A 169760-nucleotide genomic window follows, 5' to 3' on the forward strand; every position below is an offset into this window, starting at 1 on the left:
TCTGCTCGACGGGATCGCGCGGTCGGTGGTTCTCGATCACCGCGCCCGCGTCCGGAAGGCGTTGAGCGCGCAGGCCGCCGGGACCGAGCCGGTGGTCACCGAATCGAGGGCCGTCTGATGGCCGATATCGTGCGCGTTCAGCGGATACACCCCGATCTGTGGATCATCGCGCCGGCCGGTGCCCCTACCGTGGCCGACTCCCGCCCGGGTTTGGATACGGCTGTCCTCGAGGTCGCGGGCGGTCATCTCACCTGGAGCCTGCTCTCCGGTCAGCCGGTTCCGGCGGCCACCCTGCACGATGTGGACACCGCGCAGGAATGGTTGTGGGCGCTCTACGGCGCCGAGGTGGCGCTGGCCGTAGACGAATACACCGGTCCCGTGGATCTACCGGCCCGCCCCGAGCAGCCCGGCTCGGCCGCGGCGGTCCGCCGCCTCGGGTACGCCCACTGGGCGGCGCGCTGGTGGCCCGCCTCCACGGTCGACGGTATCGCCGCACTGGACCCGGAGTTGCTGGACAGCGAGATCGCGGAGTTGACGCGGACCTGTGAAAGCGTGGTCGACGGATCGGATTCCGCGCTCCTCGCCGAAGCCGACGAGAGCCCGGATACGCTGCCGGGTGATCACGATACTGTGGCACTACCCGATCGGACCGCCGCTCGTGCCGGCGATTACGCCCTCGCGGCGGGCGGTTCTCCGGCTGGTCGGGGCACCGCCCTTCCGCTCGGCCGCGGCAGCTCCGGCTGGGATTGGCGGCTGTGTCCTGCCGGAGTGGTGGACGCGTCCGAGCGCGCCGTGTCCTGGGAACTGCTCCGCTCGGCCGGTAGCACGATCGTTCGCGTGACCGCGGTCGCCGCCCCCTCGGTCGCTGCCGGTTTACCCGGCTATCTGCGACCGCGTGCCCTGGTCCGGACACCGGCGGGTGCGGTGGAGACCGCACTGGAATTGAGCGGTGACAGCTGGTCGGGGGAGGTTGCCGGAACGGTGGATTCGGTGACGGGCATCGAGATCTATGTGCCCGGAGTAGGGCCCGCGCCTCCGATGGGCACGGACGAACCACCGGAGCCGCCGGAGCACCTTCTCGCCACCGATCCGGATGCTCGGCCGGAGCCGCCGGAGTCCGCGGGTCGTTCGCAGGCAGTGGATCCGGGTGCACCGCCGATGCGCCCCGAAGCAGCCGGGCGCCCCCCTGACTACTCCGCGGCGCGCCCGGCCCGTGCTCGCCCCCGATTCGCCGGCTCCGGCATGCACGCCGAATCGATTGCCGGGCAACCTGCTCCGGGCGAGCTGTCCGAGGCGGAGCAGCGGGACAACGTCCGCGAATTCGCGCGCAACCGGCTGCGAACGGCTGCCGGAGACGCCGCGGCGGCCGGTTTCCCGTCGGCCGATATCGCCCCACTACGTGCGGAAATAGCGGCAGTGGAAGAGGATTCGGATTTCTGAGATGACCGACCCGGACAATCCGCCCGGCCTGGAGCTGCTGTACGAAGGCGCCGCCGCATACCAGCGTGGTGAGGTCACCGAGGCACTGCGGATCTTCGAGCACGCGGTGCACACCACCACCGGCGGTGTGCGGACCAGCGCCTTGATCAACGCCGCGAGTATGTACGACGAACTCGGCGATCACGAGGGCGCCGCGACCCGGTACCGCACGGCGCTCGAGCAGATCCCCGGTGACGCCGTCGAGAAGCGGGCCTCCGCCCTCGTCAACTATTCGCAGGCACTCCAGCATCTCGGCGCACTCGACGAAGCGCAGGAGGTACTGGAACAGGCCCGCATGCTCCTCGCCGGCGCCGACGACCTCGGTGTGCTGCGGGTGTCGTGTCTGCTGTCGCTGACCGCCGTCGCAACCCACCGCGGCGAATGGAGCCGCGTGGTCGAGATCGGCACCGAATCCCTGAACGCGGCACTACAGTTCGCCCCGCACCTTGCCGGCCACCCGCTGATGAACCTGGCCGGTGCCTACTTCGAGTCCGGCCGCCGCGACCTCGGCGTCGATTTCGCGCGGCAGGCGCTGGCGGCGTTCACTGCCGCCGGCGACCACAACGCGGTCGCCGATACCCAGCAGAATCTGGCGCAGCTCTTCAGCCGGATGGGCCGGCTGGACGAGGCCGCAGAACTCGTGGATGCCAGCCAGCAGTACTACGAGCGCGCCGGGCTCGGCTACCGGGCGGGCGTCGGGTGGAAGATCCGCGGTTTCCTCGCCGAACGGCGCGGCGACGTCGACCGCGCCTACGAGTGGTACCGCCGGGGGCTCGAGTATTTCGAGGCTTCCGGTGCGGTCCTCGACGTCGCGGCACTGCAGTGCCGGCTGGCGACCGTCGAGTATGCGTGCGGCCGGGTAGGGGCGGGGCAGCAGTTGCTGAACGACGCGTTCACCACCTACGCGGAGCGTGGGCTCGGCTCCGAATGCGCCAAACTCGACTACTGGCATGCGGTGCTGGTGGAGATGGTGATCGACCATATGGATGCCCCGCCCGCGGAACTGCTGGAATTGGGGCGGGCGCTGTCGGTGCCCGCCGCCATCGCCATCGACGCCGTCCGCTACACCCTGCCGAACGGTAACCAGCGGGAACAGTGGCACCGGGAGGTCGCCGAACCCGCGATCCGGCTGGCGTTCCGGTTCGCTCTCCTCTGCCAGGACGGCCTGTTGCTCGCCGATCTGATCGAAACCCGGTGCGCGGGAACAAGTGTGGATATCGACCGGGTGCAGCCCAGCGAACAGCCCCAGTTCCCGCTGGATTTCCCGAACCCGCCCGCCCCCGCGGACCTGCCCGGCCCGCTGCAGTTGGGCGCCACCCTGGCCCAGGTCGCCGCGGCCGCGGGACTACCGGTCGCGCCACCGCCGAACCTCGCGGTGGAACCCGGGGCGCGCATCGCCTTGGCCGATTACATCGCGGTGGCCGAGCACCGCTACGGCGGCCGGTTCCGCGAGGATCGGGTGATTCCCGCATGAGCGAGTCAGGGCCGGAGGCGGTAGCGCAGCGTGACCACGTAGGCCCCTCGCTCATGCGCGATGGACACAGCATGAGCGAGCCGGACCAGGAGGCGGTGGAGCAGTGTGACCAGCCGACCGTGATCGTCCGGATGGCCGACGCCGGTGATGTGTATGTGTCCTGGCGCTGGGTGGACGGAACGGCGGCGCCCGGGGTGTCGGTGCTGCCCGGCGACGATATCGATGCGGCCGTTCGCGATCTGACCGCGGCGCTACCTGCGCCGGAGACGGCCGGTGGCCTCGAGAAAGCGCTCACATCCGGGGCGTTCGCAACGCCCGCAAGCGAATACGAGCTGGGCCGCACGCTGTCCCGGGCCCTGCTGCCCGTCACCCTGGCAGGCCAGTTGTACGACCTGTACCGGCGCGGGGTGCGCCCGCATATCCGATTGCAGCCCTCGCCGCGGGTCGCGCAGGTGCCGTGGGAGATCATCGCCCCCGACCGGGACGTTCGCCTGATCGATTTCGCCGATGTGAGCCTGCTGGCCCCGGCGGGGATCGTGCACGCACCGGTGAGGGTCCCGCGGTCGTGGCCGGTTTCGCGTGACCTGCCGGTGGTCGCGGTACTCGACCCCCGGGTACCGGGTTTCCGCGCCGATTCCGCCCTCGGCTCGGTGCTGGGCCGGATGGACCGGCCGACACCGCTCACCACGCGTATCGCCGGCCACCTGGCGGCCGGTCGGCTCCGTCCTTCGGCTGCCGAGCCGTCCGGGGTTTTCCGCCGTACCGATCTCGACCGCGCCTGGCTTTCCCGAACCCTGCGTGCCGGTGCGTCCCGGTTGATCTACGTCGGTCATGTCACCGCGGCGCCCCCGGAATCGGGGCAGAGCGAGAACACCGAACTGCACCTGGCCTGCACCGCCGGCGCCGTGGGTTTCGCCGAAGCGCAGCGCGACCACCGCCCGCTGTCCGCGAAGGACCTCCTGCTCGGCACCTACACCCTGGAACCGGAACCCGTTGCCGGGCACGAGCTCTGGCCGATCCCCGCCCGGGTCGCCCTGATCGCCTGTGAAAGTGGCGGCGACCTGCGTTTCACCGAAGCTCTCGGCCTCACCGCCGCCATGATCACCGGCGGCGCGGAACTGGTCACCGCCACCCGCTGGCCCCTCCCCACCGACCTCGCCTACCAGCGCTTCGGCGCCACTCCGGGCGCCACTCCACTTCAGGACGCGATCTGCGCGGTCGACGCCGCCCACGACGAACCCGACCCGGTGCGGTATCTGACCGCCTGGCAGCGGGAGCGGCTTCGCGCCTGGCGCGAAACAGGAGCCGTCGAACATTCCCCCTTGCTCTGGTCGGCCCTCGCCACGTTCACCACGTGAGGACTACGGTCGCAGAACGTACCTGCCCCGGATACCGCCCTGCGCCACCGTCCGATGCGCGGTGGCGACCTGGTCCAGCGGGACGACCGCGTGGACCCGTGCCGGGAGCCGGCCGGTCGCGGTGTCTGCGAGTAGTCCGGCCAGCCGGGCGCCGTCGGGCCGGACGGCTACCGCGTAGGTGCTGATACCGCGCTCCGCCGGTGGTTCCCCGCCCGGCCGGACACCGACGAACACACCGCCGTCGCGGACCAGGGCGAGGCCCTTCTCCTGGAAGACGGCGGTATCGGCGACCGCGTCCCAGCCCGGTGCGGCCGTGGCCGTGAAATCCGCGCCCAAGCCGCGGACGAACTCCTCGTCCCGCGGCCGGGCCAGCCCGGTGACCTTCCAGCCGCGGTCCTGGGCGAGCGTGAGGACATACCCGCCGACCGCACCCGCCGCCCCGGTCACCAGCAGGCTCCGACCGGCCCCGTCGCCCAGCAGGTCGACCAGTTGCGCCGCGGTCAGGGCATTGAGCGGGACCGTGGCGGCCGTGGTCAGTTCGAGGTCGTCGGGGACCACCGCGATATCGGTCACCGCGACAACCAGTTTTTCGGCGTAGGTACCGAAATCGCGATCGAATCCGTCGACGATTCCGGCCACCCGGGTACCGAGCGGGATATCCACATCCGGGCCGACGGCCTCGATGACGCCCGCGAAATCCATGCCGAGGCCGGTGTGTTCGGGCTGATCGATGAGCCCGATCCCGTGGAAGAAGCCGTCGGCCACGGCCAGGTCGGCGGGGTTGACGCCGGCGCCGGCGATCGTCACCCGGACCTGTCCCGGCCCCGGTTCGACCACGGGGACGTCGATGATTTCGATCGAGTCGGGCCCGCCCGGAGTGCGGACGACCGCGGTGCGGAAGGTGGTGGACATTGTTGCCTCCTCTGGAGTTCTTGTTGCCGTTACTCCACAATGGATGAGTAACTCTCCATCGGGAAGTAGGCACTCAGAAGTGCGTAGCCCACCGGAAGGTAGGAAGGTGCGGGTCATGGCGACGATGACGGCGGCGCAGCAGCGAACCCAGGAAAAGGTCGATTACGACGCGTTCTTCGCCGGCTGCCCCAGCCGGCAGTTGCTCGAGCGGATCTCCGGGAAATGGGTGGCGCTGATTCTGGCCGCCCTGGGCAGCAACGGCCCCCACCCCGCGGGGCAGTCCGCGGGTGAACCGCAGGCCATGCGCTACTCGGAGCTGTCGCGGCGACTCGCGGGTGTCAGCCAGAAGATGCTCACCCAGACGTTGCGCTCCCTGGAACGGGACGGCCTGGTCACCAGGACGGTGACCCCGACCGTCCCGGTAACGGTCACCTACGAACTGACCGAGCTGGGTCTCTCGCTGAACGACGTCATGCGCGGTATCAAGTGGTGGGCCGAATCCCATATGGACCAGGTCCAGGAGCATCGCACGAGATTCGACAGCGAATCGGACGAGTCCGCGGATACGCCGGTCTAGGCGTTCCTCCTTCACCGGGATGCGCAGCGCTCCCGGGCGATCGGCTCGGAAATTCGTCGCGCCGATCGCCGGCGAGAGGCGCTGTTCGCCGCGACCGGGTTGTCTTGCCGCGGTTACCGCGGCGGGCGCAGTTCCCGCATGGCCTGGCAGATGGTCGCGTGGATTTCCGACTCCTCGGTTTCCGTATCGGGGTCCCACGTCGGTTCGGGCGCACCCGTGATGGCCGGTCCGAACAGCCACCACACATTGCTCCACGGATCGATGAACCGCGCCAGCGACGAGGCGCCGTAGAACGGTGTCGTCTCGGTGATGATCCGCGCCCCACGGCCGGCGGCCCGCCGCAGTACCTCGTCGCAGTCACCGACATTGACCTGCAGCAGTGCCGGCGTGAACACCCAGTCGGGCTTGGAGTCCACCACCATCAGGCACGAATCCCCGATCCGCACCTCGGCGTGGATCAGCAGCCCGTCGGTATCGTCGGCATGCGCCTCTGGGGTCTCGCGTCCGTCGAAGACGTGGCCGAGGAATTCGATGAACGCTCGCGCTCCACCCGGTCCTTTGACCGCCGCGAACGCGTTGACGCTGCCGTATCCGTTGCCGAGCTCGGAACCGGGTGTGATCAGTGGTCTTGTGGTCATGCGGCGAGCATTTCACCGCTTGCGGCCAGTTCCCGTCCGTTATCGGGTTCGAGGCGTGTCAGTAGTACGGGACGGTCGGGCCGGGTGGTGGCTATACCGTCTGCGTGGGCACCGCTTTCTCCAGGTCGTCGATGGTGCCGGACATGATCGTGCGGATGTTCTCGTCGATGTGCTCGATCGGCCAGTCCCACCAGGCGAGGGCCAGCAGGCGACGGATATCGTCCGTGCTGTAGCGGTGGCGGATGAGCCGGGCCGGATTGCCGCCGACGATGCCGTAATCCGGAACGTCGGCGGTGACCACGGATCCGGCGGCGACGATCGCGCCGTGGCCGATCCGCACTCCGGGCAGCACCGTGACGCCGTATCCGATCCAGACGTCGTTGCCGATCACGGTGTCACCGCGATTCGGCAGGTCGGTGAGCAGATCGACATGTTGCGACCACGCGCCGCCCATGGTGGGGAACGGGAAGGTCGACGGCCCGTCCATACGGTGATTCGCGCCGTTCATGATGAATCGCACGCCCGTGGCCAAGGCACAGAACCTGCCGATGATCAGCTTCTCCGGGCCGTAGTGGTACAGGACGTTGCGGGATTCGAACGTGGTGGGGTCGTCCGGGTCGTCGTAGTAGGAATACTCGCCGACCTCGATCAGCGGCGAGCTGACCAGGGGTTTCAGCAGTACCACCCGAGGCTGTCCGGGCATCGGATGCAGCACGGTGGGTGCGGTGATCGGGGGTTGTCCGGGCATGCGGAATCCGTTCTGTCGGTGGGTGGTCGACAAGTTGTGGTCGATGGTCAGGCCGAGGTCAGTGCGCCCATATCGAGCCGGGCGCCACGCCAGCGATTCCGGAGCCGGCGATCGTGGCTGACCACTACCAGTGCACCTCGATACTGCGCCAGCGCGGCCTCCAGCTCCTCGACCAGTCCGGGCGAGAGGTGATTGGTGGGCTCGTCCAAGAGCAAGAGCTCGGAGGGTTCGCTGACCAGTCGTGCCAGTTCGAGCCGCTGCCGCTGCCCGGTGGACAGATTCTCCACCCGGGCCGTGAGCTGGGCGCGCGTGAACAGGCCGAGTGACAGCAGGTGTTCGGCGTGCTCGCCGGGCTGCCCCGGCCGGCCCTGGGCGAAGGCGGACAACAAGGTCTGACCGGGTACGGGGGGACGCGGTTCCTGAGCGAGATAACCGACCCGGCCGCGGCGGAGAACCGTGCCGCGGTCGGGTGTGAGCTCGTCTGCCAGTACCCGCAGCAGAGTGGACTTGCCCGCGCCGTTCGGGCCGGTGATCAGCAGCCGTTCGCCCGCGGATACCCGCACACTCGTGGGCGAGAGCCTGCCGTCCACCGCGATACCGGTGGCATCCAGGACGACCCCCTGTGCCCGTCCCGCCGGGGGGACAGCCCTGAACCGCAACGGTGCCGGGGGTGGCGGCACCGGATCGGCCAGCAGCCGTCGCAGACGTTCCTCGGCGTTGCGGACCCGGCTTGCCAGCGACTGTTGCACGCGGCCGGCCGCCCGGTCGTAGGCCATCTTGTTGTTGTCCGTCATCGGGCGCCCCGGTGCGACCCGCCGCGCTGTGGTGGCGATCGTTTCGCGCAGCTGTTCGGTCTCGTCCTGCCAGCGCAGATGGGCTTGCGACCAGCGTTGTCGTGCCGCCTCCCGTTCGGCGAGGTAGCCGCTGTACCCGTTGCCGTGGCGCACGACGCGGCGCCGATCGGAATCCACTTCGAGCAGCGTGGTCGCCACCCGCTCGAGGAATGTGCGGTCGTGGGAGACGGTGACAGTGGTACCGGCCCGAGTGCGCAGATGGTCCTCCAGCCAGGTCAGCGCGTCGTCGTCGAGATGGTTGGTCGGCTCGTCCAGTAGTAGCACCTCGGGTGCCGCGGCGAGCAGGGCTGCCAGGCGCAGGCGGACCTGTTCCCCGCCGGACAGTCCACCGGCAAGCCGATTACGTGGAACCACTCCAAGTCCGAGGCCGTGCAGGGCTCGCTCCACTCGGGCATCGGCATCGTAACCGCCGCGAAGCTCGAAAACTGTTGCCAGTTCGGCATATTCGTTCAGGTGGGACTCGTCGCCGGTGGACATCTCCAGTTCGAGCCGGCGCATCCGGGCCTCGATCCGGCGCAGCTCGTGCAACGACCGGTCGATGATCTGCTGAACGCTCAGGTGTGCGGGCAGGTGCTCGTCCTGAGCGAGATAGCCGACGCCGCCCTCGGCGTGTACGACGATCTCACCCTCGTCGGGCTGCTCGGTTCCGGCGAACAGGCGCAGCAGCGTGCTTTTCCCGGACCCGTTCTCGCCGATGATCCCGGTGCGTTCACCCGCGCCGAGCGAACAGCTGACCGCATCGAGAACGGTGCGGCCGTCGAAGGATTTGCCGACCGCGAGTGCGGTGAGCTGAGTGGGCACGAACTACCTCCGAAGTATTCGACGACGACACGGTCAGGGGCGACCGCTGAGCCTGGTGAACACTTCGAATGAGCATTGGCGACCTCACTAGTGCGACGAATGTTGCGATAGGATGGTCGCACGCTGGATCCCGCCGAGCAACTGGATAACCCTATGACCCCCGTCACACAAACCGCCACCACAGCGCGATCGCGCCCAGGCGGCCGCACGGCCCGCATTCGCGCACAAGTACTCGCGGCCGTCGAGGCGGAACTGACCGAAAACGGCTACGACGCACTGACCGTCGATACGGTCGCCGCCCGCGCGGGCGTGCACCGCACCACCGTGTATCGCCGCTGGCGCGATGTCGGTGGCCTGATCGCCGATGTGTTCGCCGCCGCGAGCGCTCTGGATTGGCATCCACCCGACACCGGTTCCCTCCGCGGCGATCTCGCGGAACTGAACCGCGAGATCCAGGATTCGTTCACCGCGGAATCGTCGATCGCGATGGCGCTCATCGCGGTATCTTTCCGTTCGGAGGGTGCGGCGCGAGCACTGCGGCAACTGTGGGAGGACCGCTACACACAGTGCGGGATCGTCGTGGAACGTGCAGTCGGACGGGGCGAGATTTCGGCCGGAACCGATACGCGCGCACTGCTTGTCGCGGCTACAGCGCCGATATATCACCAGTTGGTGCTGTTGCGCACGCCCGCAGACCCCGGTTTTCCCGAGCGTGCGGCCGCGGCGGCGACGCTGGCCGCGCAGGCCGGTGCCTTCGAATCGCCGGTGCCGGAAGCCGATACTGCCGGAACGCGCGGTGCACAGCAGAACCCGGAGACTCTCTGACGGACTGATTCCGACCGTGATCAGCGGCGGGGTGGTAGCGGGATGCGGGTGAGGTCGGCGGCGATCACGATCTCACCGCGGAACTCCCGGCGCGCTTCGGCGAGGTGCTCGTCCAGAGTGCGGTAGCGCTGGGAGAAATGGGTCAGCACCAGGGTCCGGGCTCCGGCTTCGGCCGCGAGGCGGGAGGCCTGGCCGGCGGTGAGGTGGCCGTATTCGGCGGCCAGGTGGGCTTCGGCGTCGAGGAAGGTCGCTTCGATGACCAGCATGTCGGTATCGGCCGCGAGTTCACCGGCGGCCGGGCAGAGGCGGGTGTCCATGACGAACGCGAAACTCTGCCCGGGGCGGATCGTGCTCACGTCCTCGAGCCGTACCGTGCGGCCCTGCCAGGTGATCTCGCCTTCCCGCTGCAACCGCCCCACGAGGGGACCGGACAGTCCGAGGCCGGCGAGGCGGTCCGGAAGAATCGCGCGGTGGTCGGGTTCGGTGATCCGGTAGCCGAATGCCTCGACGGGATGATCCAGCCGGGCGGTCGTCAGGTGGAAAGGTGCGCCGGCGACCGGCAGCGGGCCCGGTTCGGTGATCGGGTGTGCGCGCAGCTCGACGGTGCGGTGATAGGCCGTGGCATCGCACAGATTGTCGAAATACCGCTGGCCGGAGGCGGGATAGTAGGCGTCGATCGGATGCGGGACGCGATCGAGGTTGATCCGCTGCATCACCCCGGCCAGCCCGAGGCTGTGGTCGCCGTGGAAATGGGTTATCGCGATCCTGGTCAGATCGGTCGCGGAGATCCCGGCGTGGATCATCTGCCGCTGCGTACCCTCGCCGGGGTCGAACAGGATCGCCTCCCCGCCCCACCGCAGCACGTACCCGTTGTGGTTGCGGTGCGCGGTCGGCACCTGACTCGCGGTGCCGAGCACCACCAGCTCCCGCTGCGACATCTACGCGCCCCGATTACCGGCGGCCGGTGAGCGTCGGTCACAGTTCTGGGTCGGCATGGGTCGACCATATCGGTGCCGGCCGGGCCGAACTCGTTCGACGGGATCGCACACCGCCGACGAGTCGGACTGCGATATCCACGCCCGTATCGAAATCGGCCGGCCCGCCGGTAACTGTCGCCGGATCTAGCGCGCGGATTCGATGGGTACCACGTCCAATCCGTAGAGGGCCCAGGCCAGGAGGATGCCGGCGACGAGGCAGACACCGGCGGCGATGGCAGCCCACTTGCCGAGGGATTCGCCGCGGATATGGCCGACGACGCCGAGGATGATGCCGGCGATCCCGAAAACGAGCGGGCAGAACAGCAGGGAAACCGCCGCGCAGACGAAACCGATGATCGACAGGACCTGCGGGCCGGAACGTTCGGGTTGCTGAGTGGCGCCGTAGGGCTGGTACTGCTGTTGCGGGTAGGCGGGGTAGTCGCCGGACTGCTGCCCGCCCCAGCCCTGTTGACCTGGTTGTGCTGCCCAGCCTTGCTGCCCGGGTTGAGTTCCCCAGCCTTGCTGCCCGGGTTGGCCGCCCCAGTCTTGTTGTCCGGGTCGGCCGCCCCAGCCGGATTGTTCTTCCGGAGCGCCCCAGCCCGGCTGCTCGCCCGGCTTTGCACCCCAGCCGGATTGCGCGCCGGGCTGTCCGGGCCGGCCGCCCGGTTGGCCGCCGTATGCGCCCGGATACGGCGCACCGCCGGGCTGAGGATACCCAGGCTGACCTGGAGATTGTGGTTGCCAGGCCTGGCCCGGTGTCTGTTCCTCGGGCCGCGCCGACCACGCCTGCGGCGGTATCTCGCCACCGGGACCACCACCCGGCTGCGGTTCGGTGGAACCGGGCTGCCAGCCGTGGGTGTAGGCCGCTGTTCCCTTGTCCAGCTGCGGCGCTTCGCCGCCCCGTTCCTCCGGTTTGGGCAGCATCCGAGTGGGATGGTCATCGGCCGGGCTGCCCGCCGCGCCCGCCTCCGGGCTTTCCGGCTCCGGCGCAGCGCCGGTGCGGCCCCCGCCGGTGCCCGTCTCGCGGTGCAGGATCTTCGGCAGGTATTCGGTCGGCGGGTCCTCCGAATATGCGGGTGTTTCGCCGGCGGGGCCTCGTTCCGTCCCGGCGCGGCCCGGTGCCTCCTCCGCTCCTGCCTGGTCACCGGCCCCGGTGGACGGCTCGTGCGGGACTTGCGGGCTCTGCCGCGGAGTCTGCGTATCGTCCGGTGGTTGCGGGGCGGTGGGCGTGACGAACGGTTCGTCCGGCGTTTCCGGAGTCCGGTCTGCCGATCGTTGCTCGTCGGGGCCGCCGCGATCACTGCCCACCGGCGTCTCGTCACCATGCCGGGACGGCTCGCCGCTGTGTTGTCCGGGTGTCTCGGCGTGGTGCCGGGGCTCGCTGCCGGGCTGACGGGGCGGCTCGCCGCCGGATTCTCGCGGCGGTCCGCCGGGGTTGCGCGGGTCCTGCGGTGTGCTCATCACGTCTCCTCGGTCGTCTCGTCGAGGGCTCGTAGTCGGTACCGCGGTGGGGCGAGCGTCAGTTGTCGGTGTCGTCCTCGATATGTATTGTGGCGGCTTCGGCGGGACGGTTGTCCTCGCCGCCCCGGTCGCGGCGGTCCGGATCCTGCTCCAGCGATTCCGCTATGCCGAGGCGGCCGTCGTCGGCGCCTTCCCGGTTGCGGATCCGCAGGTCGTCCGGCGGGTCCTCGATAGTGCGTTCGTAGGCGCGGACCTCGTCCTCCTGGTCGTCGTCACCCATATCGGGCTCTCGTGGTTCGCGATCCATACCACCCAGTATGCGCCGCCGCGCGGGCCTGCCGAAGCACCGCGACCAGCGATGGCGAGCCATTCCGGGCCACCCCGGCGAGCCCACCCGGAAACGCGGCGACCCCCGGACCCGACGGGTCCGGGGGTCGCTAAGACGTATCTCAGGCGTTGCCGTTGAACAGCCCGGTCACCGAACCGTTCTCGAATACCTCGCGGATCGTGCGGGCCAGCAGCGGCGCGATGGACAGCACCGTGAGCTGGGGGAACTTCTTGTCCTCGGTGATCGGCAGCGTATTGGTCACCACGACCTCCTTGGCGCCGCAGGCCGCCAGGCGTTCGGCCGCCGGGGCGCTCAGCACGCCGTGGGTCGCGGCGATCACCACATCGCCGGCACCGGCCTCGCGCAGCACGTTCACCGCGCCGGCGATGGTGCCACCGGTGTCGATCATGTCGTCGATCAGGATGCAGGTGCGGCCCTCGACCTCACCGACCACCCGGTTCGACTTCACCTGATTAGGGACCAGCGGGTCACGGGTTTTGTGGATGAAGGCCAGCGGCGCCCCGTCCAGCGAATCCGCCCACTTCTCCGCGACCCGGACCCGGCCGGAATCGGGAGAGACCACGGTGATGTTGTCGAGGCTGTAGTTGTTGCGGACGTGCTCGGCCAGCTGCAACTGGGCGTGCATATGGTCGACCGGGCCGTCGAAGAAGCCCTGGATCTGATCGGTGTGCAGGTCGACCGTCACGATCCGGTCGGCGCCCGCGGTCTTCAGCAGATCGGCGACCAGCCGGGCCGAGATCGGTTCGCGGCCACGGTGCTTCTTGTCCTGGCGGGCGTAGGGGTAGAACGGCAGGATTGCGGTGATCCGCTTGGCCGAACCGCGCTTGAGCGCGTCGATCATGATCAGCTGTTCCATCAGCCACTGGTTCAGCGGCGCCGGGAAACTCTGCAGAACGAAGGCGTCGGAACCGCGGACCGACTCCTCGAAGCGGACGAAGATCTCCCCGTTCGCGAAATCACGCGCGATCTGCGGGGTGACGTGGACGTCGAGTTCCTTGGCCACCTGTTCGGCCAGTTCTGGGTGCGACCGTCCGGCGAAGAGCATCAGGTTCTTCTGGTTGTCGATCCATGACGCGGTCACTACTGGTTGCCATCCTTAAGCTCTGTTGCCCGATCCGGTATCTCATCGGCCGCGAGTGCCTTCGCCGCCGCATTCGCTGCAGCGGTTCCTGGACGTTTCCGCTGCACCCAGTTCTCGATATTGCGCTGTGCACCCCCGGACACGGCGAGCGCGCCCGGCGGGACGTCTTCCCGCAGCACTGTACCTGCTCCCGTATATGCGCCGTCACCCACGGTCACCGGGGCGATGAACATCGTATCGCTGCCGGTGCGCACATGTGACCCCACGACGGTGCGGTGCTTGCCCACCCCGTCGTAGTTCACGAACACGCTGGATGCTCCGATGTTGCTGTGCTCACCGATGGTGGCGTCGCCGACATACGTGAGATGCGGAACCTTGGTGTGCTTGCCGATCTCGACGTTCTTGGTCTCGACGAACGCCCCGAGCTTGCCCGATTCGCCCAGAACCGTGCCGGGCCGGAGGTAAGTGAAGGGCCCGACTGTCGCAAATGCGTCGATTTTGGCGCCCTCGCCGTGGCTGCGGATCACCCGCGCACCGTCGCCGATGTCGGAGTTGGTGAGTGTGGTGTCCGGTCCGATCTCGGCGTCCTCGCCGACCACCGTGGTACCCAGCAACTGGACCCCGGGGCGGACGACGGTATCGCGGCCGATCTTCACATCGGTATCGATCCAGGTGGTGGCCGGGTCGACGATCGTCACCCCGGCGCGCATATGGCGTTCCAGGATGTAGCGGTTGAGGGTGCGCGCCGCGGCGGCCAGCTGCACCCGGTCGTTGACCCCGGTGACCTTCGCCGAATCGACCAGCCGCGCACCCTGTACGGGATAACCGGCCTCGCGCGCGAGTTTCAGCACATCGGTCAAGTAGAGCTCGTGCTGGGCGTTGGCGGTGGACAGCCGGCCGAGCATGGTGCGCAGGACCGACACGTCGAAGGCGTACACACCGGAGTTCACCTCGGTGATCGCGGCTTGCTCGGGGGTTGCGTCGGCGTGCTCGACGATCTCGGCGACCTCGCCGTCGGTGTCGCGCACGATACGGCCGTAGCCGTTCGGGTCGTCGGGGACGAAGGTCAGGACCGTGACGGCGGGCCGTTCCGCGTAGCTGCGGTGCTCGTCCAGCAGCGCCGACAGGGTGTGCCCGTCGAGGAGCGGGACGTCACCGGAGGTGACGATGACGTCGCCGGTGAAATCGGCCGGCAGCCCGGTGAGACCCACCTGAACCGCATGTCCGGTGCCCAGCTGCCGCTCCTGCACCACCGGGACAACGGTGCGGTCCAGTTCGCTCGCCACCGCCGCGGCCTCGGCACCGACCTGTTCGCGGTCGTGCCCGACCACCGTCACCAGATGGTGCGGTTCGATGGCGTGCGCCGCGTACAGCGCGTGCGCCAGCATGCTGCGCCCGGCCAGGGGGTGCAGCACCTTGGGCTTCTTCGACCGCATTCTCGTACCGGCACCTGCGGCTAGCACGATGACGGCGGTCTGCTCCTGCATGAATCTCCCTCGGGCCGACGATGGTCATCGTGCACGCGAGCTCTTCCGCCGCCAGGACTCGAACCTGCCCAAATCGGATCGAGACCGAGCAATGGGATTCTGCTGAGATCTCCCGGGCAAACGAAGAGGCCGCCATGGGGAGGGGGTACCCCATTCGACGACGGCCCCGTGTCGCGCTGCACGGAGGATGAGCGTATCAGCCCTGCCGGGCACCGGCCCCGACGAGCACGACCCCGAAGGATCGGGCGCATACGGCCGTCACTGCAGAGAAAACCCCGGTGGCAGGACGGAGTACTGGACATTCGAACTGGTCACGCCCACGAGAGTGGCGGTCCCGTCGCCGTTCGGCCGATATACCGGTCCGCCGGAATCACCCACCCGGATGCCGGTGTATCCGTCACAACGCGTCCCGCTTCGTTGCCCCCACCTGCACAGTGCCCCGCCGGGCGCACCCACATCGGTCAGTTGCTCACCGCTCGGGAGGGTGTTGTGGGTCGGGGTGCCGGGGACCAAGGGGATCATGGCCCAATCCACGTCGGGTAGCCGGATCACCCCGAAAAGCCCGAGCGTGCAGTGCCCGGCGGTGAGTGCGACAGGCTGTCCCTCCGCATACCCCGTCGCCGTGACCGAACACAGACCGAGTGACGTGCCCGGGCCCACGGCCCACTGTGCCGAGCCCGATCCCGACCCCGAGCCCGATCCGGATTCCGAACCGGATCCCGAGGAGCCGGATCCCGAAGAACCGGGATCCACAGCGGACTGTGCCGAGGCATGTCCGGCGGAGAGGGTCGCGGCGGAGAGGACGGCAGCCGCGATCAAGGGAAGTGTGTTCACTGTCCTGCGCATGGCATGCCTTCCCGCCGACAGGTGGATTGCCACTTCTTGCTCCGCCGCCAGGACTCGAACCTGAACTATCTGAACCAAAATCAGAGGTGCTGCCATTACACTACGGCGGACTGCCACACCGGCGGGGCTCGGTGAACCCGCCGCTGTGTCCAGGCACGGCAACGATAATCGCATGCCACCCCGGTTTCCGTCGAACCGTGGGTGCCGGGACACGCCGGGCACGGGCCGGTCGGCTCGTCGCGGTGGTACCGACGGAGCCACGGCATGCCCGGGTGAGCTCGTTCGTGGCGGGTCTGAGACAGTGATCTCGATGGTTTTGGTCGCCGGCCGCAGCTGCGGCTGTACCGGTGACATCGGTAACCAGGGAGGCGGGAACGTTGTCGTCGGGAGAGCCGCGAACGGTCGGGGAGTCACCGGCCGGTGGGCCGGTAAAAGAGGGCGCCGAGCAGGTCGTGCCGGGCCGGCAGCGGATGACCGGTACCCAGCGGCGGCAGCAGTTGATCGAGATCGGCCGGGCACTGTTCGCCGAACGCGGCTACGACGCCACCTCCATCGAGGAGATCGCGCTCCGCGCTCAGGTCTCCAAACCCGTCGTCTACGAACACTTCGGCGGTAAAGAGGGCCTGTACGCCGTGGTGGTGGACCGGGAGATGTCGATGTTGCTCGACATGATCACCTCCTCGCTCACCAACAACCGGTCCCGGGTCCGGCTCGAACAGGTGGCGCTGGCGCTGCTCACCTATATCGAGCAGCGCACCGACGGCTTCCGCATCCTGGTCCGCGACCAGCCGGTCTCCTCGACCGACGGGCGGTATTCGAGCCTGCTCAACGAGGCGGTGAACCAGGTCGCGCATCTGCTCGCCGGTGATTTCGAACGCCGCGGATTCGACACCAGCCTGGCGGGCTTGTACGCGCAGGCGCTGGTCGGGATGGTGGCCACCACCGCGACCTGGTGGCTCGACGTGCGCAGCCCCTCCAAGGAAGTGGTCGCCACGCATCTGGTGAATCTGTGCTGGAACGGGCTCAGCCACCTCGAGGCCGACCCGCAACTCAGCTCGGAATGGCCCGCGGCCGCGGTGCCGCCGGCGGCGAACTCGCCCGGCAGGCAGCAGAGTTCGGATAACCGCGGTTGAACTGCCCGCGAACTCCGGTGGGCCGTCGAATCGAGAACCGTCCCCGGAACGGATGGTACGGTTCACGCATCCTTTGGGTGCTGTTCGGGCGGTAAGTCGGTCTACTTCGACAATGTCGGTCTACTTCAGGATGGCTGGTTATTGGGATGACAGGCGGGTCTGATGGCTAGGCAAGCGCGCGCGGAGATCACTCGCGATTCGGTTCTGGCCGGCGCTGCCGATGTCTTTCTGCGCTTGGGCTACGCCAATGCGAGCCTCAGCGAGATCATCGCGCAGTCCAATGTCACCAAGGGGGCCTTGTATTTTCACTTCGGGTCCAAGGAGGAACTGGCCCGCGCCGTGGTGGATCAGGGCCAAGAGCGGCTGACCGCGTCCTGCCAGGGATTCTTCGATTCCCGGGTCCCGGCCCTGGAAGCGGCGATCGGTATCACCTATGTGGTGGCGGATCTGTCGATGAACGATCCGATGGTCGGTGCGATGCTCAAACTGACCCACCAGATCGGCGACTACCGCGGCGCCAACGGTGACAACATCGCCAAGACCTGGGGCGAGACGTACAAGCTGCTCGCCGAGAAGGCGATCACCCAGGGCGACCTCCTCCCCGACCTCGACCCGGAAACCATCGGCCTGCTGCTCTATGGGCTCACCACCGGTATGCATATCGTCGCGGTCGGCACCGAGTCGATGGACCAGATGGCCTCCCGCATGGAACGCGCCTGGTACTTCCTGATCCCCTCCATCGTCCCCGACGACAAGGTCTCCTACTTCCGCGAGTTCGCCGCCCGCCGCCTCCGCCGCTACGTGCCGTAACATTGGCGCCGCCTCCGGCGGCGCGGGGGTTTGGCCCCCCTTGGTCCCTGCGTTCAGCCCGCGATACTCGCGGCTGCGCCGCATTGTCCCGCCGGCTGAACGCAGGGACGGGCCAAACCCTCCAAGTGCCTCGCTGAACTCGGCGCCGCCGCTGGGCGCGTCTGTTCCGCATCTGGTCTCCTCCGGATGACCGGCATCCGTGGTTCGGGGCCCGTCTCGTTCTGGAGCGACAGAGCGGGGGAGCGAAGCGGAGGAGCGTCGGAGTGAAGAACGAGACCAAGGGGGCCCCGAACCGGCGACGCCGGAGGCGGCGCAATATATACAGCGCAATATATATCGTCAGGAGTGAAGATGTCTGCCCCTCGTCCACCACTGGCGGGACTGGCTTCGGCGGCCGGTGCCGATACCGCGTTGCGGACCGTCGCCGGGATGCTCGGGCAGTCGCCGGTCGAGTTGGTGGCGCCGAGCGCGGTGCGGTCCTTCGTCGCGGCGACCGTTGCCGCCGAGCGGCCGGCCGTCGTGGTCACCGCCACCGGCCGGGAGGCCGATGATCTGACCCTCGAGCTCACCGAGATGCTCGGGCCGGCGGTCGCGCAGTTCCCCTCCTGGGAGACCCTGCCGCACGAGCGGCTCTCGCCGGGCGCCGATACAGTCGGGCGCCGGCTCGAGGTGCTGCGGCGGCTCGCCCATCCCGACGATCCGGTGTTCCCGGAGCCGCTGCGCGTCGTGGTGACCACGGTGCGGTCGCTGATGCAGCCGATGGCGGCCGGGCTGGGGGATATCGAGCCGATCGTGCTGCGGATGGGCGGCGAGGCCGATTTCGACGAATTGGTGTCGCGACTGGTCGAATTCGCTTATACGCGGGTGGATATGGTCGGCAAACGCGGCGAGTTCGCGGTGCGCGGCGGCATCCTCGACCTTTTCCCGCCCACCGCCGACCATCCGGTGCGCGTGGAGTTCTGGGGCGACGAGATCACCGAACTGCGGCCGTTCTCGGTGGCCGATCAGCGGTCGCTCGGGGAGGTCTCGCTGTCCACCGTGGTGGCGCCGCCCTGCCGGGAACTGCTGCTCACCGCCGCCGTGCGGGAGCGCGCGGCGGAGGTCGCGTCGGCCAACACCGCGGACGCCGCACTGGTGGAGATGCTGGACAAACTGGCCGAGGGTATCCCGGTCGAGGGTATGGAGGCGCTGCTGCCGGTGCTGCAACCCGGTGAGCTGCGGCTGCTCACCGAACAGTTGCCCGACGGCACCCATCTGCTGGTGTGTGATCCGGAGAAGGTCCGCACCCGCGCCGCCGATCTGGTGCGTACCGGCGAGGAGTTCCTGGAAGCGTCGTGGACGGCGGCCTCGTTCGGTGGCGACGCGCCGCTGGGCGCACACGGCCTGAATCTGGCGGCGTCGGCGTATCGCCCGCTGACCGAGGTCCGCGACAGCGCCGAACAGCGCGAACTGCCCTGGTGGACGCTGAGCCCGCTGGCGACCGGCGATCCGGCCGAAATCGAACTTCCGGTGCAGGCCGGCCCCACGGCCCGTGGGTCCGACGAACTGGTGGCGACGATCTTCGCCTCGCTGCGGGCCCATGTGACCACCGGTGGCCGCGCGGTGGTGGTGCTGGCCGGTCACGGTACCGCCCAGCGCACCCTGGAACGGCTCGGTGAGGCCGAGGTGCCCGCGGCATATTTGGAGGCCGGTGCCGAACCTGCGCCCGGGGTGGTGGGTGTGCTGTGCGGTTCGCTGCACGACGGGGTGATCTTCGGCGACGCCGGGCTGGTGGTGGTCGCGGAATCCGACCTCACCGGTAACCGGGTGACGGCGCCGGGCGACGGGAAACGGCTGCCCGCCAAACGCCGCAATCAGGTCGATCCGCTGGCGTTGAACGCCGGCGATATGGTCGTCCACGATCAGCACGGTATCGGCCGGTTCGTGGAGATGATCGAGCGTACGGTCGGCGGCGCGCGGCGCGAATACCTGGTGATCGAGTACGCGCCGAGTAAACGCGGCCAGCCCGGTGACCGGCTGTATGTGCCGATGGAATCGCTGGATCAGCTGTCCCGGTATGTCGGCGGCGAATTGCCCAGCCTGTCGAAGCTCGGCGGCGCCGACTGGGCGAACACCAAGCGCAAGGCTCGGAAAGCGGTCCGCGAGATCGCGGGCGAGCTGGTGCAGCTGTACGCCGCCCGGCAGGCCGCCCCCGGTCACGCCTTCGGTCCCGACACCCCGTGGCAGCGGGAGATGGAGGACGCGTTCGCGTTCACCGAAACCGTCGATCAGCTCACCGCCATCTCCGATGTGAAAGCGGATATGGAGAAGCCGGTGCCGATGGACCGGGTGGTGTGCGGCGATGTCGGCTACGGCAAGACCGAGATCGCGGTGCGGGCGGCGTTCAAAGCGGTGCAGGACGGGAAACAGGTGGTCGTGCTGGTGCCGACCACCCTGCTCGCCCAGCAGCATCTGCAGACCTTCACCGAGCGCATCGCGGGTTTCCCGGTGACCGTCAAGGGGCTGTCCCGGTTCACCGACCCCGCGGAATCGCGCGAAGTTCTCACCGGTATGGCCGAGGGTGAGGTCGATATCGTCGTCGGCACCCACCGTCTGCTGCAGACCGGCGTGCGCTGGAAGAACCTCGGCCTGGTGATCGTCGACGAGGAACAGCGCTTCGGTGTGGAACACAAGGAGCACATCAAAGCCCTGCGCACCCACGTGGACGTGCTCACCATGTCGGCCACCCCGATCCCGCGCACCCTGGAGATGAGCCTGGCCGGTATCCGCGAGATGTCGACCATCCTCACCCCGCCCGAGGAACGTCATCCGGTACTCACCTACGTCGGCGGCTACAACGACAAGCAGGTCACCGCCGCGATCCGGCGCGAACTGCTGCGCGACGGCCAGGTGTTCTATGTGCACAACCGGGTGTCCTCGATCGAGAAGGCGGCCCGCCGGATCCGGGAACTGGTTCCGGAGGCGCGCGTGGTGGTCGCGCACGGGCAGATGAACGAGGACACCCTCGAACGCACCGTGCAGGGGTTCTGGCAGCGCGAATACGACGTGCTGGTGTGTACCACCATCATCGAGACCGGCCTGGACATCTCCAACGCCAACACGCTGATCGTGGAACGCGCCGATTCGCTCGGCCTCTCGCAGCTGCACCAGCTGCGCGGCCGGGTCGGACGCAGCCGGGAACGCGGCTACGCGTACTTCCTGTACCCGGCGGAGAAACCGCTCACCGAAACCGCCTACGACCGCCTGGCCACCATCGCGCAGAACTCCGACCTCGGCGCCGGTATGGCAGTAGCCATGAAGGACCTCGAGATCCGCGGCGCCGGTAACGTGCTGGGCGCCGAACAGTCCGGGCACGTCGCGGGCGTGGGTTTCGATCTCTACGTGCGGCTCGTCGGCGAAGCCGTGGAGGCCTACCGCGCCGCCGCCGACGGCAAACCCATCACCACCGAGGAAACCAAAGAGGTCCGCATCGACCTCCCGGTGGACGCGCACATCCCACCCGACTACATCGCCAGCGACCGCCTCCGTCTGGAGGCGTACCGCAAACTGGCCGCCGCCCACGACGATTCCGCGCTGGCCGCGGTGGTGGAGGAACTCCTCGACCGCTACGGCCCGCTCCCGGTGGAGGTCGGCCGGCTGGTTTCGGTGGCCAAACTGCGGCTGCTCGCCCGCGAATACGGGGTCGCCGAGATCGCGGTCACCGGCACCACGGTCAAGATCTCCCCGCTCACACTGCCCGATTCGAAACAATTGCGGCTCAAGCGGATCTACCCCAGCGCCACCTACCGCGCCGCCAGCGGCGTGGTCCAGTTGCCGCTGCCCCGCGTGCAGGACAGCGTCGGCGCCGACCGGCTCCGGGATATCGCCCTGCTGCAATACCTGGCGGACCTGCTGCTGGCGCTGGACGGTAAAGCCGCCGGCGCGGTGGACCTCACCGTGGCGACCGAGGTGAGTCCGGCGCGATGACCTCCGATCCCGCGCCGGACCGGCCGGCGCGACAGCGGCAGCGAGCGGAATCGGCTCGTCCCGACCCGCGCGTTCTCGAAGCGGAAACGGCCACCGTGGCAGCGGGTTTGACCGAGGCCGTGGAGGTGATGGACCGGTTGTGGCGATTCGGCGGCTGGGAGGTCACCCAGACCCACGATTCGCTGCGCCCGTACCTGCTCGAGGAAACCTACGAACTCCTCGACGCCATCCAGGAAGCGGATCCCGGCACCATCCGCGAGGAACTAGGCGACCTCCTCCTCCAGGTCCTGTTCCATTCCCGGATCGCCGAGGCCGCCGGCGAATTCACCATCGACGACGTAGCCGCCGCCCTGGTGGCCAAACTAGTGCACCGCAGCCCGCACCTCGCGGACGCCACGGCCCCCGGTTTCGATCCGCACGCCTCGGTAACCGAAAAGGTCGCCGCACAGGAAAAAGCCTGGGAAGAACGCAAATCCGCGGAAAAGTCCCGTCGCTCCTGTCTGGACGGTATCGCCATGGCCCAGCCCGCCCTGGCCCTGGCGGAAAAGGTCCGCTCCCGCAGCGCCCGCGCCGGACTCCCCGACGATCTGATCCCGGAAGACCTGCACGTCATCCGGCTGGGCGGCCCGGAAAGCGCCGAAGAACGCCTCCGCAAAGCCACCCTCGATTTCGCCGCCGCCATCCGCCGAGCCGAGGACACCGCCGAATCCGACCGCGGCACCCGGCAACCACTGACTCCAGCGGACTGGCGCAGATACTGGCAATGAGCGAGCCGACGTGCCACGCGTCGACCCTGCACAACTCGCTCGATCCCGGGTACACACCAGGATCTGCCAGCGAACTGCGCAGCTTCCGGAAGTATCGGATTCAGGGCCCGAGCAGCGCGCCGCGTTCACGGCGGTGCTGTCCGAACTCGAGGCGATATTGTCCCCATCCTGCCGAGCCGAACAGCGATCCGGGAACTGAGAGGGCCGCTCAGCTGCTCAGCGGTTGCGTGTAACAGCCTGCCAGGTTAGTCGTGTACTCGGTCAGGCGAGTAGCTCGTCGGCCCGGTTGATCTCCAGGGCGTGGCGCAGCCATTTCTGCAACTGATCGAGGTCTTCGCAGGACATGATCGTGTCCCGGATCTCATCCGGCACGTTGATGCCGCGGGCGTCGAGGACGGTCAGAATCGACTTCGCTTCGCCCCTCGCTTCGCCCTTGGCTTCGCCTTCGGCGATGTATTTGCGGGCGAAGTCGCTGGTGAAGTTGTAGTCACGCAAACCGGTGGACATGAATGCCTCCCAAGCAGGACGAACAGCGCGCGGCAGCATCGTCAGGATGAAGTCATGGTATCGCAGGGCCGGGTCTGCCCCGAGCGTACGAAGGCCGGTGGCCAGGGCCGTCCAGATCTGGGCGTGGTCCGGGTGGTGCGGATGGGCCACCGCGGACAATACAGCCAGCTCCGGCAGTTCGGTGGCCACCTGTGGGTCGGTGACCACCGGTACCGCCGACGGGTCCAGGACCAGAGGCGTCAAGGTGGTCGGTGGGTGGCCGAAGCCGATATCCAGTGGCTTGGCCGCCCACTGTGCGGTGCGTCGGTCCGGGCATACGACGAGCAGGAGAACCGGGCATTTCATCCGGGCTCGCAAGGACATGGTGTACACCGGCCACGACCATGGTTTGTCCGAATCCGGCCGTAGCTGGATCTCGACCACTACTGCCAGCACGGTCTCACCACCGCGGCGGAACGCCACTACCGCGTCGGCGTAGTACTCGGTGGGCGCTACGACTGTCGCCCGCTCCGATCGGGATTCCACCGTCTCGTACTCGGGTAGTGGGCAGCCCAATGCCGACAGGAGCCGGGCGGCCAGATCAGGCCGTTCGGTGAACATATCGATGACCACTTCGTGCAGGGTCGAAGGCATGGCATGCACCGTAGCGCTCGGTGCCGACATCCGTTGAAACACAACGATTGATGAAGGCATCGCACAGAAGTGCGGTCACCGAGCGAAGAGCCGACCACCCTGGGGCCGGTCAGGCCGGGTCGGCGATGAGGTGCTGGTATGCGGTGTCGACCGGGAGATCCACCGCGAACCAGGCGGCGGGGTGGTCGTCGTTGCGGTGGCACCAGGCGGTGGCGATACACAGCCGGGGCGTTTCCGCTGCGGCCAGGCCGGGCAGCTGCCAGGTGATCCGGGCCGGATCTGTGTATCGCGCACCGTATTCGGTGGCCGATTCACCGTCTTTCGGCAGCAGGTCCTTCCATCGGGCGGGTACCAGCCGGCCGTGCGCGGCCTGTTCCGCGAGCAGCTCGTAATCCGGGCCGCCGATCGACACCATGAAATCGTCGTTCTCGGCGCTCACCGCCGCGAGGCATTCGCCGGAGTCCGGCCCTGCCCAGGCGTCGGCGGGCACATCGGTCAGCTCGGCCGAGACGGACAGGCCGGACAAGCGGCCGTGGGCCTGCACCTGCCAGATCGCGGCCCAGGTGATGACAGGAACGTCGCTGTCCCAGAGCGGTACGCAGACGCTTCCGAACAGCAGATCGACCGTTGCGGATCGATGCCGCCAGCGGTACAGCTGTGAGCCGTTCGTCAAGCGCCACACAGTATCGGGGTCGGCGGGTAGCTCCTCCGAATCGAGCGTGACGGAGAACTCGACGGTGCCGAGAGGCGTTTCGACAACAGGCGGACGGCGGTCCACCTGTGCCAGGTGGTCGGTGCGGAGCATGAGCCAATCATCCAGGCTCGCGTTCACAGGGCAGCGCTGGGTGGCTGGTGAACACCTCTCGCGCTCCGGTCGAACGCCTGCTCAGTGGTTCAGACGTTCACACCGTAGTCGCGGGCGATCCCGGCGAGACCTGACGCGTACCCCTGGCCGATCGCCCGGAACTTCCATTCGCCGCCGCGGCGGTACAACTCGCCGAACACCATGGCGGTTTCCGATGACGCGTCCTCGGAGAGGTCGTAGCGGGCCAGTTCGGCGCCCGTGTTCAGGTCGACGACGCGGATGTAGGCGTTGCGGATCTGGCCGAACGACTGGCCTCGCTGGTCGGCCTCGTGGATGGAGACCGGGAAGAAGATATTGGTGATCGTCGGCGGCGTATTGGCCAGATCGACGTTGATCACCTCGTCGTCGCCGTCGCCTTCACCGGTGAGGTTGTCGCCGGTGTGCTCGATGCTGCCTTCGGGGGAGCGGAGGTTGTTGTAGAAGACGAAATGCTGGTCCGAGAGGACCTTCAGCTCCGGGCCCGTGGCCAGGGCGCTGGCATCGAGGTCGTAGTCGGCGCCCATGGTGGTGCGCACATCCCAGCCGAGGCCGACAGCGATCTTGGTCAGGTTGGGGGCCTGCTTGGACAGCGAGACATTGCCGCCCTTGGCCAGCGTGACGCTCATGATCTCCTTCCCGGTGGCGCCGCGGCGCCCGTGCTCAGACCTGTTGTTCGTGCTCCGCCCAGGACTGCAGTGTCGCGACCCGGTGTTCCAGGGCCTGTAGTTCGCTGTCGTCGAGGACATTGCGCTGAATGCCCTGGGCGACCTCGAATGCCGACTGCCGGTGATCGTCGATCACGTCCACGTCGAGGCGGACCGCCACGTAGTCGTCGGCGCCGGGCATCTCCTCGGCGATCACCTTGGCCGAACCGCGGGCGCACAGCGCCACATTGCCGCCGCCGAGGATCAGCAGCGCCACCTGCGGCCGTTCCCGGAGCCGGGCCAGCGAGCCGCGATCGAATTTGAGGCTCAGCAGGATCCGCCGGTCGTCGGCGCGCACCGGCCAGGACACCGGGATGGCATGCGGCGCGGGATCGGTGGTGACCAGGACGGCGATGGTTTCCCGCGGCCAGTGCGGCAGTGCATCCAGCTCGGGATGGTCGGTTGCGGTGTTCTCGACTGGACTGACTCCGGCTGCCATATCGTCCCCTCCTGGATCGACGTGCTGCGGCGGAGGATGCGCCGCACCGGTCACCAGTCTAGAGGCCGCGCCCGGCACGCGCCGGAGAAGTACCGGCTCCGACCTGCGGTGGAACCCGGTGTTACCGGCCGGATTACGGCCGGCGAGGCAAGGTCTACCTCAGAAACTGAGGTCAGCAAGGCCCTTTCGGCGAGCCGGCCGGTTACACCGCCGGCGTGAGCGGTCCGGACGACCGTGCGGCCTCGGAGCGGGCGCGCTGCGCACAGGGACCGTCGGCAGGTCGAGGAGCCGGCCGTCGGAGGTCACGATGCGGCGGCGGCACTCATGCTCAGGGCGGCGTGCTCGAGGGGGAGGGTGCGCACCCACTCGCGACCCATAGCGGTGGGTTTGATCTCGGTGGACGCATCGTGGCGGGCGTGTTCGCCGACCTGCGCACCGCCGAGCGCGACGAGTTTCTCCGCGGCGATCTCCCCGCCGCGGTTGAAGGTGTCGTCGTAGACCGAATCGCCGAGGCCGAAGATCGCGAAGCGGAGGCCGGTGAGGTCGGGGCGCTGCGCGTCGAGGGCTTCGAAGAACGGTTCGGCTCCGGTGGGCAGATCGCCCTCGCCGTAGGTGGAGCACACGATGATGTGGAAGATCCGCGGATCCAGGTCGGCGATATCGAATTCGGACATATCGAATACCGAGACCTCGTGCCCGGTCAGTTCCCCGGCCATCGCCTCGGCCACGTTTTCCGCTGTGCCCATTTCCGAACCGAACAGGACGACAATACGCACCGTGCCACTCCTTCCCTGCAGCTTTGGAGAGGCAATCCTAACTCACGGTCTCCCGAGGTCGGGGGGCCACCAGGGCGTCGTGCTCGTCCAGCAGACCGAAGTATTTACGCAACATCAGCACGGCGGTGGCGGCCAGGCCCGCGGTGAGCCCCCACCACACCCCGGCGGCGCCGAGCCCGGCGGGGAACGCCAGGACGACCGCTGTGGGCAGGCCCACGAGCCAATAGCCGACCACCGACAACCGGAACCCGGCCGTGGTCGCCTGCAGGCCGCGCAGCAGGCCGGTCCCGATGTTCTGGGCCGCGTCGAAGAATTGCAGCACGATACCGATCAGCAGCAGCGACCGCGCCACCTCGACGGTCGCGGAGTCGCCGATATCGAGGAACGGGCGCAGCACGAGTTCGGGAACCAGGACGTAGGCCAGCCCGGTGAGCACCGCCACCACCGCGGCGAATCGCAGCGCGAGCCAGGCCAGTCCGCGGGCGTGCGCGGTTTCGTCGCGGGCCACGCTGTGGCTGACCAGGATCGAAGCGCCGTGCGAGATGCCGATGGCGATCTGGAACACGATGTAGATCACCTGGTAGACGACATTGTGGGCGGCCAGCGCGGCCGGGCCCAGCGCGCCCATGACCAGCGCCAGTACCGAGAACATGCCCGCTTCGGACCCGTAGGTGAGCGCGATCGGCGTACCCAGGCGCAGTTCGGCCCGTACGGTTGCCGGCCGGGCGGGCCACGGGCGGATCGGCAGGGTGGGGCGCAGCTGCGGATCGCGGCGCACCATGACCCAGAAGGTCACGAACATGACCAGGAAGACCAGGGAACTCGCGACACCGACGCCGGTCAGTCCCAGGGCGGGCAGACCGGCCCAGCCGTGGATCAAGCTCAGCGCCAGGACCAGGTTCACCGCGATGGAACCCAGGGTCACCAGCAGCAACGCCTGGGGGCGTTGCATTCCCACGGTGTATTGACGCAGCACCTGGAACCACAGGCAGGGCAGCAACCCGGGCGCCAGCGCGACCATGAGCGGGCGGGCCAGCTCCAGCACCCCGGCGTCCTGGCCGAGCCATTGCAGCGACCAGCCCAGGCCGACCAGTATCGCGCCGCCCAGTAATCCGGCGGCCGTGGCGATCAGGAAACTCGACCGCACCACATCGCGGACTTCGGGGTCGGGATCGGTGCCGCGTTTACTCGCGGCGCCCACCGCCGCGGCGATCTGGTTCCCACTGCCCGTGATCAGGCCGACGCACATGGTGCGGATCTGATTGAACAGCACCAGCGCCAGTCCGCCGGCCGCCACCGCCTGCACGCCGAGGCTGCCCATCAGGGCGATATTGGTGGTCGACACCGCGACCTGCGCGAGCTGGGTGAGCGCGATCGGGGTGGCCAGGGCGGCGAGCCGCCGGGCATCCGGGCCGGCGAGTCGCCGGCCGTCGGGGCGATGGCGTGACAGTGGTGTGCTGATCACCGGGCCCGCACCATGGTGTCCGAATCCTCCGTATGGTCGTGATCGTGGTTGTCGTGCTCGTCCGGCCGGGCGATACCGCCGGTGGGCGTGCTGTCCCCGGTTCCGGCCGGCGCCGAGGTGCCCATCGGCCGCATACCACGGCCCGCGGGAGCATAACGGGTCAACAGGGCGTGCACCTCGCGTTCGGCTCCGGTGTCGAGGAGATCGCGTTCGGCCATCCACTCGTCGTCGAACACCGTGTCCAGGTACTTCTCGCCGCCGTCGCAGACGATGGTGACCACCGTGGACCCCGCGGGGAACTCGTCGAGCCTGGTCAGCGCGGCATGCACCGATCCGCCGGCCGAACCGCCCAGCATCAGCCCGAGCTGCCGCGACACCGCGCGGCAGGTGGCGAACGCATCGATATCCGAAACCTTGACGCCCTCGTCGAGCAACTCGTAGTCCACAGCGGTCCCGATGGTGGCGCCCGGCGGGGTGCCGGTGCCCGACTGCCAGTACGGCCCGCCCGGACCGCCGAACGCGATCGACCCGACCGGCTCCACCCCGATCACCCGCGGTACGCAGCCGAGTTGCCGTAATCGGGTAGCGGTACCGAACAGGGAACCGCCGGTGCCGACGGCGGACAGCAGGATATCGACCCGCTCCACCTCGGCCAGTAATTCCTCGGCGACCGCGTAATAGCCGACGGCGTTGGCGTCGTTGTTGTGCTGTTCGGTGAAATACGCGTCGGGCAGTTCCGCCGCCATGGCCTGGGCGTAATCCTCGCGGGCGGAGGTGGCCAGTGCGTCGTCACCGTCGTCGGCGACGAAGACCAGATCGGCCCCCATTGCCCGCATAGCCCGCAATTTGTCCTTGCTCGCGTGATGGTCGACCACCGCGGTGAAACGGTAGCCGCGTTCGGCGGCCACCACCGCCAGGCCCAGCCCGGTATTTCCGGACGTGGATTCGATGATATGCCCACCGGCGCGCAGTAATCCCCGGCGCTCCGCGTCGAGCACCATTTCGCGCGCCATCCGGATCTTCGCGGCACCCGTCGGATTGAATTGTTCGAGTTTGAGCAGCAGCCGGGTACCGGACGCGGTGGCCGCCAATTCGAACAGCGGGGTGCGGCCGATCAGGTCGGTTACGCGGGTGACGAGAGGCATGGCAGAACTCCTGGGCGTCGAGAACGGTCGGTGCGATGCGGCCGGGCCGGCGGCCACCTGGGTCAGGAACGTTCGAGCGCCCAGCGATACCGGCCGCCCGGTGCCGGCGAAAGCACCACTTTCGGCGGAATGGGTAATTCGTGAAAGGGCGATTCGTTGGAATCCATCTGGTATCCGGCGGTATTCGGGTAGATCAGCAGATCGCCGGTTTCTCCCGCGCGGGGTAGCGGGATCCGCCGCCAGCTGAGCATGTCCGATTCGAGGCAGGTAGCGGCGCCGACGACGGTGGGCGTGGGTTTTCCGGGGCCGGCGGGCCAGAGCACGGGGTCGGGCAGGTATTCGCTGTCGAACCACTGTTCCGAGAGGCTCAGGCTGGAACCGTCCACGGTCAGTACCCGGTACGGCTGCCCGTGTTCGTGGCGGGTTTTGTGACCCTGGATCCGGAAGACGGTGCTGCCGGCCCGATCGAGCAGGGCGCGACCCGGTTCGACGGCCAGCGTCGTCTCCGTCTCTCGGAGCTGCCGGGCGAGGTCGCCGTGTTCCAGGATGGCGGTCAGCATCGCCGGTCCGGGGGCGGGAAAGAAATACGGATAATACGACTCGAACGTTTTCCCGGAATGGAACCAGCGGCGGCTCGCCTGTTCCCGGAATGCCGACCAGTATTCGGCGGGAACATAATCCACCCCGAAACCGCCGCCGATGGACAGCGTGGTCGCGGGATGTCCCTGGGCCCGGGCGTCGCGAATACGGTCGAGCAGCCGGACGGCCAGCTCGGCGCGCGGTACCGGATCGTATCCGGAGAGATGAAAACTGAAGCCGTGCAGGGAGACCGATGGAAAACCCGCGGCTGCCGCGACGGCCTGGTCGAGTTCGTCGGCCGGCATACCGAACCTGCTGGCCGAAGCCGCCGGCAATACCCGCAACAGCACCCGGACCGGAATATCGAGCGCGGCCAGCCGATTCAATTCGCCGAGCGAATCGACGGCGATCAGGCAGCCGTGCCGGGCGGCCAGCCAGTGCAGTTCTTCGGATTTCTCGGGGCCGGTCACCATCAGGTCCGCCCCGCGAACGCCCTGCCCCAGCGCCGCGCCGAGTTCGCCGGTGCTGGATACGTCGATGCCCGCGTCCGCGGTGGCGCAGGCCCGGGCGACGCACGCCGATTTGTTCGCCTTCTTGCCGTAGTACACGGCACCGGTAACACCGGAATCGGTGAAAACTCGCTGGAATCCGCGGATGTTCTCGACCACCCGGGGTGGATACATCAGATGAAACGGTCCGCCGATCGCGAACGCGATATCTCCGAGCAGATCCGGGTCGTCGAGGACCTGTTCCTCCCAGGCGTCACGGTGGGCGGGCAGTGGGGCCGCCACCGTCCCGGCGTGCTCGCCGAGGGCATCGGCGCCGGCGCCGGCCGGGGCATCGGCTCCGGTCAATCCCATAGCGCGACCTCCGTACCGCGGCCCTCGGCGATGGCCCGTTCGGCCAGCGCGTGCGCGACCGCGATATCGGTGAGTACCAGACCGCTGTTGTAGACGAAGATCCGCTCGTCGGCGCGCCGGCGGGCCACGGCGCGGCGGCTCAGGATCTGCGGCAGTTCGGCGTCCACCGGACGTAGAACGCCGTTCTCGTCGGCCATATCGGTGCCGGTGAGCGCCATCTGCTCGGCGCTGGTGGCGACCACCCGGTCGGCGTCACGCAGGGTCGAGGGGGCCAGGCCGTAACCCACCAGGACCACCACCGAACCCGGTTTCAGATGCTCGGATTCGATCGCGACCTCGGTTCCGGGCCCCGCCGTCGCCAGGACGACATCGGCCGTGCGCGCCGCGGCGTAGGGGTCGTCCACGGTGTGCAGCAGCGCATGCGGGGCGTACTCGGCGAGCTGCCGGTGGACGGCCTCGATGCCCTCGGGATGCGTCCCGTACAGCATCAGTTTGCGCAGTTGCGGATTGGCGGCCAGTAGATGCGGCAGCGCGTTGCGGCCCTGTGTGCCGGTACCGATCAACAGCACCGAATCCGCTTCCCGGCTCACTGTTTCGCGTACCAGGAGAGCGGACACCGCCGGGGTGCGCAGTGCGCCCACCCGGGAGCAGTCCATCATCGCGATGGGCGCGCCCGTGGTGTCGTCGTAGAGCGTGATGGTCGTGTAGTAGCGCTTGGTGGTGCGGTCGTGGCCGGGGTCGAATTTGTACGACGTCTTCATCGCCACCACCCGGCGCCGGCCGTCGCGGCCGAGCATGGCGTAGGCGACCGACCAGCCGTCCGGATTGGCGACGCTGAGTTTGCGCGGGTTGTCGGAATCCCCGCCGGCCAGGGCGATATAGGCTTCCTCCACCGCGCGGACCACCTCGGCCGGGGCGACCGGCACATCGGCCAGATCGCTGCGGCTCAGTACGCGCAGGGGGGTTGCTCGGTCACGTATGCCCAACGGATCCTCGATCATCTACTGCACCGTTCCGCTCTTCCGCCACCCCGCGCACCGGCCGCGATGCCGTCGGTGCGAAGGGGGCGACGATCTGCTGACCGTATCCATTCTCCCTGGATTCGGCGGCGCGGCGCGGGCGTTCGGGTAGCCGGATGTTCACTCGTTTGAGCCAGCGGTCGGTGCCGTCGTAGCGGGCGGTGAACGGTACCCGGCCGTGGACGGCGACATCGTTGTCGACCAGCAGCAGCTCACCCGGACGCAAGGCGGCGACCACACAGACCCGTTCGAGTTCGCGTTCCAGTTGTGCGTAGGCGGCGCGGAATTCCGGGCCGGCATCGTGGAGCGGGGTGTAGGCGGGGTCGAAACGCAGTGTGCGCGAATCGGGATCGTCCTCGCGCCCGGGTTCGCTCCACAGTGTCGGCACCGGTACGGCGGCGGCCCGGTCGAACGCCGATCCGTAGGAGACGTCCGGCAGGATCGGCAGGGTGGGTGTTCGCAGCGTTTCCAGTTGCGGGCCGGTCAGCCGGACCCGGCGCACCGAGGAGACGGTGGTACCGACCAGATCGTGATTGCGCAGGCAGCCCAGCATGAGCATATTCGCGCGCAGCGGATGGAACGCGTCCTCGGTATGCGGGCTGAGCAGAACGCTGCTGCTCGCCCCGGACTGCTCCTGTTCGTGTCCGGCCGCGGGGACGATGTTGTTGACCAGCCGGCCGTCCTGCTGACCGGCCCAGCCGAATGGTTCACCGGCCGCCGCGGCGAGCAGCAGCAGGGCGATATCCAGTTCGAGCGAGCAACCGGGGCGGTCCGGGTCGGTGCTCCATACCGCCGCGGTCTGCCAATCCGGTGGGGTGGGACCGATTTCGGTGTCGGACAACGGCAGCCCCCGCACGATGCATGCTCCGGCGGAGGTGGCCGGTGGGCGGACCGCGGTGCGGACCTCGGCGGGCAGCCGGGCGGCCCGGGTACCGATCTGATCCAGGAACACCGGGTCGGACAGGGGGGCATCCGGACCACCGGGTACGGGCGTCCATGTGAGGGCGATCTCAGCGGCCAGTTCACGTACCGCCCGTGCGGCGGTGCCGGGTAACTCACGGTGCTCGATATCGTCGATGTTGGGTGGGTGAAGCGCTTTACGTTCGGAGAGAACGCTTTTCACCAAAGTTCCCCTTCTCGGAATCGTGGATCGCGGTACCGGTGCGGACGAGTCGATGTGCGAAGGTAGTGCGTGGCCGCCGCAGTGGCAAGGGTTACCTAACTACGGCGTTTGATAGCAACTGGGAATAAAAAACTCAACGTACAGGTGGGCGGGTGTATGGTGCTCGGGCGTGGCTGACGCGATGAGACGCAGAACACGGTAAGGCTAGCCTGCCCTAGCCGCAAAATCCGGCCGACTCGCCGGTGATGAGAAGGACCGGGCCGCAACGTTTTACGGCCCGGCCGGCCGCCTTCGTGAGCGGGTTACAGGCTGTTCGCCAGCAGGGCGTACTGGGCCGCCGTCTTCTCCCGGATCTCGGCCTCGCTATCGCTGGACACCACGCCGACATACCGTTTGTACGGGACGAAACAGCGATACCGGTACTGGCGTTCCGGATCGCCGGAGTCGTTGAGTTGCAGGCATTTCACGCCCGGCACATCCACCGGGGCCGGTAGCGGATCGTAGGCCGGCCCGGCCGATTCGATGAAACCGTCCACCAGGATCGGCGCCCCCGCCGGATCCCGCACCCGGGCCACCGAACTCCCGTCCGCGTAGGCAGTGCGTTCGAAACCGGCCTCGTCGAACAAACGTGCCCGGTCGGGCTGGTCGTCGGCGGAATTGAGCAGGTAGTTGCGACCGTAGACAGCGAATTGGTCCGGATCGGGCTCGTGGCCTTCACGGTCGGCGACCACCACCCGCGCCAGCAGGTTCTCGGGGTCGACCCGCAGATCCGCGATATCGGCCGTCGGCGTCGGTACGAACCGGTCGAGCTGCGCCAGCTGAGCGGTGAGGGTTTTGTCCACCCACGCCACCAGATCGTCGCTGTCGGCCTTCGGCCGCTGCACGAACAGCGAGATCACGAACTGCTCGTGCGCCAGGAACGCGCCGATATTCGCGATCCCGGGCCGCCAGTGCAGCAACGCGTCCGGATGCTCCGTCGACTTCAGCTTCCGGTTGTCCGGCGAGACACCGATATCGGCGGCCTCCAGCTCCGCGGCGGCCTTCCCGGCGCTGTCGGTATCGGGGAACCGCAGGGCCACCACCGTGATCGCGGTGGCGTCGGGGTTGGGCCGGGTCCGGCCTTCCGGATCGTCACGGTCGGCACCGCTGGCCGCGTAACCGACGACCATCCTGCGGTTTCTCAGGATCGGCTCGGATACGTTGGCCAGGAAGTCCACCGCGGTCTCCGCGTCCGGCAGAACTTTCGACCCACGCCCGAACTTCAGCGACGGATCGACCTGGCTGCTCGCCACCACCGCCTCCGACATCCGGATACCCTCCAGCATCGGGCCGTGATCGCCCGCGTCTTGGGAGTAGGTGAACCGGTCGACCGGGAAATCGCCCACCGCCAGGGTGCGCACATCGATCTCCGCCGCAACCGGCGTCCCCGCCACCGAGCTACACCCGGACACCCCTGCTGCCAGCAGGGCGACAAGCGCGGTGAAGACGCCGCGACGTGTTGTCCGAAGCATGGCCGGCCCCTCGTTCCGATCGAAGCTGCACCCTTGAAGTTACCCGACCGGCCGCGATCTCGGGGAGGGCGACCGGTGGCCGTGCCATACCCTGGTGTGGTGGTAGACAACCCGCGACAACGCCCCGGCGGAGATTGATCCGCATGCAGGACCAGCAGGTCGAGGTGGTGCCCGGCCCGCACGCCGCGGCCCGGGTCGCGGGCGCGGTGGTACTGGTGGCGCATCGTGGGCCGGGCCGGCCGGCCGCCGATTCCCCGGCCGTGCGCGCGCTGGTCGGCCTGGCCGAACTGGTCCACGAGGCGGCGTCGCGGCACCCCGACGGCCCGGGCGCCGCCATCGCCCGGGAAGCGACGAGATGGCTCACGGCACGGGCCGAACGCACCAGCCCGGGAACATCGGTCGATTTCGGAATCCTGTCCGCGGCGGGACCGGATCGCGTGGCGATCTTCCTGCACGGTGACGTCACCGCCGTAGTGGCGGGGGAGGGCACCGAATATTTGCACGGCCGCGACGCGGTGTTCACCGTCGACCGGGCCGTAGCTGTCCCGGAGCGCGCGGTCGCACTGTTCGTCGACGATCCACCCGTCGCCCCGGACGACGATTCCCGGCCCGAACTGCCCGCGGTCCGCGGTATCGGCCGGCTGGTCGAGGGCATCGCCGAAGCCGCCGCGGTGATCGCTTGGTCGCCGCCGGCCCGGCAAACGGCCGCGGACCGCGAATCCGGCGCGGTGCCGTCGGCCGGCAGCCGCGGCGTCGTACTGGGCAAGCCGTCCGCCCTCGTCGAGATCACGCCGCAGGCGGCCGGTGACGGCGACGCGGCGGCTCGGCCGGAAAGGGAAAAATCGTCGCGACAGCCGGATCCGGATGATGTGGTGACCGCCACCGCGACACCACAGCCGGACAGTAGCCAACTCTCGGAGCAGGCGACTGTTGCCACGGAGGCCGATCCGGGTGATACCGCGGGGCGCGGCCGGGCGAGTGGCGCGCATCCCTCGTCCGCCGATCGGCATCACGCGGAGACCGAGATCAGCGGCCGGCAAGCGCCGGCGGCAGGGGAAGCGAGCCGAGCCGGCGCGAGATCCGACGAATCCGGAGACCCCCGGTACCGGCCCACCGACCCGCCGCACCGGCCGCTCGTACACCCCACTCCCCGGATGGACCTCCCCGTCTCACCGGTGCACGGCCCGCCCGAGCGCGCCACGCCGCCGCTGGACGCCGAACTGCGCCGCCGCACCGAGGCGACGGCGAAAGGTAACGCGCTGACCGTGAAGGTCCGCGGGTTCAAATGCGCGCGCGCCCATCCCACCGACCCCCGCTCGGCGTTCTGCAGCGTATGCGGAATGCCGGTGGACCAAACCCAGCCCCTCATCGAGGTGATGCGGCCGCCACTGGGCATCCTCGTCCTCGACGACGGCTCGACCTACCTGCTGGAAACCGATTCCGTCCTCGGCCGTGACCCGGAGAAATCCGAACCGGCGCGGCGCGGGCTCACCCCCTTGCAGGTCACCGACAACTCCGGGGGAATGTCACGCGCGCACGCGGAACTGCTGTTGGTCGACTGGGATGTGAAACTGGTGGACCGGGGATCCACCAACGGCACCCGGACCCGCGCCGCCGGCTACCGGGAATGGGTGCGGATCCCGCCACACCAGCCGGTGATCCTGGTCCCGGGCACAGAAATCCTGATCGGCAACCGCATGCTCCGCTTCGAATCCGCCGCACCACCCCCCTTCGGGAGCTGAATTGTCGGCGCCGCCTCCGGCGGCGCGGGTTCGGGGCCCCCGGACGTCTCGTTCTTTACTCCTCCGCTCCTCCGCTTCGCTCCCCCGCTCTGTCGCTCCAGAACGAGACGGGCCCCGAACGGTGTCATGGCGCCGCCTGCGGCGGCGCGGGGTTCGGGGCCCCCGGATGTCTCGTTCTTCACTCCTCCGCTCCTCCGCTTCGCTCCCCCGCTCCGTCGCTCCAGAACGAGACGGGCCCCGAACCATGGAGGTGGGCAATCCGAATGCCGGGAACGAGCGGTCGGCGAGGAGCGCTGCTGGAAACCCCGGGGCGTTACTCGTATCGGGCGGTGCAGGTTTGTTCGCCGCCGAGGACTCCGGCGCGGAAGGCGTCTACGCGGGAGAAGCCGCTGGGTACCGTTTTGCCCTCGACGTCGCTGGCGGCCAGGCCGTCGGTCAGCAGGCCGGAGACCGCCTCGTCCAGATCGCCCGCGGCGAGGGTGATATCGCCTTCGGCGCGGCCGGTCTCGGCCAGTTTCCCGGTCGCGACTCCGGAGAGGCAGGCGGCTCGCAGCCCGGTTTTCGCGCCGACCAGTTCCTGGTCGCGGCTGCGCTGCACGGAGAGGGTGTAGCGGGAGATGAAGACGACGTAGCCGTTGTAGTCGCCGCTGACCTTCACCGGCAGCGGGACATCGGAATCGTCGGTCGCGGTCCCGCGCTCGGAGAGCCCGTCGACATTGGTGGCGATCGTATTGTTCGCCGGACAGTAGGTCACCGGTTCGGTGGCGACGCCGTCGCTGCAGTCGATTTCGGCGCCGTCGTAGCTGTAGGTCGGCTCGTCGGGCACCGGCAGGATCACCGAGAGGGCTTTGCTCAGCTCGACCAGGCTCTGTTCGGTGATCTCGAACTCCCCGGACGCACCGTCGAAACTCTGCGGGAGATCGCCGCGGCGCTGTTCGATCTCGTCCATATCGATGCCTTTACAACCCTTCGCGCCGTCGGTGAAACCGATCTGCACGGCGGTGACCCGCTCGAACGCCGAACCGTGCACGCTTTCGGGGTCGTCGGGATCGGAATCGCGGATCGCGACCGTGGCGGCGAGCACCGAGTTCAGGCCGTCGGAGGTGTTGATGGTGAAGTACTCCGATTCCCCCTCGGCGACCCAGCGCATGTAGGCGCCGGCGAAACAATCGGCCTGCTGTTCCTTCACGATCACCGGATCGTCGCGTTCCACGAGATCGGCGTTGTTCTGGATGGCGTGCCCGTATTCGTGGGCGATCACCATCACCACCGCCATCTTGCCGAATGTTTCGGCCATCGTCGGCAGCAGCAGCGCCCGGTCCCAGCCGATCGAGTTGTCCAACCGGCAGTAGGCGGCGTTGACCATGCGGTAGGTCGATTCGGTGCAGAACTCCGCCGATTTACTCCGCGAATCGCGCGCGCTCCAGGAGATCAGCTTCTGCACCGGTTCGAACTCGCCCTCGAACTCGGCGTCGTAGTGCTCCTCCCAATACGCCTGGACATCGGTGACCGCGTTCAGTGCCAGGGTGTCGATCTCGCCGCCGTCACTGTTCTCCGCGGTCAGATCGCTGGGCGGGACATTCTCCCGGGGCCCGCTGGGGCCGCTGGTGGTCGGCAGGCCGGCCACCTGGAACGGATTGTCGTAGATGGAGACCGCCCGGCCGTCCACCGCCCGGGTACACCCGGTGACCAGCAGCAGTGCGCACAGCGCCGCCACGGCGAGCGCGGCGCCGCGGAGTTTCGGCATGGATCGTCCCCCATTTCGGCCGGTTCGGGTGCTGGCATATCCCGCTGGAGCTGAGGAGTTCGCCCCCCAGCGGGGACATCTCCGATGCCCGGGTAATGGAATAGTATCCGCTGCATGTCTGCACCGGGGGTGCGCACTATCACGGTGCGCCATGATGGAACCGAACGTGTCTTCGATTCGAATCAGCAGATCACTCTGGGCCGCGCGCCCGAGGTGACGCTGTTCGTCGACAGTCCGCTGGTCTCGCGTGTTCACGCGCGATTGGCCTGGCAGTCGGGAGCCTGGGTACTCACCGACAACGGCAGCACCAACGGAGTGTTCGTCGACGCACGCCGCCTCAACGGGCCGGTTCCGATCGACCGGCCCACCCAGGTCCGCCTCGGCGACGCGATCAGCGGCCCGCTGCTGTGGCTGGTTCCGTCCGGTGTCCCCCAGCAGCAGGCACAGCGCCCGGCCGCGCCACCGCAGTTTCCCTCCGGGCAGCAGCCGTATCCCTCGGGGCAGCAGCAGTTTCCCGGTGGGCAGCAGCCCTTCTCGCCCACCCCGCAGCCGTTCCCGTCCGGTCCGCAGCGTCAGCCGCCGCCGAATCGGCCTCCTTCGGGGCCGCAGCCACAGGTCCAGCCGCCGCGCGGCCGTACCCCGGCCGACCCGCAGGCCCAGCGGCCGCAGCAGCAGTGGCCCCACAGCGGTGGGCAACCGGCGCAGCCGCATTCGGGTGTGGTCCCGCCGCAGCCGGCCAATGTGAACATGACCGCCAAGGCCAGCGTGGCGGCCGTCCCGCCGGTCCGGCACCGCGCCAGTGAGGGCCCGATCGCCCGGGCCGACCGGATCCCGGCCGGCGGCCTGGCCATCGGCCGTACCTCGGACAATCAGATCGTCGTCAACGATCCGCTGGCGTCGCGTAAGCACGCCCGCCTGGTCGCGGGCGCCGAGGGTCTGACGATCGAGGATCTCGGTTCGGCCAACGGGACCTTCGTCAACGGTGTCCGGCAGCAGCGCACGGTGCTGCGCGAACGCGACATCATCACCATCGGCAATATCGACTTCGAGGTCTCCCAGGGCACCCTGGTCCACCGGCAGCGGCCGGTCGCCGAACAGGGTTTGTCCGTGCACGGGGTGGGGTTCACCGTCGAAGGCAACAAGCAGTTGCTGGTCGATGTGAACATGCAGGCCGGTCGGGGCACCCTCACCGCGCTGATCGGCCCGTCGGGTGCCGGTAAGTCGACACTGTCGCGGTTGATCGCGGGCAGCACCCAGCCGTCGGGCGGCCGGGTGATCTTCGAAGGCCGCGATCTGCACGGTGAATACGAGGCGCTGCGTTCCCGTATCGGCATGGTCCCGCAGGACGATGTGCTGCACCGGCAGCTCACCGTGCGCCAGGCGCTCGGTTTCGCGGCCGAACTGCGGCTGCCACCCGACTCCTCCAAGGCCGACCGCCAGCAGGTGATCGACGGCGTGCTGCGGGAACTCTCGCTCACCGAGCATGCCGACACCCGCGTGGACCGGCTCTCCGGCGGCCAGCGTAAACGCGCATCGGTGGCGCTGGAACTGCTCACCGGGCCCTCCCTGCTGATCCTGGACGAACCGACCTCGGGCCTGGACCCGGCGCTGGACCGGCAGGTCATGATGATGCTGCGCGAACTGGCCGACGCCGGTCGCGTGGTGATCGTGGTGACCCACTCGGTGGCCTGCCTGGACATGTGCGACCAGGTGGTGCTGCTCGCCCCCGGCGGCAAAACCGCCTACGCCGGCAACCCGGCGGGCGTCGAATCCGCGCTCGGTACCAGCGATTGGGCCAAGATCTTCGCCGATGTCGCCGCCAACCCGGACGCGGCCTTCGCGCACTTCCGGTCCCGGCAGGCCGCGCTCCCGCCCCCGCCGCCGCCCGCGGCCCGGCAGGGCAGTGGCGGTTCGCCACCGCAATCGGGTTCCTGGAAACAGTTCTCCACCCTGGCCCGGCGGCAGCTGCGGCTGATCCTGGCCGATCGCGGCTACATGGCGTTCCTGGTGCTGTTGCCGTTCGTGCTCGGCGGCCTGTCGCTGCTGGTGCCGGGCAGTAACGGCTTCGGCCGGCCGCCGCTGATCCAGCTGGACGACGGAACGTTCGTGCCCAACGGTGATTCCGAACCGCAGATGCTGCTGGTGGTGCTGATCCTGGGCGCCTGTTTCATGGGGATGACCCTCACCGTGCGTGACCTGGTGGGGGAGCGCACGATCTACGTCCGGGAACGCGCGGTCGGGTTGCGGCCCGGGGCATATTTGTCGGCCAAGGTCATGGTCTTCGGCTTGGCCGCGCTGGTGCAGTCGGCGGTGCTGGTGGGTTTCGTGCTGCTGGGCAAGAAACGGCCGCAGGAGGGGTCGGTGCTGGCGTCCGGTGGCGCCGAGCTGTACATCGATATCGCGGTCACCGCGGTGTCCTGTGTGGTGCTCGGGTTGCTGCTGTCGAGCCTGGCCAGGTCCAGCGAACAGGTGATGCCGCTGCTCGCGGTCGCGATCATGGGCCTGCTGGTGATGGCCGGCGGGATGATCCCGGTCACCGACCGGGTGGTACTGGAGCAGGTCACCTGGCTGTTCCCGTCGCGCTGGGGCTATGCCGCGGCGGCGTCCACCGTGGATATTCGGGAACTGTTCATCCAGGCGCAACCGGACGGGTTCTGGGACCATACGCGCGGCGCCTGGTTCCTGGATATCGGCATGGTGGTGGCGCTCACAGTGGTGATCGCGTTGCTCACCTGGAGCCGTCTGCGACTCAAGAAGTCCGCGAGATGAGACCGTCGAGCGGCCCCGTCGTTCACCTCCGCCGCCGGTGGGCAGGGGCGGCGAGCGCGACAACCGGACAGCAGGCACACTGATGCCTGTGATGGTGCGAGTTGGTGCGGTACACCTCGGTTGGGATGTGGTGTCCGTGGCCGCGGGCGGATCCGGCGTGCCCATCCGTCCGGTACAGGTCGAGGGAAGCTACAACCCACCTGCCTATCTGCTGGCCGATGCGTCGGGGAAGCTCTACACCGCCGGAGCGGACAGACAGCGGCCCGATCTGGGGATGGCCATCCCCGATGTCCGCGAGATCCTCGGGCACCCGCAGATCGTGATCGCCGGCGCCACCTGGCCGGCGGAACTGGTCTTCCGGGCCCGCCTCTACAACCCGCTGGCGGCGGTCGGCACCTATCTGCGCGGTAAACCCGATGTGATCGCCCTGCCGTACCCGGACGACTGGCCGGACCCGAAGATCGACGCCTACGCCCGGCTGGTCGAACAACTCGACGTCGAGGTGGAGCCGATCCCGGAATCCATCGCGCTCTCCGGTTATGTGCGGGCGCTCGGGCTGGTGCGGGCCCCCGACCACGCCCTGCCCGACGGGGTCGGCGCGACAGCGGTCCACTTCGACGGCCAGGTGGTCGACGGCCGGGCGAATGTCCTGGTCGTCGCGGTACACGGCGACGAGGAGCGGCCCACCGAATCGGTGTACGTCCCGATCGACCCGGAATCCACCCGCAACCCGCGCGTCGCCGACGACACCGTGATCGAGGTGATGGCCGCGGCCCGCGCGATCGGCGCGGACAACTCCACGGTGCTGCTGGCCGGGCAGGTGGTGTTCAACGAAACTTTGCGGTTCGCCTTCCGCAACCACCTCGGCCAGCGGCTCAGGAAGGCCGAACACCCCATGCACGCCCTCGTCCTCGGCGCCACGCATCTGCTGGTGACCGAGAACGAGGACGACGAGGAGGAAGACCCGGCACCGTATCCGCAGCCCGCGCCCGGCTCGTACGGGTCGGGGGCGCACTACGCAGTGCCCGGCCGGCCGGACGAGGCCGGTGGACCGTCGATGCGGAATCCGGCGGCCGGTCCACACCCGCCCGTGCCGCCGCCGGGTCCGCCCGCCGGTAATCCGGCGCACAACCCGCCCGCCGGGCCGAACCCACCCGGGCCCTATCCGGCCCGCCCCGGCCCGGCCGGCTCCGGTTCGGCGCGGCCGGGCCCGGACCCGTCCAGTTACGGGCAGTTCCGGTCCGGCGAAACCGGCCCGCCCGTACCGGGCATGCACGTTCCGGGATCCGATCCTCGCGAAAGCGGTCGTCCTGCCGGGGACGGGTCTGCGGCCGCCTCCCAGCCCGGACCGCAGCAGTCCTACAGCACGCGGCCACCGGCGGGCGCGCCGCACCCCGGCGCGGGTGACGATGCGACGGTGCAGGTCGATCGCTCCGAATTGCCACCCCCGATATCCGGCGCGGCCGGTCGCTTCACCCGCGCGCCCGACCCCGAAACCGGCAACCAGCCGCCGGCCCCCGTACGACCCGGACCGGGGCAGCCGCCCGGCCCGTCCGGCAGCGAACCGGGGCCCGGGGGTGGGCCGGGTTCCGGCCGTGAACCGGAAGGTGAACCGGGACAGGGCAGGCTCTGGAACAAGGTGAAGGACAACTTGTTCGGCGCCCACGCCGTGCTCGGTGTGGTGAGCCTGCTGGCCCTCTCGGTCTGGGCTACCGGTGGGGCGGAAACCGCGCAGGCACAGATGGCGGCGGGCGGCGACGCTCGCCCAACGACGCTGCACAGTGTCGCCGGCTGCGTACCCATGCCGCGGTTGCTGGTCGAACCCCCGGCCGAATCGGGTCCGCAGGGGCACTCGCTGTATGCCCGCGCCCCCGAGACCGGTGCGCCCGGCCTCGCGCCGGAACCGACCGAGCAGGATTCGGCCGAGTGCGGCGAGCCCGGGATCGACACCCTGCGCTACCTGGTCCCAGGCCGCCCCGGCATCACCGACCCCGGCCCGCCGTTCGACATCTGACCCGGTAGCGGCCGGTTTTCGCGGGTCGATACCCGGCTGGTATCGTGGTCCGCTGGTGTGCGGAACATCGAGTCCCGGGTCTCAACCGGCCGCCGGGAACCCCTCAGCCGCATACCTGGCCGGCAGCACCGACGACAGACAGGGAAGCACTGTGCCTACGTACAGCCCGAAGGCGGGTGACGTGACCCGGCAGTGGTACGTCATCGACGCCACTGACGTAGTGCTCGGCCGTCTTGCCGTTCAGGCAGCGAATCTGCTGCGTGGCAAGCACAAGCCGACCTACGCTCCGCATGTCGATGGTGGCGATTTCGTCATCATCATCAACGCCGACAAGGTTGCCATCAGCGGCAACAAGCGCGACGGCAAGCGCATCTACCACCACTCCGGGCATCCCGGCGGCCTCAAGTCCCGCACTGTCGGTGAGGTGCTCGATACCCGCCCCGATCGTCTGGTGGAGAAGGCCGTGAAGGGCATGATCCCCAAGAACAAGCTCGGCAACGCCATCGCCGGCAAGCTGAAGGTGTACGCGGGCCCGAACCACCCGCACGCCGCCCAGCAGCCCGTTCCGTTCGAGATCAAGCAGGTGGCCCAGTGACCGCTCCCGAGGAATACACCGAATACGACGAAGCGGTCGTCGAAGACGCCGCCGCCGAGGTGCTCGACGAGGGTGTCGTCTACGACGACGACGCCGAGTTCGTCGAGTTCGCCGCCCCGCTGGACCGTCCCGTCCAGACCGTCGGCCGCCGTAAAGAGGCCGTGGTCCGGGTGCGTCTGGTGCCGGGTACCGGCAACTTCGTGCTGAACGGCCGCACGATCGAGGACTACTTCCCGAACAAGGTGCACCAGCAGCTGGTGAAGTCCGCGCAGGTCACCGTCGAGCGCCTCGAATCCTTCGATGTGTTCGCGCGCCTGCACGGCGGCGGTCCTTCCGGTCAGGCGGGTGCCCTGCGCCTGGCCATCGCCCGCGCGTTGATCGTCGCCAACCCCGACGACCGTCCCGCGCTCAAGCGTGCCGGGTTCCTCACCCGTGACCCGCGTGCCACCGAGCGTAAGAAGTACGGCCTCAAGAAGGCCCGTAAAGCGCCGCAGTACTCGAAGCGCTGATATCACCGATGCCGGCCGTCCGCTCACGGTATGTGGGCGGGCAGGCCGGTGCCGGTTCCGAGAGCAGGCAGCCAGCCGGAGTCTGGCCGCCTGCTCTCGTGCTATATCTACCGCGGTGCTCGTCGGCCGGCCGTCTCGACGGTGTTTCCGGCAGGGGTCGTCGCGCGCTGTGGACTCACTGACGAGGGGCAAGGTATGGGACGTTTGTTCGGCACCGACGGAGTACGCGGGCTGGCCAATGATTCGCTGAGCCCGGAACTGGCGCTGCGCATCGCGGGAGCGGCCGCACATGTTCTGGGAACCGAGGTCCGGTCGGGCCGCCGCAAGGTCGCGGTGGTGGGCCGGGACCCGCGCGCCAGCGGCGAGATGCTGGAGGCCGCCGTCACCGCGGGCCTCACCGCGGCCGGAATGGACGTGTTACCGGTCGGCGTACTGCCGACCCCGGCCGTGGCCTATCTGACCGCGCTGTACGACGCCAGCCTCGGCGTGATGATCTCCGCTTCGCACAATCCCATGCCCGACAACGGGATCAAGATTTTCGCCGCGGGCGGGCACAAACTCGACGACGCCGTCGAGGACCGGATCGAGGCCGAAGCCGCCTCGGGTGATTTCGCCCGGCCGACCGGTGCGGAGATCGGTCGGGTGCTCGCGGCGCCGGGGTCGCGGCATCCCGGATTCGATCTGCCCGAATTCAGTCTCGAAGGCACCCATGAGCGCTATATCGAGCACCTTGTCGAGGTAACCGGCCGGGACCTGAACGGTCTGACCGTCGTCGTGGACTGCGCCCACGGCGCCGCGTCGGAAGTCGGTCCCGCCGCCTACCGGGAAGCCGGGGCGCGGGTGATCGCGATCAACGCCGAACCCGACGGGCTCAATATCAACGACGGTGTGGGCTCGACCCATATCGAACAAGTGCAGCGCGCGGTCCGCGAACACGGCGCCGATCTCGGCCTGGCCCACGACGGCGACGCCGACCGCTGCCTCGCCGTGGACGCCGCCGGCGATGTCGTCGACGGCGACGCGATCATGGCGATTCTCGCCCTCGGCATGTACGAAGCCGGCACCCTCACCGAGAACACCCTCGTCGCCACCGTGATGAGCAATCTGGGTCTGCATATCGCCATGCGCGCGGCCGGGATCACCGTGCGCACCACCGGCGTCGGCGACCGCTATGTGCTCGAAGAACTCCGCGCCGGCGGATTCACCCTCGGCGGCGAACAGTCCGGTCACGTGGTGTTCCCGCGTTTCGGTACCACGGGCGACGGAATCCTGACCGGGCTGCAACTGATGGCCAGAATGGCGGCGACCGGAAAGCCGTTGGCGGAGTTGGCGAATGTGGTGCAGAAGGTACCGCAGGTGCTGGTGAACGTCCCGGTCACCGACAAAGCCGCCGTAACCGCCGACCCCGGAATCCTGGAGGCGGTCCGCGCCGCGGAGGGCCTGCTGGGTGACACCGGCCGAATCCTGCTGCGTCCCAGCGGAACCGAACAACTGGTCCGGGTGATGGTGGAAGCCACCGATCACGACCGCGCCGAACAACTCGCCGGCGACCTCGCGAAACTGGTTGCGGCGGTTTAGGCCGATATCGCTGCGGGACCGATCGACGGAACCGCGGCGATACCCGTGCCACACATCGGGCCGCGAATGCGCCGACGAACCTTACCGCCTACCGGGTTCGGCGGCGGCGAGAGCGTGCCAGGAGGGACGGGGTCGCGATCCGATCGGCCGCTTCGGGGTTCGACCCTGAGACGGGCCGGCCGGATATCAGGGTGTGGATCGGTATCGCTACCGATGCGCGCCCATCCCGGCGCGCGGACAGTGGAGGGCGTAGTCCCCGTTATCGAAAGGACCGCCCATGACCGCCCCCGCACGCCGCTTCACCCGCTCCACCACCGACAAGTGGGTCGGCGGAGTCTGCGGCGGTATCGCCCAGTACTTCGGCTGGAGCTCCGGAATCGTCCGCCTGCTCTTCGTCCTCTCCTGCATCCTCCCCGGCCCCCAGTTCGTCATCTACCTGGTGTTGTGGCTGATGATGCCGAAACACTGACGGCGCATCTCGGACTTCCGGCTCCTCTGAGAGCCGCCCCCGAGCCCCGTTCCCGTATGGGAGCGGGGCCGCGCTGTATCAACGGTTGCCCTGTCCGCGCTGTACCGGGTCTCGCTCGGGTTGCCGCGCCAACAGTGGGGCCGCTGTGCAGAACAGGGCTTGTTCCGTGCCGGTAGATGTGTGCGGGATCCGGGGGCTGCGCTCGGCCGCGGGGGATGGAAAGATAGGCGAAAACCTGTACTACCGCCGATATATGGAACTCAGGAGGACCCATGCCCTTATCCGGAGAGTTCCCAGGTCTCGGAATGCCGAGCTTCGACACCACCTCCTCCCTGGACGACCTCGGCCCCGTCGAGATGGACAGCCCCACCCAAGACCTAAACGGTGACGGCATCCTCGATACCTTCACCACCACGGGCCCCGACTCGATGAGTGTCTGGACGGACTCCGACCTCGACGGCTACGCCGACCAGCTCAGCGTGGTCGAAAACGACGGCGACTACGCTGCCTGGGAGTACCACCGCAACCCCGACGGGACGGGCGAATGGCGTCAGACGGACCAGGGGACCGTGGGGGAGTAAGTAAAAACTGAACGCCCGGGAACCGGAACCCGGGCGGGCGCGTCGAATCAGTAGCAGCAGAGCGCCGCAGGGCCGATCGGGGACCTCCCGGGAGGGGCGGGCAGGACGGAGGGGAGACCCATGAGTACGGGTGATCAACCGGTCGGCATGGATAGCGACGCGGTAGTGAATTTGGCCAGCAACCTGCGGGACAGCGCAGACGCCGTCAAGCGTCAGGTGCAGGGCGTTGCCGACAACATGATTGCGCCTACGGATACCGGATTCGCATATAAGAAGACGCAGGGGGATGCTATTCACAACGGCCTGTTGACAGTACAGCAATGGCTGAAAGATTGGGCCGAGGCCACACAGCTCACCGGTGATGCGATCGGGCAGAACGCAATCTCGGTAACAACAGTGGATAAGGTGAACTCTGAGAACACCGAGCAGGCTGCGAGCTGACAATGGAAAACCGCAAATGTTCCGAGCTGTTCGACGCCGGTTCGAAAGCGCTCTGGTATTTTAGAAAACTGGAAGAGCAATACCTCCGATGGGTAGGAGATGGAAAGCCGCCGGGATTCAAGTCCTACGACGAGTTGCATGCTCTTTTTTATCGGTTGAACGGTTTGAACGAGGATGCGTTCCGGAATTCGGCAGGTGCGCTGAAGGTGGTCCTCGAAAAGGTTACTCCTGAGCGTAACCGGCAAATGACATTTTCGCAGACCATACCTACGGTGTGGTGGGGTGAGGCGGCTGCGGGGGCTTCGGCGATGATGGCAACGCAACTCCAGTTGTCCGAAGCTGATATCGCCATCGTTCGTAAGGTCCATGAGGAAATGGACCCTACTCCGCAGGCGCTGCGGGATGCGCTTGCGATAATTGCCACTGCGGCCGATGGAATTTCGACCAGCGAGGATGTCAAGGTCGATAACAGCAAGACTCCCGAAGACGTGAAGGATATCATCACCTTCGTTCGAGGTGAATACGGTTCTACGAGTTCATTGTTCGGGTCCGACAGTCTAATCGACAGAGTCAATCGGGCATTTCCTGATTATCAGGTGAAGACGCTTTTTGCCACACCCTCGGATGTGTCCGGTAAGTCTACCAATACATCCGGCCTGGGTAAGCTGAAGTGGGAATGTGAACGATGGCTCAACGCCATCTTCAAGACGGAATACGAATCCAATATTACCGAGTTTGTTGACGCCTGCAATGAAGCGAATCAGAAAATCGGTGCGGTCTATGACGAGTTGGTCAAGGCATTCGAAAATCTGAATGCGACCAAGTATCCGTGCCCAGATGTTTCGCAGGCCCCCCAGACGACCAGCCCGGCCGGGACCCCGACTGGTACCGGTGCACCTACAACACCGGGTGCACCCTCGACGCCAGGAACACCTGCAACCACAACGGCACCCTCGACAACGACTCCGCCGTCGACGACCACGGCCAGCACCGACAATCCGTTGTCGACTATCGCCGCGTTGGGCACCCAGCTCGCTTCGTCGGGTCTTGGCACCCAGGTGACCGAGGGTCTGAACAGTTTGGTGAGTTCGGCTACGCAGCAGATCACGAGTACGCTCGAGCAGTTGCGGGAACAGGCCGAGAACGTACTCGATCCGGACGGTGACGAAGAGCCCGGCAAGGATTTGGACGGCGACGGTAAACCAGACCAGGACGCTGACGGCGACGGCGAGCCTGACAAGGACCTCGATGGTGACGGCAAACCGGATACAGACGCCGACGGCGACGGCGAGCCGGATCCCGAGAACGACAAAGGTGTCGAGTTCAACGGCCAGAACTACAAACTCGAAGTCGGACCCGACGGTCAGTTGAAACTCGTGGTGGACAGCCCCAATGGTGAACCGGTTACCTACCAGGTCGAAATCGGCCCAGACGGTAAGCCGTCGATCGTGGGTGATGCTCCAGTCGGCGAGGCGCCCCCGGGAACCGAGAATCAGCAGCCGGCCGGCCAGCCTGCCGGAGTTCCAGGAGCTCCGGCAGGAAAGCCCGAAGAGGATGGCGAGCACCAACCGCAGAACTATCCACCGCCACAGCAGCCGGAGGATGAGACGGCCGAATCCGAGCCACCGGCGGCTCCGCCGCCGGGGCCTCCTGTGGACACCGGTGCTCAATTGGCCGAAGCGGGTCCTTTGTGACAGACAGTAGCGCGGTGACGATTTTCAGATGCGATCGGTGAGTTGAAAGTGGCGAGCGAAGTCGAACGGATCGGCGAGGAATGTCGTCGATATTCTCAACGCATTGCGGAGCGCATGGCGGAGGCCAGGGCCCGACGTGAAGCCCGGAGCCGCGAACTGGCCGAACAGGCGGTGGCAGAAATGTCGCGGCTTCGGCAGGAGACGGCAGAACCTGGTACCGAAAACGGGAGCTCAGGTGACGGGTGGGGCGGGGAGGCGACCCGCAACAATAGGCAGTCACATCTGAGCGGACAAGAGCCCGATTCCCATTCCTTCCAACTCCGGGAGTCCGAGATTCAGCGGCTGCGGAACGAGGAGTTGCGTAGACAGCATGAGGTAATCACACCGGCGGGAGGCGCCGGCGTACCTGCGCAACGGCCTGATGCGACAGGGCTACCGGCGCAGCCGGTGCGGGCAGAGGATCTCGACCCGCGGGAAGCTATCGCTCGCGCCGCCGCCGCTCGCCGCAGAAACAGCGTTGTTGCACCGATAGACGACGATGGTGACGACGAAGCGGAGTACTACCGACGCAACAGCTGGCTGGTCTGAAGGCAGTTGAAGCCGGAGGCTGGCACGAACTGCCCCCGCCCCCCGCTTCGAAGTGATTCCCCCGGTGTGTCTCCGGTCTCGGTGCAGACCTGGATCTATCAAGACCCTCGCCGGGATCATCGGGCGGGGTCGTACTGAACGGAAACCGGGATCGGTCAGGTCCCCCGCGTGGTCGACTGTGTCACCGGGCAGCGCTACGGCATCCACTGTGGCCGCCCAGGCTCCCTGTGCGCTGGCCGGGAAATTCCGTTCTCTTCATCGGCCCGTATTCTCGCATTGACCGTTTGCAGTTCATCCCACAGCGAGGCGATCATGGATCCCGCGAAGCCGACACTCGGCCTTCCGCCGGGATTGAAGTGGATAACAGAGTTCTCGATCGGGCAGATCTCGTCCAGCACATACTTCCCGGAGATCGGCACGCGGAGCCAAGGGTTGGCATCGTTCGGTAGGAACTGTGCGGACGTATATATCCGCAGGACCTGCTCGCCGTCGTTTTCGGGGTAGATCGGAACCATACCGGGTTGTTCCGGCGTTGCCATGGTGATGAACTCTGCTCGGGACAAGCCATCGACGAAATCCGCCGCAGGACAATACCCCTCGAGTGTTCGCCAGAATATCAACTCGAAAGCGTTGGCGAAACGCATCCTGGCAGTCTCAGGCTTAGGTACGAAATCGGCGTTTCTCCAGACCTCGTCGGTCACATTTCCTTCTTCATCCGCCCTTCGTCCCGACATTACGTTTTCTGGATGGATCGGCCCGTCCGTGGGAACAGCGGGATCGATGTAGTAGAACCATTTCCCTGGGTTCCGCCGCGCATTATCGCGATCTTTATCCGATAGAGGAGGAAGGGGCGACCTACCGAGATAATGGAATATGTGAACGTCGGTCATGTAGATGCTTTCTATCCGTGTGGTAGTCGAAGTGCCTACTTGCCCGGATGGAATCTGATACCGAGTAGCGGAAGCTCCATTGGGGCGTTTTCGGATTCTTCGTCCCATGCATTGTATTCAAGGGCGTCCGGGTTCGGTATGCCGTAGGCATCACGGAGGGCCGTCACCATCATCGATGCGAGTTTCCGGTAGCTGTCAGTGGGCGCAGGCCAAGGCACCTTGGTCCACCAGTTCTCTCCGTCCCAGGGTGATCTGGGTTCATGCCATCCGGCACCCGCGACGATCCGAGGGCCGTCTTCGCCGGCCATGGTCAGCCGGCGGCCCCCGGGTATCTCAGCGTGAATGCCTGTGTCATACCAACAGAACTGCGCAAAACGCATGTTCTCGGACCGCGGGACACGCTCGGAGATGATCACAATGGCCCCGACGGGAAGCGTTGCGAGCGTCTGGGACAACCCTTCTGTGAATTCCGTCCATTCGATCATGTCGCCCCCCTTGGTCTGGCTTCTGCTGCGCACTGTACCGTAAGAGAACGGTCCATGGGACGGTGCCCGGGGGCAAGGGAAGAAAATAGATCCCACGGTTCTCTGGGGGATTTCAGGTGGCATCGATAGGATGGCGTGATGACCGAGTGGCGAGTACTGAGTGACGTTGCCCTTGTCGAGCTTGTCGAACGACTGCGTTCGCTGAAGTGGTCGTGGCTAATCGAAGATTTTCCTTCGCTGGCGGACGAGTTCGGTTGGCGGGTCGAAATGTCTGATACATCGTGGGTAATGTTCGAATCCGGATTCGGCATGGGCAGCGGAAAGGTCTTGGGGCGTGACGGCCGCGCCAACACTATTCGGGTGCGGATTACCGACTTCGTCGACGAGGGGAACCGCGGACGAGGCCAGACCCGTGATGCGTTCGCCCGGTTCACTACTGTGCTGTCCGCTACGCTGGGCGATCCATCGACCCGACGACCGGGAGAGATACCTGAAGTTCGTTGGGCCGGACCTGATACCACATTATTGTTGAGGGATCTAGAGGTGTCGGTTGTCCTGGAGCTCGTCACCAACAGTTCTCTTGCTCTCCAAGACCTTGCTGCCGAACTACCGGACGAAGGACTGGACGACGAGAATATTTGATGTTTCGAGTCTTTCATTGCGTCCTCCACCGCGGATCGGGTGAATAGTCGAGCCTCCCTCTTCTTTTATTCAGCTGGAGGACGAGCCAGATATGCGGTGGTTGATGAAGTAGCCTCAAGGTATTTTCGGATCCGGCCCAATCGCAATGCTGATCATTGTTGGATGAGTCCGTTGTCGCCGCGCCGTAGACGTTGCTGAGAGCTGCTGCCATCCTGTTGAACATTTCGGATGGCGGAGTGCGGTAGCTTTCGTCGGCGGAAATAGTTGCTACCGGATAGCTGATCGCTTCCGCCAAGCCCTCCCGACCTTCGATATAGCAATATCCATGGACCGCTTGAGTGTCAATGGTTATACGGTCGGGTTCGGATTCGACGACTATCCAGTCGTCGGCTACTTCGCCTAGCCCAAGAAGATCGTCCATGAGCCACGACCAGCGCATCGTGCGGAGTCCGCGGGCCAGTTGTACTAATTCATGGCTGCTCAGTTCGGATCGACGTACGGGCGGTGTTCGTAGTTGAAACTCCGGATTCGGCGGATACCCAGGACTGTGGCGCTGCAATGTTGGCTTATGTGAACTGTATGCTCGGATGGGTTTATCAGCAGGGAATAGTTCAGCAACGAGGTTTTCGGCCTGTCTGAGAGATATCGGGCTGGAAGGTTCTGGCGATGGTGATCCGTCAGCATTGCGAGCGGGCACCGCGTAGACGTTCGAACACGAAGTCGCCTGCGAGGGGGCCGTGTTGGTATAGGACTTGATCTCGACAATCTCGAGTCCGACGGCTCGCGTAGCTGATTCAGCCAGTTTCTGCCATTTGGAAATATCGGTGCCGGGTATGGCTTCGACTCTGAGCGCCCATTCTTCACTTCCGCTGCACAGAAGAGTAACGGTCATCAAGGTGACTGATTCGATGTGTGGATGCTGGTAGCTGCGTCGCGCCACCTCGTTGACAGTCTGTCGAGTGGCGAATCCGTGAGGTAGCAGTCCGAGTGATGCTCTCAACCTGTCCAGACGGTGTTGGTCTAGTCTGCCGTGCATGAAGACGCTCAGTATTTGGCTGGCAGGAGTCATGTGGTAACCGCCTGAGAGTAATCGAACGGATGCGTTAGACGTCGACTGGCTGCGAACGTTCGTACCTCCCACACTATTGAGCCTCTCTGGTCGTCAGCGCCCATCGCCCAGTCCTCGTCCCAGTCCTTGTTGCCGGGCTCGTTCCAAGGCTTGCGCATCCTTGGCCCTCTTTACCTGTAGTTCATTGGCGGTTGGGAGCCGGCGGACCGCCTCCGCCGGGTCCCTGGATTGACTTATATCCACAAGGTATCGGTTCAGGGCCAACTCGGGAGGTACGCCCCGGCTGATCAACTTCGCGATCTCTGCATAGCGCCGGGACGGTGAATCATGTGGAATAGCAATGGGTTCCCGACCTGCCTGCTGATAGATCAACGCTTGGCCATCGCGGGCTATCGGCTCGTTGTACCTGACCATCTCATAAGCAACGGGATCCAATGTATGGGCCTGTCCTGCCGAAATCTGTAGCCCCTTTGTCGGTCCGACCAACTCGTTGTGTGCGGTACGCGCCTGTTCGCGGACTACTAGTTCCTGAGCCTGTTCATAGTCTCGAGCGCGTTGAATATCCAGCACGCGAGCGGCGTACTCGGCTTGTTCAGCGCTGATACCGAGCGCTTCGAGCGCCTGAGTCTCGATCGCCCGTTCGTGTTCGATCGCACGCTGAATTTGGTCACCGAGTTGTCGTACGAGGTCAGGATCTGGTTCCACGCCTCGAGCAAGAGTGTTGGCGATCTCCTGGCTATGATCGAGGGCATACGTCAGAAACTGGGCGCGGTCTTGTGCATCCGATGCACGTGCTTCCGATGCCTTTGCGGCAGCTTGTGCAATTATATGCCGTTCGAATACTTCTCGCGCCGACTCGAGATCTCGGCAATCGGAGTCCAGCACTTGTGCGATTAATCGCTGATGGTCAGGTTCGAGTTCCAGCTGTGTGAGCTCCCGGCTGTTGAAGTCGCGTTCCGCCAGGATGGCACGGTCTATGGATTCTACCTCTCGCAGTAACTCGGTGAGGTCAGGAGTTCTACCATCGGAGCGATCCTTCTCCAACGCGCGCGCATCTGTTGTCATTTCTTGTACGAATCGGGAAAAATTGTCTCGTTCCGATGTCGACTGAAGAATGCGCTGGGTAGCATGCTCTATGAAATCTTGCTCCAGAACCCTGACGGCGACAAGTACCTCTTGATTCCGGCCGTCGGCCACAAGCTCAATGTTTCGTTCGACGATCTGCGACAGATCTCCAACGTCGAGTTCCCGAGCAGCTGTTTTCCGGATCTCGGTTTCGATTTCAATGGCTGCCGCAATATTTTTCTTTGCGGAAGCCAGGAGCTTGCTGATCTCGGATAGTGAGCCTCCCTGTGCCAGCGCTTCGCTCACGCGGTCGAGTGCTTGGCGAGCTTGCTCGCCCTCCAGCATAGCCTGAACGGATCTAGCGTTCGATAGCCAAGCGTCATCGGTGTGTTGGAGCGTGATGCCTACTATTTCCCTGTCATATCGGCCCAATGGTTCTAGTAAGTCCGATAGTTTTTGGGCGTTATCCTGTGTCAATTCTTGAGAATGCAGATATGTGCGGTCATTCCGGAGGAGTTCGCGGGTCAGCTCGCGGTCGGTCCTGCCGAAAACATCCATCGGCAGCAGCTTCCCGTTTCGCTCCAGGGTGAAACGCGATTCAGTTACCGTTCCGTCGCGGGTGACTTGGATCTTGTTGTACTCGTACCGCAGGGTGCCGTCGGAAAAAGCACGCAGTAGTTCGGCGCGAGCTTGGAGATAAGCTCGGCCTTTGGGACTGTTCGGATCGAGGCCGCGTTCGAGCATCGAAGTCGGAGTTTCGTGCAGCAAGCGTTGTAGGTTGAGGTCGATGGCAAGAGTGCGCCGTAAATATTCGGGTGATCCCTGCTCTGCGCGACCATCCGGAGTATCGGCGTCTTTCAAGGGTGACCCGCCCCCTTTGGCTTCGTTCAGTACGAGAGTCGGCGGTCGGCCGGGTAGCCCTGGTCCGGACTCTCTGGCCGGAAGGAACGAAATGACGTCGATGGTGTCCCTACCGTCAATACATTTCGAGCCGTCTATCAATCCATCGAATGGTGCCAACAGAATTGCGCCTGGCCGCGCGATCGGGTCGAGAGCGTGTGCGATCGCGCCGATTTCACCCATTTCCTTCGACAAGGCCTTGGCTTGGTTCAATTGTTCGTTGTATCGAGTTGCCAAGGACTCGAATTCGTTCAGGCGTTCGAGTCTTTCCCGCTTCTGGGTGCCATTGAGAGAGCTATCGCGGGCGATCTCCTCTATCCTCAATTCCATCAGCTTGGTCAGCTTCGCAGGCGAATTGATTTCGCTGTGCTTTTCGACACCGAATTCCGGCATGAGGTGATTGAGATCGGATGCTGTCCCGGTACGTTCGGCGTGAGCTTCGATCGCAGCTTCGGATTTTTTGTCCAGTTCCTCTCTTGCTGCTGGATTGAGCACCTGGTACTGGGACGTCTCTTCTATGGTGGCTCTGTGCTTGACATCCTCCTTGGTCCTTGGATCTGTAGCGAAGTCGCCGGTCTTCATGTCGATCAGACGTAGCCCCGTATTCCGGCGCGTGCCGGGCGGGTCGCCGGTCCTGTGCAGGTAACCGTCGTTGCCGACGTAGTAGCCCTGTGGTGCTGCCAGCCCACGTTGTGGACCCGGCGGAGTATTTCCGGAGGTCGGTCGATTCGGCTCTCGATCGGGCTCCGGTTGCTCGGTCTCGGAGCTTCGGCCGGCCCCCGCGGTGGCAGGAGGTGTGAGACCTAGTACTCGAAGGTCGCCTGGTCCGGCCAGGCCCCGTTCATGCTGTTGCGCTGCTGAACCCACGACATCGCTAGAGCCGAGTGCGTTCCCGGGGGCCGGTGTTCGAGAGTCTGCTTGTTGATCAGCAGGGTGTACTCCTCGCTGTCCCGCGGGGGATTGGCTCGGGATGTGGCTTTCAGCAGGTACTCGATCTCCAGGGCGTCCTCCCGTATCCGTTCGAGGGACACCTGCCACAGCTTCGGATGTATCTGTCTGCCTTGGGGGGACCGGCCCGTTCGTTTCGCCTCGGTGTAGTCGTTCTCGACCATCCGGACTGACCAGCTCGGATACTCGAGTACCGTCCCTGTCTCCGAGTCGACTACCAGTTTCGTCATGCCGAGATCCCTCCCGGCCGCGGTCTCCTGCGGTGTCGGGAGAGGGGAACACACCCAGCCGTGTTGGATCGGGTGTACCCGGAATGCCCGGTCGGGATTGAGGACCTGGGCCAGATGGGTTTCCACTTGTTCCCGGGTCGAGAACGGTTGGGCCATCGATCGCTCCTAGAGGTGAAGGAATGGGGCTGAACCACAGGGCGGCGGAATCGGCGACCACATCGGCAGGTGGGCCATCGGAAGTCCTGCCGGACTGCGGGTCCCACCACACCGGTCCTTCGGCGCCGATCGGGTAGACGATGAGGGAGGCGTGATTGCCGTCCAGCACGGGAGAGCCGTCGGGGTGGTATTGAAGTTGTCCGGTGTCGGGATCGCGGGCATGCCACTGGTGGACGACGAGTGCTGCGGATCCCGGCCCGAGGCGGGCAACCCCGTCGTGCAAGGCGCGGTACTGTTCGGCGAGGCTGCGTCCGCTGAGGGCATCGGTCTGCAGATCCTGACCGAGCCACGCGGCCGCTCGCCGCAGACCGTTTTCCTCTCCGACGCGAACATCGTCTGCGCCATTGGGTGGTGGAGGGTCGAGCCAGCGTGGCGCGGCGACCACCGGGCGGCCGAAGAATGCGGACAGAGCGGAGAGGCAGCACTCTACGCAGTTGTTGTTGCGTCCGGGAACCGTGGTACCGCCATCATTGATATTTCGGCCGTACGGGTTCACACGGGGATCTGCCGCTACCAGGAACCGGTCGCCCGCCCGCAGGGCATCCTCGATTGCAGCCTGATACTCCGGGCGTTCGACGCCGGCCAGATGCTGTGGACCGTAGATGCGGCCGGCGGACGGATCGGAGAACGGCGCTCGGGTGTTCGCTGCGGCGAGTTCGTTGCTGAGTCTCCGAAGATCCGTAGCTGTCGGCGGTGGTGCGCCCGGTTCGGACGGTGAGAGCCCGAGTTGCCGGCGCAGGTGATCGAGGAGCGTATCCGGGGTGGAGTCGGGATGCCAGGTGTTCGGGCCCCTATATGCCGTGTCCACTGTCACGTGAAGGTCGGCCGCCGAAGGATCATTCGTGTACACGACGTCGACGAGGAGCCAGTCGCCGCTGGCCAGGCGTTGACCACTGTTGAACGAACGGTCGGTGACGGCCTGTGCGGACTCCATGACCCGGTGCACGACTGCTGGGGGAATGTGCGGTGCCGAATTCACGTGGACACGGACTGTGTGGACCATGAACCGCTGGCCGGGACTGTTACCGGCAACGCGCCGAACGTGATACGCGGGCCTCGAATCGGGACGGATCGCCGGCGTCACCGACGTGACGCGGCCGCCTTCAGGGACTCGGACTCGGAGGGCTTCGCGGAAAGCACGTGTCGGGTCTGCGGGTGACGGGTGTTGTGGCGGTGTGCTCCGTGGAGCAGTTCGTATCTGTGTGTCGGCAGGTCGCCCGTAATTTGCGGGCGTGCCGGCCTCTCGGCTCGATACAGGGCTGTGGGCAGGTGGCACCGGTTGCCGGGTAGGAGGTTGATACCTCGGCGATTGCGCAGGGGACGCCGGCCCGGCGTCCCGCCGAATTGGTGGTTGTTGTTGGGGGTTGCTTTCGGGTGCGCGGTAGGCGGGGTTCGGGGGGTTGCTTTCGGGTGCGCGGTAGGCGGGGTTCGGGGGGTTGCTTTCGGGTGCGCGGTAGGCGGGGTTCGGGGGGTTGCTTTCGGGTGCGCGGTAGGCGGGGTTCGGGGGTTGCTTTCGGGTGCGCGGTAGGCGGGGTTCGGGGGGTTGCTTTCGGGTGCGCGGTAGGCGGGGTTCGGGGGGTTGCTTTCGGGTGCGCGGTAGGCGGGGTTCGGGGGTTGCTTTCGGGTGCGCGGTAGGCGGGGTTCGGGGGGTTGCTTTCGGGTGCGCGGTAGGCGGGGTTCGGGGGGTTGCTTTCGGGTGCGCGGTAGGCGGGGTTCGGGGGGTTGCTTTCGGGTGCGCGGTAGGCGGGGTTCGGGGGGTTGCTTTCGGGTGCGCGGTAGGCGGGGTTCGGGGGGTTGCTTTCGGGTGCGCGGTAGGCGGGGTTCGGGGGGTTGCTTTCGGGTGCGCGGTAGGCGGGGTTCGGGGGGTTGCTTTCGGGTGCGCGGTAGGCGGGGTTCGGGGGGTTGCTTTCGGGTGCGCGGTAGGCGGGGTTCGGGGGGTTGCTTTCCGGTGCTCGATAGGCCGTGTTCGGGTCGGCATCCGGCCAACGGGGTGATGATTCTCGGCTCGGTGAGTTGGCGTCCGGGCCAGAATTTGTAGTCGGGGGCGACGCGTCGATCCGCTGCGGTTGATGGGCTGGAGAGGCGTTCCAGATGTTGTCGTCGCGTGGTGGACCGGCCTCGATGGGCTGAGGCTGGTGGGCTGGAGAGGCGTTCCAGATGTTGTCTTGCGGTGGCGGCGACGTATCGGGCGGGGGCGCAAAGTTGGGATGGTCGCTATACCGGAAGCCGGGGTTATGAACCGGCGGCAGCACGGTGGCACTGACTATCCGACCGCTTGCGTCGAAATCGATTTGGCGGGGCCATACGCGATACACCACGTCCGACGAGAGCCCGCCCGGTGCCAGCACCTCGGCTTCGCGATGTCCACTGTTCTGTCCGAGGTCACGAAAAGAGGCTTCGGTATCGAGTCCGTATGGATGATAGGCCTCGTACATGTAACGGACCTGCCGATAGAGCCCATTGGGCAGCCTTTCGACATCGGACATCTCGGTGGTAACTGCGTCCTCGCGGAGGATGGCATGCTCGGGGCTGCGGGAGAACGACACAGCACCCCCACCGTTGTGCGCGGAACCGATATGGGCACCCATGTTGGGGTTGCCGGGATTGCGGCAATGGAAGCCGTCGGAGTTGAAAATCTCGTCCGGTGGCCTGCTGTCCATACGGAACAGGGCATTCTCCTGCCGCAGGAAGGCATCGTCCGCGGCTAGGTCACGCCACATTCCGCCGTTGTCGCCGGGAGTGTTCAGGTAGAGGTTGTCGGTGTCGACCCGGTCCAGTGAATCGGATAGTGCGTCCAACGGCATATCGCGTGTGAGGTGAGCGGGAAGCTCGCTGTCCTGGCAGCCGGGTTCGAAAGCGTCGGGAAGCATGCTCTCGTAGTCATGGACTCGGCCTTGGTTGTCGTAATGGTGCTGGATGACGTTGTTCAGGTAGTTTTCGTCGAGCGACTCCGGTCGTTGAAGCGCGTCGGCGATATGCAGGGCTTGCCGCTTGTAGATTTGCCAGTTCTGATCGATTCTGAGAGAACCGATATTCAGGTCACGCCAAACCTGTTCGGAAGAGAGGTCGTTCGCGCGTGCGTAGTCGTCGATCGCTCTTGTGACGGCGGCCCTATTGGCGTCGCTTCTGATCTCGTTTGTGCTTCGGGGCACCCTGGGCTGCGACGGCATTGCGTGCGAGTCGTGGTCACGCGGGGGCTGATTATTCGGGGGGTCCGTTCGTGGCGCAGTGGCATCGCCGACAGGGATGCGTTCGTTATTTCGGTCATACCTGGAGGTCTCGGGACCGCGGTCGCCCGGGAATGGGTTGGACGGAGACGGAGTCTGCGGCGCGCGTATCCCCGGAGGGACTGGAGCCGCTGGGGTTGCGGCGTTGAGCGGCTGCCCCGGCTGGGCGCTCGGGGGTGCCCAACCGAGTGGGGCCTGCGGATTGTTCGCGCTCGGGCGCGCTGGAGACGTGTTCAGTCGACCGGTACCGGTTGGCTCCGAGTCTGACCAGTTTGTCTCGGACCTGCTCGGCCTCGGACTCGAAGGTCTGCTCCCGCCTGCCGCTTCTTGCGGCGGTAGGAGGGTGCGTGGCCGGCCTGCGGCCTGGTCCCGGCTCTGCCCGTCCTGGCGATCCGGGCGCGGGTTGCCCAGGCCGGCGGAATCCGGTGGACGCGTCGAAGTTGTTCCGTGTGCAAGATCGCCGGCTGCGCGAGGCGGCGCCGGTTGCCCGGTGTCCGCCGTATGTGGGGAAGCGTTCGGCCGTTGTCCGCTCTCGGGTCCGGATGATGTGGCGGCGCTGCTGATGGGTGCACTGCCGAGAGACGCCGAGGTTGGAGAATTGACTGGTGAATCCGTGGTTGATGTCGCGGTGGCACTGGTGGTGGCCGCAGGCGCCGAGTTACCCGGATTCGTGGCGGCTGCGTCAGGCGTTGACGGGTTGACGGGAGCGGGTGGACTCGCGCCCTCCGGAGTGGGCGGTCCGGGATTGGTGGCGGGACCATTGTCTGGAGGATCCGGTGAGAGGTTGAGACTGCTGCCGGGCGCGAGATCGTCGGGTCGCGTGGAAGCCGAGATGTCCGGTGCGGGTGCGGGAGTCTCGGACGGTGGTCCGGGGTCAGGTGACGAAGGCGCCAGGTTGAGGCTACTCTCCGGTGGCGGCTCGTCGGGGCGCGTGGCGGGTGCCGAGGTGTCCGGTTCGGGTATCGCAGTGTCGGACGGCTGCTCGGGGCTGGGCGCGGTGCTCGACTGCGGCGGCGTGGTTCCACTCGGTTCGGACTGTGGACTGTCAGATGTGGCCGTGCCGGGATCGGTGCCATCCTCGGTGGGTCGTCCAGTACCCGAGGCGGTCTCGGTGCCGGCGGGCTGGGTACTGGGTGATTCGCCTGATACCGCGGTATCTGGTTGATGAGATTCGCCGGCATCTGGTGCAGCTGGTTCGCCGCTGTCGACTGGGATACCTGATTCGGTGCCGAGATCAGGGGCGGATTGACTTCTGTTGTGCAGGTGTGTGCCGAGAGTCGTGGCGCCGTTGTCGGCGGCACTGCCAGCGGCCCCGGAGGTGAAAGTCTCCAATGTCAGTTCGCCGCCGACGGACAAGGTGCCGGCAACATTGCCGGCGACACCAGCTGCACTTTCGACGCCGAGATCGGCGGCGACCCTGCCCAAGGGGGAGCCGGCCCGGTTCGCGAGTGGCGCCCCGAGTGCGTTGGATCCCAGGCCGCCGCCGACCGCACCACCGATACCGCCGGCCTTCGCGCTGTCCCACAGCGCTTTCCAATCGTCGCCGTCCAGACCCGGCCGATCGCGTCGGGCCATCTGGATCAAGTGCGGAATCAGTTCGGTGGCGACGCCCTCGAGAACACCCCACTTCGCGCCCTTCATGGCCGCTCTGGCGGCTGCGCGAGCCGTCGCATTCGTAAGGATGCGCTGGATCAACGCTCGGATCGCCATGCGGATACCCAATTGAGTAGCCGTCCTCGCGGCGACCCCGGCTGCTGCCCCAATGCCGGTCCAGGAAAAGACCAAGGCTGCCGCGAGCTCAGCGGCGAGTAGAACCATCGAGGTGATGATCACCATTTTGGTGTGCTCGATGTCGAGTGCGGTGTCATCGAGACTGTCGCTCAGGGATTTGCAGTATGCGACCAGCATCGGTAGCGCACTGTCGCCCTTGCCTGCCACTTTGTCCCAGTGTTCGGTCAGGGCAGCGTGGGTTTCGCCTTGTTGGAGCGCGGCGAGTGCGTCTCGCATGACGATGGCCGCGTCATCACCACTGGCGTCCAGCGCCGTTGCCATGTCATCCCATGCAGTAGCCAGCCGACGCATGGCCGTCTCGTCGCCTTCCGGCCAATCGCCGGCACCCACCACATATTTGGCAACCCATTGCAGGGAATCCGGAATCTCGATACCCATCAGGGAGCCGTCGCGCCCAGATCTCCGGCGATGGAATCGTCCTGCGCCTGTAATGAATCTGCCGCGGCGGGCAGGTCTTTGGCGTAACCGGCGAACACGTCATGCAAGCCCTGAATCGCCTCTTGCGCCTCCGTCTGACCCGGCTTGTAGTCTTTGCTGAACGCCTGTCCAACCTGGTCGGCGCCCCAGCATTCGCCCTCGGCTTCGATCGCACCGCGCAGACGTTCGGCTGCGGCGGTCACATCATCGGCGACAGCGTCGAACCGCGGCCCGGTGGCGCGAAGAGCAGCTGTATCGGCGTGCACCTCACCCACCGAGAATCATCCCCTGCGACATCATATTTCTTTCGCTGTTCATCTACCGAATCAAATGCACGTCCGCCGCAGCCCGGAGCGTCGGCGGGCGCCATGCGGCCTCGGCCGCCTCATGTGTCACGGTTCAGGTACGAGCGATTCAGGTAGTACTCGTCTTCGTCCGCTTCGGCAGGTAAGGGGCGAGTGGCGGGGGATTCGACCGTCGGCGGTGCGGACAAGCCCGCGAAAAGTTCTCGGACGCTGGGGGCTCCAGGAATAAGATCGGGCAGATCGGGCACTTCGGCAGCCATGGCCTGGAACGGTGCCATGGCCTGCTGGGTGGCCTCGCCGGCCTGTTGAGCAGCGGCCTGCATCGCTTCGAGAACCGAGCGGGCGAGCTTGTCCGGAGCGGCGCGTTTGAACGCGCCCGGGTCGATGTGCAGGTCGACTGGTATGCCTGCGGCATTGCTGTCGACCCGGACCAGGCCATCGGCAGACCACGCGGTCACTGTGGTGGATGTGAGGCGTGACTGGACCTCTGCCAGCTGATCGCGACTTTCGGCGAAGCTGTCCAGCAGTCCACTGAGCTCGACTCGTAGCAGGTCGTTCCGCATCTGCTTCTCGTCGTGTTCATTCACCTCGGGTACCCCTCTTCCGCATTTGGGCCGGTAGATGTTCTGACGCACCGGTCCGAAGATCGGTTCCATCCGATCTGGTTCGGATTCCATCACTATCTGTGAGGTTCAGCAAACCCGCGACCACGGGCCGACCCGGACCTGCGGTCATGGTTATGCGATCTCGTCGCTGCGCTGAGATCCGTCCGCGGACATGGTGGCCTGACGGGGTCAGCCGGAGTGAAGTGCGCGCTCCTCCGCTTGGTATGCCGGGGCGCGGGACCTAGGACCTGGCTGCCCGGCTATTCATGGACGATGTCGTGCCGTGATCCCGCGAAGGGGCGGAGGTCAATCGGGTTTTGGGGGTGAACGCCGAGACCGGCGTCACGGCGCATTGGGTATCGCTTTTACCTCCCGATCCGGCGGAGGGAAATTGAGCGGGCCGTCGGCCGCGATGATGTGGGCGGCCGCGACAACCGCCTGCCATTGCCGGTCGAGGCTGATTTGGGAAGCTGCAAGGTACGGGATCACCAGGACCTCGACGTTGTGTTCGACAAGGTGTTGTACGGCGATCATCGCGGCGAGCTTCGTCGATTCGGTGTCGGTGAAAACCGTGTACACGATGTCGAGGTTGTAGCGTATTGCCAAGCGCCCGATTTCCCGTCCTGGGGTATCGGGTCGGCACAGGACCATCGTGCGTCGGCGTTGCATCACGGCCGCGCCTGCTGTGTATACCGGACAGCCAGGACGTAGCGCGGGCAGCGGTGGCGGGCGTGGATGTCCATCACGTGGTGGGCGTGGGAATATCCGCGAATGGGGTTGGTGTGCCGGCAACGCCGGTCGGAGTAGCGGCTGAGGGTGCGTAGTTTTTCGGCAAGTCGGTGTGCGGCCTCGAAGCCGCTGTTGGCCCAGCGTTTCCCGGACTTCCGGGCGCACAGCGTCGTGGGGATTGCACGGTTGAAGGGCTTGCCGGTAGAGGCGGGTGACTCCTCGCGCACAGTGGTTACCTCGGTCGTGTGGTCTCGGTTTCGAAGAGGCTGATCCCTGCCGCTCGGCGGCGTCAGGGGCGCTCGACGGTGATCGATCCCGACGGTAGGAAGACCGCAGTGGCCTCGTCTACGACTATGCTTGGTATTGCTCGTATTGGTGATTCGCTGTGTGTGATCCACTTCGATCAGTCAGAATCGAGAAATATCAAGCATATTCACGCATACATGCGATGGGGGTCAGGCCATGCAGATTCGATTTCTCGGCAAAGGCGGAAGTGAGGGCGGCGGCTGTCCGAGCCTGTACGCCACGGACCGGAACAGTTACATCGTGCAGGGATGGAGAACCGATGCTCCCGGCATCGTCGAGATCCCGCATCTCCTACTGGGGTTCGCAGTGCCGGATACGTTCGTCGGCGCAATGCTGACCGACACCGGCCGAGGCACGTTCCTACTCTCCGGGTCGTCTGTCGCAGACCCGGAGGTCGTCGGCAAGCTGGATGTCCGCGAGGGCGAAACGTACATCGAGGTTCCCATGGCAGAAAGGACGTTCTACGGTGCTGCTCGTGCAGGATGAGGCATTCGATGCTCTCTTCCACGAGGCGAAGCGGGAAGCGTTCCACCTCGAGGTTCAGGACACCTATCATGCCGCCGGGTACAAACCGCTCGAGCGGTTCCTGGCCGGTGAACCGGATGACTACGAGTGGTTCCGGCCCTGGCTGGACCATGTCCGGGCGACGACCGCGCGCGGAGTCGCGGTGCGGCGCGCCCGGGTGGTGACCACCCCGCACAACGACTACACGCGCTACGCCAGACACGTCGCGTCGATGAACGTCGCAGCGGGCGAGGATGTTCGGTATCTGTCGCGGCAACTGATCGACCCGGCGGCACTGACCACTGATGATTGGTGGCTGTTCGATGGTGAGGTGGTGTCGTTCACGGTGAACGAGCCATCGGGGAAATGGGTCGGCGGAGGTGTGACCACCGACCCGCGGATCGTTGGTTATATCCGTGAGGTGCGGGATCATGTGTGGTCGCGTGCAGTTCCGCTGGCCGACTACAGCGATCAGTGACGGACTCGATTCAGGAGGCGAAAGAAGCTCTCGGTGCGAGGCTCCGGGAGCTTCGTCAGGACGCGGGCCTCACCGGTATCGCTCTGGCCGGTCTGGCCGGCTGGCATCAGACGAAAGTGTCGAAGATCGAGTACGGGAAAACCAAACCTACCGAGTCCGACATCCGAACCTGGTGTGAGATAACCCGGTCCCTGGACCAGTTGCCGGATCTGATCGCCACGGCCAGAAATCTCGAATCCGCGTATCTGGAGTGGCGGCGGTTGCTCGGCACGGGAACGAAGCGGCGCCAGCAGTTGTCGTTGCGGATCGAGGCGCAATCGGAGTTCCTGCGTGTGTACCACCCGTTTCTGATTCCCGGGCTCTTGCAGACGGCGGAGTATGCGGGGGAGATTCTCCGCAATGTGGTCGAGTTCCAGGGCGTCCCGGCGACAGACATCGATGCGGGGGTATCCAAGCGGATGGAACGCCAGCAGATTCTGTACCAGCGGGATCACAAATTCCACTTCGTGGTCGCCGAGCAGGCGTTGCGGACGACGGTCGGTGACGACCGAGTGATGATCGGGCAGCTCGACCGATTGCTCGCCGTCTTAGGGATGCCGCGGGTGATGTTCGGCATCGTGCCGGGTGAAGCCGTCTACCGAGTGCCGAGTTACAACTTCGCGATGTTCGACAACCGGATGGTAATGGTGGAGAACGTCACCGCAGAGCTGACGATCACGCAGCCGCGGGAGGTCGCCCAGTATGGGCGGGCGTTCGATGTGTTGGCTAAGCAGTCGGTGACGGGCCGCGCCGCGCGAGATCTGATAACGGCTGCGATCGCGCGCCGCGGCGACGGCAGTTAGTGGACCGACACGATTCGGAGCGCTATGGCCCATACCCGTCGGCATGCTCGCCATTGCTTTCGGAGTAGATTCGTACCGTGCCAAATTATTCCGGCGTGGCCATGGTGAAGAATTCAGCTCGAATGCGTCGGGATGGCTTTCCGCAGGAATCTGCAGCGGAACGGATCTCCACAGTCAGCCGATAGGCTGGTTACCGTGAGCGAATGGCGGATTACGAGTGATCTCGGTCGACGTCGCGGCCGAAGCAAGACCCGATGCGGCGGCAGCGCTACCTGGTGCGCGTCTACGGCTGGGCCGTACGTCGGCTACTCCAGCGAGGATGCTCCACCGGACCGTCGGAGGCGATGATGTCCAAGTACGCGGCGACAACCCGCCAATGCTGGTCGTGAGCAATTCCGTCAGCGGCGAGATGCGGGGTCACCAGGACTTCGGCGTCATGCTCGACGATATGTTGTATGGCGATCATTGCGGCGAGCTTCGACGATTCGGTGTCGGTGAATACCGTGTGGACGATTTCGAGATTGTGTCGCGCGGCCAAGTGCCCGATCTCTCGGCTCGGCGTGTCGGGTCGGCACAGCGCGACCGTGCGTCGGCGTTCTGTCACGGTCGTGCCTGCTGTGTGTATCGGACGGCCAGGTCGTAGCGTGGGCAGCGATGGCGGGCGTGCGCGGCCATCACCTGGTGTGCGTGCGCGTACCCGCGCATCGGTTCTTGTGATCTGCACGCGGCGGGATGGTCGAGCGCGCGGAGACCGGCGGCGATTCGTTGCAGGAGCCGGCGGTTGCGGTTGTGCCAAATATGGAGGGTGGTGGCCATGTTGCGGTTGTTCGGAACGCGGGCCGGCAGCGGGGGCGTCGCGGTCATGGGGGCCTCGCCTTTGTTTGTGGATGTCGTTGTGGTGGCGAAGAATCCCGTCGTTCCGGTGGGTGCGGAAGAATGGGTTCTTCGTTGCCGTCGGACGTTTCAGCGGCATAGGCTTTATGCAACTCGCTGCAGGAGGTCCGAGCCAGAGCGAGATCGTTGCAACGCTGGCTCGAGTTTGCTGCACATAATGCTTTGACCAGGGTAAATCGCTGTTCGAGTAGCCACAGGGGGCACGGTATGGGTGCACGGCGAAGACGGTTTGCGCAGCGCCGCAAAGCCGTCGGGTTCAGTCAGGAGCGGTTCGCCGAACTGTTACGCAAAGATCGCTCCACCGTTGCCCGTTGGGAGGCCGGCGACAACGAGCCGCTGCCGTGGTTACGACCTGATCTGGCCCGCCTGCTTCAAGTGTCGCTCGATCAACTCGATGAACTCCTTGCCGAGACCGAAGAACACGGCCCGGAGACTGTGGAGCAATTCCGCTCTGCGCGGGATCGACCCAGCGGCGTGGATCTGGCAGCTGTGACCTATTTGCGAGAGCGCGTGCAGGATCTCGATCGACGCTACGACAAGACAGCCTCGACGTCGCTGCTGGCCGCCGCCGGCCAATGCTTGGGCCAGGTATCGGTACTTCGTGGGCAAGCAGCGACCAGCCGCGTCCGGCGCGAGCTGTATGCCGTCGAAGCGGAAGCCGCGACTCTGATGGGACAGCTCGTCTGGGATGCTTCGCAACGTCGAGACCATGCGACCGCACGTGTGTACTTCAACCAGGCGATAGAGGCTGCGAGGCAACTCCACGACCCTGACGCAGAGGGATTCGCACTGCTCAGGATGAGCTTCGTTGCGCTATACGGTCAGAAGAACCCTGTCGCCGGACTCGGGCTGTTGCTCCGGACCGCCGAGATCACCCACCGCACCAGCCATGCTCTCGCCGGTCTTGCTGTTCTCCACGCGGCCGAGGCGTACGCAATGCTGGGGCAACGGCGCGACTGCGAGCAAGCGCTGAGCACTGCTGAAGGACACTTCGAGCGCATCAGTATCACCGACGCTGCCCTGGACTTGTTCTCGCACACCCAATACGGCCGACTGGCCGGATCGTGCTACCTGTTCCTCGGAGAGGCCGAACGCGCCCAGCCCATCCTCGAATCCACTGCCGACGAGCTTCGAGATCGGTCGAAGTCGCAGGCAATCGTGCTCGGTAACCTGGCGCTTGCCTGTATTCGGCAGCGCAAACTCGATGAGGCGGCAGCTGCGCTGCACGACGCGATCGATATCGTGGAGACGACGCGCGGCGGTGGCGGACTGAACATGGTTTTCGGAGCTGGTCGGGAGCTCGGCCCCTGGCGGGACGTCGCAGAAGTGCAGGACGTGTATGACCGCCTTCTCGGATTGATGGCAGCAGCGTAAGGAGAAGGTTTGAGTCCCAGCGCCGAAGACCGAGCCAAAGATGTCGTCCGCGAGCGTATTTGGAAACTTTTGGAACGCGAGGACGCGGCGCCCGCGGGCGTGCACGGCAGTATTCCCGCGTTCCATGGTGCCCAGGCCGCCGCCGACCGTTTGGCTGAACTGACGGTCTGGAAGAACGCTCGAGTTGTCAAAGCAGTTCCGGACAAAGCGCAATTCCCGGCCAGGGTCCGCGCGCTTGCCGAAGGCAAACTCGTTTACATGGCGGTACCGAAACTGGCCGAAGCGCAACCGTTCTACTTGTTGGACCCGGCTACTCTGAACGTACCGGTGAGCGAGGCAGCCTCGAGCAAGGTCGCCGCAGCCATTGCCCCCAATGTCGGTGTCAGCGAAATGCGTCCGGTTGATCTGATCATCTGTGGCAGCGTGGTTGTGAACCGCCGTGGTGTGCGACTCGGCAAAGGCGCCGGCTACTCGGATATCGAGGTCGCCCTCCTACAAGAAGAGGGGCTGATCGGGCCGGGCACCACCATAGTCACGACTGTTCATTCCCTTCAGGTGGTGGATGAGGAGCTGCCCGAAACGGACCACGACTTCAGCGTTGATCTGATTGTGACTCCGGACGAGATCATCGAATGCGGTCCGCGCCGCCGCCCTGCCGGCCTCATCTGGGAGCACTTGGACCAGGAGAAGATCGAGTCGATTCCTGTGCTGAAGGCACGGAGAGGGTAGAACTCGACCAGGTACCGGAGGGCAGCAGTTGAGTGCCGAATCAGCGTATCGTCAATTCGGCGCTCAGCGGATTGCCGTCGGCAGTCACGATACTCGGGCAGGTTGATTCGCCAGGTGCGATCGGCTGCGAGGAGTAGATGTCGGCCGGCATGTGTCCTAAACAGACGGTGCCGCCGCGGTGTCGCTTCGGGACTGGAGCAGTTGCGGGCGGTGTTTGCCGTCTTTGAACCAGTGGTGGGAGCCGGGTTTGCGGGCTTCGGTTGCCAGGTGGTTTATGCCGGCTTCGCAGGCGAATTCTTTGAGTTTCTTGCCCGCGAAACCGCTGAAGTACAGGCGCATTCCGGTTTCGTTCTTGTGGCCGAGCTGGTAGATGCCGGCGTTGCGGCCGAAGCTCAGGCACATGGCGGGGAAGGCCAGGTCGATCGGGGTGGGTTCTTCGCCGGCGATGCGGTGCAGCAGGGTGTCGGCGGCGTGGGCGCCCAGGCAGTAGGCGGTGTAGGCGCTCATCCGGAACGGCACGCCGGAGGGGGCCGATGAATCGCCTGCCGCGACGATGCGGTCGTCGTCGACGCTGGTCAGTGTCTCGTCGGTGAGCAGGCGGCCGGCGGTGTCGGTGGTCAGTCCGCTGCGGGCGGCCAGGTCGGGGACGTCGAAGCCTGCCGTCCAGATGGTGACCTCACTCGCGAGCGTGCGGCCGTCACCGAGTTCGACGGCGTCCTGGGTGACTGCCGTGACCGTCGCATCGGGGCCTTCGAGGACGGTCGCGCCGAGCCGGGCGAAATACTTGCGGGCGGTGCGCCGGGCCTTCGGGTGCAGGTACGGGCCGAGGACGCTGCCGCAGATCAAGGTGACCGCGCGTCCGTGCTCGGCCAGCTCGGCGGCGGTTTCGATACCGGTCGGGCCGCCGCCGATCACCGTCACCGGCGCCGTCATGGGGGTGTCGAACAGTACCGACCGCAGTTGCTGCGCGGCCTCCAATGTTGCCACGGGGTAGGCGAATTCGGCTGCGCCCGGTACCCGCGATACGGCGCCGGAGCTGCCCACCGCGTAGAGCAGGTAGTCGTAGCCGAGTGTTCCGCCGTCGGCCAGGGCCACGCTGCGCTCGGCCGCATCGATGCGCGTCACGCTGCCGGCGACCCGCCGGACGCTCTCGGCCAGGACATCCTGATAGCCGACGACCGCGTCGTGGGTCCCGCCCACCAGCTGGTGCAGGCGCAGTCGCGGGACGAAGACCTCCCGCGGATTGATCACGGTCACCGTCACGTCGTCGCGTTGCGTCAGGCGGTTGGCCGCCATCACACCGGCGTATCCGCCGCCGATCACCACCACGTCGATGTTCTTGTTCACGGTGTCTCCTTCGTTCGGGGGTCGATTAGAAGACAACGCAGCCCGGGAAACCCTGACATGTTGTGATGCGGATCACTATCGACTCGGTCGGTGCCGGTTCTGCGCCGCGGCAAGCAAGCTGCGGTCGGTCGGGTGAATCGGCTCGAACCTAAGCGCCGGTAGGTCCGGGGTGTCGGTGCTCAGCGCGGGCGAGTGAATCGCAAGCAGGATGCGGTTCTCACCGGAGCACGTCCGCGATCTTGCGGGCGGTGACCTTCGCGAGGTCGATGAAGAACGGGACCCGTTCGTCGATCATCAGCTCGACCGGCCCGCGTAGCCCGAGGGCGAACCGGACCTGTCCCGGCTGATCGCCTATCGGTACGCCGATGGTCCGGAAGCCGGCGACGAGTTCTTCGTCGTTGAAGGCGTAGCCACGTTCCCGGGTGTGGGCGAGTTCCTTGCCGAGTTCCACCGGCCCCGAGATCGACCGGGTGGTGCCACTGTCGTACGGCAACCGGGTCAGTTCGTCGTCGCTGGTCGGCGCCCAGGCCAGGAGCACCTTGCCGAGTGCGCTCGCGTGCAGGGGGAGGCGTAGGCCTTGTAGTTCGTGCCCCTCCGCTTCGCGCCAGCTGCTGGTGCCGAGCAGCACGGCATCGTTGCCGTGCCGTGTTGCGATGGAAGCTTTTGCCCCTGTGATCGTCGCGAGCTCCTCGAGGTGTGGTTCGGCGAGGTGGATGCGGTGCTGCCGGTAGGCGATCTGGCCGTATTCGGCGAGAGCCGTCCCCAGCCGGTACCGGCTGGGCGAGTCCAATTTGTCGAGGAAGCCTGCTTCGACGAGTGCGGAGAGCAGGCGATGAGTTGTGCTCACCGGCAGGTCCAGCCGCCGGGCGATCTCGGATACGCCGAGGTCTATGCCGTCGCGGAAACACGTGAGGACGGACAGCGCACGAGTGACGGACTGGAGTTGGCCATGGGCTGAGGACGTGGGCTCCACGGGGGGGACGCTAGCACGGGGTGTGACCGATTCGGTTCCCCTCTTTCCATATCGTGGAAAATTCAGGACCCGGGGTGCCGTGGCGCTGCCCGCCGCCGCCGAAATATTCGCTAGTTCGGCCTCTTATTGCGAAGAACCACACGTTCACACCTCGCGTCAAGCTTTCCGGTCAACGGAAAGGTAAGGGTGGGCACCTCCCGGGATGCCGCATAGCTTCCTCGAGTACCCCGCCATCTCTCGACCAGGAGCTGACCCGATGCGTCCCCCTCGCCGACTACCCCGAGTGCGCGCCGCCCTCGCGATCCTTCCCGTCGTTGCGTTGGTTGCCGCCGCGTGCGGTTCCGGCGGCGAAGGCACCGATACGTCCGGAGCGGGCGGCGGGCCCACCTTCATCCTCAAGGTCACCGATGAGGGCAACTCCGGGCCGCTCGCGGTGGCCAAACGAGACGGCACTTTCGACGAAGCGCTGGCCCCACTGGGCGCGAAGATCGAATGGGTCAACGCTCCGCCGTCGTTCAGCGCGAACCTCAAATTGTTCAATGCCGGCGAACTCGACGTCTCCGGCGGCGCTTACAGCCCGGTGGTCGGCGCGCTCTCGAAGGATGTCGGCGTGCGGATCGTCGCGGTCGCCGACCCGGTGGATCAGGATCAGGCCGGCATCATCGCCTCGCCGGACTCCGGTATCCGGGAGGTCAAGGATCTCGTCGGTAAGCGGATCGCCGTCAATCCGGCGGGTAAGGGCGAATACATCACGCTGAAGGCGTTGCAACAGGCCGGGATTCCCGTCGACAAGGTCGAACGGGTTCCGCTGCAGATATCGGACGCCGCCTCGGCCTTCTCCACCGGGCAGGTCGAGGCGTGGGCGTCGTTCAACGATCCGTACGCGGAGGCCAAGGCCCGCGGGGCCGTCGAAATCGCGACCGAGGCCAGTGTCGGCTCGACGGACAACACGATCGTCGCGTTCCGCACCGAGGTGCTGGAGAAACGACCCGATGTCGCCGCGAAGTACCTCGAGACATTGCAGCAGCTGGTCGAGCGCCAGCGGGCCGACCCGGAGGATTTCGAGAACGTGTTCGAGAAGGCGGGGCCGCGCGCGCTGTCCGGGGAACGGCTCGAGCGTGCGATCGACCTCGGCCGCCGGGCGTCGGTGCCGCACTACCCGACCGCCGAGGACGCGGCCGACCTGCAGGGAGTCGCGGATCTGTTCTACGAGAACGGGGTGATCACCCGGGCCGTCACCGCGGCGGACGTCTTCTATCCGCTCGAAGAAAAACTCGCCGCCGCGGGGAACCCGCCCGCGCCGACCACGGGGAAATGATATGGCCATCGTGACGACGCCGCGGGCGGACGACGGTCCCGGGCACCGCCGCGCGGAACCCGGCCTCGAGGTGCCGCGATACCGGGCCGGCCGGCGCCGGCCGCGGTGGGTGTCGATCCCGTTGCGCTTTCTCGTGCCCGTACTGCTCGTCGCGGTGTGGTGGATCGGCTCGGCCACCGGTGCGATTCCGGAGGAAATCCTGGCCGGGCCACCGAAGGTGTGGACGGCTTTCGCGGAACTGTACGAGACGGGGCAGCTCGTCGACTATTCGATCGCCTCGTTCCATCGCGCCGCACTCGGAGTGCTGTTCGGAGTCGTGACCGGGTTGATCCTCGGTGTCCTCTCCGGCTTGTCCAGCCTCGGTGAGGAACTGGTGGATTCCACGATGCAGATCAACCGGGCGGTGCCGTTCCTCGCGCTGGTTCCCCTGTTCATCGCCTGGTTCGGTATCGACGAGACGTTCAAGGTGCTGTTGATCGCGTTCGCCACCGTCGGCCCCATGTACGCCTACACCTATCTCGGTGTCCGCAATATCGATCGCAAGATGGTCGAAGCGGCACGGAGTTTCGGCGCGCGCGGCCCGCGCCTGGTGTTCGAGGTGATCCTCCCGTCGGCCCTGCCCGGGGTGCTGATGGCCTTGCGGATCTGCCTGTCCATCGCGATCACCGGCCTGATCGCGGCGGAGCAGGTGGGTACCCGGGAAGGCATCGGATATCTGGTGACCCTCGCGCAGGAGTACAACCGCACCGACTACATGGTGCTCTGCGTGGTGCTGTACGCGGTACTGGGCCTGATCTTCGATGGGGTCGTCCGCATCATCGAACGGTTCGCGATGCCGTGGCGCGGGCAGGTGGCGGCGCGATGAGCCCCGAAGCCCCCTTGCCGCCGTTGTCGACCCGCAGTCAGAGCCCCGCGTCGGCGACGGAGCGGAGAGCAGGCGCACCGGTCGCGGTGTCGATCACCGGCCTGCACAAGAAGTTCGGTGCCAAAACCGTGCTCGACGGGATCGATCTGGAGATCCACAGGGGCGAGTTCGTCGTCCTGCTCGGGCCGTCCGGAACCGGGAAGACGACCCTGCTGCGGCTGCTGACCGGTCTCGAGAAGCCCGACAGCGGAAAGATTCTCGTCCCGCCGCGCCGGACCACCGTGTACCAGGAGCCGCGGCTGATCCCGTCGAAGCGGGTGCTCGGCAATGTCACCATCGGCCAACGCCGCACCGCCGAGACGAAGGAGCGCGCCACCCGGGCGCTGGCCGAGGTCAATCTCGAGGGCAAGGCACGCCAGTGGCCGGCGACCCTGTCGGGTGGCGAGGCACAGCGGGTGGCGCTGGCCCGGGCGCTGGTTCGCGAACCGGAACTGCTGCTGCTCGACGAGCCGTTCGCCGCACTCGACGCGCTGACCCGGTTGCAGATGCAGGATCTGGTCGGCGACCTCGTCGCGCGGCACCGGCCGGCAGTGCTGCTGGTGACCCACGACGTCGACGAAGCGGTCCGGCTGGCCGACCGGGTACTGATCCTCACCGAGGGCCGGTTCGCCGTCGATACCGATATCGACCTCGCCCGCCCCCGGGACCGCACCGATCCGGAGTCATTGCGGTACCGCGCGGCTTTCCTGGCCGAACTCGGTGTCGGCCGCACAGCTACCCCCACGACCCCCTGAAGGAGCACGCGATGACCGCTGCCGCCCTCGATACACTCTGGTACACGCGTTGCCCCGTGCCCACCGCCAGCGGTTTGGCGCACAGTCTCGGCTGGCTGGGCGAAACCGCCGCCGCGGCGGGGATCGGCCTGGGAGTGTTGCAGGACGCCGGTCCCGAACTGGCGCCGCGACATTTCGACCATCGGCTGCTGGGCCTGATCCGTGAGGGCGGCAATGTGCCCGCACTCGCCGCCCGGGCCGCGGGTTCACCCACCCGGCTGATCGGCCTGACCTGGATCGACGAATCGCAAGCGATCCTGGTGGCACCCGATTCACCGGCTTCCGGGCCGAAGGATCTGGCCGGCCTGCGGATCGCGGTCCCCGCCTGGGCGCAGGACGGGGCCCGCAGTTTCCCCCGGGCGATGGCCTTGCACGGGTTCGCGAACGCGCTCGCGCTCGGTGGGCTCACTCTCGCGGATGTCCGGCCGGTCGAGGTCGCGGTCGAACGCGACCCGCAGGTACGGGGCGACAACGCGACCGGTCGAAGAATCACCACCTGGGGGGTGGAGGCGCTGCTGGCCGGTGACGTCGACGCGATCTACGTCAAGGGCGCCCGCGCGCAGGAGGTCGCCCGCGAACACGGTCTGCGGACCGCGGTGGATCTGGATGCCGCCGAATCGAAACGGTCGCGGGTCAACAACGGCACCCCGCGACCGATCACGGTGCATGCGGACCTGCTGGAGTCACGCCCCGACTTGGTGGTCGGGTTCCTCACCCAGACGTTGCGGGCCGCGGACTGGGCCGCGGACAACCTCGGCGAGGTCCGCGCGGTGCTGGCGCGGGAGACCTTCTCCGGCGCGGCGGGAGTCGAGGCCGCCTACGGCGACACCTTCCACCGCGGCCTGCATCCGACCCTGTCCGATGAGCGGATCGAACTGCTCGACGTGCAGAAACGGTTCCTCTACACGCACGGCTTCCTCGCCACCGACTTCGACCTCGCCGCGTGGGTCGCGCCGGAGCCGCTACAGGAGGCGAGCGCGAAGCTTGCCGCCGAACGCGAGGTGCTGTCGTGACCGAGTTCCTGTGGGAACTGCCGGTGCGCGGCGACGGCCGTCATGTCGGCGCCGTCTCCGCCCACCGCGACGGATTCGAATTCCTCGATCAGGTGGTCCTCGCGGCCGAACTGTCCGGACTCGACGGTGTCGTGGCCCCGTACGACCCGGCGGGCGAGGAGTCATGGGTGGTCGCCGGCTCGGCCCTGCGGCAGACGCGGCACCTGCGGGTCGGCGTCGAATTCCATCCCGCGTTCGGGACGCCCGTGTACGCGGCCAAGTTGTCGGCAACCCTGCAGCGGCTCTCGAACGGCCGGCTCGACTGGCGGTTGCGCGTCGATACCGATGCCGCCGACGCCGCGGCCCGCGGTGACCGGGTCACCGGTACCGATCGATACCGGCGGGCAGCCGAATTCCTCACCGTCGCGCGCGGCGTGTGGAACGAGGAGCAGGTGCTGCCGGGACGATTCGGCGGGACCGGGTTCGAGTTCGCCGGCGAATACTACGACGTCGTCGACGGCGGCTTCCGGGGCATACTCTCGGGTCTGCCGTTTCCCCGGGTTCATCTGCCGGGCAATGCGCCCGAGGTGATCGAACTCTCGGCCGCGCACGGCGACGTGCACATCTTCGACGAGACCACGGACGGTATCGACGGTGCGGTGGCGTCCTTGCGGGCGGCGGCGAGCAGGTCCGGGCGGACCGTACGCGCGGGACTCGCGCTGCCGGTCATCGCCCGGGAGACCGAGGACGAGGCCTGGGCGCGTGTCCTGCGCCAGTGGCGCGAGGTGCATCCGGAGGCCGGTGACACCGAGGTCCGGGCGCTCGCACTCGACGGTGCCCGCTGGCCCGGGTTCGACCGGATCGGCTACACCCGGCCGGTCGGCCTGGTCGGTAGTTACGAGCAGGTGGCCCGGGCGCTTTCGGACTACCGCTCGCGCGGTATCGAGGTATTCGAACTGACCGGGCATCCGCATATCGAGGAACTGCACCGGACCGGAGAGCATCTGCTGCACCTCGCCGACCCGGCCGGCCGCACTCTCGTAGGACAGGAGAACCTCGCGTGAGCACGGACTTCTACTGGCGTATCGGCATGGAAGGCGACCATGCATCGCTACGCACCCCGCGGCGCTACAACCGCGGGCATGCCGGCGGCCACGGGCCCGGCAATATCGCGCCCGCGATCCGCGGCGGCCGGTTGGACGGATACAGCTATATCGACCATATGGCCGCGGTGGTGAAGGCCTCGGAGTCCGCCGGATTCGTCGGTGGGCTGTTGCCCTCCTTCCCGATCACCGAGGACCCGTGGGCCACCGCGTCCGCGCTCGCCCGGGAAAGCGATACCTACCGCTTCATGGTGGCTTTCCAGCCCGGGTTCCTGCATCCGGTCCAGGCTGCCCGGATGTCGGCGAGCCTGCAGCGGGCCACCGGGGGACGCCTGGTCTACAACATCATCAGCGGCGGCGGTGGCGCACCGCAGCTGTGGTGGGGCGACAAGGTGGCGCACGACGATCGCTATGCGCGGACCTCGGAATTCCTCGACGTGTTGCGTGGCGTATGGGACGGCACGCCGTTCGACTACGACGGGCGGTTCTTCCGGACCGAGGGCGCGGCGCTGCCACCGTTGTTGACCGGCCAGCCGTTCCCCGAGGTGTACTTCTCCGGGTCGTCCGGCGCCGCCGTGGACGCCGCGGGCAGACATTCCGACTACTACCTGTCCTGGCTCGAACCGTTCGCGGACCTGCGGGCCAAGTTCGACGGAGTCCGGGCTCACTCGGAGAAGTCGGGCCGTGTCCCGAAGTTCGCGGTCCGCATCGATATCGTCGCCCGGCATACCGAAGAGGCCGCATGGGCGGAGATCGAGAAGGGCTGGGCGTTCGTCGACCGCGCGGCCGCCGACCGGGCCGCCCAGGGCGATTCCGTCGGCGCCGCCCGGATCAAAGGGTGGGTGCCGGAACGCATCACCGGGTACCGCGACCTGGAAGTTCAACCCAACATCTGGTGCGGGTTCAGCCTCATCCGCGGCGGCCCGGCGTTCGGCATCGTGGGCAGCTACGAGCAGACCGCCGAACGCCTCGACCAACTGATCGACCTCGGCGTGGACGCGTTCATCCTCGCCGGCAACCCCCACCTCGAAGAGGCCTACCGCGTGGGCGAAGAAGTGCTGCCGCTGCTGCGGCGCACCACTCCCACTCAGGTCCGCTCGCTGTCCACCCGATAGGAGAATGATCATGACCGGCACCGAAACCCGCGTGAGCCCCGCGGTCGAGGCGTTCGTCGACGACGCGCGCCGCGCCGCCGATACCGCGTTCCGCGTATTCCGCGAGACCGGGACCGTATCCGCCAACGGCACCGTGAACTTCGTCGAGCGGGTACCCGGCGAGGAACTGGCCGTGGCGCTCAACGAGCCCGGTCCCTGGGCCGAGGACCGGAGCGCGAAGCCGATCCTCGCGACGTTCGACGGCGAGGTACTGGCCGGCAACGGCCCGGCCGGATTCGTCACCGGTTACGCCGGGGTGTTCCGCAAGCACCCCGAGATCACCTCGATCGTCCACGTGCACACGCCGTGGCTGGGCGGGTGGGCCCAGACCCACCGCACGCTGCGCATCAAATACGCGGCCTCGCAGCGCCTGACGCTGTCCCGGGATATCCCCGCGCATATCGACCGCAGCCAGGCCCCCGGCGATTTCATCCTGGACCGGCTGGCCGACGACCCGGACCTCGCCGCCATCTTCGAAGCCAACGGCGGCGTCAATGTGATCGGCCGCTCCGGACTGCTCGACCTCGCCAAATTCGTGGTCCTGCTCGAAGAGGGTGCCCAATACCAGGCGCTCGGTGAACTCGTCGGCGGTTCGGTCGATTTCGATCCGACGAACCTCGTGGCGCAGTGGGGTCGCAGTGGACTGCTCGACGAAGCCCGCCGCCGCGGTCTCGTCTGACATACCGCCGAAAAGGAGCTGTTCCATGACCATTCGTATCGGTTACTTCCCGAACAACAACTCGCTATTCGTGCTGCGCCACAACGGCCTGCTCGAACGCCACCTTTCCGACGTCGAGTGGGTGGACCTGCGCGAGCTACCGGCGTCGCCTCGGGTCGATCCCCGCGCCGGGCTGCCGACCCTGCATTCGGACTGGTTGTTCACCGCAGGCGGCTACGACTTCATCGGCACCGGGTTCACCCCGCCGATCACCGGCCTGGGGCAGGGACGCGATCTGGTGTATGTCGGGATCTCCGGGCCCCGCGTCGAGAACGGGCGGCTGGTCGGCCTCGCGGACTCCGGAATCCGCACTGTCGCCGATCTGCGCGGTAAACGGGTGGGGATCGCGCACGGTTCGTGGCAGACCACGCTGGCGCTGCTCGCGCTCGACCGTGCGGGGCTGAGCTGGTCCGATATCGTGCCGGTCGATATCGACGTGAACGACGGTGGGGCGGCACTGCTGCGTGGCGATCTGGACGCGTGGGTCGGTGCCTACCCGGCCCTGGGCGAGGTCGAGGCCACCGCGCAGGTGCATACGCTCGTCGACACCGACGGACTTTTCAGCCACCCGTCGCTGTGGTTCGTCCGGCGCGAGTTCGCCGAGAATCATCGCCCCGAGCTCGAAGCGATCATCACGGCGCTGCAGGAATCGGATGCCCGGATCGTCGCCGACCCGCGCGCGGCGGCGCGGTTCTTCGTCGAGGACGCCGAACGGCGCGGCGGCACCGCGGATCTCGATCGCTGGGAGGCGGCGTTACGCGGCCGCCCCTTCGGTCTCGGCTCGGTCACCGACGAGTTCCTCGACGAACAGCAGCGGTCCGCGGACCTGTTGCACGCCAACGGTCTGCTGCCCCGGAAAGTCGAGGTCCGTGACGCGGTCCTGCCGTGGATCGGCGAGGTCGTCGACGCACGCCGTTCGGTCACCGCGGTCTGAGCGCGGGCGCGTCGCCGCCGGATCGCCGTCCCGGCGGAACTGTCGCCAGGCTCGGTGCAGGTCGGCCGGCACGGTGGCGACGGCGACATACCCCGGCCTGATGAGGGGGCCGGGGTAGTGGGCCGCGTGACACCCGTGCCACGTCGAGGTGTATCCCCAGCAGGCCCTTGCAGGAACGTGCGGCCAGTGCTGTGGTCACCGCCGAGCTGATCGCCGGACGGGCGTTCCCCTATCCGGTCATCGCGCACGCACTTCGACCGGAGGACCCCAGCCCGCTCCCGTCCCGTCCACATGGTGGACCCCGGATTCCCACGGCACCCGGTAGGTGCCGTTCACCAGGTCTTGCATGAAGGTGTACGGGCAGTCCCGCGCCCCGCCCTCGACGGCCGAGTATCCGCGGTGCCCGAGTTGGTAGATGTTGTTCTCGACTCCCCAGGTCAGCCGCGCCTGGTCCGCGCGGGCCGGGACGACCTCCGCGGTGACGACCCGGTCCGGCGTCCCGTCGCCCTGTACCAGAACGGTGCCGTCGATATCGCAGACCATCGCCTCGCCCTGCGACCAGATGTTGTTCCCGTCCGGTCCCGCCAGCGCCACCGAAGCGGTGTAGGCCAGGTTTTGGAAGGCGTTCGCCTGGTTGGTGATCTGCCAGGCCTGCCGGATCGGGTAGGTGTAGCCCGCAGTGCGCAGAATGACGTTCGCGCCCTTGTAGGCGGCCTCCCGCGCCATCTCGGGCAGCATGCCGTCGTGGCAGATGATCAGTGCGAGTTTGGCCCCGGACGGCCCGTCGCAGACGGGGATGCCGAGGTCGCCCGGAGCCCACGGTTCCGCGGGGACCCAGGGGTGCATCTTGCGGTAGTACAGGCGTTCGCGGCCGGTGTCGTCGATGATGATCCCGCTGTTCCAGGGCGCCCCGCCCGGATTGCGTTCCATGATCGAGAAACAGCCCCACACCCCGGCCTCGCGGCAGGCGCCGGCCAGTACCGCCATCTCCGGTCCGTCCCGGTCGCACAGCAGCGTGTTGTCGAGCCAGGTCTGCGGGTCCAGCCCGTTGATGCTGTACTCCGGCATGACCACCAGATCGATGGTGGGCATACCTTTCTTTGCGCCCCGCACGATGCCCGCCAGCCGTTCGGCGGTCGCTTTCAGATCGCCGGGTTCGCGGATGGTGGGTACCTGTGCCTGGACCAAGCCCAGGACCAGCGCACCCGGTGTCGGGTTGAGTCCGTCGAGTCCGGTCATCGGGCGAACGACTCCTTTCGCGTTCCGCCGGCCGCCGGTGATCCGGGCCACCGGTAGTGCCACGGCCGTTCCCGCTCGAAAAGCGCGGCCGCCGCCAGTACGTCGCCGTCGCCCAGGTGCGGCCCGACGATCTGCAGTCCGACCGGCAATCCGCCGGTGGTGAATCCCGCGGGAACCGATATCGCCGGTTGACCGGTCCAGTTGAAGATGTTCAGGAAACCCAGCCAGCTGCCGGAATCCACCATCCGGCCGTCGATCAGTTCGGGCCCCTGGATGCCGATCGGAAACGCGGGTACAGCCAGGCTCGGCGTGACGAGCAGGTCGTAGTTCCGCATGAACCGCCACATCTGATTGACAACCCGTTTGCGCATCATCTGCGCGGTGGTGAATTCTTCGGCTGTCCAGCGGCGTTCGATCAGCTCGACCAGGTGCGGTGACATCCGGTCCCGATGTTGTGCCACGAGCCCGCGCATGCCCACGAGGTCGCTGTCGGCCATGACGATCGGCCAGATATAAGGCCGTGCGTCGTCGATGCCGGGGTCGGCCTCGACCACCGTCGCTCCCAGTTTCTCGAACGTTTCGACCGCCGCCGCGACAGTCGCACGGACCTGCGGATCCACCGGCAGATAACCGAGGTCTGCCGAATAGGCGATTGTCTTGCCGGTCAGATCCCGGGCCGGCTCCTCGGCAACCGCTGCGAGCCAGTCGACGTCGCCGGCGGGTAGTGAATGCCGGTCGCGCGGATCCGGGCCCGCGAGCACCGACATGAGCAGTGCCGTATCCGCGACCGTGCGCGTCATCGGACCGATGTGCTCGATGGTCTCCCAGCTCGACATACCGGGGAATCGCTCGTCCCGGCACCCCGGGTACAGCGGAACCCGGCCCATCGAGGCCTTGAACCCGACCAACCCGCACAGCGACGCGGGAATTCGGACCGACCCGCCGCCGTCGCTGCCGAGCGCGAGCGGCGACATACCGGTCGCGACCGCCACCGCGGATCCCGCCGACGATCCACCGGGCGTCAGTTCCGGGTTCCACGGATTGCGGGCCGGCGGCGACACCGGACTGTGACCGGCCGCGCTGTAACCGAACTCGGGAACCGTCGTCTTGCCGAGGATCACCGCACCGGCGTTCTTGACCCGCTCGACGACGATATCGTCTTCGTCGGGAATCCAGTCCCCGTAGACGACCGACCCGTTGCGCGTGGGTACGCCGGCCGTGGCGATCAGATCCTTGATCGCGATCGGCACACCCGCCAGCGGTCCCGGATCCTCGCCGCGGGCGAAAGCGGCATCCACCTCGGCCGCCTGCGCCCGCGCCAGGGTATCGGTGCGTTCGACGAAAGCGTGCAGGCTGTCGTCGAGGGCGTCGACCCGGGCGAGCGCACTGTCGACGACCTCGGCAGCCGTGACCCGCCCGCTGCGGATCAACGCGGCGATTTCGACCGCGGAAGCCTCGGTCTCCACGGGATCGGATGCGAGTGTCATTGCGCCACCTCGATTTCGGCCGGGACGGGCTCTGCGGTGCGGCCGGTCCGTTCCGGTACCACTGCTTCGACGACGAGATAGGCGACGGCCGCGCAAACCATTCCGACGATGGCTTCGCTGAGTTGCGGCGCCCAGTGGTGCACCGCGTAGGCGCAGGCGGCGCCGATGATCCAGGCCGCGAACGGCTGGATACGGAAGCCGGTGATCGTGCGGGCGGCCGCGCGCCGGGTGATCAGCTGATCGACGATGAGGACGGCGCCGATCGAGGGTACGAAGATCCCGAGCAGGTTGAGCCAGGTGCTGAAATGGCTCCACACCCCGGCGAGTGCGATCACCACGCCGACGGCGCCGAGGATGACGGTCAGCAGTCGCATTTTCGAGCCGGTGAGCTGGCTCCACCCGACCGCGCCGTTGTATAGGCAGTGGGCGCAGACCGAGCCGAGATTGACGAAGACGAAGACCACCGCGAGGACGGTCAGCAACGTGCCGTGATCGGTGAGAATCGGCAGGAAATCACCGCCGTTCGCGGCCGGATTCACCGCGGCGCCGGCGGCCACGACGATCGCGCCGACGATCATGGCGATCGCGTTCGCGACGGGGAAGGCACTGAAGGTGGCGACGACGGCTTCCTTACCGTTGCGGGACCAGCGGGTGAAGTCGGCGGTCATCGTGCCGGAGTCGACGAATCCGGCGACGACGATCGAGATCGCCGCGCCGATCGAGAGCACCGTCGCATCGCTGGCACCCTGATAGGAGGTGATCGCGCCGAGGCCGTCGGAACGCGTCGCGATCACTACGGCGACGATGCCGAGAGCGATGAACAACGGCGCCGCGACGAGACCGATGACGGTCAGCGCCCGGATACCGATGAAGGTGATGCCGATGTACAGGAGCCCGGCGAGCAGGGCGAGCAGGGTGGCATTCCAGCCGAGCGAGGTCTCCAGCGTCGCTCCGGTCAGTCCCGTCTGGAAGGCGAACCAGCCGATCACGACGGTCGACAGGAATCCCGCCACGATCTTCGCCCCGTTACGCCCGAAGGTTTCGGCCGCGCTGAGCGCGAAGTTCTTGCCGGTGGTGCCCGCGAGGTAGGACAGCGCGCCGACGTAGGCGAACAGGACGAGATTGCCGATCAGGATGGACAGGACTCCCTTCCAGAAGCCCAGGCCGTAAGCGATGGTTCCGCCGAAGATCGCGGAGGTGAGGACCATCGGGAAGCCGAACCACACCGCCGAGACCGAGAACACCGATCGCCGGTGTGCTGCGGGGACGGGTTCGTTCTCGAATTCTTCTTCGAGCCCACTGTGTTTGCCGGTGTCCACGGCGGGTGGTGCTTGGGTGCGCGTAGTCATGATTGTCCGTCCTTTTCGAAAAGGGTTGTGCGCGCAGGTCACCGTTGACGTGGCGAATCGGTGGTCGATCGGTAGTTCAGGGGGTCGGCGCAGGTGGCCGTCGCGGGTTCGCTGCCAGCTCCCACGCCCGCGCGAAGCGCAGCAATGCGAGCTCCGACAGCGGCCGGCCCAGGACCTCCAGTCCGACCGGCAGCCCTGTCTCGGTGAAGCCGGCCGGGATGCTCATCGCCGGCAGCGAGGTCTGGGAGGCGATCACGGTGTTCGTCGGAAAGTCCAGGGCGGTCCAGCGTTTCGCCTCCAGTTCGGCGCGCGTGGGGGCCGGGACCTGAACCGTGGGATAGACCAGGAAGTCGACGCCCGCCTGGGCCATCATCGCGACGAGGGTGCGTCGCCATTCCTCCTGACGCAAGCGTCCGCGCAGGTAGGCGGGGTCGTCACCGGGATCGTCCGGGCCGGAGACGAGGTCGCCGAACAGATCGGTGAGCGGGTGGAAACGTCCGGCCGCGACGATTTCCTCCACCGATCCGGCGGGTGCGCCGGGGCGCTGTGCCAAGAACTCGTTGATGTCCTTCTTGGAACAGCGGGTGTAGAGGGAGGTCTGCTCGATCCACGAATCCAGGTTCCCGAGACGCAGTCCGTCGATCACTTCGGTGCCGAGCCGGCCGAGCCGGTCGATCGCCGACCGCACGACGGCGTTCGTCATCTCCTGATCGGCTCCCGCACCGAATGCGTCCGCGAGCACTCCGATCCGGAAGGTACGCAGCGCGTCCGCGTTCACCTCGTCGAGCGCGGCGGCATAGTTTCCGACGTCGGGGTCGGTTGTCGCGATACCGGTGTACGGGTCGGTGGCGTCGTACCCGGCGATGACGTCGAGGACCGCTGCCAGGTCGGTGACCGTACGTGCCATCGGCCCGGGCGTGTCCTGGAAGTGCAGTAACGGCGAGAAGCCGGTGCGGGGAATGAGCCCGGTCGTGACTCGCAGGCCGAAAAGGTTGGTGAAGGAGGCCGGTAGCCGGATCGATCCGCCGGTGTCCTCGCCGATACCGACGAGGCACAGGTTCGCGGTCACCGCCGCCGCCGTCCCGGCGCTCGAACCTCCTGCCTCCCGGTCGGTGTCATAGGGGTTCTTGGTGTGGCCGGTCCGCGAGGAGAAGGAAAACCAGCCCGCGGCGAAATCACACATGGCGGTCTTGCCCAGGATGACCGCGCCCGCGTCCCGGAGCCGTCGCACGACCGCGGCATCGACGTCGGGGACGTAATCGGCGAATACTTCGGACCCGAACGATGTCGGTATACCGCGTGTTTCCCCTTGGTCCTTGACCAGGACCGGAACACCGTGGAGCGGTCCGGCGAGCTTGCCCGTGCGTGCGTACTGCTCGTCCAGACGCGCGGCCTCTCGGAGGGCCGCCGGGTTGACCGTCACCACCGAGTTGAGCTGGAGGCCGTCCGGATTGCCGGCCGAGTCGATATCGTCGATCCTCCTCAGGTACCAGCCGGTGAGTTCCGCGCTGGTCGTCTCGCCGCGCTCGACCATGCGGTGGTACGAGTCGACAGACAGTTCTTCGTAGTTCGTGGTGGTCTCGTTTTCCGGTTCGCGGGGGGCGCCGAGTGCGCCGACGATGGCCTCCGCGGTTGTTTCGATGTGATGCCGGGTGGCGTCGAGAAGCTCATCGAGTTTCCGGTCGACCATCAGCCGGAACATGTGTTCGTGGTCCTGCCGCGCGTCGTCCAGGTTGTGCGGCGCCGTGGCGTAGATCGCCATGTACGGCTGGATTCGGTCCCAGATGTTGTGGATCAGTTCGATGAGGTACCGGCTCTGGGCGTGGCCGTACAAAGTCTGATGGAACTTGCGATTGAGTTCCCGCCATAGATCCGGTGCGATGCCGGGGTCGCCCATCTCGTCGAGGACCGTGCGCATCGCGGCAATGCCGTTGTCGTCGAGACGGATCAGCGCCCACTCGGTGGCGAGTAATTCCAGTGTCAGTCTGATGGCGAACAGCTGACGGATCTCGTCCGCATCGAGTGCCGTCACCGTGACCGCCCGCCGATCGAACGCGACCAGCCCTTCGAATTGCAGGCGCTTCAACGCTTCCCGGGTCGGCATGGTCGAGACTCCGGCCGACTGTGCCAGCGACCGGATGGAAATCCGGGTCCCGGGCTTGATGCGCCCTTCGAGAATCCGGCGGCGGACCTGCTGATACACCGATTCCGCCATTGTCCGTTCCGACGAATCGACGGTCATGTGATATCACCTCACCTTCACATCCCGTCGTGATCACACTCTGGGAAGTTTGGCGGGGCGCCATGTCGCGACTGTTCGGTTTGCGTTACAGCTCGATGACCGAGCCGCGGGTGCCGCGGACAGATGCCGCGCGTCAGAGGAGAACTCGGTGTTGCCGCGTCGCCCGAGCAGCCGCGGCCGACGTCGCCGCTCAGGCAGAACGGCATGTCGCCGCGTACTACAAGGACGGCGACTACCGGTTTCGGGATCTCTCGCGGCACACCCGGCAACTGCGCCGAACAGGCGGTTGCTCGACCGGATGCGCGTAGAGCGCGAGGTGGGGTGCCCGGACCGATCTCCGGCCGGGGCTGTTACTTGCGCAGCGTCCGGACCAGCTTGCCCACCGTCGCCGGATCGGGGGTCGCGGCGGCCTTGCGGCTCTCCTCCTGGTCCGAGAGCGCGGCGGCCGGGTCGATGACGTGGGTGTGGCGGATCGAGGTGTCCGGGTCGGCGAAGGCGGCGTAGGTCTTGTCGCCGAGGAGGGTGTGCAGGAGATAGCCGGTGAGGAGGGCGCGGGTGGCGCGGGCCGTCTTCGGTTCGTGTTTGCCGCCGCCGAGAGCGGCCAGCAGGCGACGTCCCTCGGCGAGGCCGTTGTGGCCGGCGCCTTCGAGGGTGCGCAGCACGACCGGGCCCGACCAGGCGGCGGCCAGGGGGACCGCGTTGGAACCGAGGGAATCGATATCGGACACGCCGGCCAGGACGAGGGCGGGCGCGTCGATACCGGACGCCACCGATTCGGCGGGCGGTGCGGTGGGGGCCGGGAAGAGTGGGGTGACCGCGGCCACACGGCGCTGGGCGGCGGCCAGGACGGCGGCGCCGGCGCCCATGCCGTGGCCGGCGAGGGCCAGGCGTTCGGGGTGCACGGTCAAGGTGCCGTCGCCGAGCCGGACGCCGGTGCAGATATCGAGCGTGGTGAGCAGGTCCGTGGCCAGATTCAAGTGGGAGGCCAGGGGGCCGCGTTCGGTGTCGGGAGCGGCGGCGACGATACCCCAGGACGCGAGGTGTTCCAGCAGCGTGCCGTAGTTGCCGGCGCCGTTGAGCCAGCCGTGGCCGAAGGCGACGGCGGGTAGGTCGCGGCCGGTCTCGGGCGTGTACACCACGCCGGGCTGACCCGCGATCGCCAGGTTTCCGCGCAACACCCGGTGCGGGCCACGGCTGGTCAGAGTGCTCAGAAGTGATTTCACAGACGCCGACACGACGAGAACGTTAGCCGATAAGTACTCTGGTGAGCCATGTGCGGAATCGTGGGGTACGTCGGGTACCGGGACGCGTTGGGCGTCGTCGTCGCTGCCTTGCGCCGCATGGAGTACCGAGGTTACGACTCCGCGGGCGTGGCGATTCTCGACGGCGCCGGGCATGCCGCCGTCGAGCGGCGCGCCGGGCGGCTGAGCAATCTGGAAGCGGCGCTGGACGCCGCGGGGCCGGGCGTGTTCGCCGGGACCACGGGAATGGGACACACCCGGTGGGCCACCCACGGCGCGCCGAACGACCGCAACGCCCATCCGCACCAGGATGCGAGCGGCAAGGTCGCGGTGGTGCACAACGGCATCATCGAGAACTTCGTCCCGTTGCGGCGTGAACTCGAGGACGCCGGGGTCGAGTTGCGCAGCGAGACCGATTCCGAGGTCGCCGTGCACCTGGTGGCGCGGGCCTACGCCGACGGTCCGACCGCGGGCGATTTCGAGGCCAGTGTGCTGGCGGTCCTGCGGCGGCTCGAGGGCGCGTTCACCGTGGTCTTCACCCACGCCGACCATCCGGGCACCATCGTGGCCGCGCGGCACTCCACCCCGCTTGTTGTGGGCGTGGGCGAGAACGAGATGTTCATCGCCTCCGACGTCACCGCGTTCATCGAGCACACCCGCGAAGCGGTCGAACTCGGCGAGGGCCAAGCGGTGGTGATCACCGCCGGCGGTTACCGGGTCACCGATTTCCACGGTTCCACCGACGATGTGCATTCCCGGCCGTTCACCATCGACTGGGATCTGGCCGCCGCCGAGAAGGGCGGCCACGACTACTTCATGCTGAAGGAGATCGAGGAGCAGCCCGGCGCGGTCGCCGATACGCTCATCGGTCACTTCGACCACAGCCCCAGCCGGGCGGGGCGGATCGTGCTGGACGAGCAGCGCCTCTCCGACCAGGAACTCCGCGATGTGGAGAAGGTTTTCGTGGTGGCCTGCGGCAGCGCCTACCACTCCGGCCTGGTCGCCAAATACGCCATCGAGCACTGGACCCGGCTGCCCGTGGAAGTGGAGCTGGCCAGCGAATTCCGCTACCGCGACCCCGTACTGGACCGCTCGACCCTGGTGGTCGCGGTATCGCAGTCGGGCGAGACGGCCGACACACTGGAAGCCGTCCGGCACGCCAAGAGCCAGAAGGCGCGGGTGCTGGCGGTCTGCAATACCAACGGTGCGCAGATCCCGCGTGAAGCCGACGCGGTGCTCTACACCCGGGCCGGGCCGGAGATCGGGGTGGCCTCCACCAAGGCGTTCCTCGCCCAGGTGACGGCGAACCTGCTGGTCGGGCTGGCGCTGGCGCAGGCGCGCGGCACCAAGTACCCCGACGAGGTGGCCCGCGAGTTCGCCGAGCTGGAGGCCATGCCGAAACTGGTGGACCGGGTGCTGGAAACGGCGCCGCAGGTGCGGGCCATCGCCCGGCAGCTGGCGCGGGAACGGACCATCCTGTTCCTCGGCCGGCACGTCGGCTACCCGGTGGCGCTCGAGGGTGCGCTCAAGCTCAAGGAGCTGGCGTACATGCATGCTGAGGGTTTCGCGGCGGGTGAGCTGAAGCACGGGCCGATCGCGCTGATCGAGGACGGGCTGCCGGTGATCGTGGTGATGCCGTCGCCGAAGGGTCGCGGGGTGCTGCACGCCAAACTGGTCAGCAATATCCGCGAGATCCAGGCGCGGGGCGCGCGCACCATCGTCATCGCGGAAGAGGGCGACGATCTGGTGCGGCCGTTCGCCGACGATCTGATCGAGATCCCGTCCGCGCCGACCCTGTACCAGCCGCTGCTGTCGACGGTCCCGCTGCAGATCTTCGCCGCCGAGGTGGCGCAGGCCCGCGGCTACGACGTGGACAAACCGCGCAACCTCGCCAAATCGGTGACGGTGGAGTAGGAGTACACCCACTCCGTTACGGGCGAGCCGGGCCGCGGCAACCCGCGCGTTGGGTGCGAAGCGGACTGGATGCCGCATGCGCCGCGACGGGATTCATGCGCCGGTGGATCGGCCGCGCCGAACGGGATGCCCGCTACGCAACGCTACGGCGCGGGGTATCGCGAGGCCGGTGAACGCACGGTCGCCGTGAGCGAGGCATTCGGGATGCGGCCTGCGCGCGACCCGATGAGCCGGGAAGACGTGCAGGCAGTCGAGCGGCTCGGCGTGATCCCGAGCGGGTGGGAATCAGGCTTCTTCGACGGTGATCGTCCCGCGCATATCGGGGTGGATCGGGCACAGGTAGCGGTATTCGCCGGGCGCGGTGAAGGTGTAGCTCCAATCGCCCACCTCGAACAGCGGGCTGTTGAGGCCCATCGCCTTGTCGCCGATACCCTGCACACCGTGCGGCAGATCGCCGTCGAAATGCCAGGACACGGTATCGCCCGCGGTGATGGTGATCTCGGCCGGCGAGAAGGCGTCCTCTTCGACGAAGACGGTGATCGTCGCCTCCGGATGCTGCGGGGCATGGGTGCCCGACGCCTCGGTTCCGGGTGCGGCGGGATCGTCCGATCCGCAACCGGTCAGCAGGGCCGCCACGAGGGTGAATCCGCCGGCGGCGGCCAGTGCGGCACGGTGAGGTCTGGGCATGGTCGCCAAGCGTAGTCTGCTGGCGACGTGACCCGTCGAGTGCGGAGGTATGTCCGGTGACCGAGCTGTCCGGCTATTACACGGCCGATGAGGTGCGCGCGGCGGAGGCCGAACTGTTCACCCGGGTGCCCGCGGGCGTTCCGATGCGGCGGGCCGCCTACGGTCTCGCCGGGGTGGTGGCGGCCGAACTGCGGTCCCGCAGTGGCGGAGTGGCGGGCCGGAAGGTGGGCCTGCTGGTGGGGTCGGGGGACAACGGCGGGGATGCGTTGTGGGCGGGGTCGATGCTGCGCCGCCGGGGCGTGGTGGTGACGGCGGTCCTGTTGAATCCGGAGCGGGCGCATGCGGCGGGGCTGGCTGCCTTGCGCAAGGCCGGGGGCCGGATCTGTACCGACTCCGCTGCGGCCGTCGGGGGATTGGCCGGCGCGGAGCTGGTGGTCGACGGAATCGTCGGCATCTCCGGCCGGGGACCGCTGCGTCCCGCCGCGGCGAGAATTGTTGCGGAGTCGGATGTTCCGATTATCGCTGCCGATCTGCCCAGCGGTGTCGACCCGGACACCGGGGCGGTCGAGGGTCCCGCGGTACAGGCGGCAGTCACCGTCGCGTTCGGCGCCCGAAAACCGGTGCACGCGCTGGCCGCCGCCCGCTGCGGACGAATCGAACTGGTGCCCATCGGGTTACGTCTCCCGGCCCCGCGGCTGGCCGCCCTGGAGCCTGCGGCGGTGGGTGCGGGCTGGCCGGTTCCCGGCCCGGCGGACGACAAGTACACGCAGGGAGTCGTCGGGGTGCACGCCGGCAGCGAAACCTACCCCGGTGCGGCTGTGCTGTGCACCGGGGGAGCGGTGGCCGCGACTTCCGGGATGGTCCGGTATATCGGGAGCGCGGGCCCGGCCGTCCTCGCGCAGTACCCCGAAGTGGTCGCGGCCCCCGACCTCGGCGCCGCCGGTCGAGTGCAGTCCTGGGTTTTCGGGCCGGGCTCCGGGACCGATCGCACCGCACGCGACCGTCTCGCCGAAATTCTGGCGACCGATCTACCGGTCGTGATCGACGCAGACGGGCTGACAATGCTGGCCGAACAGCCCGAACTGGTTCGTGGCCGCCGAGCTGCCACCGTCCTCACCCCGCACGCGGGCGAGTTCCGCAGACTCACCGGCGAGGAGCCCGGTCCGGACCGCGTCGCGTCCGTACGCGACTTCGCCGAATCGTGGCAGGTCACCGTCCTGCTGAAAGGGCGGTCCACCCTCGTGGCCGAGCCCGGGGGGCCGGTACTGGTCAACGAGGCAGGCGGCTCCTGGGCCGCGACGGCCGGTGCCGGTGATGTGCTGTCGGGTGTGCTCGGCGCCTTGCTGGCGGCAGGCCGGAAGCCGGGCTGGGCAGCGGCCGCGGCCGCCCGGGTGCACGCGATGGCGGCCGAGTCGGCGGCATTCGCTATGCGTCCGGACGCGTACGCCGCCGCACCGATCTCGGCGACCCCGCTGCTGCGTCACCTGCCCCGCGCCATCGCGGCCGTGCGGTCCCTCCCGGTCTGAGCCGGTCCCGCACCCTGAGCGTGCCCGGCGGCCTGGGGAGATGGCAGTATCGACAGGTGTGAATGGGCAAGTGGAGACGATCGTCGATCTGGATGCCATCGCACACAACGTGGGCGTCCTGCGGGCACACGCCGGCGATGCCGCGGTGATGGTGGTGGTGAAGGCCGACGCCTACAACCACGGCGCTGTCGAGGTCGCGCGGGCCGCGCTGGCGGCGGGCGCGGCCGAACTCGGGGTCACCACGGTCGACGAAGCGGTGGCACTGCGGGCCGCCGGGATCGAGGCACCCATCCTGTGCTGGCTCAATGTGCGGGACGCCGATTACGCCGCGGCGATCGCCGCCGATATCGAGCTCGGGGTCTCCTCGCCGGAACAGCTGGACGCGGTCGCCGTGGCCGCCCGGAAGCTGGGACGGCGCGCCATCGTCACGCTGAAGGTCGATACCGGGCTCAACCGCAACGGCGTCGATCCGGACAACTATCCCGTGGTGCTCGCGGCACTGCGAAGACTCGTCGACGAGCAGGTCGTGCGGTTCCGGGCGATCTTCTCCCACCTCGCCCATGCCGACGAGCCGTACAACCCGGTGATCGATGTCCAGCGCGACCGCTTCCTGGAAGCCATCGCTACCGCCAAGGAGTACGGCCTCGAACCGGAACTCGTGCATCTGGCGAACTCCGCCGCCACCCTGACCAGGCCCGACCTCGCGTTCGATATGGTCCGCCCCGGGATCGCCGTCTACGGGCTGACCCCGGTGCCGGAGATCGGCGAATTCGATCTGCGTCCCGCCATGACCTTCCAGGCCGAGGTGGCGCTGGTCAAACGGGTGGCCGCGGGCGAAGGTGTTTCCTACGGCCACGAGTGGATCGCACCGGCCGATACGACCGTGGCGCTGATCCCGGCCGGCTACGCCGACGGGGTGTTCCGCCCGCTGGGCGGCCGCATGGAGGTGTGGGTCGGCGGCCGGCGCCGCCCGAACCGCGGCCGGGTGTGCATGGATCAGCTGGTGGTCGACCTCGGCGACAACAGCGAGGGGGTCGCCGAAGGTGATTCCGCGATCTTGTTCGGGCCCGGTACCCACGGTGAACCGCGCGCCCAGGACTGGGCGGACCTGCTCGGCACGATCCACTACGAAGTGGTGTGCGCGCCGCGCGGGCGGGTACACCGCCGGTATCGGGGAGGAGAACGGTGAAACCACGAACGACCCTGCTACGCGGGGGCTTGGCCACGGCCGGTGTGGTGGCCGCCATGGCGGGTGTGCACGCACTGCGCCGGGCCGGTGCGAAAGTGCTGTGGCCGCCGGTGCGCGACGAGTACCGGGACGAGAATTTCGCGCTGATCGATCTCGACCGGGCCGGTGAGGTGATCGCCGACGACGGTGTGTGCCTGGCCACCCGCGAATGGGGTACCGGCGATGCCGAGGCGACCGTGGTTTTCGTGCACGGTTTCTGTAACAGCATGGAGTCCTTCCACTTCCAGCGCCACCATCTCGCGCAACGCTGGGGTTCGCGACTGCGGATGGTGCTGTTCGATCTGCGCGGGCACGGGCGGTCGGGGACACCCGAGACCGACAGCTGTACGGTCACCCAGCTCGGCCGCGATCTGCTCACGGTGATCGACGCCAAGGCGCCACGCGGCCCGTTGATCCTGGTCGGGCATTCGCTCGGCGGGATGGCGGTGCTGGCCGCCGCCGCCCGTGCCGGCGATCTGTTCGCGCAGCGGGTGCGGGCGGTGGCGCTGCTGTCCACCGCCGCCGCGGAGGTGACCTCCGCCGGGATCGGGCAGCTACTGCGCAACCCCGCGATCGACGGTTTCCGCCTGGCGGTACACACCGCGCCGGCGCTGGTGCAGGCCGGGCGGGTCACCGCGCGGCAGATCATCACCCCGATCCTGCACGTGAGCTCGTTCCACGGACCGGTGAGCCCGACCCTGTCCCGGTTCACCACCATGATGATCGACCGGACACCCGTGGAAACCGTGGTGAAGTTCCTGAAGGCCATCGAATTACACGACGAGGCCGCGGCTCTGCCGGTGCTACGCGATATTCCGGTGCTGGCCCTGGGCGGCAGCCGGGATCTGGTGATCCCGTTCCGGAATTCCCGGATGCTGGCGCGGGAATTGGCCGATTGCGAACTCGTCCGGCTGCCGGAGTGCGCGCATATGCCGCAACTGCAGTACCCGGAGGAAACCAACGCCGCCCTGGACCGATTGCTGGTGCGCGCCGGTGTGGTCGGCGCGGACGATCGGTACGAGGCCACCGGTGGGTGAGCACCGCGAGCGCGGCGCACGCGAACTGCCGACCGTGGCCGACACCGAGACACTCGGCCGCGAACTCGCCGCCGGGCTGCACGCGGGTGACCTGGTGGTGCTGGACGGGCCGCTGGGCGCCGGGAAAACCGCACTCACCCGCGGTATCGCCGCCGGCCTGGGGGTCGGCGGCCGGGTCAGTTCGCCGACCTTCATCATCGCCCGCCGGCATCCCCCGGGGCAGCGTGCGGACGGCCCGCCGGTCGCGCTGGTGCACGTGGACGCCTATCGGCTGGGCGGCAGCCTCGACGAACTCGACGCCCTGGACCTGGACACCGAACTCGACGACGCGGTCGTGGTGGTGGAATGGGGCAGCGGTGTGGTCGAACGGCTGACCGGCCGGCATCTGCTGGTCCGGATGTCGCGCGAACCGGAATCCGAAGTGCGCACGGCGACTTGGGAGTGGGTGGCCACCGCCGCCGACGAGTAGCCGTGCGCCACGGCCGTGTGCGGTCCGTCACCCGGTATCGTGGACCAGATCATGCTTGCACTTGCTGTCGACACCGCGACGCCTGCCGTCACGGCGGGACTGGTCGAGCTGGAGCAGGCGGCGGCCGGTGCGAACAGCCCGGGCACTGCCCGCCCGCGGACCCTCGCCGTCCGGACACTCGTCGATGCCCGCGCCCACGCCGAGGCGCTCACTCCGCAGATCCTGGAATGTATCGCCGAGGCCGGGGTCGCCCGTACGGATATCGCGGCGGTGGTCGCCGGTATCGGTCCGGGTCCGTTCACCGGCCTGCGCGTCGGGATGGCCACCGCGGCCGCGTTCGGCGATGCGCTGGGTATCCCGGTGCACGGTGTATGCAGTCTGGACGCGCTCGCCGTCGACTGTGCCGAGGAACTCGGTCCCGGCGACGAACTACTCGTCGTCACCGATGCGCGCCGGCGCGAGGTGTACTCCGCGCGTTACCGCGACCGCGGTACCCGGCGGATCGCCGGCCCGGATGTCGGCAAACCCGCGGATCTGGATCCGGCCGGTGCCACACGGGTCGCGGGTTCCGCCGCCCACACCGCCCTGTTCGACCTGCCCGCGCTGCCCGTGCAGACACCCTCGCCGGCCGGGCTGGTGCGGGTGGCGGCGGCCGCGCTGCTGTCGGGCGCGGCACCCGAGCCGCTGGTTCCGTTGTACCTGCGTCGCCCGGACGCGGTCGAACGCAGTTACCGCACCCTCGACCGGATGGGAGCGTGACGATGACGATTCGTATCCAACCCATGGAGCCGGCCGATATCGCGGGCTGTGTGGAACTGGAGCAGCTGCTGTTCCCCGAGGACGATCCGTGGCAGGCCGTGTCCTTCCATTCGGAACTGGCCGCCGGCTACAACCGCTACATCACCGCCCGCGACGAATCCGGGAAGATGGTCGGCTACGCGGGAATCGCGCTGCTCGGTGACGCCGAACATCCGGAAGCCGAGGTGCACACCATCGGGGTCGACCCGGCCTGCCACCGCGCCGGTATCGGCACCGTACTGCTGGAGGCGCTGCTCGCCGAGGCCGGGCGCCGCGGCGGGCCGGTGTTCCTGGAGGTGCGCACCGATAACGCGGCCGCGATCGCCCTCTACGCCAAACACGGTTTCCACATCATCGGCCTGCGCAAGAACTACTACCACCCCAGCGGCGCCGACGCCTACACCATGCGTCGCCCCGCCCTGGAAGACGTTCCCGCGGGCGTGATCCCGCGTACTCCGGACGAGGTGCTGTCGTGATCGTCATGGGGATCGAGAGTTCCTGCGACGAAACCGGCGTCGGGATCGTGCGCCGTCACCCCGACGGCACCTGTGAACTCCTCGCCGACGAAGTCGCCTCGAGTGTCGCCGAACACGCCCGCTTCGGCGGTGTGGTTCCCGAGATCGCCTCCCGCGCTCATCTCGAAGCGATCGTGCCGGCCATGCGGCGGGCCCTGTCGGCCGCCGGTATCGTCGCGCCCGACGCCCTCGCGGTCACCATCGGACCCGGTCTGGCCGGTGCCCTGCTGGTGGGTGTGGCGGCCGCGAAAGCCTATGCGGCGGCGTGGGATATCCCGTTCTACGCGCTGAACCATCTCGGTGGGCACGTCGCCGTGGACACCCTCGAGCACGGCCCGATGCCGCCTTGCGTGGCCCTGCTGGTATCCGGTGGGCATACCCATCTGCTGCACGTCACGGATCTGTCGCAACCGCTGGTCGAACTGGGCAGCACCGTCGACGACGCCGCGGGCGAAGCGTTCGACAAAGTGGCGCGGTTACTGGGGCTCGGTTATCCGGGCGGTCCCGCGCTGGACGCCGCCGCGGCGACCGGCGATCCGTCTGCGATCGCGTTCCCCCGTGGTATGACCGGCCCGCGCGACCCTCGCTACGATTTCTCCTTCTCCGGCCTGAAAACGGCGGTGGCCCGCTATGTGGAAGCCCAACACCGGCAGGGTGTCGAAGAGTTGCCGATCCCCGATATCGCGGCCTCGTTCCAGGAGGCGGTCGCGGATGTGCTGACCATGAAGGCGGTGCGCGCGGCCCAGGATGTCGGCGTGGATACCCTCGTGCTCGGCGGTGGCGCCACCGCGAACACCCGTATCCGGTCGCTGGCCCAGGAACGATGCGCCGCGGCGGGTTTGACGCTGCGCATCCCGAAACCGCGGCTGTGCACCGATAACGGTGTGATGATCGCCGCGCTGGGCGCGCATGTGATCGGTGGCGGTGCCGAGCCGTCGCCGCTGTCGGTGGCCAGCGATCCGGGTCTGCCGGTCTCGGTCAGCCAAGTGAGCTGAACGGCTCGCCGCGGGCCGGTTTCAGCAAAACGCTTCCTAACCGGAGGATCCGGTGCCGGGCAGCCCCGGAGCGGGCAGTGGAGGCGTGACCTGGAACGTCGTCTCGGTGCTCTGGGTGCCGTTGTCCGGGGGCGCGTCCGAGGTCGAGGGGGAATCCGGGGACGGTTGTTCCGGTGCGGGTGGGGGCGGTGCGAGCGCACCCGGACCCAGTCCCTCGGGGAACGGGATCGGCGGAAGGTTCGGATCCGGGCGCAGGGTCGGCTGGGACGGTGTTGTGGAGGTGGGACCCGAGTCGGTCGTGGTGGTCGGCCCGGTGGACGGCGAGGAGGGCTCACCGCTCGTGGACGGTGCCGCGCCGGTGCTCGGTTCGGTGGTCGCCGGCGCTTGGTAGGTCGGCTCGTCGGTCGGGGTGTAGGCGCCGTCGTCCGGCTCCTCGATCGGCTGCGGATCTCCCTGGGTGGTGATCGGCGCCTCGGGCGTGGTGGGGGCGGCCGAGGTGGTCGTGGGCGGCAGCTGGGCGCTGCTGGTGGTGCCCGCGGGGGAGACCTCGTCGTCGGAGCTGGGCTGACCGGTGTTCATTCCGTACCCGACGATCAGCCCGACCACCACGATGGCACCGGCGACCGTGCCGAAGGCCTTCAGCAGGGTGTTGCCCGATTTGTCGGGCGCCAGCGCACCGATCGGCGCGCCGGATCCGGCGGTATCGGCCAGCAGCGCGGCGCCTTTGGCGATCACGGCGTCCGGATCCGGGACGGTGAGTACGGGCAGGTCGAGTTCGCTGCGCAGGGTCTCCAGCACAGCCGGGATATTCGCGCCGCCGCCGATCACCACCACCGCTTCCGGGGCGCGGTCGGACAGGCCGAAGGTCATGGTGGTGAATCGCGCGAGCTCCCGCAACAGCCCGGCGGTGAGCAGTTCGAAATCGGGGCGGGTGAGTTTGAGCGGCCGCCCGGCGATGTGATCGATGGTGACGGCCTGGGTGACCGACAGATGCTCCTTGGCGGTCCGCGCCCGGTTCACCAGCACGCTGCGATTGGGCCGGGTGCCGCGGCGGGCGTAGTGCTGATCGACCAGATGCCGGTAGAGCAGCTCGTCGATCGCGCGCCCGCTGACCGTGGTGCTGCGCGCGGAGTGCAGCACCGTATCGTCGGCCGGGTCGGCCACCGAGACGGTGCACCCGGAGGCGCCCAGATCGATCACCGCCACCGTGCCGTAGCGGTCGACCAGGCCGGTATCGCGCAGGAAGGTCAGTGCCGCGGTGGTTTCGGGGACCAGCCGCGGCTCCCGGTGCTTACCGGTGGCCATCCGGATGGCCTGTGCCTGTTCCTTACCGCGGTAGGCCACGGCGACCCCGGTCGGCGGGCGTTCGGCGACGACATCGAGGCCGGAGGTCCGGGGAGCGGGAACATGCGGGCCGAAAACGGCTTCGGGTGGATGGGTCGCGGGGAGCTGGGTCGTCATCAGCTCGATCGACGACGCGACGAGATCGCCGAGGTCGGAATGGGCGTCGGCGGAGACGACCCGGTAGTCGAATTTCCGCGCACCGTTGGTCGCGGTGGTGACCAGTGCGGAGCACACCACTTCGTTCCCGGCGGAGATGCCGAGCGACGTACGCATATTCTCTTCACCTCCCTTCGAGCGGAACCTCGTCGTTCGCGCCGGCCGGTCCGGACATGGGCCGAGGCTGTCCGCGGAACCACCGCCGTCTGCGGGGAGCGGTGGTTCCGCGAACAACCATCACACATGGTGCCACGATCTGTTATGGGAACGTTACAGAGTCGGAGAATCATTGGGAAGCCCTGTTTCTGTAGGGCTACCCGCCTTTTCGGGGTCTCAACCCGGCGACCAGCGGCCTCGGTTCGGTGGCGTCTTGGTGACAGCAAGATCATTTCGAGACCCGAACCGGTGTGTTGGCACCGCCCGCCCTTGAGCGCTGGCACTCTCATGTATAGAGTGCTAGCTGGCACCGATTGTTGCCCGGTGCCAGGCTTGACTACTGAGCAGGCGGTCCCGGCACCCGCGACGACGGGGCTGTGCGCAGGGTCAGCATCGTGACCGAATCGATGGTCCGGGACAACAGTTCCGGACGACCGTTATCCCCTGAAAGTGGAGGGCTCAACGTGGCGAGCGTGAACATCAAGCCGCTCGAGGACAAGATCCTCGTCCAGGCCAACGAGGCCGAGACGACGACCGCCTCCGGCCTGGTCATCCCCGATACGGCCAAGGAGAAGCCGCAGGAAGGCACCGTTGTCGCCGTCGGCCCCGGCCGGTGGGACGACGAAGGTGAAAAGCGCATCCCGCTGGATGTCCAGGAGGGCGACACCGTCATCTACAGCAAGTACGGCGGTACCGAGATCAAGTACCAGGGTGAGGAATACCTGATCCTGTCCGCGCGCGACGTGCTGGCTGTCGTCGGCAAGTAATCCGACTGCCGCGCATGCGTTCCGCCCCGGTGTCGAAATCTGGCCCGGGGCGGAGTGCGTTGTGCCACACAACTCGAAGCGCACCAGATACAGGAGCGAAGACATATGGCAAAGCAGATCCAGTTCGACGAGAAGGCTCGCCGGGCACTGGAGCGCGGTGTCGACAAGCTCGCCGATGCGGTCAAGGTCACTCTCGGCCCGCGCGGCCGGCATGTGGTGCTGGCCAAATCGTTCGGCGGCCCCACCGTCACCAACGACGGTGTCACCATCGCGCGTGATATCGATCTCGAGGACCCCTTCGAGAATCTCGGCGCCCAGCTGGTCAAGAGCGTCGCCACCAAAACCAACGATGTGGCCGGCGACGGCACCACCACCGCCACCGTGCTCGCCCAGGCCATGGTGCGCGGCGGACTGAAGAACATCGCGGCCGGTGCCAACCCGATCGCCATCGGCGCGGGCCTGGCCAAGGCCGCCGACGCGGTGTCCGAGGCCCTGCTGGCCGCGGCCACCCCCGTCAACGGTGAAAAGGCGATCGCCCAGGTCGCCACCGTCTCCTCGCGCGACGAGGAAATCGGCGAGATGGTCGGCAAGGCGCTCACCACCGTCGGCAAGGACGGCGTGGTCACCGTCGAGGAATCGTCGACCATGCAGACCGAGCTGGTCGTCACCGAGGGCGTGCAGTTCGACAAGGGTTACCTCTCGCCCTACTTCATCACCGATCCGGACAGCCAGGAAGCCGTGCTCGAGGATGCGCAGATCCTGCTGCACCGCGAGAAGATCAGCTCGCTGCCGGATCTGCTGCCGCTGCTGGAGAAGATCGCCGAATCCGGTAAGCCGGTGCTGATCATCGCCGAGGACGTCGAGGGTGAGGCACTGTCCACCCTGGTCGTGAACTCGATCCGCAAGACCCTCAAGGCCGTCGCGGTCAAGGCGCCGTTCTTCGGCGATCGCCGCAAGGCGTTCCTCGACGATCTGGCCGTCGTCACCGCCGGTACGGTGGTCAACCCCGATCTCGGCATCAATCTGCGCGAGGCGGGCCTCGAGGTACTGGGTTCGGCCCGCCGGGTGGTCGTCACCAAGGACGCCACCACGATCGTCGACGGTGCGGGTACGCAGGACGATATCGCCGCCCGCAGCGCCCAGCTGCGCCGCGAGATCGAGGCCACCGATTCGGATTGGGATCGGGAGAAGCTCGAGGAGCGGCTGGCCAAACTGGCCGGCGGTGTCGCGGTGATCCGGGTCGGCGCGGCCACCGAGACCGCGCTCAAGGAGCGCAAGTACCGGGTCGAGGACGCGGTCAGCGCGGCCAAGGCCGCGGTCGAGGAGGGCATCGTCCCCGGCGGCGGTACGGCACTCGTGCAGGCGGGGACCAAGCTCGACAGCCTGATCGCCGGCCTGTCCGGTGACGAGGCCGTCGGTGCCGAGGTGCTGCGCGGTGCGCTGAAGGCGCCGCTGTACTGGATCGCCTCCAACGCCGGCGTCGACGGCGCGGTCGTGGTGAGCAAGGTCGGGGAGGGCAAGGAAGGCTTCAACGCCGCCACCCTCACCTACGGCGACCTGCTCACCGACGGCGTCGTGGACCCGGTCAAGGTCACCCGTTCGGCCGTCATCAACGCCGCTTCGGTGGCGCGGATGGTGCTCACCACCGAAAGTGCCGTGGTGGACAAGCCGGCCGAGGAGGAAGACGATCACGGGCACGGTCACGCCCACTGATCCGATCCGCCGGCCGGTGCCCGGCCGATACCGGTAGGAACACAGAGAACGGGCCGTTCACATTCTCCCTGGAATGTGAACGGCCCGTTCTCGTAGCGGCCGCCGCTCGCGGATCGGCGGGGCGGCCGCCATACTCTTCTTCAACCGCAGCAGCCCGTCTCTGATCCGGGATTTGACCGTCGGCAGGCCGATCTCCAGCTGGCGGGCCACCTCCGCGTACGTTCGCCCGTCGTAGTAGGCGAGCGAGATCGCCTCCCGCTGGGTCTCGGTCAGCGAGCGCAGGCCCAGCACCACGGCCTGATGGTCGAGTTTGCGCTCGACCTCCTCGATGACCTCGTCGTAGTCGTGCCCGAGTACCCGCGCGCCGTAGGCGATTTCCCGCTGGGTGTGTGCCTGTTCGGCGCGTACCCGGTCGACCGCGCGGCGATGCGCGAGCGTGAGCAGCCAGGTCACCGCCGAACCGCGGGCCGGGTCGAAACTCGCCGCGGTACGCCAGGTCTGCAGGTAGACCTCCTGCGTCGTCTCCTCGGCGAACCCCGAATCCTGTAGCACCCGCAACACCAGACCGAAGACCCGCGTGCGGGTCCGGTCGTAGAGTTCGGCGAAAGCCTCGGCGTCCGAATGGCCACAGCGCTGCAACAGCGCTGAGAGCTCGATACTCTCCTGTGTCATCGGTCATAACAATAACTCCACGCTATGACCGAGACCGTATGCGGCCCCGGGGAAGAGGCGTCCGCGCCGTTCCCGATGCTGCGAGGTTGCCCGGCGGTGCGATCCCGGCGGTACTCCCACCTCGGCCGATGCGACCGAGCGTGGATTACACCGCCATGCGGCGGCGGTTGCGGCGCGCGTGCATCTCGCGTTCGGTTTCCGACATGCCGCCCCAGATCCCGTAGGGCTCACTGACCTTCAGCGCGTGTGTCCGGCACTGCATGAGAACCGGGCAGGTCCGGCAGATTTCCTTGGCGCGCATCTCGCGGGCGGCACGGGCCCGGCCGCGTTCGCCGTCGGGATGGAAGAACACCGCCGAGTCCACACCACGACAGGAACCGCGCATCTGCCAGTCCCAGACATCGGCGTTCGGTCCGGGAAGGTGGGTGGGCATGGGCATGGGTTGAACTCCTCGTAGACGCGAGCTCGTCGGCATTGTCGAGCGAGTAATGGGTCAACTTCTCGGGTGGTGCCCGGCGTTCCGGGGAACGCGCAGACCGCCGGCATCCGATGCGATTTTCGCCCGGCGCCGTTCGTGGCGATGAGTTACGTTAGGGGCATCGGGGAAATTCCGTCAACAGTTCGGCGCGCTGATTTGTCGGATATTTTGCGCCGTGAATTTAACCCAAATGGCTGTTTACTTCCGCTAATCTTCGGGCGATACTGTGTGGTTGCCCCGTTGCGGGACCTCGGCTGTCGTCGGTGCTGGTCGGCGTTTTCGCAGGTAACGCGGAATAGCTGAGGGCGGGCGAACGGTCCGGACCGGAAATTCCCGGACGCTCCCGGATCGTCCCGGGAGTTGTATCGCCCATCTCGGTACGATTACAGGTGGCCGCGGGACGGCTTCCAGGTTAATTAAGCGAAACGTCGCAGAATTCGATGCGCATCCGCTCATGGATTGCTCGGCGGAGTTTAACCTGATCGAAACACGAGTGATTCTATTAATGCTGAAAGATTGCTGAGGCCCGGGCCTCGAGCCGTTGTGCGTGATTTCGCTTCGGCCGGCCCGGCCGGGCCTCGGTACAGTGCACCGGTGTCCGCCCCGGTTCTCCCCTCCGAAGCCCCCTTCTCGCCGTTCGCCGACCTCGCCTTCGGTGCGTCACCCACCCGGTCCGCTACCGAGTTGCCGGAGCCGCGTGCGGCTCTCGAAATATGGTGGCAGGCCGTCGCGCTGGGTGGCACAGGACACTACGCGGCCGCCCGGACGGCGCTGTACCGGCTCCGCACGGCCACCACTGATCCGGTTCTGCTCTCACTCGCCGCGTCCACCGAAGGTTCACTGCGGCGACAGCTCGGCAGGCATGCGCGGGCCGCGCGCGACGACGGTTACGCCGCCGCCCTCGTCCTGCCCCGGCTGCCCGCCGGCGCCGCGGGCGGGCACCCCGCCGCGGGCGCTACCGGCGGCCGGGGGTACCACCGCGCGCCGGATCTCCTCGACGCGGCCGCCGACGCATTGACCGGTCTGGCCGCCGACGCACTCGGAACCGGCCGCCTCGCATTGGCCAGGAGGCTGCTCGACCGCTGTGCCGCGCTACTGGCCGGCGCCGGGTGGGTGACGGGGCCGGCCGCGAATGGGGCACCGGCGGAGCAGTTCGGCGCAGACAACGTGGACCGCTCTCGCGCGCTGGTCCGGCTGCACTGGGTACGAGCCGAAACGGCACTCGCCGGTGGGCAGGGGCAACAGGCGCTGGCGGACGCGGAGGTCGCGCGGGACCTGGCCGAGCGCGGACCCTCGATTCGGCACCAGGTGAAGTCGCGGCTGCTGGTCGCCGCGGCGACCGCGGTGACGGGAGATACCGGGCGGGCCGCCGAACTCGCCGCACTGGTCGACCACCAGTGCCGGGAATCCGGCCTGCTGCCCCTGCGATGGGCATGTGCCATGTTGCGGACCGGCCTGCCGGCCCCCGCCGCGGACCCTGTCGCAGATACCCGCGCCGCCGCGCTGGCCGACGCCACCGCGTGTCGTGCGCTCATCACCCGGCGTGGCGGGCGATTTCACGACAGCGGAACGTAACCCAGGTTCTACCGTCTCGACCCGCGCGCGCGACCGTGTCCTATTGTTGATCCCGTTCCGCTGGACCGGCGGAAGCACCGGCCGCACCCGGCCGTGCCACTTTGTAACGCCAGGAAATCCGCTGACGATGACGCACACGGGCGAAGAGATGGACCGCGCCGTCGCCGCTGCTGCGCAGGGTGACAGGTCCGCTCTAGCTCAGGTACTGGAGATGGTCCGCCCGCTGGTGATGCGCTATTGCCGCGCGCGGATCGGTGCCGCGGAGCGTGGACAACTCTCCGCGGACGACGTCGCGCAGGAGGTCTGTCTAGCGGTCATGACCGCCCTACCCAGGTATCAGGACCAGGGTCGGCCGTTCATGGCCTTCGTATACGGAATCGCTTCGCACAAGGTCGCCGACGCCCATCGCAACGCCTCCCGTAACAAGGCGGAGGCGATGGCCGAAGTACCAGATGTCATATCCACCGACCACGGGCCGGAGCAGCGAGCTCTCGAATCCGAACAGAGCCGGCAGATGAACACTCTGCTGGCGACGTTGCCGGAGAAACATCGGGAGATCCTGATCCTGCGACTGGTGATGGGTTTGTCAGCGGAGGAAACCGCGACCGCCGTGGGCAGTACGGCGGGAGCGATACGGGTCGCCCAGCACAGGGCGCTCGCAAAACTGAAGGCACAAGTGGCGAGGGCAGGTGAAATATATGGCTAGGGATGGCGGGCGCGGTCGGGGCGACAAACGGGCGCGGCGCGTATCGCGGAACACCGATCCCTATGCCGAGGGCTCCGGTGCCGGGTCCGAACCGGTCGATATCAGCGCGGTTCGTCGTGACGACGAACTGATCGACGCTATCGCCCGGGGCGGGCCCATCCCCACCGAGAGCACCGAGGAGCTCCAGCTGGCGACATTGCTGGCGGATTGGCGAGCCGAGATCGTGGCGCCGCCCCTACCGGGCGCACCCGATCTGGATACGGTCGTCGCGGCGGTGAATCAGGAGATCGGTGCCCGGGAGGCGCGGATCAGCGCACAATCCGGTGGGCGGTTGCGGCTGCTACGGCCCATCGCGACCACGGCGGCCGCGCTGGCGCTGGTGTTCGGCGGACTTTCGGTGTTCTCGTATCAGGCCGAACCCGGCGACGCCCTGTGGCGGGTCAAGGAAGTGGTCTTCAGCGAACAGGCCCAGAGCACCGTGGTGCAGTACGCCGACGACGATATGGCCGCCGCGCAGGCGCTGCTCGAGCAGGACAAGCCCGATCAGGCGAAGGCCCGGCTGGAACAGGCCGCGGAGAACGCCACCAAGGTCGACGATCCGGTCAAGCGCAACGAGCTCGTTGCCCGGTGGCGCGAACTGCTCGACCAGGTCGGCAAGGTCGCGCCGGAGATCGCCGCCCAGCTCGAGGAGAAGGCGCCCGCGCCGGACCCGGAGGCGCCGGTGAAACCGGTGACGCCCGGAGGCACGTCCGAACGCCCCGGTGCCACCGTGACCACGGCTCCCGCGCCCGGCGAGTCGCTTCCGATGGAGGTGCCCGGCAGCCCGGGGGGTGACCGGCCGACCGCGCCGGATGCCACCGCACCCGACCGGCCGGCTCCCGAATCCCCGGCACCCGACCGGCCGGGACCCGATCGTCCGGGGCCCGGTACGGATTCCCCGGACACTCAGGCGCCCGATACGACCGCTCCAGATATCGCACCGGATACGACTGTCCCGGAAGCCCCTGGCCCGACCACACCGGAGGGCCCAGGGGCGGACTCGGTGGAGCCGACCGTCCAGGTTCCGCCGTCCACGATCAGCTCGCCCGGCCCGGTCGAACCGCCCGCCCCGCAGCTCCCGCAGACGGGAGTGCCGTCGGTCCCGCAGCAGCAGGTCCCGACGACCATCGTTCCGGGCCTGCCCACGAACTGAGTAGGGATCCGCCCGGCGATCGGCCGGCTCGGCGGCTCCGGATCAACGAATACGCGAATGGCCGCTCCACCGAAGTGGGGCGGCCATTCGCGTATTCGTGGTCTGGAGATCCGTGGTCGTCCGGGGCTGTGCGTTGCGACCGGGTACGGACACCGAAAAATCGATCGGCCGTCCGATAGCGGCCGATCACGCCGGTCCGGCCGACTCAGCTGTCGAAAGCGTCGAACCCGTCGCCGTGAAACGCCTCGTTCATCGAGGCATCGGCGTAGCCGCGGCAATAATCCCAGGTGACGTACGCTTCCGGAGTCGGATCGTAGGCGGGCTCGTGCGGGCGGACGGTGCCGTCGACCAGGAGTTGTAACAAATTGGCGCGGAGCATATCCCAGTCGTGGTAGTGATCCTGCCGACAGTCCTCGCAGCTCACCACCAACCCGCGGATACCGCGGTGGGCCAGTAGCGCCTCGTAGACTGCGAGATCGGCGAGATCCTCTTCGACCGCAAGGCGCTCATGAGGATCCAGCGGCTCCCCCGGCTCGATGGCATCGAGCGCGGCGGACGGGTCGGCGGGGTCTCCGGCGAACGGATCCGGCGGCAAGCCAGGTGGTAGATGGTCACGCACATCCCCACGGTACGCAGAACAGGGTGGTCTGCGCCAGCCGTCCGCGCCGTCAGTTTCACCGATGGTCTCGATCGATCGGCCAGAACCCTCAGTTGATCGGCCGTCCGGCCGGACCGATACCATGGTGTCGAGCGCTGACGAGCACCCGTTCACCCGGTCCCACGGCCTGGTTGTATCGAGCCGGCGCCGCAAAGTTCGTTCCCAGTAACAGTTCGCTTTCGGGGCCGTTATATCCCGATAGCGCTGCCGACGTCCAGGAGGGGTCGATCCGAATGAGTAATCCCGTACCGGGCGAGCGCGTGATTGTCCGCCCTCCTACGGGTGGTGACGATCCGAACAAGATCGCCATGCTCGGCCTCACCTTCGACGATGTGCTGCTGCTTCCGGCGGCGTCGGATCTCATTCCGAGCTCGGTGGAGACCTCGAGCCTGCTGACCCGCGAGGTCCGGCTGCGGACGCCGCTGGTCAGTTCCGCGATGGATACCGTCACCGAGGCCCGGATGGCGATCGCCATGGCCCGCGCCGGCGGGATGGGTGTGCTGCACCGCAACCTCTCGGTCGCGGACCAGGCGGGTCAGGTGGAAACGGTCAAACGGTCCGAGGCCGGTATGGTCACCGACCCGGTGACCTGCCGCCCCACCGATACCCTCGCCGAGGTCGACGCCATGTGCGCCCGGTTCCGGATCTCGGGCCTGCCGGTGGTCGACGAGAAGGGCGCGCTGGTCGGCATCATCACCAACCGCGATATGCGTTTCGAGGTCGACCAGAACCGCCGCGTGGCCGATGTGATGACCAAGGCGCCGCTGATCACCGCCCGGGAGGGCGTCACCGCGGAGGCCGCGCTCGGCTTGCTGCGCCGTCACAAGGTGGAAAAACTCCCCATCGTCGACGGTGAGGGCCGGCTGCGCGGGCTGATCACCGTCAAGGACTTCGTGAAAACCGATCAGTACCCCGACGCGACCAAGGACCGCGACGGCCGATTGCTGGTCGGCGCCGCGGTCGGGGTCGGCGACGATGCCTGGTCACGCGCCATGACCCTGGCCGACGCGGGGGCCGATGTGCTGATCGTCGATACCGCGCACGGGCATCAACGCCAGGTGCTCAGCATGGTCAGCAAGGTGAAGGCCGAGGTCGGCGACCGGATCCAGGTGATCGGCGGCAATATCGCCACCCGGGCCGGCGCCGCCGCGCTGGTCGAGGCCGGTGCCGACGCGGTGAAGGTCGGGGTCGGTCCCGGCTCCATCTGCACCACCCGCGTGGTCGCCGGGGTCGGCGCCCCGCAGATCACGGCGATCCTGGAAGCCGTCGCGGCCTGCGCGCCCGCGGGTGTCCCGGTGATCGCCGACGGCGGTATCCAGTTCTCCGGCGATATCGCGAAGGCCATCGCCGCCGGTGCCTCCACCGTGATGCTGGGTTCGCTGCTCGCCGGTACCGCGGAATCGCCCGGCGAACTGATCCTGGTCGGCGGTAAGCAGTTTAAGAGCTACCGCGGGATGGGTTCCCTTGGCGCGATGCAGGGCCGGGGGCAGGCCAAGTCGTTCTCCAAGGATCGGTACTTCCAGGACGATGTGCTGGCCGAGGACAAACTCGTCCCCGAAGGTATCGAGGGCCGGGTGCCGTTCCGCGGTCCGGTGAACCAGGTGATCCACCAGCTGGTGGGCGGGCTCCGCGCCGCCATGGGTTACACCGGCGCGCAGAACATCGCCGGGCTGCAGCAGGCCCAGTTCGTCCAGATCACCGCGGCGGGTCTCAAGGAGAGCCATCCCCACGACATCACGATGACCGTCGAGGCTCCGAACTACACCGGCCGGTAGTCGCAGCGCGCGCTCGCCGAGGGTACGCGCGGGCCGGTCGGTGCCGGTCCCGCGTGCCCGGCTCGGCGAGCAGCGTCCGCCGGGCGCAGGCGTGGGTGCGCGGGGCTGTTCGGGGTCGGAGAGACCGGTCCCCGCCCGCTGGAGCCCGACGGAGACGGTGTGGAGAGAGGCAGCTTGCGCACTGAGTGCGCAGCCGTCTGGGTTCGGTTCTACGACGGTGTGTAAGGTTTAGTCGCAATACGCGAGTTCACCAGGTGAAACGCAGAGACGTCGGTGCCGAGTCCTACGAGGCCCGCAGTGGTCGCGCCGCGTCGTTTCGAAACCGGGCCCACGCCGCAGGCGCAGGTCCCGGGATCGACGGACGACGCCGAGGGCCGCAGCCCCCGCGCCGCAGGTGGCGGCGCCGAAATACAGGAGTTTTCGTGCGCGATATGGTCGAGATCGGTATGGGTAGGACGGCTCGCCGGACCTACGAGCTGGACGATGTCGATATCGTTCCCTCGCGCCGGACCCGTTCGGCGAGCCAGGTGTCACTGGCCTGGCAGCTCGACGCCTACCGATTCGATATCCCGTTCCTGACCCATCCGACCGATGCCCTGGTGTCCCCGGAATTCGCCATCGAGATAGGGCGGCGCGGCGGTCTCGGCGTGATCAACGGTGAGGGGCTGTGGGCGCGGCACGCCGATGTCGGGGCCAAGATCGATCAGTTGCTCGAACTCGCCGACAAGGGCAGCTACCAGCGTGCGGTCGCGTTCCTGCAGGAACTGCACGCCGCGCCCATGCAGCCCGATCTGCTGGCGGCGGCGGTCGCCCAGGTGCGGGCCGGTGGAGTCACCGTCGCGGTGCGGGTGAGCCCGCAGAATGCGCAGGCTCTCACCCCGGGGCTGCTGCAGGCCGGGATCGACCTGCTCGTGGTGCAGGGGACCATCATCTCGGCCGAGCACGTGGGTGCCGGTGAACCGCTGAACTTGAAGACCTTCATCGCCGAACTCGATGTTCCGGTCGTCGCGGGCGGGGTCAGCGATCATCGCACCGCGCTGCATCTGATGCGCACCGGTGCCGCGGGTGTGATCGTGGGTTACGGCTCGCAGCCCGGCGCCACCACCACCGGCGAGGTGCTCGGTATCGGGGTGCCGATGGCCACCGCGATCGCCGACGCCGCCGCCGCCCGCCGCGACTACCTCGACGAAACCGGCGGTCGCTATGTACACGTGATCGCCGACGGCGATATCAACACCTCCGGGCAGCTGGCCAAGGCCATCGCCTGCGGTGCGGATGCCGCGATGCTCGGGGCGCCGCTCGCGATCGCCGCGGAAGCGCCCGGTCGTGGCTGGTATTGGCCCTCGGCCGCCGCCCATCCCTCGGTGCCGCGCGGCTCGCTGCTGTCGCTGGACGAGCCGTGGGATCTCGCCGACGAACTGCTGCTCGGCCAAGCCCGCCCGGCGCCGGTGCGGCCCAGCCTGGAACAGTTGCTGACCGGTCCTTCCGACGATCCGTTCGGCTCGCTGAACCTGGTGGGTGGCCTGCGCCGCTCGATGGCCAAGGCCGGCTACTCCGACCTGAAGGAATTCCAGAAGGTCGGCCTCAGCGTGCGCGCCTGAGCCCAAGGGTATGGGCGTGCGGGGCGCTGTCCGGGGCTCATTAGACTCGTGCGGGTGACACATTCCCAGAGGCCCGTTCTTGTTGTCGACTTCGGTGCGCAGTACGCGCAGTTGATTGCCCGCCGGGTCCGGGAGGCCAGTGTCTACTCGGAGGTGGTGCCGCATACCGCGACAGTCGCCGAGATCGCCGAGAAGAAACCGCTGGCGGTGATCCTGTCCGGGGGCCCGGCCAGTGTGTACGCCGAGGGGGCGCCGGCGCTCGATTCTCGGCTCTTCGATCTCGACATCCCGGTTTTCGGTATCTGCTACGGCTTCCAGGCGATGGCGCAGGCGCTGGGCGGTACCGTGACGAATACGGGGACCCGCGAATACGGGCGCACCGAACTCGATGTCGACGGGGGACTGCTGCACGACGGTCTGCCCCGGCTGCAGCCGGTGTGGATGAGCCACGGGGACGCGGTCACCGACGCTCCGGAAGGGTTCGAGGTCACCGGCACCACGGTGGGTGCGCCGGTCGCGGCGTTCGAGAACCGGGCCCGGCGGCTGGCCGGCGTGCAGTACCACCCCGAGGTGCTGCATTCGCCGCACGGTCAGCAGGTGCTGAGCCGGTTCCTGCACGAGATGGCGGGTATCGCGCCGGACTGGACGCCGGCCAATATCGCCGAGGCCATGGTCGAAAAGGTGCGGGCGCAGATCGGTGCGGGGCATGCGATCTGCGGGCTGTCCGGCGGGGTGGACAGCGCGGTGGCGGGCGCGCTGGTGCAGCGTGCCATCGGCGACAGGCTGACCTGCGTTTTCGTCGATCACGGGCTGCTGCGCGCGGGCGAACGCGAACAGGTGCAGCGGGATTTCGTGGCCGCCACCGGAGCCCGGCTGGTCACCGTGGACGCGGTCGGCAAGTTCCTGGGCGAACTGAAGGGCGTCACCGACCCCGAGGAGAAGCGCAAGATCATCGGCCGCGAGTTCATCCGGTCCTTCGAGGACGCCGTGGGTGAGGTCGTCGGTGAGCAGACCGCGGGCGAGGAAGCGCCGGCGGTCGAGTATCTGGTGCAGGGAACCCTGTACCCGGACGTGGTGGAATCCGGCGGCGGCAGCGGGACCGCGAACATCAAATCGCATCACAATGTGGGCGGGCTGCCCGACGATCTCGAGTTCGAGCTGGTCGAGCCGCTGCGGCTGCTGTTCAAGGACGAGGTCCGCGCGGTCGGCCGTGAGCTCGGCCTGCCGGAGGAGATCGTGGCGCGGCAGCCGTTCCCGGGTCCGGGGCTGGCCATCCGGATCATCGGTGAGGTCACCGAGGACCGATTGCAGACGCTGCGGCAGGCCGACGCCATCGCCCGCGAGGAACTCACCGCGGCCGGGCTGGACGGGCAGATCTGGCAGTGTCCGGTCGTGCTGCTCGCCGATGTGCGCAGTGTCGGGGTGCAGGGCGACGGCCGCACCTACGGGCATCCGATCGTGCTGCGACCGGTGTCCAGTGAGGATGCGATGACCGCGGACTGGACCCGGTTGCCGTACGAGGTGCTGGAGCGGATCTCGACCCGGATCACCAATGAGGTGCGCGAGGTCAACCGGGTGGTCCTGGATGTGACGAGTAAGCCGCCGGGCACCATCGAATGGGAATGAGCCGGAAACGGACCGCCCGGACTCTCCTCCGAGAGTCCGGGCGGTCCGGTATCCGGGGTCGTACTCGACGAGCACGGTCCGATCGGGCTACCTGCGTTTCCGCGGGGAGAGCACCAGCGCCAGGCCCGCGACGATAGCCGCCGCCACGATGATCCAGCCGACCGGGATCATGGCCGCGAACTCCCACTGAGCCGGCCCGATGAGCGCCCAGATGCTCACCAGCAACGCCAGCAGCCCGGTCACGAACAGGCCGAGGGAGAACCGGCCCGAGCGCCGAACGTCACCTGCCGGACCGCCGAACATCTCGCCCTGCGGTTTCGTTGTCTGCTCAGCCACGACGCACCTCCGCTTCACCCATCCGGACCTCCACATTCAGATTCAGCACCGGCGCGTCCCCGCCGGGACCGGTGAGCCCGTCCGGGCAGTTCGCCTCACCCATCCGGACGGTGCAGTCGGTGCGCACATTCATGTTCTCGGGGACCAGCACCACGGCCTCACCCATCTGGACCGAGACGTCGACCGTTTTGTTCTCGGTCAATTCGATACCGCGCAGATCCAGGGTGCCCGACCCCATGGTGACCGCGTATTCCGGTCGTACCTCACCGGCCGCTGCGGGGGCCCAGGTGCGATCGCCCACGGTGGAGTCCTGGAAATCCACCGGACCGACCGCAGCGGCCAGGATGACGAACGCCGCCAGCGGGGCGGTCACCAGCAGCAGGCCGTGCCCCCGGCGCCGGAACGCACCGAGCATCAGCCCCAGGCCGATCACCGCCAGCGCGACGGCGGCGATCCGGCCCGGGGTCATCCAGTCGGCACCCGCCGCCGCGACCGCTCCGGCGCCCGCCGCGGCCAGGATGGCCAGGCCGAGGACAACCAGGGTGAAGCGGGAGCGGGGACGTTTCTCGGTGACGGTCGCCACCGGGTGTGCCGGGGTGGGTTCGGGCAGGTCCCAGGCCAGCGGTGCGACACCCAGCGGATCCCAGGCCGGCGGCGTGCGGTCGGTGAGCCCGGCGGATTTGCTCAACCCGACGGTCGGGCCGGGAGACCCCGGACGGTTCCCGCCGGGGGCGGGGAACGTTTTCCCGCCGGACGACTGTGCGTCGGCGTGGGGAGCGGGACCGTCCGCCGCGGGGTCCGCCGATGTCGCCGGGTCGGTAGGCGTGGCCGGGTCGGCCGACGACAGCGGGGAGGGCGATGTGAACGGGCCGGGGGAGGTTACGGGGCCGGTCGCCGCGGTGCCGTCGGTGGATGCGGTCCGATCGGCCGACCTGGCCGGACCGGCTGTGCGCGGACCGGGGTCGGCGGGAGCGACCGACAGCCGCGGACCCGAATCGGGGGTGGTCGCGTCGGGTGTCGATGCGGAGCCGGTCGCGCCCTGCACGGGGTCGCCGTGCTGCCCGGTCGGCGGCGTATCGGCATCGTGGCCGGCCGGCCGTTCCGTAGCGGTTCCACCGGCGCCGTCCGGCCCGGCGGCCGAAACGGCCGGGCCCTGGGGCGCGGCGGCGACCGGGGGATTCTCGCCGGTCGGCGCCGGGGCGTCCGGCACGTACCGGTCCGGCAGCTTCGTATACGGCGTGTAGATGCCGGTGATATGCGAGGTGTAGGGGTCCACCCCCGCCTGCGGGAAAGCGGTGCCGGGATACCCGGTCGTGCCGGGGGCCACCGGCGCCTCCGTGCCGCCCGCGGGCAGCGGCGGCGGCTGCGGGGAGCGCAGGTACAGCATCCACCAGCCCGCCAGCATGAGCGCCAGGGCGATCACACCCGAACCGCCGAGCCCCACCCCCACCGGGCCCATCGTGCTCACCGCGATGGCCAGCGCCACGATCAGCACGATCGTCTTGGTCTGGTTGTGCGAATCGGGCCGTTTCCGGCCGAGCGATTCCGCCATCGACGTACCCTCGCCGGGTTCGGGGAACAGCAGCCACCCGAGCAGGTACAGCACGATTCCGGCGCCGCCGAAAATGGTGGACACCACGAACGCCACCCGCACCAGCACCGGATCGACGCCGTAGCGATGCCCGACCCCGGCCGCGACCCCGGCGACCGGCCCGTGCCGGGGCAGCCGTGCCGGCCGGGTCTGCCACATCTGCTGGAGCTGGTCACCGAAGCTGGTTCGCGTCATGACTTCATAGTCCGCTCGCCGTGGCCTTTCCCACATCGGGGTGAACCCTGAAACTGTGTCTTTGGCGCCGCCTCCGGCGGCGCGGGGTTCGGGGCCCCCCTTTGTCTCGTTCTTCACTCCTCCGCTCCTCCGCTTCGCTCCCCCGCTCCGTCGCTCCAGAACGAGACGGGCCCCGAACCACGGATGCCGACCATCCGGGGGTATGACTTCGGGGTGCTCCGTGCGTCGAAGGTGGGGCCCTATCAATCCCTGGTTTCGCTCCTCCGCGCTGTGTTCGACTGCGCATCCTCCGGCGCGTCGCCAGTTCGAGGCCCCGAAGTCTCGTTCTTCACTACGCCGCTCCAGGACGAGACAGGGCCCGAACCATGGAGGTCGACCGTGCGGGGCGTGATTTTCGGGGTGCTCCGCGCCTCGGGGGTGGGCCCTATCGACCACTGGTCTTCAACTCTCCGCTCCAGAGTGAGACGGGCCCCGAACTTCCGGAACGAGACGGGTCCCGAACCGCGGAGGTGGGCCGATGTGCGGTGGGTGGAGGAGCGCTGCGCCGGCCGCGGGGTCACGCGCGGTGTACGGCTTCGCGGTGTTGTCGCAGCCTGTGCGGGGTAGATGGGGGTGTTTCCCCATGGTCATGGGGGTGCGGGCGTGCCAATATCGAGGGTATGTGCCCCTTCGGACCTGCCTTTTATGCTCGGGGCGCCACCCGCCCCGTGATCGAACCGGGGGTCGAGGGTGGGCGGTTGATGCGCCGGTCCGGTGGCCGGATCGTCGGCGGGGTCGCCGGTGGGGTGGCCGATCACCTCGGCATCGACGTGCTCAAGGTGCGGATGGTGTTCGTCCTGCTGTCCGCGCTGGCCGGGGCGGGCATCGTCGCCTACGGGTTGCTGTGGATCTTCACTCCCGGCGGTGCGGACGACACGCAGCCCTCCGGGACCGAACGCCGGCAGGCGATCGGGCTGGCGCTGCTGGGCCTCGGACTGTCGGTGGCGGTGTCGTGGGCGTTCAGCGGTACCGCGGCCCGGGTGATCGCGCCGCTGCTGGTGATCGCGGTGGGCGCGGCACTGGTGTGGCGGGAGTACGACGCCGACGGGCCGCGGTCACTGGTCGGGATACCGGCGAAACCGTCGGTGGTCACCTGGTCACGGATCATTGCGGGAGTCACGCTGGTCGTCGTGGGCTTGGCGGTGGTCGTGGTGTCGCAGGTCGATTGGGGCTCGCTCGGGTCGGCGCTGCTGGCGGTGGCGGCGACCCTGATCGGGGTGGGGCTGCTGACGGTGCCGCTCGGCCTGCGGATGATGCATTCGCTGAACGCCGAACGCGCGGCCCGCATCCGCACCGAGGAACGCGACGAGATCGCCTCGCATCTGCACGACTCCGTGCTGCAGACGCTGGCGCTGATCCAGCGGCAGTCCGGCGACCCGCAGGAGGTGCTGCGCCTGGCGCGCAGCCAGGAACGGGAACTGCGCCGCTGGCTGTTCGCCGATTCCGGCCCCGCCGAATCCAGCCTGGCGGCGGCGCTGCGCACCATTGCCGGTGAGGTCGAGGATCAGCACGGCGTGAAGGTCACCCCGGTCACCGTGGGTGATGTCGCGATGGACGGTGCCGGCAGCGGAGCCGGCCTGCCGCGCGAACATTTCACCGCGCTCCTCGGCGCTACCCGCGAGGCGCTGGTGAACGCGGCGAAACATGCCGGTGTCGCCGAGATCGATCTGTTCGCCGAGACCGAACCTCACCAGGTGAGTGTGTTCGTCCGCGACCGCGGCACCGGTTTCGACCCCGATTCGGTTCCGGAGGATCGGCACGGCCTCACCCGCTCCATTCGTGCACGGGTGGAGCGCCGGGGCGGCACGGTAGAGATCGTCTCGTCGCCCGGCCAGGGCACCGAGGTGCGCATCATCATGCCGCGCAGCGATTCCGGGTCGGAGCCGGAGACAGCGGCGGACGAGGACGACCGTGCGCATGCATCTGGCTCTGCTCGAACGGCGGAATCCTTGCGGCGATCCGATCCGATACCACGCTGAGGGGTTTTCACCGGCGTGGGTAGGCTTGGGTGCCGAGACGAAATTCAACGGAACCAGCGGCGGTGCCGAGTCCAGCGAGGCCCTTGGAGGTTTCGGCCCGTCCCGGCTGTCAGCGCTCGATGCGATGCGGCGAAGCCGCGAGTGTCGAGCGCTGACAGCCGGGACCAAGGGGGCCGAAACCAGCGGCGCCGCAGGCGCCGCAAAGGAGACACAGTGCGGGTTTTTCTGGTCGACGACCACGCGGTGTTCCGGTCCGGGGTGCGGGCGGAGTTGAGCCGGGAAACCGATATGGAGGTGGTCGGGGAAGCCGGGGGTGTGGCCGAGGCCGTGGCCGGGATCAACGACGCGAAACCCGATGTGGTGCTGCTCGATGTGCATATGCCCGATGGGGGCGGGGTGGCGGTGTTGCACGGGATCGACAGTGGGCCGGTGTGTCTGGCGCTGAGTGTTTCCGACGCCGCCGAGGATGTGATCGCGGTGATCCGGGCGGGCGCGCGCGGTTATGTGACGAAAACTATTTCCGGGGCCGAACTGGCGGAGGGTATCCGGCGGGTGGCCGGTGGTGACGCCGTTTTCAGCCCGCGGCTGGCCGGTTTCGTACTGGACTCCTTCACCGGGAAATCACCGGTACCCGAGCCCCCGCTGGACCCCGAACTCGATTCGCTGACCCCGCGGGAGCTGGAGGTACTGCGACTGCTGGCGCGGGGCTACACCTACCGGGAGATCGCCGAAAAGCTGTTCATCTCGGTGAAAACGGTGGAAACCCACGCATCGAACGTGCTGCGCAAAACCCAGCAGTCCAACCGCAACGCCCTCACCCGCTGGGCCCACCGCCGCCGAATCGACTGACCCGGCTCCCTGGACAGCTACACCGAACCCGCGCCGCCGGAGGCGGCGCAGTTAGATACTGTGCAGGCCGCGGACCGATCGGGTGACCGTGAACTTCCGGTTGCGGCCCATCACTTCGGTGCGGCCGACCATCCGTTCGACCACCGTGCGGTGGTTGAGATGGTTGTTGTAGACCGTCCACAGTTCGCCGCCGGGCCGTAGTACCCGGCCGGTCTGGGTGAACATCTTGATGGCCGAACCGGTGTGCACCGCCGCGCCCACATGGAACGGGGGATTGCATACGACGAGGTCGGCGCTGTTGTCGGCGGCGGCCGACATGGCATCGTCGCGGACGACGGTGATCCGGCCGGCGACCTGATTGGCCGCGGCGGTGGCCGTTGCGGAGGCGACCGCGGCCGCTGATTGGTCGGTGCCCGTGACCGCGAGACCGGGGCGGGACCGGGCGAGTGCGACCGCCAGGATCCCGGTGCCGCAACCGAGGTCGACGGCGTCCCGGGCGTCGGGTTTCATGGCGCGCAGATGTTCGAGCAGGAAGCGGGTGCCGATATCCAGGCGTGCCCCGGAGAAGGCGGCACCGTGGGCGACCACGTCGATATCCAGCTCACCGATGTGCTCACGTACCGGAAACCGGGGTTCTCCCACCGGTTTCGGGCCGCGTACCAGCAGGGTGCGGGATTTCTGCCGGCCGCGGCTGGCCCGGACCTCGGCGAAGGATTCGGCGAGCACCTCGTTCATCGCTTTGGTCAGGTATTTGTCCCGGCCGCCGGCGAATACGCGGACCTCGGGGTGGGCGTAGCGGGCGATGGCGTCGGCGATTTCGGCGAGACCGGCCAGCACCCGGGGGAGCCGCAGCAGCACCACTGTGGCGCCGGCCAGCAGGGTTTCGTCGAGGGCGTGTGCGGTGTAGCGGTCGGTGAGGCCGAGGGTGCGGGCGTTGGCGGCGAGGGCGAGTTCACCGGTGAGCAGGTCCTGGTGGACCCGGATACGGTGCAGGTCATGGCCTGCGGCGGCGCCCAGCGTGAGCGCACCGTAGTTGTCGCCGATCACCACGACTGTGCCGGGTTCGGCGGTGGCAAGGGTTTCCGCGGCGACGTCGAGGATCAGGCGGTCCGCGGCATCGACGGCATACAGGTTGGCGGCCTCCACATCCGGATAGCGGCGCAACCTTCCCAGTAGGTCCTCCACGTCTCGCACCAGACAAGTGTGCTAGATCGTTGCCGGGCGCTGCCGCCCGGCCCGGTGGATACGCTCGCCGGACGGTGTTTCCGGCGGTCGCGCGGCTCCGGCGCCCGGGCCGGTGGCACACCGTGCGAGTGCACGTTCCCGCAGTACAGTGCCTGCCGCGGTTAGCATCGGGCTCATGCGTACCGGGCGTGTTCTGGTGGTGACCGCGATGCTGGCGTGTCTCGCGGGGTGTGCCGATTCGGGGTCGACGTCGCCGGTTAGCTCTTCCCCCGCGAACCCGGGGCCACCCAGTGCCCAGGCGGGCACGCCGGGCTTGCCGGTGCCGATACCGCTACCGGGTGAGCAGATGCCCGCGCCCGACGATACCGTGCCGAAGCAGGCCGAGGCCTCGCCGGACGCCATGCTGACGGTGACCGATATCCGGATGAGCCGGCATGCGGGCTTCGACCGGGTCGAATACTTCCTGGGCGGCCCCGGCACTCCCGGGTGGAGTGTGTGGTACACCGGTCGTGCCGTCCAGGACGGTAGTGGCCGGGAGTTGGATGTGGCGGGAGAATCCGTGCTCGAGGTGCGGATCACCGGTTCGGCCTATCCGTTCGACAGTGGCGCGGCCCCCTACGCCGGCCCGGACCCGGCAGTCGACCCGGCGGTTCCCGGGGTCGCCGGGGTGTACCGGACCACGGTGTTCGAGGGGATCACCCAGTCGTTCATCGGGGTCGCCGCCGACGAACCGGGGTTCACGGTGACCTCGGCGGCCATGCCGAATCGACTGGTCGTCGATATCGCCACCGGTTGATCACGGGTATCGGTTGATCGACAAATCGGAGCCTGGGGGGTCGAAAACCGACTCGACCCAGTACGGTTGTCAGCACCGGTGGCTCAGATGTCCGGCGCGCCGGGGCGAGAATACGGGGTCGTGGGCATCCGAGGGGAGTTTCAAGACCGATGCGACGACTCGAACGAGCCGGCCTCGCCGCCGCCGCGGCAGCGCTGGTCGCCGGCGGGTTCATCACCGCCTGCTCCAGCACAGTGTCCGGTACCGCCGAGGTGAACCAGGGCGAGTTGCAGCTGTACAAGTCGGAGGTGACGTCCTCATCGGCCGCGGCATCGTCGTCGCGCGCTGCCGCCGCGGCGGCCGCCGCGACCGACGTATGCGAGGCGCTGCGCGACCACAACAATCCCGCGGTCGACGCGTTCAACGCCTATATCGATGCCAGCGACAGCAAAGCGCCGGATGTCGAGCCGAAGAAGGGCGCCGCGATCACCGCGCTGCGCGATACCGCGAGCAAGATCGACGACGAGCTGAACCCCGATGTTCCCAACGAGGTCTCGACGCCGATGCGCACCTACCGCGACAATCTGAACAACCTCGCCGATCTGCTGGAACGCAATGCGTCGGTGGAAGAGGTGAACGGTCAGATCGATACGTTCAACGCGGACAAGGACGCGGCGTTCGACGCCTGCGAACCGTACTGAGCCGCCGCGCGATTCATTCGTAGAGGCCCTCGACGCACCACTGATCGTCGCGGGCGAGCAGCAGCAGGCTGTGCGGCCCCGGGAGTTCCACCTGGGCGCGGGCGGCCGGTACCGCGCCGGGCGACCACCAGAGCTCGTCGAGCAGCCACGGCCCGGCCCACGCGGTGAGCCGCCAGCTGGACCTACCCCAGCGCAACCGCGCGGGCGGACCACTGAACAGGCCGCGCTCGGTGATCCGGACGGGCGCGCCGTCGGCGGTTTCGAGGGTGACGCGCGGCCGGTCGACCATGATCACCGCGGGCGCCGGTTCCGGTATCCGCCCCGGCCACGGCGGCGCCGGATCGGACTCGGGTGCCGCTTCGTCGCCGAAGGTGACCATGGTGATGCGTTCGGCGGGCCCGCGGCCGCCGCTGAGCACCCCGACCCGCACCGCGTCACCGCCGAGCAGCCCCTGCACCCGGACCAGCGCGCGCAGGGCACGTTCGTCACCGGACCCCGTATCGCCCCACAGCCCCAGCTGCAACGCCGCGGCCGGCACCACCTCCACCGGGATCAGGTGCAGCACGGTGATCGGCGCGGTGGGCCGGCCGCCGTGCGGGCGGGTGAGCCAGCCGTCCAATTGCCAGCGCACCCGGTCGGCCACGCCGTCGGCGGTCAGCGGTTCGGCGCAGCGCCAGACCCGCGACAGTTGTTCACCGGCTTCGGTTTCCGCGCGGATCTCCAGCCGGGTACAGGCCAGCGACGCGGCGGACAGGGCCGCGGTGAGCCGGGTGGCGAGCAGGCGTCCGGTGAAGGCCGCGGTATCGACCCGGTCGATCGGCGGGTCGCAGGGGAGCCGTACGTCCACGTCCGGGGGCAGGGCCCGGGGCGCCGGCGGGCGATCCGGTAGTGCGCGGGCGAGCCGGTGGGCCAGCACCGCGTCGGCGCCGAAACGCGAGGTGACCTGCGCGGTGCTCAGGGCGGCGAAATCGCCGATCCGGCGTAACCCCAGCCGGTGCAGCAGATCCAGCAGCGCCGCGCGTTCCCGCTCGGCGGGGCCGGGTTCGGCGGCCAGTTCGGTGATCGGCAGCGGGGCCAGGAACCGCGCGTCCCCGCCGGCGGGGACGAGTGCGCCGTGCCGGGCGGCGATGATCGCCGTCGGGAGTTCGTCGGCGATCCCGATCCGCGCCTCCACCCCGGCGGTCGCGGTCGCGGCGAGCAACTTCCGGACGGCCGCCTCGGCGGAGCCGAAATACCGGATCACCCCCCGCGCGGGGAGAGCGAGCAAACCGGGTCGCAGCACCTCCACGCCGGAGGCGAGACCGTCGACGGCCGCGGCGACCGGTTCGAACAGGCGCGCGTCGCGGTCCGGGTCGGGTGCGGCGATATGCAGCTCGGGACAGCGGCTCTGCGCTTCGCGTTTGCGCATCCCGCGGCGCACACCGGCCTCCCGGGCGGTGGCCGAACAGATGACGACCCGGTTCGCGTGCAGCACCGCCACCGGCTGCTCGGCGGGCAGCCCGGCGCCGGCCGCCGCCGCGACCGCGGGCCAGTCGGGACACCAGACCGCCAGTACTCGCGGGGTCATCGGTCCACCGATCTACCCCGTGCGGGGTGCTGGATGTCGGCGAAGGAGGGCCGGCGCACGAGGCCGCCGAGCAGGCAGGCCGGCCGGACACCGCCCGAAACCCGATCGGTCTGTTCGGCACCGGCGCCGCGGAGTATCCCGGCGGGCCGGGTGAGTCGGCCGCCGATCGGCAGAGCAGCGTTGTTATCGGCCGGTCGGGGCAGGTAGCCGCGGGCCGGTGCGGGCCCGGCCGGATACAGTTCGCAGGCGACGCCGACGGGGGCGGGTTGCAGCCGGGTGGGTTCGTCGCCGATCGGCCGGGAAACCCGACGGGGATTATCGGCGGGCGAAGGGGAAACCCGGCGCCATCGCGGGCCGTGGGACCGGTGCGCGATTCGGGGCATGATCCGGTCAGGAAGCAACAGAGTTCTCCTGACCTGCCGTTTCCGGCTGATCCGAGGTAGGCGCCGCGGCGCCGGCGCCGGGGACGATCCACTCGACCCGGCCGCCGAGCGGTCGCGCGGCCAGCCGGCCCCGGACCGGGACGCCGGTTCTGCCGCGGACCTCGATATCGAGGCTGATGGAGCGGATCCGCCCGTTGCCCGTGCCGAGCCCGGTGTAGCCGGCGACGCGGCTTTCCAGCCGCAGGTCCGGGGCGGGCCAGGACCCATCGGTGACGAGCAGTGTGGCGTCTTTTGCGCGGGCTTTCGCGGCGAGTACCCGGGCGCGGGCGGGGGCGATCGCCGCGTCGCCTAGGCCGAGGACCACCAGTTCCATCCCGTCGAGCAATACCGCAGCGACTTCTATCGGGTCGTGGCCGGCGTCGGGGATCACCGCGAGCCGGTCCAGCCGGGCGCCCATCTCGGCGGCGGCGAGCAGCCCGAGCCGGGGTACACCGACCGCGGCCACATGCCCGCCCGGTCCGGTGACAGCGGCGAGCAGCCCGGCCAGCAATGCTCCGGCACCGGTGTAGCTCACTACCGAACCTTTGACCAGACCGCGGTCGGGCAGCAGCGGGGCAAGGGCGGGCGGTACGGGCAGGACTTCGTGCCGCACCGCGGCCGCCGAGGTGACCGGCGCCGGGGAAACCGGTGCGCAAATACCGCTCGCGCCGTGGTGCGCGGCGCCGGGGCTGCGCCCGCGGTTGCCGCCCGCCGCGTGTGCCCGCCGTAGTTCGGCCAGTTCCCGCAGGCGTGCACCGCTGGCCTTCGCCATAACTCTTCTCACCTGCTTCCGCAACGACGCCGGGAGCCCGCCGGCCGCGTCACCGAAATGGCCACCGCCGCCCGAGCTGTTGTGTTCGATTGCCCCGCCTGTGCCAGGACGGCTTCGGCCTACCGCGGTCTCGGGTCTGCACCCTCCGCTGTGTTGATCTGCGCCGTCTCCGGCATCGCCGGTGCTGTGTCATGGCGCCGCATCCGGCGGCGCGGATACGGGGCCTCCGGAGTCTCGGTCTTCACTCCGACGCTCCTTCGCCTGTCGCTCCGGAACCGGGCGGGCCCCGAACCGGGCGAGCCGAACTTTTACCCACAATTCGAACATACATTCGATATCGTAGCGCCGGAAGTCCGGGTCGGGAAGCTGCCCGGAATAGCTACGACCTGCGGTAGTGAACGCGATCACGTGCCATTCGCCGCCGGTTCCGAAACCGGTCGGCTACCACTGAATTCCGCTAGTCTCACAGCATGATCGATCGCCCCCGTCCCATCGTCGGCCCGGATTATCTGGTGGCCGGCCGGTACCGTCTGCAGTCGAAACTGGGCGGTGGCGGTATGGGGGCGGTATGGCTGGCGCACGACCGGCTGCTCGACCGTGACGTCGCGATCAAACAGGTGCTGTCCACGGCCGGCCTGGACGAGGCGGAGGCCCGCCAGATCCGCGACCGGATCGTGCACGAGGGGCGGGTCGCGGCGAAACTCTCCCATGAGCACGCCATCGCGGTCTACGACGTGGTGCTCGAGGCCGGTGAACCCTGGCTGGTGATGGAACATCTGCCCTCGCGCAGTGTCGCCCGCGCGCTCGGCCTGGTGAACACGCTCCCGGTGATCGAGGTCGCGCAGATCGGGGCCCAGGTCGCCGATGCGCTCGCCGCCGCGCACACCGTCGGGATCGTGCACCGCGATATCAAACCGGGCAATATCCTCGTCGCCGACCGGGGCCCGGCCGTCGGGATGGCGAAATTGAGCGATTTCGGTATCTCCCGCAATATCACCGAGGCCTCCGACGAGCCCGACGGCATGATCACCGGCACCCCGGCCTATCTGCCGCCGGAGGTCGCGCGCGGTGCCACGCCCACCGCCGCCAGCGATGTGTTCTCCCTCGGGGCCACCCTCTACACCGCCATAGAAGGTCAGCCGCCGTTCGGTATGGACGACGACACCGGCGCCATCGTGGAACGCGCCGCCATGGCGCAGATCATCCCGCCGTCGCGCAGCGGGGTGCTCACCCGCGCGCTGCTGCACATGATGGAACCGGCTCCGCAGCGCCGCCCGAGTATGGCGCAGGCGCGCGACGAGATCCTGGCCGCCGCGTTCGGCCCCGGCGCCGCCGACAATATCCTCGGCGCTCCGGTGCGCACCGAGGACGGCACCATCCCCGCTTGGGCGGCCCGTAACTCTGCCGCCGGCCTGCGTAGCCCTCGCTCCGGTCCGCTGCCCCGCCGCGCCCAGCCGCAGCCGGTGCACCAATCGCCGGCTCCCGCACAGACCGGGCGGGTGGGTGCCACGCAATCACCCAGCCCCACCGTGGCGGTCACCATCGGCCTGTTGATCGGGCTGGTCATCATCATCGTGATCCTGATGATGGTGATGTAGCCGAGCGGGGTGCATCCACGGTCGTGGTCATAGGCAGGGGCCTTTCACTATCGGGTTCGCCACGCCGTGTCCTCGGTATATCCCGGGTTTTCCGAGGTACGCCACGATCCGTCCGATCCGTTTTGCGAGCCGGTCCGTGCCCCATGGCAGGCCCTCCGGCGGTAAGGTCCGGTTTGTCTGTCTTTCCGTCGCGTCCGGGAACTCCACCGGGGGCCGTGATCGTTGGACGGACAGTTGGATATCGAGTAACAGCTCGAGCCGACGGTCGTGCCCCGGTATGGCCAACGAACTCCGAGAAAGGGATTTGCGGTGCGCGCCACAAGCAATCCGGTGTTGCGTAAAGCACTCGATTCGGTACGCTAGCCGCACCCATCGGCCGCTGTCCATAGAACGGCCGAGATCCTCTCCGAAGGGGTGCGTTTCGCGTGATCCGGTGTGGTGTGTATCTGCGGCAGTCCGACGATCCCAACGACGACACGCTGGCCATCAGCCGCCAGTGGAAAGAGATCGTCAGGGACATCTGCACCCCTCGCGGGTGGGAGCCCGTGCGCTACTGCGACAACGACCTCACCGCCGTCGGCCCGAAGCGCAACCTCCCGGACCGGGACCGCATGCTCGCCGACATCGAGGCCGGCGAGCTTCAGGCGATCGCATCCTGGGACCTTGACCGCCTGTATCGGGAGCCGGTCGACCTCGAGCGCATCATCGACGTCGCGGACCGGCACAGCACCCTGCTCGCCACCCTGACCGGGGACGTGGACCTGGGCACCGACAACGGCCGGCTGTTCGCCAGGATCAAGGGTGCGGTCGCCAAGGCGGAGACCGAGCGCCGGTCTGCCCGGCAGAAGTCGAAGTACCGGGAGCTGGCCGAGGCCGGCAAGAACCTGAACCACCGGCGCAGCTTCGGGCGCAACCACGACGGGTCGCTACACCCGCTGGAATCTGCGGCGCTTGCCGACGCCTACGAGAAGGTCCTCCAGGGCCACTCGCTGAACGGCATCTGCCAGGAATGGAACGCGCTCGGGATCACCACCACCCTCGGCAACAAGTGGAACTCACCCACCCAGCTCGCGCATGTGCTGAAGAACCCGCGCAACGCGGGCTGGAAAAGCTACTACCGCGTGGTCCTCGATGAGGCCGAGGTCGGCTGGGACCGGATCGTCTCGCCGGATGTGTGGCGGGCGGTCAACGACATCCTGGCCGAGCCGTCGCGCCGACCGGTCGACGTGGCGCGCAAGTACCAGCTGTCCGGGATCGCGCTGTGCGGAGATCGGTGCGCCGAGGAGGGGCAGGAGGTCACTGTGAAGGCGGCGATGACCACGAGCCGGCGCGAGCCGATATACCGGTGCCGGCGATGTCACCGTGTCGTGCAGCGGATCGAGCTGGTCGACGACCACATCAACGATCTGATCGTCGGGCGCCTGTCGAAGTCGGACGCGGCCGACCTCCTGGTCGACCAGAAACACCCGGACTTGGAGGAGAAGCGGGTCGAGGCAGCCGCTCTGCGGAGCCGATTGAAAACTCTCGCAATGAGTTTCGCTGACGGCGATATCGACAAGGATCAATTGCGGGCGGGTACCGAACGGGCGAAATCGAAACTGAAGGCGATCGAGCAGAGTATCGAGGATGCGAACCGCAGCCGCATATTCAAAGGCGTTGTCGGTAAAGAGAACGCGCCCAAATTCCGGGGTCTGCATCTGGATCGGCGGCGCGCGATTACCGCGAGCCTGATGTCTGTAACTCTGCTTCGCAGAAGCTTGCGTGATCCGTTTGATCCGGGCTTGGCGATGGTGGTCGACTGGAAGTCGCCGGCCGAAACTCAAACCTGAGCCCTTGTAACGTTTCTTATTTCAAGGAACGATTTCCGAGCAAATGTCCTGTGCGCCCGTTTTGTCGCGGCTAGGCTCTGCTCTGCCGGACGGGGGTCAGGTGATGCGTTCTCAGGTAATCGTGGGCTTGTTGTGTTTCGAAGGGTTTGGCTATGGCTGGAGTTCCTTTGGGCGGTATCGCGGAGCTATTCCGCAGTTGTGACGCAAGAGAATTGGGTCGTGCGTTGCTCGTCGACGGCGAGGAGGTCGGTGAGTTCCTCGCCGGTCGCCGCCCGATGGGGTCAGGGCAGATCGTCGCTGCTGCCTGTGCGGCGGGGGTGAATGCCTCCGGCCTCTTTCAGTTCACGTTGGACGTGGTCGAGGAACTCGCCGGCGTTCACGCCTAACGCTTGACATAGGGCGAGTAGGACGACGGCGGGGGCATCTCGCTTGCCGTCCTCGATGCGGCGGATGGTGATGGCCGGTATCCCGGTCAGTTCGTGCATGGCGGCGCGGCTGAGCTTTCGCTTCGCGCGTAAGGCTCGCAGGTTTGCGCCGATGATCGCATTGGCTGCGTCGGCGTCGATGAGGCGGTCGGCGTCCATGCGAGAAGTATCCGGGCCGCTCCAATGTCAATCAACCATACGGATCAAAAAGTGATCCGAGCGATGGTTGCTGCACGGTTGCGATTTGATCCAAATGGATCCTATAGTGATCCACATGGATCAAACGAGTGTCGCGGTGGGGGAGTCTGTCGGTCGAGCCCTTGACGCGGCCGATCTGAGCTTGCGTAAGGCTGCCGCACAGACCGGCATCCCGTACACGACGTTGCACCGCAAGATCAAAGGCCACGGCAAAACCGGCTTCACCATCAACGAACTTCTCAACATCGCCGAAGCGCTCGATATGAGCCTTTCGCAGCTCCTGCCGGAAGAGATTCGGCAGTGAGCGGCCCTGGTGACACGGCGTACGAACAGGCCAAAGCCGCCTGGGTCGCGAAGCAGCTCGAGGCGGCGCCTCCTCTGACCGAATGGCAGAAGCAGGTCATCCGGACTGCCTTCCGTACCCAGCCTCGGCCCGCCAAGCGGAAGCGGGGTGCTGCCGCATGAGCCGATGCCGGACCGCGCCCCTCGTGCTGCTCGCGACCGCCTGGTGTGCGTACGCCACCGGCCGGATCGGTCTAGACATTTTTCTGGCCGGTCTCGTCGCCGGGTTGTCGATGCTGGCGGTGTGCTGGCTGCCCGCCCTCCTTTACGCCGTCAACGCGCGGCGCCGCACACGGAGGGGAGGTGATTGATGTGCACGCCATCGAGGCATGGGTGCGCGGGCTGCTGACCCCCGCCCCGCTCCCCACCACGACCTACCAGATTCCGGCCCTGACCTGGCCGCTGTAGACCCCCTCGCCGCAGGTGCGGGGATGCCCTGCGGCGAGGTGCGCCGCGGCACCCGGACATCACACCGGTCCGCTGCAGACGGACCCGGGTCCGGGGCCGCGGCTTCCAAACCCCGCCCACAAAGAGTCCGGCCGCCGATGACAGCGGCGGCCGGACGGGAACGAGACGAAGGAGATCCTACCGTGATCGGAAGCAAGGAACTTCACGATTTGGCCGCCAGGAAACGCGCGGACGATCCGGAGTTCGCCGACCTGGTGCAAACGCTGGCCGACCGCCGCGAGCGCGAGTTCGACGCGAACATCTTGGCGCCGCTCATCTTCCGCCGGCATCCCGATATCCCCGACGGCGAGAGCTGGGACGAGCAGGACCAGCAGGTCCGCGACCGCGTCACCGAACTCGCCACCATCATCCGCGTCCGCCTGGAGGAACTCGGCTGGGCGCGGCCCGCTCGCCCCGGCCGCACATGGGACGACGCCAACGAGATCCCCGAGGGCGTGCCGTTCGAGGACACCGAGTACGACGGCGTCTGGATCCGCAGGGGCGATGAGGTCACCGACTACAGCGTCCCGGATGGCCCGGTGTACCGGGTCGCCAGCATCGGCAAGGGCCCGTACCGGGAGGTGCTGCCCGCATGAGCAACTCCCTCGCACAGCTGATCTGGTCCGGCCTGCACTGCGACCCCGAGGACCCGGGCACCGGCGAGGTGTGGGAGCAGCTGCCCGCCTCCGCCCGTGAACGCTTCGAGATCGTCGCCACCGAGGTGACCGCCTACCTGGCGCAGCAGCCGCCGCAGTGGACCCCGCGGGGGTGGAGCTGCGCCGCCGATATCCCGGCCGGCGCCCGGTTCCGGCCCGTCGGCAGCACCCAGGAGTTCACCCGTGGCGGCCGTCCCGAGGAGGCCGACGCCTTCGACCGCCGCTTCGCCCGCGGATACGTGGAGGTCCGCTGATGCTGCTGGCCCTCGGCCTCATCGTCCAGATCACTTTCTCCGCCGCCCTGCTGTTCATCGTCGGCGGCCTCATCGTCCAGCGCTTCACCCGACCCACGGAGTACGTCATGACCGACACCCACGACACCATCACTCTCCCGCAGATTCCCACCGCCCGGGCGGTAGTGATCACCGGCGACGCCGGCGGTGATGTCGAGGTCGACTACCACCCGCCGAACCCGCGGCGCGACTATGCCGGCGCCGCGGCCGTTGTCATCGGGGAGCACACCAAGCTGGTCCTCGAATCGGTCGACGATTTGCGTGCCCTGATGGCCGACCTCGCCCGGGTCGAGGACCAGTGGACCCGCGACCTCGGCCTCGACGGCGAGGGTGCCGGGCGGCACGCCCGCGGGGCGAGCAACGGCTACCCCGACGCCGACGCCCTGCACATTGAAGCAGTCGCCGCGGGCGCGGGCGCGTGACCGCACCGACCCCGCGGCCGCGGCCCGAGTGGGAGCAGGACGCCGCGTGCGGTGGCCACGCCCACCCGGAGTGGTGGTTTCCCGCGAGCCCGAACGATCCGGCCATCGACGCCACCATCGTGTGCATCGGCTGCAAGGTGCGCCGGGACTGCGGCCTGGACGCGGTACTCAGCGACAAGCGGTTCGGTGTGCGCGCCGGCTACCGCACCGACAAGACCAGGAGTCGGCGCGAACTGCGGCGGTACCTCAACCTGCCCGAGCCGGAGGGGAAGTCGTGACCGCCCCGACCGAGCCCGGCATCTACCGAGGCGTACCCGACGAGGTGTACCACGCGGACCGGGCAAGCCTGTCCAGCAGCGGCGCCCGCCGCCTGTCGGAGATCTCGCCCTGGCACTGGAAATACGAGCAGGACCATCCGACCACCAAATCGAAGGACCACTTCGATCTGGGCAAGGCGGTCCACACCCTGGTCCTCGGCACCGGTGCGCCGCTCGTCGACCTCGGCGTGGACGAGATCCGCACCAAGGAGGCGAAAACCCAGCGGCAGGCGGAATGGGATGCGGGCCGGGTGCCGCTGCGGAGCAAGGACTACCAGCGGGCCCGGGACATGGCCGACGCCGTGATGGCCAACCGTCACGCGCAGCAGCTGCTCGCCTCCGGCGAGCCGGAGCTGTCGGCCTGGTACCGGGATCCGGTGTCTCGCGTGATGTTGCGGGCTCGGCCGGACTGGACGCACTGGGTCGACCGGAACACCGCGATCCTCGTCGACGTCAAGAAATCCACGGCGCCAACGCCGGAGGTGTTCCGGTCCTCGGTGCTCGACTTCGGCTACTTCCGGCAGCAGCCCTGGTATCAGGCGGCCTGGGACTGGTTCGGGATCGACACCGAGTTCGTGTTCATCGTCGTCTGCGACGCCCCGCCGCACCCGGTCTACGCGGTCCGGCTCAAACAGTCCGCGGTCGAACTCGGCGCCCGCCTGAACCGGCGCGACATCTCGCTCTACGCCGAATGCCGGCGGTCCGGGATCTGGCCGCATGACGGCGATCCCCTCCACGAAATCGATTTGCCCTCACGGGCCTACTACACCCAGGAGAAAACCACCGATGACCGATACGGCCAGCTCGCTGCAGTTGCAGCGTGACCCGACCAAGTTCCTCGCCCGGCACCGGGAAGCCTTGAGCATTGCGATCGACTACGCCGACCAGGTGTGTAGGAGTTCCGGGGTGCCCGACCGGTTCCGCGGGCGGCCCACCGATTCCGCGGTCGCGATCCTGTACGGCGCGGACCTCGGGCTGTCGCCGCTGCAGTCGCTGCAGCAGATCTACAACAAGTTCGGGCAGCCCGCGGTCTACGCCCGCACGATGCAGGCGATCCTCGAGGCGAACGGCTACCGGTTCGAAACGGTCCTCGACACCGACGAGGCAGTCACGGTCCGGCTCACGACGCCCGACGGTCGCACGGAGGAGAACACCTGGGACTGGGAGCGCGCCGAGAAGGCCGGCTACACCCCGCGCCCGGACCCCGACACGGGCGACTGGGCGCGCACCGAGGACGGCGAAATCCTCGGCAACGAAAAATATGTGACCGACCCGCGAGCCATGTACTGGGCCAAGGCCGTATCTGTCCTCGCCCGGCACCTCGCCCCGCACCTGCTGCTCGGTCTGCCCTACACCTGGGAGGACCTCGAGTCCGAAACACGGTCCGTCGCCACCGAGCAGCGCCGCGCCGCGCAGCCGGTGACCTCGGAAGCCGCGCAGGCCGGGGCAGCGGTCGTGCAGGACTGGACGCCCACCCCCGATCCCTTTGCCGACGAGGAAGAGGCCGCGCCCGCCCCGACGCCCGCGACGCCCGCACAGCAGGAGCGGCTGGACGCGCTCCTGGTCGACAACGGGCACCGGACCGCGGCCCGCAAACGCAACTACCTGTCCAAGGCATTCGGCCGTGAGGTCGCCTCGGTGGCGGACCTCACCGCCGCCGAGGCCGACACCCTCCTCGCCCCGCTGGAAGGGCCGGACGAACCCGCTGTCGAGGACACCGGCCCCCCTGCGGACGAGACCGAGGGCAGCGGTCCCGACGCCGGAGAGGACGGCGCACAGTGACCGCACCGCATCGGCACAGGTTCGACGTCCTCGAGTTCGATATCGATCCGGAGCGCCGCCATATCGACCACACCGTCATCGCCGAGTGCCTCGGCGCCGGCCTCGACGGCTGCCCGGTCTGCGGCCAGCAGGCGCTCGAGGCACTGATCACCAACGCCGCGGCGACCGCTCGCCTGGTTGAAATCGCCTGCGTTGCCATCGGCGAAATGTTCGGCGGGATACCGGCGTACTTGTACGACGACAACGTGGGCGGCCCGGCCAGTGCCACATTTCGGCGGCTGGCCCGGCTCGGTGTCGACGGCAAAATCGACCAGATGTTCTCCACGGTCGAGGACATGACGCTCGACGAGCGCCGCCAGGCCGCGGACACAGCGATGGACATCACGATTGGTCGCCTCGTCCTGGCCGGTCTGGGGATGCGGTGAGCGCCGGCGGTGCACCGCGGTGAGCGGTGTGAGGCGTAGAGGCAGGGCGGTAGCCGGGCAGGTGCCCGGCTACCGGCCCGGCCGGGCGCGCCGGCGTATGCCGTCCTCGGATGCGGTGGTGCCGCGCCGGGTGTGGGTCGACCGGTTCGGGCCGCGGGTGCTCATGTACTGCGCGGACTGCAAAACGCCGTGGGCGCCCGGTGTGGAGATCCCGCGCGACCGGCTCTGCGAGGAGTGCCGGGAGGTGCGGGAGATCGATACGCCGGGGTTGTGGCGCCTCGACGAGCTGCCGGGTGGTGGCGATGGCTGAGCAGCTCGACGGGCAGCTGGAGGACGGGACACCGACGCGTACGGCGGTGCCGTGCAAGCGGTGTGGTGGCTGGCTGGTGTCCGAGGTGTCGCGGGCGCGGCGGATGGGTCCGGCGTGCGCGCGGCACGAACGCGCGGAAGCGCGCCGGGTGGACGAGCCGACGCTGTTCGAGCTGGAGGCCAGGGGCGAGTGATGGGGGTGTGGGTGTGGAGAGGCGGTGGCCATGGAGCGCGCACGCGCGCCGATCGATCGCAACGATTGGGAGCGAATCATTTTCAGGTTGCCGAAATCCATACTTCCACCGGGCGTGAAGCATTGCGCTCACGCGCTGGCCAGGTTCGGGAACCCGGACGGTACCCGGATATTTCCGGGTGTGGTGAAGATGGCGCTGGTGATGGGCGTGACGGAGCGCACTGTAATCCGGTCGCTGAAAACGTTGCGGGAATTGGGATTGATAACTCGTGTGCGGCGCGGAAATACGAAAGACGAGTCCGACACATATCGACTAACGGTCCCCGGAAACATTCTCGAATTGCTCGATCATCCCGAGGCGCTGACACCGGAACTGGAACCCCGCGAGCCGGACCTCTATGTGACACCAGAGTCACTTAGCGGCCCTGTGGATAACTCCCCGCTAGGTGACTCTGGTGTCACATAGCCCGGGGCCCGCCGGTGGGGAGCTAAGTGACATTTGAAGCAGGGCTAAGTGACATCTGCGACATCGCTAAGTGACACCAGTGTCACCCCACCAAACTACTTACCCCCCCACGACCAAACACGTACCCCCGTACGTACGTAACTCACGACCGCGCGCGAGCCAACGCGCCGGCCAATCCGATCGAGGTCTGAAAAATGCTCGACCGATTTGGAGAACCCATCGAAGAACCACCCGAACCGGGGCCGCCGAAGAAATGCAGCAACCCGAATTGCGACGGCCGGTGGATCGGCTACGACGACGAACTCCGCCCCATACCATGCCCCGTCTGCAAAGAGGACATCTATCTCCACGGCACCGCGAAAGTAAACGACCACTCGAAACGCACTCCCAGCGAACTTGCACAGCAGGCAATTCGGAAACAGGAAGAGAGAGAACGATATGGATACAACTAGCCAGCCCGCCGCCGAGGCAGACGCGGTACGCGACGGATTCATTGCGCTGTCCCGGCCCAAGGGCGGGAAGACTTTGGTCAGCGCGGACCAGATCACCATCGTCGAGCCGTGCGACCCGGGCCGCGGCCAGGCTCGCGCCAGGGTCGCGGTTACCGGCGGCCATCAGCGCTACTGCCTCGAAACCGTCGACGAAGTCATGTCGCTCATCGCCCGCGCCTACCAGTTCTGAGGTACCCAATGTCCGCACCGATCGTTTTCATCGACACCGAGACGACCCACCTGCACCCGGACTTGCGCCGGCCGTGGGAGATCGCCATGATCCGCCGGCCCGCCCTGCGCGCCGAGGACCGCATCACGATCCTCATCGACGACGTCGACCTCTCCGACGCCGATCCCGAAAGCCTGGCCATCGGCAGGTTCGACGAACGCCACATCAGCTCGAGCCAGCTCGGCGCCGGCGCACGGCCGCCCCGCGAGACCATAGTCATGCCCGAGAACGTGGCCGCCGAGTACGTCTACGAATGGACCCGCGGCGCGCACCTTGTCGGCATCGTGCCCGACTTCGACGCGCTCACCCTCGACCGGATGCTGCGCCGCCACGGGCTCCTGCCGCGCTGGTACTACCACCTCATCGACGCTGAAACGCTGGCTGCCGGTTGGCTGCTCGGTCGTGGCCACCTTCCCCAGGAACTGCCCTGGCAGTCGGAAGCGGTGTCCCGGGCCTGCGGTGTGGAGCCGCCCAGCGAGGACGAGCGGCACACCGCCATGGGCGACGCTCTGTGGGCCCAGCGCCTCTACGACCGCATCGCCCACGGCGGTGACCAGTGACCACACAGGACTGGCAACCGGGCCGGGTAGCGGCCGAGAAGGCGCTACAGGAAGCCTCGATCTACTCGAGCGAAATCGGCGGCGACGACGGTGACCTCACACACGCCGACTTCGGCGTCTTCCACAAGACGATCACCACCATGCTGAGCGGCGCTCAGACGCACGCACTGCTCGCCATCGAGACCCGGCTCGGTGAGCTGGTCGAGCAGCAGCGCATCAGCAACGCCATCGCCGGCGTGCAGCTCCTCCGGGGCTACAACCACGCCGAACTCAACGAGGGCCGCGAGAAGGTACGCGAGATCGTCCGCGACCTCCTCGACCTCGCCCCGAAAACCGAGACCACACCCGCTACGGAGGCACCGTGATATCCGACGTCACGCGCGCGGAAATCACGCGCATCACCGGCAACCCCCTCGCCATCGAGCATTGGACCGCCGACCACCTGCCTGACGGCGCCCAGCTCGAGGACTACACCCGGAAAGTGGCCGATACCTACACCGTATGGGACAGCCCTCACCAGTTGTTCGCGCTCAGCTGGGACGGCGAGAAGGTCGAGGCCCCCGCGCTGTTCGGCCTCGACACCGCCATCGACCCGGCTCGATATCCTGCCGTGCTGCCCGGGTTGATCGCTCGGTACCTGCTGGAGCACGCCCTCGCGCCGGTGGCGCGGCCGCCGATCGTCGCACTCTGCCTGCAGATCGAAGCCCACACGGTCGAGCGGGACAGCCTCACCTACCAGCAGCGGCGGGCGGTTGCGAACCGGCAGATGCACACCCTGCCGCAGGCGCAGGAGAAGTGCCTGTGCCTCACCGCCGATATCGCCGGCCGCGTCTGGTGGGCGAGCAAAACACGCGGCACCGAAGAGAGCGACCACGGCGACTTGGCAACCGGAAAGCCGTATGTCGGCGGCTTCGCCGACCTGCTCGTCAAGCTCGCCGAAGGTTTGCCGGTGTTTTTCACGATCAACGAGCACGGCGGCCGCGCCCCCGATGCGTTCGGCGGGAGCGGATCGTGATCGACGTCTTGCTGCTACCCGGCACCGGCTATCCACGCGGCGGCGACGGCGTGTGCGAAGGGTTCGCCGCGGCGCTCGACCGCCGCCGGTTCCGGCCCCAGATCGTCTCCTACCCGGCGGAGTTCGGGTGGGACGGCGCCCCATACGCCGACAGCCGCGAAGCGGGCCGCGCCGCGCTCGACGGCGCGGTAGCGCGCAGCGAGCGGTGCGTGCTGGCCGGCTACAGCCAAGGCGCGGTGATCGCGGGCGACTACGCCCGCGACTACGAACTGCACCTACAGCGAGGGATCGCCGGCGGCCGGATCGCCGGCGTCGCGCTCATCGCCGACGGCCGCCGCCCCCGCGGCGCCGGGACACCGGGCATGCCCGTCGCCACCGGATACGGGATCGTCGACCAACGCCCGATCGAAGGCCACAGCTTCCCAGTGTTCTGGGCCGCGGCCGAAGGCGACGGCATCACCTCCCTGCCCGCCGGCAACCCACTGCGCACCGTGGCGGATCTCGCCGAATGGTTCTCCATCCGGTCCCTGGCCGACAGCGCGAAATGGGTGGCCAAGGGTTTCGACCGGATCCGCCGCGGCCAGATGCAGCCCTGGTGGAAGTTGGAGCACCACCGCGATTGGGACGGCGCCGCCGCCTACCTCCGCGGCTACCTCTGGGACGGCCGCCACACCACCGACTACACGCGGCACGGCCACGTCCAGGCCCTCGCCAACGCCATCAACCGGGAGGTCCGATGACCCAACCCCTGCACGAGGCCGGCCTCAAAAAACTCGAGGCCGCGGAACTGATCCCACTACTGAGCCACGACCTCGGCATCGTGGTCCGCCGCCAACTCGACCACCACCCGGCCAACGCCGACCTCATCGTGTGGCTACTCAACAATGCCCGCGAACTCCTCAACACGTACGCAGCTGTCGCCGAGTGCATCGGCGAACTCTCACAGTGGTCCAAGGCGCGCGATGTCATCGACCCCGTCAACCTGCCGCTGCCCCACGCCTACGCCCACGGTCACGTCGAGGCCCGTGAGATCCTCGCCTGCAGGCTCGGCTGGCTGCGGCCGACAGCGCCCGGACCGGAGGCGCCCAATGCCTGACCACACATTCGACCAGCGCACCATCGCGGGGATGCGGTCCGCCGTCAACGTCCTCGAGGCCATCCACCGCAACGAAGCCGCCCGCGCCACGGACCTGATCAACGCGTGCGACGGACCACCCGAGATCTACGCACTCGCCACAGCGTGGCTGTCCATCGTCGCAATGCAGGGCCTCGACGCCGTCGAACTCATGGGGCAGATGCGATCGACCATCGACCGGCTGCAGGCCGAGCGGCTCGGGGAGGTGCCGAATGTCTGAGCAACTTCCCGACGAGCTACTCCACCGGTGGATCGCACACGAGCGCTACCCCGATCTCGCCGACGCCCGCGCGATGGCGAACGAACTACTGATCTTGCGGGATCGCATCGCCGAACTGCAGAGCACGCGGACTCCCGTGCCTGAGCTGTCGCCCCGCGACCAGCTCGACGCCCTGATCGAATCGCGCATCAACTGGGGGTGCCAAGAGCAGGACGCGACTGACGCGGTGATCGCCGCAGGCTGGCGTCCACCCGCTCGTGTCATCACTGACCCCGCCGAACTGGACGCACTGCCCGGCCGGTCCATCGTCATCGGCCTCAACGTCCCGTTCCCTGAGGCGTGGCAACTCACCTCCCATCACGGTAGCGGGATGCGCACTGCGAACTGGGGCAGCCCGTATCTGCTCAACGAGCGTCGGACCTCCCAACAACTTCTCGACCGTGTTGACCGCGTGGCCGTCCTGCACACCCCCGAGAACGGAGACGCCCGTGCCTGAACCAAAGTCGCACCTGTGGTGGCTGTCGTTCGTCGACCCCGCCAAGGCGCCCCCGCTGGAAGAGCAGGTACCCGGCGGCGCGAGTTTCCTCGGTGTCTGCATCGTCCCCGGCGAAAACCTGACACAGGCAGTGAGCACCTCATGGTTCCTGGGCTGCAATCCAGGCGGCGAGCTGCTGGGAATTCCCATTCGCCCTGAGGTGGCGATCGACCCGTCGTGGATAGGGCGGCTGCTTTCCCGGGACGAGCTCGAGCAGCTCGAGCGAGAGGCCCAATCATGATCTCCCTGTGGTGGTCCTTCGCTCTCACCACGATCGGGGTCATCGGTCTCGTGCTGGTGTACCGATCCCAATCACTCATCGGGCCCAGCATCGGCTTGGCCGTACAGGCCTTGTGGATCGCGTACGCCATCGCGACCAGGCAGTGGTGGTTCCTGCTCTCGGCCATCACCTACGGCGCGGCCAACGTCTACGGCATCACCAAACGAATGGAGCAGCAATGAAGTTGCACGGAATTCTCTTGGACGACGACGAGCAGGTCGACGGCGCAACGGTCACCTTGACGAGGGCCGAACTGCAGATCATCGCTGTGCTGATCGGGAGGCGTAGCGACACCAAGATCGAGGAGGTGTTGCCCGGCCACGGCCACGCTGCCGACGAGCTGTACAACGGCCTGATCGGTGGCATATTCAACCGGTTCTGGGAGGACGGCCTGGACGACGCACTCCGGGACACGAACCGGTGAGCAGCGGTCAGGTGCGCCGGAATCCGTTCTTTTTCCCGCGCATGAAATACCGGGCCGGGAAGCGGCACGTTCGCACACTGCACGCACCGGGCCACGTGCACACCCAGGGCCCCGTCGACCCGCTGACTCTCGCCGTCGACGAGTGCGTGATCGCGCGCCGGCGCGACGGCTGGCGTTGCGTGCGCACCGATCCCGAGCACACCGCGTGCGAACGGCACAGCATGTACCGCCACCCGAACTACTGGACCGACCCGACAGTTGTCGCAGCCCTCCTCTCTCGGGTGGCCGAGATCATGGCCGGCCTGGAGGCGATCTTCGGCGGCGTTCAAACCGCCGCCCAGCGCTTCGCCGCGAGCGTGAACGGACAGCCCTACGCCCGCACCACACCGAACCGAACGGAAGGGGATACCGACCCATCATGAGCAGCCACGCAATCCGGATCCGGATCGGCGGTGCCTTGTGCATCGCAGCGCTCGCCGGACTCAGCCTCACCGCGTGCGTCGACCGCGAGTGGTGCGAGCACGACGCCACCGACACCCAGGTCGACGACACATATTGCGAGCAGGCCGTTCCCGGCTACGAATGGGAAACCGCCGGCGACGACGACCACCACCACACGCGGCCGCAGCCCGTCGTGGTCAAGGCGACACCGAAACAGCCGGCGCCCACCCAGGCCGCGCAGCGTAAACCCTCGTCGCGGGTTCCGTCCAGGTCGGGCCGATGAGCCAGACGCCCGGCGTGAACTACGCCGAATCGGAAATCATCAGCACCGGCAATCCCTGGGTCGACCTCATCGGCCTGCTCGCGTTCCTCGCCGTCGTGGCGTTCATCGCGTGGCTGTGGTTCCGGGACTGAACACCCAACGCCCCCAAATCAATCGCACTGATAGAAAGGCACTACCCATGAAATTGTTCGGTCGTACATCCGGTACCGCGACACAGCAGCAGCCGACCCGCTCCGTCACTCTGACCAAGAGCGCCGGCCCCGCAGTGAGCCGCGATATCGTCGCCGGCGCGGGCGTCGACCTGGCCAAGAAGTTCGACAAGGCCGGGGTCTCTCTGTCGAAGGCGGGCATGGACGGGATCCGCGCGGAAGCGGTACTGGTGTTGGATCATTCGGGGTCGATGTTCTCGGACTACCGGACCGGGTCCGTGCAGGTAGTCGTCGATCGGGCCTTGGCGTTCGCCCTGCAGATCGACGTGGACGGCAAGATCCCCGTCATCCCGTTCGATTCGCAGGTGTGGCCGACCATCGAGGTCTCTCTTACCAACTACAGCGGGGTCGTCGACCGCGACATCTTCCGGCCGAGCCGGATGGGCGCCACCTATCTCGGGCGTGCGCTGGAGCAGGTGCTGGAGATGGCGAAAACGACGCGCTCACCGCTGTACGTGGTGATCGTCACCGACGACGACCCCACCGACGCGGACAGGGTGGTGCGGATCCTCAACGAACTCCGCGGCTACCCCGTGTTCGTCAAGGTCCTCACCCTGGTCCGGGCACCGTTCTGGGACCAGCAGGACAACCTCCGCGCTCCCGGCCTCATCGACAACATCGACGCCAAACGCATCACCAAGATCACCGGCATGTCCGATCTGGCGTTCGCCGACGTGATGGTCGACGAATGGCCGTCGTGGGTCCAGGCCGCCACCGCCGCGGGGATCCTCGTATGAGCGACCGCTACCGCCGGATCCCAATCGAGGTCGAGGCAATGCAGCTCACCCGAGACAACATCGCGGCAATATCGGAATGGTTGCCGTGCCGCATCACCCCGGCCCGGCTTTCCGGACCAGGCCGCGGGACGCATGATGGCGCGGTGATCCGGACGCTGGACATGGAGGAGCGCGCCGAATGGGGCGACTACGTCATCCTCATCGACCACTCCAAGTTCAAGCTCAGCCCTCGCGCCGAGTTCGAAACTGAGTTCCAGGCGATCGGCGCAACGATCACCGAGTACGGGGTGGCTGCCCGCGGCATGCTGCACATCGTTGTCGGTGCACGGACAGCACACCAGCAGGCCCGCTACCTCGAGGGCGTGGCTGTCACCCGCACGTACGCGCTCGACCGGGACGGTGCACCGGCCGCCCCGTCCGTGCCGTGGACCCTGCTCACCGAGGGCGACAAGGGGGCCGGCGATGGCGAGTAACCGCCCGCGCGACGATATCGACCGGTTGGTGGACTGGCAGCTGAAACAGGGGCGCCAGCGGGGCGACGGGCCGCGCAGCGCGTCGGCCGGCGGCGCAGTGCCGCCGCCGGTCCGGGGTGGTGATTCGGTCCCGGTCCGGCTGGCTCCGGGGTATGTCAGCGCTGACGGTGGCCGGACCTGGCGTGAGGTACCGGACGAGCCGCGGGAGCATCGGCCCGGTCTCGTACGCCTGTACGGGGAACTGCTCGCCGTCGCCGGCCGGGCGATCGTGCAGGGGATCCGGGCAGTCTGGAGAATGAAACGATGAGTGGTGATCGGGAGATCGTGATCAAGGTGCGCATTCCGGAGGACGCGGTCGCGGAGATCGCTCCCGTCCTGGACCAGTACATCGCCGCCGGCCAGCCGCTACTACACGCCGCGGCGGACCGCGGCTGCGACATATCGGTGGTCGTCGACGGGCAGCTCGTCGAAAGCACCAGCACGGTGGAGCTACCCGAGCAGGAGGACGATTCCGACGCCCTGAGCTGGTTCTCGCAGCCGAAACGCCGGACGTATCAGCCGCTGCCCGATGGCCGGATCCCGTTCTATGTGATGCTCGGTGTCGGGGACCAGGCGCACGCGGTCACCCCGTGGCATACCCCCAAGGATCCGATGATCCTTTCCACGGCCGCGATCGCCGCGGACTGCAATATGCCGGCCAACGAGGTCGTCGGCCGCGAGTACACCGCGACCGGTGACGAGCACGGCCTCCGTGATTTCGCGCTCGTCAACGACCCTCGGGTGTAGAACTCCGCCGGCGGTACGCCCGCCGGCCTTTCACGGCAGCATCGACCGTGCGCCGGCGCCAGCGTTTGGCGCCGGCGCTGTCGTCTGGTTCGCCGAGCTGCAGCCGGCGCCTCGAGATGTCGGCGCGGACGGTGGCGGGGGCGACGCCGAGGTGTTCGGCGATCTGGGCGATGGTGAGCAGGTCGTCGGGGTCGCCGGGCTCGTCCGCCTGGTCGCGCAGGAAGTGAGCGCGCACGGCCTGGTCTACCTCTGCTGCGTCGTACTCGTTCCAGCGGCCCCGCTTCCCGGCCGGGGCGGGCCATTCCGGGCGCGGCATCCAGAGCTTCTGGACGGTGGTCAGGGCACGGTCGTAGCGGGCGGCGATCTCGGGGGCGATCAGTTTCTCGCCCGGGGTCTGGGTCATTCGTTCCTCCTGGGTGTGCGGCCCGGTCGTGGGCCAGGACGAGGCCGGGGCCCGGCGGTTGCCGGGCCCCGGTTTCTGCTCGTTACTCCTTGTCCTCGTCGTCGTCGAGGATCTCGATGGCTACTTTGCCGTCGAGGATCCCCTTCGCGATCCGGAGCTCCTCGTCGGCCCGGCCGAACTGGAGCCCGGCCGAGGCCAGCGCCCAGGTCCGGTTGTCCTCGTCCTCGCCGGAGATCGCGATCATCGCCATGGCCGAGAGCCAGTCGGTGATCGCGGTGGTCAGGAGACCGGAGGCAACCTCGTGCATGGGCAGGTCGCGCAGGGCCGTGCGGGCCCGGATGGCGCTTTCAACCATGTCGCCGGGGGCGGTGTCCCCGTCGATCGAGGCCAAGGTGATCGGCAGCTCCAGGCCGCCGAGGATCTTGGCCATCAGGTTGTACACCGCGATGGCGCGGACCTTGAGGTTGAGCAGCTGCATCATGTAGTCGTCCATGTGGACTCCCTTCGTGTTGTAGGCGATTTGCCTGTCGGTCCGGGTCCGACCCCGTTCCGACAAGTAATACTTTACAACACTCGGGTAGTGATTTGCAACCCTTGGGCGGGTTGATTTTCCGACCGATTTCGACCGGCCGCCTCTCGCTCCCGATGGCCTCGGACGATATCCTGGTGGGCGCATCCCTTCACGGGGTGATTTGCCCGGCCGATGGGTTCCGACTTTGAGGGCTCGCCCTCGCTCGTCGGCCGACCATGCAGAGAGGGCGAGGCCCCGGCGTTGCGCCGGGGCCTCGTCTGTTTCTGCTACTCCTCGTTCCGGTGGAGCAGGATCACCGCCTGGTCCAGTTCCTCGCCTGCTCGGTCGAACGCGAGCATCGCGGCGGGGTACGCCCAGCGGGCATCTTCCTCGTCCCGGGTGCCGGTGGCCATCAGGACCGTTCCGGTCAGCCAGTCCGTGACCCCCGTCTTGAGGGCTGCCCGCGCCTCCCGGTGCATCAGCATTCCGCTCAGGGTGTCACGCGCCCGGGCGGCGCTCTCGATCATCTCCGAGGGGGTCAGCTCGTCGTGCGGCGAGGCCAGCAGGACCGGCGTCGGCAGGCTGCCGAGCACCTTGTGCATCTGGGTGTAGCGGGCCAGCATTCGGATGGTGAGCCGGGTCCACATTGCGTTGTTCATAGTGGAGATTCACTCCCTTTCGTGTTGGTGATTTGCCTGTCGGTCCGGGTCCGACCCCGGTCCGACAAGTAATACTTTACAACACTAGGGTAGTGAATTGCAACATCAGTTGCCGAACAAACGAGAACGCATCGCCCGCGTCCCGGACCGGGCCGCGTTGACGATGTGCACCGCCTCACGCCCGGTCAACCCATACTCTTCCGCCAGCTCGAGCGGCACCGGCTCGGCATCCCCCACGGCCTCGACGAACCGGCGATTACGTTCCTGCTCAGCGGCGCGGGCCTCGGCCCTGGCCTGCTCCACGCGGGCCGCCGCTTCAGCACCTGGCTGCCTCGACTTCACACCAACACCATATCCCGGCGCGCCAGCTCCCCATCCAGAGCGCGGACCGCGGTCGAACCGGCCCATGGCGACAACGCGCGCCGGCCATCGAGGATCGCCGACGCGAGACGAGGCGACCGGTTCTGGTCGGTGATCTGTACCGCATCGGCCACCACCGCGGCGGCCTCGTCGACATCACCGACCCCGATCAGTGCGCGTTCCAGCTCGAGCATCACCATCGCCCGGTCCCGGGTGCGGGTGGGATCGATCGCCTCCACCGCGGCCCGGGACGCCTCCACCGCCTCAGCGTGCCGCCCCAGCATCGACAGGCACCCGCCGCGGAACGAGATCATCAGGGCCCGGTCGGCGAAGTACGCACGCGAATCGGCCGGCCCCATCGCGGCCGGTACCTTCTCGAGGTCGCGTTCGGCCGCATCGAGCGCGGCCATCGCCGCCGCCTCCTGCTCGGACGCGGCGTACGCGTCGGCGGCGCGCATGGAGATGTAGGCGCGCAACGCGATATCGGCCGACCGGGCAACCCATGATTGGGCGGCGACCGCATGGTCCACCGCGACCCGCGGACGTTTCTGCCACAGCGCCAGCTGCGACAGGTGCGCGAGCATATAGGCGGCGCCGTCGCTGTCCTCCGCATCGTGGGCTAGATCGCGGCCCCGATGGTAGAGCCGGGCCGCGGTCGAATGGTCGCCCTGATCCCACGCCAGACACCCGGCGAACCCGAGCCACTCGCCGTGCAACGCAACGAGGTCGGTGCGCAACGGTTCCGGGCACGACTCCAGCAGGGCCTCGGTCAGCTGCTGTTGTGCGATCACCATCCCCTGCGCGGCCGGAGATCCCAGCGCGTCGTCGATGAGCATCGACTCATACAGAGTGCTGCGCACCCGCTCCACCGCCCAGGTGTCGGGGCGGCCGGCGCCGGACATCAGCCACTCGACGCGCGCCGGGTTGTCGGCGACACCGAGTGTCGATAGTCCGCCGGCGCCGAGCGCGGCTGAGATCAGAAACTTCCGGCGGTCCACATCGTCCTCCTGGGTGTCGGTCCGCAACCGCTGGAACGCATGCCGCACCTCGGCGGATGCCCTGTGCAGCATGGTGTCCAACGCGGCTTGGTGGTCGGGCCTGATGTTGCCGCCGGATTCCCATCGGCGCACCGTGCGTTCACCGATGCCGAGGGAGGCGGCGAATTGTGGCTGGCTCATTCGGTAAGCGGCGCGCAGTGCGCGTGCGCTGTCACCAGTCCATGCAGTGAAGCTAGCCATCCGGACCCCTCAGGAGTAGTGGTCGCGCCGACTGCAGTTGTCCGTGGCCGGTTTTGGCCGGGTAGAGGCCGGTGTTGACCGCATCAGGCACGACATCCTCGACACGTCACCCGGTACCTGTGTTCCTTTCAGCAACTACAACCAGCTGTAAAGCCACTGTCGCATACACCGGGTGACTCCAAAACCTGAAACCAAAACGCGAGGTAACCCCGATGCGCCAGGAGCTACCCACACTGCCCGTGAGACCGGCCCGCGACCCGTCGATAGCCGCGTCCTTACGGGTGTGGCACAGCCGCAACCGGATCCGTCTCGCCCGCGTCGCCTCCGCACTCCGCGCGTTCGATCACCCCACCGCCTGCAGATCCACCGAACCGGTCCGCGGATACGTCCACGCACTGAACGTGCGCTCCGACCACGCCAAACACCGGTGCCCGCGGTACCGGGTGGCCGCGCAATATTGCGAGGACCACCAGTGACCACGGCCGTACTGCCCAGCATCAACGCCGACGCAGACTGGGCGGACGTCGACCTCCCCATGCTGCAGCACATCGCCGCAGCACTGCGGGCCCCCGACCTACCCGGCCACTCCCTGCTGCAGCAGATCGCCACGGCGCTGCGCGCCCCGGAGCTGCCCCGTGAACGGGCGCCGGAGCTGCCCGGTGAATGCCTGTACCGAGATCCGATCCGCAGCTACCCGCACGCGCAGCACGTCATGCACCTGCACCGCGGCCACCAGTGCCCACGCCACCGGCTGGCCGCCCGATACGAGGAGGCGAAGCATTGAGCGAAGCCGTCCGAACCCCCGCCACACGCCGGCCAGCCGTCGCCGTGGACGTGACGCGGCCCAGCATCCCCCGCGTCTACAACTACAGCCTCCGCGGGAAAGACAACTACAGCGTCGACATTCTGGCGTGGAGAGCGATCACCGATATCGCACCGAATTTCGGTTACGTCCACCTCCGTAACCAGGCATGGCTCGCGAGAGCGACCCGGTTCCTCGCCCAGAACGCCGAGATCCACCAGTTCATACACCTCGGCGCCGGGCTCCCGGCATTCCGGAACACCCACCAGTACGCGCAGGAGTGGGACCGCACCGACGTCCACGTCCTCTACATCGACAGCGACCCCGTATGCGTGGCCCACGGCCAAGTCCTTTTGGCGGCCGAAAATGTCCGCTACCTGCCCGGAGATCTCACCAACCCGGAGGAGATCCTGAAATCCAGCTGCCGCGGCTACTTCGACCTCGACCGGCCGATCGCGCTGCTGCTCACCGGGATACTGCCCCACATCGGTGACGACCAGCAGCCCGCCGAGATCATGACCCGGTACGCCAACCTGCTGCCCGCCGGCTCCTATATCGCGATCACCCACTACCTCGATCCCGGGCCCGCGGATCCCGAACGGCACTCGCTCGCACGCGAACTGGAGAAGGCGTTCCTCGGCGGCCTGGGGTCCGGCTGGTTCCGCACCCGCGAACAGATCCTCGACCTGTTCGCCGGCCTCAAGCTGGTCCACCCGGGCCTGGTCGAACTCGACGACTGGTGGCCCGAAGGACCGTCGGGCCATGAGCGGACCGCGCCCGAAACACTGATGGTCGGCGGCATCGCCTACAAGCGGCGCGGCGGCACCGCCCTGCGGAGCGTCGGATGAACCGCAGAGATATAGAGCAGCCGATGGCGATCGGCCTGATCGACACGCGCCGCGTCCCCGATGTCGACCAGTGCGAGCGCGACATCCGCTCACTCGCAGCCCGGTACGGGTTCGCAATGGTCCCGACGATGATCCACATCGTCGAGTCCGTCGACTTCCTCACCGTGTCCTACGACATCCGGGAAGCCGGCGCCACCGCGGTGATCATGCCGAACCCCGACCACGTCGGCGGCCCGCCCGGTGTCCTGCGGATCATGCTCGCCGTCCTGGACACCGAAACCGACAAGGTCCTCAACCGTGGCGTGTTCTTCACAGAGGACGGCGGCCAATAGATGTGGGCGCTCCTCGGCGACGCGGTCGCGGCTCTGGCCGCGGCCGCGCCGGTCCTGCTGTGCGCCGCATGCATCGGAGCGCCGACCGTGATCAAGCCGGCCCCGATATCGCAACCGGGTCCGAAACGCCTGCAGTCGCCGTATTTTGGATCGGCCGATATCGACACCACGACACAGATCCAGGAGATCTCCCCTTGCCCAGACTCAGACCCATGGTCGCCGCCGCCCTCGCGGCCGCGGCGATCCTCACCCTCGCCGGCTGCTCATCCGACGACACCGACACCGCTACGGCAGCCTTGGCCACCACCCCCGTCACCGCCGACACCGGCGCCAGCGCCCCGATCGATGTCGCTGTCGGGACGCCGTTCGAGATCAGCAACCAGAACGGTCCCACCGCTACCGTGACGGTGGTGTCGATCGAGGTCGACCCGCAGTGCGCCACCCAGTTCGGGACCGTCGAACCGGCGGCCGGCACGCGCGTCGCGCTGGAACTCGACGTCGCGACCACCGGTAATCCGCCGCTGAAATACATCTCCGACCAGTGGTTCCAGGAACTCGCGCCCGACGGCTACACCAAGGACATGCCGGCCGCGAACGATCTGTGCATCGCCGACCGCGAGACCTTCGACAAGAACTGGACCGCGAACGCGAAGTACCGCGGCTGGGTCCTGGTCGACGTGTCCGATCCCGCGTCGTCGCTGCTGATGTCCGATATCTGGGACACCCGCACACCACGGGAAACACACCGCATCCCGATCACGGGATAACCCTGTAGCTCGAGGGCCGCCGCCAGCAGCAACGCTGGCGGCGGCCTTTTGCGTGCACCCCCGGCTCGTACGGTCCGGCCACATGACCAGTCCCGTCGGGTCCATCCGAGTCGAAGTCGAAGCCGAGTTCGACGACGACTCCTTCGAGCGGGCCCTACGGGCCGCGGTCGCCGACACCATGCGCGAAGTGCAGCGCGACCTCGCCCGCACCGCGCTGCAGGTCACCGCCGAACTCGCTGGCGATCTGCAGGCCGAAGTCGCCCGCGGGATCGACGAAGCCCAGCGCTACGCCAACAGCCACCGGATCCAAGTCGGGTTCGACGTCGACGGCGCTGGCGCGGTCAACCAGGTGCGGGCCGTGCACGACCTGATGCAGGCGGCCGCCGCCCCGATCCGCCAACAGGTCGACATCGACGTAAACCGTGACGCGCAGCAAGCGTCCGCGGCGCCGGGTCGCCAGCAGATCACCTGGGACGTCGATCTCAACATCGCCGCCGCGCTCGCGGAATTCCAGGCCGCCCAGGCGACGATGCGGGCGCAGGCGACGCCGATCGTGATCCCGATCGACGTCGACGGTGCCGGCGCCATCGCGCAAATGGCGCTCGTCCGCCAGGACCTCGAAACGCTGACCGAACCGGATCTCCGGCAGCGGGTCACCCTCGACGTGGACCAGGCGCTCAACGGCCCGCTCGCCGTCGATGCCACACCGGATTTCACCGGGTTCGCGCAACGGGTGGACGCGGAGCTGGCGGCGCTACAGCAAGGCAACGACTGGCGGATCACCATCCCCGTCGACGTCGACGGCGGCGCATCTATCGCCGACATGGTGGTGCTGCGCCAGCAGCTCGAGGCGCTCACACAGCCACCGATCACCCAGCACGTCAACGTCGATATCGACCGCAGCATCCTCGACCGGGCCGCCGCATCGAGTGGCAGCCTGCTCGGATCGCTACGCGGCGTTGCCGGCACCGCCGGCGGGATCGCCGCGGTCGGAGCCGGCCTCGCCGCGATCGTCGGCGCGGCGGGCCTGGCCGCGGGCGCGATAGGCGGCCTGGTCCTCGGGGCCGCGGCGCTCGCGCCCGCGTTCGGCGCGGCCATCGGCGTGATCACGGTCGGGCTGCAGGGCGTCAAGGACGCATTCGATGCCGTCGCTACCGCATCGGAGAACGCGCCACGGGAGGCCGAAGCGCAGGCGAAGGCGGTAGCCGCCGCCACCCAGCAGGTCACCATGGCCGAGCGCGCGGTCCGGGACGCCAAGCGTGACGCGCTGTCCATCGAGGAGGACCTCACCCGGGCCCGGAAAGACGCGACCGAGCAGCTCGAGGACTACCACCGCAGCGCGCGCCGCGGCGTCCTCGACGAGCGGCAGGCCGCCCGCGACCTGGCCGATGCTCAGCGAGAACTCGCCGAGACAAACCCGTTCGATGCCCGGGCACGTGAGGAAGCGGTCGACCGGGTGATCGGCGCGCAGATCCGTCTCGAGGAGGTCCAGGACCGCAACGCCGACAACGCCGAGAAGCTGGCCGATGCCGAGAAGAAGGGGATCGAAGGCAGCGACCAGGTCGTCGCGGTGCGGGAGCGGCAGGCGCAGGCCGACGAGCGCTTGGCCGACGCGGAAGCTCAGCTGACGCAGGCGCAGGCCGCGCTCACCGACGCGCAGACCAAGGCGTTGCCGAGCGCGCAGAAGGCGAGCCAGGCGCTGGCGGAGCTGAGCCCGAACGCGGCAGCGTTCGTGCTAGCGGCGCAAGCCGCGAAACCCGCGTGGGAAGCGTTCAGCGACGCCGTCCAGGACAACCTGTTCGCCAACCTCGGCGAGGAACTCACCCAGACCGCGAACGTCACGCTGCCCGGAATCCAGGACTCGATGAACGGTGTCGCCGGCGCGTTCAACGCAGCCGCGATCCAGGCCGCGAACTTCCTGCAGTCCGAGCGCGGAATCGCCCTGATCAACAACTCCCTCGCCGCCTCCGAGGGATTGATCAAGGGCCTCACCTCGGGCACCGGCGGACTGACGCAGGGCTGGCTCGACTTCACCACCGCGGTCGCGCCGCACATGGAGAACGTCGGCTCGGCCATCGCCAGCATCGGCGAATCGATCGGCGGCGTCTTCACGCAAATGGCGAACAGCGGGATGCTCGACCAGATCATGGTCGGGTTCGCCGACGCCCTCCGCGGCGTCGGGCCGCTCCTCGGCAGCCTCATCGCCTCACTCGGGACCATGGCCACCCAGGTGCTCCCCACCCTCCGGCCCTTGTTCGAGTCCCTCGGGCAGGCCCTTGTGGCTGTGGCTCCGGCCCTCGGTGAAATCGGCGCCGTATTCGCGAACAGCCTGACCGCGATCATGCCCGGTCTGTCCACTCTCATTTCCGCGCTGGCCGATGCGCTCGTCCCAATCCTGCCCGTGGTCCAGGTCCTGCTCCAAACCCTGGGCGACGCCCTGTCGCCGCTGATGCCGATCCTCGCTCAGATCGCGATCACCGTCGGGCAGGCCCTGATTCACGCGGTCGAGGCCCTGGCCCCAGCGCTCGGCCCGCTGCTGACCGCCTTCAATGCGCTGCTCGAAGCCATCGCGCCGATCCTGCCCTACGTCGCGGAAGTCATCTCACTGCTGGTCCAGTCCCTGGCGCCTGCCCTCACGGTGATCTTCCAGGCGTTCGCGCCCGTCATTTCGCAGCTCGTGGACGCCCTGCTGCCGGTGTTCCGGATGGTCGCGCCGGTCATCGCCGAAGTGGCAATGATCATCGGGCAGGCCCTGGCGGATGCCATCACGCAGCTCGCGCCGGTGCTGCCCCAGCTCATTACCGCCTTCATGGGCATCGTGCAGGCGGCGCTGCCGCTGCTGCCGGTCATCGCGCAGCTGGCTGCGGACCTCCTCCCGCCGCTGGTCCAGGTCATCCTCGCGCTCGTCCCGGTCATCATGAAACTGTCCGAGGCCCTGATCTGGTTCGTGGACTTCGCGGTCAACACCATCCTCGTCCCGGCGCTGAACTTCCTCGCCCCCTTCGTCACCGGCATTTTCAACACCATCGGCGATGTCGTCACCTGGGTGATCGAGACCGTGATCGGCGGCGCCATCAACTGGCTGGTCGATACCGCGTTCCCCGCCCTCGGCCGCGGCCTCGACACCGTCAAGGGCTGGTTCTCCACCGGGATCGAAGCCATCGGCAAAGCCTGGGACGGACTGAAAGAAGCCGCCGCGGTACCGGTCCGGTTCGTCGTCAACACGGTCTGGAACGACGGGTTGCGGAAGGCATGGAACACCGTCGCCGACTTCCTGCCCGGCCTTGAACCGATGGATCCGGTTGTGCTCGGGTTCCGGCGCGGCGGCGCGGTCTGGGGTGCGGGCTCCGGGACCAGCGACAGCATTGACGCTCGCCTGTCTCGCGGCGAGCACGTTGTCACTGCCGCCGAGGTCCTGCGCGCCGGCGGGCAGAACATTCTGTATGCGATCCGCGACATGATCGCGAGGGGCGTGCCGTTCACCTGGGACAACGGGCGGATCATCACGCAGCTCGGCCGCGACAATCTCTCCGCCTACGGCGCCGCCGTCCGGACCCAAGGCATCGGGAACGTCAGCCCCGAAGGCTTGTTCGACCCGTTGCTTGCGTTCCGGAGCGGCGGTGCGGTCATGCCGTGGATGCACCAGCTCAAGCGTGGCCACGACTTCGCGCGGGCCCAGGACGGGCGCCCGTACCAGTGGGCCGGCCCTCGCTGGGTCGGCGACAGCTTCGACTGCTCCGGCCTGATCGGCTCGACCATCGCCGCGATCCTGGGCATGAACCCGTGGCAGCGGTACTGGGCCACCTCGAGTTTCGCTGGGTATCCGTCGAAGGGTGCGCAAGGCCTGGTCAAGAATCTGCGCGAGGGCGTCGGGATGCTGGTCGGTATCACCGACGACCCCGGCGGTCCGGGCGGCGGGCACACCGCGGGCGAGCTGCGCGGCATCCCCGAACTCGGGATCCCCGCCGCCAGGGTGGAGTCCGGCGGCGCGCTCGGCGATGTGCACTACGGGCGCGGTACCCCGGTCACCGATTTCGCCTCCCTCTACGGGCTGCCCATCGGTGCCAACGGATTTTTCCAGCCGTCGACGGGCGGGTCGGTGGGCCCGTCTCCGGAGCACCAGGCCGGGTTCGTCGCGGACCGGATCCGCGAGGTGTTCGCCACGATCACCAACCCGATCCGGGACGGCATCGTCGCGGCGATCGGTGCGCCGCCGCCGCGGTGGCGCGAGATCCCGCCGCAGGTCCTCGACACCCTCGAAGGCAAGGCGGTCGAGGTCCTCTCCACCATGGTCGGCGGCCTGGGCGATCTGCTGCCCGCGGCGTGGGAGGGCGCGCAGAACGCGCTCAGCGGTATCGGCTCGATGGTCGACACCTTGAACCCGTTCCGCCGGCAGACCGGTGGCCCGATCCCGGGCGCCGGCACCGGCGATATCGTGCCGGCGCTGCTGGAGCCGGGCGAGTTCGTGATGAACCGGCGCGCGGTCGGCGTATTCGGACCGATCCTGCGGGCGATGAACAGTGCTGTGCCGCGGTTCCAAACCGGTGGCGATGTCGGGGGCCTGCTGGGTGCGATCGGTGTCGGCCCGGTCCCGGTGCACGTGACCAACTTCGCGGAGCTGGCCGACGCTACCGGCGGCGGGTCGCTGCCCGCGGCGGTGCAGACCGGGATGGAGAACGCCGCACCGGCGTTCGCCGATGCCACGCTCGGTGCGGCCTCACAGGTCGGGCAGCAAGTCGCCGGCGATGTCGGCACCGCCGTCACCGACGCGATCACCAACCCACCACCCGGCGCCGGGCAGCCGGTGGATCCGGCGCAGCCGGCCGAGCAGCCGTCGGTCGCCGACGAGCAGACGCACATGATGCTCGACGAGCAGGGCCGGATCCTGTCCGACACCAGGGATCTGATCGAACGCACCACGTCCTCGGCCGAGGCGGTGATGGTGCAGCAGATGCAGGCCGTGCGCGACGAAGTGATGCGGGTCGCCGGGTTGCTCGGCGCGGATGTGCTCGTGCCGACGGTGCAATCCGCGATGGATGCGGCGATCGGTGTGCTGCAGGGCTGGCTCGATGCCGGGTTCGCCGAGGTGCGGGCGGGCACCGATCAGACGACGCGGGCGGTGTACGAGTCCGCGGGCAACGACCCGGCGGCCGCGGCCGTCCCGTTCGGTGCACCCGGCTCGGCGTTCGACGCTGCCGCGGCGATATCGGAAGCCGTGGTCTCCGTCGCGGACTCAGCCACCCAGGCGTTCCAGCAGGTCGCCCAGGACGTCGCCAACGCCGCCCTTCAGCAGCGGCCGTCGCGAGTCGGGGAAGGACGCAGCCGCGGCGTGCTCGGGCAGGACATCGACGGCGGCACCTTGGTCAACACCATCGTGAACCTGACCGGTGTGGTGATCGAGATCGAGGACACTCTCATCAACACCCTCGACGAGATCCGCGAGTTCCGCGGTGATCTCACCGGCTCGTTCGACGAGTCCGGGCGGTTGGTGTCGGATACCGCGGTGCTGATGCAGCGCAACCAATCGAGCTTCGAAAAGGTGATGCACGAGCAGAACCGCATCAACCGCGAGCTGATCAAGGCGGTGTTGCGGTATTTGATGACCGCGGTGGTGATCCCGATCATGACCGCGATCCTCGGGGCGATGATCCAGCTCGCGGTCACCGCCATCGGTGCGGCTATCGGGTCGATCATCCCGGGTATCGGCACCGTGATCGGTGCGGCGATCGGCGCCGTGGTCGGTGCTGCACTCGCCGGGGCTGCGGCGATCTTCACCTCGACTCTGGCGATCGGTGCCGGCGCCGCGATCGACAGCTTCGACTCCGGCGGTGTCGCTATCGGTAAGGGCCTGATGGTCAAGGACACGAACCTGCCGGAGCGGGTACTGGATCCGCGGGAGACCTCGAGCTACGACCGGCTCGGGGTGATCGCTGACCACCTCGAGTCCAGCAATATCCGCCGCACCACGATCCACGCACCGATCCACATGCACGGCCAGCGAACAGATCCGGACCGGGTGCAGGACCGCCTGCTGTCCCTGATGCCGAAGTAGGAGCGCGATGAGCAGCATCTTCCGAGGGTGGCTGGAACTGGGCGAACTCGAGCTGGCCAACAGCAGCCGCGTGGTCGCCTTGGCCGGGCCGCCCGCCGCACCGACCCAGGACGCGGTCGCCTTCGCCGGCGCATCGTGTGTGCCGTGCCGGAATCTGTCGGTCGGTTACGACGATTCCTGGCCCGGGCTGGCCGACTACCTCAGCGACCCGGACTACACCGACATCACCACCGCCCCCTGGTACGACCCGGCGAACCCGGCGTCCGGTGAGTTCTACGGGGTGTGGGTCATGTCGGCGGACGGGTTCGGTGCGGTGCCGGTGGCCCGCGATATCGCCGACGCTGTGTGCGCCGGCGGTGTGGCCGGCCGCCACCGGGACACCTACCGCACGCTGAGCTTCTCGGCGCTGGTGTGGGCGTGCACCCACCGCGGCGCCAGCTTCGGGTTGCGATGGTTGAACTGCCAGCTCCGCGCCGCGCGTAACCCGCAGGTCCTGCGGTACCTCGTCGCCCACCCGGAGGACGGCACCGCGGCCGGCCTCGAGCGCTCCCTGCGCCGCGTCGTACTCACCAGCAGCGCGGTCGAACGCGAGGTCGCCGGCCGACCCACCAAGAGCAATCAGCAGGCGAGTCTGATGCGCGTGGAGTGGGAAATGGCCGCGCTGGATCCGTACGAGTGGACGGCATCCACCACGCACGCTGTGGTGTGGAATACCGATGAGGTCGCCCAGATCGAATGGGCCCACGCCCCCGACTGCACCGACGCCACCTGCGAGCTGCCGGAGCTGTGGTCGACGGTGTGCCCACCGCAGAGGATCGATCTCAGCCCCGCGCCCACCCCCGAGTGCGGCGGCTGTCTGCCGGTGTGCGCGATCGAAACCCGTACTTGGATTCTGGATCTCAGCGATATCGGCGACTGCACCGATATCGCCGTATCGCTGTCGGTCACCGCCGGCGCAACCGACACCACCGTCCAGTTCTGGTGGCGGCCCTGCGGCACCGACAGCGTCTGCGACATCACCGGGGAAATGTCGGTCACCGGTCTACCGGCGGGGTCGACGGTGATCGCCGACTCCCTGACCGGGCGCGGGGTCGCGGTGATCGGCGGGCAGCGGGTGCGGCAGCACGGGATCATCGGCACCCCGTCGGGTGCACCCTGGCGCGGCACGATGCTGGGGCCGGGCTGCTGGGAGCTGGTGGCGCAATCCGCGCCCGGCGCCGACTACACCGTCTCAGTGACCACGACCGGGAGGACCGCATGAGCGACACCACCCAGACACCGACCGTAGGGCTCGGTCTGACCGTGCAGGCCGCGGTCGCCCACACCCGCGCCGAAACCACCACGGGCGACACCGACACCACGGAGGGCGAGGAATAGCGATGGTAGGAGTCAGCGTCCCCAACGTTGCCAACCCCACCCTGGACTGGTTGCGGGGTGTGGCCCCGCCGCCCGTGGCCGGGATCTGGGCGAAGCTGCATATCGGTGACCCCGGCGCCAACGGGACCGCGCAAGCCTCCGCGGTCACCACCCGGGTACAGGTCACTCTCAACGCCGCCAGCGGTGGCTCGATGACCCTGTCATCGGTGTCCGGGTCGTGGTCGATGACCGCCACCGAGAACATCACCCACATCTCCCTGCACGACGACCCGACCGCGGGCAACTTCTTGGCCTCCGGAGTGCTGGACAATCCGCGGCCCGTCGCTTCCGGGGACACGCTCACCTTGATCAAGTGCACGGTCGCCACCACCACCCCCGCAACGTAAGCGCCGGCCGGTCAGGGAGGAGGTAGCGCATGTCGTCCATGGGCATGAACAAGTCCGGCACCGAGGCCATCACCGCGAACCAATGGACGACCTTGACGTCCTTCGTGATCCGCGCCGGATTCCCCGCCACCGTGATCTCCGGCGGAAACACACTGGTGATGGACGCCAACGCCCTGGGGACAATTCGATTCCGCGGCAACTTCACCAGCATCGGTGGGACACAACAGTTCCGGGTCCGGCTCAACGGCACCCAGTTGTTGACCGTGAACACCGCCACCATCGGCACGGTCGATGTCACGGTGAGCGCAGGCGACACCATCGACCTACAGGGCTTCGCGTCCTCGTTCCTGCAGCGCACCGTCGCCGCTGGCGCGACCGAAACGTGGGTCGAGTTCATCCCGAAGATCGAGGCCGGCACGACTGTCGGGGTCGGGTGGGAGGTTGAGGCGGCCGCGGCCGCGGACCGACCCACCGGAACCGATATCGGGATCGGATACAGCATCGACGCCGATGTGCATGTGGCGGCAGACGCCGATGCCGAGGTCACTGTCGGGTGGGGATGGTCGGTCGAGGCCGCGGTCGCGTGGACCCCTGGCGCGGGGATCCCGCTGGCCGGTGGCCCGACCGATATCTCCATCGGTGTCCGCACCGTCGACGGGCGCCCGGTCGGACGGGTCGCATGCGACGAGACCACCGACATCGTGTGGTCCCGTGACCGCAGCCAGGTCACGCGCGCTGAGATCCAAACGTTCGATATCGACGCCGGCGATCTCATTCCGTGGCTGCACTGGATCGACCTCTACGAGGACGGCGAGAAGGTGTGGTCCGGGTCGATCCATGAGGTGAGCACCGAACTGGTGACCGGCGCTACCCGTATCGACGCCCGCGATGTCGGGGGCTTCCAGTGGTACACCCGGGTGCCGACGACCCGGTCCTGGCAGCGGCTCGACCTCGCCCCGATCGCTGCCGATCTGTGGCAGGCGATGCTGGACCTGCACGGTATCGACGCCCGCCCCATCGTGCTGCCGGCTCTGTCGGAGGAGCGCTACGACTACTCCACCACCACCGATTCCAAGATGCTGCACCAGGCGATGGACGAGCTGGTGCAACGCGGCCTGGACTGGACCGTGGTCGCCGGCCGACCGATCCTCGGCACCCCGCCGGATGTCGTGGTCGCCGAACTTGACGAGTGCGATTTCATGGTCGGGCTGCGGCGCGTGCGGTCCGGGAAACGCACAGCCAACGACGTCCGCGTCCAAGGCCAGAACTGGGCGCACACCGAGCGGATCGAGATGGCCGGCCTGCACCTGCAGGCGATGTGGAGCCTGGACAACATGCGCGGCGCGAGCAACGTCACCGCGGCCGCCCGCCAATACCTGCGCGATATCGGCGCCATACGCGACATGCTCGAGGTTCCGTCCGGCGCGAGCCTGCACCCCGAGGCACCCATCAAAACGTCGGACCTGGTGCCCGGCAACGTGTTCGTTGTGCACGCGTCCTCGGCGGGACTGTCCACGCGGATGCGGCTGAAAACCGTTGAGGTCGCGTGGTCCGCCGGCGCTCGTGATGTGCGGGTCACGCTGGATGCGATCGCGCGGCCGATCGAGTTGGGAGGGGCGGCGGGATGACCGGCACCACCGAACGCAAGGATCCGCCGCGGACCGACGCCGAGTGGTCGCGCGACACCGAGCGCCGCCTGGACCTGGCCGAGCACCCGGACTCCGTGCGCTGCGGGGAATGGGTGCTGTGGACCGACCAGGACGGCAACCTGGCCGGCTCCCACCGCGACGGCGGCTCACGCATTCTCGCTACGCGGCCGCCGAGCGGAGTCGATCCGGAAGCGGTCACGGTGCAAGCGTTGCCGTCGATCACCGCGGTACGGACCGGGCTGCAGTCGATCCCTGCGTCCGGCGGCCCGGTCATCTTCGACGGCATCAGCAACCAGATCGGGGACTGGGGCACCGGCGGCGGTCTCGCGCCCGCGGTCGTGGCACCCGAAACCGGGCCCTACGACGTCAGCGCGACCGTCTGGTTCGAACTCGGTGGCGCGTACCTGATGGCGGCCGTGACCGTCGAGGGTGTCACCCGCCTCGGCGGCCGCGTCTACGAGGGTGCCGGCGCAGGCTGGATCCCGGTCACCGTGGTCGGGCAGCTGTACCTCGCCGCCGGCCAGGGCGTGGCGCTCACCGCTGTTGGCGTCGGTGGTGCCCGCAATATCGGTGCGGCTTCCGTTTTCAGCACAGCGGTTCCCACGGCGCTGTCCCTATCGATGACCTCGAGAGGCTGACCATGGCAAACGACGTATGCGTTTCCCGCAATCTGACGATCGTTGGAGGCCAGCTCGGTATCGCGCCCTGGAGCGTGTTCCGGCTCGTCGCCGATGTCACCGGCACCTCCACCGGCGACGGCGCGCTCACCGCGCAGACCCGGCTGCCCGGCAAACTGATGATCGACCAAACGGTTTCCTGGGTGTCGGATTCGCCGCTGCCGTCGCTGATGCTGCTGCGCGTCACCCGCGCATACCGGTCGATCATCACCAGCACACCGAACGCGGTCCAGTTCCGGGAAGCCTGGGAAACAGCGGTCGATGCCACACCACGGACACCGGACCCGTCGCGGTTGGTGAACAGCCAGATGGGGACCAGCTTCGATACCGGCACCGATAACGCGGGCCAGCCGGACTACGGGCGCCTTTATCTGCACCACGACATGAGCAGTTCGGACAACTGGCTGCCCGACCCGCTCCCGGCAGGGGCGACGCTCAATGCGCACTATCGCTGCTACGTGTGGACCCCGCCGCCGTGGTCTCCCAACGCATCCGAGGGGCAGCCGCTGCACGAGGCCCACGCCCGCAGCGTCCGTCTCCAATTGTTCGCGGCGCCCACGCTCGACCCATCGATCCAGTAGGAGCCCCGAGGTGAGCCTGAAAATCTGCACCACCGAATACATGCTGTCCACCCAGCGCGGCACCGACCTCGCCCAAGCATGGCTGCCCTACATCCCCGCCGAACGGTTCGCGACCTCCTCCGCGGACGGCCAAGTCGGGCAGGCACCCGACCCGGTACCGGTAATCGACACGGACCTGATCTGGACCAACACCAGCGGTGCATGGCAGTCCCTGCACCTGATCACCCACCGTGCGCCGCGGAGCATCGTCTCCGGAAACGCGAACACGGTCGTCCTCTCCGATGCGGTGTCCTGGGATATCGGGCTCAGCCCGAACGCGCCGGTACCGCCGGTGACCACCGACGGCATCGCGGGTCGGCTGAAAACCACACCCACCCTGCTCGGCTCCCGGTTCCACTGGTACGCGCGCCTGTTCAACGACTGGGACGACTGGCAAACCATCGACGCCCTCGGCGCGATCGCCGCCGGCGAAACCGTGCAGGTGCGCTACCAATGCGTCGTCACGACACCGGGGGAGTGGCGCACCGGCGGCAACGCCATGCAGGAAGTGAACGCCCGTTGGGTGCGGCTGCAACTGCTGGCCGCCCCGCTGCTGGAGGTGATCTGACCATGACCGAACCCTGCATCGACCCCGATAGCTTCGACACCACCGACGGGGTAATCGGCCCGCACCCGTGGCTGCAATGGCGCCACGTCGAAACCGGCATCGTCGCCGGCAATCTCATCGACCCCCTCACCGACACCGCCGAGATCCTCGTCCACGACCTCACACTCGCCTGGACCAACACCACCCCGATCCCGCAGCACGCCTACGGCATGTGCACCCGCGACGCCAGCCAGGTCATCACCACCGCGAATAAGAGATTCGTCGTCGAACAACGCCGCGGCTGGGCATCCGGTGTCGCCCCGGCCGACCCCGCGACGAACATGGCGACCAGCAGGCACGGTGGCGGCATGGACCGCGGCCTGGACCCGGCGGTGGTGTTCGGTATCTGGGAGCACCGGCAAGGCCGCACCACGACCCCGATCGGCCCCGACGTCACCCTCGCGGCCGGCGAAACCCTCAAGGTCCGGGTCGCGCTGTACATCGTGCGGCTCGCCTGGTCGGCTGACCCGCTACCCGAGTACGTGCCCGAGATCGAGAACCTCATCGACACCGGCGACACCGAGCTCGACATATTCGCCTACCCCGCGCTCACCTGACCGGTGCACGCCTCGTTCGTACCGTGCCGGGGACACCAACGAAAAGGGGAAACACATGTTCGAGCCACCGGAAGGGTCCGCCGATTTCGCCGCCGACGCCGACAAGGCCGAAGCCGCAGACACCCCCAGGCCGCAGGACACCTTGAGCCCGGAGGAGGAGGCCGCCGCCCTCGAGGAGCAGGTTGCCCGGCTGCAGGAGCGCTTGGATGAACGTAAGGCGGCCCTGGCTCGCCGCGACGACCAGCCGCAGGTCATCGACAGCAGCGGCGCGGCCGTCGACCTCACCACCGAGGAAGAGCCGGAGTGGCCGCACCTGGTGATCGAGCTGCACGGCAAACGCGTCGAGGTCAAAGCACCCCCCGCGGCCGCGGTTCGCTACCTGGGCGTGTTCGGGTTCGGTGAGGCCGGTGTCGGCCGCGGCGACTTCCAGGACTTCATGAACCGCCACGTCTCACCGCGCTCGGTGCAGCAGATCAAGGAGTGGACCTACGCCGGGGAGATCGACGAGAACTTCTACGACGATCTGATGAAACGGATCATGACGCTGGGCACGAACCGCCCTACCGGGCCGCGGCGATCCTCGCCGCGGTCACGATAAAGAACTGGCGGCAGCTCCGCGCCCGCCTTGCCCTGGCCGGCATTACTGATCCGCTACGCCAGCTCGGGATGCACCAGCTGCTCGATATCGTCGAGGGCATCCTTGAGGAGGGCAAGGACTCCAAGGAACTCGCGCGTCTGCGCCGCGACCTCTACAAACCGGACCCGACAGAAACCGGGCCGGTCGCGGGCTTCACCCCCGACGAGGAGATGTCCTCGTTCAGGTCGATGCAGGCACAGTTCGCCGCGTTTGGGAAGTGAACAGCAGTGCGCCCCGGCCCCGTTCAGGGGCCGGGGCGCTGGGCGCTCAGCGGCGGTCGAGGGCGACCCGACACCGGCCGATCCGCCACTCCTGGTCCTCGACATCCAGCCCGTTGTCGATCCGGTGGTTGCGCTCCCGATAGGTGGCGGCGAGTTCGGCGCGGATCTGGTCGGTGGTGAGGTGGTCGAGATCGTTCTCGCCGAAGAATTCGATGATCCGGTCGGCGGAGGCTGTGGTGGCGGTGATGGTTCGCATTGGATTCACTTCCTGTCGTGGTGATTTGCCTGTCGATCTGGGTCCGACCCCGGCCCGACGGGTAATACGTTACAACACTAGGGTAGTGAATTGCAACAATGGTTTTGTGTGGTGCCCTCTGCACCGAGGCGACCAGGCCCGTGCATGCCCGGTTCGTACGGTGCCGGGCATGCAGAAACCGTCGATCTCCCGCGATGTCCACTACCAGACCTACGGCACCCCAGGCGGCGAGTTCCTGCCCGCCCCGACCGCCGCGAAGATCACGCACGTACACGAGGACGGATCCACAGTGGACCTGTTCGTCATGTACCGCGACGGCACCAGCAACAAGGCCAAGATCCCGTTCGCTGAGGTGCCGACGCCGGGCCACTGGAACTGGCCGCCCCGCGTCTAACACATCGAGCCCGGGGCGCCGGTGCACGTGCACCCCGGGCTCGTAGCGTGCGCGGCATGGTCTCGTGCTGCGCGCCCTCGGTCACTGGCGGCGGGAACGTGCCCGGTGAGCTACGTGTCTACTTCGTGTGCGGTGACCCTCTCAACCTGTCCTTCCGCAACTGCGATGGGTGGCCGGCCGATCTCGTGGCCACGCTCGAACTCTCGCACCCCTGGGGCTGGTCGCTCTCCGTCGTGGGCAACGTGAACGGTGAGTGGCTGTCGTTCCATGTGCCGGCCGAGCAGGCTCGGATCCCGCGTGATTCCAGCGCCCGGATCCGGTTCGCCATGGAGGGCGTCGAGCCGTACACCTGGCGCGCCGGCTGCGTCTACCACCAGGGCGGCTGCTGATGGCCTGCAGCTGCACCAACTACCTCCCGATCCCCGGACCGCCGGGCCCGCCCGGGCCGCCCGGAGGCGGCGGATACGAGCACATCCAATCGACGCCGGCCGCGACCTGGACCATCGCGCATCCGTTCGCCCGGTATCCGCTGTCGCTGCTCGTGCTCGTCGACGGCCAGATGGTGATCCCCGACGCCGAGTTTCCCGATCTGAACAGCGTCGTCCTGACCTTCGCGGCACCGGTGGCGGGCCGCGCCGAACTCGCCTAGGAGGCATGCCGATATGGCCACGAAGATCATGAACGGGCTGGACCTGCAGGGCCAGCGCATCGTGAGCGTCGGCGACCCCACGCAACCGCAGGACGCGGTCACGCTGTCCTATCTCGAGAACTTCCTGCACGGTCTGCGCTGGAAGGATCCAGCGATAGTTGCCACCACCGGGAACCTGAACCTGGCGGCGCCGGGCGCCTCCATCGATGGCGTCGCGCTCGGCCCCGGGGACCGGGTGCTGGTGAAGAACCAGACCGCGGGCGCGGAGAACGGCATCTACGTGTGGAACGGTGCGGCGGTCGCGATGACCCGCGCCTCCGACGCCGACACCGGCGAGGAGCTCGCGGACGGCACCGCGATATGGGTGGGCCAGGGGTCGACGCAGGAGAACACCCAGTGGGTGCAGACGGCCAACGATCCGATCGTGGTCGGCACCACCGCGCTCGTGTGGACTCAGTTCGGGTCCGGCGGTGGCCCGTCCTACAACGCGGGCAACGGTATCGCGATCACCGGCGAAACCATCAGTGTCGACCTGGACACGAGTTCCGGGTTGTCGCTGTCGGCGTCCGGGCTGCGGGTCGATACCTCGGTGGTGGTGCGCAAGTACGCGGCCAACATCGGCAACGGCTCCTCGACCAGCATCGCTGTCACCCACAACCTGGGTACCCGGGACGTGACCGTGGAGGTGTTCGACAACGCCACCTTCGAGAAGGTGCTCCCCGATATCGAGCACACCGACGCCAACACCGTCACAGCAACATTCGCTGTCGCCCCGGCGACCGGCGCCTACCGGATCGTGGTCCACGGATGACAGTGCGCCTCCTCGGGCCCGAACCGGCCGGCGAGGACGAGGCCGTGCGGCTGCGGGACCTCACCGACGGCTGGCAGATCTACCAAACGTTCACCGTCCACGCGGTCGGCGCCGGCCAGCTGGACCTGGGGTTGTGGATCCCGTACGACTGCACACTCCTCGCACTCCGCTACCGGTGCGCGATCGTCGGTAGCGGCGGCACGGTCGCGGTGGAGCTGCGCCGCAACGGCATCGATCCCGCGGACGCTATCCCAGGGACATCGTTCGCGCCGGCCATCACACCGGCGTGGAACGCGATCAGCATCGACCTCGACGAGGACGACTTGGTGTGGCCGTGGATGACCGCGGCCAACACCGACCCGGGTGCGCAGGTGCGTATGGAGGCCAAGGTGGTGCGCCGGTGATCGTCCAGCCGCCCGCCCTGATGGATCACTGGGACGATTTCGACCGGGCGAACTCGACGGACCTCGGGCCGAACTGGCGCCCGGATTTCGACTCGTGCCAGATTTTCAACCAGCAGGTGCAGATCAGTACCCCGGCTCAGCTCTCCGCCCGGCAAGGCGCCTGGGAAACCTACGTCGCACCGGACAGCCACAACGGCGGCAGACTGATCACCGACAACTGGGAAGTCGCCGCCGAGATCGGCACACCGGCAGGCGGTATCGCAACGGATAACGCCACCGCAATCGGGTGCGGAATGCTCGACAACGGGCCGGCCGCAGGAATGTGCCTCGTGTACGCGATCTTCTTCCAGGGCACCCAGAACGCCACGAACGCGATGGCGATCTACACCTACATCAACGCCTCGATCGTCTCGCCGGGCGGCAGCTGGGGCGTCACACCGGCCACGAGCCGGGCCGCGGTGACCAACCGGGTCGCCGCCGGGGACATCATCCGGTTCCGCCGGCGCATGTACAGCCCGACACAGAGCGTGTTCCAGCTGATCCAGAACGGCATCCTCCGGGTGTCCTGGAACGACTCGGTGGGCATCGTCCCGGCGGGGCAGGCGAATCGGCGGCGCTGGTTCCTGTCGTGCGAGGGCAACGCCGCCGGCGCGTTCTCCGGTCAGTACTACTCGCCGGCGATCGCGAACATCCGCGCCCACGATCGCCCGTACTGACCGTGCACCCTCGGCTCGTACCGTCCGGGCCATGGGCTTCCGCACCGTGTACGGGTACAGCGTCAGCGAGAACGGGTGGCGCATGGTCGACCGCGACATGTGCGTGGTCGGCGGTCCGTCGATCGGGCTACCGAACACCAACACCGCACCACTCCGGGCCGGTGACGCCAGCACGATCCTCGTCGCATGGCTGGCCTGGTACCACCGCAACGTCGAGCCGCTGCGCTCTCCGGTGTGGGGCTGGTCGGCCACCAACGACGTCGCGAACTCGAACCATCTGTCGGGCACGGCGGTGGATATCAACGCCCCGCAGTACCCGTGGGGTTACCGCACGATGCCGCGGGACCGGATCGCCAAAGTGCGCGTCGGCCTGGCGCTGTTCGAGAGCACCGTGTTCTGGGGCGCGGACTGGTCGCGTGCGGACGAGATGCACTACCAGCTCGGATTCCGCGAAGGCGACCCGCGCATCGCCGCTTTCGCTCACCGGCTCAACGCCGGCCATCTCGGCATCTACGGCACACCATCCAAGGAGGACGACGACATGACCCCCGAACAGGACGCGATGCTGCGGCGCGTGCACAAGGAACTGACACAGCCCTACCCGTCGCGGTCCGCACACCGCCAGAGCGACCAACCGGTCGACACGTTGGCCGGCATGCTCCTCAACGCCGACGCCCGCGTGCACGAGGCGTCGATCGAGATCCCGAAGGCGCTGGCCGAACTCCGGGCCAGCATCGACGCGCTGCCGGAGAAGATCGCCGACGCCATCGCACGCAAGGCCGCCGGCTGAACCATGAGCTGCCAGTGGCCAATCGATCCGTCGTGCTGGCCGAAGCTGTGCGAGGACATCGACAAGCAGCGGATGCAGTACGCCGCGGACAGCGCGGTGGCTGTGCTGTGGGCGCTCACCGGCCGCCAGTTCGGGGTGTGCCCGGCGATCGTCCGCCCGTGTCCGACCCGCTGCGACACCGGCCTGTACCCGTACGACCCGTACCTCTATCCGGGGGCGAACCTGCCCGCACCGATGCCGGTGATCCCGATCTGGGAAGACGGCGCCTGGCGCAACATCTCGTGCGGCTGCCGCGGCCGCTGCTCCCGGTCCGGGCCGACCGTGGTGCACCTGCCTGGACCGGTACAGGCCGTGGACGCCGTCGAGATCGCCGGCGAACCACTGGACCCGGGCGAGTACCAGCTCGAGGGCGACTACCTCTACCGGCTGGACGGGCAATGGCCCTCGCAGGACCTGGGTGCTGCGATCGGGAAGCCGGGCACCTGGGCAGTGCGTTACCAGCGCGGCGTGCCGCCGCCGGCGGGAGCGGCCACCCACGTCGGGCAGCTCGCGATGGAGTTCTTCAACGCGTGTTCCGGCGGGAAGTGCCGGCTTCCGCGGCGGGTGCAGACCGTCACCCGGCAGGGCATGAGCATGCAGATGATCGACCCGACAGACCTGTTTGGTGCGGGCCTCACCGGTATCGACACCATCGACCTGTGGATCCGCGCCCACAACCCGGCTCGGTTGGCCACCGGACCGAAGGTGAGGTGAACGGTGGCGGATACGGCGATCGTCGTGGTCGGGCTCATGGCCGAGGCCATGAAACGGGCATTCACCAACGGCCAGACCACACCACCATTCGGCGGCGGCACCGACACCGTACGGTTTTTCGCCGGCGACACGATGCCCCTGGCGGTGTGGAACGGGTACGCCTCCGGCGGCAACTGCGGTGACCCGTTGGCGTGGGTGCGGGTCGTGCGCCGATTCCGCACCACGCAGCTGCCGGAGGAACGGCGCGATCAGAAATCGGAATGCACTGAGACGAAGGCACTCACCGTCGAGGCCGGGATCATGCGCTGCGCTGTGACCGAGCCCGAACCGGACTGGGACGCACTCGAGAAGGAAGCCTTGGCCGCCCTGGACGACAGTGTCCGGATCGATCAGGCGCTGGTGTGGGCGATGGCCGACATCGAGGAGAAGGTGGCACTGTCGACCATGATCGCGGCCGGTGAGCCGTATGGTCCAGAGGGCGGCGTTATCGCCTGGACCCAGTGGGCGCACATCCAACTCCGACAGAAATGAGTGACCTCATGTCTGACTGCACGCGCGTCGCGCGGATCGTCATCGAGCGGCACATCAACGCTCACGGCCAGCACATGACTTCCAGCGCGGTCGACGAGGCCGGCGAACCACTCGATCCGGTCACCTTCGCCGGAATGATGGAACTGGCGAAAAACCATCACCTCGGACTGGGCTGCCGTGGCTAACCAGCGGCCGGTGTACCGGATCGACCGCAACCAGCTGGCCACCCAGCTCACCGGCCCGCAGGGGATCCTGGTCCGCACGGTCGCGATGGTCGACCGGCGCGTCGAGTCCAACGCCAGCAACAAAGCACCGGTCGACACCGGCAACCTGCGCCGGATGATCCGCCAGGACCCGATCACCGTGACCGATCTCAAGGCCAGCGGCGGTGTCACCGCCCACGCCAACTACTCCGCCGCCGTCCACAACGGCTCCGGACCGTACGTGATCCGGCCACGCCGCGCGAAGGCGCTTCGGTTCCAGATCGGTCCGCGGACAGTGTTCGCCGCCAAGGTCAATCACCCCGGCACCCGCGGCCGCCCGTTCCTGGCGAACGCCGCCCGGGAGGAAGCCGCCCGGATCGGCGCCACCTACACCCCGGCGTAGCTCAAAGCCGGACGCAGGACCGCGACCACTGCACCCGGGCACCGGCCTGCCACGCCCGCCGAACCTCGTTCCGCGGCTGCCGGTCCGGGTGCTGCACGAGCGTCGCACCGTCGGCGTGGTCGACCAGCGACGGCACCGCATACGCCACCCGCAACCGCCGGGCCCGCAGCCACCGATCCCAGCGCGAGTCCGCGGCCGCCAGCTCCGGAGCGCGCCCGGTGAACGCGAGCATGTCCCCGATATGGCGGGCACGGAGGCAGATACCGACCGCGTGCAGCATCCGGTCCGCGGTCACCCAGCACGCCCCCTGGGCGTCGGCGCGGTCGAGCGCGGTCCGGATCCGCGACTGCACCCCGGGCGGGCGCCCGGTCCCGAGGTACAGCGACACCACCGGGTGCGGTGCCTCGGCGAGCGCCGCGCGCAGCTGCTCGCCGAACCCGTCCACGGGCAGCGCGTCGTCCTCCAACACGCACACCCACCCCGCGGCCGTGCCGGCGAAGTGCTGCCAGACGGCGCGGTGGTTGGCGACCGGGCCACGGCCGTCGTCGACGGACAGGTGCCCGTCGAGTCGGCCGGCCAAGGCCTGCGCCGCGGTGAGCCGGGCCGGGTGAGCGACTACCCCGAACGCGATGTCAGGCGCCATTGTGCAGCCGCCAGAACGTGTCGAGGTAGGTCGGTTTCAGCGCGTTCCACGACAGTTGCTCCGCGGTCGCGCGGGCGATGCTCTGCGCCTGGCGGAAGAACGCGGGGTCGCTGGCGAATCGGTCGATCGTTGCGGCCAGCGCCTGGTGGTCGACGGTGTGGAGGTCGATATCGGTGCGGGCCCGGAACGAACCGGTCCGGCGTGCCGGCACCAGCCAGTCGGGCTGCAGCAGCAGATTGTTCGGCGAGATATCGGGCATCACCACCGGCAGCCCGGAGGCGAGTGCCTCCTGCGCGGGCAGGCAGAGACCCCCGAACCGGCGCGGCAGCACCAGCACATCGTTCGCGTGGTAAGGCTGCCAGTAGTAGTCAATGTCGTCGTGCTCGAGGTCGACGTGGACATGGTCGGGGAGACGGCGCCCGGCCATCAGCCGCGGCACATACTTCGGGTCCTGGCAGCGGATCGTCACCGAGATCTCCGACCGCACATATTGCAGGGCCTCGATCAGATCTGCGGTGCCGTTGCGGTCGTGGATAGCGGGCCGGCCGACGATGTGCAGGAAGTCGATCGCCCGGCTGCTGTAGTGGGTAGGCGGGCGGACCCGGTCGGCGACGGGCACCGGCAGCAGCATCGTGCGCTGTCCGGGCATCGTCGCGGTGACCTCGTCGTACCGCCACGGGCTGGGTGCGGCGAGCAGGTCCGGGCGCGGAAGGTCGCGGCGGGCGAGGTAGTCGAGGAACTCGAAGTTGTACTGCAGCACCGTCTTGACGCCCGCGGCGCGGGCCACGGTGAAGAGGTCGTAGTTGTATGGGGTCTCCGCCGTGAACACGACGTCCAGGCCGTCGACGAACTCTTCTAAGTGCCGGCGGTCCGGAATTCCCTGAATAATTTTCGCGCCGGGGAACCGCTCCGGGTACAGCCGGCGGGTGGTGCCCGCGGTGAGGTCGACAACCAGCGTTTTCGCGGGGTGCATGTGGCGGGCGAATTCCCAGGTCTGGATGCCCAACCCGGTGTTTTCGGCGCGGCCGATCAGGCCGATCCGCATGTCAGTACCTCCGGCCGTAGATGTAGCCGCCCCGCTCGGGTGAGCCGATGATGTGGGTGTTGAACACCTTGGCGATCTTGGTGACCATCGCCCCGAATTCGTCGTCGGGTGCGGCGTCGAATTCCATGGTCAGATACCGGATCCGCGCCAGGGTCTCCGGAGCGGCGGCGGCGATGAGTTCGCGTTCGCTGCCCTCGATATCGATCTTGAGGACGTCGCAGCCATCGGGGAGGTCGGCGAACACATCGTCGAGGGTGATGGAGGGCACGGTGATCCCGCTGCCGTAGTCGACGATGCGGGAGTTGCCGTGCGCCGGTTCGAGTTGCGCGGTGCCGTGCCAGTCGGTGACCGCGGCCGCGTGGACGACGACCCGTTCGGCCATACCGTTGCCGGCGATGTTCTGCTGCAACAACGCCAGGTTGTCCGGTTCGGGTTCGTAGGCGATCACGGTGGCGCCGAGGGAAGCCGCGTAGATCGAGACGGCGCCGATGTTGGCGCCGATGTCGATCAGGATCCCGGTGTCGCGGAGATCGCCCCGGTGGATCTGGTACACGTTTTCGACCCAGCACTCGCGGATCACGGCTTCGTCGGAGGGGGAGCCGTCGCGGCCGAGGAACCGGTGCGCAGGGTTCGGGGTGAGCACGATCATCGGCCGAGGACCTCCAGGATCGTCGCCCACCGGTCGAGGTAGGTGTGCTCGGTGCGCACCAGCTGGTGGCCGGCCGCCCGGATCTGTTCGCGTTCGTCGTCTCGGTCGAGGTAGTAGTCGATCAGCTCGCGCAGCTGGTCGAACCGCCCGTACTCGTAGAACGCGAGGTGCTTGCGGTCGGTGAACGTGGCATCCATGCCGGGCACCTGCGGGTGGATGAGGAACCCGCCGCGGCCGAGGGTCTCGTACACCCGGTCGGACCAGTAGTCGGGGTATTGGTAGCGCAGGCACAGGGAGTCGCCGACCACGACCCGGGCGTCGGCGTACACCTGGTTGAGTGCTGTGCCGCGTACGACGCCCAGGCCGTCGCCGCCGTAGTGCCGGAACCGGTCCCCGTAGGTGGTGGTCAGCCAGTCCAGCAGCCGCCCCCGGTACGGCCACTCCGGGTGGTAGCGGCGCGATCCGACGAACGCGATATCGAACTGCTCGCCGGGGGTGGCTGGTGCGCACTCGGCGTGGTAGACGCCGGCGGGCAGGTAGTAGCCGCGGATGCGGGTGTTGTCGCTGAGCCATTCGGCCATGAGCCGGTCGGCGGTGAAGAAGTGATCGACCTGCCAGTACGGGTCGCGGCGCATATCGCGCTGCCGCTGCAGCCCGAACCACAAATCGAGGTGGTAGGTGAGGGTGGGGATGCCGCGGCGTTTCAGATCGCGCAGGACGCGGTCGATGCCGGGTGTACGCCAGCCGTGGGTGTGGACCCACACGAACGCGTCCGCCTGCAGGGCGGTGTCGAGGATATCGGCGGCGTGCGTTTCCGACTCCTGGAGGCGGTCGACGGTGTGGCCGAGTGCTTCCAGGCTGAGTGCGTGGTGGGTCTCCGACGTGTAGTCGGTGCGGAAGTTTCCGAGGAACGCTATGCGCATGCCCGGGACGGTAGGAACGCAGGGTGCACGACTACCGCGCCCGACCGTAGCCGGGCGCGGTAGTCGAAGCCCGGGTTAGCTGCCGGGCAGTACCGCGTCGCAGGCCGGCTGTGCCGGTGCGACATCGGCGGCCGGCTCGTTGGACGGGCCGCCGTAGTAGTAGTTCGGAGCGGTGAAGATCGACTGCACCGCGAGGGTGCAGCAGCCGTCGGTGGGATCCGGCGGCGCGATCGGGGTGGTTTCGAAGTGGATATCGGAGACCCCGTCCACCAAGCTCCCGACCGGGGCGAGCAGCCGGCCCGGGGTGAGCTGGGCGTCGATCGGCACCACGTTGTACGGGCCGCGGCCCCACCCCGTGATGTCCATGGTGATCCCGGACATGGTGAAGGTCGACACCTGGCGGCCGATCTCGAGGCCACCGCTCAGCTGCCATTCCTTGACGCCGAAAACGAAGTAGCCGAACTCCTCGCCGGTGACCGCGTCGGACTGGCCGAACACGTCATCGTTGGCCGGCAGAGCGCAGGTGTTTTCGGAACTGGTACCGGACCAGAGTTCCATTACGACACCGGAGTCGGTGACGACCTTGCGGGACGTTTCGAAGCCGACCGGGTTGCCGGCGTAGTCGACGACCGGCGCCCACCCACCGAGCATGGTCCACAGGCAGGTGTCGACACCGCAGAACTCGACCGACACTTCGAACCATTTGATCTCGGGGGCGGTGCGGTCCTGGCCGCAGATCTCGCCGTCGGCGTTCTGCTGCTCCAGTTCCTCCGCGTCCTTCAACACCGGGGTGAGCGACACGGTCACATACCCCTTGGTGACGGCGTAGTTGCCCTCACCCTCCAGTGGCATACCGCATCGGTTCGCCTTGGTCGCCCGGATGCTCTTGCCCCGGACGATCGAAACCCTCTTTCCAGCCATGCTGTTGTTGCCTCCTGCTACTCGTGCGCACGAGCGCCGGCAGGCCGTTTCCCTGGCTGGGACGCTATGAACTGGGGGTGCACGGGAGCTGCCGGCCGGCCGCGGCAGGGGGGAAACGACCCACCAGCAGGGGTGGACCGCGGCCGACCGGACAGCGCTTATTCGAGCGCCGGCGGTGGCCCGACCGGCTGCCCGAGGTCCTGAAGCCGCTGGGCCACATCGCGATCCCAGTCGGCGTGCAGCTCCGCGCGGGCCCGGCGCCGCTCGTCCTGCTGCAGCGCGTCACGCTGGTGCTCGTCGAGCTTCGCCTCGACCTGGCGCACCCGGTGCTCGGCCTGGGCGATGCGTTCGTCGGCTTGGGCCAGGGCGCGTTCGGTGATCCGCGCCGAGAGGTCCTCCAGCGTGACGAGGAGGTCGGCGCGGTTGCGGCGTCGCAGGAATATGCGATCCATGAGGGTGCCGGCTACGCCGCCGACACCGAGGGTGCCGAGGGCGGTGGCGATCTCAACCAGGGTCATGTCGTCGCGTTCTTCCGTCGTCGCAGTCACGGTGGGTCATTCCTCGCCGGTGAGGCTGGGGGACTCGGGGTCTCCGACACCGCTGGAAAGGATGGAGGTGAGTAGCGCGACCGCGGCCGCGGTGGCGGCGATGGATGCCGCGGTGGCCCAGTCGATATCGGTGATCGCGGAGCCCACCGTGATCGACGCGAGTAGCGCCTGGGCGAACGTCTTGACCACCCGCTCGCCGGTGGCCTTCCAGAACCGTGCGGTCGTCACTGTGCACCTCGCTGGTCCCAGCGCGCGATCAGCTCCGCGCGCTTGTCGTCGGGGTCGAACGGGATCCGGTGTGCGCGCAGATGGGTGCGCCACACCTGCACGCCGGAGCCGGGCCCTGTCCGCGGAGGCTCCGCCGGCAGCGCGGCCGCGGAGAGCAGCTCCTGGCCGTTGCCGTCGTTCTTGATGAGCACCGGCCCGTCGCCGGGCTCGTAGGCGGGCATGTCGATCAGGCCCGCGGCGATCACGATCTCCAGCGGCGCCCGGTACGCCGGGCCGCCCGGGCGCACAATCTTGTCGATACGCCACGCGTCCGGCCGGGCCGCGGCGACCAGCCGATTGATCGCGTCCTGACGCAGCACCGGGTCCGGGACCTCGACCTCGGCTGTCTTGCCCTCGACGAGGACGAACACCCCCGCCGGCATCAGCCCGTCACCTCGACCGCGTAGACGGTGGTCGGGCATTCCCACCCGAACCCGAACATCCGTTCGGCCACGGCCTGGCGCTCGTTGGTGGTCGGCTCGACCGCGACCCGGGGAATGATCGGGCCGCGCCAGACGGTCACCGGGCCCGTGGCGTAAACGGTGTTGCCGAGGGCGGTGTAGCCGCCGCCGAACGCCACCCGGTTGCCGAGCTGGGTGACCAGGGTGCTGCCTTGTGCCGAGGTGAGCCGCCGCTCGGCCGCGGCCGCGGACAGGCCGCGGCGGGCGTGCAGGACACCGCCGAACCCGGTCTCGCCGAGTGCTTCCTCCAGCGCGCCGAAGGCCTCGGTCAAGTCGCCGGCGTCCGGGAGTGGTGTGGCTCGTGCGGCGAGTTCGGTGGCAAACGCCTGTTCGACCCATAGCGGGGCGTGCAACATCAGCAGCTGCGCGGCGCGGGCCTGGTTCTCGCTGGTGTCGGTGGCGTACAGGCTGCACTCGTCGGTCGCCCACACGACGAGCGTGGGGAATGTGTCATCGTCCGGGCGGGCACCGGTTTTCGTCTGCGCCGGCGGAATCTCGGGGTCTGGGCACGGCTCGTGCTGCCAGATGCCCGAGGGCCCGCAGTTGGTCGGGGTCCAGTGCACGCCGCCGAGCAGTCGGGCCGGCGGGTCGAGGTCGATCGGCGGCGCAACCGACCACAGCCCGAACGGCTGCGGTGTTTGGGGAGGCCGGTGTGCTGCACACCGGGCGGCATGAGCGGGGTGGTCATCGAGGTCTCCTCGGGGTGGGTGATGCGCTACCGCCGAGGCCAGCCACGATTGGGCTGGCCCCGGCGGTGCGCGGGATCAGGACCCGCTGGCGCAGAGCACGTCCAGCCGCTGCCCGATAGCACCGTCCGGGCAGACCGGGATGGTGACCACGACGGAATCACCGCAGCGCTTGCCGACGTTGAGGCCGTCCTCGGTGAACATGCGGGTGTAGCGGTTGATCTGCAGCAGTTCCCGCGGGTACATGACGCCGAGGTCGATGATCGGCTTGACCAGCGCGAAGTAGGCGCCGGCTTCCCACAGGGCGATATCGACGGTGGCGGGGAACTGGGTCCAGTTCGGATTCCACTTCTGCCATTCGCCGACGAACTGCAGCTGGATCCGACGCTGGTTCAGCCAGCCGAGGACCTGGGCGTCGGACACGTCGAAGGTGCTGATGCCTTCCTGGTTGGCGATGTCGTTGCGCATCAGCTCGAACACCCAGGTCGGTGCCGCGCCGGCCACGATCGCGTCCCGGGCCAGGTTGCGGGAGGCCCGCACACCCATCGCCGCGATCGCCAGGCTGTTCAGAACGCTGGACGCCGCCGCGATTTGCGAGCCGGCCGGGATCACCAGGTCGCGGGTCGTGGGATCGGTGAGGATCTTGGTCAGCATCCACATCGACCGCTGCCGCTGCTGGGCAGCCAGCAACTTCTGCGTGAAGGTGTCGACGACCTCCGGCCAGACCTGGTCGCTGATGATGTCGGACTCGATGCACAGCGGCAGGTAGCACAGGGACAACTGGGCGAAGTCCTCCGGGCAGGGCACCGTGTGGCAGCGCTTCACCGTGGGCGGGTCGGCGTCGAGCTCGGCGGCGCACAGCACCTGCCAGTCCAGGGTGATGTCGAATTCCTCCGGCCAGGAGATCGAGCACCGTTCGGCGGTGATCTCCGGCAGCACGAACAGGTCGCGTGCCGGTTCGACCGGGCAGAAATCGTAGGACACCTGCGGCGGCGGGCAGCACGCCGCGGTCAGCGAACCGTCCGGCTGGATGGACGCGGCCACCGCGGCGTCGAGGACCTCGTTGAGGGTCTCGTGGTCCTCGACCGCCGGCACGTCACGTACGTACTGGCCGAGGTATTGCGGGGTGTGCCCGGACGGCTCGCTGGCGCCGTTCGGGCGCGCCATCGCCGACCCCGACCCTTTCGCCGCGGCGGCGAGTCCGGCGGTGATCGCGTTGAGCTTCACCATGCCGGGCACGTAACCGGGTGCGTCCGGGCGCATCTGCCACCCGGCGGTGGGGTTCGGTGCCGGGTCGGCCGGGATCTGGGGTGCGCGGCCGCGGTTGGCGCCGGCGAAACTGGTGCGGCGCCGCGGCTTGCTGGCGGCGGTGACCGTTTCGGTGGCGGCTTCCCGGGTGGCCTGCTCGGCTTCGGCGACCACCTGGTCCGCGTCGGCCTGGTCCTCGGTGCCGTCCGTGTCGTCGGCGTCGGTGGTGTCGTCCGCTTCCTCGGTGGTGGCCTCGGCCTGTTCGCGTTGGCGGCGGTCGGCGACCAGCCGGGCGGCTTCGGCGCGGCGGGCGTCGGCGTCGTCGAGGCCGGCGACCGCGGTCTCGAGGGTGTCGAGCGCCTCGGTCACTACGCGCAGCGCTTCGACGTCGGCATCGGACAGGTCGGCGGTGTCGGCTTCCACCGACTCGGCGATCCGGTTGAATTCGGCGGTGGCGGCCTCGTGCAGGGCGGCGAGTTCCTCGCGGCTGGTGGGCAGCGGGTTCGGCAGTTCGAATGGCATCGGAGTTCCTTCGGGGGTGCAGGAATACGACAGGTCGTCGGCTCCTCCGGCCCGCAGCCAGCAAGGTCACCGGGTACAGCTGTGGCGTCCTCCGGCCCGCAGCCAGCAAGGGTCACCAGGTCCAACCAGGGAGTCGCTCCGGCCCGCAGCCAGCAAGGTCGTCCCGCGTGATGTCACGCTATGAATCGGGGGTGCACGGCTACCCCGGCTTCGGTCCGGCGACGGGCCGGATGGTGCCGCCGCCGGCCAAACTCCGCTGCATCCGCGCCTCCACCTGCGAGGTGTAGGTGGCTGTCGAACCGTCCGGTTTGGTCAGCTCGTAATGGATCTGCTTCGGCTTCTTCTGGCCGCCGCACCCGCATCCCATGACTCACGCCTTCCTGTTTCGAACCGCGGCGA

Annotated in this window: 179 protein-coding genes, 1 tRNA gene and 2 pseudogenes (1 of these 182 only partly in view); 114 read left to right on the plus strand and 68 right to left on the minus strand. The window is 67.9% G+C overall.

Annotated elements, in window-relative coordinates:
- From ACQEVO_RS35280 to ACQEVO_RS35295, 4 genes are all read left to right on the plus strand, one after another.
- Positions 1-118, plus strand: the end of a protein-coding gene (locus tag ACQEVO_RS35280; RefSeq protein WP_432923354.1) for a hypothetical protein. 1358 nt of this gene lie to the left of the window's left edge; only the last 118 of its 1476 coding nucleotides appear in the window; the start codon falls outside the window, past its left edge; it ends in the stop codon at positions 116-118.
- On the plus strand, positions 118-1440 hold the full coding sequence (locus ACQEVO_RS35285; protein WP_432921850.1) for a hypothetical protein: 1323 nt from the start codon (positions 118-120) through the stop codon (positions 1438-1440). Before ACQEVO_RS35280 ends, ACQEVO_RS35285 begins: the two co-directional genes overlap by 1 nt.
- Position 1441: 1 nt before the next feature.
- Positions 1442-2953, plus strand: a complete 1512-nt coding sequence (locus ACQEVO_RS35290; protein ID WP_432921853.1) for a tetratricopeptide repeat protein — start codon at positions 1442-1444, stop codon at positions 2951-2953.
- A gap of 71 nt (positions 2954-3024) precedes the next feature.
- Positions 3025-4311 (plus strand): CHAT domain-containing protein, encoded by a 1287-nt coding sequence (locus ACQEVO_RS35295; protein ID WP_432921856.1) that lies wholly within the window; start codon positions 3025-3027, stop codon positions 4309-4311.
- A 3-nt stretch (positions 4312-4314) separates the two neighbouring features.
- Here the strand turns inward: ACQEVO_RS35295 and ACQEVO_RS35300 are convergent, their stop codons facing one another.
- Complete coding sequence (locus ACQEVO_RS35300) at positions 4315-5223, minus strand: NADP-dependent oxidoreductase (protein ID WP_432921858.1); 909 nt, start codon at positions 5221-5223, stop codon at positions 4315-4317.
- Between the two features lie 115 nt (positions 5224-5338).
- On the opposite strand from ACQEVO_RS35300, the gene ACQEVO_RS35305 reads away from it, so the two are divergent.
- Positions 5339-5800 carry a winged helix-turn-helix transcriptional regulator gene (locus ACQEVO_RS35305; RefSeq protein WP_432921861.1) on the plus strand — a complete coding sequence of 154 codons (462 nt, stop codon included), beginning with the start codon at positions 5339-5341 and terminating at the stop codon, positions 5798-5800.
- A 113-nt stretch (positions 5801-5913) separates the two neighbouring features.
- Here ACQEVO_RS35305 and ACQEVO_RS35310 read toward each other — a convergent pair whose 3' ends face one another.
- The 3 genes from ACQEVO_RS35310 to abc-f form a co-directional block, all read right to left on the minus strand.
- Positions 5914-6438 (minus strand): VOC family protein, encoded by a 525-nt coding sequence (locus ACQEVO_RS35310; protein WP_432921864.1) that lies wholly within the window; start codon positions 6436-6438, stop codon positions 5914-5916.
- Between the two features lie 91 nt (positions 6439-6529).
- Positions 6530-7186: a CatB-related O-acetyltransferase gene (locus ACQEVO_RS35315; RefSeq protein WP_432921867.1), complete on the minus strand. Its 657-nt coding sequence runs from the start codon at positions 7184-7186 to the stop codon at positions 6530-6532.
- Between the two features lie 47 nt (positions 7187-7233).
- Positions 7234-8841 carry a ribosomal protection-like ABC-F family protein gene (abc-f, locus tag ACQEVO_RS35320; RefSeq protein WP_432921870.1) on the minus strand — a complete coding sequence of 536 codons (1608 nt, stop codon included), beginning with the start codon at positions 8839-8841 and terminating at the stop codon, positions 7234-7236.
- 153 nt (positions 8842-8994) lie between these two features.
- On the opposite strand from abc-f, the gene ACQEVO_RS35325 reads away from it, so the two are divergent.
- Positions 8995-9666 (plus strand): TetR/AcrR family transcriptional regulator, encoded by a 672-nt coding sequence (locus ACQEVO_RS35325; protein WP_432921873.1) that lies wholly within the window; start codon positions 8995-8997, stop codon positions 9664-9666.
- A gap of 20 nt (positions 9667-9686) precedes the next feature.
- On the opposite strand, the gene ACQEVO_RS35330 is transcribed toward ACQEVO_RS35325, so the two are convergent.
- The 6 genes from ACQEVO_RS35330 to ACQEVO_RS35355 form a co-directional block, all read right to left on the minus strand.
- The gene (locus ACQEVO_RS35330; protein WP_432921876.1) at positions 9687-10604 is read right to left on the minus strand and encodes a ribonuclease Z; all 918 of its coding nucleotides are present in this window, start codon (positions 10602-10604) and stop codon (positions 9687-9689) included.
- Positions 10605-10787: 183 nt separating this feature from the next.
- Entirely contained in the window at positions 10788-12104 is a 1317-nt protein-coding gene (locus tag ACQEVO_RS35335) for a hypothetical protein (protein WP_432921879.1), read from the minus strand.
- A gap of 58 nt (positions 12105-12162) precedes the next feature.
- On the minus strand, positions 12163-12411 hold the full coding sequence (locus ACQEVO_RS35340; protein ID WP_432921882.1) for a hypothetical protein: 249 nt from the start codon (positions 12409-12411) through the stop codon (positions 12163-12165).
- Between the two features lie 142 nt (positions 12412-12553).
- Positions 12554-13534: a ribose-phosphate pyrophosphokinase gene (locus ACQEVO_RS35345; protein ID WP_432921885.1), complete on the minus strand. Its 981-nt coding sequence runs from the start codon at positions 13532-13534 to the stop codon at positions 12554-12556.
- Positions 13534-15021 carry a bifunctional UDP-N-acetylglucosamine diphosphorylase/glucosamine-1-phosphate N-acetyltransferase GlmU gene (gene glmU / locus ACQEVO_RS35350; protein WP_432921888.1) on the minus strand — a complete coding sequence of 496 codons (1488 nt, stop codon included), beginning with the start codon at positions 15019-15021 and terminating at the stop codon, positions 13534-13536. The genes ACQEVO_RS35345 and glmU overlap by 1 nt, the downstream gene beginning before the upstream one ends.
- A gap of 885 nt (positions 15022-15906) precedes the next feature.
- Positions 15907-15977, minus strand: a tRNA-Gln gene (locus ACQEVO_RS35355).
- A 360-nt stretch (positions 15978-16337) separates the two neighbouring features.
- Here ACQEVO_RS35355 and ACQEVO_RS35360 point away from each other — a divergent pair.
- The 4 genes from ACQEVO_RS35360 to ACQEVO_RS35375 all read left to right on the plus strand — a co-directional run bounded on the left by ACQEVO_RS35360 (position 16338) and on the right by ACQEVO_RS35375 (position 22543).
- Positions 16338-17000, plus strand: a complete 663-nt coding sequence (locus tag ACQEVO_RS35360; RefSeq protein ID WP_432923357.1) for a TetR/AcrR family transcriptional regulator — start codon at positions 16338-16340, stop codon at positions 16998-17000.
- A 162-nt stretch (positions 17001-17162) separates the two neighbouring features.
- Positions 17163-17810: a TetR/AcrR family transcriptional regulator gene (locus ACQEVO_RS35365; protein WP_280398363.1), complete on the plus strand. Its 648-nt coding sequence runs from the start codon at positions 17163-17165 to the stop codon at positions 17808-17810.
- 351 nt (positions 17811-18161) lie between these two features.
- A complete protein-coding gene (gene mfd / locus ACQEVO_RS35370; RefSeq protein WP_432921892.1) occupies positions 18162-21776 on the plus strand; it encodes a transcription-repair coupling factor in 3615 nt (1204 codons plus the stop codon).
- Between the two features lie 128 nt (positions 21777-21904).
- Complete coding sequence (locus tag ACQEVO_RS35375; protein ID WP_432923360.1) at positions 21905-22543, plus strand: MazG family protein; 639 nt, start codon at positions 21905-21907, stop codon at positions 22541-22543.
- A gap of 261 nt (positions 22544-22804) precedes the next feature.
- Here ACQEVO_RS35375 and ACQEVO_RS35380 read toward each other — a convergent pair whose 3' ends face one another.
- The 11 genes from ACQEVO_RS35380 to ACQEVO_RS35430 form a co-directional block, all read right to left on the minus strand.
- Positions 22805-23683 carry a hypothetical protein gene (locus ACQEVO_RS35380; protein WP_432921895.1) on the minus strand — a complete coding sequence of 293 codons (879 nt, stop codon included), beginning with the start codon at positions 23681-23683 and terminating at the stop codon, positions 22805-22807.
- Positions 23684-23792: 109 nt separating this feature from the next.
- Positions 23793-24488, minus strand: coding sequence for a hypothetical protein (locus ACQEVO_RS35385; protein WP_432921898.1), 696 nt, complete (start codon positions 24486-24488; stop codon positions 23793-23795).
- 89 nt (positions 24489-24577) lie between these two features.
- Positions 24578-25153 carry a TerD family protein gene (locus ACQEVO_RS35390; protein WP_432921901.1) on the minus strand — a complete coding sequence of 192 codons (576 nt, stop codon included), beginning with the start codon at positions 25151-25153 and terminating at the stop codon, positions 24578-24580.
- 34 nt (positions 25154-25187) lie between these two features.
- On the minus strand, positions 25188-25670 hold the full coding sequence (locus tag ACQEVO_RS35395; RefSeq protein ID WP_432921904.1) for a pyridoxamine 5'-phosphate oxidase family protein: 483 nt from the start codon (positions 25668-25670) through the stop codon (positions 25188-25190).
- A gap of 302 nt (positions 25671-25972) precedes the next feature.
- Positions 25973-26446, minus strand: coding sequence for a flavodoxin domain-containing protein (locus tag ACQEVO_RS35400; RefSeq protein WP_432921907.1), 474 nt, complete (start codon positions 26444-26446; stop codon positions 25973-25975).
- A 37-nt stretch (positions 26447-26483) separates the two neighbouring features.
- Positions 26484-27908 (minus strand): MATE family efflux transporter, encoded by a 1425-nt coding sequence (locus ACQEVO_RS35405; protein WP_432923363.1) that lies wholly within the window; start codon positions 27906-27908, stop codon positions 26484-26486.
- Positions 27908-29056: a PLP-dependent cysteine synthase family protein gene (locus ACQEVO_RS35410; protein ID WP_432921910.1), complete on the minus strand. Its 1149-nt coding sequence runs from the start codon at positions 29054-29056 to the stop codon at positions 27908-27910. The genes ACQEVO_RS35405 and ACQEVO_RS35410 overlap by 1 nt, the downstream gene beginning before the upstream one ends.
- 62 nt (positions 29057-29118) lie before the next feature.
- Complete coding sequence (locus tag ACQEVO_RS35415) at positions 29119-30495, minus strand: alanine racemase (RefSeq protein ID WP_432921913.1); 1377 nt, start codon at positions 30493-30495, stop codon at positions 29119-29121.
- On the minus strand, positions 30486-31496 hold the full coding sequence (locus ACQEVO_RS35420; RefSeq protein WP_432921916.1) for an ornithine cyclodeaminase family protein: 1011 nt from the start codon (positions 31494-31496) through the stop codon (positions 30486-30488). The genes ACQEVO_RS35415 and ACQEVO_RS35420 overlap by 10 nt, the downstream gene beginning before the upstream one ends.
- Positions 31468-32637 (minus strand): TauD/TfdA family dioxygenase, encoded by a 1170-nt coding sequence (locus tag ACQEVO_RS35425; protein ID WP_432921919.1) that lies wholly within the window; start codon positions 32635-32637, stop codon positions 31468-31470. The genes ACQEVO_RS35420 and ACQEVO_RS35425 overlap by 29 nt, the downstream gene beginning before the upstream one ends.
- A gap of 302 nt (positions 32638-32939) precedes the next feature.
- Positions 32940-34148 carry a DUF7373 family lipoprotein gene (locus ACQEVO_RS35430; protein ID WP_432921922.1) on the minus strand — a complete coding sequence of 403 codons (1209 nt, stop codon included), beginning with the start codon at positions 34146-34148 and terminating at the stop codon, positions 32940-32942.
- A gap of 143 nt (positions 34149-34291) precedes the next feature.
- Between ACQEVO_RS35430 and ACQEVO_RS35435 the strand changes: the two genes are divergently transcribed.
- Entirely contained in the window at positions 34292-35890 is a 1599-nt protein-coding gene (locus ACQEVO_RS35435; RefSeq protein ID WP_432921925.1) for an FHA domain-containing protein, read from the plus strand.
- Positions 35891-36203: 313 nt separating this feature from the next.
- On the opposite strand, the gene ACQEVO_RS35440 is transcribed toward ACQEVO_RS35435, so the two are convergent.
- Positions 36204-37637, minus strand: a complete 1434-nt coding sequence (locus ACQEVO_RS35440) for a metallopeptidase (protein ID WP_432921928.1) — start codon at positions 37635-37637, stop codon at positions 36204-36206.
- Between the two features lie 114 nt (positions 37638-37751).
- On the opposite strand from ACQEVO_RS35440, the gene ACQEVO_RS35445 reads away from it, so the two are divergent.
- The 9 genes from ACQEVO_RS35445 to ACQEVO_RS35485 all read left to right on the plus strand — a co-directional run bounded on the left by ACQEVO_RS35445 (position 37752) and on the right by ACQEVO_RS35485 (position 48287).
- Positions 37752-40406, plus strand: a complete 2655-nt coding sequence (locus tag ACQEVO_RS35445; protein ID WP_432921931.1) for an FHA domain-containing protein — start codon at positions 37752-37754, stop codon at positions 40404-40406.
- A gap of 88 nt (positions 40407-40494) precedes the next feature.
- Positions 40495-42420 carry a hypothetical protein gene (locus ACQEVO_RS35450; RefSeq protein WP_432921934.1) on the plus strand — a complete coding sequence of 642 codons (1926 nt, stop codon included), beginning with the start codon at positions 40495-40497 and terminating at the stop codon, positions 42418-42420.
- 151 nt (positions 42421-42571) lie between these two features.
- The gene (gene rplM / locus ACQEVO_RS35455; protein ID WP_432921937.1) at positions 42572-43015 is read left to right on the plus strand and encodes a 50S ribosomal protein L13; all 444 of its coding nucleotides are present in this window, start codon (positions 42572-42574) and stop codon (positions 43013-43015) included.
- Positions 43012-43524 (plus strand): 30S ribosomal protein S9, encoded by a 513-nt coding sequence (gene rpsI / locus ACQEVO_RS35460; protein WP_432921940.1) that lies wholly within the window; start codon positions 43012-43014, stop codon positions 43522-43524. Before rplM ends, rpsI begins: the two co-directional genes overlap by 4 nt.
- A gap of 195 nt (positions 43525-43719) precedes the next feature.
- Positions 43720-45102 (plus strand): phosphoglucosamine mutase, encoded by a 1383-nt coding sequence (gene glmM, locus ACQEVO_RS35465; RefSeq protein WP_432921943.1) that lies wholly within the window; start codon positions 43720-43722, stop codon positions 45100-45102.
- A 277-nt stretch (positions 45103-45379) separates the two neighbouring features.
- On the plus strand, positions 45380-45571 hold the full coding sequence (locus ACQEVO_RS35470) for a PspC domain-containing protein (protein WP_432921946.1): 192 nt from the start codon (positions 45380-45382) through the stop codon (positions 45569-45571).
- 272 nt (positions 45572-45843) lie between these two features.
- Positions 45844-46152 (plus strand): DUF6802 family protein, encoded by a 309-nt coding sequence (locus tag ACQEVO_RS35475; protein WP_432921949.1) that lies wholly within the window; start codon positions 45844-45846, stop codon positions 46150-46152.
- Between the two features lie 120 nt (positions 46153-46272).
- On the plus strand, positions 46273-46593 hold the full coding sequence (locus ACQEVO_RS35480) for a hypothetical protein (RefSeq protein ID WP_432921952.1): 321 nt from the start codon (positions 46273-46275) through the stop codon (positions 46591-46593).
- A gap of 2 nt (positions 46594-46595) precedes the next feature.
- On the plus strand, positions 46596-48287 hold the full coding sequence (locus ACQEVO_RS35485) for a hypothetical protein (protein ID WP_432921955.1): 1692 nt from the start codon (positions 46596-46598) through the stop codon (positions 48285-48287).
- Positions 48288-49069: 782 nt separating this feature from the next.
- On the opposite strand, the gene ACQEVO_RS35490 is transcribed toward ACQEVO_RS35485, so the two are convergent.
- Positions 49070-49765, minus strand: a complete 696-nt coding sequence (locus tag ACQEVO_RS35490; RefSeq protein ID WP_432921958.1) for a hypothetical protein — start codon at positions 49763-49765, stop codon at positions 49070-49072.
- Positions 49766-49800: 35 nt separating this feature from the next.
- Positions 49801-50250 carry a TY-Chap domain-containing protein gene (locus ACQEVO_RS35495; protein ID WP_432921961.1) on the minus strand — a complete coding sequence of 150 codons (450 nt, stop codon included), beginning with the start codon at positions 50248-50250 and terminating at the stop codon, positions 49801-49803.
- 138 nt (positions 50251-50388) lie between these two features.
- Here ACQEVO_RS35495 and ACQEVO_RS35500 point away from each other — a divergent pair, with 138 nt between their 5' ends.
- Positions 50389-50892 carry a DUF6301 family protein gene (locus tag ACQEVO_RS35500; RefSeq protein WP_432921963.1) on the plus strand — a complete coding sequence of 168 codons (504 nt, stop codon included), beginning with the start codon at positions 50389-50391 and terminating at the stop codon, positions 50890-50892.
- Between the two features lie 13 nt (positions 50893-50905).
- On the opposite strand, the gene ACQEVO_RS35505 is transcribed toward ACQEVO_RS35500, so the two are convergent.
- The 4 genes and pseudogenes from ACQEVO_RS35505 to ACQEVO_RS35520 form a co-directional block, all read right to left on the minus strand.
- Complete coding sequence (locus tag ACQEVO_RS35505; RefSeq protein ID WP_432921965.1) at positions 50906-51832, minus strand: DUF6301 family protein; 927 nt, start codon at positions 51830-51832, stop codon at positions 50906-50908.
- A gap of 222 nt (positions 51833-52054) precedes the next feature.
- Positions 52055-54508, minus strand: coding sequence for a hypothetical protein (locus ACQEVO_RS35510; protein ID WP_432923421.1), 2454 nt, complete (start codon positions 54506-54508; stop codon positions 52055-52057).
- Positions 54509-54729: 221 nt separating this feature from the next.
- Positions 54730-55260 carry a hypothetical protein gene (locus ACQEVO_RS35515; protein ID WP_432923424.1) on the minus strand — a complete coding sequence of 177 codons (531 nt, stop codon included), beginning with the start codon at positions 55258-55260 and terminating at the stop codon, positions 54730-54732.
- A gap of 148 nt (positions 55261-55408) precedes the next feature.
- Positions 55409-57298, minus strand: a pseudogene (locus ACQEVO_RS35520) (toxin glutamine deamidase domain-containing protein); the annotation flags it as partial.
- A gap of 382 nt (positions 57299-57680) precedes the next feature.
- On the opposite strand from ACQEVO_RS35520, the gene ACQEVO_RS35525 reads away from it, so the two are divergent.
- Positions 57681-58028 carry a hypothetical protein gene (locus ACQEVO_RS35525; protein ID WP_432921968.1) on the plus strand — a complete coding sequence of 116 codons (348 nt, stop codon included), beginning with the start codon at positions 57681-57683 and terminating at the stop codon, positions 58026-58028.
- 2687 nt (positions 58029-60715) lie between these two features.
- On the opposite strand, the gene ACQEVO_RS35530 is transcribed toward ACQEVO_RS35525, so the two are convergent.
- From ACQEVO_RS35530 to ACQEVO_RS35540, 3 genes are all read right to left on the minus strand, one after another.
- Complete coding sequence (locus ACQEVO_RS35530; protein ID WP_432921971.1) at positions 60716-61030, minus strand: type VII secretion target; 315 nt, start codon at positions 61028-61030, stop codon at positions 60716-60718.
- 110 nt (positions 61031-61140) lie between these two features.
- Positions 61141-61716, minus strand: a complete 576-nt coding sequence (locus tag ACQEVO_RS35535; RefSeq protein ID WP_432921975.1) for a YbaB/EbfC family nucleoid-associated protein — start codon at positions 61714-61716, stop codon at positions 61141-61143.
- 291 nt (positions 61717-62007) lie between these two features.
- Positions 62008-62337, minus strand: coding sequence for a hypothetical protein (locus ACQEVO_RS35540; protein WP_432921978.1), 330 nt, complete (start codon positions 62335-62337; stop codon positions 62008-62010).
- 519 nt (positions 62338-62856) lie between these two features.
- Between ACQEVO_RS35540 and ACQEVO_RS35545 the strand changes: the two genes are divergently transcribed.
- From ACQEVO_RS35545 to ACQEVO_RS35560, 4 genes and pseudogenes are all read left to right on the plus strand, one after another.
- Complete coding sequence (locus tag ACQEVO_RS35545; protein WP_432921981.1) at positions 62857-63186, plus strand: hypothetical protein; 330 nt, start codon at positions 62857-62859, stop codon at positions 63184-63186.
- The gene (locus tag ACQEVO_RS35550; protein WP_432921984.1) at positions 63176-63682 is read left to right on the plus strand and encodes a DUF6879 family protein; all 507 of its coding nucleotides are present in this window, start codon (positions 63176-63178) and stop codon (positions 63680-63682) included. Before ACQEVO_RS35545 ends, ACQEVO_RS35550 begins: the two co-directional genes overlap by 11 nt.
- A pseudogene (locus ACQEVO_RS35555) lies at positions 63679-63852 on the plus strand (helix-turn-helix domain-containing protein); the annotation flags it as partial. The gene ACQEVO_RS35550 and the pseudogene ACQEVO_RS35555, both read left to right, overlap by 4 nt.
- 30 nt (positions 63853-63882) lie before the next feature.
- Positions 63883-64524, plus strand: coding sequence for a DUF5753 domain-containing protein (locus ACQEVO_RS35560; RefSeq protein WP_432923366.1), 642 nt, complete (start codon positions 63883-63885; stop codon positions 64522-64524).
- A gap of 283 nt (positions 64525-64807) precedes the next feature.
- Here ACQEVO_RS35560 and ACQEVO_RS35565 read toward each other — a convergent pair whose 3' ends face one another.
- On the minus strand, positions 64808-65128 hold the full coding sequence (locus tag ACQEVO_RS35565) for a hypothetical protein (RefSeq protein ID WP_432921987.1): 321 nt from the start codon (positions 65126-65128) through the stop codon (positions 64808-64810).
- Entirely contained in the window at positions 65125-65388 is a 264-nt protein-coding gene (locus tag ACQEVO_RS35570) for a hypothetical protein (protein WP_432921990.1), read from the minus strand. Before ACQEVO_RS35570 ends, ACQEVO_RS35565 begins: the two co-directional genes overlap by 4 nt.
- A gap of 237 nt (positions 65389-65625) precedes the next feature.
- On the opposite strand from ACQEVO_RS35570, the gene ACQEVO_RS35575 reads away from it, so the two are divergent.
- Both ACQEVO_RS35575 and ACQEVO_RS35580 read left to right on the plus strand, forming a co-directional pair.
- Positions 65626-66792: a helix-turn-helix domain-containing protein gene (locus ACQEVO_RS35575; RefSeq protein WP_432921993.1), complete on the plus strand. Its 1167-nt coding sequence runs from the start codon at positions 65626-65628 to the stop codon at positions 66790-66792.
- Positions 66793-66801: 9 nt separating this feature from the next.
- Positions 66802-67521 (plus strand): 5-formyltetrahydrofolate cyclo-ligase, encoded by a 720-nt coding sequence (locus ACQEVO_RS35580; RefSeq protein ID WP_432921996.1) that lies wholly within the window; start codon positions 66802-66804, stop codon positions 67519-67521.
- A 156-nt stretch (positions 67522-67677) separates the two neighbouring features.
- Here the strand turns inward: ACQEVO_RS35580 and ACQEVO_RS35585 are convergent, their stop codons facing one another.
- Together ACQEVO_RS35585 and ACQEVO_RS35590 are read right to left on the minus strand one after the other, a co-directional pair.
- A complete protein-coding gene (locus tag ACQEVO_RS35585) occupies positions 67678-68868 on the minus strand; it encodes an NAD(P)/FAD-dependent oxidoreductase (RefSeq protein ID WP_432921999.1) in 1191 nt (396 codons plus the stop codon).
- A gap of 217 nt (positions 68869-69085) precedes the next feature.
- Positions 69086-69760: an IclR family transcriptional regulator gene (locus ACQEVO_RS35590; protein WP_432923369.1), complete on the minus strand. Its 675-nt coding sequence runs from the start codon at positions 69758-69760 to the stop codon at positions 69086-69088.
- Between ACQEVO_RS35590 and ACQEVO_RS35595 the strand changes: the two genes are divergently transcribed.
- The 9 genes from ACQEVO_RS35595 to ACQEVO_RS35635 all read left to right on the plus strand — a co-directional run bounded on the left by ACQEVO_RS35595 (position 69701) and on the right by ACQEVO_RS35635 (position 77758).
- A complete protein-coding gene (locus tag ACQEVO_RS35595; protein ID WP_432923427.1) occupies positions 69701-69826 on the plus strand; it encodes a hypothetical protein in 126 nt (41 codons plus the stop codon). The genes ACQEVO_RS35590 and ACQEVO_RS35595 overlap by 60 nt on opposite strands.
- A gap of 271 nt (positions 69827-70097) precedes the next feature.
- Entirely contained in the window at positions 70098-71159 is a 1062-nt protein-coding gene (locus tag ACQEVO_RS35600; protein WP_432922002.1) for an NrtA/SsuA/CpmA family ABC transporter substrate-binding protein, read from the plus strand.
- A gap of 1 nt (position 71160) precedes the next feature.
- Entirely contained in the window at positions 71161-72024 is an 864-nt protein-coding gene (locus ACQEVO_RS35605) for an ABC transporter permease (RefSeq protein WP_432922006.1), read from the plus strand.
- Complete coding sequence (locus ACQEVO_RS35610; RefSeq protein WP_432922009.1) at positions 72021-72818, plus strand: ABC transporter ATP-binding protein; 798 nt, start codon at positions 72021-72023, stop codon at positions 72816-72818. Before ACQEVO_RS35605 ends, ACQEVO_RS35610 begins: the two co-directional genes overlap by 4 nt.
- Positions 72819-72829: 11 nt before the next feature.
- Positions 72830-73870 (plus strand): ABC transporter substrate-binding protein, encoded by a 1041-nt coding sequence (locus ACQEVO_RS35615; RefSeq protein ID WP_432922012.1) that lies wholly within the window; start codon positions 72830-72832, stop codon positions 73868-73870.
- Positions 73867-74913 carry an LLM class flavin-dependent oxidoreductase gene (locus tag ACQEVO_RS35620; RefSeq protein ID WP_432922015.1) on the plus strand — a complete coding sequence of 349 codons (1047 nt, stop codon included), beginning with the start codon at positions 73867-73869 and terminating at the stop codon, positions 74911-74913. The genes ACQEVO_RS35615 and ACQEVO_RS35620 overlap by 4 nt, the downstream gene beginning before the upstream one ends.
- Positions 74910-76067 (plus strand): LLM class flavin-dependent oxidoreductase, encoded by a 1158-nt coding sequence (locus ACQEVO_RS35625; RefSeq protein ID WP_432922018.1) that lies wholly within the window; start codon positions 74910-74912, stop codon positions 76065-76067. Before ACQEVO_RS35620 ends, ACQEVO_RS35625 begins: the two co-directional genes overlap by 4 nt.
- Positions 76068-76077: 10 nt before the next feature.
- Positions 76078-76785 (plus strand): class II aldolase/adducin family protein, encoded by a 708-nt coding sequence (locus ACQEVO_RS35630; protein WP_432922021.1) that lies wholly within the window; start codon positions 76078-76080, stop codon positions 76783-76785.
- A 25-nt stretch (positions 76786-76810) separates the two neighbouring features.
- Positions 76811-77758, plus strand: coding sequence for an ABC transporter substrate-binding protein (locus ACQEVO_RS35635; RefSeq protein ID WP_432922023.1), 948 nt, complete (start codon positions 76811-76813; stop codon positions 77756-77758).
- A gap of 237 nt (positions 77759-77995) precedes the next feature.
- On the opposite strand, the gene ACQEVO_RS35640 is transcribed toward ACQEVO_RS35635, so the two are convergent.
- The 5 genes from ACQEVO_RS35640 to ACQEVO_RS35660 form a co-directional block, all read right to left on the minus strand.
- Positions 77996-78997 (minus strand): formamidase, encoded by a 1002-nt coding sequence (locus ACQEVO_RS35640; protein WP_432922025.1) that lies wholly within the window; start codon positions 78995-78997, stop codon positions 77996-77998.
- Positions 78994-80484 (minus strand): amidase, encoded by a 1491-nt coding sequence (locus tag ACQEVO_RS35645; protein WP_432922030.1) that lies wholly within the window; start codon positions 80482-80484, stop codon positions 78994-78996. The genes ACQEVO_RS35640 and ACQEVO_RS35645 overlap by 4 nt, the downstream gene beginning before the upstream one ends.
- Entirely contained in the window at positions 80481-81833 is a 1353-nt protein-coding gene (locus ACQEVO_RS35650; RefSeq protein ID WP_432922034.1) for a cytosine permease, read from the minus strand. Before ACQEVO_RS35650 ends, ACQEVO_RS35645 begins: the two co-directional genes overlap by 4 nt.
- Positions 81834-81909: 76 nt before the next feature.
- Positions 81910-84075 carry an amidase family protein gene (locus ACQEVO_RS35655; protein ID WP_432922037.1) on the minus strand — a complete coding sequence of 722 codons (2166 nt, stop codon included), beginning with the start codon at positions 84073-84075 and terminating at the stop codon, positions 81910-81912.
- Positions 84076-84425: 350 nt separating this feature from the next.
- Positions 84426-85310 (minus strand): hypothetical protein, encoded by an 885-nt coding sequence (locus tag ACQEVO_RS35660; protein WP_432922040.1) that lies wholly within the window; start codon positions 85308-85310, stop codon positions 84426-84428.
- 36 nt (positions 85311-85346) lie between these two features.
- On the opposite strand from ACQEVO_RS35660, the gene glmS reads away from it, so the two are divergent.
- Positions 85347-87230: a glutamine--fructose-6-phosphate transaminase (isomerizing) gene (gene glmS, locus ACQEVO_RS35665; RefSeq protein ID WP_432922042.1), complete on the plus strand. Its 1884-nt coding sequence runs from the start codon at positions 85347-85349 to the stop codon at positions 87228-87230.
- A gap of 285 nt (positions 87231-87515) precedes the next feature.
- On the opposite strand, the gene ACQEVO_RS35670 is transcribed toward glmS, so the two are convergent.
- A complete protein-coding gene (locus ACQEVO_RS35670) occupies positions 87516-87917 on the minus strand; it encodes a cupredoxin domain-containing protein (protein ID WP_432922045.1) in 402 nt (133 codons plus the stop codon).
- Between the two features lie 65 nt (positions 87918-87982).
- Between ACQEVO_RS35670 and ACQEVO_RS35675 the strand changes: the two genes are divergently transcribed.
- From ACQEVO_RS35675 to tsaD, 7 genes are read left to right on the plus strand one after another with little or no spacing between them, the layout of a single operon-like run.
- Complete coding sequence (locus ACQEVO_RS35675) at positions 87983-89443, plus strand: NAD(P)H-hydrate dehydratase (RefSeq protein ID WP_432923372.1); 1461 nt, start codon at positions 87983-87985, stop codon at positions 89441-89443.
- 40 nt (positions 89444-89483) lie between these two features.
- Positions 89484-90632 carry an alanine racemase gene (alr, locus tag ACQEVO_RS35680; protein WP_432922048.1) on the plus strand — a complete coding sequence of 383 codons (1149 nt, stop codon included), beginning with the start codon at positions 89484-89486 and terminating at the stop codon, positions 90630-90632.
- A 56-nt stretch (positions 90633-90688) separates the two neighbouring features.
- Positions 90689-91708 (plus strand): alpha/beta fold hydrolase, encoded by a 1020-nt coding sequence (locus tag ACQEVO_RS35685; protein ID WP_432923375.1) that lies wholly within the window; start codon positions 90689-90691, stop codon positions 91706-91708.
- Positions 91701-92177, plus strand: a complete 477-nt coding sequence (tsaE, locus tag ACQEVO_RS35690) for a tRNA (adenosine(37)-N6)-threonylcarbamoyltransferase complex ATPase subunit type 1 TsaE (RefSeq protein WP_432922051.1) — start codon at positions 91701-91703, stop codon at positions 92175-92177. The genes ACQEVO_RS35685 and tsaE overlap by 8 nt, the downstream gene beginning before the upstream one ends.
- 51 nt (positions 92178-92228) lie before the next feature.
- On the plus strand, positions 92229-92936 hold the full coding sequence (gene tsaB, locus ACQEVO_RS35695; RefSeq protein WP_432922054.1) for a tRNA (adenosine(37)-N6)-threonylcarbamoyltransferase complex dimerization subunit type 1 TsaB: 708 nt from the start codon (positions 92229-92231) through the stop codon (positions 92934-92936).
- A gap of 2 nt (positions 92937-92938) precedes the next feature.
- A complete protein-coding gene (gene rimI, locus ACQEVO_RS35700) occupies positions 92939-93451 on the plus strand; it encodes a ribosomal protein S18-alanine N-acetyltransferase (RefSeq protein WP_432922057.1) in 513 nt (170 codons plus the stop codon).
- Positions 93448-94485 (plus strand): tRNA (adenosine(37)-N6)-threonylcarbamoyltransferase complex transferase subunit TsaD, encoded by a 1038-nt coding sequence (gene tsaD / locus ACQEVO_RS35705; RefSeq protein ID WP_432922060.1) that lies wholly within the window; start codon positions 93448-93450, stop codon positions 94483-94485. The genes rimI and tsaD overlap by 4 nt, the downstream gene beginning before the upstream one ends.
- Positions 94486-94521: 36 nt before the next feature.
- On the opposite strand, the gene ACQEVO_RS35710 is transcribed toward tsaD, so the two are convergent.
- Positions 94522-96102 carry an Hsp70 family protein gene (locus ACQEVO_RS35710; protein ID WP_432922063.1) on the minus strand — a complete coding sequence of 527 codons (1581 nt, stop codon included), beginning with the start codon at positions 96100-96102 and terminating at the stop codon, positions 94522-94524.
- A 503-nt stretch (positions 96103-96605) separates the two neighbouring features.
- Between ACQEVO_RS35710 and groES the strand changes: the two genes are divergently transcribed.
- Together groES and groL are read left to right on the plus strand one after the other, a co-directional pair.
- A complete protein-coding gene (groES, locus tag ACQEVO_RS35715) occupies positions 96606-96908 on the plus strand; it encodes a co-chaperone GroES (protein WP_030522227.1) in 303 nt (100 codons plus the stop codon).
- A gap of 105 nt (positions 96909-97013) precedes the next feature.
- On the plus strand, positions 97014-98621 hold the full coding sequence (groL, locus tag ACQEVO_RS35720; RefSeq protein WP_432922066.1) for a chaperonin GroEL: 1608 nt from the start codon (positions 97014-97016) through the stop codon (positions 98619-98621).
- 57 nt (positions 98622-98678) lie between these two features.
- Here groL and sigK read toward each other — a convergent pair whose 3' ends face one another.
- Positions 98679-99293, minus strand: coding sequence for an ECF RNA polymerase sigma factor SigK (gene sigK / locus ACQEVO_RS35725; RefSeq protein WP_432922069.1), 615 nt, complete (start codon positions 99291-99293; stop codon positions 98679-98681).
- A gap of 145 nt (positions 99294-99438) precedes the next feature.
- Entirely contained in the window at positions 99439-99732 is a 294-nt protein-coding gene (locus ACQEVO_RS35730; RefSeq protein ID WP_280398463.1) for a WhiB family transcriptional regulator, read from the minus strand.
- Between the two features lie 633 nt (positions 99733-100365).
- Between ACQEVO_RS35730 and ACQEVO_RS35735 the strand changes: the two genes are divergently transcribed.
- The 3 genes from ACQEVO_RS35735 (at position 100366) to ACQEVO_RS35745 (ending at position 103244) form a co-directional block, all read left to right on the plus strand.
- Entirely contained in the window at positions 100366-101346 is a 981-nt protein-coding gene (locus tag ACQEVO_RS35735; protein ID WP_432922073.1) for a hypothetical protein, read from the plus strand.
- Positions 101347-101473: 127 nt separating this feature from the next.
- A complete protein-coding gene (locus ACQEVO_RS35740) occupies positions 101474-102052 on the plus strand; it encodes a sigma-70 family RNA polymerase sigma factor (protein ID WP_432922076.1) in 579 nt (192 codons plus the stop codon).
- The gene (locus tag ACQEVO_RS35745) at positions 102045-103244 is read left to right on the plus strand and encodes an anti-sigma-D factor RsdA (protein WP_432922079.1); all 1200 of its coding nucleotides are present in this window, start codon (positions 102045-102047) and stop codon (positions 103242-103244) included. The genes ACQEVO_RS35740 and ACQEVO_RS35745 overlap by 8 nt, the downstream gene beginning before the upstream one ends.
- 205 nt (positions 103245-103449) lie before the next feature.
- Here ACQEVO_RS35745 and ACQEVO_RS35750 read toward each other — a convergent pair whose 3' ends face one another.
- Positions 103450-103863 carry a DUF5319 domain-containing protein gene (locus tag ACQEVO_RS35750; RefSeq protein ID WP_030522220.1) on the minus strand — a complete coding sequence of 138 codons (414 nt, stop codon included), beginning with the start codon at positions 103861-103863 and terminating at the stop codon, positions 103450-103452.
- Positions 103864-104135: 272 nt separating this feature from the next.
- Between ACQEVO_RS35750 and guaB the strand changes: the two genes are divergently transcribed.
- The 3 genes from guaB (at position 104136) to guaA (ending at position 108904) form a co-directional block, all read left to right on the plus strand.
- Positions 104136-105677 carry an IMP dehydrogenase gene (gene guaB / locus ACQEVO_RS35755; RefSeq protein WP_432922082.1) on the plus strand — a complete coding sequence of 514 codons (1542 nt, stop codon included), beginning with the start codon at positions 104136-104138 and terminating at the stop codon, positions 105675-105677.
- A gap of 422 nt (positions 105678-106099) precedes the next feature.
- Entirely contained in the window at positions 106100-107278 is a 1179-nt protein-coding gene (locus ACQEVO_RS35760; RefSeq protein WP_432922085.1) for a GuaB3 family IMP dehydrogenase-related protein, read from the plus strand.
- Positions 107279-107332: 54 nt separating this feature from the next.
- Positions 107333-108904 (plus strand): glutamine-hydrolyzing GMP synthase, encoded by a 1572-nt coding sequence (guaA, locus tag ACQEVO_RS35765; RefSeq protein ID WP_432922088.1) that lies wholly within the window; start codon positions 107333-107335, stop codon positions 108902-108904.
- Positions 108905-108991: 87 nt separating this feature from the next.
- On the opposite strand, the gene ACQEVO_RS35770 is transcribed toward guaA, so the two are convergent.
- Both ACQEVO_RS35770 and ACQEVO_RS35775 read right to left on the minus strand, forming a co-directional pair.
- A complete protein-coding gene (locus tag ACQEVO_RS35770) occupies positions 108992-109240 on the minus strand; it encodes a hypothetical protein (protein WP_432922091.1) in 249 nt (82 codons plus the stop codon).
- Positions 109233-111026 carry a PspC domain-containing protein gene (locus ACQEVO_RS35775; protein WP_432922094.1) on the minus strand — a complete coding sequence of 598 codons (1794 nt, stop codon included), beginning with the start codon at positions 111024-111026 and terminating at the stop codon, positions 109233-109235. Before ACQEVO_RS35775 ends, ACQEVO_RS35770 begins: the two co-directional genes overlap by 8 nt.
- A gap of 659 nt (positions 111027-111685) precedes the next feature.
- On the opposite strand from ACQEVO_RS35775, the gene ACQEVO_RS35780 reads away from it, so the two are divergent.
- Together ACQEVO_RS35780 and ACQEVO_RS35785 are read left to right on the plus strand one after the other, a co-directional pair.
- Positions 111686-113044, plus strand: a complete 1359-nt coding sequence (locus ACQEVO_RS35780; protein ID WP_432922097.1) for an ATP-binding protein — start codon at positions 111686-111688, stop codon at positions 113042-113044.
- Positions 113045-113257: 213 nt separating this feature from the next.
- Positions 113258-113893, plus strand: a complete 636-nt coding sequence (locus ACQEVO_RS35785; protein WP_432922100.1) for a response regulator — start codon at positions 113258-113260, stop codon at positions 113891-113893.
- A gap of 51 nt (positions 113894-113944) precedes the next feature.
- Here the strand turns inward: ACQEVO_RS35785 and ACQEVO_RS35790 are convergent, their stop codons facing one another.
- Entirely contained in the window at positions 113945-115087 is a 1143-nt protein-coding gene (locus ACQEVO_RS35790; protein ID WP_432922103.1) for a class I SAM-dependent methyltransferase, read from the minus strand.
- Between the two features lie 166 nt (positions 115088-115253).
- On the opposite strand from ACQEVO_RS35790, the gene ACQEVO_RS35795 reads away from it, so the two are divergent.
- Complete coding sequence (locus ACQEVO_RS35795; protein WP_432922106.1) at positions 115254-115874, plus strand: AMIN-like domain-containing (lipo)protein; 621 nt, start codon at positions 115254-115256, stop codon at positions 115872-115874.
- A gap of 149 nt (positions 115875-116023) precedes the next feature.
- Complete coding sequence (locus tag ACQEVO_RS35800) at positions 116024-116554, plus strand: hypothetical protein (protein WP_432922109.1); 531 nt, start codon at positions 116024-116026, stop codon at positions 116552-116554.
- 13 nt (positions 116555-116567) lie between these two features.
- Here the strand turns inward: ACQEVO_RS35800 and ACQEVO_RS35805 are convergent, their stop codons facing one another.
- A complete protein-coding gene (locus ACQEVO_RS35805) occupies positions 116568-118121 on the minus strand; it encodes a DNA polymerase Y family protein (protein ID WP_432922112.1) in 1554 nt (517 codons plus the stop codon).
- Between the two features lie 390 nt (positions 118122-118511).
- A complete protein-coding gene (locus ACQEVO_RS35810) occupies positions 118512-119315 on the minus strand; it encodes a hypothetical protein (RefSeq protein ID WP_432922115.1) in 804 nt (267 codons plus the stop codon).
- Positions 119316-119785: 470 nt separating this feature from the next.
- On the opposite strand from ACQEVO_RS35810, the gene ACQEVO_RS35815 reads away from it, so the two are divergent.
- A complete protein-coding gene (locus tag ACQEVO_RS35815) occupies positions 119786-120913 on the plus strand; it encodes a protein kinase domain-containing protein (protein ID WP_432922117.1) in 1128 nt (375 codons plus the stop codon).
- A 440-nt stretch (positions 120914-121353) separates the two neighbouring features.
- Positions 121354-122742, plus strand: coding sequence for a recombinase family protein (locus ACQEVO_RS35820; protein WP_432922120.1), 1389 nt, complete (start codon positions 121354-121356; stop codon positions 122740-122742).
- A 281-nt stretch (positions 122743-123023) separates the two neighbouring features.
- Here ACQEVO_RS35820 and ACQEVO_RS35825 read toward each other — a convergent pair whose 3' ends face one another.
- Positions 123024-123326 carry a helix-turn-helix domain-containing protein gene (locus tag ACQEVO_RS35825; RefSeq protein ID WP_432922123.1) on the minus strand — a complete coding sequence of 101 codons (303 nt, stop codon included), beginning with the start codon at positions 123324-123326 and terminating at the stop codon, positions 123024-123026.
- Positions 123327-123441: 115 nt separating this feature from the next.
- Here ACQEVO_RS35825 and ACQEVO_RS35830 point away from each other — a divergent pair, with 115 nt between their 5' ends.
- From ACQEVO_RS35830 to ACQEVO_RS35975, 30 genes are all read left to right on the plus strand, one after another.
- Complete coding sequence (locus ACQEVO_RS35830; RefSeq protein ID WP_432922126.1) at positions 123442-123669, plus strand: helix-turn-helix domain-containing protein; 228 nt, start codon at positions 123442-123444, stop codon at positions 123667-123669.
- A 157-nt stretch (positions 123670-123826) separates the two neighbouring features.
- Complete coding sequence (locus tag ACQEVO_RS35835) at positions 123827-124018, plus strand: hypothetical protein (RefSeq protein ID WP_432922129.1); 192 nt, start codon at positions 123827-123829, stop codon at positions 124016-124018.
- A 279-nt stretch (positions 124019-124297) separates the two neighbouring features.
- Positions 124298-124750 carry a hypothetical protein gene (locus ACQEVO_RS35840; protein WP_432922131.1) on the plus strand — a complete coding sequence of 151 codons (453 nt, stop codon included), beginning with the start codon at positions 124298-124300 and terminating at the stop codon, positions 124748-124750.
- A complete protein-coding gene (locus ACQEVO_RS35845) occupies positions 124747-125064 on the plus strand; it encodes a hypothetical protein (protein ID WP_432922134.1) in 318 nt (105 codons plus the stop codon). The genes ACQEVO_RS35840 and ACQEVO_RS35845 overlap by 4 nt, the downstream gene beginning before the upstream one ends.
- Positions 125064-125525: a hypothetical protein gene (locus ACQEVO_RS35850; RefSeq protein ID WP_432922137.1), complete on the plus strand. Its 462-nt coding sequence runs from the start codon at positions 125064-125066 to the stop codon at positions 125523-125525. The genes ACQEVO_RS35845 and ACQEVO_RS35850 overlap by 1 nt, the downstream gene beginning before the upstream one ends.
- Complete coding sequence (locus ACQEVO_RS35855) at positions 125522-125803, plus strand: WhiB family transcriptional regulator (protein ID WP_432922140.1); 282 nt, start codon at positions 125522-125524, stop codon at positions 125801-125803. Before ACQEVO_RS35850 ends, ACQEVO_RS35855 begins: the two co-directional genes overlap by 4 nt.
- The gene (locus tag ACQEVO_RS35860) at positions 125800-126666 is read left to right on the plus strand and encodes a PD-(D/E)XK nuclease-like domain-containing protein (protein WP_432922143.1); all 867 of its coding nucleotides are present in this window, start codon (positions 125800-125802) and stop codon (positions 126664-126666) included. The genes ACQEVO_RS35855 and ACQEVO_RS35860 overlap by 4 nt, the downstream gene beginning before the upstream one ends.
- Complete coding sequence (locus ACQEVO_RS35865; protein WP_432922146.1) at positions 126629-127624, plus strand: hypothetical protein; 996 nt, start codon at positions 126629-126631, stop codon at positions 127622-127624. The genes ACQEVO_RS35860 and ACQEVO_RS35865 overlap by 38 nt, the downstream gene beginning before the upstream one ends.
- Positions 127621-128049, plus strand: a complete 429-nt coding sequence (locus ACQEVO_RS35870) for a hypothetical protein (protein ID WP_432922148.1) — start codon at positions 127621-127623, stop codon at positions 128047-128049. Before ACQEVO_RS35865 ends, ACQEVO_RS35870 begins: the two co-directional genes overlap by 4 nt.
- Before the next feature lie 28 nt (positions 128050-128077).
- A complete protein-coding gene (locus ACQEVO_RS35875; RefSeq protein ID WP_432922151.1) occupies positions 128078-128359 on the plus strand; it encodes a hypothetical protein in 282 nt (93 codons plus the stop codon).
- Positions 128352-128552: a DUF6011 domain-containing protein gene (locus tag ACQEVO_RS35880; RefSeq protein ID WP_432922154.1), complete on the plus strand. Its 201-nt coding sequence runs from the start codon at positions 128352-128354 to the stop codon at positions 128550-128552. Before ACQEVO_RS35875 ends, ACQEVO_RS35880 begins: the two co-directional genes overlap by 8 nt.
- Positions 128553-128582: 30 nt before the next feature.
- Positions 128583-129017: a helix-turn-helix domain-containing protein gene (locus ACQEVO_RS35885; RefSeq protein ID WP_432923379.1), complete on the plus strand. Its 435-nt coding sequence runs from the start codon at positions 128583-128585 to the stop codon at positions 129015-129017.
- Between the two features lie 438 nt (positions 129018-129455).
- Entirely contained in the window at positions 129456-129698 is a 243-nt protein-coding gene (locus ACQEVO_RS35890) for a hypothetical protein (protein ID WP_432922156.1), read from the plus strand.
- 8 nt (positions 129699-129706) lie between these two features.
- On the plus strand, positions 129707-130297 hold the full coding sequence (locus ACQEVO_RS35895; RefSeq protein WP_432922159.1) for a 3'-5' exonuclease: 591 nt from the start codon (positions 129707-129709) through the stop codon (positions 130295-130297).
- The gene (locus tag ACQEVO_RS35900) at positions 130294-130662 is read left to right on the plus strand and encodes a hypothetical protein (RefSeq protein WP_432922162.1); all 369 of its coding nucleotides are present in this window, start codon (positions 130294-130296) and stop codon (positions 130660-130662) included. Before ACQEVO_RS35895 ends, ACQEVO_RS35900 begins: the two co-directional genes overlap by 4 nt.
- A complete protein-coding gene (locus tag ACQEVO_RS35905) occupies positions 130659-131312 on the plus strand; it encodes a hypothetical protein (protein WP_432922165.1) in 654 nt (217 codons plus the stop codon). The genes ACQEVO_RS35900 and ACQEVO_RS35905 overlap by 4 nt, the downstream gene beginning before the upstream one ends.
- Positions 131309-132052 carry a hypothetical protein gene (locus ACQEVO_RS35910; RefSeq protein WP_432922168.1) on the plus strand — a complete coding sequence of 248 codons (744 nt, stop codon included), beginning with the start codon at positions 131309-131311 and terminating at the stop codon, positions 132050-132052. The genes ACQEVO_RS35905 and ACQEVO_RS35910 overlap by 4 nt, the downstream gene beginning before the upstream one ends.
- On the plus strand, positions 132049-132408 hold the full coding sequence (locus tag ACQEVO_RS35915) for a hypothetical protein (RefSeq protein WP_432922171.1): 360 nt from the start codon (positions 132049-132051) through the stop codon (positions 132406-132408). The genes ACQEVO_RS35910 and ACQEVO_RS35915 overlap by 4 nt, the downstream gene beginning before the upstream one ends.
- Positions 132401-132667 (plus strand): hypothetical protein, encoded by a 267-nt coding sequence (locus tag ACQEVO_RS35920; RefSeq protein WP_432922174.1) that lies wholly within the window; start codon positions 132401-132403, stop codon positions 132665-132667. Before ACQEVO_RS35915 ends, ACQEVO_RS35920 begins: the two co-directional genes overlap by 8 nt.
- Complete coding sequence (locus ACQEVO_RS35925; RefSeq protein WP_432922177.1) at positions 132660-133163, plus strand: hypothetical protein; 504 nt, start codon at positions 132660-132662, stop codon at positions 133161-133163. Before ACQEVO_RS35920 ends, ACQEVO_RS35925 begins: the two co-directional genes overlap by 8 nt.
- Positions 133156-133443 carry a hypothetical protein gene (locus tag ACQEVO_RS35930; RefSeq protein WP_432907272.1) on the plus strand — a complete coding sequence of 96 codons (288 nt, stop codon included), beginning with the start codon at positions 133156-133158 and terminating at the stop codon, positions 133441-133443. The genes ACQEVO_RS35925 and ACQEVO_RS35930 overlap by 8 nt, the downstream gene beginning before the upstream one ends.
- Positions 133440-133664, plus strand: a complete 225-nt coding sequence (locus tag ACQEVO_RS35935) for a hypothetical protein (RefSeq protein WP_432907275.1) — start codon at positions 133440-133442, stop codon at positions 133662-133664. The genes ACQEVO_RS35930 and ACQEVO_RS35935 overlap by 4 nt, the downstream gene beginning before the upstream one ends.
- Positions 133661-133906, plus strand: coding sequence for a hypothetical protein (locus ACQEVO_RS35940; RefSeq protein WP_432907278.1), 246 nt, complete (start codon positions 133661-133663; stop codon positions 133904-133906). The genes ACQEVO_RS35935 and ACQEVO_RS35940 overlap by 4 nt, the downstream gene beginning before the upstream one ends.
- Before the next feature lie 41 nt (positions 133907-133947).
- Positions 133948-134328 carry a hypothetical protein gene (locus ACQEVO_RS35945; RefSeq protein ID WP_432907281.1) on the plus strand — a complete coding sequence of 127 codons (381 nt, stop codon included), beginning with the start codon at positions 133948-133950 and terminating at the stop codon, positions 134326-134328.
- Positions 134325-134630, plus strand: a complete 306-nt coding sequence (locus tag ACQEVO_RS35950) for a hypothetical protein (RefSeq protein WP_432907284.1) — start codon at positions 134325-134327, stop codon at positions 134628-134630. Before ACQEVO_RS35945 ends, ACQEVO_RS35950 begins: the two co-directional genes overlap by 4 nt.
- Entirely contained in the window at positions 134627-134761 is a 135-nt protein-coding gene (locus tag ACQEVO_RS35955) for a hypothetical protein (RefSeq protein ID WP_432907286.1), read from the plus strand. The genes ACQEVO_RS35950 and ACQEVO_RS35955 overlap by 4 nt, the downstream gene beginning before the upstream one ends.
- Positions 134762-134808: 47 nt before the next feature.
- On the plus strand, positions 134809-135576 hold the full coding sequence (locus tag ACQEVO_RS35960; RefSeq protein WP_432907289.1) for a VWA domain-containing protein: 768 nt from the start codon (positions 134809-134811) through the stop codon (positions 135574-135576).
- Positions 135573-136049: a hypothetical protein gene (locus tag ACQEVO_RS35965; RefSeq protein ID WP_432907292.1), complete on the plus strand. Its 477-nt coding sequence runs from the start codon at positions 135573-135575 to the stop codon at positions 136047-136049. The genes ACQEVO_RS35960 and ACQEVO_RS35965 overlap by 4 nt, the downstream gene beginning before the upstream one ends.
- Positions 136039-136356: a hypothetical protein gene (locus tag ACQEVO_RS35970; RefSeq protein WP_432907295.1), complete on the plus strand. Its 318-nt coding sequence runs from the start codon at positions 136039-136041 to the stop codon at positions 136354-136356. Before ACQEVO_RS35965 ends, ACQEVO_RS35970 begins: the two co-directional genes overlap by 11 nt.
- Entirely contained in the window at positions 136353-136835 is a 483-nt protein-coding gene (locus ACQEVO_RS35975) for a hypothetical protein (RefSeq protein ID WP_432907298.1), read from the plus strand. The genes ACQEVO_RS35970 and ACQEVO_RS35975 overlap by 4 nt, the downstream gene beginning before the upstream one ends.
- On the opposite strand, the gene ACQEVO_RS35980 is transcribed toward ACQEVO_RS35975, so the two are convergent.
- The 5 genes from ACQEVO_RS35980 to ACQEVO_RS36000 form a co-directional block, all read right to left on the minus strand.
- The gene (locus ACQEVO_RS35980) at positions 136816-137238 is read right to left on the minus strand and encodes a helix-turn-helix transcriptional regulator (RefSeq protein ID WP_432907300.1); all 423 of its coding nucleotides are present in this window, start codon (positions 137236-137238) and stop codon (positions 136816-136818) included. The genes ACQEVO_RS35975 and ACQEVO_RS35980 overlap by 20 nt on opposite strands.
- Before the next feature lie 82 nt (positions 137239-137320).
- Positions 137321-137731 (minus strand): hypothetical protein, encoded by a 411-nt coding sequence (locus ACQEVO_RS35985; protein WP_432907303.1) that lies wholly within the window; start codon positions 137729-137731, stop codon positions 137321-137323.
- Between the two features lie 305 nt (positions 137732-138036).
- On the minus strand, positions 138037-138408 hold the full coding sequence (locus tag ACQEVO_RS35990) for a hypothetical protein (protein ID WP_432907306.1): 372 nt from the start codon (positions 138406-138408) through the stop codon (positions 138037-138039).
- 105 nt (positions 138409-138513) lie between these two features.
- On the minus strand, positions 138514-138750 hold the full coding sequence (locus ACQEVO_RS35995) for a hypothetical protein (protein WP_432907308.1): 237 nt from the start codon (positions 138748-138750) through the stop codon (positions 138514-138516).
- Positions 138747-139946 (minus strand): helix-turn-helix domain-containing protein, encoded by a 1200-nt coding sequence (locus tag ACQEVO_RS36000; RefSeq protein WP_432907311.1) that lies wholly within the window; start codon positions 139944-139946, stop codon positions 138747-138749. The genes ACQEVO_RS35995 and ACQEVO_RS36000 overlap by 4 nt, the downstream gene beginning before the upstream one ends.
- A 532-nt stretch (positions 139947-140478) precedes the next feature.
- Here ACQEVO_RS36000 and ACQEVO_RS36005 point away from each other — a divergent pair.
- From ACQEVO_RS36005 to ACQEVO_RS36070, 14 genes are all read left to right on the plus strand, one after another.
- Positions 140479-140790, plus strand: coding sequence for a hypothetical protein (locus tag ACQEVO_RS36005; RefSeq protein WP_432907314.1), 312 nt, complete (start codon positions 140479-140481; stop codon positions 140788-140790).
- Positions 140787-141656: an SAM-dependent methyltransferase gene (locus tag ACQEVO_RS36010; protein ID WP_432907317.1), complete on the plus strand. Its 870-nt coding sequence runs from the start codon at positions 140787-140789 to the stop codon at positions 141654-141656. Before ACQEVO_RS36005 ends, ACQEVO_RS36010 begins: the two co-directional genes overlap by 4 nt.
- A complete protein-coding gene (locus ACQEVO_RS36015; protein WP_432907320.1) occupies positions 141653-141988 on the plus strand; it encodes a hypothetical protein in 336 nt (111 codons plus the stop codon). The genes ACQEVO_RS36010 and ACQEVO_RS36015 overlap by 4 nt, the downstream gene beginning before the upstream one ends.
- A 194-nt stretch (positions 141989-142182) precedes the next feature.
- Positions 142183-142755: a hypothetical protein gene (locus ACQEVO_RS36020; protein ID WP_432907323.1), complete on the plus strand. Its 573-nt coding sequence runs from the start codon at positions 142183-142185 to the stop codon at positions 142753-142755.
- Positions 142756-142837: 82 nt separating this feature from the next.
- Positions 142838-148807, plus strand: a complete 5970-nt coding sequence (locus ACQEVO_RS36025) for a hypothetical protein (RefSeq protein WP_432907325.1) — start codon at positions 142838-142840, stop codon at positions 148805-148807.
- Positions 148808-148814: 7 nt separating this feature from the next.
- Complete coding sequence (locus tag ACQEVO_RS36030; protein ID WP_432907328.1) at positions 148815-150068, plus strand: sugar transferase; 1254 nt, start codon at positions 148815-148817, stop codon at positions 150066-150068.
- 118 nt (positions 150069-150186) lie between these two features.
- On the plus strand, positions 150187-150570 hold the full coding sequence (locus tag ACQEVO_RS36035) for a phage tail fiber protein (protein WP_432907330.1): 384 nt from the start codon (positions 150187-150189) through the stop codon (positions 150568-150570).
- A gap of 29 nt (positions 150571-150599) precedes the next feature.
- Positions 150600-152198 carry a hypothetical protein gene (locus tag ACQEVO_RS36040; protein ID WP_432907332.1) on the plus strand — a complete coding sequence of 533 codons (1599 nt, stop codon included), beginning with the start codon at positions 150600-150602 and terminating at the stop codon, positions 152196-152198.
- Positions 152195-152857: a hypothetical protein gene (locus ACQEVO_RS36045; protein ID WP_432907335.1), complete on the plus strand. Its 663-nt coding sequence runs from the start codon at positions 152195-152197 to the stop codon at positions 152855-152857. Before ACQEVO_RS36040 ends, ACQEVO_RS36045 begins: the two co-directional genes overlap by 4 nt.
- A 2-nt stretch (positions 152858-152859) precedes the next feature.
- Positions 152860-153477, plus strand: coding sequence for a DUF7172 family protein (locus tag ACQEVO_RS36050; protein WP_432907338.1), 618 nt, complete (start codon positions 152860-152862; stop codon positions 153475-153477).
- A gap of 10 nt (positions 153478-153487) precedes the next feature.
- Entirely contained in the window at positions 153488-154084 is a 597-nt protein-coding gene (locus ACQEVO_RS36055; RefSeq protein WP_432907341.1) for a DUF7172 family protein, read from the plus strand.
- A 2-nt stretch (positions 154085-154086) separates the two neighbouring features.
- Positions 154087-154680: a DUF7172 family protein gene (locus ACQEVO_RS36060; protein WP_432907343.1), complete on the plus strand. Its 594-nt coding sequence runs from the start codon at positions 154087-154089 to the stop codon at positions 154678-154680.
- A 55-nt stretch (positions 154681-154735) separates the two neighbouring features.
- Positions 154736-155278, plus strand: coding sequence for a hypothetical protein (locus ACQEVO_RS36065; RefSeq protein ID WP_432907345.1), 543 nt, complete (start codon positions 154736-154738; stop codon positions 155276-155278).
- Positions 155161-155538, plus strand: coding sequence for a DUF7240 domain-containing protein (locus ACQEVO_RS36070; RefSeq protein ID WP_432907348.1), 378 nt, complete (start codon positions 155161-155163; stop codon positions 155536-155538). The genes ACQEVO_RS36065 and ACQEVO_RS36070 overlap by 118 nt, the downstream gene beginning before the upstream one ends.
- Before the next feature lie 46 nt (positions 155539-155584).
- On the opposite strand, the gene ACQEVO_RS36075 is transcribed toward ACQEVO_RS36070, so the two are convergent.
- Positions 155585-155794 (minus strand): hypothetical protein, encoded by a 210-nt coding sequence (locus ACQEVO_RS36075; RefSeq protein WP_432907351.1) that lies wholly within the window; start codon positions 155792-155794, stop codon positions 155585-155587.
- Between the two features lie 169 nt (positions 155795-155963).
- On the opposite strand from ACQEVO_RS36075, the gene ACQEVO_RS36080 reads away from it, so the two are divergent.
- Genes ACQEVO_RS36080 through ACQEVO_RS36130 form a run of 11 tightly spaced genes read left to right on the plus strand, consistent with a single transcriptional unit; the run spans position 155964 to position 161448 of the window.
- On the plus strand, positions 155964-156188 hold the full coding sequence (locus tag ACQEVO_RS36080) for a hypothetical protein (RefSeq protein ID WP_432907353.1): 225 nt from the start codon (positions 155964-155966) through the stop codon (positions 156186-156188).
- A 56-nt stretch (positions 156189-156244) separates the two neighbouring features.
- Positions 156245-156577: a hypothetical protein gene (locus ACQEVO_RS36085; RefSeq protein ID WP_432907355.1), complete on the plus strand. Its 333-nt coding sequence runs from the start codon at positions 156245-156247 to the stop codon at positions 156575-156577.
- Positions 156577-156837, plus strand: a complete 261-nt coding sequence (locus tag ACQEVO_RS36090; protein ID WP_432907358.1) for a hypothetical protein — start codon at positions 156577-156579, stop codon at positions 156835-156837. Before ACQEVO_RS36085 ends, ACQEVO_RS36090 begins: the two co-directional genes overlap by 1 nt.
- Before the next feature lie 13 nt (positions 156838-156850).
- Positions 156851-157648 carry a hypothetical protein gene (locus ACQEVO_RS36095; RefSeq protein ID WP_432907361.1) on the plus strand — a complete coding sequence of 266 codons (798 nt, stop codon included), beginning with the start codon at positions 156851-156853 and terminating at the stop codon, positions 157646-157648.
- Positions 157645-158052: a hypothetical protein gene (locus ACQEVO_RS36100; RefSeq protein WP_432907363.1), complete on the plus strand. Its 408-nt coding sequence runs from the start codon at positions 157645-157647 to the stop codon at positions 158050-158052. Before ACQEVO_RS36095 ends, ACQEVO_RS36100 begins: the two co-directional genes overlap by 4 nt.
- The gene (locus tag ACQEVO_RS36105) at positions 158049-158768 is read left to right on the plus strand and encodes a hypothetical protein (protein WP_432907366.1); all 720 of its coding nucleotides are present in this window, start codon (positions 158049-158051) and stop codon (positions 158766-158768) included. Before ACQEVO_RS36100 ends, ACQEVO_RS36105 begins: the two co-directional genes overlap by 4 nt.
- Before the next feature lie 31 nt (positions 158769-158799).
- Entirely contained in the window at positions 158800-159558 is a 759-nt protein-coding gene (locus ACQEVO_RS36110; protein WP_432907369.1) for a M15 family metallopeptidase, read from the plus strand.
- A 3-nt stretch (positions 159559-159561) separates the two neighbouring features.
- Entirely contained in the window at positions 159562-160311 is a 750-nt protein-coding gene (locus ACQEVO_RS36115) for a hypothetical protein (protein ID WP_432907372.1), read from the plus strand.
- 3 nt (positions 160312-160314) lie between these two features.
- The gene (locus tag ACQEVO_RS36120; RefSeq protein ID WP_432907374.1) at positions 160315-160842 is read left to right on the plus strand and encodes a hypothetical protein; all 528 of its coding nucleotides are present in this window, start codon (positions 160315-160317) and stop codon (positions 160840-160842) included.
- An 8-nt stretch (positions 160843-160850) separates the two neighbouring features.
- Positions 160851-161027 (plus strand): hypothetical protein, encoded by a 177-nt coding sequence (locus tag ACQEVO_RS36125; protein ID WP_432907376.1) that lies wholly within the window; start codon positions 160851-160853, stop codon positions 161025-161027.
- A complete protein-coding gene (locus tag ACQEVO_RS36130; RefSeq protein ID WP_432907379.1) occupies positions 161020-161448 on the plus strand; it encodes a hypothetical protein in 429 nt (142 codons plus the stop codon). Before ACQEVO_RS36125 ends, ACQEVO_RS36130 begins: the two co-directional genes overlap by 8 nt.
- A gap of 1 nt (position 161449) precedes the next feature.
- Here the strand turns inward: ACQEVO_RS36130 and ACQEVO_RS36135 are convergent, their stop codons facing one another.
- The 11 genes from ACQEVO_RS36135 to ACQEVO_RS36185 form a co-directional block, all read right to left on the minus strand.
- Positions 161450-162091: a hypothetical protein gene (locus ACQEVO_RS36135; protein ID WP_432907382.1), complete on the minus strand. Its 642-nt coding sequence runs from the start codon at positions 162089-162091 to the stop codon at positions 161450-161452.
- On the minus strand, positions 162081-163136 hold the full coding sequence (locus ACQEVO_RS36140; RefSeq protein WP_432907385.1) for a glycosyltransferase: 1056 nt from the start codon (positions 163134-163136) through the stop codon (positions 162081-162083). Before ACQEVO_RS36140 ends, ACQEVO_RS36135 begins: the two co-directional genes overlap by 11 nt.
- A gap of 1 nt (position 163137) precedes the next feature.
- Complete coding sequence (locus tag ACQEVO_RS36145) at positions 163138-163785, minus strand: FkbM family methyltransferase (protein ID WP_432907388.1); 648 nt, start codon at positions 163783-163785, stop codon at positions 163138-163140.
- Positions 163782-164708, minus strand: a complete 927-nt coding sequence (locus ACQEVO_RS36150) for a glycosyltransferase family protein (RefSeq protein WP_432907391.1) — start codon at positions 164706-164708, stop codon at positions 163782-163784. Before ACQEVO_RS36150 ends, ACQEVO_RS36145 begins: the two co-directional genes overlap by 4 nt.
- A gap of 75 nt (positions 164709-164783) precedes the next feature.
- Positions 164784-165629, minus strand: coding sequence for a hypothetical protein (locus ACQEVO_RS36155; RefSeq protein WP_432907394.1), 846 nt, complete (start codon positions 165627-165629; stop codon positions 164784-164786).
- Between the two features lie 158 nt (positions 165630-165787).
- Positions 165788-166177 (minus strand): hypothetical protein, encoded by a 390-nt coding sequence (locus tag ACQEVO_RS36160; RefSeq protein ID WP_432907397.1) that lies wholly within the window; start codon positions 166175-166177, stop codon positions 165788-165790.
- A gap of 6 nt (positions 166178-166183) precedes the next feature.
- Positions 166184-166405, minus strand: a complete 222-nt coding sequence (locus tag ACQEVO_RS36165; RefSeq protein ID WP_432907399.1) for a holin — start codon at positions 166403-166405, stop codon at positions 166184-166186.
- Positions 166402-166827 carry a hypothetical protein gene (locus tag ACQEVO_RS36170; protein ID WP_432907402.1) on the minus strand — a complete coding sequence of 142 codons (426 nt, stop codon included), beginning with the start codon at positions 166825-166827 and terminating at the stop codon, positions 166402-166404. Before ACQEVO_RS36170 ends, ACQEVO_RS36165 begins: the two co-directional genes overlap by 4 nt.
- Positions 166827-167468 carry a hypothetical protein gene (locus ACQEVO_RS36175; protein WP_432907405.1) on the minus strand — a complete coding sequence of 214 codons (642 nt, stop codon included), beginning with the start codon at positions 167466-167468 and terminating at the stop codon, positions 166827-166829. The genes ACQEVO_RS36170 and ACQEVO_RS36175 overlap by 1 nt, the downstream gene beginning before the upstream one ends.
- Before the next feature lie 201 nt (positions 167469-167669).
- Positions 167670-169361, minus strand: a complete 1692-nt coding sequence (locus tag ACQEVO_RS36180; RefSeq protein WP_432907407.1) for a major capsid protein — start codon at positions 169359-169361, stop codon at positions 167670-167672.
- A 199-nt stretch (positions 169362-169560) separates the two neighbouring features.
- Positions 169561-169728 (minus strand): DUF7196 family protein, encoded by a 168-nt coding sequence (locus tag ACQEVO_RS36185; RefSeq protein ID WP_432907410.1) that lies wholly within the window; start codon positions 169726-169728, stop codon positions 169561-169563.
- Between the last annotated feature and the right edge of the window lie 32 nt (positions 169729-169760).

This window comes from Nocardia sp. CA-290969, from assembly GCF_050936135.1.
GTDB lineage: Bacteria > Actinomycetota > Actinomycetes > Mycobacteriales > Mycobacteriaceae > Nocardia.

Excerpts from the sequence above, each read along its gene's own strand:
- ACQEVO_RS35285 (WP_432921850.1), top strand. The coding sequence starts at position 118 with ATGGCCGATATCGTGCGCGTTCAGCGGATACACCCCGATCTGTGGATC.
- ACQEVO_RS35290 (WP_432921853.1), top strand. The coding sequence starts at position 1,442 with ATGACCGACCCGGACAATCCGCCCGGCCTGGAGCTGCTGTACGAAGGC.
- ACQEVO_RS35295 (WP_432921856.1), top strand. The coding sequence starts at position 3,025 with ATGAGCGAGCCGGACCAGGAGGCGGTGGAGCAGTGTGACCAGCCGACC.
- ACQEVO_RS35300 (WP_432921858.1), bottom strand. The coding sequence starts at position 5,223 with ATGTCCACCACCTTCCGCACCGCGGTCGTCCGCACTCCGGGCGGGCCC.
- ACQEVO_RS35305 (WP_432921861.1), top strand. The coding sequence starts at position 5,339 with ATGGCGACGATGACGGCGGCGCAGCAGCGAACCCAGGAAAAGGTCGAT.
- ACQEVO_RS35310 (WP_432921864.1), bottom strand. The coding sequence starts at position 6,438 with ATGACCACAAGACCACTGATCACACCCGGTTCCGAGCTCGGCAACGGA.
- ACQEVO_RS35315 (WP_432921867.1), bottom strand. The coding sequence starts at position 7,186 with ATGCCCGGACAACCCCCGATCACCGCACCCACCGTGCTGCATCCGATG.
- ACQEVO_RS35325 (WP_432921873.1), top strand. The coding sequence starts at position 8,995 with ATGACCCCCGTCACACAAACCGCCACCACAGCGCGATCGCGCCCAGGC.
- ACQEVO_RS35330 (WP_432921876.1), bottom strand. The coding sequence starts at position 10,604 with ATGTCGCAGCGGGAGCTGGTGGTGCTCGGCACCGCGAGTCAGGTGCCG.
- ACQEVO_RS35335 (WP_432921879.1), bottom strand. The coding sequence starts at position 12,104 with ATGAGCACACCGCAGGACCCGCGCAACCCCGGCGGACCGCCGCGAGAA.
- ACQEVO_RS35340 (WP_432921882.1), bottom strand. The coding sequence starts at position 12,411 with ATGGATCGCGAACCACGAGAGCCCGATATGGGTGACGACGACCAGGAG.
- glmU (WP_432921888.1), bottom strand. The coding sequence starts at position 15,021 with ATGCAGGAGCAGACCGCCGTCATCGTGCTAGCCGCAGGTGCCGGTACG.
- ACQEVO_RS35360 (WP_432923357.1), top strand. The coding sequence starts at position 16,338 with ATGACCGGTACCCAGCGGCGGCAGCAGTTGATCGAGATCGGCCGGGCA.
- ACQEVO_RS35365 (WP_280398363.1), top strand. The coding sequence starts at position 17,163 with ATGGCTAGGCAAGCGCGCGCGGAGATCACTCGCGATTCGGTTCTGGCC.
- mfd (WP_432921892.1), top strand. The coding sequence starts at position 18,162 with ATGTCTGCCCCTCGTCCACCACTGGCGGGACTGGCTTCGGCGGCCGGT.
- ACQEVO_RS35375 (WP_432923360.1), top strand. The coding sequence starts at position 21,905 with ATGGACCGGTTGTGGCGATTCGGCGGCTGGGAGGTCACCCAGACCCAC.
- ACQEVO_RS35380 (WP_432921895.1), bottom strand. The coding sequence starts at position 23,683 with ATGCCTTCGACCCTGCACGAAGTGGTCATCGATATGTTCACCGAACGG.
- ACQEVO_RS35385 (WP_432921898.1), bottom strand. The coding sequence starts at position 24,488 with ATGCTCCGCACCGACCACCTGGCACAGGTGGACCGCCGTCCGCCTGTT.
- ACQEVO_RS35390 (WP_432921901.1), bottom strand. The coding sequence starts at position 25,153 with ATGAGCGTCACGCTGGCCAAGGGCGGCAATGTCTCGCTGTCCAAGCAG.
- ACQEVO_RS35395 (WP_432921904.1), bottom strand. The coding sequence starts at position 25,670 with ATGGCAGCCGGAGTCAGTCCAGTCGAGAACACCGCAACCGACCATCCC.
- ACQEVO_RS35410 (WP_432921910.1), bottom strand. The coding sequence starts at position 29,056 with ATGCCTCTCGTCACCCGCGTAACCGACCTGATCGGCCGCACCCCGCTG.
- ACQEVO_RS35415 (WP_432921913.1), bottom strand. The coding sequence starts at position 30,495 with ATGGGATTGACCGGAGCCGATGCCCCGGCCGGCGCCGGCGCCGATGCC.
- ACQEVO_RS35420 (WP_432921916.1), bottom strand. The coding sequence starts at position 31,496 with ATGATCGAGGATCCGTTGGGCATACGTGACCGAGCAACCCCCCTGCGC.
- ACQEVO_RS35430 (WP_432921922.1), bottom strand. The coding sequence starts at position 34,148 with ATGCTTCGGACAACACGTCGCGGCGTCTTCACCGCGCTTGTCGCCCTG.
- ACQEVO_RS35435 (WP_432921925.1), top strand. The coding sequence starts at position 34,292 with ATGCAGGACCAGCAGGTCGAGGTGGTGCCCGGCCCGCACGCCGCGGCC.
- ACQEVO_RS35440 (WP_432921928.1), bottom strand. The coding sequence starts at position 37,637 with ATGCCGAAACTCCGCGGCGCCGCGCTCGCCGTGGCGGCGCTGTGCGCA.
- ACQEVO_RS35445 (WP_432921931.1), top strand. The coding sequence starts at position 37,752 with ATGTCTGCACCGGGGGTGCGCACTATCACGGTGCGCCATGATGGAACC.
- glmM (WP_432921943.1), top strand. The coding sequence starts at position 43,720 with ATGGGACGTTTGTTCGGCACCGACGGAGTACGCGGGCTGGCCAATGAT.
- ACQEVO_RS35470 (WP_432921946.1), top strand. The coding sequence starts at position 45,380 with ATGACCGCCCCCGCACGCCGCTTCACCCGCTCCACCACCGACAAGTGG.
- ACQEVO_RS35475 (WP_432921949.1), top strand. The coding sequence starts at position 45,844 with ATGCCCTTATCCGGAGAGTTCCCAGGTCTCGGAATGCCGAGCTTCGAC.
- ACQEVO_RS35480 (WP_432921952.1), top strand. The coding sequence starts at position 46,273 with ATGAGTACGGGTGATCAACCGGTCGGCATGGATAGCGACGCGGTAGTG.
- ACQEVO_RS35485 (WP_432921955.1), top strand. The coding sequence starts at position 46,596 with ATGGAAAACCGCAAATGTTCCGAGCTGTTCGACGCCGGTTCGAAAGCG.
- ACQEVO_RS35490 (WP_432921958.1), bottom strand. The coding sequence starts at position 49,765 with ATGACCGACGTTCACATATTCCATTATCTCGGTAGGTCGCCCCTTCCT.
- ACQEVO_RS35495 (WP_432921961.1), bottom strand. The coding sequence starts at position 50,250 with ATGATCGAATGGACGGAATTCACAGAAGGGTTGTCCCAGACGCTCGCA.
- ACQEVO_RS35500 (WP_432921963.1), top strand. The coding sequence starts at position 50,389 with ATGACCGAGTGGCGAGTACTGAGTGACGTTGCCCTTGTCGAGCTTGTC.
- ACQEVO_RS35510 (WP_432923421.1), bottom strand. The coding sequence starts at position 54,508 with ATGAAGACCGGCGACTTCGCTACAGATCCAAGGACCAAGGAGGATGTC.
- ACQEVO_RS35515 (WP_432923424.1), bottom strand. The coding sequence starts at position 55,260 with ATGGCCCAACCGTTCTCGACCCGGGAACAAGTGGAAACCCATCTGGCC.
- ACQEVO_RS35525 (WP_432921968.1), top strand. The coding sequence starts at position 57,681 with ATGTCCACTGTTCTGTCCGAGGTCACGAAAAGAGGCTTCGGTATCGAG.
- ACQEVO_RS35535 (WP_432921975.1), bottom strand. The coding sequence starts at position 61,716 with ATGGAACCGATCTTCGGACCGGTGCGTCAGAACATCTACCGGCCCAAA.
- ACQEVO_RS35545 (WP_432921981.1), top strand. The coding sequence starts at position 62,857 with ATGCAGATTCGATTTCTCGGCAAAGGCGGAAGTGAGGGCGGCGGCTGT.
- ACQEVO_RS35570 (WP_432921990.1), bottom strand. The coding sequence starts at position 65,388 with ATGACCGCGACGCCCCCGCTGCCGGCCCGCGTTCCGAACAACCGCAAC.
- ACQEVO_RS35575 (WP_432921993.1), top strand. The coding sequence starts at position 65,626 with ATGGGTGCACGGCGAAGACGGTTTGCGCAGCGCCGCAAAGCCGTCGGG.
- ACQEVO_RS35595 (WP_432923427.1), top strand. The coding sequence starts at position 69,701 with ATGAGTTGTGCTCACCGGCAGGTCCAGCCGCCGGGCGATCTCGGATAC.
- ACQEVO_RS35600 (WP_432922002.1), top strand. The coding sequence starts at position 70,098 with ATGCGTCCCCCTCGCCGACTACCCCGAGTGCGCGCCGCCCTCGCGATC.
- ACQEVO_RS35605 (WP_432922006.1), top strand. The coding sequence starts at position 71,161 with ATGGCCATCGTGACGACGCCGCGGGCGGACGACGGTCCCGGGCACCGC.
- ACQEVO_RS35610 (WP_432922009.1), top strand. The coding sequence starts at position 72,021 with ATGAGCCCCGAAGCCCCCTTGCCGCCGTTGTCGACCCGCAGTCAGAGC.
- ACQEVO_RS35615 (WP_432922012.1), top strand. The coding sequence starts at position 72,830 with ATGACCGCTGCCGCCCTCGATACACTCTGGTACACGCGTTGCCCCGTG.
- ACQEVO_RS35630 (WP_432922021.1), top strand. The coding sequence starts at position 76,078 with ATGACCGGCACCGAAACCCGCGTGAGCCCCGCGGTCGAGGCGTTCGTC.
- ACQEVO_RS35635 (WP_432922023.1), top strand. The coding sequence starts at position 76,811 with ATGACCATTCGTATCGGTTACTTCCCGAACAACAACTCGCTATTCGTG.
- ACQEVO_RS35640 (WP_432922025.1), bottom strand. The coding sequence starts at position 78,997 with ATGACCGGACTCGACGGACTCAACCCGACACCGGGTGCGCTGGTCCTG.
- ACQEVO_RS35645 (WP_432922030.1), bottom strand. The coding sequence starts at position 80,484 with ATGACACTCGCATCCGATCCCGTGGAGACCGAGGCTTCCGCGGTCGAA.
- ACQEVO_RS35650 (WP_432922034.1), bottom strand. The coding sequence starts at position 81,833 with ATGACTACGCGCACCCAAGCACCACCCGCCGTGGACACCGGCAAACAC.
- ACQEVO_RS35655 (WP_432922037.1), bottom strand. The coding sequence starts at position 84,075 with ATGACCGTCGATTCGTCGGAACGGACAATGGCGGAATCGGTGTATCAG.
- glmS (WP_432922042.1), top strand. The coding sequence starts at position 85,347 with ATGTGCGGAATCGTGGGGTACGTCGGGTACCGGGACGCGTTGGGCGTC.
- ACQEVO_RS35670 (WP_432922045.1), bottom strand. The coding sequence starts at position 87,917 with ATGCCCAGACCTCACCGTGCCGCACTGGCCGCCGCCGGCGGATTCACC.
- alr (WP_432922048.1), top strand. The coding sequence starts at position 89,484 with ATGGCAGTATCGACAGGTGTGAATGGGCAAGTGGAGACGATCGTCGAT.
- ACQEVO_RS35685 (WP_432923375.1), top strand. The coding sequence starts at position 90,689 with ATGGCGGGTGTGCACGCACTGCGCCGGGCCGGTGCGAAAGTGCTGTGG.
- tsaB (WP_432922054.1), top strand. The coding sequence starts at position 92,229 with ATGCTTGCACTTGCTGTCGACACCGCGACGCCTGCCGTCACGGCGGGA.
- rimI (WP_432922057.1), top strand. The coding sequence starts at position 92,939 with ATGACGATTCGTATCCAACCCATGGAGCCGGCCGATATCGCGGGCTGT.
- ACQEVO_RS35710 (WP_432922063.1), bottom strand. The coding sequence starts at position 96,102 with ATGCGTACGTCGCTCGGCATCTCCGCCGGGAACGAAGTGGTGTGCTCC.
- groL (WP_432922066.1), top strand. The coding sequence starts at position 97,014 with ATGGCAAAGCAGATCCAGTTCGACGAGAAGGCTCGCCGGGCACTGGAG.
- sigK (WP_432922069.1), bottom strand. The coding sequence starts at position 99,293 with ATGACACAGGAGAGTATCGAGCTCTCAGCGCTGTTGCAGCGCTGTGGC.
- ACQEVO_RS35730 (WP_280398463.1), bottom strand. The coding sequence starts at position 99,732 with ATGCCCATGCCCACCCACCTTCCCGGACCGAACGCCGATGTCTGGGAC.
- ACQEVO_RS35740 (WP_432922076.1), top strand. The coding sequence starts at position 101,474 with ATGACGCACACGGGCGAAGAGATGGACCGCGCCGTCGCCGCTGCTGCG.
- ACQEVO_RS35745 (WP_432922079.1), top strand. The coding sequence starts at position 102,045 with ATGGCTAGGGATGGCGGGCGCGGTCGGGGCGACAAACGGGCGCGGCGC.
- guaB (WP_432922082.1), top strand. The coding sequence starts at position 104,136 with ATGAGTAATCCCGTACCGGGCGAGCGCGTGATTGTCCGCCCTCCTACG.
- ACQEVO_RS35775 (WP_432922094.1), bottom strand. The coding sequence starts at position 111,026 with ATGACGCGAACCAGCTTCGGTGACCAGCTCCAGCAGATGTGGCAGACC.
- ACQEVO_RS35780 (WP_432922097.1), top strand. The coding sequence starts at position 111,686 with ATGTGCCCCTTCGGACCTGCCTTTTATGCTCGGGGCGCCACCCGCCCC.
- ACQEVO_RS35795 (WP_432922106.1), top strand. The coding sequence starts at position 115,254 with ATGCGTACCGGGCGTGTTCTGGTGGTGACCGCGATGCTGGCGTGTCTC.
- ACQEVO_RS35800 (WP_432922109.1), top strand. The coding sequence starts at position 116,024 with ATGCGACGACTCGAACGAGCCGGCCTCGCCGCCGCCGCGGCAGCGCTG.
- ACQEVO_RS35805 (WP_432922112.1), bottom strand. The coding sequence starts at position 118,121 with ATGACCCCGCGAGTACTGGCGGTCTGGTGTCCCGACTGGCCCGCGGTC.
- ACQEVO_RS35810 (WP_432922115.1), bottom strand. The coding sequence starts at position 119,315 with ATGGCGAAGGCCAGCGGTGCACGCCTGCGGGAACTGGCCGAACTACGG.
- ACQEVO_RS35815 (WP_432922117.1), top strand. The coding sequence starts at position 119,786 with ATGATCGATCGCCCCCGTCCCATCGTCGGCCCGGATTATCTGGTGGCC.
- ACQEVO_RS35825 (WP_432922123.1), bottom strand. The coding sequence starts at position 123,326 with ATGGACGCCGACCGCCTCATCGACGCCGACGCAGCCAATGCGATCATC.
- ACQEVO_RS35830 (WP_432922126.1), top strand. The coding sequence starts at position 123,442 with ATGGATCAAACGAGTGTCGCGGTGGGGGAGTCTGTCGGTCGAGCCCTT.
- ACQEVO_RS35835 (WP_432922129.1), top strand. The coding sequence starts at position 123,827 with ATGAGCCGATGCCGGACCGCGCCCCTCGTGCTGCTCGCGACCGCCTGG.
- ACQEVO_RS35845 (WP_432922134.1), top strand. The coding sequence starts at position 124,747 with ATGAGCAACTCCCTCGCACAGCTGATCTGGTCCGGCCTGCACTGCGAC.
- ACQEVO_RS35850 (WP_432922137.1), top strand. The coding sequence starts at position 125,064 with ATGCTGCTGGCCCTCGGCCTCATCGTCCAGATCACTTTCTCCGCCGCC.
- ACQEVO_RS35865 (WP_432922146.1), top strand. The coding sequence starts at position 126,629 with ATGACCGATACGGCCAGCTCGCTGCAGTTGCAGCGTGACCCGACCAAG.
- ACQEVO_RS35880 (WP_432922154.1), top strand. The coding sequence starts at position 128,352 with ATGGCTGAGCAGCTCGACGGGCAGCTGGAGGACGGGACACCGACGCGT.
- ACQEVO_RS35885 (WP_432923379.1), top strand. The coding sequence starts at position 128,583 with ATGGAGCGCGCACGCGCGCCGATCGATCGCAACGATTGGGAGCGAATC.
- ACQEVO_RS35890 (WP_432922156.1), top strand. The coding sequence starts at position 129,456 with ATGGATACAACTAGCCAGCCCGCCGCCGAGGCAGACGCGGTACGCGAC.
- ACQEVO_RS35895 (WP_432922159.1), top strand. The coding sequence starts at position 129,707 with ATGTCCGCACCGATCGTTTTCATCGACACCGAGACGACCCACCTGCAC.
- ACQEVO_RS35915 (WP_432922171.1), top strand. The coding sequence starts at position 132,049 with ATGACCCAACCCCTGCACGAGGCCGGCCTCAAAAAACTCGAGGCCGCG.
- ACQEVO_RS35920 (WP_432922174.1), top strand. The coding sequence starts at position 132,401 with ATGCCTGACCACACATTCGACCAGCGCACCATCGCGGGGATGCGGTCC.
- ACQEVO_RS35925 (WP_432922177.1), top strand. The coding sequence starts at position 132,660 with ATGTCTGAGCAACTTCCCGACGAGCTACTCCACCGGTGGATCGCACAC.
- ACQEVO_RS35935 (WP_432907275.1), top strand. The coding sequence starts at position 133,440 with ATGATCTCCCTGTGGTGGTCCTTCGCTCTCACCACGATCGGGGTCATC.
- ACQEVO_RS35940 (WP_432907278.1), top strand. The coding sequence starts at position 133,661 with ATGAAGTTGCACGGAATTCTCTTGGACGACGACGAGCAGGTCGACGGC.
- ACQEVO_RS35945 (WP_432907281.1), top strand. The coding sequence starts at position 133,948 with ATGAAATACCGGGCCGGGAAGCGGCACGTTCGCACACTGCACGCACCG.
- ACQEVO_RS35950 (WP_432907284.1), top strand. The coding sequence starts at position 134,325 with ATGAGCAGCCACGCAATCCGGATCCGGATCGGCGGTGCCTTGTGCATC.
- ACQEVO_RS35955 (WP_432907286.1), top strand. The coding sequence starts at position 134,627 with ATGAGCCAGACGCCCGGCGTGAACTACGCCGAATCGGAAATCATCAGC.
- ACQEVO_RS35960 (WP_432907289.1), top strand. The coding sequence starts at position 134,809 with ATGAAATTGTTCGGTCGTACATCCGGTACCGCGACACAGCAGCAGCCG.
- ACQEVO_RS35965 (WP_432907292.1), top strand. The coding sequence starts at position 135,573 with ATGAGCGACCGCTACCGCCGGATCCCAATCGAGGTCGAGGCAATGCAG.
- ACQEVO_RS35970 (WP_432907295.1), top strand. The coding sequence starts at position 136,039 with ATGGCGAGTAACCGCCCGCGCGACGATATCGACCGGTTGGTGGACTGG.
- ACQEVO_RS35975 (WP_432907298.1), top strand. The coding sequence starts at position 136,353 with ATGAGTGGTGATCGGGAGATCGTGATCAAGGTGCGCATTCCGGAGGAC.
- ACQEVO_RS35980 (WP_432907300.1), bottom strand. The coding sequence starts at position 137,238 with ATGACCCAGACCCCGGGCGAGAAACTGATCGCCCCCGAGATCGCCGCC.
- ACQEVO_RS35985 (WP_432907303.1), bottom strand. The coding sequence starts at position 137,731 with ATGGACGACTACATGATGCAGCTGCTCAACCTCAAGGTCCGCGCCATC.
- ACQEVO_RS35990 (WP_432907306.1), bottom strand. The coding sequence starts at position 138,408 with ATGAACAACGCAATGTGGACCCGGCTCACCATCCGAATGCTGGCCCGC.
- ACQEVO_RS36000 (WP_432907311.1), bottom strand. The coding sequence starts at position 139,946 with ATGAGCCAGCCACAATTCGCCGCCTCCCTCGGCATCGGTGAACGCACG.
- ACQEVO_RS36015 (WP_432907320.1), top strand. The coding sequence starts at position 141,653 with ATGAACCGCAGAGATATAGAGCAGCCGATGGCGATCGGCCTGATCGAC.
- ACQEVO_RS36025 (WP_432907325.1), top strand. The coding sequence starts at position 142,838 with ATGACCAGTCCCGTCGGGTCCATCCGAGTCGAAGTCGAAGCCGAGTTC.
- ACQEVO_RS36030 (WP_432907328.1), top strand. The coding sequence starts at position 148,815 with ATGAGCAGCATCTTCCGAGGGTGGCTGGAACTGGGCGAACTCGAGCTG.
- ACQEVO_RS36035 (WP_432907330.1), top strand. The coding sequence starts at position 150,187 with ATGGTAGGAGTCAGCGTCCCCAACGTTGCCAACCCCACCCTGGACTGG.
- ACQEVO_RS36040 (WP_432907332.1), top strand. The coding sequence starts at position 150,600 with ATGTCGTCCATGGGCATGAACAAGTCCGGCACCGAGGCCATCACCGCG.
- ACQEVO_RS36045 (WP_432907335.1), top strand. The coding sequence starts at position 152,195 with ATGACCGGCACCACCGAACGCAAGGATCCGCCGCGGACCGACGCCGAG.
- ACQEVO_RS36050 (WP_432907338.1), top strand. The coding sequence starts at position 152,860 with ATGGCAAACGACGTATGCGTTTCCCGCAATCTGACGATCGTTGGAGGC.
- ACQEVO_RS36060 (WP_432907343.1), top strand. The coding sequence starts at position 154,087 with ATGACCGAACCCTGCATCGACCCCGATAGCTTCGACACCACCGACGGG.
- ACQEVO_RS36065 (WP_432907345.1), top strand. The coding sequence starts at position 154,736 with ATGTTCGAGCCACCGGAAGGGTCCGCCGATTTCGCCGCCGACGCCGAC.
- ACQEVO_RS36075 (WP_432907351.1), bottom strand. The coding sequence starts at position 155,794 with ATGCGAACCATCACCGCCACCACAGCCTCCGCCGACCGGATCATCGAA.
- ACQEVO_RS36080 (WP_432907353.1), top strand. The coding sequence starts at position 155,964 with ATGCAGAAACCGTCGATCTCCCGCGATGTCCACTACCAGACCTACGGC.
- ACQEVO_RS36085 (WP_432907355.1), top strand. The coding sequence starts at position 156,245 with ATGGTCTCGTGCTGCGCGCCCTCGGTCACTGGCGGCGGGAACGTGCCC.
- ACQEVO_RS36090 (WP_432907358.1), top strand. The coding sequence starts at position 156,577 with ATGGCCTGCAGCTGCACCAACTACCTCCCGATCCCCGGACCGCCGGGC.
- ACQEVO_RS36095 (WP_432907361.1), top strand. The coding sequence starts at position 156,851 with ATGGCCACGAAGATCATGAACGGGCTGGACCTGCAGGGCCAGCGCATC.
- ACQEVO_RS36100 (WP_432907363.1), top strand. The coding sequence starts at position 157,645 with ATGACAGTGCGCCTCCTCGGGCCCGAACCGGCCGGCGAGGACGAGGCC.
- ACQEVO_RS36110 (WP_432907369.1), top strand. The coding sequence starts at position 158,800 with ATGGGCTTCCGCACCGTGTACGGGTACAGCGTCAGCGAGAACGGGTGG.
- ACQEVO_RS36115 (WP_432907372.1), top strand. The coding sequence starts at position 159,562 with ATGAGCTGCCAGTGGCCAATCGATCCGTCGTGCTGGCCGAAGCTGTGC.
- ACQEVO_RS36125 (WP_432907376.1), top strand. The coding sequence starts at position 160,851 with ATGTCTGACTGCACGCGCGTCGCGCGGATCGTCATCGAGCGGCACATC.
- ACQEVO_RS36135 (WP_432907382.1), bottom strand. The coding sequence starts at position 162,091 with ATGGCGCCTGACATCGCGTTCGGGGTAGTCGCTCACCCGGCCCGGCTC.
- ACQEVO_RS36140 (WP_432907385.1), bottom strand. The coding sequence starts at position 163,136 with ATGCGGATCGGCCTGATCGGCCGCGCCGAAAACACCGGGTTGGGCATC.
- ACQEVO_RS36145 (WP_432907388.1), bottom strand. The coding sequence starts at position 163,785 with ATGATCGTGCTCACCCCGAACCCTGCGCACCGGTTCCTCGGCCGCGAC.
- ACQEVO_RS36150 (WP_432907391.1), bottom strand. The coding sequence starts at position 164,708 with ATGCGCATAGCGTTCCTCGGAAACTTCCGCACCGACTACACGTCGGAG.
- ACQEVO_RS36155 (WP_432907394.1), bottom strand. The coding sequence starts at position 165,629 with ATGGCTGGAAAGAGGGTTTCGATCGTCCGGGGCAAGAGCATCCGGGCG.
- ACQEVO_RS36170 (WP_432907402.1), bottom strand. The coding sequence starts at position 166,827 with ATGCCGGCGGGGGTGTTCGTCCTCGTCGAGGGCAAGACAGCCGAGGTC.
- ACQEVO_RS36180 (WP_432907407.1), bottom strand. The coding sequence starts at position 169,361 with ATGCCATTCGAACTGCCGAACCCGCTGCCCACCAGCCGCGAGGAACTC.
- ACQEVO_RS36185 (WP_432907410.1), bottom strand. The coding sequence starts at position 169,728 with ATGGGATGCGGGTGCGGCGGCCAGAAGAAGCCGAAGCAGATCCATTAC.